Here is a 230686-nt window from a genome sequence, read left to right as displayed (position 1 = left end):
CTTGGAAATGGCCTCCCCATCTTCGACGTGTGGTTCGACGGCTCGGGGGATTTTCGCGTCGAGTGCGCGGGGCAGGTGGGCTGACGAGCCCGGCGCGGGCTGCTAAGCCCGTTGATACACGGGCCGATGCCGCCACGCCCGCGCGGAGCCGCGCCACCTCGCGAGCTGCCGCCGCTCAGAGCCAACGGTGGAAGGTGATCTCCTCGTAGACGGGGCGGAAGCCCGAGGTGATCGTGGTGCGCGCGGAGGGGTGATTCCTGCTCGCGAGGCCCGTGTCGAGCCACGTGGAGCCGAGGGTCGACATGAGGTACATGCTCCCCTGGAACATCGCCATGCCGAGCCCCTTCCCGCGCGAGCGGGGCTCGATCATCATGAGGTGGGGCTGGCCGTAGTTGTGGCCCAGATGCTTCGAGAGCGAAGGCTGGAACCGGTAGACGATGCCCCCGATGACCTCGCCCTCGTCGAGGACGACCATGACGGGCTCTTTGCGCCGAAGGCTGGTCTTGAACCACTCCCGGTACATGTCGTCGATCCGGGCGCGATCCATGCGCTCGTCGCAGTAGTAGTGGCTGCGCGAGTACTGGTAGCGCCCCGCGAGATCGAGCACCCGCTCGATGTCCGCGTCTTCGATGAAGCGAACGTTGGGACGCTCGAACGACGCCGGCATCTTCGAGTAGTCCATGACGGACCAGAGCGAGTTCTCGTAGTACCGATACCCCTGATCTTCGAGCAGGTGGAGGTTCGCGAGATCGTCCCCGTCCACCCTCGTGACGATGAGCTTGACGCCGCGGCTCGCGAGGAACGCCATGCACTCGTCCATGAGGCGCGCCATGACTCGCGAGGCGCCCGCCAAGTTGTACGAGACCATCCAGGTGATCTTCGCGATGGGGAAGCCGAAGTGGTTCAGGTCCCAGCTGGGCAGCTTGCAGCCAACGGCCAGCGCCAAGCCATCTACGATGTCGCCGAAGAAGACGGTCTCCTCGTCGGCGAGCGCGTCTCTCAGGCGCTCTCGCCGGAACTCCTGCCAGCCCTTCTTGTCCGTCGCAGGGTAGAGCCGATAGTGGTCGTATCGTTCCTCGGGCACGGACGCGAGGAGGGCCTTCACGTAGTCGTCGGGGGCGATTTGCGACGGAAGCTTGAGGCGGTCCGCGCTCCAGTGTTCAGAAAGACCTGCGTCGCTCACTTGCTACCTCTCGAATCGCGCTGCGCAGCGCCGTCGCGCACGGTCCCCGTGGACGCGAGCTGCTCGACGCAGGCGATCTGCGTCGACTCCATGTGGGAATAGGACCAACCCAACTTCACGAGATCTCGTTCCTCAGATGTTGTCCTTCGACGTGTACTTTACGTAGAAGCTCATCGGAATGAGCTCGAGCTTGGCGAGCATGTAGAAGAACGGGCGCCCCCTCTCGAAGACGGTCTTGTACGTGTCGTATTCACGATACCCGTGGAACGGAAGCGTCATCAAGTCTTCGAATTGGGCCTGGTCGAACCCCCAGCGCTTCATGATCATGAACACTTGGTCCATGGAGCAAGGCGGAGGTCCCTCGATATCGGCCGCCGCCTCGTCGCGGCCCAGGAGGCCCGAGCGAACGTGCGCGGAGTGCCCGACGATGCGGGCGTCGATGCTCCACCTGCGGGGGGCGAAGTAGGTGTGCCAGAAAGAGGTGATCCGGTTCTCGAGGTGGTGACCGCCGTACCACTTCCAGCCGTAGTCTCGGATGAGCATCTCCTTGACGGCCGGCTTGTCGTACCGGAGATACCAGAGCGGTCGTACCTTCCTGATTCGCCGCGCGAGCATCCAGCGGAGTTGGTCTTTCAACCAGAGGCTCGGATACGTGTCGAGCTTCACGTTTCCATGGCGCGTGACGACGCTCTGGACGTAGCGAGCGTCCATGTAGAGCCAGCCGATGGGGAACAGGCCCTCGCTCTGGAAGGAGTGGCCCTCGAAGATGAAGCGCGTCCCCACCTCTTCAGCGACGCGATTGAGCACGGTCGCGAGGGCGAGATCGGTCGGGCAGTCGAGGTCGATCGTGCCAGAGCGCAGGAACGCGCGGTAAATCTCGTCGTACTCCTCGTTGTCGACCACGTAGGTGTTGAGCTCCACGTCGTGCTTCTTCAGCACGCTATGGATGTTCTCCACCGCGATGGTGGAGTTCCACGTGTTGTCGTAGTGAACAGCGAGCGGGCGGAGGCCGCGCTCCTTCGCGAGGTGGATGAGGTACGACGAATCGGCGCCGCCGCTCACCCCGACCACCAGATCGTAGGGTTTTCCCCGGCCCTCGTCCTTGATGCTCTGCACGATCTCCGAGAACCGGCGCGAAGCCGCCTCGGAGCCGGTCTGGTACTCGGCCTCGAGCTTGTCGTGCATCGCGCAGTAGTTGCAGACGCCGAGCTCGTCGAACTTAATGGACGGGAGATCCTCGCCGTACAGGCAGCGCTTGCAGCGCTTGAGCTTCTTCCCCTCCTCGGTCAGCCGGTCCCAGCGGTTCAGCCAGGCCTTTTCGTCGAAGAAGATCGCGCGGTCTTCTTTGGTGCGGGGGAGTTTCGAGGAGATCACAGAGCTCTTTCTGGGTGGCGTGGGCGTGGCTCGGAGGGCCGAGTGGCCGGGCCGAGGTTACACCAGCCCACCCCTGGCTGCCTAGAGCACCGAACCGCTTGATTCGGTCGGCTTTCCGCCGATTTGCGTCGCCGCGCTTCGACGCTCCTCCTCGGCAGCTACCCGAGTTGCTCGACGAGCCAGAGGCTCGGCGGCCTCGTCGGAGCGAGGCTTGCCCGAGGCTCGCGCCAGTGGCCGCGGAGCGCTAGCGCCTGGATTCGCGGGAGTCGAGCCCGAGCGGGAAGTCGAGCCGCAGGGCGATCGCCTGGTGTCCGAGCGTGGTCACCGGGCGCCCCGACAGCTCCGCGCCGAAGAACGAGAGGCCCACGCGGACGGCGCGATCGATGTAGCTTGCACCTATCGCGAGGCGGCGCCACGTGGGCAATCCCTGGCCGGCCGTGGGGCCGAGCGGCGCGAGGACGGCCCGCGGGTGCTCCTCGGTGCTGGAGAGCAGCAGCGGCGTGAAGACGCCCTCGAGGTCGAGGGAGACCCGCTGGCCAAGCACGAGCCGCACCTCGGCGCGCGCGCCCGGCCCGAGGCCCATGTGCATGGGGAAGAGCTCGGTCCAGGGGACCGAGAGGGTCTCGTCGCCGAGCGCCGTGGGGTGCACGTGCCCGTTGTGCATGCCGAACTGGAGGTGGGGTCCGCCGGTCGCGCGGAGCTCGACCGCGCCGCCCCGGTTCACCACGCCCTCGGCGGTGATCCCGATCGGGGTCATCACCCAGGTCGACTCGCCGAGCGTGCGCTGGGCGTCGGTGCCCACGCGCTGCTGGATCCAGCCGCCCGACACCTCGACCCAAACCGGCGAGCCCGAGAGGCGCGCGTGGAGCCCCGCGAAGCCGCCCAGCCCCACCCCGCAGCCGCCGTTCGCGCCGAACGAGCCGCACCCCGCGGGCACGCCGACGCCGAAGAGCTGATCGGCCCGGTAGTGGGCCTCGCCGAGCCACGCGAAGCTGCCGCCCGAGACGGTGAGGGCGAGGAGGGTCTCCGAGGCGAGCATCACCGACCACGTGGTGCCGTAGAGGGCGCGCGTGGCGACGTGGGCTGCGAGCCCGCGCGGGTACGGGCCGAGCCACGCCCGCGTGCTCATGAGGGTGCCGGCCTGGAGCATGATCGACCATGTGCCCTCGACCGCCGCGATGGTGGGCGCCGTGTCGAGCAGGTCTGAGCTCGCGCGGGCGCGCTGCAGGACGGTGGAACGGGGCTTCGGCTCGTCGGCGAACGCCCGCTTCTCCGCGCCGACAGTGGCGCACGCGAGGGCGGCGGCGAGGACCGCCACGGGGAAGGCGCAGGCTCGCGTCACGTGGCAGAAGCGTACAGCAAACCGCCGCGGTCAGATCCGTGCCCGAGCGGTCGCCGCGGCGCGCGCGGCGCATGACGTCGGGTGGGGTTTTGGAGTATGTGGCGCGCATGGGTGTGCGAGGGCTGGCGTTGGCAGGGGTGGTGTCGTGTGGGGCGCTCGCGTGCGTTCACATTCCTGACTCGCTGCGGGCCGACTTCCGCGAGGTAGGGCCGGGCGAGCGCTCGAACTTCCGAGCCGGGGCGCACGGCACGGCGAAGGGGCGCGATCTCGTGGGGCCGATGCCGTCGCTCACTCGCGACGCCGGAGAGGGCAGCCCCGACAGCGCAGCCCCGGAGGCTTCTGCGCCGCCCGCTGCATCCGTCGCGCCGGTCGGGTCCGTCGCGGCGCCCGTCTCCCAGCCCGCCGACGGGGGGGGGCGATGAGCCGTCGGCCAGGTCTTGGGGCCCTGGTGCTGGGCGTAGCGGTCCTCGCGCTCGCGAGCGGCTGCGCGATGGCGCGCCCGGTGGGTCGTGTGAACATCATCGACCGGGGCGTGCCCGCGGGGGTGAAGCCGCCCAAGAACAACTACCTCGGGATGCCGCTCCGCTCGGGGCAGATCGTGCTCACCGAGTCGCCGGACGCGACCAGCTACGCGTTCCTCATGCTGCCCGACAAGTTCTACCCGTTCACGCACGCGGCCGTGCTCTCGATCGAGGACGACGAGCCGTACGTGTACGACGTGACCGGCGAGGTGGCGTCGGTGCCGCTCCACTCGCGCATGCTCGACAACATCTCGGGCAAGATGTACCGCCGGCCGCTCTTCGAGTACGCGAGCCCGAACATCCACACCGAGATCTACGATCCGCCACCCGGCACCGACGGCGAGAAAATGGCGGCGTACGCGCGCTCTCTCTACGCGCGCGGCGATGTGAAGTTCGACACGCACTTCGACACGCACGACCACTCGGCGCTCTATTGCTCCGAGCTCGTGGCGCTCTCCGTCGAGGCGGGCGGGGGCAAGCCGCCGCCCGTGGGGCCCGCGAGCAACCTGCCCTCGATCAGCACCATCATGACCTACCTCGGCGTGCCGCGCGGCGAGGCCTACCCGGTGGGGCTCTTCGCCGAGCCGTCGCGCTACGTCGCGGCGCTCGGACCGCTGCCGAACCGCGGCGCGGCGTGGGCGTATTTCGAGGCCAAGCGCGAGGTGTACCGTCGCTTCACCGCCGACCAGCGCATCGGCGCGGTCCTCGCCGTCAGCGGCAACGGCGAGCTCAGCGTTCGGCCCGAGATCCTCGCGTTCGCGTCCGAAGCCACGCGCCTCTTCGACCGCGATCCGGCGCCGCCCCAGCCCGGCGATCCGCGCATCGCGCGGGCCGTCCGCGCGCTCGCCGACCAGCGCTTTGGTCCCTTCCCCGACGCCCTCGACCGCGGCGCGGGCCGCCCGTGAAGCGAGCGCTGGCGGGGCTGTGCCTTCTGGCGCTCGGCCTCGCGCCGCGGCCCGCCCGCGCGCAGGGCGTCGACTGGACGCGCGTGCCCGGCGTGCCGCCCGCGGAGGAAGATCCTCGCGCGTTGCCGAAGAAGAGCACCACGAAGCGCGCGGGGCTCTTCGACGCTTCCAACACGACCGTGGGGCTCGAGGCTGACGGCGGCCCCGTGTGGTACCGCGCGCGCGGCGAGCCGCTGCGCCTAGGCACGGTCGAGCTCGGGGCGGGGCAGACCACCACCGCCGCGACAGAGCACCTCTACCTGGCCGGCTCGCTGCGTACCGTATTTCGCGCCTTCGACTCCAAGACATACCTTTGGACGCTCGTCCAGCTGGGATACGCCAGCGGGATCAAGGCCGGCCCCCTGGAAATGGAGGCCCAAATAGGCCTGGGATTGCTCGGGGTTAGCGCGGCGCGTGGCGAATGGAGCGTCGACATTTTCGCACCCCGCGCGGGGCTCGCTGTCGCGGTGCACACGGGTAGATTTCGTTTGGCTGTGGGCGCGCACACCGAGTACTTGTGGAGACTCTTCGGGATGGGGTACACCGCTCAGGGCCTGACGATCTCATTTCGATTCGACCTGGTCCCGGCCCTGCCGAAACCGGCAGACACCTCGGGGCGGTCGGAGAGTCCTTAAAACGCCAGGCAAGTTTTCGTGAAGAAGAACCTAGGGAGATATCGAATGAACAAGCTCGGACTTTTCGCGTGTGGCAGCATTCTCGCGGTCGTCGTTGGCTGTGGCGCCGGCTACCCCAACGGCTCCGCGTACAACGGCTCCACCATCCCGCACGGCATGGCCCGCAACGAGACCGCGGGCGCGGCCAAGACCGGCGCGAAGAACGGCGAGGCCTGCGTGTCGGGCGTCCTCGGGATCGCGTCCTGGGGCGACGGCTCGCTCGGCGCCGCCAAGAAGGCCGCTGGCGTCACGGACGTCCACTCGGTGGAGTTCCACGGCACCAACATCCTCGGCATCTGGCAGCAGGGCTGCACGGTCGTCAACGGCAACTGAGCCGCTGCGCCGTACGGCAGGTTGAGCCCGCGAGCGATCGCGGGCTCTTCTTTTTTTTGTCTGTCGCGCTCAGCAGCCGCAGCCGAACGTTCGGGGCGCGAGCGAGGTCACCTCGCCGTCGACGGTCTCCGCGGTCGCTTCGGGGAAGTACAGCGAGTAGCCGCGCGCGCTTCGCGAGCCCGCCGCGCGCGCGCCGACCGCGCCGAGCTCGGCGGCGAAGCCGTCGAACACCCGCACGACCGTGAGCTCCCCGTCTTCGGAGCGCCGGAACAGCGCGGAGAGCTGCGCGGAGAAGTCCCCGCACCCCTCGCCTACGCTCGCGGAGACCCACACCAGGGTCTCGCCGCCGACCACGATCGTGCGCACCGACGGGCTCGCCTCGGCGTGGGTGTCCCAGGTGGCGCTCCGCGTGGGGGCGTCGGCGCGCTCTCCACCGAGCGCGAGCTCGCCAGGCCGCGCCGTCGCCCCTTCGAGCGCGCGCACCTCGTCGAGCCACCGCGTCTCGTAGTCGACGCCCACGCGCGTGTGCTCGGGCAGCGCGCGGAAGGCGCGCAGCGCGCGGGACTCGAGCGCGTCGCTCGCGCGCTCCGTCGCCGAGAGCGCGGCGGCATCGTCGACGCGGGCGGCGACCGCGCCGTCGCAGTCGCCCGACACGGCCCGCACCGCGGCCACGAGCGGGTGCTCGGCCGACGGATCGGCGTCCGTGCTGCGCCAGAGCTCGAGGGCGATCGTCTCCGAGGCGAGGCGAGGGCGCGCTCGACCGCGGTCGTCCAGCGCCGTGCCCGACCACCGCGCGTAGTCTTCGCCGTCGGGGTAGACCCGCTCGAGCAGCGAGATCTCCCCGAGCACAGCCTCGCACACGGCGCCGCCTTCACCGACGAGGCGCACCCGCCGGCCGACCAGCCCTCGCGACGCGGGGGCGAGCCTCCCCACCGCTACCGCGCGCTGGGCCGCGAACGCACCCTCGGTGTCGGTCTCGACGAGCCGAGGCGGGCCCTCGGCGAGCGCCCCGCCGGCGTCGTCGCGCGCGCCACTCGCCTTCAGCACCACGAAGGCGCGCTTGCCCGCGTGCACGACCGGGAGCGTCGCGGGCTCGGCTCCGGTGAGCTCAGCCGCTGGCGCGGGCGCGACGTCTGGAGCCGCCGCGTCGGCCTCGGCCTCTCCGCGCGCTTCGGTCGCGGTCGCCTCGGGCTCGACGGACGGCCCGCCTTCCGGCAGCGACGCGAGCGAGCACGCGAAGGTGGAGACGAGCACGAGGGCGAGGGCGGCGTGTTTGTGCATGCGCCTCCATGAGCACGGCGAGTGCCAGGCGAACGGCGCGCGCGTGAGGCTCCGCAAGTGTTTGATGTGACAGGGTATTGTCGAGTCTTGGGGCCCGGGGTTCGCGCGCGCGGTGACCTCCTGGAGACACGCCCGGTGGCCGCCATCGCACGCCGGGCGCTCCCGCGCCGCGCTCGATGGCCGCGTTCCGTCCGCCCCCTCGTCGCTCGGGGACCCCAGACATCGGCGCCGTGCGAGCAAGAGCGATCCGGCGCGACTCGCGCTCGCAAGCCGGAGGGGCGAGCTCCGCTGCATGACGAGCTGGTCTTTCCACGCCACACCCCTGAACGGAGAGCGCGCGTACGTACCGCTTCCGAACATCCCGTGTACGGACTTCGAACACTCGAATGGTTCTCCCTCGTAAGCCAAGCGTGATCGGCGCGTGGATCGACTTGGCGCGCTTCGTGCGAAGTCTCGCAGTAGCGCTAGTCATTCACGAAGGTGCTCGTGATTGCTGAGCTCGGCGATCGGCGTTCGCGCGGTGACCTCGTGGAGACCGTGGAGACACGCCCCGAGCCCAAGGCGAGGTGTCGTCCATGAACGGTGGCCGCCATCGCACGCCGGGCGCTCCCGCGCCGCGCCGCGCGAGGCCACCATGGACGGCCGGTCGGGTCTTGCGTACGTTTCGGGGTCCATTTTTGGAAGGGGAGACACCATGCCGAATGCATTCGTTCACATCGAGCTCAACACCTCCGACCTCGCAGCCTCGAAGAAGTTCTACAAGGGCCTCTTCGCGTGGGAGTTCACGTCGCCTATGCCGGGCTACACCATGCTCGGCGTCGGCAACGGCCCCGGGGCTGGGGGCGGTATGGGCCCGAACCCGACGCCCGGCGCGCCGAAGCAGTGGTTGCCATACGTGCAGGTCGACAGCGTGAAGAAGACCATCGCGAAGGCGAAGAAGCGCGGCGCCACGATCCTGGTCGAGTACCAGCCCATCCCCAACATGGGGGCGCTCGGCGTCTTCCTCGATCCCTCGGGCGCGGCGCTCGGCATATGGGAGCAAGCCGCGCCGGCGGCCGCGCCGAAGAAGGCCGCCGCGCCGAAGAAGGCCGCCGCGCCGAAGAAGGCCGCCGCGCCGAAGAAGGCCGCGCCGAAGAAGAAGGCCGCCGCGCCGAAAAGGAAGCCCTGATCGGCGCGCTTACTGCGGGTTTCGGTGAGAGGGGGCGCGACTCTGTGCGATGCTCCGGCCGCCCATGAGCGACGCCTCCTCTCTCGCCCGCGCCCCGCGCGCGTGTGCCCACTCCGTCTCGCCTTCGTCTCCCGTACCGCGTCCCGCCGCCTCGCGCGGCGCCCCCGCTCCCACCTGGGACCCTCGCTCGTGAGGGTGCTCTTCGTCGCCTCGGAGGTCGCCCCCTTCGCGAAGACCGGGGGCCTCGGCGACGTGGCCGGCGCGCTGCCGCAGCGGCTCGCGGAGCGTGGTCACGACGTACGCGTCGTGATGCCGCTTTACCCGCGAGTGCACGCGCACGCGCCCGACCTCACGACCGCCGTGAGCGAGCTCTCGATCGAGCTCGGCGGCACGCGGGTGATCGTGTCGATCCTCGAGGGCGTGTTCCCGGGGACCCGCGCGCCCGTCTACTTCGTGCGTTGTCCGGGGCTCTACGACCGCCCCTCGATCTACACCCAAGACGCCGACGAGCACCTTCGCTTCATCGTCTTGTCGTGGGCGTCGCTGCTGCTCTGCCAGCGCCTCGGGTTCGCGCCCGACATCGTCCACGCGAACGACTGGCAGACGGCCCTCTTGCCGTTGCTCCTGAAGACCGCGTTCGCGTGGGATCGCCTCTTCGAGCGCACCCGCTGCGTGCTCACGATTCACAACATCGGCCACCAGGGCTCCTTCGACGCGCGCATCTTGGGGGAGACGGGCCTCGGCGCGGCCGCCCACCACTTCCACCAAGACCAGCTCCGCGAGGGGCGCATCAACTTCCTGCTCACGGGCATTCTCTACGCGAACGCGCTCACCACGGTGAGCCCCACGTACGCGAAGGAGATCCAGCGACCGGAGCACGGCGCCGGGCTCGACGCCTTCCTGCGTGAGCGCGAAAACGTGCTGTTCGGCATCCTGAACGGCGTCGACGAGAACGACTGGAGCCCCGAGACCGATCCGCACCTCGCCCAGCGCTACGCGATCGACTCGCTCGAGGGCAAGGAGGTGTGCAAGCGCGACCTCGTGCGCTCCGCGGGGCTCAGGTACCACGCGCACGTCCTCGTGTTCGGCATCGTGTCGCGCCTCGCCTGGCAGAAGGGCTTCGACCTCTGCTTCGGCGTGCTGCCTCGCGTGCTGGCGCGTCGCCCCGTGCAGCTCGTGGTGCTCGGCACCGGTGAGCCGAAATACGAGGAGTTTTTTCGCGGTCTCTCCCGCCGGTTCCCGAACCAGGTGGCCTATCGCGCGGCGTTCAGCGAGCCTATCGCGCACAAAGTGGAGGCCGGCTCCGACTGCTTCCTCATGCCCTCGCGCTACGAGCCCTGCGGTCTGAACCAGATGTACAGCCTGCGCTACGGCACCCCGCCCGTCGTGCATCGCACGGGCGGCCTCGCCGACACGGTCACGGCCTTCGACCGACGCAGCGGCGAGGGCAACGGCTTCGTGTTCGATCACTTCGATGAGCCCGGCTTCGCGTACGGCGTCGACCAGGCGCTCCGCACCTGGGGCACCGGCCGCGGTGAGGACCGCGCGCGCTGGCGGAGGCTCCAACAGAACGGCATGCGGCTCCGCTTCGGGTGGGCCGAACGCGTCGCGAGCTACGAGCGCATCTACCGCAGCATCCAGCCGCCGAGCGAGTAGGCCCAGCGTCGGAAAGGCGACCTATTTAGGCGCCGGGCACCGCTCCCACCGCGCCGCGCGGGATCCTGATAGGCTCCCGCGCAATGGATCTCGCTGCCTCCTTCCAAGACGCCCAGGCCCGCGTGAAGACCCTCACTCAGGCCCCCTCGAACGACCAACTGCTTGAGCTCTATGCGCTCTACAAGCAGGCCTCGGCGGGCGACGTGACGGGCTCGCGCCCCGGCATGATGGACTTCAAGGGGCGCGCGAAGTTCGACGCATGGGCGGCCAAGAAGGGCACCTCGAAGGACAGCGCCATGACGGCGTACGTCGCGTTGGTCGATCGCCTCGTCAAGTAGGCGTCGGATCGGCGCGCCTCGCCGCCGCCCTCGCGTGGCTGGCGAGGGACACCCTGGAGGCGTAGCCGCGTGACCTCGGACGCTTCCCGTGCGCGAGCGCGCGGCGCCTTCGGGGCCGCGTTGTGTGTATGTTGCACTAACATGTTGCCCGCGCGGCTCGCGCGCCGCCCCGGGTTCGGGCTGCGGGGGCTGCGGGGGGGATGGCGTCATGCGCCTCCACGTGAGGTCGTGCGCTCTCTCTGCTCGACGATCCGCCCGAAGCCTGGGAGAGTCGAGGGATGAGGTTCGCACGGCTCGCGCTCTTGGGGGCGCTCGCACCCTTCCTGATACGCTGCGGCGGTGACGACCCTGGCGCGTCCGGCGACGGCGGCGCGCAGGGGGCCGACGCGCCCACCGCCACGGCCACCGCCACGGCCACCGCGACCGGCACGGGCACCGCGCCCGGCGACGACGGCGGGAGCGGCTTACCCACCACGACGCCCGGGTGTGGTGTGGCGGCGAAGCCGAGCCCAGCCGCCGGCGACAAGAAGACCGTCGACGTGGGCGCGGCGAAGCGCTCGTACGTGCTCTACGTGCCCGCCGGGTACGACCCATCGCGCGCCTACCCCGTGGTCTTCGTGTTCCACGGGATCGGCGCCAACGGCACGCAGATGTCCCAGTTCGTAAAGATGCAAGACTACTCCGCGGGCAACGCCATCGTCGTGTTCCCCGACGGCGCGGGCGGGCGTTGGGACATCGAGGGCGAGCAAGACCTGCTCTTCTTCGACGCTATGCAGAAGAGCCTGGGCGCCACGCTGTGCGTGAACCCGCAGCGGGTGTTCGCGCTCGGCTTCAGCTACGGCGCGTACATGACGAACCACCTGGGCTGCAGGCGTTCGTCGGCGGTGCGCGCGATCGTCGCCGCCGACGGCGGCTTCGCGGACAAGGAGAGCGGGTGCGGCAAGACGTCCGCCCTCGTCTATCACCGCCGCGAGGACGACGACGAGCCGGTGGCGAACGGCGTCGCGGCGCGCGACAAATGGATCGCCATCAACGGGTGCTCCAAGGCCTCGAAGCCCGTCACGCAGTGGGGGCTCGACGCGAAGGGCTGTGTCGCCTACGACGGCTGCCCCGGCGCCGCGCCCGTGCTCTGGTGCGAAGACACGGCGACGAGCCCCTACAAGCACGATCTGCGCGACGTGTACCGAGTGCCCATGTGGAAGTGGATGGAGCACTTCTGAGCGACCCGGCGGGGAGCGCGGTACCGGCCGCCCCGCGTTCCCCCCCGAGCGCAGCGCGGCTACTCCGCGAACATTTTAATGCCGGAGGCCGCCGCGAAGGCCATGCGGTGCGCCTCGGCCCAGTCGGGATGGCGCACATGCACCCACCCGTCCGACAGCAAGGTGTTCTTCCAGTTTCGACGGGGGGTGCCGGGCCGGAGCAGCTGCTCGTCGGTCACCCAGTCGCCGCACGCGCGAAGCCACGCGTCGAGCCCCTCGATGCGCGTGATACGCCCCTCGCCGAGCGCGCGCTTGAACACGATGCCCGCGTTGTACTTGCGCTTGGTGCTCGCCTCGAAGCGCCCGTAGCAGACCACGCGCGCCCACTCGCGAAACAGGTCGATGTCGCACGTGTAGTTCATCTGGTCGACGAGGCACGCGCCGCCTGGGCGACACCCGATTTCGCCGAACACCGCCTCGCCCTTCGAGGTGAGGTACCACTCCATGTGCGTGAAGCCGTCGTCCATGCCGAGCGCGCCGAGCACCTTGCGGCCGAGCGTGACGCCCCCGCGGAGGCGCGGCTGGTACATGTCTTTCACGGTGATGATGACCGGGCTTATCCACTCGACCGTGCGCATCTCGAGCGGCTTGGGGAGATAGGCCGCGATGTTCTCGAACGCGGGGCGCCCCTCGATGCAGACGGTGTCGAAGGTGAACTCCTCGCCTTCGATGAACTCCTCGCAGATGCACTCGGGCACGCCGCGCATGCGCGGGATGAGGTCGTCTAGCTCCTTGTCGGTCGTCGCTTTGTAGGTGTTGGCGCTGCCGGCGCCGTCGATCGGCTTGACGATGAGCGGATAGCCTATCTCCTCCGCGGCGGCGCGGATCTCGCGCTCCCCACGCACGCGCCGCGACCGCGGCACGCGGAGGCCCGCCGCGCGGACACGGTCCTTCATGAGCTGCTTGTCGCGGAACCCGCGCGCGGTGTCGACGCTCATGCCGGGCATTCCCCAGCGTTCGCGGAGCCGCGCCGCGGTGACGACGAGGGGCTCCCAGTTGGTCACGACGCGATCGATCGATTTCCCGCGGAGCCACCGCGACACGCGCGCGATGACGTCGTCCTCGTCCATGATGCGAGGCACCTGGAGGTAGTCGCGCAGGTAGGGACGCAGCGAAGGCGGCACGGCCTCGCGCGGGGTGTCGGCGACGCCGTACACCTCGGCGCCCACCTCGGCGAGCCCGCGCGTGTACTGCTGCATCTCCGGCGGATAGAGGGGCGCAAGGAAGACGACGCGCATCCGGAGGATGTACCACGGCCGCGGTCGCGCGGGGCCGGCCGATGAGGCAGACCGCCACGCAACCTCTGCGTGTCCGAGACCGCGACTCGCGCGAGCTCTGCGCCCGGAGCGCCGGCGCGGCGGACGGCGGGGCCGCCTCGCACGGAGGCGGTTGACGCCGCGGCCCTCGGCGGACCACCCTGCGCGCCATGCCTCGCAACATCGTCTTCGTCGCGCCCTTCCCGGCCGAGACCACCATGCGCTTCCTCCGCGCCGTCGCCGGCCTGCACGACGTGCGGGTGCTCGGCGTCGTGCACACGCCGCCGCAGGGCGCGGACGCGCGCCTCTACCACGACCTCGTGCGGGTCTCCGATCCGCTCTCGGGCCGCGAGCTGCTCGAGGCCGTCGAGGTGCTGCGGCGTCGCCACGGTCAGCCGGCGCGCATCGTGGGCATTCTGGAGGCGCTGATGGTGCAGCTCGCCGAGGCGCGCGCGGCGTTCAACGTGCCCGGCACCTCGCCTCGCACGGCCGACCTCTTCCGCGACAAGGCGCGCATGAAGGACGCGCTCCGCGCCGCCGGCCTGCCCGTCGCGCGGCACAAGCTCGCCACGAACGAGGCAGACGCCCGCGCGTTCGCGGCCGACGTGGGCTTCCCCATCGTGCTGAAGCCGCCGGCGGGTATGGGCGCCAAGGCCACGTTCCGCGTGGGCTCGAACGAGGAGCTGTCCGCCGCGCTCGCGGGGCTGCGCGTGTCCGCCGAGCAGCCCGTGCTCGCCGAGGAGTTCCTGCGCGGCCGCGAGTTCAGCTTCGAGACCATCACGCTCGGGGGCAAGCCACGCGTGTACTCGCTCTCGCACTACCTGCCGAGCTGCCTCGAGGTCCTGGAGAATCCGTGGATCCAGTGGTCGTGTCTCTTGCCGCGCGACATCGAGGGGCCCGAGTACGACGGCGCGCGCACGCTCGGTTTCGCCGCGGTCGAGGCGCTCGGCCTCGACGACGGGTTCACGCACATGGAGTGGTTCCAGCGCGGCGACGGCACCCTCGCGATCGGCGAGATCGCGCAGCGTCCGCCGGGCGCGAACATCTCGCGCATGACCGGCCTCGCGCACGACATCGACCCGTACCGCGGCTGGGCGCGCGCCGTGGTGGACGGCGAGCTCGACGCCCCGTGGCACCGCAAGTACGCGGTCGGCTGCGCCTTCCTCCGGGGCATGGGCCGCGGGCGCGTGGTGGGGGTCTCGGGCGTGCGGGAGACACACGCCGCCGTGGGGCGCCTCGTCGTCGAGGCCGACCTCCCGAAGGAGGGGGCCCCGAAGAGCGACGGCTACGAGGGCGACGGGTACGTCATCGTCCGCGATCCGAGCACCGACGTGGTCAAGCGCGCCCTGAAGACCATCGTCGAGACGATCAAGGTGCACTACATCTAATTCGCCCGCGCCTGACCGCGCTCAGTCGCGGACCGTCGCCACCCGCCGCGCGCGGCTGGCGGCCCCAGCGGGCTCCGCGGCGACCAGCGCCGCGCGCACCGCGTGCTCGCAGCGGTCGACCCGCGCGCCCACGGTGATGTCGCCGTAGCGCACGTTGTCCATCGCCCGCTCGGCGTAGTCGCCGCGCGAGACCACGGCGACGAGCGCGCGCGTCTCGAGGTCGACCACCGCGCCGCCCGAGTCGCCGTGCAGCGTCGCGGCGTGCACCGTAACCGTGTCGGGGCTGGTGGATTTTACGGACCCGCGCGTGACGTGCCGCCGCTTGGCCTCCGCCGTGATCCCGCCCACGGTCTTGGGCCACACGTCGGACCCGAACCCGAGCACCGCGTAGCGCCCGTCGTCGCGGGGGCTCCCGAGGGCCAAGAGCGGCACGTCGGGGGGCACGGGCCGGTCGAGGAGCAGCGCGGCGAGATCGCGCTCTTCGTTCGGTGAAGCTTCGCACACGTGGACGCCGGTGACCGCGACGCGCCCCCACGGGAGGTAGTCGCCGCCGAGCTCGACGTGGAGCGCGCCGGGCACCTTCGGCCGCGAGGTCGCCTCGCGGCTCGCGGTGGTCTCGGTGATGCAGTGCCGCGCCGTCAGCACGACGCGCGGCGCGACGAGCACGCCAGAGCAGGTGCCGCGTCCTATCCACACGCGCACCACGGCGTCGCCGGGTCGCGCGTTGCCCGCGCTCACGCCGCCGAGCGAGGTCTCCTCGAGGACGCGCGCGTTCGTGCGCGAGAATGGCGAGAGCGCCGAGAATGGGTACGCGCACCCGGTGAGCGCGAGCAGGCTCCCCGCGGTCAGGATCTTCGCGACCGTCGAAGGCCCAAGCGAGCGAAGCGGGCTCACTTCAGGGATGTAGCAGCTCGCGCGCCGCGCGCGAGTCGCGGCGGGGCGAGAGGACGCCAAAATGAGGTCAGACCTAGTCCCCTGGAAGCGTGATCCCTTCCAGAAGTCGCGCGGCTCGGCCTTTCGCCACAAGGGCGCGAGGGGGTGTCCCGTTTTCGGCGGCGGTGGGAGGATACTCATGTTCGAGGGTCGGCGTTCTCGCGCGGTCACACCCGAAACCACTGTCCCCTGAGCGCAAAGCGCCGCCTCCACCGCGCGGAACGACGTCCGAGTTGAGGACGGGCCCGCCGCCGCCGAAAACGGGGCACCCCCTCGCTCCTCGGCATGACACCGAAGACCGGACTTCTGATACGAACCACGACTCCAGGGGACTAGCTAGCCGACGGCGCTCGCCTTCGCGAACACCACGAGCTCGTCGCGGTGCACGAGCACGTCGCGGTCATCGTCGGGCTTCGACGCGACCTTGCCCCCGCCCGCCTTCGGCGTGACGGGCGCGCTCGCCTTGGTGCCCGCGACGCGGGTGGCCGCCTCCACCGCGAGCCGAGACAGGCCGCGGCCGAGCTCCACCCCCTCGTGCGACAAGAGGCGCACGGCGTCGCCCGCGCGGAAGTCGCCGCGCACGCCCAGCACACCCACGCTGAGCACGCTCTTGCCTTTCTCGGTGACAGCCCGGGCGGCGCCAGGGTCGAGCACGAGCGCGCCGCGCGGCCGAAGAGTGAACGCGATCCACGCGCGCTTCGCGGAGATGCGCTTCTCGGGCGCCACGAACCACGTGCCCACGTCGTCGCCCGCGAGCACGCGATCGAGCACGTCGCGCGCGCGCGCGTCGGCGATGACCACCTGCGCGCCCGTGAGCGTCGCGAGGCGCGCGGCCTCGAGCTTGCTCGCCATGCCGCCCGTGCCCTCGGCGCTCTTCCCGCTCCGCACGAGGCGCATCGCCTCGTTCGTGATGTCGCGCACCTCGGGCACGCGCTCGCCCTCCGCGTCGAGCAGCCCCGGGATGTCGGACAAGAGCACGAGGAGCTCCGCGTCGACGAGGGGCGCGACCAGCGCCGAGAGCTGGTCGTTGTCGCCGAACTTGATCTCCTCCACCGAGACCGAGTCGTTCTCGTTCAGGACGGGCACCGCGCGCGCGTCGAGCAGCGCGGACAGCGCCGCGCGTGCGTTGTTGACCCGCGCGCGATCGGCGAGATCGGCGTGGGTGAGCAGCACCTGGGCGACCGCGAGTCCGCGCGCGCCGAAGGCCTCCTCGTAGGCGCGCATGAGCAGGCTCTGCCCCGCCGCGGCGGCCGCCTGCAGCTTGGCCATCTCCTTGGGGCGGGTAGGGTAGCCGAGCTTCTTCGCGCCGAGAGCGATGGCCCCGCTCGACACCAGCACGACCGAGCGCCCGCCGGCCTGGGCGCGGGCGACGGCGTCGGCGAGCCGCCCGAACACCTCGCGGTCGCTCGCGAGCGTGCGCGAGCCCACCTTCACCACGACGCGCCGGGCCTTCTGGACGAGCTGCCTCATGGGCCGCTTGTTAGCACGGCGACGGACGAAGGCGGCCCACGCGTCGCGCCGCGCGGCCACGCGCGTGGGCGAGACAGGCCACGCGCAAGCGCCTGACACGATTCCTCTTTTGTCGCCTCGGCGGCGCCGGTCAGGCGAGCGTCGTGAGCAGCTCGTCGAAGGCGGTCTCGACCCTGCGCACGAGCCACGCCGGCACGTTGGCGGCGGAGATGAGCACGCTGTCGATGAGCTGGGTCGTGCCGTCGCGGAGGTCTTCCGGCGCGCGTGGGATCTGAAACTTCTCGCCCTCGCCCTCGGTCGTGAACACGTAGAGCACGGCCTGGTCGATGGCCCGGCGCACGCGGCGCGCCTCCTCGGCGTCGACCCTCACGGCGCGCCCCTTGCGGGCGGTCTCGAGGTAGCGCTGCAGCAGGTGCCCGAGGAGGAACGTGGTCACGCCGAGGCGCACCGGCGCGAGGAACGCGAGCGGCCCGAAGCGCCCGAGCACCTTGGTCGTGGCGAACACCACGGCCTCGGCGACGACGCCGCGCGGGCCCTCGACGCCGCCCGTGCTCGCGAGGATGCGCCTCGCCTCGGGCGTGAGCGACAGCCCGTGGCGGCTCACGATCTCGTGGGCGAGCGCCCCTCGAATGCGACGGGCCACAGCGTCGGGCACCCAGGGCAGGGGCACGACGCCGCTCAGCGTGCCGAGCGCGGTGTATACCCCCATACGGCTCGGCCCGAGGCTCCGCGCGGCCAGCGTGCCTGCGCCCTCACGGGGCTCGAGCGCTTCGTCGTCGTTCGCCATTCCTTCGCGTCTCCTCGTCTCGTCGTCTCGTCGGTCTGTCGGAGCAGTCGGGTGGGTCCGTCGCGCGAGTCTACGCGAGCGCACCCGCGACCGGGGAGAGCTCCACGATGATCGCGCGGTGCTCGAGGGCGAGCGCAAAGAGGTCGCGCGTGCCCTGCGAGCCCGTGAGCTCCACGAAGAGGCGGGGCGGGGAGCCCGACGTCGTGAAGCCGCGCGCTGCGAGCGCGGCCGCGAACGCCTCGGCCTCGCCATGGACACGCATCGCGAAGCGCCGCTCGCGCGCGGCCACATCGCCGGGCGCGCCCTGCGCGAGGACCTCGCTCGCGCCGAGGACGAGCGCCTCGTCGGCGGCGAGGGCGAGCGGGCTCTCGAGGGCGAGGCGAGGGGCGAACAGCGCCCAGCGTATATTGTCAAGTGACTTGACCAGTATGCGCGCGAACCCCCGCGCCTCGTCGTCGGCGAGCCCCGCGGTGGGATCGGCCACGAGCAGCGCGGGGGCGCCGGTCGCGAGGGCCGCTGCCACGACCGTCGCGCGCCTGCCCGTGAGGGCGCACCGGCCGAGCGGCGAGCCGGCGACGGGCTCGAGCCCGAGCGCGCCCAGCGCCTCCGCGGCCCGCTTCCGCGCGAGGCCGGCGTTGGTCGTGGCGAGCCGCGCGCTCCACGCGATGTAGGCTCGGGGCGTGAGCTCTGGGGGCAGCGGCGGATCGAGCGGCGCGATCGCGACGGTCGACGCGCGGGCCGCGTGCTCGGGCGTGTGGCCGCCCAGCAGAAGGGCCCCGCGGCGCGGCGCGAGCTCGCGGAGGGCCGCGCGCAGCACCGGCCAGGACCCACCGAAGACGAGCACCTTGTCGCCCTGGGTCTCGAACGTGAGCCCCTCGACGACGACGCTCGCGCCCTCGTCGAGGCGCAGATCGGTCGCGGCGAGAAGCGGAGCGCTCACGGCGTCCACGGTACCACGGAGCGCGGCGACGAGGCGCGGGCGCCGGTCTCCGCGTCGCCCCAGCCCACGCGAACGAGTGGGCTCGGTTCTTGCTCCCTGACAGCGCACCCGATGACCCCCAAGCCCCCATCTTCGTGCCCTGCGTCGCGCCCCGCGTCGGGTGCGCCGCGCCCCGCGCCGCGCCCGTTCGCGCGCGCCCTCGCGCGCGTGCTGCTGCCCGAGGCCCAGCGCGAGCGCGTCGCGAGGCTTCAGTACGACGACGCGGGTCACGGCTACGACGCCCTCGGGCTCCACCCCGACTGGGTCGCCGCGGGCCTCGGCGCCTTCCGGTTCCTCTACGAGTCGTATTTTCGAGTCGAGTCCCACGGCACCGAGCACCTGCCGGCGCGTGGCCCGGCGATCCTGGTCTCCAACCACAGCGGCACCCTCCCGCTCGACGGCGCGATGATCTACCTCGACGTGCAGCGCCACACCGAGCCGCCGCGCGTGCCGCGGACCATCGTCGATCGCTTCGTGCCGCTGCTGCCCTTCGCGGGCCTCTTCTTTGCGCGCGCGGGCGCGGCGCCTGGCACCCGCGAAAACCTGCGCTTCCTGCTCGAGGCGGGCGAGCTCGTGCTCATCTTCCCCGAGGGCACGCCGGGCGTGGGCAAGCGCTTCCGTGAGCGCTACCGCTTGCAGGGCTGGCGGGTGGGCCACGCCGAGACGGCGATCGCCCACGGGGTGCCCATCGTCCCGGTCGCGGTGATCGGCGCGGAGGAGCAGTGGCCGCAGCTCGCCCGCCTCCCGATACGCGTGCTCGGCGCGCCCTACCTGCCCGTGCCCGCGACGCCGCTCCCGCTGCCGGTCCGCTACCACATCCACTACGGAGCCCCGATCCACTTCGGCTACGCCCCGGAGGACGCGCGCCGGCCCGAGATCGTGCAGCGCGCCGCCGACCGGACGCGCGCGGCCGTCGAGGCCCTCATCGCGCGGGGCCTGCGGGAACGGAAGGGCGTGTTCCAGTGAGCGGGGTGTTGCTGACAGGGGCGACCACGCCCTACGGGCGCGCCCTCGCGCGGGGACTGCTGGCGGAGCCAGGGCTCTGCCCCGTGCTCGCGGTGGGGGCCGAGTCGAATGAGGAGGCCGCGCGGCTCTTGCCGGCCGATCCGCGGCTCACCTACGTGCGTGCGGATCTCACCCGGCCGCGGGACCTCCAGACCTTGCTCGGCGGACCGGCCCGCGAGCTCGGGCTACGCGCCGTCGTGCATGGCGCATGGCACCGGCGCGCGGCCGACGCGGGCCGGAAGATCAGGCAGCTCAACGTGGACTCGACGCGGGAGCTGCTGCGGCTCTCCGAAGAGCACCCCACGATCGACCACTTCGTCTTTCGCAGCTACGCCGACGTCTACCGCATCGACCCCGACGAACCGGTGCTGATCGCCGAAGAGCACCCGCTGCGCCTCGTCGGCGGGATGCCGCAGATCGAGCGCGATCGCCTCGAGGCCGACGTGACGGTGTGCATGCGCATGGGCATGTCACGGCTGTCGATCGCGGTGCTCCGCTTCGCCGAGTTGCTCGCGCCCGCCTCGGGCAGCCAGCTCTTCGACTACCTGTCGTCCAAGGTGTGCTTTCGTCCCATCGGCTTCGACCCGATGCTCTCGCTGCTCTCGATCGACGACGCTGTGTCGGCGACGCTCGCGGCGTTGCGGTCGCCTCGCGCGGTCGACGGCGCGGCGCCGCGCGGGGGGCTTGGCGAGGGGCCGCGCCCGACCGGCATCTTCAACATCGTCGGTCGGGACGTGTTGCCGCTCTCCCGCGCCGTGGAGCTCGCGCGCCGCGTGTCGATCCCGGTCCCGGGGCCGCTCCTGCGGCCGCTCTACGGCCTGCGCCAGCGGGCGATCCACGCGGAGTTTCGGTACGATTCGAACGCGCTGCGCTTCCACCTGAGCGGCGTCCTGGACGGGCGGCGGGCGCGTGACGTGCTCGGCTACGTGCCCCGCGTCCCGATCGACTGGGAGGCCATCGCGCAGACCGCGGGCGCCTCGCGCCGGCCGTGAGGCGACATCGCGCGGGCGGTGTGTGTGGCGCAGACTCTGCGCGAGGCACGCACGCGCTGCGTGATCGGTCGCCTTCAACGCGCGCGAAAGCGGCCGAACACGAACGACTGCGACGAGCCCCACGGGGTCGTGTGCAGGAGGTGGCGCGACTCCACGTGCTCGAGCACGGGGGCGAGCTCCTCCGCCAGCCCCTCGGCCGAGTACCGCCGCACGGGCAGGTCGCTGCAGCGCTCGGGGCCGTCGAGGGCGAAGGTGCCCACGATGGCGTGCGCACCGGGCGCGAGGGCCGCGCCGAGCGCCCGCAAGTACCCCGCGCGCGCCTCGGGCTCGACGAGGAAGTGGAACACGGCGCGATCATGCCAGAGCGCGTAGGTGCGGGTCGGTGACCACGCCGCCACGTCGGCCACGACCTCCCGCACGCGCGGCTCGTCGCCGAGGCGGGCCCGGGTGACGGCCAGCGCCTCGCTCGCGAGGTCGAGCAGGGTGACGTCGGTGAAGCCCGCGCCGAGGAGGCCATCGACCAGCAGCGAGGCCCCGGCCCCCACGTCGAGGAGCGGCGCGCCGGGAGGGAGACCGCACGCGCGCACGAGGTCGAGCGAGGTGGAGACGTCGGCCTGGTACCACGACACCCTGTCGGCCGGCTTGGTGCGGTAAATCGTGTTCCAGTGGTCTTCGCGGGTGGTCATCGCCTTCGTCTCTTGGGGTACGTCGCGCCTCGAGGACGCGGCAGGTCTTCGCGATGAATGGTCACTCCCCGCCGCGAGCGCAAGCCCACACTCGCCCGGCGGCCTCGGCGGACGCTGTGTCGGGGCTTGCACGAGGCCTCGCCGGCCCTCCTCGCGGCTTCACGCGACCGCGCGGCGGCACGGCGCGGGGGCGGTGAGGTAGCATCGGCCCGATGGCCATCTACGACGTCCCGTTGCCGCCGCTCGGCAGCGTCGAGCCTGGGGCGACCCTCCACTACTTGCACGGCGAGGCTCGCGCGACCCCCGCGACCGCGGCGCTGATCGAGGGGTACGTGCGCGCGCTTCGCGCCGACGGTGTCCCCGTCGACCGGGCGTTCTATGTCATCCCCACGCTGCACCCGCAGGTCGCCGCGTGGAACTTCGTGTGGGAGGGCGAGGGCCGGCCCGTCCGCGAGATCGCCCGCGCGTGGGCTGCGGTCCTTGGCGCCGAGTTCGCCGCGAGCCCGCTCCGCAGCATCCAGCTCGGCACCCACGCCGTGATCCGCCGGCCGCTCGCCGACCCCGCGTGCCCCGCCGACTTCGCGATCGTCGGTGATCTCCGGGCGGACGGCTTCACCGACTACCTGATCGCGGGCACGCGCCACACGGTGAGCGCGGGGTTCGGCGCGGTGAGCGTGGCCACGCGCGCGCCGGGCGGCTTCACCGACGAGGCGCTCGCGCTCGTGCTGTCGACCGTCGGGTGGCTCGAGCCCATCCTCGACGCCCACGTGATGGCCCGCATCGCGCGCACCCTCCTCACGACCTACCTCGGCGCCGACGCGGGCGCGCGGGTGCTGCGAGGCGCGGTGAAGCGCGGCGACGGCGAGCCCATCCACGCGGCGGTCTCGTTCACCGATTTGCGCGACTTCACGGTCCTCTCCGACCGCCTCGCGAGCGCCGAGCTCCTGGCGCTGCTGAACGACTACTTCGACTGCGTCGTGGGCGCGGTGCAGGCGCACGGTGGCGAGGTGCTGAAGTTCGTCGGCGACGCGGTGCTCGCGGTGTTCCGCTCTTCGGTGGGCGACGAGCGCCGCGCGTGCCTCGCCGCCCTCGCCGCGGCGCGAGAGGCCTTCGAGCGCGCGCAGGCGAAGAACGCCGCGCGCGCCGGGAGCGCGCTCCTCGAGTTCGGCACGTCGATCCACCTCGGCGAGGTGATGTACGGGAACATCGGCGGCCCCGACCGCCTCGACTTCACTGTGATCGGGCCGGCGGTGAACCTGGCCAGCCGTATCCAGGGGTTGTGTCGTGCGCTCGACCGGCCGCTCCTGGTGAGCCAGGCGTTCGTCGACGCGACCGGCGTCGCGTGCGAGGACCTCGGCGCGCAGCGCCTGAAGGGCGTCGCCCAGGACGTGCACATTTGGAGCCCGGGGCCCCTGCCCACCACGTGAACGCGAGCGGTCCGGCCGCGCGGGCTTGACCCGGTGCTGTATTTAACCTATTTGTTAATTAACAAATGGGTTAACTATGTCCTCCGACCCCCTCAGCCGCACGTTCGCCGCCCTCGCGCACCCCACGCGGCGGGCCATTCTGGCGCGCCTCGGCCAGGGCGAGGCGTCGGTGCAGGAGCTGGCGCGGCCCTTCGACCTGAGCGCGCCCGCCATCTCGCGGCACCTCAAGGTGCTCGAGGAGAGCGGGCTCATCACTCGCGGCCGAAACGCCCAGTGGCGCCCGTGCCGGCTCGACGCGCGCCCGCTCGACGAGGCGGTCGACTGGATCGAGCACACCCGCCGCGAGCTCGAGGCTCGCTTCGATCGGCTCGACGCCTACCTGCACGAGCTCCAGCGCACATCACCGGCCCCCGCGGCCACGCCCCCCACGCCACTCGACACGCCCGATCCGAAAGAGAGCCCATGAGCGATCCGACCAATCCCTTCAGCATCTCCCGCGTCTTCCGCGCGCCCCGCCCGCTCGTCTACCAAATGCACACCGACGCCCTGCACCTCGCGCGCTGGATGGGGCCCGCGGGCGCGAAGGTCATCAAGCTCGACCTCGACATCCGGCCGGGCGGCGAGTGCCACTACGGGTACACGGACGAGAAGGGCGAGAAGACCTGGGGCAAGCAGCTCTACCGCGAGGTCGTCCCCGACCAGAAGCTCGTCTTCCTCCAGAGCTTCTCCGACGAGCACGGCGCCCTCTGCCGTCACCCGATGGCTGCGACGTGGCCACTGCAAATGATGGCCACCACCACCTTCGAAGACGCGGGGCCCGGCGAGACCAAGGTCACGGTCACCTGGCAGCCCTACGAGGCCGAGGCCGAGGCCTTGGCCATGTTCGACGGCGCGCGAGGCGGCATGACGCAGGGGTTCGGCGGCATGTTCGCGAGCCTCGATCGCTACCTCGACGAGACCGAGCGCGAGATCCGCCTCGAGCGGGTGGTCGCCGCGCCGCGCGCCCTCGTGTGGAAGGTGTTCACCGATCCGGAGCACGTGAACAAGTGGTGGGGGCCCAACGGGTTCACCAACGTGGGCGTCGAGCAAGACGTGCGCGTGGGCGGCGTGTGGAAGTTCGAGATGGTAGGTCCCGACGGCAAGCGCTGGCCGAACAAGGCGACGTACGTCGAGCTCACCGAGCCCGAGCGCATCGTGTACGACCACGGCGACTGGGAGACCGTGATGTTCCGCGCCGAGATCACGCTCACCGCGGAAGGTGACGGGCGTGACGGGCGTGACGCCAAGACGCGCGTCTCGATGCGGCTCGTGTGCACCTCGCGCGAGCTGCGCGACGAGAAGGTCTCGGGCTTCGCGATCGAGGGCGGGCGTCAGCACCTGGGGAACCTCAGCGACTACCTGGGGGCGCTGCAAGCGAGCTGAGGCCGGTCGCGGAGTCGGCCGCGCCGACGCGCGGCCGCCGCTGTGCTTGTGCGCCGCAGCACACGTGTGTGCGCACGTGATGAACGGACCCTGTCTGTGAAGGCGCGCAAAAATATTGCGTTGCACAAATTGTTGCAGGTGCACATACTGGGTTCTGCGCGAGACCCCGCGCCACCCAGACCATGCTCTACCGCCTTCATGAGCTCCAGCGCACGTGCCTCGACCCGGTGGCGCGCGTCTCTTTCGCTACCGCCCGCCTCCTCACCCACGAGAAGAGCCCGCTCTCTCATGTGCCCGGCGCGCGCGTGGTCGGGGCCGGGCACGCGCTGCTCCACCGGCTGACGAGGCGCTACGAGAAGCCCGCGTTCGGCCTCGACCGCGTCTCGGTCGGCGGCGCCGCCGCCGGCGAGGTGCGCGTCACCGAGGAGGTCGTGCACGCCGAGCCGTTCTGCCGGCTCGTGCGGTTCGTCCGCGAGACCGCCGACCCCGCGCTGGCCCAGCGCCTCCGCGCCCAGCCGAAGGTGCTGCTCTGCGCCCCGCTCTCGGGGCACCACGCGACGCTCTTGCGCGACACGGTGCGCTCGCTGCTCGCCGACCACGACGTCTACGTCACCGACTGGGTCTGCGCCCGCGAGGTGCCCGTGGCGCAGGGGTCGTTCAGCCTCGACGACTACGTGCACACGGTGCAGCGGCTCGTGCGTCTGCTCGGCGCGGCAACACTCCACGTCGTCGCCGTGTGCCAGCCCACCGTGCCGGTGCTCGCCGCGATCGCCCTGCTCGCGCAGGCCGGCGAGGCCACGCCCCGCTCCCTCACCCTCATGGGCGGCCCGGTCGACGCGCGCCGGAACCCGACCGAGGTGAACCGGCTCGCGACCGAGCGATCGCTGGCGTGGTTCGAGCGCACGCTCATCAAGACCGTCCCGGGGCGCTATCCGGGCCGCGGGCGCCGCGTTTACCCGGGGTTTTTGCAGCTCTCCGCGTTCGTGGCGATGAACCCGTCGCGGCACATCGACGCCCACGTCGAGTACTGGCTCGGGCACCTCACGGGGAGCGACGGCGACGCGAAGCGCGCGTCGCACGAGCGCTTCTACGACGACTACAACGCCGTGCTCGACATGGACGCGCCCTATTACCTGGAGACCGTGCGGCTCGTGTTCCAGGAGTTCGCGCTCGCGCGGGGCACGTGGGACGTGGCCGGCGAGCGCGTCAGGCCCGCCGCCATCCGCGATACGGCGCTGCTCACCATCGAAGGCGCCGACGACGACATCGCCGGCCTCGGGCAGACCCAGGCCGCCCACGCGCTGTGCGCGGGCGTGCCCGACGAGCACCGGCGCCACCACGTGGCGGCCGGGTGTGGCCACTACGGAGTGTTCTCCGGGCGGCGATGGCGCGAGTCGATCTACCCCATCGTGCGCGATTTCGTCGGTGCGCGCAGCGGTAGGGACCACGCTCAGGAAAGGGTGTAAGCTGCATGCTATCCGGGAAGACAGCGGTCGTCACGGGCTCGACCAGCGGCATTGGCCTTGGCATCGCGAGGGTGCTGGCGGCGCACGGCGCGCACGTGGTGCTGAACGGCTTCGGCGAAGAGAGCCGGCCGCGGCGCGAGGTGGAGGCCGCGGCGCGGCCCGGCGCGCGCGTGGGGTATCACGGCGCCGACATGAGCCGCGCGTCCGACATCGAGGACCTCGCGCGGTACGCCGAGGTCGAGTTCGGCGGCATCGACGTGCTCGTGAACAACGCCGGCATCCAGCACGTGGCGAGCGTGGAGGACTTCCCGGTCGACTGCTGGGACTCGGTCCTCGCGGTGAACCTCACCTCCGCGTTCCACACGACGCGGCTCGCGCTGCCCCACATGAAGCGGAACGACTGGGGGCGAATCGTCAACGTCGCGTCGGTGCACGGCCTCGTGGCCTCGCCGCAGAAGGCCGCGTACGTGGCCGCCAAGCACGGCCTCGTGGGGCTCACGAAGGTGACGGCGCTCGAGACCGCGCGCACCGGCGTGACGTGCAACGCGGTGTGCCCCGGCTGGGTGCTCACGCCGCTCGTCGAGGCGCAGGTCGACGCGCGCGCGGCGAAGGACGACACCGACAAGGAGACCGCGAAGCGCGCCCTGCTCTGCGAGAAGCAGCCGTCGGGCGACTTCGTGACTACGTCGCAGCTGGCGCAGCTGGTCGGGTTTTTGTGCAGCGACGCCGCGAGCCAGGTGCGCGGCGTGGCCTGGAACATGGACGGCGGCTGGGCCGCGCAGTAGCGGAGCGCGAGGGCGTGGACCCTCGCCGTCTCAGTCGCGCTCGATCACGCCGACGTAGGGCAAGTTGCGGTATTTCTCGTCGAAATCGAGGCCGTAGCCGACCACGAACTTGTCTTCGATCGTGAAGCCCAGGTAGTCGACGGGCACCGAGACCCGCGCGCGCGCTGGCTTATGGAGGAGGGCGCACACCTTCACGCTGCGCGGGTTGCGCGTTCGGAAGAGATCCATGAGGTGCGCGATGGTGAGCCCGGTGTCGACGATGTCCTCGACGATGAGCACGTCCTGGCCGTCGATGGGGCGCGTGAGGTCGCTCGTGATCTGCACGACGCCGCTGGTCTCGGTGCCCGCGCCGTAGGAGCGCACGCCCAGGAAGTCGATGCGGCACGGCAGGTCGATGGCGCGCATCAGGTCGGCCGCGAAGATGAAGCTCCCCTTCAGCACCGACACGAGCACGAGAGCCTTGTCCTTGTAGTCTTCGGTGAGCTGCTTGCCGAGCTCCGCGGTGCGGGCTCGGATTTCATCGGCGGTGATCATCGGGACGAGGCGCTCGCTCATGCCGCGGGTATCGCGCCGCGCCGCCCGGACGTAAAGGGGGAATCGTGCGGGACGCGAAACTACTCGCGCGGGTCGCGCGGGAACACCTTGAAGAACTCGCGCGGCGCGCGCTTCTTGCGGCGGCACGTGGTGCGGGCGTCGAGGTAGCAGACCGTGAGGGCGCGGCGCGGCTTGCCCGTGGTGCTCCGCGCCGAGCGGTGCCAGAGGTGGTTGTGCACGAGCAGCACCTCGCCCGCCGCCGCGGGCAAGAGGAGCGAACGCGCCTCGGGGCGCTCGCGTGCGATGGCCTCCGCCGGCACCACGCCTCCGAGAGGCGTCACGAGGCCCGCGGCGTGGCTCCCCGGCACGACCTCGAGGCAGCCGCCGTCTTCCGGCGCGTCGTCCAGGGCCGTCCACACCTGGAGCCCCGGCTCGCGGTCGAGGCCCCAGAACGCGCCGCCGTCTTGGTGCCAAGGCAGGCGCGAGCCCCCGGTCGCCGCCGCCTTGTTGAACACGAGCGCGCGGTAGAGCGTGACGTCGCCGCCGTACACCGCGCGCGCGAGCGGCTCGAGCCACGGGTGCGCGATCCACGCAAGAAAGAGCGGATCTTTCTCGAGCTTCTCGACCTTGCGGTAGTTGAGCGACGGCCCCTCGTACCCGCGCCCGTAGGCGAGGTCGTCGTACTCGCCGGTCTCGGTGTCGCGCTGGAAGAAGACGCCCGGGTAGGTGATCTCGCCGAGCATCAGCGCGTCGATGCGCGCGCGGAGCGCCGCGAGCGTGGGCTCCTCCAGCAGGCGCCCGAGCCGCGCGTAGCCGTGGGCCCGGTAGTGCGCGAGCGCGCCGTCGAGGTCGTACGGGAGGGTCGACGGATCACCGGGCGTAGCAGGCATCGGTCCCGATCCATGCGGTATGCAGCTTGTCGATGGCCGCCATCGCCGGGGGGTCGAGCGGCGCGGTGAGCGCGTCGAGCGCCGCGTCGAGGTGAGCGGCCGTGGCCGGGCCCACCACGACCCCGGCCACGCCCCGCGCGAGCAGGAAGCGGTACGCGAGCGTGACCAGCGAGACCCCGAGCGACTCGGCCAGCGCGGCGAGCTCGGCGCGCCGCGCGAACAGAGGCGCGCTCCAGTAGCGGCGCTCGTAGCGGCTGTTCTTCCAGAAGCGCGATCCGCGCCGATCGGCGGTGACGTCGGCGTGCCGATCGGTGAGGAGCCCGCCCGCCAGCGGGTTGTAGACCTCGGTGGCGAGCCCGTACCGGGCGGCGAACGGGAGGTACTCGACGTCGAGCTGCCGCACGAGCGCGTTGTAGAGCTGCTGCGCGCGCGCGGGCGGCGGGATCCCGGCGGCCTCCGCTGCTGCGAAGAGCTCCACGAGCTGCCACGCCGCGTAGTTCGAGGCGCCCCACGCGAGGATCTTCCCGCGCTCGAGCAGGTGCGCGATGGCCGAGAGCGTCTCGGCGATGGGCACCGCGGGGTCGGGTACGTGGAGATAGAGCAGGTCTATTCGTTCGGTGCGGAGCCTCGTGAGGCTCTCGTCGACCGCCGCGAGCACCCGCGCGTGGGAGAGGCCCTCGGCCCCGCGGCCCGCGCCGCCGGTGGGCTGCGCGCCGACCTTGCTCGCGAGGTGCACGCGGTCGCGAGCCCCGGCGACGCTCGCGAGCGTGCGCCCTAGGATTCGCTCGGCCTCGCCGCCCGCGTACAGGTTCGCGGTGTCGACGCGCGTGACGCCCCGCTCGAGCGCGAGCGCGACGAGGCGCTCAGCGTCGCGGGCGGGCGTCCGCGCCCCGAAATTCATGGTGCCGAGGACGACGCCCGCGCGCCCCGCGGCGCTCGCGGACGAGTGCGTGGGCGCCGGGGTCGGAGTGGTGGAGGACATGGGGCGGGGCGCGGGCTACTTCTTGAAGAAGCGGCCCAGGAGCCCCCCGACGCCCTCTTCTCCCTTGGACGGCTGCCTCATGCCGTGGAGGCGAATTTCGCGGGCGGCGTCGAGGTTGTGGGGGTTCAGCTCCACCGCGCGCTTGAAGTCCTTCAGGGCCTGCTTCGGGTTCTCCGTGCGCTTGTGGAGCATGCCTCGATAGAAGTGGGCGCGCTCGCAGCTGCCGTTCATGGCGATCGCGTTGTCGAGCTTGAGAATGAGCTCGCGGGTGCGATCGAAGTTCAGGTTGTGGGGCTTCTGGGCGTCGAGCCAGGTGACGAGCGCGAGGTAGTCGGCCTGCGTCGAGTCGGCCTCGAGCGCCTTCCGCGCGAGCTCTTCGCACGTCGCGGTGTCGTTGCGCTTCAAGTAGACGAGGGCCTTCTGGAAATTGTTGGCCGCCTCGAGGGCGCGCTGGACCTCCGCCTGCTCGGCCGCGCCGCCCGTGCCGTCGCGCAGGTTCTTGTCGTACTCCTCGCGCCGGGCCACGTCGGTCAGGACCGCGTGCGCCTCGGTGATGCGCGCGAACACCTTGCTGCACGCGTCGCGGAGCTCGCCGAGCGTCGACGGCAGCTTGTCCGGGTGCCACGTCTTGGCGAGGGCGAAGAAGGCCTTCTGGATGTCTTCCTTCGGGGTCGCCGGCGCGATCCCGAGCGCCTGGTAGTGGTCCTCTTCGTCGATCGAGGCCGCCTTGGCGACGACCCGGGCCCACAGGGGCGCTGTCAGCGTCGCTCAGCGTCGGCTTGTGGCGCGTCGGGGGCGCCGCCACGCCGGCCGCCCCGTTCGGCGGGAGCTTGGGCTCGAGGTGGGCGCGAACGGGTCGCCGGGACGGGCGGGGGCGGGCCAAGCGAGAGGTCGGAGAACGGGTTGAACGGCGCGTCCGAAGGCGGGTGCTGACGCGTCGCGGGCGGCGCGCCGGGGACCGCGTAGGCCTGGGGCATCGGGCTCATGCCGGGAGCCGGGGCGGCGTGGTGGGCATGCGCGTGTGGGGCATGCGCGGCGTGCGGGTGAAACGAGGGCTGCGGCTGCTGCGGGTGCGCCTGCGGCCCCAGCGGCACGATCGGAGGTGCTTTCATCCCCGGCGGCGCCTCGAGCAGGTCGAGCTGCTTCGTGATCAGCATGAAATAGACGAACAAGTGAGCCAGGGCCGGCGGGACCAGGCGCGCCGCCGTGAGGTCGCCGAGGAACAGCGGGCGATGCCGCAGCAGCTCCACGATCTGCAGCTCGCTCGCGTCGAAACCGCACCGCTCGGGGGCCGCGGACGCCTTCAGGCGGATCGCCACGGTCTGCAGGCGCGCGAGCGCCGCGTTCGCGTGATCCCACGAGGGGTTCATGCGGACCCCGGCCCACAAGAGCCGCAGGGGATCGGCCTCGACGAAGCCAGGCCCGCGCTCTTGCAGCGTGTCGCGCCCCTCGTAGAACGCGAACTGCGTGGCCGGCGGGAAGGTGAAGAGGCACTGCACCTGCGCCTCGAGCGCTGCCAGCGCCCCGGGATCGGACGGGGCGATCTCTGGCGGCGCGTCGGCCTTTCGGGGCAGGCCCTCGAAGAAGACGATGGCCCCGCCCCAGCCGTCGGGGCGGCGGAGGACGAGCGAGCCCGAGAGGCGTCGCTCCATCACGTAGGTGAAAAGGTGCGCCAGCGGCGTCTTTGCGAGCAGACCGGCAGCCGTCGGCGGGGGCAAGGCTTCCATCAGGCTCAAAAATATCCTGCATCACCAGCCGAGGCGAGCGTGAAACCGTCGCGGGCGGCGATCGCCGCGTGGCTCGCCCCTGCGTCGCCCTCGCGTCGCCCCTCCGCGCGTGGTTTTCCTGAGCGCCGCCCTCGTGAACGCGGGTACACTGGGCGGCGCTGGTGACAGCACTTTCCCGGGGTGGGGGCTACGGGGCCAAGCCCGTCCATCGACACCGCGCACGCCGTGACTGAATCTTTCCCCGAAAAGTTGGCGCAGTACGACGTGCTTCGGCGCCTCGGCGCGGGCGGCATGGCCGAGGTGTTCCTGGCGCGCAAGAGCGGCGCCGAGGGCACCTCGAAGATCGTCGTCGTCAAGCGCATCCTGCCCTCGTTCGGGGCGTCGCGGCGCTTTCGCACGATGTTCATCGACGAGGCGCAGCTCGCCACCCGCCTGAACCACCCGAACGTGGTGCAGGTCTACGACTTCTCGAACGAGGGGGCCGAGGGGCACATCCTCGCGATGGAGTACGTCGAGGGCCCGGACTTCGGCATGATCGTCGCGGCCGCCCGCGCGGCCGGCGTGCGCCTGCCGCCCTGGGTGAGCGCCTACGTCATCGCCGAGGTGGCCAAGGGCCTCCACTACGCGCACGAGAAGAAAGACGACGGCGGCGCGTCGCTCGAGATCGTTCACCGCGACGTGTCGCCCCAGAACGTGCTGCTCTCCTACGACGGCAGCGTAAAAATTGCGGATTTTGGCATCGCGAGCGCGCGCTTCCTGCAGGACGAGCAGGGGGTCATCAAGGGCAAGTACGGGTACATGTCGCCCGAGCAGGCCCGCGGGGAGCGGGTCGACCGCCGCAGCGATCTCTACTCGCTCGGCGTCATCCTCTGGGAGTGCCTCTCCGGCCGGTCCCGCCGGCAGCGCCACCGGGACGGCGCTCCTCGAGGTGGTCCGCACGGGCCGCGTCGAGCCGCCGAGCACGTTCGCGATGGATCTGCCCGCCGAGCTCGAGCAGATCGTGATGAAGCTCCTCGCGCCGCGGCCCGAGGGCCGCTACGCGACGGGGAGGGAGCTCGTGGCGGCCATCGGTCGAGCGCTCCTGTCGCGCCAAGAGCTGGTGGACGGCGCGGCCCCTGGAGGCGACGATCCACGCGTTCCTCCCGCGGCCGAGCGATCGTCGCGGCGATCGCGGCGGGTCCCCCGCGCCTGGGCCCGAGCTCACGAACCCCGCGGCGCCGGTGGCGATCGCGAGCGATCGCGCGCCCGCGTCGTCGAGGCCCAACAAGCGCGGCGGCGAGCACCGCGAGGTGCGGCACATCGCGCTCGTGACGCTCGAGCTCGCCCCGCAGCAGGTGCTCACCGAAGGCGAACGCGCGCGCCTCGCGCGGGCGATCCTGCGGCTCCGCCCGATGCTCGACGATATGGCCTACAAGCGCGGTGCGCGGTGGCAGTGGACCTCCGACTTCCAGGCCCGCGCCGTCGTAGGCCTCACCGCGCGGCACGCGCGCGCCCCCTCCGACTCCGCGTGGCTGGCCTTGGAGACCCACGAGGCCCTCGCCGCGCTGGCGGACGATCTCCCCGCGCCCGTGTCGGCCACGATGACGCTGGTCCGCGGGATCGCCTCGGGCATCCGCGACGCGAGCGGGAACCTCGTCCGGTACACGTTGCACGATCCGGTCACCTACCTGGCCGACACGCTCAGCCGGAAGACCCCGCCGAACACCACGTGGGTCGCGGGCGGGCTCTACCGCCTCGTGCGCCGGGAGTTTCGCTGGGGCGACGCGCCGAGCCTCGACTTCCCGAGCGACACCGACGTCCCAAACCTCCGCCGACGATGCGCATCTACACGCTCGAGCGCAGCCTCGCGGGAGGAGCGCGATCGGCTCGGGGCGTCGCCGCACGATTTGGTCGGGCGGGACGCGGAGAAGGCCGAGCTGGTCGCGGCGTACCACGCGGCGATGAACGCCACGAGCCACGACAAGATGAGCGCGCGCGCCGTCGTCGGTGAGCTCGGTATCGGCAAGACCGCGCTCGTCCACAGCTTCCTCGCCGAGCTGCCGCCGAACGCGCGGATCGTGCGCGCCGAGTGCTCGCCGGTGCGGATGGAGGTGCCGTTCGCGACGATCGCCGAGCTCGTCCGATCGGCCGCCGCGCTCACGGGCGAGGAGAGCTACGCGGAGGTCGTCGAGGTGCTCGGGCCCGCGGGCGGACCCGGCGCGAAGGGGGACAACCCCATGGTCGCGCGGCTCGCCGAGCTCGTGACGAACCGCCCGTCTGGACAGGGCGACAACGACGACGCGGCTTACCAGAAGCGCCTGCTCGTCACGAGCGTGCGCAACCTCCTCGGCGCGTTCGCCGCCGATGGCCCCGTCGTGCTCGTCGCCGAGGGCCTGCAGTGGGCCGACAAGCCGAGCCTCGACGTCCTCGCGGATCTGCTGAAATCCACGGATCCACTGCCTATTTTGGTGGTCCTCGTGACCCGACCCGACGAGCGTCTCGCCCCCCTCCTCGAGGGCAAGGTGCGCATCGAGCTGCACGGCCTCTCGGGCGACCAGCAGGTGCGGCTCGTCGAGACACGCATCGGCGTGAAGGAGGGGGTCCGCGAGGTGTGCGCCGAGCTGCTCCCGCGCGTGGGGGGCAATCCGTTCTTCTTGCTCGAGCTCGTCGACGCGCTCCTCGAGCGGGGCGTCCTCGAGATCCGGGAGGATGCCCTGGTCCGCGCCGAGGAGGGCGAGCGCGAGTTCTTCCTCCCCCAGACGCTCGAGCAGCTCCTCGCCGACCGCATCGAGGAGCTCCCGCCTCGTGAGCGGCGCATCGTGGACTGGCTCGCGATCGCGGGCGGTCCGCTCGCCGTCCCCGACCTGGAGCGGTTGCTCGCTGAGGGGAGCTCCGTCCCGAGCGTGGCCACCGAGCCCGCCGCCCGCCTCTGCGAGCGGGGGTTCGCGATCGGCGCGGGAGCGACCTCGACTTCCGCCACCCGCTCACGCGCGACGTCGCCTACGGAGCGCTCTCTGCCACCGCGCGAGCCCGAATGCACAAGGCGCTCGGCGAGCACCTCACCGGCACCCCGCTCGCGAGGGGTGTCTCCGCGGCGATCGTGGCCAGCCATTTTGCCCGCGGCGACGACGGCGAGCGCGCGGCGCACTACTACATCGAGGCGGCCACCGCGGCGCGCACGACCTACCAGACGCCGCTCGCCGTCCGTTATTACAAGCGCGCCCTCCTCCAGCTCACCATCGACGACCCGCGAAGGCTCGTCGCGCACGAGGCGCTCGAGGGCATCTACCGGATGCTCGGCCGCAAGCGCGATCGCGTCGCGCAGCTCGAGGGCATGCGCGCGTGCGCGCGCCACGTCGGTACGCCTCGAAGCGTGTGCCTCGCGTTCCTCCGTACGGCCCGCTTCGATCTCGACGAAGGGCGGCTGCCCCACGGCCTGCCGATCGCCCGGAAGGCCGCCCAAATCGCCCGCGGCTCCGGCTTCCTTCAGCTGGAGATCGAGGCCGAGTCGCTCACGAGCGAGCTGTCGCGAGCTCGGCGACGCAGGCGGCGCTCGCGGCGGCCGACCGCGCGCTCGCCGCCGCGAACCCCGACGTGAACGCCAACGTGCCGCCGCGGCTGCGCGCCGACGCGCTGCGCTCTCGCGGGTGCTGCTCCGTCGTGTGGGGCGAGTGCGCGAGGCCGTGGACGACTACGTGCAGGCGATCGCGATCTACCGCAAGAGCGGCGCGCATCGCCAAGAGGCGCGGGCCAAAAACGCGCTCGCCTACGCCATGTTCCGTGCAAGGTCGCTACGAAGACGCCATCGCGCTCGCGTTCGAGTCGATCCAAATCGACCTCTCCGTGGGCGGCCGGTTCCAGCCGCCAAGACGCTCGCCAACATCGGGCACGCCTACTCGCGCCTCGGCGACGTGCCACGCGCGGCGGCCTACCTCCAGCGCGCGCGATGCCCAGAGCGCTACGCCGACAAAGACGGTCGCACCGACACGCTGCTCGTGAGCGCCGGAGGTCGCTCTCGACAACGGCGCTCTCGAAGAGGCGGGTGGCGGGCGCACGGGCTGGTCGTGGGCGCGGCGATCGCGCAGGCGCGCCGCGAGCCTCAGAAGGCCATCGAGCTCGCGATCGAGGCCCGGCGGATGGCCGAGAAGCAGGCGCTCGTGGCCTATCATTTCTACGCGTTCGCGATCGAGGCCTCGGCCCGCGTCGACGCGGGCGAGGTGCACTCGGCCACCCTGCTCGCGACCACCGCCCTCGGCGCGGTCGAGGCGCTCCAAGGCAGCGAGTACGGGCTCGACGTGCGCACCTTGTGCGCCGACGCGCTGAAGCGCGCGGGTCCCCAGGCGGCCGCCACGTGACAGCGCGCCGTCGACTACGCGACCGGCGTGATGGAGACCATCCGGAACATGCGCCTGCGGAAGCTCTACTCGCAGCGCGCGATGGTGGCCGCGCTCTTCGACACCACGCCCTCGCCGCTGGTCGTCGCGCGGATCGACCGAGCGAGCTCACCGCCATGCTTGGCGCCCGCTCGTTGCCGCCGTCGGAGAAGAAATGACCAGCATCACCAGCGGGGGCGAGCCCACGCCGAAGCGCGTCGGCATGATCTTCTCGGGCGGCGGCGCCCGCGGCGCGTACGAGGTGGGCGTCCTCTCCTACGTGTTCGAGGAGCTCACGCGGATGCGCGGCGGGCCGCCTCGCGTCGACGTGCTCTCTGGCACCAGCGTGGGCGCGATCAACGCGTGCTACCTCGCCGCGCACCTCGCCGATCCCGTGCTAGGCCTGCGCCGGCTCGTGCACCTGTGGTCCGAGCTCGAGATCACCCGCGTGCTGGGCTTCGGGCTCCGCCAGTTCGCCGGGCTCCCCAGCGTGGTGATGGGCGGGGGCGCGGGGACGGGCCTCTTCGACGTGAGCCCGATGGCCGATCTCGTCGGGCGAGAGATCTCCTGGCGCGCCGTCGCCCGCTCGCTCCGCAAGAACAAGCTCCGCGCGCTGACCGTGTCGACGACCGAGGTCGCGACGGGCCGCACGGTGATTTTTGTGCAGACTGCACCGAACGTCGCGATGCCCGACGTCGTGCCCCCGCGGACCCTCTTCCGCCAGGCGCACATCGGGCCGGTGCACGCGCTCGCGAGCGCGGCGATCCCGCTGCTGTTCCCGCCGGTGCGCATCGATCACGACCTCTACCTCGACGGAGGGCTCCGCCAGAACACGCCCATCGCGCCCGCCCTCGCCCTCGGCGCGACCCACATCTTTGCCATCGCGAGGCTCGCGTGAGGTCCGCGGCGTCGTCGAGCCGGCCAAGGAGAGCGCGCGCTCGCCCGGTGCCGCGTTCCTGCTCGGGAAGCCCTGAACGCGTTCCTGCTCGACCACGTCGACGTCGACATCGAGATGCTGAACCGCGTGAACCACGTCGTCGCCGACGGCACGAAGGTCTACGGGCCCGACTTCACGCGAGCGATGAGCGTCGAGGCCGAGCGCCGCGGCGCGCGCCCCTACCGCCACGTGACGGCGCTCACGGTGAGGCCGAGCGAGGACATCGGGAAGCTCGCCGCCGTCCACGTGCGGAAGGGAAAGTTTCAGGGAAATCCATTACTTACGAAGCGTCTTTTCTCGCTCCTGGACATCGGAGGCGGCGACGAGGCCGACCTCGCGAGCTACCTGCTGTTCGACGGGCCGTTCTGCCGGCAGCTCATCGAGATGGGGCGCGCGGACGCCCAGGCGCGCCGTGACGAGCTGCTCGGTTCTTCGGGCGCGCCTCGGACGACGGCGGCGGTACGCACGCGCCCGACGGCGGTGGGGGCGACAGCGGCCTGTGGGATCGGAAAATCGCTCGGCATTCCCCTAGGCACGTGATCGCGCGCTCGGCACTCTGCGGTTCGCGCGCCTCGCGCGTGCGGGCGCGTCGGGGCCTGGCGGCGGTGCTCGCGCTCGTCGTCGGGTGCTCGCGCGCCGGGGGCCCCAAGCCCGACGTCCATCCTCCCGACGCGGGCGCCCCATCCCCATCCCCGCCGCCGCCTGCGGCCGCCGTGAGCGTGGTCGTGCCGGCCGTCACGATCTCGTCGCGCGCCGCGACGACCATCCACGTCGCGTGGGAGGCGCCGCTGGGAACGGCGGTGAACGACGACGCCCCTTTTCACGTGAGGTGGACGACGAGCGAAGGCCTCGCCGAGGTGCCGCCCGAGCTGCGTGGGAAGGGGCGGGAGGTCTCCCGTGGGTTCGACGTGCGGGTGGTCGCCGCACGCGGCGCCCCCGAGGCCGGCCTGGCTGGCACCGTGGACCTCGTGGTGTGCGACGAGGCGACCCACGCGGTGTGCGTGCCGGTAAAGCGCCGCCTCGAGATGCCGTTCCTCGTGAGCGACGTCGCCGACGCGGGCGCGGCCCGTCGCGAGGTGCGCGTGCCCCTCCCGCGTGCGCGCTAAAGGCGATGCGTGGCGGGCGCTCTCCCGCGCCGAGCCACAGCCCGCGTGGGTGCCCTCACTTGCCCGCGAGGTAGATCGCGTAAAGGAACGCCTTCGAGATGCGCTTGGCGTGCGTGTAGCAGAGGTGGCCCTGACCCGAGGCCGAGTCGACGCCCTGATTGAGGCTCGCACAGCCGCTCGTCGAGCGGATCGAGTTGCAGATCTCCCACGAGCCGCCGCGCTCGCAGCGCGTGCCGCTCCCGGGCTCGGTGCTCTCGATGTCTTGCAGGTCGAAGATGATGTCGTTCGGGAACGTGGTCATCATCCACGTGCGCATCGCCTGCTTGGGCGCGTTCTCTGCGGGCACGTTGTAGACGAACGGCGGCGTGACGTGGAGCACGCGCACGCCCTCGGCCTTCACGGCGGCGACGGCCGCCTCGTAGGCGGTCTGCGCGCCCGCGACCTTGCCGGCGACGATGTCGGCGTAGCCGAACTTCATGATCGCCACGCGGAGGTTCGACTTGTTGGCCAGCGCCATCGAGCGAAACTCGGCGATTTTGCCCGCCGGGTTGCCGTTGCTGGTGGAGAACAGCCCGCCGTTGAGCCCCGGCCTGAGGTTCGTGGAGCCGCTCGTCGCGTACTCGAACTTGTAGCCGTTGAACTGCGCGACGTCCTCCAGGTCGCCGCCCACCGACTGGTGCAAGAAGAAGCTGCGGAATACCTTGACCTGGGCCTTGTCGCCGAGCGTCCCAGTCGGCGATGCCGTTCGCTCCGACGACGCCGGGCGTGGACGGTTGCCGCTGTCGGTCAGGGGCACCGTGCCGTCGGGACCGGGGCCCCGCCGTCGGTCGTCGCCGTGGCGTCGGGTTGGGGGCGCCGTCGGGGAGCACGGAGGGCACGGGCGTCGTGGTGGTGGACGTGGACGTCGGCGAGGTGCCCGAATCGCCCGGATCGTCGCTGGAGCACGCGAAGGTGGCGAATGGTGCGAGAATCAGCGGCAGTGCAAGGAAGAGGGCGCGCATTCGGCGGAGTATGGCCGATGCGCCCGAGTGCGCAAGACCCGAGCGGCCCACGTGGCACGAGCCGCGGCACCGGGCAGGGCTCGGAGTCTGTCAGCGACCGCGTCGCCGCGCGCGCGCGCGGCTGAGCAGTCCAAGCGCTGCGACGAGGCTTGCCCCGGCGAGCAGCGAGTGGGTTGGAGTGCCCACCGCGCCGCAGCCGCATCCCGAGCTCGTGGTGGCCGTGCTGCCGGGTCCCCCGTCGTCGCTCGCCCCCGGCAGCCCCGGCAATCCGGGCACCACCCCGGGCGGCGGCTCGGGCGTACCCGGCGCGGGGGGGCGGCGAGGCGCAGGTCCTTCTTCGCGAGGTCCACGAATCCGGGTTGGTGCCCAAGATGTTCCCGGTGAGGGTAGCGGGGATGTTGCCCGAGCCCTGGGTGATGTAGTTGTTCGCGCCGGCGATTTGGCGGCCCGCGATCCAGGTGAGATCGGTCTCGCGGACGAGGTAGTCCATCCGGCCGGAGGCCCTGGAGAAGACGTTGTTGTAGAGCTCGAGCGAGTCGAGCGCGTACGAGGCCCGCATCGCGCCCGCGTTGTTCGCGTGACTGCCGACGATGAACGTGTTGTTCACGAAGCGGTAGCGCCCGCCAGTGCGGCCCGTGCCGTCGCCGCCGACGCGCACGACGTACGAGGTCGACTTGGTCTGGAGGAGCACGTTGCCCACGACGTCCCCGTCTTCGCGCGGGGCGGTGACCGTGTCGCCGCTGTCGTCGTCGGGGCCGATCAGCTCGAGCTCGTAGTACTGCGCGCCCTCGAGCCAGTTGCCGTAGATCTCGTTGCGCTCGGCGCGCGACTTGACCGAGTTGCCGCCGTTCGCGTCATGCACGTAGCAGTGCTGCATGCGGAAGACCGACTTCGGGTACATCCTCTCGTTGGTCGCGATGTACACCGGGTGCTTCAGCGCCTCGCCGGCGCGCTCGCTGCCGGCCGCGTACACCTCCACGTACTCCATCAGGAGCGAGCCGGCCTCGCTGTCGGTCCCGAGGATGCCGTGGCGCGGGCAGTCGTGGATCACGTCGTCGCGGAGGGTTACCCCGTTGGCGCTGTGGACCACGCAGATTCCGGTGCCGCCCGTGACCTCGAAGCCCTCGAAAGTGTAGAAGTTTCCGTGCAAGAGCACCGTGTTCTCGCCGCCCTTCACGATCGGGCGCTTGCCGTTCACGCGGACCCCGCGGATGGTGATCGGCGCCGCCTGCGTGGCGTTCACGTTGAACTCGACGGGCGCGTAGGTGTGGTCGCCCTGCACCTCCACGACGTCGCCCGGCTTCACGATGCGGGCGATGGCCGACAGCTCCGCGTACTGCTTGCCCGGCCCTACCTCCAGCGTGGCGGCGCGGGCGAGGGTCGCGGAGGAGGTGACGGCCGCCGCGAAGCCGAGCGCGCCGAGGGCGCGTGGCAAGCGTGGCAAGCGTGGCAAGCGTGGCAAGCGTGGCAAGCGAGGCGGAAGAGCGGGCGTGCGGAGGCGCATCCGCAGAAGGTTGCAGTCTGAGCGCGGGTGTCAACCTGCATCGCTCGATCACCACGGGTCTCACCGGGCCGCGGGTCCGCCCTTGCGCCTGCTCGCGAGGGCGAGCACCACCGCCGCCATGACGGCTGCGGCGATCGCCACCCCGGCGCCGAGGGCCATCCACAGCCGCCGGTCGCGCAGGAGCGGGTGGAGCTCCTCCTCGGAGCCGGCCGTCGCCGCGGCCGCCTTGGGGTCGACCAGGGCGCGCACGGCGTCGCCGACCTCCGTGGGCGACATCGCCGCCGGCGGGGCCATCGCCCCCTTCGCTGTGAAGCGGACCGACTGCCCCGCGGAGAGCCGGAGCTCGGGCCCACTTCGCGGTCGGAGTGTGGCGTTCCCTGCCAGCAGCGCCACGTCCACGGCGCCGTCGACTAGCGCGACGCGCGCCTGCGAGCCGAGCTCCACCGTGCCCGCGTCGGTCTCGATGAGCTGCTTGGCCGGGGGCAACGTGGTGACCACGATCGCGCCCCGCGTCAGGTGGATCGTCCCCTCCGGGCGTCTCGTGACTCCCGACGATGGCAGGACGGCGATGGCGGAGGCGGGGCTCGCCGCGCCGTCGGGCGTGTTGCGGACGACCCGCGTCGCACCAGGCTCGGTGCGCAGCGTCACGCTCGCTGCGCCGCGAGGTCCTCGGGGGCCGGCGCGTCGAGCTTCACGTCGGCCGCCACCGGCGGCTCGACTGCGGTCGACGTCGTGGACGACGCCGTGGCGCGTGGCCTCGTCGCCGGCGCGCGCGCTGGCGCGGGGCTCGGGACCCCAAAGAAGCCGCCGCTGGCCTCCTCGGCGAACGATGGCGGCTCGTAGTTGCCCGCAGCGCCCTCGATGATCTTCCCGGTCCCGCCGCAGTGCACCGTACGCGCGCCCATCGTCGTCGCGGGGCGACCGTCGATCAGCACGCCGTGGTCGTTGCCGGCGGCGACACGGAACGTGTTGGCGCCGCAGCACGCGGCGTGCACTCCGTAGTCGCCGACGCGCGCGGCAGGGAAGCCGTCGATGAGCACGGATGGGCTCCCCTGGACGATCGGCCCCGTCACCGCGGGGTGTGGGCAGGCCCCGCAGCCGTGCGCGTCAGCAGGGGCGGAGGCCAAGTGACCCATCCGCGCGAAGCGGGCGGTGCCGACCGTCTCGATCACGAAGGTCTTCTTGGCGCCGTCGCAGGTGAGGGTGAGCTTGTTCTTGCCCGTGGTCGCGAAGCGCGGGCGGACGGGCGTCCCGCGCGGCGGCGTGAACGTGGCGGTGCCACCCCACTCGACCTCCGCCGTGAGGTCGACCTCGCGGGGCGTGCCCTTCCCGCGAACGCAGCGCGCGCCAAAGAGCCAGCCCGACGTGAAGACCCTCGGGCTCCGGCCGGCGGGGTGGAGCAGCTCGATCTCCACGTCGCTCGAGGGCTTCTCCAGGCTCCACGAGCCGCGCAGCGTGAGCATGGGCTGCGAGGCGCTCCAGGCGCCGCTCACCCGGAGCGTGCCGCCCGACCGCGTGAGCGCGCCGGTCATCGTCATGCGGTAGCCGTAGACCTGCGTCGTGCAGCTGAGCGTCCCGCGGGCCAGCGTGAAGGGGCAGCTCCACGCGCTTCCTTTTCCTCCGAACGCAAAGGTCGCCCCGGCGCTCGACGCGCTCGCCTCCGCTTCGATGTCCCTCGCGACCCCGAGGTGGGGCGCCATCGCGCTCTCCACGGGCTTCATCGGGCTCCGCGCCGCGGTGATTGAGGCCGTGCCCGTCCACCCGCCGGCGAGCTCGTCGGGCGTCGGGGCGCCGCCTCTCGGCTCGGCGAAGGCGGGGGTCACCGCGAGCGGCCAGGCGAGCGGCGAGGCGCTCTCCCGGGCGCCCGCGGCGCCGCGCAGCGAGCACGCGTCGGTGGGGGGAGCTCCGCGCCCCGCCTGCGAAGTCGCGAGGACCACGGCCAAGACGGCGAGATGGAGCACGCGAGCCGAGCGGTCGCCCATGAACCAACCCAAGCAAGGCGCGTGACAAGCGGCGGCCCGCGGATACCTGAGAGGGCGCCCCGGGGCTCCTCCGAGGGCGGCGCAGGAAGTGCGGGGTAACGCACCGTTGGCGCACGGAGCGCCAGGCTCGCGCCCGCTCGCGTGTCGGGTATCCTGCCGCGGCGATGGACGGCCCGGCGAGCACCACCAGCGAAGAGCGCCTCCGGCGGGGCGCGGTCGTGCTCGGCAAGTACGAGGTCGAAGGCGTACTTGGCGAAGGCGGCACGGGCGTCGTGTATTCTGCACGCGATACCGCGAGCGGCGAGTCCGTCGCGCTCAAGGTCATGCACCCTCACCTCGCGAGCGAGGTGCAGATCCGCGGGCGTTTCATGCGCGAGGGCGCCATCCTGCGCCGCCTCGAAGGGCCGCACGTGTGCCGCATCCTCGAGGTCGGCGAGGTCGAGAACCCGGCCGGCGGCGTGCCCCTCCTCTGCCTCGCGCTGCCCCGCATCGATGGCCGGCCGCTCGACCGACTCATCGCAGACGGCAAGCTCCCGGAGGCGCGCGCAGTGGCCATCGCCAAGCAGGTGCTCGAGGCGCTCGAGTGCGCTCACGGACAGGGGGTGATCCACCGCGACCTGAAGCCGCACAACGTGCTCGTCGACGCCGCCGAGCGGGCCACCGTCGTCGACTTCGGCCTCTCGAAGATCGTCAACGGCGGCAGCGGCACCGGGACGACCAACCTCACCACCCTCAACATGGTGTTTGGCACGCCGGAGTACATGTCTCCGGAGCAAGCCCAAGGCGACGAGCTCGACGGCCGGTGCGATCTCTACGCGTGCGGGGTGATGCTCTACGAAATGCTCACCGGCGCCCTTCCCTTCGGCGGGGAGACGCCGCTCGCCGTGCTCACGGCCCACCTCACCGAGCCGCCGCCCTCGCCCGCGGCGAAGGTGCCTGGCCTCTCGCCCGCCGTGACCGCGATCGTGCTCCGCGCGCTGTCGAAGGACCCGAACAACCGCTACTCGTCGGCCGGCGCCATGCGGGCCTCGCTCGAGCGCGCCGAGATCTTCCCCGACGAGCCCGACGACGTGCCCGAGCGCGCCGCGCTCCCGCCGGAGACCCCGCCGGCTCCGGCGCCCGAGGAGCCGGTGCCCGAGACCAAGCGCACGGGGCCGACGCCGTCGAGCGCCGGTCCGTTCGCCGCCGAAGCGAGCACCACCGAGCCCTCGCTCTCGCCGCGCCCCCCGAATAGCCGCCGCACGGGCGACGCCGATCGCGAGCGCCCGAGCCGGTCGCGGGTGTCGCAGACCGTGTCGAAGCGGCCCGTCACTCCGCCGCGTCGGGCGCTCGGCTGGACGCTCGCGTGGATCATCGTGGTCGGCGGGAGCGTGGTCGTCGGCGTAGCGCTCGGGCTCCGCTGACCTAGAGCGCCGAACCGCTTGATTCGGTCGGCTTTTCGCCGATTTACGTCGCCGTACTTTCGTTGCTCCTCCTCGCCTAGCAGCAGTAGGACTCGTCGTCGCGCCTCGCACGGCTCGCAACTCGGCGAAAATCCTCGGTCATCAAGCGGTTCGGCGCTCTAGGCCGGCCCGCTCAGCACCCCTGGAGCGCGTCGGGCACTGTCGCGCGCTCCGGTAGGGGCACCTCCCCGCGGAGCAGCGCGGGCAGGCGAGCGGCCGCGCGGGAGACGACCTCGTCGAGCGTGAGCGGGCCGGGCGTCGTCGCGAGGCGCGCCGCGTGGGCGAGCACGCCGAACAGCGCCTCCATCGGCACGCCGCGCGCGAGCAGCTCGCGGACCGCGATGCCGCCGGTGCGCTTCGCCAGCCGCTCGCCGGAGCCGTTCACCAGCAGCGGCACGTGGAGCGTGCGCGGCGCCGCGCGCGCGCCGAGGAGCCGCCCGAGCAGGAGCTGCCGGGGCGTGGAGGTCAGGAGATCGCGCCCGCGGACGACGAGATCGATCGCCATCGCGTGGTCGTCGAGCGCACAGGCGAGCTGGTAGGAGAAGACGCCGTCTCCACGCCGCAGCACGAAATCGCCCACCTCGCGCCCGACGTCTTGCGTGAGCGTTCCCGCGGCGAGGTCGACGAGCTCGACGACCGCGCCCTCCGGGACGCGGAGCCGCTGCGCGGGTGGCCGTCGCATCACGCGCGCGGGATCTTTTTCCCGACAGGTGCCGGGGTAGACGCGGTCCTCGCCCGCGTGTGGAGCGCTCGCCGCGAGCAGCTCGGAGCGGGAGCAGTCGCACGGGTACGTGACCTCGCCCAGCGTGGTCAGCGCCGCCTCGTACAGCGGGCCTCGGGCCGATTGCGTGTAGGGCGCATGGAGCCCGGCGCCGTCCGCCGCGGGCTCGTCCCAGGCCAGACCCAGCCGCGCGAGATCGGCCTCGATGCGGGCGGCGCTGCCCTTCACCGTTCGGGGAGCGTCGAGGTCCTCCATCCGCAGCACGAAGGCGCCGCCCGAGGCGCGGGCGAGCGCGAACGACACGAGCGCGCAGAGGAGCCCGCCGAGGTGCAGATCCCCCGTGGGCGAGGGCGCAAAACGCGTGCGCAGTGGAGCGAGCGGCAAGGTCGCAGGGTACTCGAAGCCGGCCGCGCGCCGCGACCGCTCTGCGGCCTCCAGGGGACGACCCGCCCGCGAAGGTGCTAGCGTCGGGCGCGCATGGGCCCGAGCGAGGAGGCGAGACCGCGAGGTGCGTCGGGCGCGCGGCGCGTCGCGCTCGTCGCGGTGCTCGTCGCGGTCGTGGCGGCGGGCGTCGTCGCCAAAGTGCACCGGCCCTTCCCCTCGGATCGCACCCCCGAGGGGGCGTACGTACGCATCGCCCACGGCCTGACCGACGGGCAGATCCAGGTGGCGTTTCCCTACCTCGAGACCGAGGCTCAGTGGGCCTGCTTCACGGTGGGAGAGAACCGGAGGAAGGCGCTCGCCCTCGCGCGGCGCTGGTATCCGGACGGGGAGCGTGGCGCCCTCGAGCGCGACTACGCGCGCTATGCGGCCGCGGCCGACGGCGCGGACGTCTTCACCCTGTACGCGAAGGAGCGCGGTTGGGACCGCCGCCTCCGGCGTGATCTGTCGGGCGCGGTCTCGGTCGAGGAGCAGGGCGAGCGCGCGAGCGTCGTCACGGCGCGCGGCACGCGGTACGCGTTTCGTAGGCGCGACAACGGCATTTGGGGGCTCACCATGTTCACGGCCGACCTCGTGGCGGAGGCCGAACGCAGCGCGCGCGACCTCGCGGTGGTCGAGCGCGCGGCAGCCGACTACGAGCGCGCCCGCCGCTGAGGCTCCGCGAGCGCACGGCGTCACGGAGCTGAGGCCGCGTCAGGGGGCTGGCGCCACGGGGAGCGCGCGCTCCAAGGACGCGAGCAGCGCCGCGTACGAGGTGCCCGCGGTGGAGCGCGTGAGACCCTGGCGCCGCCACCCGGGCTCGACGATCTCGCCGAACGCGCCGCGCGCGCCGTCCCAGCCCGCGCGTTGCTCGACGATCGCGCGGAACCCTTGGGCGGCGAGGGCCGCAGCGGCCTGCCGGGAGCGGCCGCCGGAGTGGCAGCCCACGACGAGCCGCGCCTCCTCGCCGAAGGCGCGGGCGACCACGTCGAGGAAGGCCTCGTTCGGCAGGGTGCCGATCGGGCCGTCCACGCGCCAGGGCACGTTGACCGCGCCCTCGGGGTGGCCCTCGGCGAACTCGCTCTCGGAGCGCACGTCCAGGTACGTGTAACCCTCATGCAATAGGGCCAGAGCCTCCGCCGGGGAGAGGCGCGGGACGCTCACTCGAGCCGCCTGCTACGCAACTACGGGTGCTCTACAGGTCGTCGTGGAAGAGCGGCTCGCGGTTGCGCACGTAGCGGTAAATGAGCTGGCGCGCTTCCGGCGAGATGTTCGTGAACTGCGCGCCGAAGCCGGGGAGCGCGCTCTCCGAGCTGCCGGCCTGGTCCCGCGCCCAGCGCACGATCGCCTCCGCGTCGAACTCATACCCGCCGGGCAGCGAGACGTGCAGCCGCACTGGGCTGCCGATCTTCGGGATCATGTAGGTTGCAACGAACAGGCCGCCGTGATCGACGACGTCGTTGCCCGAGAGCCCCTTGTAGAAGTTCGTGGGGCTGTGGGCGCCGAGGTCGGCGTTCAGCACCGGCACCGGCCGGCCTGGGCCTCCGGCGGCGGCGGGCGCAGGCGCGGGAGCGGAGCCGCGGGGCGCCGCGAACGGGTCCGGCGCGGCCTGGGGGGCTACCGGGAGCGTGTGCTGCATACCCTGGGGCTGGGGCTGGCCGAGCGCCACGGTCTGCGCCAGCGTGGGCTGCTGCTGCGGAGGCGCGGCAAACTGCGGAGCGGGCTGCTGCGCGGGAGCGAACTGGGGGGCCGCGACGGGCTGGGGCGCGAACGCCTGCGGAGGCGCGGGCTGCTGGGCCATGGGCTGGGGCGCGAACGCTTGCGGCGGCGCCTGCAGCGGGGCCTGCTGGGGAGCGGGCTGGTGAGCCACGGGCGGGGGGGCGAACTGCGGGGCCTGCTGGGGAGCGGGCTGGTGAGCCACCGGCTGGTGAGCGAACGCCGGGGCTTGCGGGGCCGTCGGGGCTTGCGGGGCCATCGGGGCTTGCGGGGCCATCGGGGCTTGCGGGGCCATCGGGGCTTGCGGGGCCATCGGGGCTTGCGGGGCCATCGGGGCTTGCGCCATCGGGGCCATCGGGGCTTGCGGGGCCGCCACGGGCCGCGGGGCCATCGCCGGAGCGAGCGGCTGGGTGCCGAGGCGTGGGACCGCTGCCGCGGCGGGGGCGGCGGGGGCGGCGGGGGCGGTGGGGGCGGCGGGGGCGACGGGGGCGACTTGCACGGGCGCGGCCGGCGCGGCCGGCGCGGCCGGCGCGACCGACGGCCCGGTCACCATCTTCGAGAGCTGGTGCACGAGGCCGAGCGACGCCGCGACCGCCTCCATGGCGTTGGGCACCGAGGGGTGGCCGGAGGTCTGCGCCTGGAGCTGCGACAGCGCGGCCCGCACGTGACCGAGCGCGGTCTCCGCGTTGGGCACGAGCGCTGCCCCTTGCGAGCTCTCGATTTTGTGGAGCGAGCCCATGGCGAGCGCGATGGGCTCTGCTATCTCGAGGATGGCGGGCGGAGTGCTTGGGTCGACCTGGAGCGCGGCGAGGCCACGAGCCAAGGATTCACGGGCAGAACGCGAAGTGGTCACGGGGTCGGACACGGGGCACTCTCCTGAGGCTCTGATCCCAGCGTGGGCAGTCAATACCCGATGGCTCTCTTGCGGGGCCGAGGGGGCGCGAATGGTCGAGCGCCTCAGTCTACGTAAGCCTTCGGTTCAAGGGAACCGTCTTTCCTCGCCTCCCCGCGCGAGCGCGCGCACGAGATCGGCGATCTCGCCACGATCCAGCTCCGCTCCGGCCCCGGCTCGCGCTCGCCCGCTTCGTCCGGCGCGTCGTCGTCGTCGTCAGCGAGGCGCGCCGCGAGCAGACGGAGGCCGCCATCGCGGGTCTTGACGATCGCCGCGCCCCCCGGATCCACGGCGATCTCGCCGGGCTGAAGACCGTGCGGCGCGGCCGGCGTCGCCTCGGCGCGGACGATGGTGAGGAGCGCCTCGCCCACGAACAGGTACGCGCCCGGGTACGGGCTCGCCGCCCGCACGCGCCGGGCCAGCTGCTCCGCCGTCATGGACAGATCGAGCTCGAGGTCTTCCTCCGAGAGCAGCCCTGCCTCGGTCGCGAGCGCCTCGTCTTGAGGCTCGGGCGTGGGCGGCCGGCCCTCCGCGTAGGCGCGGGTCACCTCCCGGAGCAGCGAGAGCGAGGGGCGATCGAGGCGCTTCGCCAGCCGCCACGCGCTCCACGACGGGTCGAACGTGAGCGCGCGCCGCCCGAGAACGTGCCCCGTGTCGTCGGCGTCTACGAGGAGCAGGGCGGTGACGGCGGTCACCGTGTCCCCGGCATCGATGGCTGCGAAATACGGGTCTCCGCCGCGATGGCGAGGCAGGAGCGACGGGTGCACGCCGAACGCCGCGAGGCGGGCGGCCTCCCGGAACGAGGCCGGCACCTTGCGAGTCCAGAACCAGCTCACCACGACGTCGGGCGCGAGGGCCCGCACGCGGTCGGCGTGGGCGGTGAGGCTTGGCTTCACGAACACGCGGCCCCGGCCGAGTCGCGCCCGAAGCCGGCGGGTGCCCGGCGCGCGATCCCGGCAAATGCCCGCGTACACCACGTCGTGGCCGTCCGCGGCGAGCAGGAGCGCCGCGAGCGGCAGCCCGACGAAGGCGACGCGGAGGCGGGCCACCGACCCTTCAGCCCGGAGTCTGGACAGAGGGCGGGAGCTGAGGGATGGCCTCGTCGCCGAGCTGGCGCACGAGCGCCTGCCGCATCGCGTGCTCCACGAGCTGCCAGAGCTGCGCGCGGTCGGTCGAGCGGCCAAGGAACCCGATCGGGATGCGGAAGCCGCCCTTGTCGCGGCGGCCGCCGCCGTACGCGCGCCCGCGGTCGTCGTGCCCGAACGCCTTCTCGAGCCAGGCGGCGGGGTCGACGCTCGCCGAATGCGTGCGCAGCGATCCTTCGATGAACCGCTCGCCGACGACGCCGTACACCACCACGGTGTCGATGTCCTCGCGGCGTACGAGGAGTCGAGGCCTGCGCGACCGTGTCGCGATCGCCGTCGGAGACGAACCCGACCCCGGCCATGGCGAAGTTTCTCCGGACCGTGAGCGACGCGAGCGCGCGGGCGATGACGTCCATCGCCTCGGGCGCGATGAGGCGCCGGCTGAGGTCGGTGAGTAGGTCTTTGTCGCACATTTCGGTGAGGTAGGCCGCGGCCCGGAAGTCGATGCCCTTGGCGAGCTGGAAGTCGTCGGTGTCGGTCGCGAGACCGTGCATGAGCGCGGTCGCCACGCGGCGGTCTTCCTCGCTCGAGTTGTCGAGCGGCGCCAGCTCCTGGAGGTACCCGAGCATCGTCGCCGTGGCCCCTACGTCGAGGCGCATGTCCACGAAGCGGGCCTTGGGGGGTCTGCGCGCGGTGGTGGTCTACGATCGCGAGCACCTCGATGCCCCGGCGCCCCGAGGTCGGGATCGATGTCGGGAGTCGACGAACGCGAGGTAGTCGACCTGACCTATCTCCGCGACACTACGCATCTTCTGAGCTCGATGTTGAGCAGCTTCACCAGCGCGCGGTTCTCGCGGTGCGACAGATCGCGGTAACCACCACGTCACGTCCCACACCGAGCCGGAGCGCGATGTGCGACAGCGCGAGCGCGGAGGCGATCCCGTCGGGATCGGGGTGCCGCGCAGCGAGACCAGCAGATGCTTGCCCTGAGCCAGCTCGAGGGTCTCGGCCAGGGCGCGGGCGCGCTCCAGGACCGGCTTGAGGGACGTTGAGGCGCCGAACAGCTTCGCCTGGGAGTGGAGCGGAATTGTGCTCCCCTCTGGGGTCGGGACGTGAGCCCTTTTGCAGGCACGTCGCAGGTGTCCAGCCCCACGGGGTGGGGCGGCCCGCGCTTGCTTCTCCGGGCCAATGATGGGAAGCACGCCGGGCGCCGACATGCCCGCGAGCCCCGCAAGAAGAGCCTCGTCCTCGGGGCAGCGAGCCCTCCGGGTGCTGCTCCCGCGCTGGTCGTGGCGCTCCCCCGCTCTACTGGTGGGTCGACGCCACCTGCCGGGCGACCTCGGCTGCTCGGGCGCGACCAGGGGATCTTCCAGTACATCGCCTGGGCCGTGCTGAAGGGCGACGTGGACTACCGCGACGTGCGCGACGTCAACGGCCCGCTGACCCACCGGGTCCACATCGCGTTTCTCGTTGGGAGGCGCCGACGAGCACGTCTTCCATGTCCTCGATCTCGAGAGCGGCGTCGCCTTCGCGTTCGTGGGCGCGTGCATCCCTGGATCGGGCGGCGGGCGAGGCCGAACCTTCCGGGCAGGGCCTGCCGCCCGGTGGGTCCGCGAGATCGCCTCCCGGTCCGGCTGGGCGCTGGCCGCCTGGGTGGTGCTGAGTGCGGGCAGTATCTCCTCTACATTTTTGGGACGGCCCAGCGAGAGAGCTTCGCGACTGGTTCCCGCTGACCTCCTCGGCCTCCCGCTCGCCGCCCAAGACCGCATGCGGAACGGCGAGTCCGACGCCGCCATCAGCCGCGCGGGGGAGGGGGCCTGGTTCCCTGGGCGCGCTGCGCTCGTGTGGGCGGGCGCGCTCGCTCATCTTGTGGTTCGGCGTCCCACGTACGCCCTGTTCACGGTCGTTCAGATCGCGACCCTCCTCGTGGACGACGTGCCCACTCCCCGCAAGCGACGGCTCTTCGCCTTCGCGGTCGGCGCGGCGCTCGGCGCGGCCACGCAGTTGCTCTACCTCGCGGTCCTCGGGGACCTGGTGGTGTTCTTCCGCACCTACCTCGTCGACGTGCCGCTCATGTACCGGTTCATCTGGCCGCGCACCCCCTACGAGATCCTCGGCCTCGATGGCTTCTCCACCCGCCGCGGCGGCGGTCGCCACGAGCGCGGTGATGGCGTGAGCCTCATCGCGACGGGCACGCTGCCGCGCCGCGCTCGCCATCGCGCTCGCCCCCCGCTAGTGGCCTCGCGAGCAAATGCTCGCGCAGCGCAAAGGGTTCCCTACCACTTCCACCCGGTGAGCGCGGGGTGAGCCTCCAGTGGGTGCTGCTCGTCTGCTGGTACGCCGAGCGCACCTTCCGCGCCCCGGCGGCGTCCCGATCGCCTCCTGCCCATCGTTGCGGCGCGCCGCGCTCTGCTGCGGGTCGCCACGTTGATGCCGATTTCGCCGTACGTGCAGGGCCTCTGGCTCCTCACGAAGGCCCGGGACCCCATCGAGCGCACGTCGCACGACTACCTCGTGTACTTCCAGACGAGCGACTTCTTCCCGTGGGAGCTCCGTCAGGCCGCCTCTGTACCTGCGCCTCACGACCCAACCGGACGAGCGCGTCCAGACCTACGGCATGGACCCCCCTACGTCCTCTTCCTCGCCCAGCGACTCAGCGCGACGCCCTAAATTTACGCCTACGACCTAACCCGGACGCCGCGCTCGCGGGCGGCAACCTGCCGGATCCCGTCGGCCTCCACCCCAACCCCGTGCAGGCCCGCCAGATCGTGGCCCTCCGCGACGAGCACGAGCGCGACTTCCCTCGCGCGCTCCGCGCGAAGCCGCCGGCCGCGTTCGTTTCACGACAAAGCGCCGCTCATCACCTGGCAGGAGTCGGTCCGCGATTTCGGGGGGAGCACCGCCCCGAGAGCGCGGCGTGGGTCTCGCGAGCTACACGGAGACGGCGAACTCAGGGCACGCGGTCTTCTTGCGGAACGACCGCGCTGTCGGAGCGCGCCGCGCTTCGACCAGCCGTCGGCCCCCGGGTCGTCGCCTCCCGTGACCCTGACGCAGGTCGGGCTAGGTTGCGCGCAAGTTGGTGTTCCGAAAGCGTTCTTGCAGAACGGACCACGCATGGATCCCATCGAGCCGGCGCCGCTCTCCACCACGTCGCCCGCCGGACCGCACCGACCTCCGCGTCGATGCCACCGGCGAGCCGCGAGGCCGACGACCTGCGCGCCCCGCACCTCTATCTGGAACCGCGAGCGTCCTGGCTCGAGTTCAACGCGCGCGTGCTGGCCGAGGCCGAGACTGAGACCGTGCCGCTCCTCGAGCGCCTGAAATCCACGCGATCGTCACCCGAACCTCGACGAGTTCTTTCATGGTCCGGGTGGCCGGCCTAAGCAGCAGCTCACCGGCGTGGTCGGCGAGATCGCCCCGACGGCATGAGCGTGCGGCCGACAGATCACCCGCATCTCCGAGCGAGTGCACGAGATGATGCTCCACCAGGACGAGGTGCTGAAGCACCACCTCCTGCCCGCCCTGGCCGAGCAAGGCTACGCGTGGCTGAAGCCCGCGGAGCTCCCCGAGGACGCGCTCGCCCGCCTCGACGAGCGGTTCCACAGCGAGATCTTCCCGGTCCTCACGCCCATCGCGATCGACCCGGGGCACCCGTTCCTCACGTGCGCAACAAGAGCCTGAACCTCGGCGTCATGTTCTCGCGCGACGGCTCGGGCGACGTGAACTTCGGCGTCGTGCAAGTGCCCACGATGTTGCTCGCCTCATGATGGTGGGCCTGGTCCCGAGCGCCGCGGCGTCGTCGCGCCGCACGCGTTCGTGCTGCTCGAGGACATCGTCGCGCGGCACGTCGACATGATCTTCCCAGGGGTGCGGCTGAAGGGGGTCTACGCGTTCCGCGTGACACGCAACTTCGACATCGAGATCGACGAGGAGGAGGCGGAAGATCTCCTCCAGACGATTCAGCAGGAGAGCCCCGCCGCCGCGAGCGCGGCAACGCCGTCAGGCTGGAGGTGTCCGAGAGTACACCGAGGCGTCGCTCTCCAAGCTGGTGAAGGCCCTGAAGCTCGACCCGTGCGCGACGTCTACCGCACGACGGCGGTCCTGAACGTGAGCGATCCCCTCGCGCTGTTCGCGCGCGAGGAGCGGCGCAACCTGCGGGATGAGCCGGACGTGCCGCTTGCCGTGCCCTGGCTGCGCGACGCGGAGGACATCTTCGCTGCCATCCGTGACGGCGACATCCTGCTTCACCACCCCTACGAGTCGTTCGATCCGATCGTCGAACTCGTCAGCCGCGCGGCCGAAGACCCTGACGTGTTGGCATCAAGCAGACCTCTACTGCGCCGGCGGCGACTCTCCATCGTCAAGGCGCTCGCGCGGGCCGCGGAGTCGGGCAAGCAGGTCACCGCCATCGTCGAGCTCGAAGGCCCGCTTCGACGAAGAGTCCAACATCCAGTGGGCCCGCACCCTCGAGCAGAGCGGGCGTGTACGTGGTCATGGCCTCATGGGCCTCAAGACCCACGCGAAGTGCCTGCTCATCGTCCGGCGCGCGCCGGACTGCGGCGGTACGTGCACCTGTCGACTGGCACCTACAACCCGGGGACCGCGAGGCACTACACCGACGTTTCTGCTCCTCACGTGCCGCACCAGCATCGGGGAAGACGCGTCGTCGCTCTTCAACCTGCTCACCGGCTACAGCGCCCGGCGCGTGGAACCCGCTCATCGTCGCGCCCTCGGCCTCCACGAGGGGGTGCTGGGCCTCATCGCGCGGGAGGCCGAGCAGGCTCGCCACGGGAAGCCGGCGCGCATCGTGGCCAAGATGAACTCGCTCGTCGACGAAGACGTGATCGAGGCCCCTCTACTGCGCCTCCCAGGCAGGCGCAGATCACCTTGCTCATTCGCGGTATCTGCTGCCTGCGACCCGGTGTCCCGAACGTGAGCGAAAACATCAGAGGTGGCGCGCCATCGTCGATCGGTACCTGAGCACGGTCGCGTGTTTCCGCTTCAACGGCGGAAAAGAGGAGGTCCTATCTCTCGAGCGCCGACTGGATGCCGCGAAACCTCACCGGCGGGTCGAGGTGATGATCCCCATCGAGGGCCACCCTGCGCGCGAAGCTCCGCGCGGACATGCTCGATCTCGAGCCAGGACACGGCCGGGTCGTGGGCCCTCCAGAGCGACGGGCGCTGGCCAGGGGTCGGCCAAAGGCGGGCGCGCCGGCGTTCCGCTCGCAGTACCGCTTCCAAGAGCACCGGAGAGGTGGTCCGCGTCGCGGAGGTCGCGGCCCGGCCAGAGCCGCTTCCGGCAGATGCCCACTGCGCAGCGTTCTCCGCCGAGGGCAAGGTGCCGAAGACGACGCGACGCCGCAAGAACCGTCCGACTGAGGTGTGTTGGGGTTGACGCGCGAGCGGCACCTTGGTAGCATCGCCCGTGAGCAAGGGCCGCTCCGCTGTTGCCTCTCGTCGTCACCGCTCTCCGCGACGGCCCTCCTGGGCTGCCCAAGAAGAAGCGACGACACCGGCGGCGCCGCCAATGCTTCGTCGGCCACGGCGAGCGCGGCGGTCGGGCAGCCCGTCGCGACGGCGAGCGTCCAGCGCGCCGAGCGCGCCGGAGCTGAAGCCCACCTGCACGGTGAACCAGAAGGTGTGGACCAAGGGTCAACACTCACGGGGCTCACGGCGGAGGGACCCCTGACGGCACCGACGTCGTCGGGCTCGCGCTCGGTAACACGCCGTGCGTGCTCTTCAACGTCAAAGGAGAGGGCGGCGGGCGGCCTAAAGAAGGTCACCTGAACCCGGCTCGAGTTCGCCAAGCGCCCCGAAGGCCGGCGAGGGACGCGCATCATCTGGCGCGTGACGCCCGCGAAGATCGAGGGCGCGAACGTGGGGCGTTCGTCGACTTTCGCGAGGTTCCAGGGCGCCCGACCCGGCGGGCCCGGAAAGCAGCGCCATCGTGTGCGGCCCCACCGAACGTCACGGAGCGCTGGGGTCGACTGGAAGCGCCCGGCGGTGCTCGATGATCCAAAGACCTCGAAAGACCCGGTGCCGGCGTTCGTCGCCGCCCACCACATCACGGCGGCCTGGCCCTACCGCGAGCGCGACTGCCGTCCGTTCTTCGACCCCACAAGCGCAACGAGGAGGTCGTCGTGTCGAGCTTCAAGGTCCGGTGGTGGACGGAGGCGGACGCCAAGTCCCAGGCGAGGCTCACCATCGCCAGGCCGGAACAGCGAGGGCCCTCGTACGCCACGCCGATGAGCGCGAGCCCGTTCCAGGAATCGACTACGACACCCATCTCCGACGGCTTCGGGATGGCTCGTTCTTCGTGGCACGCGGGCGGCTCGTCGCGTCGTTCGTGTCGCACGACAAGAAGCCGATGGGCGCCGAAGAGCTACCCCGGCTACTCCAGATGCCCGACATCGCCCGCGACGGCGCGACACCGTGCTCATGGCGGCCCAGGCGACCGGCAAGGGGCGTGCAGGACCCTCGCGGCGCGCGCGTCGCGGGCGGTACGCTGCCCGCAGGGCCCACGAACGTGACCGACGAAGACTCACGGCGCACACGGCCCGCGCCCGAGTCCCTCCGCGACGACAAGGGCCAGCGCTGGATCTTACCTCGACGACGTCGAGAAGGGAAGGGCACCTCGGATCATGCCGATCGGCGCTGATTTCCGCTCGCAGGGGCGCGCGTACGCCGTGTCGAAGGACGACGAGAAGGCGTCCGAGGCGCGCCTGTTCGCGAAGCCGCGTGGCGGGTTCACCGTCGTCTACGTGCGTGACGGCGGCGCCGCGGGCGGAGAGCTCGTGAGCGAGGATCTCGACTGCAAGGTGGAGAAGTAGAGTCGCGCGAGGGCGCGTTTTTCGGCCCGCGCCGCGTCGCGCCTGCTAGCTTCCAGGCGTGGTCGCTCGCGTGAATGCGGTGCGTGCGAGGGCGGGAGGGGCCGTGGTCGGCGCGCACCGCCCGCCTCGGCGCGCTGGCGTGGCGTGCGCGTGCGCCTCCACCTTCACCTGGGGCGCCGCCGCGCCCCCGCGCAGCCCGCGCCGAGGAGTCGCGGGCCGCGCCGGAAGCACCGGCGGTGGAGCGGGCGCTCTCTCTTCCAGGAGGAGGAAGCTCTACCAGGGTGGCGACGTCCTCGGCGCACGACAGCGCTTCGCCGAGGCGGAGCAGCTCCACCACGCTCCGGTCATCGTCTACAACCTCGCGCCTGCGACGAGCGGCTCGGGCGCGTCCAGGCCGCCGTCGACGGCTATGAGCGGTACATCGCCGACGAGGGCGAGCGGGGCGAGTTCGCCACCGCCGCCGCGGTCGCCGCCGCACAGCTGAAGGCGCGCGCGGCGCGCCTCCGCGTCGAGAGCGAGCCGCCCGGCATGCGCGTCTTCATCGACGGTGCGCAGCTGCAGGAGCGCACCCCCACCGCCGTGCTCCTCGGCGCGGGCGCCCACCACGTCGTCGTGGAGGCCGATGAGTACCGCGAAGAGCGCGATCTCACACTGGGCCCCGCGCGTCGGAGACGCTCAGGTTCAAGCGGCCCAGTCTTGCGATGCCTGCGCCGCGCGCCCGGCGTCACGCCCCCGCCGGCCGAGGTGCCCGCGCCTACGCCGCCCGTGCCTCCGAAGACTCCGCCGGCTCCGGCGCCCGACGGCTTCGTGTTCGGCGCCCACTTCGTCGCGGTCCCCTACGCCTTCTTCAAGGCCGACAAGGCCCGCAGGAGGCGAGCGCGACCGGCGCCTCCATCGCTCGCGGTCGAGGGCGGCTACGCGTTCACGCGCCGCGCCGAGATCCTCGTCCGCGCGCTCACCGCCATCGGGTCGGAGTGTGGCAGCGTGGCGGGCTCGAACTTCTCTCCATGGGCCCGGCGATCTCCCGTGCGCGCGCGACTGGGCGTGGCTCGGGGTTGGCCTGCTCGGCGGGCAGGCGCAGAGCTGCACCGGGACGACCAAGCTGGCGACGAACATCGTGTTCTCGCCCACCTTCGACCTCGCCTTCTCGGTGGCCACGAAGCCCTATGGCCAGTGGCTCATCACAGCGAGCATTGGCTACTATTTTCGCGAACCCGCCAACGACAACCGCGTGCTCTACGCGCCCATCGGGTTTGGCCTGCGCTTCTTCTGAGCGACGACGTGTGTGCAACCTGCACGTTTGCGCCGGCCCTGGGCTCGCCCGGGGTCAGGGCTCTTGCGCGAGCGCGGGTCGTGCTCGGGCTCGAAGTCGAACGCGTCCGGCAGGAGCGCCGCGAGCCGCGTGTCACGCCGCGCCTCCTTGTCGCCGTCCACGCCCACGAGCGCGATTGGCATGTCGCGCGCGAACTCGCTCAGGGTCTGCCGGCAGATGCCGCACGGCGAGCCGCCGCGCTTGCCCGGCGTGACGATCGCCATCGCCACGGGGTCGCGCTCGCCGGCGGCGATCAGCGGAGACGATGGCGGTGCGCTCGGCGCAGATGCCCGCGGGTAGACGCGTTCTCCACGTTGCACCCACGAACACCCGGCCGCTCTTCGTGAGCAGCGCGGCGCCCACGTGGAAGCCCGAGTACGGCGTACGCGCGCGCCTGGCGGCCGCGGGCCTCGGCGACGAGCGCGGCGAGGAGATCGACCTGGGGCCGGGTGGGCTCGCCCGCTCACGCCGCGGCCCCTTGGATCCAGCCGCGCAGCAGCGCCGTGAGCCGCTCGCGCGCGCCGCGCGCGGTCTGCTCGACCTCGGAGTGATCGAGCTCGGTCTTCGAGAGGCCGGCGGCCAGGTTGGTGATGCAGGACAGCGCGCCCACCCGCACCTTCATGTGCCGGAGGGCGATGGTGTCGAGCACGGTGCTCATGCCCACCGCTTGCGCGCCGGGCGCGGAGCATGCGCACCTCGGCGGGGGTCTCTGCGTCGGCCCGAGCAGGCCGGCGTACACGCCCTCGCGCAAGGAGAACCCCGCCTCGCGGGCGGCGTGGTGCGCGGCGCCGCGGAGCTTCGGGTCGTACGCGGCCGACATGTCCGGGAAGCGCGGGCCGAGCGCGTCGTCGTTGGGGCCCACGAGCGGGTTGTGCCCCGTGAGGTCCAGGTGGTCGGTGAGCACCATGAGATCGCCCGGCGCCCACTCCGGCTCGATGCCGCCGGCGGCGTTCGTGAGTGAGCACCGACTCGACCCCGAGCCTCGCGAGCGTGCGCGCCGTGCACCACGGCCTCCACCGAGTGCCCCTCGTAGAGGTGAATGCGCCTGCACGCACACGACCGGCACGCCGTTCACCTTGCCGAAGCAGAGGTTCCCCGAGTGGCCGACCACCTTCGACTGCGGGAGGTGGGGCAGCTCATGGTAAGGAATCTTTACCAAGTCGTCGAGCGTGTCACCGAAGGCGCCGAGGCCGCTCCCGAGGACGAGGCCGACGCGAGGTTGGTGGAGGACTTGGCGCGCACGGCGCTGACGGTCTCTTCGAGCCGGGCGCGGACGGAGGAGGCACTGTCGATCATGGGGGATCGCAGCATACCCGCGCCCCGTCACGGTCTCGACGATTTCTGCGGCGAGCGCGGCGGAATGCCGTCGCACCCGGGGGGCGTTCCGGGAGGGGCAGGCGCGCGCGCCCGCCGCCTTGCTCTGCGCGCGGTCGACCCCTAGCGTCTCTGGTGGGGGAACGGGCGGAGCGCCGGCCCAGGGAGCTCTCCGCGTCGCTCACGATTGGACGGGAACCATGTCGGACGGCATATTTTTCGGGCTCGTCAGCGCGTTCGCGATCACCCACGCCGCGCCTTTGGCGGGCGCCGTGTACCTCCGCGAGGAGGCGAAGACCCGCCCTACGTGGCAGACCTTCCGGAAGGCGCCCGAGGTGCTCGACCGCAGCGCCTACCGCTCGGGCGGCCCGGTCTTCACGGGTCATCTCAGAGCGCGCGCCGGGGTGGTGCGGCTCGCCGCGCTGAGCCGCTTCGTGATGGGCTCCATGTTCCTGCCGGGCTCGCGTGGGCGCTCCCTCGGCTTGGTCGCGATGGGCGGGGCTCCTCAGCATCCCGGGGCTCGTCCTCGCGGCGTGGCTCTGGCTGTCGGGGTCCAAGCTGCTCCGCTGCGATCCCGTCGGGGCGGTGTCGGCCGCGCGCGCGGCGGCCGTGTCGTTCTACTTCAACGTGCTGCTCGTGCTCGCCTCGGCGACGGCGCTCGCCCTCGACTCGCGCGAGCTCGGCCCGCTCGCGCTGTTCGTCGGCGCGCGTACGCCCTGCTGTCGATCGGGCAGGCCATCCTCCTCGCGGTCGCGGCGAGAGAGGTCGGCCGGCAGTGCGGCGACGTGTCCGAGGACCAGGTGTCTCAGGGCCTCCCACCCGCGCTGCGCACGCTGCTCGACCGGCGGCGCGCGAGGCAGGCGCGCGAGGCGGGCCTCGTCACCGAGTAGGCGCGCCTTCCGTGGGAATGTCGGTCAGGTCGCCACCTCGCCTCCGGCTCGGGGTCGCCATCGACCCTCCGTTCGCGCCTTCGGGCTCACCTTCAGGTTCACGCGGACCACCGCCTGAGGTGGCTTCCCTGGTGCCAACCGCTGAAAAACCCAAGCGAATTCTCTGCTCCACGGCCCTCCGAGGCGCAGTTCGAGGGCTTCGTCCGGTCGCTCTCTCCGGCGGAGCACGCGTCGGTCGCTGCGGGCACGGTCGTGTGGGAAGGGCTCGCCTGCGACCTCGTGAGCCGGCCCGAGGTAGGCGAGCTCGTCGCGGAGCTGCACCGGTCGTACGGGAACCTCCTCGTGCTCGGCCTCCGCGGGGGCCGACGGCGCCGACCGCGCCGCGCGAGCCGCGGGCGTGTTCGACGTGCTCGACCGCCTCGACGCCACCGAGGACGTGGAAGACCGCTACGCGTTCCACCGCATCGTGGTGCTGCTCTCCGGGGCCGCCTGCGCCGCCACCGACCGCCTCGTCCTCGAGCTCGGCGCGCGCGGCGTCGGGCGCGTGGTGTGGCACGAGTCCCTCTGCGGAGCGCGAGGCGGGCGCCGACGGCGTGTGGGGCGCCGTGTTCCTCGCCGAGGCGCGCCGCGCCCTCACCGAGCGCAAGACCGGCAAGCGGGCGCTCTGCGCGGCGGGTGGCGGTATCACCGGGATCTTCTTCGAGCTCGGCGTCATGAAGTGCCTAGACGACTGCCTCGACGCCGGCGGCGCCAACGGCTTCGACATGTACTTCGGCATCAGCGCGGGCGCCGTCGTGAACGGCCCCATCGCGATGGGCTACCCTCGGTCGACGAGTTCATGGCCGCCATCGCCGGCCACCCCGGCGGCCGCATCGCGCCCCTCGATCTGCGCATCTTTCGGCTCGGGCACCTCGACGTCTCCGGCTTCGCGCGGCGCCTCGGCTTCGCCGCCAAGACCGCGTGGACAGGCCTCACGCGACCCCTGCGCCGCGCGCGCGGGCTCTCGCGCGAGCAGCTGTTGTTCGACTACGTGGACCTCGTCGCGCCGCCGTTCCGGGCCGACCGCTTCGAGACCACGCTCCGCGCCATCCTCACCGCGCCCGGCGCCACCAACGACTTCGCGCGCCTCGGCGGCCGGCTCTTCGTGGGCGCGACCGACCAAGACGCCCGCACGCACGTGCTGTTCGGCGACGAGACGCACAGCGACGTGCCGATCAGCCGAGCGATCCAGGCCTCGCTGAGCATCAACCCCGCGTTCTCGGCGACCCCCATCGGCGGCCGCTACTACGAAGACGGCGCGATCACCCGCACGTCGAACTTCGTCGAGGCCATGCGCCGGGGCGCGACGCTCATCTTCGTGCTCGACCCGTTCCTCCCGTACGTCGCGCGGACGCCCGGCTACAACGATCGCCGCGGCCTCCTCTACAACATCGACCAGGACGTGCGCACCATCTCCTATACGCGCTACGAGGCCACGCGAAACTCGGTGCTGCGCAAGCACCCCGACGTGAGCACGTACACGTTCGTGCCCGCCAACCGGCTGCGGCGCCTCATCTCGCAGAACCCGATGGACCACCGGCCCTACCTGGAGATCTGGCGCGGCGCGTACCTCTCCACGCTGAAGCGCCTCACGCACCTGCGCCACAGGCTCGAGGGCGATCTGCGCGTGCATGGCGTGGGGCTCGCGTTCGATCGCGCGGCGGCAGTGGCCGAACGGCTCGAGCGCGCGCGCACGCTCCGCTTCGACGACTTCTTCCCCGACGGCGTGGTGTCGCTGCGCACCCCGCCGCTCGGGGCAATGCGCTCGCGAGCGGCGAGGCGCGTCCCGCGTGGCCGCCGCCCAAGGCGTCCGCGCGTCGCCTCGGCGAGCCCGCCCGCGAGGCGAGCTAAATCACCGAGTATGATCTTCGATCAAGCCCGGTGCCTCTCGGCCACAAAGCTGGCCGATTCACCCCTCCGGCTTGTCCGCTCCCGCGGCCAACGTCGTCCGAAGCTCCAACGCGGTCTTCATCCCGAGTGCCGCCGCGCTCGGGCGAACCCCCGGAAGGGCGGATTTGCGCAGTCCGGAGTTGTGCTCAGCATCGCACAAGTGCTCTCGCATTGTGCGTAGAAACGGAACGATTCGTTCAGCTGGCGCTGTCTAAACGCGAGGCACCGAGAGGCCCATAGTGGCGTGGTCCGAAACACCGGAAGGAACCACGCAATGACGACGAACACGCCCACCTGGACGCTCGACCCCTCCCACTCGAGCGCCACCTTCTCCGTGCGACATGATGATCACGAACGTTCGGGGGGCTTTCAGAAGCTCTCCGGCCGCGCCACGTTCGATCCGGCGAACCTCGAGGGGGCCTCGGTGGAGGCGTCGATCGACGTCGCGTCGATCGACACGCGGGACGAGAAGCGCGACGCGCACCTGCGCAGCGCCGACTTCTTCGACGTGGACCGCCACCCCGCGATCACCTTCACGTCGAAGGCCGTGCGCCGGGCCGGCGCGAAGCTCGAGCTCGTGGGCGATCCACCCCTCCGCGGGACCACGCGCGAGGTCGTCCTGGAGGGTGGACGACCCACACCCGAGCACGTCGACCCGTGGGGCAACACCCGAATCGGCGCGGAGGCGAAGACCAAGATCGCGTCCGGAGTTCGGCATGACGTGGAACTCGGCCCTCGAGGCCGGCGGCGTGCTCGTCGGCGACGAGGTCACGCTCGCCTGGACGTCTCCCTCGTGAGGCAGAAATGAGCGCGGTCGCGCTGCGCAGCCCTCGCTGGCGGTGCTGGCGACGCTGACCGCGGTGGACGGTCGCCGCGCCTTCGTCGGGTGCCACCGAGCTCAAGTTCTCCTCGGCGACGGGCTCGAAGATCGCGTGGGTCGGCTCGAAGGTGACTGGCAAGCACGAGGGCGGGTTCAGCGACCTCAAGGGCACGGTACGGCTCGTCGATGGCGCGCCGGAGAAGAGCTCCGTTCACGTCGACATCGACGCCGCCTCGATCACGAGCGACGCCGAGAAGCTGACCGGTCACCTGAAGTCGCCCGAGTTCTTCGACGTCGGCAAGTTCGCCAACATCACCTTCGACTCGACCGCGGTGAAGGCGGGCGGCGACAAGGGGGCTACGCACACGGTGACTGGCAACCTCGCGCTCCACGGCGACCAAGGCCGTGACGTTCCCCGCGACCATCAAGATCGAGGGAGAGGGCGCCCGGTGGAGGCCGAGTTCTCCTCAATCGAAGAGACTTCGAGCTCACCTATCCCGGGAAGAAGGACGACCTCATCCGCGACGACGTCGTGGTGAAGCTGTCGGTCAAGGCGAAGAAGTGAGCCGGAGCACCACGGCGAGACCTCGCGACCTTGATAGATAAGACGTTTCTGTCTTGATGCTCGCCGTCGCCGTCGCCGCAGCGCCCACGCTTCGCTCAGAGCTGCTGCTAGGGCACCACGGGCGACCTGGCCCACCTTCGGCCCCAGCCGGGCCCTGGTCCTCGAGCTCCACCGGCGAGTCCTTCGACGGCGGAGCGCTGGTGAGCGCGCGGAAGGCGCCCTGCACGTGGTGGAGGTAGCCAGGGCGGTGGGTCGATCGACGAAGCGCACGACGTGGTGCTCGTCGAGGACGAGGGTCGAAGCTGCTGATGCCGAGCGGGCTCACGAGCGCGTGCCCGGAGTCGAGCACGAGGCGCTCGTGCACACCGTACCGCGCAGCCAGCCGGATCGGCCGAGCCATACGCGACGTTCACCTGCGGCACGCCGAGCCCGCCCTGCTGGTCGATCGCGCGCATCGCCCTCGAACGCGGGCATGCAGTCGGCGCACCCCTGGCGCCACCCGTGCACCACGAGCGGCCCGCCCGGGGGCGCGGGGGCGCGCCCGCCTTGTGTGGCGGAGACCTCGGGCAGCACCACGCGGCGCCCCTCGAGCCCGACCCCGGCGGGTGTCACCGAGACCCCCTTCGCCGGCGTGCGCAGGTGTTCGACGACGCGGAGGCCGGCGACCCCGAGGGCGACACCGAGCGCGAGCGTCAGCGAGTAGAAGAGGGGCCTGCGATCGGGCGCGATGCGGATCGTCGGCAGGGCGCCCGCACGGTACGGATCGCGGCGTTCGTTCGCCCTGTTCTGGCTCGCAGGGGGCATCGGGTTCTGGCTCGCGGGGTCCGTCACCTGCGTCATCGTAGCCGACGTCGCCGCTCCGGCCAGCCCTCGCCGATCACAGGACGCGCGGGCGTTCGTGAACAGCGCACGCGGCCAGTAGCGCACCGGCTCGACGCCGTCCGCCTCGATGAGCTCGGCCTGGACGCGCGCGTAGTCGTAGCAGTTGAGCTCGTACTGATTGCCCCAGGGATCGGCGAGGTTGTAGGCCCAGCACAGGTCGAAGTCGACGATGTCGCCCACGCGGAGCGGCTCGCCCGAGGGGCTCTGGATGGCGCCCGGGAGCGAGCGCGCGAAGGCGATGAACGCGGCCGCGTCCAGGCTGAACGCGACGCCGGTCTTCTGCGGGATCATCGGGTGTCCCTCGCTCGCCTCGAACAGCGCGAGCATCGTGTGCCCGCCGTCGGCCGAGAGCTGCAGGGGACCGCCCTCGAAGGCCTTTGCCCAGAAGTCGAACCTCTCCACGGGCTCGAACCCAAGGTGCTCGGCGTACCACCGCGCCGCCTCGGCTCGGTTGGGCACGCGAACGTGCACGTGATCGAGCCGGCCCATCCGGAACTTCGTTTCGCTCACAGTCCCCGGCTCCTTGCTTACTCCACGAGCACGTCGATGAGCTCGACGTCGAACACGAGGGTCGCCTTGGGCGGGATGTTGCCGTTGCCCTCTCGCCCGTACGCGAGCTTGTAGGGGATGACGAGCTTCCGCTTCTCGCCCGCGCGCATCCCGAGCATCGCCTCGGTCCACCCGGGGATGACCTGGCTCAGGCGGAAATCGAACGGCTTGCCGCGCGAGCGCGAGCTGTCGAACTGCGTGCCGTCGGTCAGCCATCCTGTGTAGTGTGCACGCACCGTCGAGAGCCGCGTCCGCGGCTGCGCGCCGGCGCCGGGCCGCAGCACGGTGTACCGCAGGCAGCTCGGCGTGGTGACCCACTCGCCCACGACCGGCTCGCCGGGGAGCGCGCCGAGCTCCACGTTCGGGCACTTTGCGGCCTCCGCGGGCGGGAGCGGAGGCGGAGGCGGCGGCTCGGCGGGCGGCGGGGCGGTAGGCGAGATCACGGCGGAGCCCGGGGTGGGCGGCGCCCCACACGCCGTGAGCGTCGACGCAGCGAGCGTCAGCGCGAGGACCAGTGACGCGGAGCGAGGCGAGCGGGTGGAGCGGGTGGAGCGGGTGGAGCGGGGCATCGCGAGCGTGCTACGCGACCTCTGCCCTGCGCCGCAAGCTCTTCGCGAGGCGCGGCCCGCCGCGGCCTGCGCGGGAGCCCCCGCGGCTACGGGAACAGCGCGGAGCCTGGCGAGGTAGGCCGGCACGCCCGGCTCACCCTCGGCGGGCGCCCACGGCGCGCTCTGCGTCCCCGAGCGGGGTGTAGGGGCCGGCCTTCGCCTCGAAGAACACCGTGCCGGGCTCGAGCGCCACGACCGTGTGGAACAGGCCGTGCGGCACGTCGCAGCCCACGGCCTCGCCGGCCGCCGAGAGGCGCACCGCGCTCACCACGGCGCCCTCGTCGTCGAGCGCGACGAAGCCGAGCGCGCCGCGCACGACGACGAGCGTCTCGCCCTTCATGGGTGACAGGTGCCGGTGCGGCGCGACGTAGCTCGAGGGCTCGATCGCGTTCAGCAGGCGGTGCGCCGGGAAGGGATCGGCGGGGTGGAAGTTGCGGTTCTTGCGCCCGCGCGGGGAGGCCTTCGCCTCTTCCGTCAGCTCGTCGAGGAGCGCCGTGTCGATCAGGCGAATCGTCATGGAACTGGCACGGCGGTCGAGCCTCAACGAGCTCGACCAACCCCCCTCGGGTCGTGGCAACTTGCGGAGAGCAAGGGATTCGAACCCTTGGTAGGTTTCCCTACACCTGATTTCGAATCAGGCACCTTCGGCCACTCGGTCAGCTCTCCGCCGGCGAAATTGGTCGATTCTCGGGGCCTTGTCAAGCGCTCCGAGGCAGCGGGATGTGGCGGCGCGTCGGTCTCGCAGGTGGACTCGCCGAAGGGCAGGCGAGGAGACCCTCGGCCGAGCTACGGTGGTCGCGTGAGCTACCGCAAGCGCGCCGCCCCGATCGCCTTCCTTGGGTGCCTTGCCGCCCTGGCTCAGGCTCGCCCCGCCGCTGCCCAGCCACCGCTCGATCCTGGGGCCGCTGCCGACGCCGCGGCGTCCGCGGCCAACCCGTCGCCCGGCACGCCGCCTCCGACGAGCACGCCGCCTCCGACGAGCGCGCCGCCTCCGACGAGCGCGCCGCCTGTCGCGCCTCCCACGGCCTCGCCCGCGCCGACGAGCCGCCCCGCGCCGCCCGCCGCCTCCGCGCCCGAGTCCAAGTTCACCCTCGGCGGGTACGTCGAGGCGTATTACTCCTACAACTTCAACGACCCCTCGAACGGCCTCACGAACTTCCGCGCGTTCGACAACCGCCACAACGCCATCACGCTCCAGAACCTCGTCGCCGACCTCGGGTGGGAGTACGACGCCGTGTACGCCTCTGGGGCCATCCAGTTTGGCCAGGTGGGCGAGACCTACTACGGAGCCAGCGAGCCCGCTCTGCGTGGCTCCTCGGGCACCAGCCCGGGTGGAGTGGAGGTCTTCAAGCACATTCAGAAGGCCTATCTCGGCTGGGGCCCCACCAAGGCCCTGCGGCTCGAGGCGGGGCTCTTTACCTCGCCCATCGGGCCCGAGTCGATGCCCACTCACGAGAACTGGACCTGGTCGCACTCGCACCTTTTCTACGCGCTCCCTTTTTATCACTCCGGGGTTCGCGCGGGATACGAGCTCGAAGCAGCACACCGTGCGGGCCGGCGTGTACAACGGCTGGAACAACGCGCTCGACAACAACGCCGAGAAGTCGATCGCGCTCGAGTACAACTACACACCCTCCGAAACCGTGGCGTTCGCCACGCAGTATTTTACCGGCGTCGAGCGCCCCACGGGCGCGCTCGAGGGGCGCGCGTGGCGGCACCTCCTCGACGCCTCGCTGAAGGTGAAGGCCACGCCGTTCCTCGAGCTCCTCGCCGACGTCGACGGGGGCGTAGAGCCCAATCGATTCGGCACCTCCGCGTGGCTCGCGGGCATCCTCGCGGCCCGCGTGAAGGCGACGAGCTGGCTCTACCTCGCCGGGCGGCAGGCCATGTTCGGAGAGAAGCGCGCAAAGCAAGGGCTCGACGTCGCCGACCCCATCGCCATCCCCGCGTCGTGGATGAGCTCCAGCACCGCGACCGTCGACGTCCGTCCGGTGCCGCATGTCTCCGCGAAGCTCGAGTACCGGCACGACGCCGCGGCGGGGGACATCTTCTACCGGGGCGCGGTCACCGGCGACGGCGACGGGACCCCGTTCGAGGCCAACGCGCGCTCGCAAGACACCGTGACGCTCGGGCTCACCGCGTGGTTCTGAGGCGGAGGTGTGCCGGAGGTGCGCCGGGAGGGCCGGGTACCCCGCGATCGCCGGTCCACTGCTAGTGTGGGGTGAATGAGGTCGACCCTGTCCCGCTGCGCCGCGCTCGCGGCGCTCGCGCTCCCGCTCTCCCTCGGCGCGTGCGGCCGCACGTCCACCGCCTCTCAGGTCGAGCCGCCCGCGCCTGCGTCGCCGCCACCCGCGTCCCCCATCGCTCCGGGAACGCCGCTCGCCGCGACCCCGACTGCGCCCGCGCCCGCAGCCCGCGCGAACGCGAGCGCGACGGGCGGCGCGGTCGTGGGGCTCCCGGGTCTCGCGTCGTGGGGGGCGCTCTCCGCCGCCGAGCGCGACCGCGTGAAGCGCGCGCCCATTCTCTATTTGCACCAATCGGTCGGTCAGGACCTCGAGGACGGGTGCGAGGCCAACGGCTTCAAGTTCGAGTACTTCGGGCCCGAGAGTCGCTCGCTGGTGAATGGCCCGAACGGCGGCATCTTCACCGACGTCGGCAACGTGCCGAACGGCGAGCCCTTCAAGAAATTCGACGTCGTGCGGCGCTCGCTGAAGGTCACCGGCGGCGCCGCGAAGATCGTCGCGTTCAGCTTTGGCTACGCCGACGTGCGCGACGAGGACCTCCCCAAGGTGCAGACCGAATACGCGCGCCTCGTCCGCGACGTGAAGGCGCAGGGGGCGCGCTTCGTCCACATCACCCCGCCGCTCGTCTACAGCGTCGCCGAGAACCCGCCCAAGCAGCGGCTCCGCGCCTACATGCTCGCCACCTTCAAAGACGACGTGATCTTCGATCTCCAAGACGTCGAGAGCCTCGACGCCGGCAAGCGCTGCGAACAGGGCGGCGTGTGGCGCATCTGCCAGGCGAACCGATCGACCCCGGGGTGCGCGAGCAAGGGGCAGGGGATCGACGGCGACGGCGCCGGGCACCTCTGCGAGCGCAAGGCGCGCGAGCTCGCGAAGGGCCTGCTCTACGCGTTTTACCTTGCAGGAGCGTGAGCGCGCGGGCTCGCCGTCCTGAGGGCTCGAAGAGGAGCTGCAACTCTGCCTGATCGAGCGGGGGGGGCGACCTCGCTCGACGGCCTCGGGCGGTGGTCCCTTGCCTCCTCCCGAGTGGGTCGGGGAGATCGATCCGTTCTACACGCAGGCCCGTGTGTCGACGCGGTGCTGAGAGGCTGTTCGTGCGCCTGCCGCCCGAGCCCGACCACCGCGGGAGCGCCGAAGCCCGCGCCGCTCGACGGACGGCGCGCGTCGCTACTGGTCGCTCGCGTCGCCCGCGTCGGGCGGGAGCGGGGCGAGGCACGGCTGCGGGGTCGCGTCGGGGCTCGCGTCGGGCCTCGCGTCCGGTCTCGCGTCGGGCGAGGCGTCCGGGGGCAGCGGGGTGAGGCACGGCTGCGGGGTCGCGTCGATGGCGACGCTGAGGCACGGCTGAGGCGACGTCTCCGACGACGCGTCCCCCGGCGAGCCGGCGTCGCCGGTCATCGAGTCGGTGCTGCACGCCGCCACGAGCGACGCGCCCGCCAGGCCCGCGAGCGCCGCGGTCACGAAGCGGCTCCTGCGCGCCAAGATGGCCGCGCGGTCCTCGTCGGCCTCGGCCTGCGCCGGCGCGATCGCCGGGGTCTCCTTCTCATCGCCGCTCACGGGCGCACCAGCTTGATCGGGGTGCGGGTGGGGCTGTACGTGTTGTCGACCTCGCCGTCGACGACGCGCATGGGGTCGGTCGCCTTCGCCTCGCGCAGCAGGGTCTGGTAGCTCGGCATCGAGCCGTCGATGAGCTTCGCGATGAGCTGCCCCTCGGCCATGCCGCTCTGGTATTCGGGGGCCTCGATGCCGTTCGTGATCGTGTCGAGCACCTTCGTGCCGCCGGGCTTCACGAGAAAATACCCCTCGTTGTAATAGTTGTAGGATACACAGCTGTCGATGAAGAGCAGCTGGTAGGTGGAGGGGAAGTCGCTGGCGCGGAAGTTCGCGGGGTCGAGCGGGCCGCGGCCAATGTACGAGTGGCCGTTGAACACGAACACGTCGCTGGTCTTGATGGCGCGCTTGTAGGGAGTCGCCCCCTCCTCGGCGCCGAAGCTCGTGTTCAGGACGATGCCGAATTCCTTCGCGGCGCCGCCGTTGATCGACACCTTCGTGGGCATGTCGAAGGTGAGCCAGTGGTTGTCGAGCTTCTGGGCCATCTTGACGCGCAGCTCGGTCTTCTCGGCCGCGGTGAGGCCGCTCGGGTAGCCAATGTCGTAGACCGTCCACTGGATGACGTCGGCGAACTTGAGCCCCTCGAGGCGCTTGTTGCCCACGGTCACCGTGGTGATGTCCTCCGGGGGATCGATCTTGGTGAGGGTGAAGCCCGGGTGGGCCTCGAACACCACGCCGAGCATGTCCATCCACTCATAGTAGCCGTCGTCTTTGGTGGCCTCGACGTGGTCGTGGGCGAGGCGACCGGTGAGCGCGCCGATCGTGAGCTTGCCCGGCGTGACGCCCTGGGAGAAGAGCTTGTCGTACTCGGGGTAGGTGGAGCCGCGTGTCGTCTTCGCGGCGCCGAGGCTCATGGTGGCCGGCACATAGAGCCTGTCGAGCTGCGATCGCGGCACCTGCGTGCGCGCGTCGGCGAGCTTCGCGCGGTCGGCGTCGACCTTCTCTTGCTCGTCGGTGATCGCGGCCTTGCACGAGGCCTTGCTCGGGTTGAAGTCGTACCAGAGCAGGCCCGAGGCGGCGTCGTCGCGCGCCTCCTTGTCGTTCTTGGTGCACGCGGCCACGATGGTGGCGCGGTTCGCCTCGGTGTCGAACGCGCCGCCGAGGACGGCGAGCGGCAGCGACGTGCGCCGCGAGAGCGCCGTGGGGACGACCGCGTTGTCGCGGTACTGGTACTTCACCTCGAGCTGGGCCTTGCCGCGGTCGCCCGGGTTGTTGGTGTCGAAGACCGTGACCTCGCGCTTCTTGAAGGTGGTCGGGCTGATGTCCTTCAGCTCGCGGCTCTCGACCGAGATCTCGAGGGCGAGGAGCGCGCCGAACGCCGACTGGCTCTGCGCGCGCGCCGCCTTCAGGATGGTCGCGTCGCTCGCGCCCACCTCGACGTAGACGAGCCCCTCGAACCGCAGCTCGCGGGAGCGCGCCGTGAGGCTCGTGAGGTCGTCCTCGTCGGTCGCGGTGGGCGTGCCCTCGTCGATCGTGGCCGAGCAGCCGGGGAGCCAAGCGCCGAGCGAGAGGAGCGCGGGGAACGCAAAGAGCGAGAGCCCGCGCGCGAGGATCCAGACGATGACTTCATGGGGTGCCTTTCGAGCGATTTCGCCCACGTCACCCTACTTCAAGGGGGCCGGCGAGCAAGGGACGGGGGGAAGAAAAGGGGGTGGTGGTGGGCGGTGGGGAGGGGCGGGCGTTCAGGGCGGCGGTGGGTTGTGGGTGTCGGGGCGCCGGGGTCTCCTGGGCGCCCAGCAAGCGGAGCGGGGGGCAACGCGGGCTCACGTCGTGCTCCACGGCAGAATTGCGACGCCGGGCGCCACTCCCCCGCCGCCGTGCCAGGTGGCCTGCACGGCGCTGCACGGCGTCAGCGCCTGCAAGAGACCGTGACGTAGGAAACCGTCCGGGTGGAACCCCCCCAACTCTTATCCGGCGCCGTCGCGCGGCATTCGTGGGCAAGCGAATGGACGGCGCCCTGCTCCGCGCTCCAGGTCCAACGGCACACGCTATGTGCGCGTCAACCGTGGGCGAGTCGTCGCGTGCCTGGTCGCTCTGGCGCGCGAGCTTGGGATCGACGCTGGCGTGTCGTCCGTGACCCTTCTGACGCGCTGACGATATCACCTCGCCTCCCTCGACCGGGAGGCCGCGCATGGGGCGCCGTCCAGGACACCCCATGAGCCGTCCCGGACAGTCGGCGCCCCCACGCCGCACGAGGATTCCTGCCTGCTCGCGCTGGCATCGAACTTGCCATACGGGGCACGTGCCCCCGACCCCCACGACGCTCTCTTCAAGTCCACGTTCGCGGACCCGCGGCACGCCGAGGGAGCGCTCCGCACGGCGCTCCCGAAGGGGCTCGCGGCGCGGTTCTCCTGGGACACGCTCGAGGCCGTCCCTGGCTCGTTCGTGGACGCCGAGCTCAAGAGCCGCCACACCGATCTTCTGTTCCGCGTGTCGCTCTCGGGTCGCGAGGCCCGTCTCTATCTCCTTTACGAGCATCAGAGCACCCCGCACCCGCTCATGCCCTTTCGGCTGGTGGTCTATGCCGTTCGCATCTGGGAGTCGTGGCTGAAGGAGAACCCCGGCGCGACGGTGCTCCCCGCGCTCGTCCCTGTCGTCCTTCACCACGGCGACGCTGGCTGGACGGCGGCGCGTTCGCTCGAGGAGCTGTACGATCTCGACGAAGCGACCCTCCTCGCCGCGGGCGCCCACGTGCTGCGCCATCGCTTCGTGCTCGACGAGCTCGTCACCGAGACCGACGAAACGCTTCGCGCGCGCGCGATGTCCGCGCTCGGCCGGTTGGTGCTCTATTGCTTCCGCCGCGCGCGCGACCCTGAGGAGCTCGTGCGCCATCTGGGCGCGTGGGCGGACGTGGCGCTCGAGGTCATGATGGCGCCACACGGGAGGGCGGCGCTGGACACCGTCCTGCGCTATGTGATGATGGTCCACCCCGCGGAGTCGCGGATCGTACTGGAACAGCTTCGTGGGGCGCTCCCGGACGAACGCTTGAAGGAGACGCTCATGACCGCAGGCGAAGAGTTGATGCAAAAGGGAGAGGCACGAGGAATCATCGTCGGAGAGGTCCAAGGTCGACGTGTCATGTTGCGCAAGCAGCTCGCTCTCCGGTTCGGTGCGCTCCCCGAGGGTGCGAACGCGCGACTCGACGCCGCGGACGCTGCCACGCTCGACACCTGGGCGGAGCGGGTGCTCACCGCCGCGACGCTGGAGGATGTCCTGTCGGGGTAAAGATGTCCGCGTCACGTTCCTCGCGTCCGCAGAGACGACGAGCTCAACGGATGCCGCCTCGTAGAGGTGATCCCAGTCGGGCAGCGCGACGCCGAGCGTCGCCGGTTGGCGCTGGCTTGGCAACGCCGGTGCGCACGTCGACCCGCGCCCCCGCGTGCCGGCGCCCCTCGAGCCCCGCGAAGCATCCGCGCGCTCGACTCGTCAATGACGCTCGCTCCGTGGAGGGAGTCGGACACTGGCCCGATCACCTGGGAACCTACCCTCGATCCGTGTATCCTCCACGTTCCGCCCATGCCTCCCCGCCGCCCGCCCGCACCCCAACTTCGCCTATCTCGCGCACCACGACGCGCGGCTCGTGGCGCTCGCGACGCAGGCCGAGGAGCACTTCGCGGGGATCCTCGGTCACGCTCTTCAAGCTCCGCGCGTTCGGTGAGCAGCTCGCGCAGCGCGCGGCGGCCAAGGTCGGGCTCTTCGTGGGGCCTCAGGACGGGCAGCAGCAGCTCATCGATCGGCTCTGGGAGCGGAACGTCATCGGCGCCACGCAGCGCTCGCTCTTTCACGATCTCCGGCGGGTCGGCAACGCCGCGGTGCACGAGGGCCGGGGAGACCACGGCGAGGCGCTCCACCAGCTCCGCATGGCGCGCGAGCTGGGGTCTGGTTTCAGCGGAGCTTCGGCAACAACCGCAAGTTCGATCCGGGCCCGTTCGTGCCGCCCTCTCCCCGCAGCGCCCCCGAGGCCGCCCTCGAGGACGAGATCCAGCGCCTGCGCGACGACGTCCGCGCGCGCACGAAGGATCTCGAGGCCGCCCAGCGGGCGATCGAGGAGGCGCGCGAGGCCGCCGAGGCCGAGCTCGCGGGGCGCACGACGGCCGAGCAGCGCGCGCAGAAGGCGCGTGACGACGCGGCGATCTGGGAGGAGCTCGCGAAGGAGCAGCTCGAGGCCGAGGCGAAGAAGAGCGCCGCGCTCCTCGCCCAGAACAAGAAGCTCGCGGAGGAGCTCGAGGCCCTCCAGGCCGCGGCGGTCGCGATGCCTCCGGCCGCGCTCGCGCAGACCATCGGCGTCGCCCACAAGGCGAGCGAGGACATTCAGCTCGACGAGGCCGCCACGCGGCGGCTGATTGACCATCAGCTCCGCGCGGCGGGCTGGGAGGCCGACTCCCAACGGCTCACGTTCGAGCGAGGGGCGCGCCCCACGAAGGGCAAGAACCTCGCGATCGCCGAGTGGCCCACGCGCGTGGACGGCCGGGAAGGCTGGGCCGACTACGTGCTCTTCGCCGGCCTCCAGGTGGTCGGCGTGGTGGAGGCGAAGCGCAAGCACAAGGACGTGTCGGGGGTCATTCCCCAGGCCAAGCGGTACTCCGCGGGATACCTCGTGAAGGGCGGCGAGTCTCTCCCCGAGGCACCGTGGGGAGCGCACAAAGTGCCGTTCCTCTTCGCCACGAACGGCCGCGCGTACCTCCGGCAGTTCCACGCGAAGAGCGGTATCTGGTTTCTCGACGCGCGCCGGCCCCAGAATCATCCGACCGCCCTGGAGGGCTGGTATACGCCCGACGGGCTCGTCGACCTCCTGCGCCAGGACGTCGACGAAGCGCACGCGAAGCTCCAGGTCGAGCCGATGCCGTACATCGACCGCGCGTACCAGCGGAAGGCCATCCTCGCCGTCGAGGCGGGCCTCGAGGAGGGGCAGCGTGAGGCTCCTCCTCGCCATGGCGACCGGCACCGGCAAGACGCGCACGTGCATCGGCCTCGTGTATCGCCTGCTCAAGACGAAGCGCTTCCGGCGCGTGCTCTTCCTCGTCGACCGGAGCGCGCTCGGCCGCCAGACCGGGGACGCGCTCAAGGATCTCCGCCTCGAGAACCTGCAGACCTTCACCGACATCTTCGACGTGAAGGAGCTCGGCGATCTCAAGCCGGACCGCGAGACCAAGCTCCAGCTGGCCACGATCCAGGCCATGGTGAAGCGCGTGCTCGGCCCTCACGACGACGCGAGCGAGGCCAACATCCCGCCCGTCGACCAGTACGACTGCGTCGTGGTGGACGAGTGCCATCGAGGGTATTTGCTCGACCGCGAGCTCTCCGAGCGTGATCTCGAGTTTCGCGACGAGGACGACTACATCTCGAAGTACCGGCGCGTGCTCGACCACTTCGACGCCACCAAGATCGGCCTCACCGCCACACCCGCGCTCCACACGAGCGAAATCTTCGGCGCCCCGGTGTACTCCTACGGCTACCGCGAGGCCGTCGTGGACGGCTTCCTGGTGGACCACGAGCCGCCCATTCGCATCGTCACGCACCAGGCGCACGACGGCATTCACTACGAGGCCCACGAGGAGGTGCTCGTCCTCGATCGCAAGGCGCAGACGCTCCACAAGGAGAAGCTCGCCGAGAACGTCGACTTCGAGATCGACGCCTTCAACCGCCGCGTCATCACCGAGGGGCTGGAACCGCGTCGTGCTCGCCGAAGCTCGTCCAGAACCACATCGATCCGAGCGAGGACGAGAAGACCCTCGTCTTCTGCGCCACCGACGAGCACGCCGACATGGTCGTCACGCTGCTGAAGGGGGAGCTCACGAAGAAGTTCGGCGAGGTCGACGACGACGCGGTGCTCAAGATCACGGGGACCACCGACCGGCCGCTCGAGGCCATTCGCCGCTGCCGGAACGAGCGCCACCCGAACATCGCCGTCACGGTCGATCTCCTCACGACGGGGATCGACGGCCGAAGATCGCCAACCTGGTCTTTCTGCGCCGCGTGCGGAGCCGCATCCTCTACGAGCAGATGCTGGGGCGCGCGACGCGCCTGTGCCCCGAGATAGGCAAGGAGCGCTTTCGCGTCTTCGACGCGGTGGATCTCTACGCCGCGCTCGAGAGCGTGACCGACATGAAGCCGGTCGTGGTCAATCCGAAGGTGACCTTCGAGCAGCTCACGAAGGAGATCCTGAGGGGAAGAACGACGAGCACCGGCGCCTGTCGCTCGAGGAGCTCCTCGCCAAGCTCCAGCGCAAGAAGCGGGCGCTCCAAGGAGACGCGCAGGAGCCCTTCCAGGGCGCGGCGGGCATGGACCTCCGCGAGCTCACGCAGCTCCTGAAGCACGGCACGTTGCTCGACGCGGCCGCCTACCTGCGGGCCCACCCCTCCCTCGCGCCGTTCCTCGACCGCACGGTGGGCGGCGGCGAGTACAAGGTGCTCGTGTCCGAGCACGCCGACGGCCTCCGCGAGGTGACGCGCGGCTACGGCAAACACGGGAGTCGCCCGCCGGCCGACTACTTGGAGTCCTTCCGCGACTTCGTCACGCGCCACATGAACCAGCTCCCCGCGCTGCTGGTCGTGGTGCAGCGCCCGCGCGATCTCACGCGCGCGGACCTGAAGGCGCTCAAGCTCGCGCTCGACGAGGAGGGCTACGGCGAAAAGTCGGTGCAGACCGCATGGAAAGAGCAGAAGAACGAGGACGTCGCCGCGACCATCGTCGGCTACATCCGCCAGGCCGCGCTCGGCTCACCGCTCGTGCCCTACGGCGAGCGTGTGGATCGCGCGGTGGCGCGGCTCCGGAAGGCCCACAAGCTCACCGAGCCCCAGGCCAAGTGGCTCGACCGCATCGCCAAGCAGGTGAAGCTCGAGACCGTGGTGGACAAGGCCTCGCTGGATGCGGGACAGTTCAAGACCGACGGCGGCTTCGCGCGGCTGAACAAGGTGTTCGACGGGAAGCTCGAGATGTTGCTGGGGGAGCTGGCGGAAGAGGTTTGGCGGGACGTGGGATAGCTGACGGGCGCGTGACGGGAGAGGTCGATGGCGCGGAGAATGACGGAGCGAGCCCGGGAGCTGCGGAGGACTCAGACGCGATCGGAGACGGTCCTCTGGGAGGCGCTGCGCGCGAGCCGTGCGGGGGGGGGGCTCTCTCGCCTGCGCCCTGGTGGGCCCTGCTCCCGTCCGGTGGGGGGCCGCGAGCCCTCACCCCGCCCGCGAGAGTCGCGCCCGCGAGCCCCTCACCCCGCCCGTCGCGGGGCCATGCGCCCGCCTCTCGGCGGCGCGGCGGTGCCCATTCCCCTCGCGTGGGTCGGACGCTCTACCGCTTGTGTAAGTGGCACATCCGCGAGCCCGTGATCCTGCTTCGTGGTGAGGTCGGCGAGCGCTCGATGGCTGCGCGCGACACGAGCGCCGGCCCTCTCAGGTGATCCCATAAGTCGAACGGGGTCCCCACTCGCCCCAGCGAGCCTTCGCCGCAGGCGTGTAGGCCGCGCGCTTGTCCATCGTGGCGAGCACCGCGTCGCCCTCCCTGGGGCACTCCGTGAGCGCGGCCCGCGATCGAGGCGTCTCCTCGCCCGAGGTCGCGCGTCGCCTGCGAGGCCCTACCTGGGCCGGAGGTGTCCGTAGCGGACTGCCGCGGCCTCGTCCCACCAGGGAGTCGTGCACCGCGACGCTCGGGAGACTGGACGGCGCGCACATGGCGAGGAGCTTGGTCCCGCCTCCCGACTTGTCACTCGCTGCGCCGTCGGCCCCACCCCCCTCCCGCACGACGGTGATCGCCCCTCTCCCCGGGGAGGCCACGACCAGGACGGTCCCCACGTGCGCGCGAGGAGGCCGAGGGGCCCGTCGTCGACGAGCCACGTCATGCGAGCGCGAGGATCTCGACGGCGCGACCTCGGGAGATCATGTCGGCCTCGAAGGCGCCGAGTGTCACGTCGGAGAGCGCCCCGTATGCGAGGGGACCGATCGTCACGTCCAGACGGAGATGCGCCGGCTCTCGGCGCTCGATGTCGCCCTCGAACGCACCCTCTGGAATGACGACGGCCTCCCGCCGCAGCTCCTCTTCGACATCCCTCGCCCCGATGTGCTGCGCATTCTTCAAGTGCCAGAGAGCGCCCTCGAAGCTCAGCCCCCACTCCGTGGCGACGTCGAGAGCGAGCTGTCGGACGTCGGTGGTGTGGGGCGATATCCACCCTCCGGGCACGATGAAGCTAGGGGCAAAGCCGTTCGCCCGTTGCTCGACCTCGGTCGCGTCGACGCCGCGGGAGACGAGCGTGAGCAGGTCCGTCTCGCCGCCGTCGACCACGGATGGCAGAGCTCGCTGAGCCAGGACAGCTCGGCGTGGAGCCTCGCCCTCGCCCTCGGCGACCTCGTATTGAGCAGGATGACGGGCGCCGCGCCGTGCTCGTAGAGACTGGCCGCGATCACGGCGCTGCTCTCGAACGCGCTCCAGGCGACGTGCACGCCGTGCTCCCCGAGACGGCGCTGCACCGAAGGAATTGGCGCCTTGCCGGGCCCGAGGTCGGCTCGCAGCCTCGCGCCAAGCCGGTAGCCCTGGTCCCAGGGCTCGGGCCACCCGGCGACGCCGGACACCCTCCTCCGGGCCACGACGGACGCCGCCTCCTCGCCGCGCAGCGAGCGCAGATGCGCGAGGACGCGCCCCGCCTCTGCGGCCCGCGCGAGCAGCCGCGCGTCGCCCTCCGCGAGGACGCGACGCCGCTCGGCGCACGGAATCGCGCGGTCGTTCGAGGCAGGCTGACCTCGCCTCGCCACAGCGCGGCGGGATCCACGGCGAGGGCTGACGCCAGCTTCGCGATTTCACGGGTCGTCGCCTGCGCGCCTTGCTCGAGGGCGAGCACTCTGTCGACGGGCAGCTCGGAGAGCGCGGCGAGTCGCTCGGCTGAACAGCCGAGGGCGTCACGCTGCTCGCGTAGCGCACACCCCAACGGAGACCCCGCGCTCATGCGGAGCACGATACCTCCGGCGCCGTGACCGAGCAACCCGAGCGGTCCGTGACGGGCGCGCCTCCGCGGCACGCAGCTCACCGACGGCGTCAGAGCTGCCTCTCGGACGTGTCGCGGGGCGTGGGTGACGGGCGCGCCCTGACGCGCTACTCCTCAGTCATGGCTCCCACCGCAAAGAAGGCCGTCTCCCTCGCGTTCGCGTCCGCGGAGGAGGGGCCCGCGCTTGGCGACGAGGACCGCGCGGCGCTTGCGGAGGTCGCGAGGGATCCTCGATGGACTCGCGTGAGCCGCGGGGACGCGTTCGAGCGTCTGGCCTGCGACGGCGACGAGTGAGCTGAACTCCTCCGGCCCGAGCGCGAGCAGCAGGTCGATGACCGAACGTGGCGCCCCGAAGGCGCCGAGGGCCTCCGCCGCTCTCGCGAGATTGTCGTCACTCCCGACCAAGAGCAGATCGAGATCTTTAGTATAGCGCGGCTCGCTGTGGAAGCTCACCGCCCAGCCGCCGATCATCAAGTAGTCAACGCTCGAAGCGGCGAATTTCGAGAACAGATGCCTGAAATCAGGGGGCAGGTCCACGCTTTCCTCCGAGCAACCAAGCCTCGACGATGAGGTCCCACATGGCGTCGAGCTTCGCCGAGCTCGGCGCATCCGCCCAAAAATCGAGGCCGTCCTGCTCGTGCTCCGCGAAGGTCTTCGCGACTCGGCATTCCCAGTTCCAGGTCGCCCGGCGCCGCGCGGCGCGGGCCGCGGGCCCGTTGTCCATTCTCGAAAAATAGCACGTCCTGCTCCGACCTGCCGTGCGCTCGAGCGATCTGGGCGCGCGGGGCGCCCGGTGTTCGCCGCCGCCAAGGGCCGTCAGCTCAGCGTCGAGCCCGGAAGACAAGGGCGACCCACCCACCACGCCCGTGAGCCCTCACCCCGCCCGTGAGCGGCGCGGGCGACTTGTGCCCCTCTCCCACAAGGGGAGAGGGGCCACACGAGCTGCTCCGGAAGGGGCCCATCTCCCCTTGTGGGAGAGGGGCACGTGGGTCTCGTGCCGCTGCGCGAGGGGGTGAGGGCCGCGAGCGTCGCGGGCGCTCACCGCGCGCGCCCTCGCCGACGCGTGCTAGACCTCGACCATGTCGCCGAACACCGCGCGCAAGCTCGACACCGCCGAGACCACCGAGGCGGAGCGCGTGGCGCTCGAGCAGTGGCCCGAGGACATGCGCAGCCACCCCGCCGTCCTGGTGATGGTGCGCGCGCCGGAGGACACCTCGGGTGAGACGGTGCCGCCTGAGGTCGATCGGAGGATCGAGGACATCCTGTCCGGTCGTGACCTCGGGATCGCCCCCGAGGACGTGCATCGCGCTCGCGAGCGCTGAAGCTCTCGCTCCGCTGGGCCACGCGCCTGTGGGTGGTCCGGATCCCTCGCTCGACGCAGGAGTAGGCGGGCCGGGCAGGGCACAGGCCGGCGAGGCGCGCGCCCATGCTACCTTCGCCCCCGACATGCCACCCGCCGCGCCGACCACGAACGACATCGTCCAGAAGCTCTGGAACCTCTGCCACGTCCTCCGTGACGACGGCATCACGTATCTCCAGTACGTGACCGAGCTCACCTATCTCCTCTTCCTCAAGATGACCAAGGAGACAGGCACCGAGGACCAGCTCCCCAAGGGCTATCGCTGGGGCGATCTCGTCAACAAAGAGGGCGTGGAGCTGCTCGACTTCTACAAGAAGCTCCTCATCGATCTCGGCGGCAAAGGCTCGGGGCGCGTGCAGGCGATCTTCGCCAACGCGGGCACCTCGTTCCGGCAGCCGCGGAACCTGCGCACGGTGGTCGAGGCGATCGACGCGCTCGACTGGTACAGCGCCAAGTCCGAGGGGCTCGGGGACCTCTACGAGGGCCTGCTCGAGAAGAACGCGGAGGAGACCAAGAGCGGCGCGGGGCAATACTTCACGCCGCGCGCGCTCATCGAGAGCATGGTCGCCCTCGTGAAGCCCCAGCCGGGCGAAATCATCCAAGATCCCGCGATCGGCACCGGGGGATTCCTCATCAACGCCGACAGGTACGTGAAGGCGAACACCGACGATCTCCACGACTTGCCCGTGGCCAAGCAGAACTTCCAGCGACGCGAGGCCTTCCAGGGGATGGAGCTCGTGGCCGACGTGCAGCGCCTGGCGCTCATGAACGCCATGCTCCACGACATCGAGGGCGACCTCGTGCTCGGCGACACGCTCGGCCCCTCGGGCGCCAACCTGCCGAAGGCGAACGTGATCCTCACGAATCCCCCCTTCGGCACCAAGAAGGGCGGCGGCGCCCCCACGCGCGACGACCTCACGTACCCCACGAGCAACAAGCAGCTCGTGTTCCTCCAGCACATCTACCGAGGCCTCGTGCCCGGCGGGCGCGCGGCGGTGGTGCTCCCGGACAACGTGCTCTTCGAGGAGGGCGTGGGAAAGCAGGTGCGCGCCGACTTGATGGACAAGTGCGATCTGCACACCATCCTGCGGCTGCCCACGGGCATCTTCTACGCGCAGGGCGTGAAGACCAACGTGCTCTTCTTCACGCGGGGGGAGAAGAAGCAGGACAAGGGCAACACGAAGGCCGTGTGGTTCTACGACCTGCGCACCAACATGCCGAGCTTCGGCAAGCGCACGCCGTTCACGCGCGCGCACTTCGCGGAGTTCGAGAAGGCCTACGGGGCGGATCCGCTAGGGAAGAGCAAGCGGAAGGACCAGGGCGAGACGGGAGGTTCCGGAAGTTCACGCGGGAGGAGATCGCGAAGCGGGGGGAGAACCTGGATATCTCGTGGCTGCGGGATGAGAGCGTGACCGACCACGCGGACTTGCCGGAGCCGGAGGAGATCGCGGCGGAGATTGTCGCGCAGCTCTCGGTGGCGCTGGAGGAGATGGCGGCGCTGCAAGAGGAGCTGGGGGCGTGAGCGACCCTCTTCCGAACGGGTGGCTTCGGGTACGCCTCGACGAAGTGGCAGAGGTGCGACTAGGGCGCCAGCGATCGCCAGACAGGGCGAAGGGCGAACACATGCGGCCTTACATGCGAGCCGCGAACGTAACGTGGAATGGGATTAGCCTCGAAGACGTGAAGGAGATGGACTTCTCGCCAAGGGAGTTCGTGTCTTACGAGCTGAGGGGGCGACATTCTCTTATCCGGAAGCGTCCGGAAGCGCGAGTGAGGTCGGGAAGCCGGCGCTCTGGCGAAACGAAGTTGACGGTTGCTGCTTTCAGAACACGCTCATTCGCGTTCGGTCGCGAGGACCGGACCCTGAGTATCTGCACCTGCACTTCCTCGCTGACGCTCGCCTCGGAAAGTTCGCGGCGGCGGGGAAGGGAGTGGGCATCAACCACCTTGGGGCTGACCGTATGTCGTCATGGCCCACGGCGCTCCCCCCCCTCAACGAACAACGCCGCATCGTCGCCAAGCTCGAATCCCTCCAAGCTCGCTCCCGTCGCGCCCGCGCGGCGCTCGACGCTGTGCCGCCGCTGCTCGAGAAGCTCCGCCAGTCGATCCTCGCGGCGGCCTTTCGCGGGGACCTCACGAAGGACTGGCGCGCGAAGAACAGAGACGTGGAGCCCGCGAGCGAGCTCTTGAAGCGCATCCGCGTGGAGCGCCGGAAGAAGTGGGAAGAGGCCGAGCTCGCCAAGATGACCGCCAAGGGGAAGGCCCCGCGGGATGACGCGTGGAAGGGGAAGTACAAGGAGCCCGAGCCGGTCGATGCGACGGGGTTGCCGGAGTTGCCGGAGGGGTGGTGTTGGGCGAGTGTGGAGGAGGTCACGACTCACATCGTGGACTGTCTTCACCGAACGCCCGATTACGTTGCGGCCGGTCTCCCTGCAATTCGTACAGCGGACGTAATCCCTGGGAGGCTCCTTCTGGCACAGGCACGATGTGTCGCGCGCGAGACGTATGCCGAACAGGTAAGCCGCCTCGTTCCAGAAGCGGGAGACATCTTCTATTCGCGAGAGGGCGAGCGTTTCGGGATCGCAGCGCCTGTCCCTGACCGAGTCGAAGTGTGCATCTCGCAGCGCATGATGCACTTTCGCGTCGCCGAACAGGTCTCCGGCAGGGTTCGTCATGGCTGGGCGTTGAACTCCCCGATTGTCTCCAGGCAAGCGCGGCGGGAAGAGGTGGTTCCACGTCACCACATGTGAACATCGGGTCGATTCGCCGTTTCCACTTGCCGTCGCGCCGTTGGAGGAACAGCAACTGACCGCCGCTCGAATTGAGGCGGCGTGGTGTCGCTCCGATGCCCTAAAGAAGTTCGTCGATTCTACCGAGGCCCTGGTGCCGCAGCTTGAAGGGACGATCCTCGCCAAGGCCTTCCGCGGCGAGCTCGTCCCCCAGGACCCCACCGACGAGCCCGCCGCGGTCATGCTCGCCCGCCTCCGCGCCGCCGAGACCGCCGCGCCCGCCAAGGCCCGCCAATGAGGGGCGGGGTCCCGGCGCCTTGCCCGCGCGGCGTCGCGCGCCCTCACCCCGCCGCGGCGCTTACACGCCCGGCCGCGCCAAGCTGGCCGCCGCGATCGCGTCGTTCAGCGCCCACGCGATTGTGCGGTCTCGGTCGTCCGTGTGAACGTGACGCTACACTGGTTGAACCATCGACCCTGTTTTAGGCAGCAGCGACAGCCATTTCTGAGCAATGTGTAGGGTCGATCCCGTGGCACGTCGCCTGCATGAGGGCGTGCCACATGCCCGGCCATCTTGCCGGCCGAGGGCCTGTCCCTGAATTCTCGCCCGTAAACGTGCCCGTGCCCGACTTCTTGCTCGTGCCCATTTCTGCGCCACGCACGGCGCTGAAGGCTGACGGTCCAGCCACGACGGGCACCTCCCAGACGCCGGGCACGGGCACGTCTACGGGAAAGATGCCCCCTTCCCGAATATAGGGACAGGCCCTGGTCGACGAGCCTAGCTAGGTTTGCTGCGTTCCACACGTTCGGCTCTCATTGCCCAACGGTCGACCATCTACCGGCCAAGGCCGGCCATAGTGAGACCTCTGCTCGTAAGGACAATGGATATGACTGGCACTCTACCTACCCCTCACCGAAGTGGTCGTGTCGGCGGGCTCGAGATGGCGTCCGAAGTGTCGACTCTGGCTCCGTGCTCTGCTCGCTCCCTCAGTATGAGGTGGCACGCTTCGCACAGGGCTGCATCGCCGAAGACGATCATGGCGGCGTCGTCCATTGCAGGATTCCTTCTCCTAGTGTGGTTCGTGGGCTGCGGAGGCGACGGCACCCTGCTCGCCACGGCAACATCCTCCGACGCGTCCTCCGACGCACCTATCTCCCGGCGGGATGGTGGTAGCCCCGGCTCGGTCGACGCCGCCACGCCCGTCGATGCCCGCCCGCCCTTCGTCGACGCAGGCGGGCGCGATGCCGCATCGATCGAGGGCGGCGTCCCGAAGGGGGGCGTCTTCGCCCAGATGAGCAGACTTCCGGACGGTGGCGATCAGACGGTTGTGGGCGCCGCATTTGGCTATTACACGGACGGAGATTGTGTCACCACGACGGAGGGGGCGTGCCTTCTGCGGGCGTGCCCAACCCGCGACGGTACGGTTCTGGGCGAGGTGTCCGCCGGCACCATCACAGTCACAAGCAGTTTCCTGCCGACTGGTGGGATCACTCTCGCTCAAAACCCGCTGGGGCGCTACCCGCGAGCGCCCATCCCGGGGTGGTTGGGCGGGGAGGACGTGACGATTACGACAACGGGCGGCGCGGTGCCTGCCTTCCGCGAGACCCTCCGAACACCCAAGAGTTTTACGGTCACCGGGCCGGTCCTCGTGAGCGGTCAACGCCTCCCCCGCAATCAGGATATCGTCCTTTCGTGGAGCGGAGGATCCGGGGAGGTCGGCAAGATCGGCTTCACGCTTTGGAAGACGGGAGGATACCCCGTGCATGTGCTCTCGTGCGAGTACGACTTCGCCGATGGGACAGCTACCGTGCCGACTGCGACGCTCACGAAGCTGCCGGTCGGCTCCTATCTGATTGGAGCCGGCACCTATGAGAGCAAGTCCTTCGACGCCGGAGCCTTCGACATTAGCCTGAGCGTGTCGTCGGGCGGAACGGGAGATTGGGGTGGACAGGTGGTACTTCAGTAGCGTGGACCGGAGCGCGGCCCGAGCTCAAGGTGTGGCGTCGGGTCCGACCCACAGCTGACCCACACCTCCATCGCCAATTCTGCGCCGAGCCTGCGCACGTGCAGGCCGTGCTCGCTCGGTGTATACTTAGGCGTATGGCGCGCATGCAGGTCTACCTTCCCGAGCAGCTCTACCAGCAGGTCAAGGCCAGCGGTCTGCCGGTTTCGGAGATCTTGCAGAAGGCGCTCGCCGCCGAGCTGCGCCGGCAGGAGCTGCTCGCCGAGACGGAGAAGTACCTCGCGAGCCTCACCGACAAGTTCGGCGAGCCGACACCGGCGGAACAGGCCCGCGCCGACGCGTGGGTTCGCAAGGGCGCCCGCCGGTCCACTCGGAAGGTCGGATGAATACTCTCGTTCTCGATTCTGGCGGAGTTTCCCTCCTCGCGCGCCAGTCCAAGGACACCAACACTCGGATTCGGGCCTTCCTGCGCACCGGTCAGTGGCCTCCTCGCGTTCCCGCGGTCGTGCTCGTCGAGTGTCTTCAGGGTCACGCCGGACGAGATGCCCCAGCGAATCAGTTCCTTAAGACCTGCGACATCATCGAACATCTCCCCGAATCGCTCGCCCGTCGCGCCGCTCAACTTCGTCGGCTTGCCAAGACAAGCTCCGCCGTGGACGCCCTCGTCGTTGCCTATGCCGAGCCGGATGGCACTGTTCTTACGTCCGACGCGCACGATCTTGAGGCGCTCGCCGCACACGCCATCGGCGTCAGTGTTCTCACATCCTGACGTCCCATGCTACGGGGCGCCGCCACCGGTCGCGGTCGCGGACGCGTCTCTCCCCTCGTGGGAGAGGGGCGCGTGGGGCTCGTGCCGTTTCGCGAGGGGTGAGGGCCCGCGAGGGGTGAGGGCCCGCGAGGGGTGAGGGCCCGCGAGGGGTGAGGGCCCGCGAGGGGTGAGGGCCCGCCCGTGAGCGACGCGGCCGACCCCTGGCTCTGCCGACGCGCCCCCTCAGCCGCCCTCGGCGCTCGCGTCGCAGGGGAGCGGGAACACCTCGAGGTTCTCCCACTTGCCGAGCTGACAGCGGAGCACGCGGCAGAATTGGCAAGGATCGGTGCAGGTCCCGCAGCCGCGCCCCGGCGGGCTGCACGGCGTGCCCGCGGCCGCGGCGAAGTCGACCGGGCAGCCTGCGTCGTCGGTCTCGATCGCCGCGTCCTTCGGGCCCCGCGCGTCGGAGGCCGAGTCGCGCGCAGCCGAAGCGTCGCTCGTGGGGGCCGAGTCGGCCGCCCCCGAGTCGGACGCGGACTCGATCGCCACGCCGCCGCAGGCCACCAACATGCCGACGAACATAATAGATAGGATCTGTTTCATAGAGGTTCGCTAGTGCAGGCGTCGTGCCAGCCGCCTTCCCCCGCAGTTCCCGGGAAACCGCGTGGGGACCGGCGTGCCACCGTGCGCCGGCCTGATTTCTCGATCCGGGCGCGCGATCCGTGCGCGGGTGCTCGAGGCTCGCCTGGGCGAGGACGTGACGCTCCCGCCGCACGCCGGTGCCACGCCTATCTCAAAGACGAGCTCGACCACGAACACCGTGCCCAAGCTAGAGCAGACACTGAAGACCCTCCCGCTCGTGTCGGCCTCGAGGTCGAAGGCCGAGGTCGTCTCGGAGGTCGAGCGTCAGTCGGGCACCGCGGCGTTCGAGAGGAGGGCTTCGTCTGGGGGGGCCTTGGGCCTTCGCTTAAACGAGGAAGGCGCCTTGACCCAGGTGGTGAGCCATCCATGAGCCGGTCTTTCGCTGCTTGACGCCGGCCCGGCGTGCGCTACAGCTCGGGCGCGCCTAGCGCGTTGGGGAGGCTTCACCATGATGCAGCGAGTTTTCGGGAGTGTCTGTTTCGGTGTCGTGACCGCGCTCGCGGTCGTTGGCTGCGCGGCCGAGGTCGACGAGGGTACCGGCACGAGCGAAGAGGCCCTCAAAGGGACCAACGCTTGCGCGCTCGTGCGCTGCGCCTCGGGCACCCACTGCGAGGTGCAGAAGCGCCGCGCGGTCTGCGTCGCCGACCCCGGTTGCGTGACCGACGCGGACTGTCGCCTCTTCTCCGACTACTGCACGGGCTGCGACTGCCGAGCCCTCACCCAGAGCGCTCCAGACCCGACCTGCGCCGGTCCCGGGGTTCGATGCTTCGCCGATCCCTGCGGGAACAAGGTCGCCGCGTGCGTCGCGGGGGCCTGCGTCATCCGGTGATGTCCGAGGACGCGCGGAGCCGCGTCCGCTAGGCACTCGCTACTCGTGCGACCCGAGCACGACCCCGCGAGGCGAAGTCTGCGAGCCATCGCGACCAGGCGCCGCGAGCCTCGCCGAGCCGTTTGCCGTCCGCGCCTCGCGCTACTACCGTAGGGGGGATGCTCCTTCGCCGCGTGCCCAGTTTCCTGCCCTCGATCTCCGTCTCCGCGCTCGCCGCTGCGTGGCTCCTCGGTGCCTGCGTCGGCGACGAACCCACGGCGCAAAAGACTGACGCGGCCCCCTCGCCGAGCGCGACCACCACAGCGACCGCTCCGAGCGACGCGGCGCCCCCTCCGAATGACAGCGCCGTCCCCGACACCTCCGTCCCCGACACCTCCGTCCCCGACGCGCCCGCGCCGGACGCGGCAGGGAGCCCCGCACATCTCGTCTTCGTGACCGACGCCAAGGTCGACGGAGCCTTCGCGGGCGCGGGCGATCCGTGGGTCGCCGCAGACGCGGTGTGCGCCACCGAGGCGCGCGCCAACTCGCTGCCCGGCACCTACGTCGCGTGGCTCTCCTGGGAGACCGCGACGGGCACCAAGTTCAACGCGGCCTCACGCATCTCGGACTTCGCCTATGCGCTCCCCGGCGGGGTGGACGGCAGCGCGCCGGTCCTCGTGGCCGCGTCAAAGGCGGAGCTCCTGACCCAGGGCCCGCGTGTGCAAATGGACCGCACCGGCTCCGGCGCCCAGGTCGATTTCGACGAGAACTCCGTCGTGGCGTGGGTGTGGACCGGGACCAACGGCGACGGCTCGGCCTCGCTCAGCAACAACTGCGCGCGCTGGACCTCCGCCGCAGCGAACGACTTTGGCACGACCGGCAACGCGCGGCGCATCCCGTCGTTCCTCCCGACCGACTGGACCTCGCTCGGTGGTCGGCCGTGCAGCCTGAAGAGACGGTTCTACTGCTTCCAGAAGTAGGAGTAGCTGTCAGGGCGCCGAGTCGTCGCCCGAGGGCTTCGTGGGCTCGCCCTGACCGAGGCGGATCGTGTCGAACTGGTTCTTGCGGGGCGCGCTCTTGGGGACGTCCTTCGGCGCCGCCGCCTTCCCGCCGAACAGGCCCACGTCGCCGCCCGCGACCTCTTCCGACACGAGGAGCCAGCCGTTTCGCTTGTCTTTGAAGGTCTGGGTGACTGTTGTGGTGCGCAGGTCGCCGTCGTCGACCGGCTGCCACGCGACCGCCACGGTGGCCCGCGCCTCGGAGTCGTCCTTCTCGAAGCGGATGCCGACGAGCTCGGAGTCGACGATGCGCACGCGCCCGCCCCACACGGAGCGCCGCTTGAAGAACGCCTCGCGTGCCTCGGGCGCCACGTGCTCGCTCGCCATTTCCATGCGGCCGAAGCGCGCGTTCAGGTTCAGCTCGGAGGCCGCCTCGCGCATGCGGGCCGGGCGTGACTGCCCAGCACACCCGGTCGCACCGAGGGTGAGCGCGGGGGCGGCCGAGGCCGAGAGGAGCAGCGCGAGGACCAGAGGACGCATGACCCTACCCATTCTATGCCGCGCGCGAAAAGGCAAGTTCTGCGGCGGCCGCGGACCGTGGTCGCCCTGGCGGTCAGGTCGCCTCGCGTGCGGCTCTGCAAGGTCGTTAGTATGGAATCGCCCCGACCACGTACACCTTGTCGGTGCCCTCGCTCGCGAGGCCGCGCGCGTAGCCGAGGCGGAACGTGAGCGGGAGCCCGTAGCCGAGGAACGTGTCGAGCCAGAGCTCGCCGCCCGTGCCGCTCTTGTATTTCGCGTCCTCGAAGGTGTCGAAGGCCGCGCCGTAGTCGAAGAACACGGCGCCCGTGAGGCGGTTCAGGAAGAACGGCAGCGTGGAGGAGCCGCGGTCGAAGTTCCAGATGGGGAAGCGGTACTCGGTGTTGAGGAGCGTGTAGTGCTGCCCCACCTGGAAGCCCGACGGATACCCGCGGAGCACGATGCCGCTCTGCACGAGGGAGTCGGTCACGGTGTCGAGGAGGGGCACGTCGACGAAGCCGCCTACGAAGAACGCCGACTTGCCTGGGTAGGAGCCCCCGCTCGTGCCCGCGCTGAGGTTGACCGCGAGCGAGTGGTGGGAGAGCCACGGCATGTGGAAGTACTGCGCGACCCGGGCGGTGGCGCTCATGCCCTCGAACTCGCCGCCGAGCGCCGGGTTCGAGAGGTTCATCGTGACCTGCGCAGAGCCGCCGCGCTCCGGCCCCACGCTCCGCAGATAGCGCTCCGCGCTGGAGTACGTGTAGGCGAGCCCCACGACCCCCGCGAGCCCCGTGCGCAGGCGCTGGGGCGTCTCGTAGGGGTCGAGCCGCTCGCTCGCGAGGGGCAGCTTGATGCCGAAGTTCTGGAGCGTGTACGACGCCGCGAAGGTCTGCGCGTCGTAGAGGCGCGAGCGCGTGTAAGATACACCTGTCTGGAAGCCGGTCGTCTCTTGGATGGCGGCGAGCTTCGCCGAGCCGAGCTGGTACTGGCGCGGCGTGATCGTGCGCGAGGCGCTCACCGACGTGTCGAACCGCTGCCCATAGTACGCATACGCGAGCGTGCCCTGCACCTCGGGCCGCTCGAGCTCTTGCACGAGGGTCGCGGAGACGCCGTGCATGCCGGAGATGTCGCTGGCCGACACCTGCGCGCTCACGAGCTGCCCGAAATTGCCGGGCGAAGTTGAGAGGGCGAAGCGCCGTGGCCGCAGCGTGCGGAGGGGCGAGTAGGGGGTGATCTCGTAGTTCGTGGCGGCCGGGACGCGCGGCGGCGACGGGTGGGTGTCGACGTAGGGCGCCGGCGAGAGCTCGCGCGCGGGGTCGAGCGGCATCACGAAGAGGTCGAAGCCGTCCTTCGTGTAGCCGATGTACGCGAGCGATCGGCCGTCGGGCGAGACCTCGGGGTAGAACGCGCCGGTGAGCACGTTGGTGATCTGACTCACCGCGCCGGTCGCGAGCTCGATCGCGTACACGTTCGACACTCCGGTGCGGTCGGAGTGGTAGAACACGCGCCGCCCGTCGGGCGAGAACGAGCAGCCGCCGTCGACGGCGCGATCGTGCGTGAGCTCTCGCACGCGGCCCGTCGCCACGTCGACGAGCCACAGGTCTCGGTAGCCGCCCTTCGCCCAGTGGCTGAACACCACGCTGGCGCCGTCCGGCGAGAAGCGCGGCGTGAACGCCTGCTCGTAGGGGGCGCTCTGCACGAGCGCGCGCACGTTCGTGATGGCGTGGCCCGTGGGACCGCCAAGCTCGGCGAGCTGCAGGTACCGCGTGCCGTGGTGGTTCGTGACGAACGCGACGCGCAGGCCGTCGGGCGACACCGTGGGATCGATGGCGCGGTATCCGTCGGTGAGGCGCTCGGGCACGCCGTCGAGCGCCGAGGGGCTCTTCTCGCCGCGGCCTACCCGGTAGAGCTCGTTGTAGGTGAACAGGTTCGAGTAGAACGCGGGCGTGTTGTAGAACAGCGAGCCGTCCGGGGCGAAGCTCGCGGCCGCGTCGCCCGCGGTGCGCACGAGCAGCTCCGCGCGCGGCGGCTCCTTGCCCACGACGGGCGCGCCGGTCGCGTCGCGATCGACGGCCACCGCGTAGAGCCCGGGCCGCGTGTCGGCGTCCTCGCGATAGTAAAGCAGCTTGTCTTCGTAGCCGGGGTACGTGCCGCGGGGGATCCAGCGTGGGTACTTCGCGCCTTGGCCCACGAAGGTGACGCGCGCGCCCTCGCGTAGGCCGCGCGCGAGCACCGCGCGCTTCGTGGCGTGCGCCCGCCGCTCCATCTCTTTGCGAAACCCGACGTAGAGCTCGTCCCAGGTCTTGCCGGTCACGCGGCGAATGGTGCGCGAGAGTCCCCACGGGATGGGCTGGCGGCCGTACTCCTCCGACATGCGGCGGAGGGTCTCCTCGCCGTAGGTCTCGGCGACCCACTGGATGAAATACGAGCCGTAGAGGTACCAAATGTTCCCCTGCGGCCACCGCCGCACGTAGTTCGAGAACTGGTCGAGCGAAGCGAAGTTCTGGCCGAGCACGTCGGCGCGCATGTACATCGACCACAGGCTCGAGCGGAGCCGCCCGCCGCTCGTGCGGGTGCTCTCGAAGTACACGGCGGTGCCCTCTTGGATCCACCGAGGCTGCACCTGGTTCGGCGCGAGGGTCTTGCCGATCACCCGGTTCACCAGCACGGGCAAGCCGGTCATGTTGTCGAGGTGTAGGACGTGCGTGTACTCGTGCGTGATGAGCGCGAGCAGCCAGTCGTCTACGTCGCCGAGCGGCGACAGGTCGTCGGGCGCCGTCACGTTCAAGCGCACGGCGTTGTAGGGCAGCGCCGTGGCTGACCCGTTGGCCGAGTCGGGCGTGTCGTTGATGAGGATCTCGGTCTTGTCCTCGGGCGCCCAGCCGAGCGGCGGCGCGAGCGTGTCGTGCGCGGCCTCCGCGAGGTCGGCGACGCGCCGCGCGACGTCGTCGAGCCCCGTGTAGAACGTGACGCGAAAGTGCTTCGACTCGAGGGACTTCCACTTGAGCGCGGGGTCGAAGGCCGCGCGCGCCGGGGTCGCAAGCGAGGTCAGCGAGGCGAGCGCGGCGAGCGCGGCGAGGAGCGTGTGGGCGCGGCGCACGGCGCGCGCAGTCTACGTGGGGACTCGCCTCGGCGCCGCAACATCTGCGCGGGCGTCACGCGCGTGGGAGGAGCGCCGCGCCGCGGGCGTCGCCGAGCGGCACCGAGAGAGTCTCCAGGTAGTCGACGGTCACGCGGGTGGCGCCGGGCGCGTACACCGCGGTCTCCGCGAGGAAGCCCCCGAGGTCGATGCGCGGCAAGAGGTGCACGCCCCGCGAGAGCGGCGCGAAGAACGCGTCGTGGTGGGTCGGCACCACGAGGCCGGGGTGCAGGTGATCGACGAGGCGCCGGAGGTAGCTCTCCGTGCCCCGGCGGCCCGCGAGGCAGGCGAGGAGCACGTCGGCGCGCACGTCGCGCAGCTCCGCGTCGATGAGGTCGGCGCTGCCGTTGTGGTAGACCGAAAGCGCGCCCACGCGCACGTGGATGCCGAACGCGCCGCCCATCTTGTAGGCCCAGACGGGCTGCGGGAGCCTCGGCGCCTCGGTCACGAAGCCCGGGAACGGCACGCGGTGAAACGCGACCTTCCCGTGCTGGCTCGGGATGAAGCGAACGGTCATGTCGCCCACCTCGAGGGTGCGTCCGCGCGGCCCCACGCGCACGAGCTGCGACTCGCTGAGCCCCTCGGCGGCGCCCCAGGCGCAGGTGCTCTCCGACCCCACGAGCTTCGCGCCCGTGCGCTTCGCGATCCGCGGCGCGTCGGCCACGTGATCGTAGTGCGAGTGCCCGCAGAGCACCGCGTCGACCTTGTCGGGGAGGGCGCCGAAGATCGCGCCGTCGTCGGGCTCGTGCGCGAACGGCATGGCGAGGAGCGGCTTGCGCGTGAGGTACGGATCGATGAGCACGGTGGTGGTCGCGCTCTCGAGCACGAAGCTGGCCGTGCCGAGCCAGCGCAGCGAGAGCGTCGACGCGGCGTCGACGGTCGCGCTCGAGCGCACCGGGCGGAACCTGTGCTCTGGCGCCCATCGGGGAAAGACTCGGTCGTACAGGTTGTGCATCGTGGGTGGGGTGTCCCGTGGCCTGAAATACGTGGATGGACGGCCTATTCAACGACTACTAGTGTGGGCATGGAAGAGGCGCGGTGAAGAAGGTCGTCTATGGGCACCGCGGCGCGCCCGCCGAGCGGCCCGAGAACACCCTCGAGGGGTTCGCTTGCGCGCTCGAGGCCGGCGCCGACGCGCTCGAGACCGACGTCCATCTCACCTCCGACGGCGCGGTGGTGATCGCGCACGACGACACCGGCGAGCGCTGCTGCCGAGAGCCTGCCCGGGTCGACGCGACCCCGCTCGCGGCGCTGCGACGATGGAACGCGGGCGCGACGCACCCCCGAGCGCGCGGTGAGCACCGCGTGCCCACCCTCGCCGAGGCCCTCGACGCCTTCCCCACGGCGTTCTTCAACATCGACGTGAAGCCCCGCGACGCCCGCGCGGCCGCGGCCGTCGTGCGCGTGGTGCGGGAGCGTGCGGCGGGCGAGCGCGTGCGGCTCACGAGCTTCTTCTCGTCCAACGTGCGCGCCGTCCGCGCCCTCGGCCATGCGAACACCGGGCTCGGCCTCTCGGAGGTCGTGTTGCTTCGCGCTCTGCCGCTCGCGGTGCTCGAGCGGCTCGCGCCCCGCGGCAACGCCGCGCAGATCCCCACGCACCAGGGCCCGCTGCGGCTCGACGGAGCGGGCTTCATCGCGAAGTGCCACGCGGTCGGCGTGCGCGTCGACTACTGGACCATCGACGATCCCGCCGAGGCGGCGCGGCTCTTCGCGCTCGGCGCGGACGGCGTCGTCACGAACGATCCGCGCGCGATCGTGCCGGTGGCGCGCGCCTATCGCGCTCAGGAATAGATCGGATGTAAAAGCCCCGCGGCCCCGCGGGAAGGGGCGACACGACCGAGCAGATCAGCCCCGCGCGGTCCGGCTGGCGGGCCGTCGCGCGCTCGCCTCTCCCCAGTGCTATTCCTACGGAATGGATCTTCGGTACGCCGTCCTCGCGCTCGCCGCGGCCCCGCCCTTCGGGATCGCGTGCTCCTCGTTTGGTACGGCACCGGACGCGGACGCGGGCGCTTCGGCCGAGGCTTCGGTGCCTCTCGATGTGACGACGGCGACCGACGGCGCCGTCGTCGACCGCGCGCTCCCGAGCAGCCTGGACCCGGACGTCAGGCCCCCCGGCGAGCTCGACGCGAGCGTGGAGGACTCCTCGCTGCTGGACACGAGCCGCGTTGACGCCGGACTCGCGAAGAAGCGTGTGTTTCTCACCGAGGCGACCTTCCCCGGCACGTTCGCTTCAGGAACGACCGTGGACGCACAGCTCGAAGCCGACGCCCGCTGCGCGACCGAGGCCCGCGCGCTCGGCTCTACCTGGTACGCTTACCTCTCGGTCCCGACGGTGAGCGCCGGCAGTCGCCTGCCCGACGGCGCGTCGTGGCGTCTCCCCGGCGTGGTCGCGGGCACCTTTGGCGCGCTCGTGTTCCCCTCTCGCGCGGCCATCGTCTTGGGTCCCGAAGAGCCCATCGTGCTCGGCGCGAACGGGCTCCCCGCCGTTGCGCCCGGTCTCGACGACGCCGTGTGGACCGGCACGTTCGCGGACGGAACGATCGACTTCGCGGGTCACTGCAACTCCTGGGCGGGCGGGACCGAGGTCGACCACCTCGGGCGGATCGGATCCGCCGGGGGACTGCGTGGGAACTGGAGCAGCGCCGGCGCTGCCAGCTGTCAGAAGACGGCCCGCTTCTACTGCTTCGAGCAGTGAACGCCGGCGGACGCGGTTCGAGTGAGCCCGGAGTCGAGGACGGCGGCGGCCGAGCCGGCGACATGATCGCAGTTGGGACGCTGATTTAGCGCCCCGGGCCGACCAGCCAGTAGAGCCCGGCCGCGCTGAGCCCGATGAGCGTGAGGGCGCCGAGCACCACGGCGACGTCGGCGGCGCTCGGGCCGCGGGCGCGGGGAGCCCGGCGTGACGCGGGCGGCGACGATCGCGGCGCGCCGCCCGAGGCGCTCGTGGGCGGCGCGTCGCTTGCTGCCGCGAGTGGCGCGGACGCCGGGGCGGGGGCCGTGGCAGCGGCCAGGACCGAGGCGCTCGCGGGCGGAGGCGGCGGCGGAGGCTCCTCGTCGAGCACCTCGTCGTCTGGGGCGGCCGACAGGCTCGCGAGCACCCGCGCGAGGGGCTCCTCGTGGACGAGCCGGGTGCGACCCAGCGCGATCGTCTGGCCCGAGGCCACGCGCACCTCGCGCTCGGCGGGGAGGCGGTCGGGTCCGAGGTAGGCGCCGTTCTTCGAGCCCAGGTCCACCACGTAGGTCTGCTCCCCACGCCTGACGAAGAGCACGTGCTGGCGCGACGTGTCGGGATCGGTGAGCAGCAGGTCGCAGCCTTCGCCGCGGCCCACCATGTACGCGCGGCCCTCCTCGGTCAGGGCGATCGTTGCGCCGTCGTCGGGGCCGCCGTGCACCTCGACGCGGGCGACGGCTTGGTCGACACCGCCGAGGAGGTCCGCGGCCATCGCCATCGCCAGCTCGCGTGTGGCGAGCCCGAGATCGCGCGTGGCCGGCGCGGCGTTGAAGCGTACCTCCACCCACACCCGACCGAGTCGCAGCCGATCGCCGCTCCGCAGGGGGCGCGGTACGTGGGGCGTGAGCCTAACCTCGCCCACGAAGGTGCCGTTCGTGCTGCCCTCGTCGACGACGGCGTACTCTGCGCCGCTCGTGCGGATGGAGGCGTGCCGCTGACTCACGCTCGCGTCGGGCAACACGAGGTCCGCCGAGGCGGCGCGCCCGAGCACGACGCGCGTGGCGTCGAACGTGATGGCCCGCTCGGAGCGCGCGCCGGCCTCGGCGGACGGTGGCGTCGAGGTGCCCGGGCTGGGCAAGCGCTTGGAGAGGACGGCGAGGGTGACGGGCATTCGGGGGGGGCGGGGCGGCGCGCCGGTGGGCGCAGGCGGGCTCAGGGCAGCGAGGGGTGGAGCTCGAGCGCCTTCCGCTCGGCCCACTCGATCACGCGGGTCGCGACGTCTTCGCCGCGGTGGCGCGAGAGCTCTTGAATGCCGGTGGGCGACGTGACGTTCACCTCGGTGAGGCGTCCGCCGATGAGGTCGAGGCCCACGAACACGAGGCCGTCGGCGCGGAGCCTCGGCGCGATGTCGGCCACGATCGCGCGCTCTGCCTCCGTGACCTCGCACGGCTCCACGCGCCCCCCCACGTGGATGTTGGAGCGGATGTCGTCGCCTTGGGGGACGCGGTTGATCGCGCCGAGCACCTCTCCGTCGAGGAGCAACACGCGCTTGTCGCCGGCGGTGACCGCGGGCAGAAACTCCTGCGCCATCACGAGCTTGCGCCCCTCGCTGGTGAGCAGCTCGAGGATGCTCTTCGTGTTCTTGTCGCCCTTCGTGAGGAGGAGCACACCCGCGCCGCCGGCGCCGTCGAGGGGCTTGACCACCGCGCGACCGCCGACCTCGTCGAGGAACGCGGTGACTTCGGAGGCGCGGGCCGTGACCAGCGTGCGGGGCATGTGGCGCGCGAAGTGGAGCGTGTAGAGCTTCTCGTTCGCGTCGCGCAACCCGCGAGGATCATTGATGATAACCGTGCGTCCGCGGGCGCGTTCGAGCATCAAGGTCGCGTACAGATAGGCGTCGTCGAACGGCGGGTCCTTGCGGATGAACACGGCCTCGACGTCGGCGAGGCGCACCTGGGAGGGCGTGCCCATGCGGAAGTAGGGAGGCGCCGCCTCGACCACCAGCCCACGGACGTGCGCGTGCACCTCCCCGTCCTTCACGAAGAGGTCGCGCAGCTCGCAGTGCAGCGCCTCGTGGCCGCGCGCCTGCGCGGCCCGCTGGAAGGCGTAGGTGGTGTCCTTGTCGGGCAGGACGCGGTCCATCGCGTCCATGAGGTAGACGAAGCGCATGGCGCCCAAGGTAGCACCTCGGCGCTCCGACCAGCCGAGAACGCGCCGCGGGGCGCGAGACCGCGCCAGCCCGCGCCTCGCCTACTCGTCGTCGACGGTGAACGCGGCGAGCTGCGCGCTAGCCTCGGGATCGAGGTCCGTCGCGAGCGCGTACCCGACGCCCTCGCGCTGCGTCACGGCCACCGAGTGGCCGCCCGCCTGGCCCACGTGGACCTCGGCTGTGCCCACCGCGCGCGGAGAGAGCCCGTCGCTCGCGATGCGGATGCGCTGCGGATCGTAGATGAACACCGTCACCCGCTGGACGCTCGCCCCGTCGCGGCCGTCGCCGAGCTGGTACTGGAGCATCGCCGCGTGCTCGCGCTGCACGTTGAAGAGGCGCCCGCCCACGAAGCGCGCGCGCGGGCTCTTGAACGCCGGCGCCCGCACGGGCACGCCCACGTAGCGCTCGAGCGACCGCATGTCCTTCGCGTTCGTCCGCTCGGGGGGGAGCGGGCTCGAGTGCTCCGCCAGCAGGTCGGAGAGGGTCTCGTTGCCGATGAAGCCAGCGCGTGCGGCGCCGGCGACGCCGCGCGGACCGGGCCCCTGCGAGACGGTCCCCCAGGCGAACACGAGGGCCGCCGCGGCGGCGAGCGGCACAGCCGACCGCCACGAGAAGAGGCCGCGCCGGACCGGCTTGCCCTCTTTGGGAGCCAGCACCACGCTCGTGGCCAGCGACGCCGACGCCACCGAGATCGCCTCCTCCTCGCGGTGCTGGAGGGCGTCCAAGCGGTCGCGCTCGGCCGACATCGCGCCCAACATGCGCTCGCGGAAACCCGCCGAGGCGGCGCTCGCGGCGCTCTCGCGCACCGCCCGCTTCACCGAGCCGCGAATGGCCCGCTCGAGCAGCACGCGCTCGCGACACGACTCGCACACCGCGATGTGCTCCTCGACGTCGAGGGTCTTCACCGCGTCGAGTTGGCCGTCGAGCAGCACTCCGATAAGCCTTGCGTTCTCATGGCACGACGGCGTCATTGGGGACCCCACACGGACACGCAGCGCATCACGCGACTCCCTTGCGCCGGCGGAACTCGGCGAGGTCGGCGGGCCGCGACGGGCCCCGCTCCTCGCCCTTCACGATGCCGAGCGCTAGTGCATGGTTGTAGAGCGAACGTTGCAGGAGCTTTCGGCCGCGGTGGAGCCGGCTCATCACGGTGCCGATGGGGCAGCCCATGATCTGCGCGATCTCCTCGTAGGAGAACTCCTCCACGTCGGACAGGATGACGGCGAGGCGAAACTCGGCGGGCAGCTCGTCGAGCGCTCGCTGCACCTCGGCGGCGACGACCGGGGTGAGGGCGACCTGCTCCGGATCGCGAAGCTGCCGCATGGTGGAGGCGCCCACCCAGCCGTCGGCGAGGGGATCGGCGTTCAGGGCCGTCCAGGACGGCGCGCTCGAGCCCGCCCCGTCGGTACTTGTTGATGAAGGTGTTCGTGAGGATGCGGCAGAGCCACGCCTTCATGTTCGTGCCGGCCTGGAATTGGTCCCGCGCGCGCATGGCCTTGACGAGCGTGTCTTGGACGAGATCCTCGGCCTCGGTCGGGTTGCGCGTGAGGCGGCACGCGACCGCATGGAGTGCGTCGAGGTGGGCAACGGCGTCGTCGACGAACGTGTCTTTCATCTTGGCCTTCGCGGCAGATCCGAACATGCCCATGGTAAGCGCCGCCCTTCAGGAGGTCCAACCGGGCGATGCGCCGCGGTATTCCCGGGACGACGAGCTGCTGGGCCGCGCGCTGGGCGCGTGTTCAGCGCTGGTCTTTTCGGAGCTTGGCCTCGAGCGCTTCGACCCGGGTCGCGAGGCGGCGCACCTCTTGCTGGAGCTCGTGCCATGGCAGGAGGCTCGGCACGACGCTCTTGATGCGGTCGTCCATCCGCTGCTGCCACTCCTCGAGAGTGAGCTTGGCCTGGTCGACGAGGCTCGCCTTCGGTGACGCCGCGGGGGGAGGCGGCGGCGGAGGCGGCGGCGGAGGCGGCGGCGCTGGAGGCGGGGCGTCTTCCTCGGCCTTTCCGCCGGGGATGAGGCGCCCGATGGGCCCCTCGCGGAGGTCGGAGAGCACCTTCTCCGTGCGCTGGTGGATCAGCTCTTTCAGCGTCTGCAGGGGGACGGTGCGGCTGTTCGCCTTCTTCTCTTCGTAAATAATCTGCGCGAGGGTGACCTCCGTGAGGTCGTCCTTCGTGTTGTTGTCGATGATCTGGACTTCCTCGCCCGCGCGCACCATCTCGGCGATCTGCAGCAGAGTGACGTAGCGGCTGTCCTTCGTGTCGTAGAGCTTGCGGTTCGAGTACCGCTTGATGACGCGACGCGGCCGATCAGCGTCCACTTCCGACTTGCTGGTTTCCATCTGCCCTCCACCGCCACGGTTGCCGATGGTCCGAGGATACACTAACGCGGAGAGTCAGGTGCCGTTGACATCGCCTCCCCCCCTCGCGGCCAGCGCGATCGTCGCGGGATATGGCGCGCGAGCCGCCCTCTCGGGCGTCGATCTCGTCGTGCAGGCCGGCGAAATTTGGGCGGTCTGTGGCCCGAACGGCTCGGGGAAGAGCACGCTGCTGCGCGTCATGGCGGGCGGTCTGCGGCTGGACCGAGGGACAGTGCGGCTCTTCGGCGAGCCCCTGGACGATCGCGCCAAGGCGTCCCGCGTCATGGCGCTCGTCCCCCAGGAGACCGAGGTGGCCTTCGGGTTCACCGTGACCGAGGTGGTGGCGATGGGGCGCGTGCCCACACACGGCACGAGCGCCTGGCGGCACTGGCGCGCGCCGACGGCGGAGGACACGCGGGTGGTGGAGCGGGAGATCGAGCGCGCCGAGCTCGGGGCGCTCCGGTCGGCCCGCGTCGACGAGCTCTCCGGGGGCGAGCGGCAGCGGGTCGCGCTCGCTCGGGCGCTTGCGCAGGAGCCGAAGGTCCTGCTGCTCGACGAGCCGACCGCGTCGCTGGACGTGCGCGCCGCGGCGGTCTTTTACCGCGCGCTCGGCGAGCTCCGCGCCGAGGGCCTCGCCACCGTGGTCGTGCTGCACGACTTCGCCGCCGCCGACCGCGTGGCCACGCACGCGCTGCTCCTCGCGGAGGGCCGCACCGTTGCCCAGGGGGAGGCCTCCGCGGTCCTCACGCGCCAGCGCTTGGCGGGCGCGTTCGGGGTCGAGCTCGAGCTCCGCCCGTCGCTGGTCGCCTGTCGGGTGTGATTCACGTCGGCGCGTCCCGAGCCGTGGTGGCGGGCCGCGGATCTCCATCCGACATGTGTGGATCATTGCTCGCCTTTTGTGCCCAGGTGCGACGCCTTGCCGGGGCGATCCGTGTGCGGATGAGGTCACGTCCGTGCTACGGAGCGGCCATGGCGTTCCCCACGCGTCCGCTCCTCGCCGGTGCGCTGGTCGTCCTGGTCGCCGGGGGCCTCGCCCACCGCGCGCGTGGGCCGGAGGTGCTCTCGGCGCGGGTCGTGCGGAGTGATCTCGAGCACCGCATCGTGGCGAGCGGCCGCGTGCTCGCGCCCGCGCGGGTGAACGTCTCGGCCACCTCGCCGGGGCTCGCGGTCGCGGTCGGCGCCGCGGTCGGGCAGCACGTCGACGCGGGGAGCCTGCTCGTGCAGATCAACGACGCGGAGGCGCGCGCGAGCCTCGCGCAGGCGAAGGCGGCGGTCGAGCAGGCCCGCGGGCGGGTCGCGCAGCTCCAGCACGTGGGCGCCATCATCGCGAGCCAGGAGCTCCGTCAGGCGGAGACGAACCTCGCGAAGGCCGAGTCCGACCTCGGGCGCACCACCACGCTCGCGGCGTCGGGGGCCGTGCCGCGGACCGAGCTCGAGTCCGCCCATCGGGCGCTCGACCTCGCCAGGGCGCGGAAGAACGCGGCGGAGGCCCAGCAGGTGGCGTCCGCGCCGATGGGGGCCGACTCTCGCGTCGCGCTGGGCGCGCTGCTCCAGGCCGAGGCCCAGCGCACCGGCGCGGAGGTGCGCCTCGGGCAGACCCGCCTCGTGGCCGCGAGCCCGGGCACCGTGCTGTCGCGGAGCGTCGAGCCCGGCGACGTGGTGCAGCCGGGCCGCACTTTGCTCGTCATCGGCGTCGACGGCGACATCGAGCTCGCGTTTCAGGCCGACGAGCGCAACCTCTCCACCGTCGCGGTCGGGCAGAGAGCGCTCGCGTCGGCCGACGCCTTCCCGAACGAGGTGTTCGACGCGGAGGTGAGCTCCCTCGCGCCGTCGATCGATCCGCAACGAGGGACGGTCGAGGTGCGCCTCGACGTCGCCAAGCCACCCGCGTACTTGCGCCCGGACATGACCGTCTCGATCGATCTGCTCGTCGCCTCGAAGAAGGCCGCGCTCGTGGTGCCGACCGACGCCGTGCGGGGCGCCGCGACCCCGAGCCCCTGGGTGCTCGCGATCGTGGGCGGAAAGGCGGCGCGGCGTGCGGTGAAGCTCGGTATTCGCGGCCAGGGCGCCGAGGGCGCCACCGAGATCGTGAGCGGCCTTGGCGAAGGCGAGCAGATCATCGTGCCCGACGGTCGCCTGATCGAGCCCGGTCGCCGCGTGCGCGCCGTGGAGCGCGCGGGAGCGGAGCGCGAGGGGGTGCACTAGCCGTGGCCCTCCCGTTCGAGTGGTTCGTCGCGCTTCGTTACCTGCGTGAAGAGCGCGCGCAGACCGCGCTCATCCTCGCCGCGGTGTCGGTGGGGGTGAGCGTGGTCGTGTTTCTCTCTGCGCTCATCTCCGGGCTCCAGACGAGCCTCATCGACAAGACCCTCGGCTCGCAGCCGCACGTGACGGTGCGCGTCCCCGAGGAGCGCTCGCGTCCGCTCGTCGAGCCCTCCGAGGGGCGCGTGATCGCGCGGGCCATCCAGAAGGCGCCGCAGCGGCTCCGGTCCATCGACCAGTGGCCCGCCGTGGCGCATGACCTCGAGCGGGTCCCGGGGGTCATCGCGGTGTCGCCGTCGGTGACCGGCGCGGGCTTCGCCGAGCGCGGCCTCGCGAAGCGTCCCGTCGTCGTGCGCGGCGTCGATCCGGATCGCTTCGGGGCGATCATCGACGTTCAGCGGCGCCTCCGCGCCGGCCGCTTCGAGGTCACGGGGGCGACCGTGGTGCTCGGCAGCGGGCTCGCGGCCGACCTCGGCGTGACGGTGGGCGAGAAGGTCCGCGTCGTCACCTCAGAGGGCGTCGACGACACCGTCACCGTCGGCGGCATCTTCGAGCTCGGGAACAAGGGCGTCGACTCCACGTGGATGCTCACCTCGCTGCGCCAGGCGCAGGCGCTCTACGCGCTGCCGGGCGGCGCGACCACCTTGGAGCTGAAGGTCTCCGACGTCTTCGAAGCCGAGCGCGTCGCGACCGACGTGCGGGGGCGCCACCCGCTCCTCGTGGAGAGCTGGATGTCGATCAACGCCGAGCTGCTCGCGGGGCTCTCGGCGCAGAGCAGCTCGAAGCTCCTCATCCAGTTCTTCGTGGTGCTCGCGGTCGCCCTCGGGATCGCGAGCGTGCTCATCGTCTCGGTCGTTCAAAAGTCGCGTGAGATCGGGATCTTACGAGCCGTTGGGACGCCCGCCCGGCGGGTGCTGCGGATCTTCCTCATCCAGGGTGGCCTGCTCGGCCTCTCGGGCTCGTTCCTCGGCTCCGCGATGGGCGCGGCCTTCGCGGTCTCGTTCGCTCGGTTGGCCGTCGATCCCAACGGGACGCCGCGCTTCCCGATCACTCTCACCGCCGATCTGTTCCTCGGCGCGACCCTCCTCGCCACGGGAGTTGGGCTCCTTTCCGCCGTGCTTCCCGCGCGCCGCGCCGCGAGGATGGACCCCGCCACGGCGATCCGCCATGGCTGACGCCCTGCGCCTCGAGGGCGTCGTGAAGGACTTCGGGCCGGCGGCCCGGGTGCTCCACGGCGTGGACATGTCCGTCGGCGCCGGGGAGGTGGTGTCGCTCATGGGGCCCTCCGGCTCTGGCAAGAGCACGCTGCTGAACCTCGCCGGGCTCCTCGATCGCCCGACCTCGGGCCGCGTCGTCATCGACGGCGTCGACACGTCGTCGCTCGACGACGCCGGGCTCACCCAGCTTCGGGGCCTGAAGCTCGGCTTCATCTTCCAGTTCCACCACCTCTTGCCCGCGTTCACCTCGCTCGAGAACGTGCTCCTGCCTTCGTGGGGCCAGCACGGTGCTCCCGCTCCCGGCGCCCGCGAGAGGGCGACGGCGCTGCTGCGCGACGTGGGGCTCGGCGAGCGCATCGACTACATGGCCACCCAGCTCTCGGGAGGGCAGGCCCAGCGCGTCGCCGTCGCGCGCGCGCTCGTGCACCAGCCCGCCCTGGTGCTCGCCGACGAGCCCACCGGCAACCTCGACACCGAGTCGTCGGCCGAGGTGCTCGCGCTGATGCGCCGCTTCAACCGCGAGCTTGGTACAGCGTTCTTGGTCGTGACGCACGACCCGCGCATCGCGGCGCGCTGCGACCGGAGCCTCGAGATCGTCGACGGCAAGATGCGCCCGGAAGGCCCGACCGGTGGTGTAGCTTAGGCGCTCATGGCCGCACCACGCCATCGCTCGGGTCCATCGCGCTTCGCGCGCTTCGCGCGCTTCTTGCCGCTCGCGGGCGTCGCGGCGTTCTCGCTGCTGCTCTTCGACTGCGCGCTGCCCGAGGCGAAGCTCCCGCCGTCGCCCGCGCACGCGGTGCCGTACTACGCGAAGGTCGACTGGCCGCGCGCCGACGCCGAGATCGTGACGGTGCTCTCCGAGTACCTCAAGGTCGACACCACGAACCCGCCGGGCAACGAGACGCGCGGCGCCGAGCACCTCGGCAAGCTCCTCGCGGCCGAAGGGATCCCCTCCGAGATCCTCGAGTACGCGCCCGGCCGGGGCAACCTCATCGCGCGGCTCGAGGGCTCGGGCAAGGAGCCGCCGCTCTGCCTGGTCTCGCACATCGACGTCGTCACCGCCGAGCCCGCCACCTGGAAGCCCGGGCGTGGCCCGCTCTCGGGCGCCGTCGCCGACGGCTACATCTGGGGGCGAGGCGCGCTCGACATGAAGAGCCTCGGCGCGGTCGAGCTCATGAGCCTCGTGTGGCTCAAGCGCATCAAAGCGCCGCTCCGGCGGAGCGTCGTGCTCGTGGCCGTGGCCGCCGAGGAGACCGACAGCGGCGGGATGCGCTTCCTGGTCGACAAGCACTGGGACAAACTTGGGTGTTCGCAGTCGGTGAACGAGGGCGGAATAGGCATCAAAGATCTGCTCCTCGAGGGGCAGACGGTCTACCCAATCTCGGTCGCCGAGAAGGGCACGCTGTGGGTGAAAATGACGGCCAACGGCGAGGCCGGGCACGGCTCGACGCCCGTGCCGGGGCGGGCCCCCGAGCGGCTCCTCGCGGCCCTCGACAAGCTCGCGAAGCGCGATCCCGCGCCGGTGATCGACCCGGCGATTTACGAGCTCGCCGCCCGCGCGGGCTACGACACGGGCGGCATCACGGGCCAGGTGCTCCGGCGCCCGTTCCTGGTGCGGCAGCTCGTCCTAGGCAAGCTCCTCGACAACCCTCCGGCCCGCGCGACGCTCTTCAACACGGTCAACGTGACGGGCTTCGAGGGGCGCAACGAGCCGAACGTCATCCCCTCGAAGGTCTCCGCGATCCTCGACTGTCGCCTCCTGCCGGGCACCTCGCCCTCGGGCTTTCTGGGCGAGCTGAAGACCGTCGTCGCCGACCCCCAGGTCACGTTCGAGGTGCTCGACAGCGCGGCCTCGCGCGGGAACACCTGGCACGATCCGTTCTTCCAGGCGCTCGCGCGGCACGCGGTCGCCGGCCGCACCCACGTCGTCGCGGGGCCAGCGCTCTCGCCCGGCTACACCGACTCCCTCTACCTCCGCGACAAGGGCGTGCACGCGTTCGGCTTCATGCCCTTCGAGGTCGAGAAGGAGGAGCTCCTCGGGTACCACGGCAAGAACGAGCGCCTGAGCGTGGTGAACCTGCAGCGCGGGCTGCGGGCGCTGTTCCGCGCCATCGTCGACGTGTCGGTCGAATGAGGCGTTCGCGTGGTCTGGCCTCGGCCCTCACGTTCGCGCTCCTCGTAGGGGCGGCGCTGGCGGCGCCCGCACCCGCGCGAGCCGAACCGGAGCCCACGACGAGCGAGCCGAACAACGAGATCGAGGTCTCGCCCGACGTCCTCCTGCCCGCGCGACTCGACGCCATCGAGGTGCGCGGCCTCATCCGCACGCAGGAGTTCGTGGTGCTCCGCGAGCTCGGCTTCGAGGCCGGGCAGGTGGTCGCGCGCCCGGCGCTCGATCTCGCCATCAAGCGCCTGTGGAACACGACCATCTTCTCCAAGGTGCGAGGGCGCGTGGAGCGTCGCGCCGGTCGAACGGTGCTCGCGCTCGACCTCGAGGACCGCTGGACGCTCAACCCGCTGCTCGGCTACGGCTCCGGCGGCAGCGCCTTCTTCTTTCGTATTGGAGCGACGGACAACAACTTGGCGGGGCGCTTCCTCGAGGTGCAGGCGCAGTACCAGTTCTTCGACGGCTTCCACGGTGGCCAGGTCATCCTCCGCGATCCGCGGCTCTTTCACCGGCGCATGGAGCTCACCGTGCAGCTCGAGCGCCTCGTGCGTCCGCGCCCGCGGTTCTCCGACCAGCGCACCCTCGGGGCGGTCGAGCTGTCGCGGCTCTTCCTGAGCGATCGCGTGCGCGTGGGGCTCCGCACGAGCGTGTTCGCGGACCGCTTCCTCGAGCCGCTCGAGCCGCCGGCCGACTTCCCCGCTCCCACCGAGACGGCCCTCTTCGAGCCCTCGTTCCGCGTGGGCCGCGTCGACACCGTGCGGCTCCGCCAGACCGGCGCGAGCCTCGAGCTCAAGCCCGGGCTCGGGCTGCCCGTGGGCGGTCCAGGCTCGCAGTTCGCGCAAGCGCAGCTCGAGGCGCTGCTCTTCGGGCTCGTCGGCTCGCGCGCCAACGTCGCGGTGCGGCTACGGGCGGCGGGCGTCTCCGCGGTGCCGCGTCACCTGCTCGTGTACGCGGGGGGCCTCGACCTCGTGCGCGGCTTCCCCGACAACCACGCGGCCGCGCGCGCGCTCGCCCTCGCCAACGTCGAGCTCCGCGTGGTGGCCTTCGACTCGACCTGGTTGGCCCTGATGCCCACGGCCTTCGTCGACGGCATGGTGTGGCGCACCGAGGAGGGCGCCCGTCGCGGCGCGCTCTCCGGCGGCCTCGGCGTGCGGTTCCTGATACCCAAATTCGTCGGCACGGGCATGCGACTCGACGTGGCCGTGCCGGTGGAGAGCCCATTCAAGGTGTCGCCGAGCATCGGCGTGTATCAGTTCTTCTGAGAGTCTCCTGAGAGCGCCGCGCCCGCGTCAGCGCACATCAGGGAGGGGAGTGCCCTCCCGGCAGATTTTGCCCACGCGCACGTCGAAGTCCTTCAGGTTGCCGAGGATGATCGAGATGTAGAGATCGTCGGCCGAGGAAATGCTGCCCACGAGGAACTGTCGCCAGAGGGCGTACACGTGGACCGTCCTGCCGGCCGCGCGCTCGTAGAACGCCTCGATTTGGTAGTCTTGGTTGAACTGCGCGTCGCTCCCCTTGAGGAACGTAGCGGGCTTCACGAGCACGGTGCGCGAGAGCACCAAGTCGCCCCCGGTGGGGCCCGCGCCCGGCACGAAGCGCACGCTGCCGCGCAGATCGCTCTGGTACTGCCGCGACAGCACGGTCGCGGTCAGATCGGTGGTCCAGGTGAGGGTCTTCACCTTTCGGGCGAAGTAGTCCTCGGAGCTCGACGTGTAGGTGCGAAGGTAGTTGTCGTAGGTCTTGGGGAACAGCTCGGGTTGGTTCTTCGCGGCCGTGAGCTTCTCCACCTGCGAGAGCGTGCACGGCAACTCGGTGAGGATGATCATGCCCTGCGCGGCGGTCACGTCCCGCGGGGGTAGACCGAGGTCGGCGATGTCGGCGGGCTTCAGCGGCTCGAGCTTCAGGTTCGAGTCGCCGCCGTTGCCGTCGATGGCCCGCTGCATGACGCCCTCGATGTCGCGCACCAGCGTCTTGTACTCGGCGTCGCTCCCGGCTTGGTACTTCGACAGGAGGCCGCGGGAGAGCAGGCTGAGCTCCGACCCGCCCTCTCCCGCGACGTCGGTGGAGAGCGAGTCGAGCGTGCCGAAGTCGCAGCCGGTCAGCGTGATCGCGGCCAGCGCGCCGACGACGCCGAGCGCGCGCAGGGAGAGGTGAGACCGCCGCGAGGCCGGCGGAGCGGGCGATCGCACGACCGCCTCGGGGGAGAGAGCACTAGACGCCATGGAACTTGAAACCTCCCCTCCACCATAGCCGAGCCTCCGCGGCGGGTCGCGCCCCACGCGAGCGACCGCTCACGACAAACCGGCCAAGGTCGAGTACCAATGCGGGATGGTCCCGCGCCGCCCCCGATGGCCGCTGCCCGCTGTCCGCGCTTTCTCGTCCGCCGCCGCGTTCGCGTTCGCGTTCGCCCTCGCGCTCGCTGCGTCCGCCTCCGCCCGTGCCGGCACGGAGCCCGAGCCGCCGGCTCCGGTCGCCGCCCCGGTCGCCGCCCCCACCGCTCCGCCGGTGGCCGCTCCTGGCCAGGCGGACGCGCCCGCCTCGAGCCCGGAGCCCTCGGCGGCGGTCGCTCCGTCCGCCCCGAAGCCGCCCGCCTCCGCGGAGCGGGTCCCGATGCCCGTCCCCACGCCCCGCACGCGCTGGGTCGCCACCCTCGGCGTGCTCTCGGTGCCGCGCCTCATCTCGTTCGAGGCGCACGCGCTGCTCGGTCAGCGGCTAGGGGTCGGGCTCGTCTTCGAGTACCTGCCGCCAGGCATCGCGAAGTTCGGCGAAGACACCACGCTGTCGCTCCTCCAGGTGGGCGTCCAGGGGCGGTATTTCCCCTTCGCCGACTCGGACGGATGGTTCTCCCGCAGCCTCTACGGCGCGCTCGGCGTGGGCTACCAGTACTCGCGCGCCGACTCGTCGAAGTTCGGGAGCGAGGTCGACTACCTCACCGAGAGTATGTATTTTGCACCAAAAATCGGGCTGCTCGTCACGCTGAAGAGCGGGCTCACGCTCGGCGGCGATCTGGGCGCGACGCTCCCGTTGGGGGCGACCACTTCGTTCGCGTCCGACGGCACCGAAGACTCCAACGCGAGGAAGGCCGCGAAGACGTTCGGCATGTTCGTCATCCCGACGCTCACGCTGTTCCGCGTCGGATACAGCTTCTAACACTACTGCGAGAGGTTCCCTCTCGCTACGCAGTTCGCTGCGCGAACGGCAGCCGTGCTAGCCCTGTCTCGTAGGGGGCGCGGCGCCCTCTCGGCCACAAAGCTGGCCGATTCACCCCTCCGTCTTGTCCGCTCCCGCGGCCAACGACCACCACCGCGAGAATGAAGTCTCGCAGCAGTGCTCATCACCGAGCATGATCTTCGATCAAGCCCGGTGACTTATTGCTTCGTCATCGGAGGACTCCGTCCTCCGCCCCACGGGCTGCTAGTCCCCTGGAAGCGTGATCCCTTCCAGAAGTCGCGCGGGTTCGGCCTTTCGCCACAAGGGAGCGAGGGGGTGCCCCGTTTTCGGCGGCGGTGGGAGGATACTCATGTTCGAGGGAGGTCGCGAGGCGCTCACGCTCGTGCGGGCGCCCCAAGCGCGTCTCAATCCTGATTCGTTTCGCCAATTTCCGGGGCTGGCTTAGCCTGTTCTCATGCGCCTCCCACGCCGGATGGTCTCGTTCGCTCCCGCGCTCTCCGCGCTCTCCGCGCTCGCGTGCGTCTCGCTCGCCGGCGTGCTCCCGTTCGCGACGGCCTGCTCGTCGACCCCCGCGCCGCCTCCAGCGGAGGTCGCCGACGGCGCCCGGGCCGTGTTCTCCCCCGACGTAGACCTCGCCGCCGAGGGCGCGTTCTGGGACCTGCCGTATCCCTCCGACCTGCGCCTCACCGCCGCCGGCGCGCCCGACTTGAAGAGCTTCCCGAACCCGGCCCTCGGCATCATCGACGAGTTCAAGAAGCTCGTTGAGGCGCGGCGAGGGTTCCCCGTCTTGCCCGTCGCCTACTTCCGCTTCGAGGCCCCGCTCGGTGAGCGCAAGGAGACCGACGCGATCGCCGCGACGAAGGACTCCCCCGTGCTCCTCGTGGACGTCGACGAGAAGAGCCGCGACCGCGGCAAGCTCTACCCGCTCGTCGCCGGAGCGCCCACTCCCGACGCGTACGTGCCCGAGCACCTGCTCACGCTCGCGCCGCGCCCTGGCGTGGTGCTCGCGCCGGGCACGAAGTACGCGTTCGTCGTGCGGCGATCGCTCACCGACGCGGCGGGCCGGAAGGTGAGCCCGGCGAAGGCGTTCGAACCGATCTTGCGGGGCGAGGCGCCCGCCGGCGCGCGGGGCGAGGCGCTGCGCGGCCTCTACGCGCCGCTGCTCTCGACCCTCGACACGCTCGGCGTCGCGCGCACCGACGTGGCCGCCGCGACGGTGTTCACCACGGGCGACGTGGTGGCCGACACGGCCGAGCTCGCGAAGCGCGTGTCCGAGCGTTTCCCGGTGGCGACCGCTTCGTTCACCCACGAGGTGCTGCCTTCCTTGCAGAATGCACCCTTCTGCCACGTCACCGCGAAGATCGATTTGCCCCAGTTTCAGCGCGGGAAGGCGCCGTTCGACAGCGAGGGCCTGTTCGAGCTCGGGAGCGACGGGGTCCCGAAGAAGCAGCGCGACGAGTCGATCTCCGTTTCGTTCTCCATCCCCAAGACGGCCATGCCCCCGGCGGGCTATCCGCTCGTGGTGTACTTCCATGGCTCCGGCGGCGTCGCGCGGGAGCTCGTCGACGGCATCGTGAAGGGCGATCCGCCCGACGAACGGCCGGCGGCCACGCTCGCGGCGCTCGGCTTCGCCGTGGCCGGCAGCTCGCTGCCCATCAGCCCCGATCGGGTGCCTGGCGCGAAGGCGTTCGACTACGTGAACCTGAACAACCTACCCGCTGTGCGCGACACGTTCCGTCAGGGCATGCTCGAGTCGCGCATGCTCATCGACGCGCTCGCCAAGACCGAGATCCCCAAGTCGGTGCTCGACGGCTGCGCGGGCGCGAGCCTCCCCGCCGGGGCCACCGCGTACAAGCTCGACCTGTCGCGCCTCAGCGTTCAGGGGCAGAGCATGGGCGGCATGTACGCCAACTTGGTGTCGGCGATCGAGCCACGCATCCAGGCGGTCGTGCCCACGGGGGCGGGCGGCTTCTGGACCTATTTCGTGCTCAGGCTCACGGTCATCCCGAACGCATACAACTTGATTCGCCTGCTCATTGGCACGCGCGAGCAGGTCACGTTCATGCACCCCGCGCTGCACCTCATCGAGACCGCGCTCGAGGTGATGGACCCCCTCGTCTCGACGCCGCGCCTCGGCCGGCGGCCCCTGCCCGGACACCCGACCCGCGCGGTCTACCAGCCCGTCGGCAGGGAGGACAGCTACTTCAACGCCGACATCTTCGACGCGATGACGCTCGGCTATGGGCACCCGCGCGCGGGTGACGAGATCTGGCCGAGCATGCGCGCCGGGCAGGCGCTCGTGGGGCTCGACCAGCCCGTTTCGTATCCCGTGAAGCAGAACCTCACGAGCGCGGAGGGTAAGCCGTTCACGGGGATCGTCGCGCAGTACGACAACAGGAACGCGCAGGGCACGTTCGACGGGCACGGCATCTACCGGCGCCTCGAGGCGGTGCGGTATCAGTACGCCTGCTTCCACTCCACATTTCAGAAGACCGGGATCGCCGTGGTGCCGGCGCCGGCGGCGCTCGGCTCGCCCTGCCCGCAATAGCGCTCCAGAGAGCCGCGCGCTACGGCGGAGGTGTGATCTTCCACATATCGGCGATCCACTTCCCCGTGGCGTCGACCGCGTTCCCCGAGCCCCAGTAGATCGCGCCGTCGTGCACCCAGGCTGTGGCCGCGTGGCGCCCGACGAAGCCTGGCGGGATGTCCAGCGAATACCAGTTTCGTCCGTCGGAGGTGTAGTGCACGTCGGAGAGGTTGCCCTCCTCGCCCAGCACGTACCCGGAGCCATAGCCGCCGAGCACCCAGAGCCGGTCGTCGAAGACCTCGACGTTGTGGTAATAGCGCGGGCGAAACGGCGTGTGGATGAGCTCCCGCTTCCAGCTCGTGCCGTCGCTGGTCGACCAGACGTCGTCGTACTCGGTGCGCTCCGGGCGATAGCCCTCTTGTTCGTAGATGCCGCCCGAGATGAGCCACATTCGCCCACGGAAGACGGCGTTGCCGCCGATCATGCCTCGCTCTCCCCAGCGCGGTGGCTGAGGCGCGGTGGAGCGCTCCCAGGTCGCGCCGTCCCGGCTGCTCCACACGTCGCCGAACACCTCGGGCTTGTCGGTGCCGTGCAGCGTTTGGCCGCCGACCACCCACAATCGGTCGTTGAACGCGAAGGTCACGTGGAGCACGCGGAGAGGGTAGGCGGTCTCCTGAGTCACGTTCTTCCAGCGGACGCCGTCGGTGGAGCTCCACACGTCGCGCTGGAGGACGGTGACGGGGTCGCCGCCGACGAGGAACATCTTCCCGTCGTGCACGGCGTATCCCCCCCAGTGGCGACCGCTCCAGTCGGTCGCTTGGTCGAACGTCGCCGGATCCTGGAACGTGTTCGGCTTGACGAGCGTCCAGCGGACGCCGTCGGCGCTGCTCCATACGTCGTTGACCGAGTTGAACTTGTACAGAATGGGGTTCCAGCCCCCGATTCCGTACATGCGGCCATTGAAGACGAGCCCGCCCATGCCGTCTCGCGCGCCGAACGGGAGATCGGCGCCTATTCGGGTGAACGAGTACCGCTTCTTTCGCGACGGAGCGATGGGGATGGCGCCCGAGTCGGCCGCGTAGTCCCCGAGGCGCACGCGGACGCGCAGGTGTGTACCGCCCGTGGCCGGCACGCGCACCCGCGCGCGGCTCTTTCGGAGGTCGACCTGTCCGATGGACACGGGCGCCCAGGTCGCGCCGTCGTCGAGCGACAGCGACACCGCGCCGAGCGCGGAAGGCGGGAGCGGGACGTCGGGCGCGTGCCAGAGCACCGCGTGGTCGCTCTCGCGCTCCCAGGGCTGCTCGTCGGGCTCGGGTGTGAGGAGGGCCACCTTCACGAAGACTGGGGGCCCGAGCTTCTGAGGATCGAACGGCTCTTTGATGCACGCGGCGAGCACGAGCCACGCGAGCGCCGTCGGGGCGAGCGAGCGCCTCACCATACGAAGAGCCTCGCGCCGTGCGGGGGAACGCTCGCGCGCTTCGGCGCGGCCGCCCGCGTGAGCGTGCCCGTCGGGGAGAGCACGAGCTCTTCGGCGGTGCCCGGCAGCTCGAGGTCGGCCGCGTAAGACTCGGAGGCCCAGGCGAAGACGCCGAGCGCCCCATGGATGCCGTCAGGGGTCGACTTGCGCCACACGTGGGGGACCTCGGTGTCGGTGTTTCCCATGAAGAGCGGGCTCGGGAAGAGCTTCGGATCGGGAGGGGTCATGAGGTCGCGCGGGCGCGCCGCCACGCCGTCCCGGGAGAGGGCGAGCACCTCGGGAGCGAGCGCCATGGCGCGCCTCGCTGCGCTCGCCTGGCGCCCGTCGCCGAGCAAGTAGTTGCCCCCCGACAGCGCCGAAAACACGACCACGGTGAAGGCCTCGGCGTCGGTGATGCGCCCGCCCCGGAGGAGCACCACGTCGGGGTCGAGCGCCCAGAACGCGTCGGTGTGGGCACGCAACGCGACGTGGCGCGCCTGCGCGCTGAGGAAGGGATAGGTCGGCTCGGGGCTCGTGACGAAGGCGATGTCGGGGCCGATGCGCATGCTGTCGACCCAGCCCACCGAGGGCAGGATGGGGGCCCCGCAGCCCGTGAGGTGGAGGTCGGGCGCGGCCTCCCGCAGGGCCTTCATCGACAGTGCGTAGGCCTCCAGCGACGTGACAGGCTTCTGGCGCACGCCCTCGGTGGCGCCGCCGAAGAGGAAATCGAGCTTGAGCGTGCGATAGCCCCACGCGCGGAGCTGTTTCACCTGGTCGACCACGAAGGCGCGCGCCTCAGGGTGGGTCACGTCGAGCGTGGCGTAGCTCGGACCCACGTTGTTGAACGTGCGCAGCTTCCCGTCCGCGTGGTGCACGAACCACGCGGGGTGCGCGGTGACCTCGGGCGCCTCGACGGCGACATAGAACGGCGCGAGCCACAGCGCGGGGCGCAGGCCCTTCGCGGCTTGCTCGGCGTTCAGCGTGGCGAGGTCCGCGCCGAACGCGGGCGAGGCCGACCACCCACCCCAGCGCGCTTCGTAGCCGTCATCCAGCAGGAAATCACGGAGCCCGAGCGGGGCGAGCGTGCTGCCGGCGAATGTGGCCTCCTCGCGGAGGGTCGCCGCAGTGATGCCTGCATAATGCATGTTCCACGAGCCCCAGCCGCCGAGGGCGGGCTGCCGCGGGGTCGCGGGCGGATGGAGGCGGGCGACGTGCCGCGTGTAGTCGTCGAGGTTCGTGCGGGCATCGCCGAGCGCGACGTAGAGGCCGTCGAGCGCGCGCGTCTCGCCGGGCGCGAGGGTCAGGACGTCGCCGGTCGCCCCCTGCACGACGCGGAGTCGAGGCGCGCCCTCGCCGTCGACCGCGACGTAGGTCTTCAGCACCGTGCCGCCGTCCGCGCCCACGGTCACCCCCACCCCTCGGGGGTTCGTGGCGGCGCCCCACCACCACGACACGCCGGCGAGCTCACCGAGCACGGCCTCGTTGTCACCCCCGTGCGGCGCGGTTCCGAGCGCCGGCGCGAGCGCCGCCGGGATGGCCTCCACGCCCGTGTAGGACCAGCTCTGGTAGCCGCTGTGCAGCAGGCGATCGACCCCGAGCCCGAGGCCTGCGCCTTCGCCCGTCGACCACTCGAGCCCCACCACCCCGATCGACGCCTTGGACGTATTCTCGACCACGACGGTGCGCACGGCCGCGTTCCCCGAGAGCGTCCACGCGCCGCGCACGCGCACCGGGCTCGCCGCACCCTCCGCGCTCGTCCACGACGGGGCGTCCGGGGAGCCCGTGGCCACGCGGAGGGTGAGCCGCACAGTCGTCGCGCACGCACCCGCGCCCACGAGCTGGAGGTCGGCGCCGGGCTCCGCGCCGAGGCGCACGGAGCACGGGGGCTCGCTCGCCGGCGGCGGCGCGGGCTCGCTCGTGCACGCCGTCGCGGCGAGCGCCACGGCGGCGGCCGCCGCGATGCCGAGGGTGTACCGCACCCCTCGAGCCTAGCACGCGCCCCATTTCGCGGGGAGCCGTCCGCACCAACCCTCCGGAACAGCTCAGAAATCGGTCGCGAGTGGGCGATCGCAGCGGCCGTTCTGCCAGACGAGCCCGCGCGCGCAGCAGTGCCCCGCGGAGAGGGTCTGCCCCTCTTCGCAGGTCGGCTTCTTTTCGGGCTTCGTCGGCGAGGCGGTGGCCGCCACGTGGGTGAGCGCCCCGGTCGCGCTTGGAGCGGCGGCGGTCGCGCTTGGGGCGGCGGCGGTCGCGCTTGGGGCGGCGGTCGCGCTCGGCACCGCCGGGCGAGCGAGGACCACGCTCGGGAGCGGGGGCACGGGCAGAGGGGCGGTGATCGGCGGCGCCGGGCTCGCGCGGAGCAGGAGCACCACGGTGACGAGCGCGCCGAGCACCCCGCTGGCGAGGCCGAGGGCCGCGTGCCTCCCGAAGGACAGCGAGGGCGCGGCCCCCGACTGAGTCGTGATCATCACACGCTCGCCGCCGGAGCCGTCCGTGATGGGCTCCTCGATGGCAGGGCGCGAGGCTGCCGCGTCGGCCGCCGCGCGGGCTGCCGCCCGACCGCCGGAGCTCGGGTTCGGGTTCGGGTTCGAGCGCGCGACCCGCTCGCGATCCGAGGGGAGCCCCGGGAGCGTCTCCGACGCGCCGAGGAAATGGCGCTCGAGGGCCTCCATCATTTCCGCGGCGGTCGCGAAGCGGTCGTCACGGTTGATGGCGAGCGCCCGCGCGACGATCGCGTCGAGGTCTTCGTCGACCTCGGGGCGAAGGGAGCGGACACGCGGGGCAGGCTCGCTCACCACCTTCGCCGCCACGGCCGTCGCGCTCGTCGTGAGGTGCACGGGCCGGTCCGTGAGCATCTGGAAGAGGGTGGCCCCCACCGCCCACACGTCGGTGCGGCCGTCGATCTCGCGGACCGCGAGGAACTGCTCGGGCGCCATATAGAGCGGCGTGCCGACGATCGCCCCCGACTGCGTGAGGCTCACCTCGTCGCCCTCGTCGACTCCGGCGAACTTGGCGACGCCGAAGTCGAGGACCTTGACGTGGATGGTGGCGTCGGGCCCGTCGACGAGGAAGATATTCGCCGGCTTGATGTCCCGGTGCACGATCCCCGCGCGGTGCGCGCACTCGAGGGCGGAGAGCATCTCGCGCGCCACGCACACGGCGAGCGACACCGGGAAGGGGCCTCGCTCGAGCGCGTCGAAGAGCGATCGGCCTCGGAGCAGCTCCATCACCATGAAAGGCGCCGAGTCTTCGGTCTCGCCCACGTCGAACACCGCCACGATGTTCGGGTGCTCCATCTTTGCGGCCGCCTGCGCCTCCTTCGTGAACCGCGCGCGGGTCCCCGCGTCGCGGAACGCCGCGACGCTGAGGACCTTGATCGCGAACCGCTTCTGCACGCCCGTGTGGATCGCCTCGTACACCGCGCCCATGCCGCCCCTGCCGAGCAGCTTCTCGAGCCGGTACTTGCCGCCCACGACGGCTCCGATGCGCGACTCCGGGTCCATGAGCGGCCTAGTCTACCGCCGATCGCTGCGCGGGGCCGCCTGGCGTGTTCTCGGCGTGTCCGGGGCTCGCGCCGCGCGGTCCGGCAGCCTCCGCCGACCATTCGTGGTACTCGACCTTCATGAGCGCGTCACGCCTCGCGCACGTGCTCGTCGATCGCCTGGTCGCTCGGCTCGCCCGCAAGGGGAAGCTCTTCGAGGACGGCTTCGGCGACGTCGCCACGCTGCGCGGGATCTCGGGCGAGATCCGCGACTACACGCACGCGCGTGAGGTGGGCGTGGCCAACCTCGCGTGGGAGCGGCCCGAGAAGACCACGCTCGGCGTGCGCGTGCGGCGCGGCACGTTCGAGTCGCCGCTGGCTCGGCTGCTGCCGCGCGAGGCTCGCACGGCCCATTTCGAGCTGCTGCTGCCGGCGAAGCCACGCGGCGTGTGCCTGCTGCTCGCGGCCACGGCGGAGGAGGGCTTCGCGCGGCGGCGCCTCTTCGCGCGGCACCTGTTCCCCGAGGGGCTCGGGGTCGCCTCCCTCGAGAGCCCGCTCTACGGGCTTCGTCGGCCCGCGGGCCAGGTGGGGCCGCGCATCCGGACCGTCGCCGAGCACTTCGCGCTGAACCTCGCGACCGTGGACGAGGGGCGCGCGCTCCTCGCCTTTCTGCGCGCCGAGGTGTGCGAGGATGTGGGTGTAAGCGGGTTTAGTCAGGGCGGCTTCATGGGCGGCTTCGTGGCGGCGCTCTCGCCGTTCCCGCTCGCCGCCATCCTGCGGGGCGCTGGTGACTCGGTGCTCCCTGTCTTCACACGAGACGCGATGACCCGTGTAGTCGACTGGGCAAGCCTCGTGCGCGACGTCGGTTCCCGCAACGCCGCGACGAGCCTGTTCGAGGAGGTGCTCGCGCCCGTGCGCATCAGCCGGCATCCGCCGCCGGTGTTCCCTCGCGCTGCCATCATCGTGTACGGCCAGCACGACGAGTTCGTCGTACGGCACGAGGCGGAGGCGCTCGCGCGGTACTGGCGGTGCGAGCTGCGCCGCAAGCCGGCGGGGCACGTCACGCAGGCGCTGTTCTATCGTTCGGCGCACGCGCGCGCCGTCACCGACGCGTTCGCGCGGCTGCGCGAGCGCTGACGCGCCCGGCCAGCCCGACGTGCCGCTCCGCCGACCCGTCAGGGTTCGAGCACGATCTCCACGCGTCGGTTGGTGAGCCGGCCCTCGGTGGTCGAGTTCGACGCCAGCGGGCGCTGCTCGCCGAGCCCCTCGGCGCGAACGCCGGACAGCCCCTTCTTCGCCAGGTAGGCTGCGACGGCCTCCGCGCGGGCCTTCGAGAGTCTGGCGTTCTGCTGCTTCGAGCGCTGGTTGTCGGTGTGGGCCTCCACCGCCGTACGGACGCCGGGGCGGTCGCGCTGGAGCGTGGTCGCCAGCTCGTCGAGCTTGGCGCGCCCGCCCGGCGAGGGCGCGGTCGCGCCTTGAGCGAAGAGCGTCGCCTCGGCGAACGTCAGCACCACGCCGCGCGGCTCGGTGCGCACCGCGGTCGCGATCTTTCGGAGCGCGTCGGTCGCGCGTTGCGCGCGCTCCTCCGCTTCGCGCCGCGCCCCGGCGAGCTGCGCCGCGGCCTCGAGCTCGCGGGTCTTCCGGGCGAGCTCGTCCCGCGCCTTCGCCTCGGCCTCGCGGGCCCGCACGTCGCGCGCGACCGCCCGCGCCTTTGCGGCCGCGGTGAGCTCGGTGAGCTCGCGCTCGAGGCGAACACGCCTCGCCGCGCTCTCCGCGCGCTGCGCCTGGCGCTCGGCCACAAAGGCCAGGCTCGACACCTCTGGCTCGGCGCCGATCTCCTGGAATCGCTGCTCGGCGGCCCCAAGCGCGCGTCGCGCATGGTCGACCTCCACCGGGGCGTCGGGCGTCGCCGTCTGGGCGCGCCGAAAGGCCGCACGGGCCACCACGAGCTCGCGCGGCGCGGGGATCGGCGCACACGCCTCGAGCGTCGTCGCGAGCGCGAGCAGCGCGACGGACACGAGGGCCGAGCCGGACACGGCGAGACGCTGGGCTTCGGCCGCACGCTCCACGCGCGCGCGTCGCTCGGGTTGCGTCACCGCGCCCCCGTTCCCGAGAGGCGCTCCTCCTCGGCGATCAGGGCCTTCGCGCGGGCCACCTTCTCTTCGGCCACGCCCTCGCGGGCCTGCGCTGCCGCGAGCGAGGCGTCGGCCTCGGCGCGCAAAAGCAGGAGCGCCGCCTCGCCGTTCTTGTCTTCCCGGATGAACGCGCGCGCACGCAGGATGCGCGCGGCCGCCGCGGCGTAGGACTCCTTCGCCTTCGGCACGCGCGTCGCGCCGGCGCGCTCGGCTTCGGCGAGCTCCGCCTCCGCCGTGGTGAGTCGCTCGCGTGGGACGGGCAGGCTGGGCCCGCACCCGAGCGAGCCCGCGAGCGCGGCGCCCATGATCCAAGCCCCGTGCGAGGAGGGTCCGCGTGGGACGATCAGACGCGAGCTAGGGGCCGGGCGGGCCTCGAACAAGAAGATGAGGGTTGCAAGCATCGGCGAACGATCCACGAACCTGCGAGTGTGTCGCCATGAACCGGGAGTGATGAATACCTGAGAACGTTCTTTTGTGCATTCTACATTCGACAGATCGCGGAGAGATGTGATCTAAGTTCGCTCGTGATCGTCCCCGACTCCGAGGCCACGCGCGCCTTCGAGCAGCCCCCTTCCGTACGCTCGCGCCCGCCCGTCCCGCCCCCCGCGCGCCCTTCGTCCGCCGCCCCTCCGAGCGAGCTCCGTGTCCGCACGAACCCGCCCGCCTGTTCCCCGGGGGGTTCCGCGGAGGGGGCGCCCGTGCCGTGCTTGCGCATCTTCACCGACGATGTGGTCTCGCACCGCATGAGCGGCCTCAGCTCGTCGTACGAGACCACCCGCATGCCGCTGCTCGCGCTCTCGTTCGACTACGGGGGTCTCGTGCTGCCTGCCCTGGCGGACGACGACGACGAAGAAGAAGACGAAGAAGACGCGGGCACGACCGGCGCCGTCCGCGATCGGGCGGCCGAGCTCCGCGCCCGCCGCCTCATCGAGGGCTTCGGCGTGCTGGATCTGTCGTGTCTCGACGACATGGCCGCCGCGCCGGGCGTCCACGCCGACTACGTGATCGCGTGCGAGGGCTCGGCCTCGGACTACTGCACCTTCCAGAGCGCGGTGGTTCCCCAGCTCCGTCGCCTCGGCTTCCGCGTCGTGGTCGACGAGGCCCACGAGTGGAAGACCGTCGAGCCGGAGCCGCGATGGTACGCCGACGTCGACGCCGTCGAGCGACGCGATCGCGGCGCCGATCGCGAAGACTGGTTCGGCGTGGAGCTCGGCATCGAGCTCGGCGGACAGCGCGTCTCCCTCCTCCCCGCGCTCCTCGACCTCCTCGAGAAGAGCGGTAGCGGCGAGGGCCTCGCCGACATCGCGCGGCGCGCCGGCAAGTGCGTGGCCGTGCCGGTGAAAGAGCACGTATTTCTCGCCATCCCCACCGCGCGGCTCCGCGCGATCCTTCGCGTGCTCGCCGAGCTCTACGACGGGAAGCCGCTCGAGCGCGGCGCGCTCCCGGTGCCGCCGCAGCGCGCGGGCGCCCTCGGCCACCTCGACGAGCTCTTTCAGGCCGAAGACGCCGAGCTGCGCTTCACCGGCGCGCTGCGCGACGCCTGGCGCGACGCGGCCAGCATGGGCGATCCGCCGCCTTGCGCCGCGCCGGACGGTCTACGCGCCGAGCTCCGCCCCTACCAGCGCGAGGGCCTCGCGTGGCTCCAGCACCTCGTCGATCGAGGTGTGGGCGGCGTCCTCGCGGACGACATGGGCCTCGGCAAGACCCTCCAGACCATCGCCCACCTCGCGCTCCTCAAGCAGCGCGGCCTGCTCACTCGCCCGGCGCTCATCGTCGCGCCCACGAGCCTCGTGAACAACTGGGCGCGCGAGACGGGGAAGTTCGCCCCGCGCCTCCGCGTCGTGCCTCTCCACGGTCCCGATCGCGCCGACGCCTACGAGCGCTTCGACGCGGCCGATCTCGTCGTCACGAGCTACCCCGTCGCGATCCGCGACGAGGAGAAGCTCGCCGAGCACGCCTTCTCGATCCTGGTGCTCGACGAGGCGCAGACCATCAAGAACGACAAGAGCCGGGCCCACGGCGCTGTGCGCGCCATCCGCGCTGAGCACAGGCTCTGCCTCACGGGCACGCCGGTGGAGAACCACCTCGGCGAGCTGTGGGCCCTGTCCGACTTCTTGAACCCCGGCCTCCTCGGCGACGAGCTCCACTTCTCCCGGTTCTACCGCTTCCCCATCGAGAAGCAGCGCAACGCCGACCGCCTCGAGTCCCTCCGCGGCGTGCTCGCGCCCTACATCCTGCGCCGCACGAAGGCCGAGGTCGCCAAGGAGCTCCCGCCCAAGACCGAGCTCCACCGCCCCATCGAGCTGCGCGGCGAGCAGCGCGAGCTCTACGAGAGCATCCGCGTGGCCGCCCACGCGGAGGTGCGCAAGCTCATCAAGAAGAAGGGGCTCTCGGCCTCGACCATCCCCATTCTCGGCGCCCTCACCAAGCTGCGGCAGGTGTGCTGCGATCCGCGCCTCGTCAACATGACCGGCGCCTCGGCGCAGGAGTCGGCGAAGCTCCGCGTGTTCGACGAGCTCATGATGCAGCTGCTCGGCGATGGCCATCGCGTGCTGGTGTTCTCTCAGTTCACCAGCATGATCACCCTGCTCGAGGGCGCGCTCGCGGCGCGCGGCAAGCGCTACACGACGCTCACGGGGGAGCACCGTCGATCGGCCGGAGGCCATCGGGCGCTTCGAGAAGGAAGAGGTCGACGTCTTCCTCATCAGCCTCCGCGCGGGCGGCACGGGGCTCACCCTCACCGGGGCCGACACCGTGATCCACTACGATCCGTGGTGGAACCCCGCCGTACAGGCGCAGGCTACCGATCGCGCGTACCGCATCGGCCAGGCGCGCCCCGTGTTCGTGCATCACCTCTACGTCGCGGGCAGCGTCGAGGAGCGGATGCTCCGCCTCCAGCGCCGCAAGCGCACGGTCGCCGACGCCATTCTGGGCGAGGGCGAGGGCAGCGCCGCCCTAACGGAAGACGACGTGGAGCTCCTGTTCGCGCCGCTGGGCGCGCGCTGAAACGGCGCCGCGCTTTGAGCTTCGAGCGCCCGCGGTCATCGGGCTGGACTCGTCTCGGAGGGCGTCGTCCTCCGCGCGTGACCCCCGGGAGGCGGGCTGGGCGCGCAGAATTTTCGCCACGCTGTGAGCCGCGCCGTCCGGGTTGCGCGTCTTCGGGTGGGCTCGCCGCGCTGCCTGCGCGATCGCGCCCGCATTGCGTGTGGCACCGCCGGTGCAAGGGAGCGGGAGGTCCCCGCGGGCGGTGAACCGCCGCTGCCAGGGCTCCACGAGATCGGAGTATTTCTATGGGCTCGGCACTCCAAGAAGGCAGCTTCCCGTTCTACCGGCAGCAGCTTGCGGCGCTGAAGCCGCTGACGCGCGAGGCGGAGCAGGAGCTCGCCCGCCGCTTCCTCGCCGGCGATCGTCGCGCCGGCGGCAAGCTCGTGTCGGCGTGTCTCCCGTTCGTCGTCTCGATCGCCCTCGAGTACCGGCGCTGGGGCGTGCCGCTCGAGGACATCGTGCAGCAGGGCAACCTCGGTCTGCTCCGCGCGGCGGCCAAGTTCGACCCCGGCAAAGATTGCCGGCTCGCGACCTACGCCGCTTATTGGATACGCGCCGAGATCCGAGAGTACGTCGTCCGCACCTTCCGAGTGGTCCGCGTGGGCACCACGAAGGGTGAGCGCCGTGCCCTCCGCGCCTTCCGTACGGGGCGCGACACCTCGGCCGAGGCGCTCGCGGAGGTGTCGGGCCTGTCGGCCGAGCGAATCGCGACGCTGCTTCCCATCCTCGCCGGCCGCGAGGCGAGCCTCGACGCGGGCCTCGAGGATCAGTCTCCGATGGTCGAACGGCTGGGCTCTCCCGAGCCCACGCCGGAGGAGAACGCCTCGGCGAACGAACGCCAAGCGCGCGCCTCCGACCACGTGAAGGCCGCGCTCGGCACCCTCACCGCGCGGGAAGAGCTGATCGTGCGCGAGCGCATCATGACCGAAGACCCGCCCACACTCCAGGCGCTCGGCGCGCGCCTCGGGGTCTCGAAGGAGCGCGTGCGGCAGATCGAAGAGCGCGCGCGTGGCAAGCTCCGCCGCGAGCTCGGCGACCTCGCCTCGGACGTGAGCGCGATCGCCAGGGCCTCCTAAGGTTCCCGCCGGGCGTGACGCCAAGAAGGCGGCCCGCGTCGTCGCCGGCTGGTACGTTGGATGCCCGTGAGGACGCCTCAGGTCGCCGCCGTCTCGCTCGCCGCCGTCGCGCTCGCCGCGGCCGTGTGCACGGGGCTCTACGCGCGGCACGAGGCGCGCGTCGCGCCCGCTCCCACCGTGACGGTGCACGAGCAGAAGGTGGGGCCGGCGCCAGCGCCCGACGAGGCGGCCGACGAAGACGACGAGCCGCCCGGGTACGCCTTCCACACGCCGAGCGGCAAACCGAGCGCGCTCCGGTGCGATGATGCGCATCGTATCATCTGGCAAGTCCATGGGAATATGGCGTCGCCGCCGGCCCGCGTCGAGCTCGGCCCGTTCGTCGACTCGGCCTCGGACTGGCTTGACCCTCACGCGCTCTGGAGCGTGGCGGCGGACGCCCCGCGCGATGCCCTCGGGGTCGAGCTGCGGCGCCTGCTGCCGGAGCTCCAGGCGCGCCACGGCCGCGGGTGCCCCTCGGCCGACGCGTCCGGCGAGGTCCTCGCGCGCTGGGTCGACGAGCTCCGCGTCGTCTTCGACGCGGGCCGCGCGAGCGCCACCGTGGGCGATCTCTCTGGGGCGAGCGCGCCGCTCCCGGCCGCGGGCGAGGCGAAGGTCGCGGCCCGCGAGCTCGGCCTCCGCGTCGGCGGCTTCGAGCGCGCCGTAGGGCCCGAGGGCAAGCCCTTCGCGGAGGGGGCGCGCGACCGCTTCTTCCCGACGCTCCCCGCGCGCGGGTGGGGCGAGCTGGTGCTCTCGGCGGCCGTGCGCGCCTACGTGCCGCTCGTCGACCCTCACGGCGCCTGGGCTCCGTACGACGAAGAGGCGAGCGTCTACGACGTCGACCTCGCGGCGAACGCCCCGCACCCGCTCTGGACGAAGAGCGAAATCACCCCTGTGGGCGTGGCGCTCTCGGAGGGGGTCACCGCGCCGCTCGTCCCGGGCGACGTGCTGCTCTCCATCGCGGACGTGCCGCTCGCCGGGCTCCCCATCGAGCAGATCGAGCAGCTCGGGTTCGTCGCGTCGGAGGCCAAGGCCGCCGTCAGCGCGACGGTGCTCCGCGGAGGGAAGCTCGTCAGCCTCTCCGTCGGCGGACCTCGCGGCAGCGCTCCGGCGCCCGCGGCGGACGCCGCCCTGGCCCTCCCCGTCGAGCGCGTGAAGTGGGGCGCAGGCGACGTCGTCGTGGTGGCCATCCACGACGTGCGCGAGGACCTCGGCGAAGAGCTCGCCCGGGCGCTCCGCCGCGAGCGCGAAGGCGCGCGCCCCCTGGCCGGCGTGGTGCTCGACCTGCGCGGCAACGGCGGCGGCTCGACCGACGGCGCGATGCACGCGATCGGGCTCTTTTTGCCGGGGGTCTCGCTGTTCCCGATGAAGCGCCGGGACGGCACGGTCGAGGTCGAGCGCGCCACCGAGCCGCCCGACCAGGACGTGTACCGCGGCCCGCTCGCCACCCTGGTCGATGGCGCCACCGCGAGCGCGGCCGAGATGATGGCCGGCGCGATCGCGACCTACGGCCGCGGCCCCTCGGTCGGGCGACGCACGTTCGGCAAGGGCTGCGCGCAAGAGTACTTCGACGACGAGCCGCGCACCGGCATCCTCCGGCTCACCACCTTGCTCTACGCGCTCCCCGATGGAACGCCGGTGCAGCGCGTGGGGCTCGCGCCGTCGCTCGTCGTGCCGTTCGAGGGCGCGGGCGCCGGCCCTGTCGAGGGTCGCGAGGCGACGATCGCGCACGCCCCGCCGAGCTGGCGGGGCCCCGACATGCGCTCCGGCAAGCGGGCGCGGGCCGACGGCTGGAGTGTGCTCCGCGAGGACGTTGGCGCGTGCAAAGATCCGGACGTGTGCCTCGCCTTGCGCAGCCTCGCCCAGGGTTGGCCGCGCCGCGCGCCGGTGGCGAAGAAGCGCTAGCACTCCAGACGCACCGAGCCACCGTCGCGATCGGGCGTGAATCGGACTACCGTGTGGGCCCATGTTCGACGCCGCCCAACAGGTCTACTCCCGCACCCTCCAAGAGATCCGCGATGCGGGCCTCTACAAGAACGAGCGCGTGCTCGTGAGCCCTCAGGCCGCCGCGGTGCAGGTCGGCGAGGGCGGCGGCGGCGAGGTGCTGAACTTCTGCGCGAACAACTACCTCGGGCTCTCGTCCCACCCCGCGGTGATCCGCGCTGCGCACGAGGCGATCGATCGCCGCGGCTTCGGCATGAGCTCGGTGCGCTTCATCTGCGGCACGCAAGACCACCACAAGGCCCTCGAACAGCGCATCTCCTCCTTCTTCGGCACCGAAGACGCCATCCTCTACAGCTCCTGCTTCGACGCGAACGGCGGCCTCTTCGAGACGCTCCTCGGCGAGGAGGACGCGGTCATCTCCGACGCCCTCAACCACGCGTCGATCATCGACGGCATCAGCCTGTGCAAGGCCGAGCGGCACCGCTACCCCAACGGCGACATGGCCGCCCTCGAGGAGGCCCTCCAGAAGACCCAGGGCAAGCGCCTCCGCATGATCGCGACCGACGGCGTGTTCTCGATGGACGGCTACCTGGCCAAGCTCGACATCATCTGCGACCTCGCCGAGAAATACGGCGCCATGGTGATGGTCGACGACTCCCACGCGAGCGGGTTCATCGGCGCCACCGGCCGCGGTACGCCGGAGCACTTCGGGGTCGCCAAGCGGATCGACGTGATGACGAGCACGCTCGGCAAGGCGCTGGGCGGCGCCGCGGGCGGCTTCACGACCGGCAAGCAGGAGATCATCGACCTGCTGCGCCAGCGCTCGCGCCCGTACCTGTTCTCGAACTCGCTCCCGCCGGCGATCGTGGGCGCGTCGCTGGCGGTGCTCGACCTCCTCGACGGCACCACGGCGCTGCGCGACAAGGTCATGGCCAACGCCGAGCGCTTCCGCTCGGGGATGAAGGCGGCGGGCTTCGCCGTGAAGGACGGCGTCCACCCGATCGTGCCGGTCATGCTCGGCGACGCGCGGCTCTCGCAGGAGCTCGCCGCGGCGCTGCTGGAAGAGGGTATCTACGTGATTGGGTTCTACTTTCCCGTCGTTCCGAAGGGGGAGGCGCGCATCCGGGTGCAGCTCTCCGCCGACCACTCGGAGGCCCAGGTCGACCAGGCGATCGCGGCGTTCGCGCGCGCGGGCAAGCGCCTCGGCGTGTTGGCGTAGCAGCGGCGCTCGCATCGCGCCTTGCCCGCGGTTCGGTCCGCTCAGCCATGGCCGCGAGGCGCCGCAGGATCGGGCCGCTTGCCGTCCGCCGAGTTCTCCCCTCCCATGGGCTCATGAGCGCGCCCGTACCTCGCCGAACCACGCGACCCCTGACCGCGCTCGCGCGCCTCGCGGCGGCCCTCGGGCTCCTCGCGGCCGCATGCAGCGCGGCCACGACGCCTGCCCCCGCGCCCGCGCCCGCGCCCGCGGCGCCCACCGAGCCCACCGCGGAGCAGCAGGCCAGGGCCGCGGCGCTCCTCACGGGGCCCGACTGGTACCGCCACGCGGTGTTCTACGAGGTGATGGTCCGCTCGTTCCAGGACTCGAACGGCGACGGCATCGGCGACCTGAAGGGCCTCACCTCGCGGCTCGACGATCTGCAGCGCCTCGGGGTCGATGCTCTGTGGCTCATGCCGATCTTCAAGAGCCCCTTCAAGGACTCGGGCTACGACGTCGCCGACTACGACGCGATCGCGCCGGAGTACGGCACCGACGCCGACCTGAAGGAGCTGCTGGACGAAGCCCACAACCGCAAGATGCGCGTGTTCCTCGACCTCGTGTTCAACCACACCTCGGAGGCGCACCCCTGGTTCCAAGAGTCGCGCAAGGACAAGACCGGCCCCCGCGCGAACACGTACGTGTGGTCGGACACGGCCTCCTCGCCGACGAACGCGTGTGGCCCCTTCAACGCGCAGTTCGGGACCACGCCGTGGACGCTCGATCCGACCCGAAATCAGTATTATTTTCATAGGTTTTACCCTGGGTCAGCCCGACCTCAACTTCGACGATCCGGCCGTGGTCTCCGACACCCTCGGCGTCGCGCGGAGGTGGCTCGAGAAGGGCGTCGATGGCTTCCGCTGCGACGTGATCGGATTGCTCTACGAGTCGCCCGTCGCGAAGGATTGCGGCGCGCTCCAGCCCAAGACCGGCGAGTACCTACGGAAGCTCCGCGGCGTGCTCGACACGTTCCCGGACCGCGCGATGGTCGCCGAGTCGGTGCTGTTCGAGAGCCCGAAGGCCTACTTCGGCTCTGGCTCCGACATGTTCCAGATGGCCTTCCTGTTCGACTATGGATACCTGTGGCCGCTCGCCTTCCAGTCGGAGAGCCGCGCCCAGATCGACCGCGCGTTCGAGTCGGCCGCCACGTTCCCGGCCGGTGCCCAAAGCGCCCTCGTCATCGGCTCGCACGACGTCGGGCGCGCGTACGCGGTGGCGCAGGGGAAGGAGTGGCGGCACCGGCGCGCGGTGGAGATCCAGCTGCTCGCGCGGGGCACTCCCTACATCTATTACGGCGAGGAGCTCGGCCTCCGCCCCGGCGCCGAGAAGGTGGTCGACAATCGCGACTCGGCGCGCACCCCCATGCCCTGGACGCGCGGCGGGCAGAACCACGGCTTCTCCACGGGGAAGCCCTGGCTCGCCCTCGCCCCCGACGCCGACGTGACGAACGTCGAGGCCGAGCGAGCCGAGCCCGGGTCGATGTATGTACATTACAAGCAGCTCCTCGCGCTGCGGCGCGGCCGGCGGGTGTTCGGCGCGGGCGACATGAAGCTCGTCGACGTGGGGAACCCGAGCGTGTTCGCCTTCGTGCGCTCCGACGCCTCGGAGGCGTGGCTGGTCGCCGAGAACCTCACCGAGGCGGCTCAGTCCGGCGTGGCCGAGGTGGAGGGCACGCTCACCGAGCGGGCGCTCGGCGCGGGGATCGCGCGCCGCGAGGGGGCGAAGATCACCCTCGAGCTGCCCGCGACGGGCTCGGTCGTGGCGCGTCTCCGCTGACCCTCGAGGGGGGAGGGAGATCGCCTCGCTACTCGGGGCTGCTAAGCTGCGCGTCACCGCCATGAACAACGCCGAGCTCCTCGCCCTCGCCAGCCAGCGCCTCTACCCGAACTATCGGCCCGCGCCGTTCGTGCTCTCGCGCGGCAAGGGCTGCGAGGTGTGGGACGTGGAGGGCGCGCGCTACCTGGACATGGCGGCCGGGGTCGCTGTGTGCACGCTCGGGCACGCCCACCCCGCGTATGTGGCCGCCGTATCGGCGCAGGTCGCGAAGCTCGGGCACGTGTCGAACTGGTTCTACAACGAAGAGAACGTGCTGCTGGCCGACGAGCTCTGCCGTCTGTCGGGCTTCGATCGGGCCATGTTCTGCAACTCGGGCGCGGAGGCGCTCGAGGCGCTGTTCAAGCTCGCGCGCCATCATTTCTTCGGCAGAGGCCAGCTCTCGCGCACGCGTTTTCTCGCGTTCGACAACGCGTTTCACGGTCGCACCATGGGCGCCCTCAGCCTCACGGGGACGCCCAAGTATCGGGAAGGCTTCGGAGAGGTCGCCGGTGTCACGCACGTGCCCTACGGCGACCTCGAAGCGGTGCGCGCGGCCCTGACCGACGAGTTCGCCGCGGTCGTGGTCGAGCCCATTCAAGGCGAGGGCGGGGTGCTGCCTGCGCCGGAGGGCTTCCTCGCGGGCCTCCGCGCGGCCTGCGACGCGCGCGGCGCGCTGCTGCTGTTCGACGAGGTGCAGACGGGGGTGGGTCGCACGGGCGCGTGGTTCGGCTTCCAGCGGGCCGGCGTCGCGCCGGACGCCGTGGCGCTCGCGAAGGGGCTCGGCGGGGGCTTCCCGATAGGCGCGATCCTCACGCGGGAGGCCCTCGCCGAGGCGCTGCCCCCGGGCACGCACGGCTCCACCTATGCGGGCAACCCGCTTGGCTGCGCCGCGGCGCGCGCCGTGCTTTCGGCCGTCGCGACGGAGGGGCTCGTGGAGGGTGCCCGCGCCAAGGGTGAGCACCTCGCGGCGGGGCTGCGCGGTCTCGTCGCCGAGCTCCCGAGCGTGTGCGAGGCGGAGCGCGGCGTGGGGCTCCTGCGAGGCCTGGTGCTGGCGCCAGGGTGGGTCGCACGCGACGTCGTGGCTCGTGCCGCTGTCGCTGGGCTGCTGCTCACGGGCGCGGGCGCACGCGTCATACGCTTCGTGCCGCCTCTCGTGGTGACAGAGGCCCAGCTGACCGACGCCGTCGGCCTGCTGAAGGCCACGCTCCGAGCCATGGCGAGCGAGCGCGGCGGGTGATCGGCCAGCGTCGCTTGCGTTCCGCGCGAGGGCGCGGCACAAGGCGACTCGCAGACCCATGAGTCAAGCCGCACAAGACCCCGTGCAGTGCCTCGGCTGTGGGAGGCCGACCGATCCGCTGCGCGCGGGGCACGTGGCGATCCTCGACGGGCGCTTCCGCTACTTCTGCGACGCGAGCTGCAAGGCTGCGTACGTCGAGAGCTCGCCGTCGGCGGAGCGGTCGTTCGACCTCACCGCGGAGCCCCCGCGGGTGGCGTCGCTCACTCGCTCGGCGAGGCCGCCGGGCGTGGCGCCGTCGGCGAGGCCGCCGGGCGTGGCGCCGTCGCCGCGCGACCAGGCCGTCGAGTCGGGGCCGCGCACACGCCCGCGCACGCCGGCAGCGCCCGAGGTCTCGATCGATGTCGATGACCCCGCCGACGACGGGGCCCGGCGCGACACCGACCCGCCCTCCCACCCCACCCTCCGCTCGTGGGCCTCCACGCCGCCGCTCGAGGAGCTCGCGCCCTCCGCGCCGCCGCCGGCGCCCGCGTCGCAGAGCGCCGTCGACGAGCCGTACCTCGCGCCCTCCGTAGACTACGCCCGGTGGGCGGAGGAGGAGCCCGCGTCGCTGCCGGCGCCGCACACCCAGCGGTCGCTCGACGAACCGTCGCCCGCGTCCGGGCAGGTGACCCGCGCGCCCTTCGCGCGACTCTGGCTACCTCTCGCCGCGGTGGTGGCGGGCGCGGGGGCGTTCGCCTTGGCCCTGGCGGGCGTCCCCGAGCCGCGGCTCCGCGCGGGCCTCGTGCTGCTCGGCGCGGCGCTGCTGGTGCCGTGGTTCGTGCGAAAGCCGCGGGTCCTTGGCGAGCCCTCGCCATGGATCGCGGGCGCGCCCACGCTCGGCCTGGTCGCGGTCGCGGTCGTGGCGGCCGCGCTCCGCGTCGACCAGGCGGGAGGCGTGGTCTCCGCGGCCGGGCTCGCGGTCGCGGCGCTCGTGTTGTCGCAGCTCGCGGCGCTCAGGGCAGAAGCGGAAGTGCTTGGATATACAGAGGAACTCGCCGCCCACTTGGGCGGAGGTGCGCGGCGGGTCGTCGGATCGACCACGGTGACGCTCCCTTCCTCCGACCTCCGCCTCGGCGATCGCGTGGCCGTCGCGGCTGGCGAGGTTCTGCGCGTGGACGGGGTCGTGGTTCGCGGCCGGGCCACGGTGATCCCATGGGCGTTCGCGGGCACTGAGGCCACCAAGGCCGCCGGCGACGCGGTCCTGGCGGGCCTCACCGTGCTCGAGGGCGAGCTCGTCGTGGAGGCCAGCGCCGTGGGGCGAGAGCGCCTCGCGACGCGACGGTTCGCGGGGCGCGAGACCGCCGGCCTCTTCGGCCTCGTGCGTGTGTGGACACCCCGCGCGCTGCCCATCGTGTGCGCGCTCGTCGGCGCGGCCGAGTTCGCGAGCAACGCGCCCTGGCTCGGCGTACTGTCGGCCGCCTTCGCGGCGGGGACATCCCTCTCGGTGGTCGGAGTGGTCGCCACGCTCACGCTCGCCACGGCGGCGACCCAGCAGGACGCCCTGACCGCGGGCATCGCCTTCCGCGACGCCCGCGCGCTGGAGCTCGCGGGCATGAGCGACGTGGCCGTCCTGTGCTCCCGCGGCACCGTCCTCATGGGCGAGCCCGAGGTCATCGCGATCGATCCGCTCGGCGCGCGCGTCTACGATCGAAAGCGCATCTTGGCGCTCGCCGCGGGCGCCGAGGGCTCGCGTGGCACGCCCGCCGGCAAGGCGCTCCTAGGGGCCGCGGCGGGCGAGGGCGTGGTGGCCGAGTCGCTTCGCAGCGTCCTCACACACGAGGGCCTCGGCGTGACGGCGCTCCTCGCCAACGGCGAGCCGCTCATCGTCGGGAGCCGCGCCCACCTGTTGAAGGAGCGCGTGAGCGTCGCCGCCTCGGAGGAGCGCGTCCGCGAGCTCGAGGCCCAGGGGGCGAGCGTCGTGCTCGTCGCGCTCTCGGGCAAGCTCGCCGGTCTCGTCGCCCTCCAAGACGCGCTGCGACCCGGGGCGCGCGCCGCGATCCAGCGATTGCTCGAGGCTCGCGTCGAGCCCGTGCTCGTGAGCGGCGAGACGCGCGAGGCCTGCGATACCCTCGCGCGGGCGCTCGACATCGACCACGTGAGGCCCGAGGTGCTCCCGCAGGACCGCGCCGCCGAGGTGCGAGCCCTCGCCGAGGGAGGCCACGTCGTGGCGGTGGTGGGGCGCGCGGTGGCCGACGACGCCGCGCTTGCCGCGGCCGACGTGTCGATCGCGCTCGGCTCGATCGGCCTCCCCGGTGACTTCGCCGTGCTCCTCGCCACCGACGACGTGCGCGCCGCGGCGCTCGCCCTGAGCCTCGCCCGGAGCCTGCGCGAGCGAGTGCGGCGTGGCCTCGTGTTCGGCGTAGCGCCCACGGTCGTGGCCGTGCTCGGGCTCGCGTTCGGCGTTATCCCCACGCCGCTCGCGCCGCTCGCGGGCCTCGCCGCGGCCGTGCTCGGCCTGCTCGCGGTGCGTCGCCTCAGCGCGTAGCGTCCCCCGCAGGTTCCGCGACGCGCGCGGTGAAGCCTGCCTTGGCGATCGCCGCGACCGCCGGGCTCGAATCACCTCCCCACGCTGAACCGAAACGCAGTACTGCGCGGCCGACGCTCACTTCGACGACCTCGGCACCTTCTAGCCGGCCCAGCACATTTTGCACCGCCTTCACGCAGCCCCCGCACGTCATCCCCTCGATATTCAGCACGATCGTCGGCATGGTGTCCTACCTCTCGGGTGGTGAGCGAGCGCTCGCACGTCGCATGCCAGGATGCCCGCGGCTGACGGCGCGGCGACCGAGCGAAATGCCAAAACTTCCTGGGAACGTAGCGCGAGGCTCGCTATTCTGTAGCTCGTCGACGCCTGAGTCCGGCGCTCCCGCCGTCTTCTAGTGTGGCCCGACCTCCGGTGGAATAGAACGTGGCGGCGAAGAACCAGACCGACGCGGCCAACCCGGCAGCCAGGGTTGGGCAGGTCATCAAAGGCAAGTGGACCATCGAGTCCCTCCTTGGAGTCGGAGGAATGGCCGCCGTGTACGCGGCCGTCCACCGCAACAGCACGCGCGCCGCGTTGAAGATCCTCCACGCCGACTTCGCGCGAGAGCGCACGGTGGTCGAGCGCTTTCTCCGCGAGGCGTACGTCTCGAACAAGGTCGGGCATCCGGCGACGGTTCAGGTCCAGGACGACGACGAGACCGAGAACGGCGAGCCGTTCCTCGTGATGGAGCTCCTCGAGGGCGAGACGGTCCGCGACGCGTGGAAGAAGTCGGGCCGCACGATGCCCGTCGTACGCGTCCTTCAAATCTGCGAGCGCGTGCTCGACTGTCTCGTCGCCTGCCACGCCATCAACGTCATCCACCGCGACCTCAAGCCCGCGAACATCTTCATCACCGACACCGGTGACATCAAGGTGCTCGACTTCGGCGTCGCCCAGATGCGCGACGCCACGAGCGAACGCACCGCGACCGGCACCGCGCTCGGCACGCCGGCCTACATGTCCCCGGAGCAGGCGATGGGGCTCGTCGATCAGCTCGACGGCCGCGCCGACATCTTCTCCGTGGGCGCCATGCTCCACGCGCTCGTGACGGGGCACCGCATCAACAACGGCCGCACCGAGCAAGAGGCGCTCGTGATGGCGGCCACGAAGCCGGTGCCCTCCGTGGCCCGTCTTGCGCCGAATCTGCCCATCGACGTCATCGCGCTCACGGACAAGTCGCTCCAGTGGGACCGACGCAACCGCTTCGCCGATGCGCGCGAGATGCAGGCGGCCGTGCTCGAGGCGCTCAAGAACGCGGGCGGCGAGCCGCTCTCGTACGGTGGTCGACGGGCAGCGCCCGCGCCGGCGCCCGCGCCGGTCGCGCAGCCTCAAGCGGCCGCCCCGTCACCTCAGGAGGTCTCGAGCAGCGGGTCCTCGCCAAAGGCGAACGCCCAGCTCCCCTCGGGGTCGCACACCGACGCCGCGTCGGGCGCGCGCGCGGTCCCCAAGCCGCCCGTCCAGGCTGCGCCCCCCGCCCCCGAGGTGCCAGAGAACGATCCGCGGGTTCAAGGGGCCCGCGACGTCCTGCGTCACCTCGACCGGGTGCTCCCGAGCGTGAGGCAGTTCGGTTGGGCGCACCCCGCGACCGATCGCTCGCTGCGCACGGCCCACGACGCCTTCCGCGAGGCGCTCGGCCGCGACCCCGAGCTCCTGCAGTTCTCGGTGCGCCCGTACTCGTTCGTCACGTTGGGCCACAACGTGTGGGAGCCCCAAGCCCCCTACGACTCCATCCCCTACAACCTCTTCGCGTGCGGGATCCGCAGCATGCGGCTAGGTCCGGGCATCTCCATCGACGAGCTGAGGGAGACGCTCACGCTCTTCATGCTCGACCCCGCGCGGGACCTGCCCCCCGAGGACGACCTCGCGGCGGCGTTCTGGGAGCGCGCGCTCCCGAGCATCACCTACGAGTGCGCCGAGGCCTTCGCCGAAGGCGACGCCGGCGCGCGCGAGGCCTTCTTCGAAGAGTCCGATCGCCTCGAGGCCATGGCCGAGTCGGCCAACCGCGAGAACATCAGCCGCCTCGAGACGCGCACGATGGCGCTCTCCACGGACAAGACCGCGCTCACGGCCCCGAAGGTGGCCAGCGTCCTCGGCCTCGACGACGTGGTGAAGGGCGCCATGCTCGCCCAGTTCGAGGTCGGCCGCGATCAGTGGGCCGAGCGCTTCGTCGACGCCCTCGTCGACGGCTTCCTCGACGCCGCGGCCAATCGCGACGCGCCCCTCGTCCTCGCCTCGCTCCGCAAGTCGGGGCAGGACCTCGTGGTCGCCGGCAGGGTGGACGTCCTCGTCCAGCTCTACTCGGCCGTCTGCGAGCGCCTCGCGCCGCGGGTGCCGAGCGCGGAGAGCCACCGGAAGCTCGTGAGCGTCCTCACGAGCGCGCTCTTTGGCGGAGAGACCCTCGATCTCATCGTGCGCACCCTCCGGGAAGATCCGGCGCGCGTCGAGGCGTTCGCCCCCATCATGGCGCTCCTCCCTGCGAACGAGTTCACGGGCGTACAAAACGCGCTCCGCGAGCCGTCGCCGCCGCCCGTGCGCGCCCTGCTCATCGGCTTCCTCGAGCGGCACCTCACGGGCCGCGAGGCCGAGGTCGCGCAGGTCGCGCTCGGCGCCGACAGCGACCTCGCCGCCGCCATCGTGGCGCTGCTCGGGCGCACGGGCACCCCCGCCGCTCGGCAGGCGCTCTCCAGCCTCGCCCAGACCGACGACGTCAACGTGCGCGTCGAGGCGCGCATCCTGATGATGGGCTCGCCCGACCAGGCGGTGAACGAGGTCTCTCGCATGCTCGAGAACCCGTCGGCGCTCGTGCGAATGGCGTCGCTCCGCGCCATCATTCGCTACGGCTTGCGTGGCGCGTGGCTGCCCGTGCAGCGCATGACCCAGGCGAAGAACTTCTTCGAGCTCGGCGCCGACGAGCGCCGAGAGGTCCTGCGAGCGCTCTACCTGCTCGGCCCCGAGCGTGGCGAACCGCTCCTGCTCGACCTGGCTCGGAAGGGCGGCATGCTCGCGTCCGAGTCGCGCGAGTCGACCCGCGCGATCGCGTGCGAGGTGCTAGGCGAGTACGCGCGCTCACGCGGCGCGATCGCCGCGCTCAACGAGGTGTTTCAGTCGCGGTGGGGCACGGCCGAGGAGACCCGCCAGGCCGCCACCACGGCGCTCTCCAAGATCGCAGCGCGCGTGGAGGGCTCGCCGTCATGACGATGCGGCTCGATATCGTGACGAACGACGCGGGCGAGCTCGTCCGTCGTGAGCACGCGCGCGACCAGGGCTCGAACGCCCTCATGGCGGTCTACAAGCTCGCGAAGCTGGCGCAGGTGCACAACCTGACGAACCAGGCGTTCCTCCAGCAGCTCGATCAGACCGTCAACATCGTCGCCGACTACTGCCTGCGATCGGGGACCAACCTCAACATCCTCTTCGCGCACCGCGCCGCGTTCGTCGGCGGGCAGCTCCTGAAAGGCTCGCGCGGGACCTACCAGCTCGCCACGGAGCTCGGCGAGATCTTCGAGTGGCTCGGCGGCTCCGAGCTCATCATGCAGCGCGACATCTCGCGCGAAGAGATGCTCGCCTTCGCCGAGGAGATCTCGCGGTGCATGCGCAGCGAGCGAGGCAACTTCCGCTCGCCCACGGCGAAGATCCGCTTGCGCCAGGTGGCTGACGCGGCGCGCATGCGCGGCATCGACGTCGAGAAGCTCGATCAAGAGCAGCGAATTCGCCGCACCTATGCGTCGGCTGTCGTCGTTTTGCGTAGGTTTTTCGAGGACTTGGAGTCCAGTCACTACATGCTCCCGCGGCGCATCAAACGCGTCGCGCAGAGCCTCGTCGACCTCTCCGACGGCACCACGCCGGCGTTCCTGGGGGTCACCGAGGTGCGTAACGCGAACCACGACGAAGCGGGCCGCGCGGTCAACTCGGCGATCCTCGCCGTGGCGATCGCGCGTGAGGTCACGTCCGATCGCGTGGTGCTCGCCCAGGTGGCGATGGCCGCCATGATGCATGACGTCGCGAGGCCGCGCGCGTTCGCCCTCAGCAAGGCCAACGCCGGCGAGTTCGCCGCGATGATGACGACCACCACCCTGTCGGAGGACCAGGAAGACCGCCTCGCCGCCGGCACCGCGGCGGTCCTTACGGCCCTCGGTCGCGTCAACGAGCCCACCATCACGCGCACCGTCGTCGCCTACGAGGCCCAGTGGATGCGCAGGCAGCAGTGGCTTGGGCCGCTCTACCGCGGGCAGCGCCAGCCGACGGTGCACGCGCGCATCATGCGCATCGCGCGGCGCTACAACGACCTCCTCACGCCGGAGCCCGGCCTCCCGCCGCCCACCACCGACTTCGCGGTAGCCAGCCTCGACGCCGAGCTCACCGATCCGTCCGACAAGACCGTGCTGCGAATGGCGGTCGCCGCGCTCGGGCTCATCCCCATCGGCACGGTGGTGCAGCTCTCGACAGGCGAAGTGGCCGAGGTCACGCGTGGCGCCGCGGGCTCGCTCGACAAGCCGAAGCTCAAGATCGTCATGGACGCGCGCGGCGGCGTGATCGCGAACGGCGCCGAGATCGACCTCGGCAAGCCGAACCCCCGCGAGCCGCCTCGGCAAATCAACCGCGTGGTGAGCATCGACGGGTGGAAGAAGGGCCTCGAGGGCTTCCCCCAGGAAGAGGCCAACGCAGGAGGCGGCTCGGATCCCCCGCCAGAGCCGCCGCCGCCGCCAGCGCCACCCCCGGTCGCGGCCTGGACACCGCCGCAGCAGGCGCCCGCGCCGGAGCCGCCGCCCGCGGAGGCGCGGAGTGCGCTCCCCGATCCGCGCGCCAACCGGCCGCCGATCGCGCTCGGCGTCGACGTCTCGCCGGCGCCTCCGCCCGTCGCTCCACCGGACTACTCCGGCTGGTCGAGCCCGAGCAGCCAGAAGGCCTCGAGCGCCAACATGAAGACCTCGAGCGCCAACATGCGCCCGAGCAGCGGCGACTTGAAGCGCTCGAGCCCCTCGATCGGCACTACGCCGTCGCGCGTAGGGCAGGACTTCGCGCGGGCGCCCGCCGCGCCCGCCGCGCGCCCGCCGCGCCCTGCGCCCGCGGCTCGCATGCGCCCCGAGGGAGTCACCCCCACGGCCGAGGGCGTGCTGTCGACGACCCCGCTGGTCCACGTGCTCGTGTACATGCTCGACCACGCGCTCACGGGCACCGTGGTGTTCATGGAGGGCGAGTTCGAGCACGCGGTCTATTTCGTCGCTGGCGTACCCGCGAAGGTGCGGCTGGCCTACGGGGGGATCAAGCTGGGCGAGGCGCTCGCGCGGCTCGAGCAGCTCGACGGCGCCGGCCTCGACGCGCTGTCGGCCGAGGCGAAGCAGGCTGGGCTCCTCTTCGGGCAGCACCTCGTCGCGAACGTCGGCATGCCCGAGTCGGTGGTGGGTCTCGGCCTCGAGCTGCAGCTGCTCGAGAACCTCGCGACCCTCACGAACCTGCCCGTCGAGTCGACGTACTCGTACTTCTACAACGTCAACTCGCTCGCCGACTGGGGCGCTGCGAACATCGAGCTGCAGGGCGCGCTCAACGCGATCCTCACCGCCACTCGCCAGTGGCGCGATCGCGACCGCATCCGCGCCACGCTGCTCCGTATCTCGAAGCACCCGCTCGTCTTCTTCGAGGAGTGCGCGTTCGAGTCGCTGGTGCTCACGGGCGAAGAGGAGGCCGTCATGGCCCTGCTGCGCACGGAGAGCCTCACGTACGCGGAGCTCATCGATCGAGGGGTGACCGACGAGGAAGTGGTCAACTCTCTTGTCTACACCTTCGCGGTGACGCGCCAGTTCGCGTTCAAGGGTCAGAAGAAGGGCCCGATGGCCGCCCGCGCCGCGAACGCTGCGCCGGCACCGGTCGCCGCGCCGGTCGCGCCTCCGGTCCATGCCGCGCCTCCCGTCGCCCCGCGTGTGCAGCCCGCGCCGCCCGCGCCACCGCCGCCGCCTGCGGCCCCTGTCCAGTCTGTCCAGTCTGTCCAGTCTGCGCAGCCTGCGCAGCCCGCCGTGCGAGCGCCTCTGCCGGCCGGCGGGCGCCGCCCGATGATCCGCCCCATCCGCCCAGCGGCCGCCGAGGCACCGGCACCGCCGCCACCGCCGCCACCGCCGCCGTCGCGTGAGAACCTCCGGCACGCGGAGCCGCCACCCGACGACGACGACGACGAGAAGACCGCGATCGCGGCTCGCCCCGTCTTCGCGCCTCCCCGGCCCGCGCCGCGGCCTCAGGTCGCCGCGAGCCCGACGGCCTTCGCCTCGCGGCCCGAGCAGTCCGCCCCGGTCGACCTCGGCGAGGTCGAGATCGAGGAAGAGGGCGTCGCCGACGCGGAGCGCGCGCTCGGTGCCGTCACCGACTTCCGCCTCGCGGAGGCCGCGTTGAAGCGCGGCGACATCCCGTCGGCGGAGGTGCTCGCCGAGAAGGCCGTCGAGGGGGATCCGTCTCAAGCGGAGTACCGCGCGCTGCTCACCTGGGTGCGCTCGCAGAGCCGGCCGAACGAGGCGCTCGAGTTCGTGGGCGAGTTCGATCTCATCATCGCCGACGACCCCGTGTGTGAGACCGCGCACTTCTACCGAGGCAAGCTCCTGAAGGCGCTCGGCCGGCAGATGGACGCCCTCGCGGCGTTCGAGGACGTCCTCGCGCTGAACCCCGACCACCGCGGCGCCTCCATCGAGGTGCGCGTCCTCCGCGCGCGTCGGTAGCTCGCGACCGACGCCCTTCGCCGGCACACGTCCGCAAATCGAAGGCGCTCTAGGGCGCCTGCTGGAGCATGGCCGTGCGGTAGCCCTGCACGAGGGCGGCCCGCACCTGCTCGAGCCTCACGGTCGAGCCGCCGGGCCGCGCGAGCGCGGACATCTCGCGTTGGGCTGCCCAGGTCGAGCTGGCGGGTAGCCCAAGCGCGCCACGGAAGGCCTCGCCCATGGCCTCGGCGGTGGGGAAGCGGTCGCTTGCCTGCTTGGCCAGCGCGCGGGCGAAGAGGTCGTCGAGGACGCGCGGCGCCTGCGGGAGGTAGGCGCGCAGGGGTGGCGGCGGCGCCTCGACCTGGTCGCGTCGCACCTCGTATTCGGTTCGATCGGTGGTGGGGAAGGGCAGCACGCCCGTGAGGGTCTCGAACAGCACGATCGCCGCGGAGTACAGATCGCTGCGGCCGTCGAGGGGCTGCCCCAGCACTTGCTCGGGCGACATGTAGGCGCCGGTGCCGGGCGCGGTCTTCGCCTCCTCCGGGGTGGGCGCGGTCACCCGCGCGATGCCGAAATCGGTCAGCTTCACGATGCCGTCGTTGCGAAGGAGCAGGTTCGCCGGCTTCACGTCGCGGTGGACGATGTCGAGCGCGTGGGTCGCGCTGAGCGCGCCGAGGAGCTGCTCGAAGTAGTACCACGCGCGCCGGAATGGCACGCCCGGGAGGGCGCCCGGGCCCGCGAGGCGCGCCCGCGCGACGTGTCGAACGATCACGTCCTCGAGCGTCGAGCCCTCGACGTACTCGAGCACGAGCGTCAGCGTTGCCCCCCCGCTCGAGGGAGGCCCCGACTCCGCCGAGGGGACCCACTCGAAGAGCTCGTGGAAGGCCACGACGTTGGGGTGGGAGAGCCGCCGCAGGGCCTCCGCCTCGCGCAGAAAAAAGGTCTGAAACTGCGCCTGGAGGCTCCCCTGATGGCGGAGCTGCTTCAACGCCAAGAGCTGCGGTGGTTTGCCCGCGTGGGGACCGTCCGGAGCGAAGAAGAGCCACGCGCGCCACACGACGCCCATCGCGCCGGCCCCGAGCCGGGCGTCCACCACGTAGGTGCCGAAGCCTCGATCGATCCGCGTCCCCGGCCCGACGCCCGCGCTGCGCCGCCGCTGCAAAGAGCGGCACTGAGGGCACACCGCCGTGCCCGGAGCGAGCGGCGTCTGGCAGCGAGCGCAGTTCACTACGGCAATTTTAGCGCCTTCGCGCGTGGGGTATCGGCGCAATCGTCGAATTCTGCGCCCGCGCCTGGCCTCCGCTCCGCGCGTCGCTACATTTGCGTCATGGTACCGGCTTCGGGAGACGACGGCCCTCCGAGCGAGGCTCCCGCCGAGTCTGCGGGGCCCTCGGCGCCTGCGCGGAGGCCGCCGGCGCCCGATTTTCGCTATGTCGCACTGATGCCTTACAGCTCGCGTCGGGCCTGGCCGCTCCTCCTGGCCGGATCGGCGGCGGGCCTCGGCGTCGCGCTCGCTTCGGGCGTTGGCGTGCGTCTCGCCGCCGCGCTCACCGTAGGCGGCTTGTCGGGGCTCCTCCTCCGTCGCGCCGCGAGCACGAGCCCCGACGGTGGCGATCAGGCGTCGTTCGCGATCGTGCCCTGGGGCGTCCTCGTCGAGGCCCACGACGGCCTGCGGGCCCTCATGTGGTCGTCGGTGCGCAGCATCCGCGTCCGCATGGCGCACACCCGCGACGGAGGGAACACCGACACCCTCGCGAGCTTCGTCACCGTCGAGACCGGTCGCGAGACCTTCCACGGGCGCACCGCCGGCGCGGCCCCGCTCGACAGGCTCGAGGCCTACCACACCGCCTACGCCGACGAACAGTCCACCCCGCTCGCTTTCGACCTCGAGGGTACGACCGCGGGCGACGTCACCGAGCCGGAGTGGGAGCGCCTCGTGGGCGCCGCGCGAGCGTGGCTCGACACCGCCGAGGCGCACAGGCGGCTCGGGCTTCACGGCGCGGGGTACCGGCGGGCTTCCGCCCGCGTCGCTACGCGCCCCGCGGTGGAGGTCCTGCGGGCCGCGCTGCGGGGGGCGCCGCGCGCCGAGGCCGATCCGCGCGCCTTCGCCGCGGTCTTGGCGGCGGAGCTTGGCGCTACCGAGCTCGTGCGGGAGCTCCTCGAGCTCGTGCAGTCGCCGCACCCACTCCTCGCCGCGATCGCGAAGCAGGCGGCCCTTGGGCTCGGCGCGCCCACCTCGCGCGCGGGAAGCATCGACGAGGTCGCGCCGTTCCTGCATCCGGAAGACGATCGGGCGCTCCGCACATGGGTCTCCGCCGGGCCCTAGCAGCAGCGGAGGATAAATCGCGAATGATTTGTTGTGTTTGTGCGTCGCTCTTCGGAGCCCAACGCCGGCACCCCTCGCCTTCGAGAAGGAGCGCGACGGCCGCGGCCGTCGCGCGTCGCGCTCGTCGAGCGCCTCCCGGAGCGGCGTGGCTCGCAAACCGTGGTACGAGTGCGCGGTGCCCACCCACGAAGTCACGGTCCCAGACGAGGCTCGGCGGCGCGCGCCTCGACAAGGCGCTTGTCGCGCTGATCCCCGGCGCATCACGCGCGAGGGTCAAGTCCGCGATCGCCGACGGCGCGGTGCGGGTCAACGGCCGGCACGTCCCGAAGGGCGGCGTGGTCGCCGCCGGTGACCGGCTCTCGATGGAGCTCGCCGACCTCGCCAGCCCCGACGCGCCCGCCGTGCCCGAGGACACCCCGCTCGACGTGCGCTTCGAGTCCGCCCACGTGGTGGTCGTGGACAAGCCCGCGGGACAACCCACGGCGCCGCTCCGCGCGGGCGAGACGGGCACGCTCGCGAACGCCCTCGTGTTTCGCTACCCCGAGACCGCGACGCTGGGCTACTCGCCGCGGGATCCGGGCCTGCTCCACCGGCTCGACAACGACACCTCGGGCCTGCTCGTCGTCGCGCGGACCCGCGAGGCGTTCAACGAGCTCAAGGCCGCGCTCGACGGCGAGGCGCTCGTGAAGGAGTACTTGCTGGTCTGTCGAGGCGAGCACTTGCCGGACGAAGGCACCATCGCCTTCCCGCTCGCGAACCACCCCAAGGACCAGCGTCGTGTCTACGCGTGTGTTCATCCGCGCGACGTCATCCGCTACGCGCCCCGCCCGGCGTCGACCGACTACGTCGTGGTCGAGCGAGCCGGACCCTATGCGCTCGTGCGGGTGACCGTGTCGAAGGCGCTGCGGCACCAAATTCGCGTGCATTTTGCATCCATCGAGCACCCGCTCGTCGGCGACGTGCTCTACGGCGGCGAGCCCGTGCCGGGGCTTGCCCGTCACGCGCTGCACGCGTCGAGGCTGTCGCTCGAGACCGCGACGGTGGGGCTCTCGTTCGACGTGTCGAGCGAGCTGCCGGCCGAGCTCCGCGCGCTGCTTCGCGGCTGACGGCGCGCCTTCTCCCCGTTCGCCCCCCTCGTTTTCATGACCGCTGATTTAGCGAGGGAACACGAGCAAGACGGCCGTCGAGTTGTAGAAGCCGTCCGCGGCGCGGCGCGCGAGCGCGATCTCGCCGGTCACGGTGGTGCCACCCACCGGGACCCCGAGCGTCGCGGCGAGGAGCTCGGGCTCGAGGCGGTACCGGTCGCCGAGCACGAACGCGCGCCCCGCGCAGGTGAGCGCCAGCGCACCCGACGCGCGGGCGACCTTCCCGAGCGCGTGCTCCGCCGCGTACTTCGCGGCGGCGAACAGCGACCCCTCGGTGGCCGTGACGAAGCGCACCTGGGCGCCCTCGGGCACGCTCCCGAACAGCTCGACGGTGCGGTCGTCGTGGATCACGCGCGAGCCGCGCACGATCGGCTCGCCGTCCAGGTGCGCCTCGGTGCCCAAGATCGCGAGCTCGTAGCGAGCCGCGAGATGGAGAGCGAGCGAGCCGGCTTCACCAGGAAGCGGCTCCCCCCCGTGGCGGGTCGCCTCTTCGAGCCACACGTCGAGCGCCGGGCGCCCGTCGAGCTCGTGCAGGCGCGCCCCGTCGGCGCGGGTCACGCGGTGGGTGTCGCCGATGGGCGTCCAGCCGTGCCGCACCGCGACGCCGAGCGGGCGCTCCGTGTAGAGGCCCGCGAGCACCACGTGGGCCTCGCTCACGCCCCCGCTGGACCAGACGCGACCGCCCGACATGCTCCCCTCTTGCGCCAGCAGGCCGCCGACGAGCTGAGCGCGCGCGGTCGCGCCCTTCTTGAGCGCCGCGACGAGCGCGTCGCCGACGATGCCGCGGCTCGGCGCGAAGGCGAGGCACGTGAGCTCCCCGCGCCCCTCCTCTGCGTGCGCGTCGGCGAGGAGGCGCAGCTCTTCGGCGGCCGTCGCGACCTCGAGCAGCTCCCCGCTCACGATCGGCACGGCGCGCGTCTCGACGCGCAGGTCGCCCCCGGCGAGGAGCGCCACGCACACGCCCATGTAGCCGAAGCGCGTCGTGTCGAACACGCACCCGCCCGACGTGCCGCCGACGAAGGGCACCCCCGGGAGGTGCTCAGCGACACGCCCCGCGACCGCCTCGAGCGAAGCATAGCCATCGCTGGCGAACACGATCGCGAGCGACGGCGTGTGATCGCCGAGGTCGGCGCGCGCGCGCGCCATGGCCTCGTCGAGCGCGTCAACGAGGATCGGTGCGCAGGAAACTGCGGACGAAAAGAGCGTCATGTCCCCCGCTGGCAAGAGAGCAAGGACCGGCGCCCGAGGCAAGCGCTGCTGCGTCTCCGTTTGGTTACGGCTGAGCGCGCGGCCGCAGAACCGGCACGTGAGCCCCGAAGGGGCGAACGAAGGTCGATGGCGACCCCGAGCGGAAGGAGAGGTGACGCGATGAACCTCGAAGTGAGCCCCGAAGGGGCGAACGAAGGTCGATGGCGACCCCGAGCCGAAGGAGAGGTGTCGCAATGAACCTCGAAGTGAGCCCCGAAGGGGCGAACGAAGGTCGATGGCGACCCCGAGCGGAAGGAGAGGTGACGCGATGAACCTCGAAGTGAGCCCCGAAGGGGCGAACGAAGGTCGATGGCGACCCCGAGCCGAAGGCGAGGTGTCGCGCTGAACCTCGAAGTGAGCCCCGAAGGGGCGAACGAAGGTCGATGGCGACCCCGAGCCGAAGGCGAGGTGTCGCGATGAACCTCGAAGTGAGCCCCGAAGGGGCGAACGAAGGTCGATGGCGACCCCGAGCCGAAGGCGAGGTGTCGCGATGAACTTGACGAGCCATGCAACGTGTCCAATGTAGGCACGCCGTGACCGCTCCGCCCGCCTCGCCGACCGCCGCCCTCGCTAGCCGCCGCGCCGCCCTCGCGGCGTTCTCGGCGCTCGGCGTCGTCGTGGCCCTGGCCCGCCCCTCGCCCGTCGAGGCCTCCTCTGCGGGCGTCGCGCTGCTCCTCGGCCGCGCGACGGGTCGGGTCGTCGGGAGCGGAGACTACCGCTGGGAGGCGAGCCGCGGCGCCGCGCTCGACGCGCTGTTCGGGCGCCGCGTGCTGTTCCTCGCCGGTGCCGCCAAGGACGCTCCGCGCGACCTCTTTCGCGCGCGCGTTCGCGTCACTCCCGAGGGGCGCGTGCTCGAGGTGGTGGACGCGAGGAACCTCACCGCCACGGACCTCGGCGACGACCACGCGCTCGTCCTCCTCGGAGACAAGGCGGCCTACGCCACGTACGCGTTTGGCCAGGAGCAGAGCGTCAGCTACCTCGACCTCGCCGGCGAAGGCCCACAGAACCTCGCCACGCACGCCGCTGACCGCGTCATGTCGGCGGTCACGAACTACCAGCAGACCGGCTCTTTCGCAGGCATCGGTCGCGTCGATCTGACCCTCGAGTTGCCCACTCCGCGTCTCGGGCTCGCGCTCGACGAGGGAGGGCTCCGGGTGTCCCTCGCCGACGGCGCGAGCGCCCGCAGCGCGCGCCTCGACGGCGCCACGCGCGAGGTCGTCCCCGAGGCCGAGGGCGTCCACGCGCAGGCCGTCCAGCACCTCCCGAAGCGCCCCATCTTCTGGGCGGTCGACACCGTCCGCGCGATGCCCGAGATCGGGCCTGCGCCCATCGCGTGGCTCGAGGAGCGCGCGTTCTACGCGCGTGATCAGGCCCGCCGCTTGTCGTTCAAGGTCGGCGGTGGCGCCGAGGGCAGCGAGCTCGCGAAGGCCGCGCCGCCCCCTCCGAAGCTCCTCGATGCCGCCGAAGCGGGGGAGGGAGGCGCGGGCTTTCCTCCCGCGGACATCCCGTCGATCTGGAAGAACCCGCAGGAGGGCGAGGGCGCCTGGGTGGTCCCCACGCAGGCCTGGCTGAAGCGCTTCCCCAGCTTTCCGGGGGTGCCCGGCCAGGCCACGGCGCCGAGCATGTTCTACCGCACGTTCGTCCGCTCGGACGAGGAGCGCCCCTACGCGAAGGTGCTCCTCGTCGCGATGGACATGCGCCAACTCGACCTCGGCATGGAGGGCGGCATGGAGGACCCCAAGCCGGCCGTCGGTCCACCGGGCGCGGGCCGCATTCCGCGCGAGAAGGCGGTGTTCGGGCGCGTCGCCGCCGCGTTCAACGGCGGCTTCAAGACCGAGCACGGCAGCTACGGCATGATGGTCCGTCGGCGCGTGCTGCTGCCGCCCCAGCCGGGTGCGGCCGCCGTCGTCCTCCTGAAGGACGGCCGCGTGGGGATGGGCTCTTGGGGCAACACGACCAAGGTCTCGGGGCTCGCCGGGATCGACGACGGGGACATCCTCTCCTTCCGCCAGAACCTCGACCCGCTCCTCGACGGCGACAAGGTGAACCCTACCGGTCGCTCGCTGTGGGGGTTCACGCTCCCCGGCACCAGCATGCAGACCGAGCGCTCGGGCATCTGCGTCACGCCCGCCGGGCACATGCTCTACGCGTGGGGCGACGACGTCTCCGCGAACACCCTCGGCAAGGCCATGAAGATGGCCGGCTGCGTCTACGGCATGCACCTCGACATGAACCCGCACCACACCGGGCTCGTGTTCACCAACATCACCGAGATCAAGGGCAAGGCCTACAAGACCGAGCTGCTCACGAACCAGATGGAGATCTCACCCGACCGCTTCATCGAGTTCTCCCCGAAGGACTTCTTCTACATGATGGTGAGCGACCCCACGCCGCCCCCGCTCGAGGGCGCGCGCCCGTGGGCGCCCGAGGCGGGCACGCAGCCCGCCCCCGCGTGGCACCCGGGGGTCTGGTCCACGCGCACCGCCCTCGGGGTCGAGGTCTCGCTCGTGTCTTCCGGTCGCGCAACCTATCGAATTCGCGGCGGAAAACGAGAGCCCTCGGGCGCCTCGGGCGAGGCGCTCCACGAGCTCGGGGAGGCCGACGCGAAGCGCGCCCTCTTCGCGCTCACGCTGGGCACGTCGCCGGAGAAGCGGCCGTGGGGGCTCGCGACCGACGGCCGCGTCGTGCACTCGCCGCACGCCGCGGCGCCTACCGCCGCCGCGAGCGGGGAAGGACGCGCCCTCCTGGTCGCGCGCGAAGACGGCGCGCTCGCCATCCAGCTCGCCCGCGAGCTCCCCGCCGACCTCGCTCACCACGACTACGCCGAGCTCCCCCTCCTCGCCGACGAGGGGCGCGCCGTCGGTGATCGCCCCGCGCGCGCAGCGCTCGGGATCGCCAGCGGCAATGTGTATATTGCACGCGCGTCCGCCGCCGGCCGAGGGCCGGTGGAGGCGCTCGTCGCGCTCGGCTGTGAGCGGGTGGTGCAGCTCGAGCGGGGCGTGGCCGAGCCCGTGTCCTGGCACCGGAGCGGCACGTCTGCGCCGCCCCACGCGAGCTACGACGCGACCACGCTCTACGCGGTCGCCAAGCCGCTGGCCCCGCGGGGCTTCCGGTTCTTGCCCACGAGCCCCGTACCGCCGCCCACCAAGAGGTAGCGTCGAGCGCACACCGCCAGTCCCGCGCGAGAGCCGCGCGGCCAGGCGAGGCCAGGCGAGGCCAGGCCAGGCCAGGCCAGGCGAGGTCAGGCACGAGCTCGCGTCGGGTGGCGCGGATCAGGGCGTGGGCGCGCCGGGCGACGGCGCGGGGAGCGCCGGACCCTTGGGCGCGGGGTGATCGGGCTGCTTCGCGGGCGCCCCGGGAGCGGTGACGGCCGGCGGGGCCACGGTGCCCGCGGTGCCCGCGCTCGGAGAGGCGGCACCCGGGGCGGCCGGCGTCGTCCCCTCGGCGCCAGGCTCTGGGGCGGCCGCGCCCATGCCCGCGGGCAGCTCGGCGTGGACGTCGCTGGTCCCCTCGTCGGCGTCGGTGTTCGGCGCGTGGTACCGCGGCGCCTCACCGGGCCGCGAGTAGTCGATCCAGAACGCCGGCGCCGCGCGCACGTCGAGGTGCACGAACACGCTGTTCGGGTAGTAACCCACGCCCACGTTGTGCAGCGTGCGGCAGAAGTCTCGCACGGCGGTGTTCGGCACCCCTTGCACGCGGAAGTCCATCGCCTTGCCGTGGTTGTGGTTGGAGTGCGGCGTGTACTGCTTGGGCGAGAACGGCCGGAAGCCGCTCACCACCTCGAGCTTGCGGCCACCAAAGTGGTTCGACACGATGCCGAGCAAGGCCACGAGGCGCGGGTCGGGGGCATGGGTCGCCCCGCCCGACGAGTGCATGATCTGCTTCACCTTCGCGAGCGCCGCCGGCGGGACGCGGCCACCGGCGCTGACCCGAACGGTGGCCTCCTCGCTCGTGCCAAACCTTACGAACTGCACCACGTTCGGGTGCTTGGGCTTGCCCGCGAACGCGGTCGGGGCCGCGCCCGCGCCCTTGACCGCGGGGCCTGGGGGAGCCGCCTTCGCCTGCGCGGCCTCGCGCTCCGCACCCTTCTTGTCGCCGACCTTCGCGGCCTTCTCCGCTTCCTTGGGCTTCGCCTCCGCCGCGGGCTTCGCGGGCTTCGCGCCCTTGTCGGCCGTGCTGGGCTTGCCCTTCTCGGCCTTGGGCGCGACGCCGGGGATGGTGATGCTGTCGCCTACGCGGAGGCGCTTGGGGTTCAGGTTCGGGTTCGCGGCGAGGATGGCCCTCGCCGTCACGTGGTACCGCCCGGCGATGGTGTTGAGCGTGTGACCCTTCCCGATGACGTGCGTCACGTCGGCTGCGGCGGAGCCTGGCGCCAAGGTGGCGCCGACGACGAGGAGCGCGGCGACGAGCGAGCGAGAGCGAGCGAGAGAGAGGGGCCCCATCCGGCCCTGCTTAGCGCATCTCGCGCCGAAGGCCACCGCTCCGGGGCACCGGACCGCGAAACCCGCCAAAATGTGTGGGTGCCGGCGCATTTTTTGACGTTGTGCCGCCACAATGAAAGGATTCTCATGGTCTCCCTCCCCGCCGCCGGGGTAGGACCACGGCCGGCTCGGTCCGCGAGCCACCTTCGAGCGCGAAGTAAGGAAGTATCTATGGGTGAGGGCAAGAACCTGGTCGGCGTCGACATCGGGGCGAGCTCCATCAAAGTCGTCCAGCTCAAGGAGTCGCGGAAGAAGTTCCAGGTCATCCGCGCGGGCTACGCGCCACTGCCTCCGCAGACCATCGTGGATGGCCACGTCATGAGCTCGGGCGTCATCGTCGACAGCCTCCTCAAGATCTTCGAAGAGCAGAAGATCTCTCAGAAAGACGTGGCGATCGGCGTCTACGGCCAGTCGGTCATCGTCCGCAAGATCACCGTCCCGATGATGACGGCGGCGGAGCTCGACGAGCAGATCGGATGGGAGGCCGAGCAGCACATCCCGTTCGACATCAAGGTCATGTCGATCGACTACGAGGTGCTCCGCAAGCGCCCCGAGGCCGGCCAGATGGACCTCGTCCTGGTCGCCGCCAAGAAGGACGAAATCAACGATTTCGCGTCGATCCTACGCGAGGCCAACCTCCGGCCCATCGTCGTCGACATCAACGCGTTCACCGTCCAGAACATCTTCGAGCAGCAGCAGGGGCTGCCCGAGGCGGGCACCGTCGCGCTGCTCAACGTGGGGGCCGCCGTCTCGTCGCTCAACATCATCTCGGGTGGCATCTCGGCGTTCACGCGCGAGATCGCGAACGCGGGCTCGTCGATCACAGAAGAGATCCAGAAGCAGTGCAACGTCCCGTTCGAGCAGGCTGAGGCCTACAAGTGCGGTGGCGGGCCGACGCAGATCGTGCCGCAAGAGGTGCATGAGGTGATCCAGTCCGCGTGCGACGGTCTCGCCGGCGAGATCCAGCGCTCGCTCGACTTCTACCTGGCCACCAGCGGTGAGGCCGAGATCACCAAGATCTGCATCTCCGGGGGGACCGCCTATCTCGCGCCGCTCTGCAAGGCGATCGAGAGGCGCGCGCGGGTGCCCGTCCAGGTGTTCGACCCGCTCAGTGGGCTGGCGGTCGACACGAAATTCGTCAACGAAGCCGAGATGCGATCGCGCTCTGCGCAGATGGTCGTCGCCCTCGGCCTCGCGCTGCGCTGCGACAAGGAGCGAAGGGTATGATTCGCGTCAACCTCCTGCCGAACAAGAAGCAGTCTCGGCGGACCGATCTGTCGTTCCTGTCGCGCTTCACCAGCATGACCAGCGGCGGCGGCGGCTCGTCGTCCTCGAGCGACAGCGAGGGCAGCCAAGCGTGGCTCGGTGTTCTCTTGGGGGTCGTGGTCCTCGAGGTGCTCATTCTCCTCGTGGTCTACAAGACCAAGGGCGATCAGCTCACCAAGGCGAAGGACAGAAACCTCGCCCACACGGCGACGATCACCTCCATCCAGGCGAACATCTCTCAGCACGAGCAGCTCAAGGCGCAGCTTACCGAGCTACGCGAACGCGAGAACGCGATCGCGAAGCTCCAGGCGGCGCGCACGGGCCCCACCGCTACGCTCCTCGAGCTCTCCAAGATCCTGAGCCCCGGCCGCGGGCCGACCGTCGATCGCGACAAGCTCGAGCAGCTGCGGCGCGACAACCCGCTGGCCGTGCCCAACCCGAACTGGGACACGCATCGCCTCTGGCTGACCACGTACGCGGAGAAGGACCGCGTGGTGAAGGTCGGCGGCCTCGCGCGCGACGGCGAAGACGTCTCGGAGCTCTTGCGCCGCCTCGCCCTCAGCGACTTCTTCTACGACGTCAAGCTGCTCCCGGCTTCGAAGGAGATTGACCCGACGACCAAGCTCGAGCTCGTCAAGTTCGAGTTCAGCGCCATGGTGAGGTACTAAATGGCCGCCGCGTCGATCAGCCTCTCCAAGCTCTCGCTCCCCGCGAAGGTAGGCTTCGGACTCTTCCTCGTCGTGCTCGTCGCCGTCGGTTACTACGTGGTGCTCCACACCGACGTCGTCGCGAAGATCGAGCAGGAGGGCCGCCGCTCGAAGGAGCTCGAGGCCCAAATCGTGAGCCTCCGCCAGGCGGAGGCCAGCTACATCCAAGACCGCGAAGAGCTCGCCATGCGCCAGCAGAAGCAGCGTGAGCTCAACAAGATCCTGCCTGCCGAGACCGAGGCCGCGGCGTTCCTGTCGGCCATCCAACAGGTCTCGAACATCAGCGGCACCAACCTGAAGGCGTGGCAGCCCCAAGAAGAGGTCCCCGCAACCTTCTACGCGAAGGTCCCGATGCGCCTCGAGCTGTCGGGCAAGTTCCACCAGATCGGCAAGTTCATGTTCGAGATCGGCAAACAGGACCGCATCATCAACCTCGAGAACGTCGAGCTGAGCGATCCCAAGGTCGAGGGCGAAGACGTGGTGCTGAAGGCCATGTGCCTCGCGACGACGTTCCATCTCATCAAGCCCGCCGCCGCACCTGGTACGCCTGGTGCGCCTGGTGCGCCTGGTGCGCCTGGCGCGCCTGGCCAGGCGGGGGCGCCGAAATGAGCCGCCTCTCCAAGGGGATCGCCCTCGTGGGGCTCGCGGCCCTCAGCTTGGTCGTCGGAGCCGGCTGCAAGGAGCCCAAGCGCTTCGACGCGGTGCTCAATACGGGACCCACCGTGGCGGACGCGGGCGTCGCCGCGCTCGACGCCGCCGCGCTCCCCCCCAGCCAGGTCGTGAAGGTCGACTACTCCGAGGGCGACTTCGTCGAGGCTGACCAGAACCGCGATCCGTTCCGCTCGTTCGCCGCGACGCTGGACGAGACCCGGAAGGGTCCCAAGCCCGCGAACCAGCGCAAGGTGCTCCTGGGGCAGTACAGCCTCGACGAGCTGAAGCTCGCTGCCATCGTGACCGGGGGAGACTACCCGCGCGCGATGCTCATCGATCCGGGCGGCAAGGGGTGGGTTCTGAAGCGCGGCGACTTCCTCGGCCGTCCCGACACCGTGCACGTCGGGGGCGCGAACGGGGCCGACTACCAGCTCAACTGGCGCGTAGACCGGGTCCGGGCCACCGACGTCGTCCTGGTGCGTGAGGACCCGGCCCAGCCGAACCTCCCGCCCTCGACGAGGGTGCTCGCGCTCCACCCTGAAGGCGAACCCAAGCTGCAGCTCGACTGAGGGGCGGCGAAATGCTGGCGAGCCCGGAGAGCGAAGCGTGATACTGGTGACGCTGGCGAGGTCCCTCCGGGACGGGCGGGGCACGCGATGCGAGACAACAGCGAAATAGCGCACGACAAACTGGCCTCTTCGAGCGGCCTCGTTCTACGTTCGTTGATAGCGCGCACCTCCAGGTGCGCCGCGCGAGAGCCGAGCCGGCGATCGCGAGCCTGCGCGGAGCTCATCCGCGGCCTAGGGAGTCCCTGATGCACCGGTCGAAATCGCGAACGCGCCGAATCCTCGGGAGTGGAACGCCGCTCCTGCTCGCGGCGGCCTTCGCACACGTGATGTTCCTGCACCCCGGCGTGGCGCTCGCGGCGGGTGAAGGCAACCACGTGCGCGACGTGGTGGCCCACGCGCTCGAGTCGACGGCCGGACCGGGCACGGAGCTCGTTCTTCGCGGCACCAGCGCCCCGGCGTTCTCGCTCCGCGTCGAGTCCGGAGGCAAGCGCCTCGTCGTCGACATCGCGAACGCGGACCTGTCGGGCGGGGGCGAGCCTATCACCAGCCCCGTGGGCCTCGTGGGCGGTGCGCTCACGCAGACCTTCAAGACCTCGGCGGGCACCATGACCCGCCTGACCGTGAACCTCTTGAAGCCCGCGAGCTACCGGGTCTTCGCGGACGGGAACGACCTCCGCGTCCAGCTCGCGCCAGCCGCGCAGACCGCCCCAGGCGCGCCGTCGCTCTTTCCTGCGCCCGCTGCGGCGCAGGCCGTGGCTTCTCCCGAGCTGGCCGACGTCCGCTTCGAGCGTCGCAAGGTTGGCAAGGGCCAGACCGATCGCGTCATCATCCAGGCGAGCGAGGTCCCCTCGTACCAGCTCGCCGCAGGGCACGATGGCCGCCTGCGCCTCACCATGAAGAACGTCCGCGTGCCCGCGAACCTCGCGCGCGCGCTCGAGCTCGGCGCGTTCGGCGGCCCGGTCCGCAAGGTGTCCACGTCGTTCGACGCGCAGACCCACTCCGCCGTCATCGAGCTCGAGCGAGCCGGCGACGACCAGGGAGTGCTCTCCGTCGAGGGCAAGCAGATCGTCTGGTCGTTCGACGCGGCCCCCGCCGCGCACGCGAAGGGCCCCGCTCGCGACACGTCGAAGACCGTGACCGTCGCGCGTGAGCGCCCGCTCGCCGAGGGGCCGCGCGTCGAGACCAGCATTCGCCCCGTCGAGCCCGGACACGAAGGCGTGGACGCCGAAGTGTCGGGCGGTGGCGAGGCTGGCTTCACCTCCACGATGAACGCGCAGGCGGGTCGCTACTCGGGTCGTCGCATCGATCTCGACCTGAAGGACGCGGACATCCACAACATCCTGCGCCTGCTGGCCGACGTCGGCCGGGTGAACATCGTGACCGCCGACGACGTGTCCGGCAGCGTCACCATCCGCATGCGCAACGTGCCGTGGGATCAAGCGCTCGACGTCGTGCTCCAGGCGAAGGGCCTCGGCATGGTGCGGTCGGGCAATCTCATCCGCGTCGCGCCGCTCGCCGCGCTGCAGAAAGAGCGCGAGCTCCGCCTCGCCGCAGCCCGCCAAGAGTACGAGCTTACCCCGCTCGAAACTCGATTGATTCCGGTAAGTTACGCGCGGGCCGACGAAATTCAGGCCCGCGCCAAGGACCTGCTCTCGCCGCGCGGCTCGATCGCGGTCGACGAGCGCACGAACGTGCTCATCGCCCGCGACATCTCGGGCGGCCTCGACAACATCGAGCAGCTCGTCCGCGCCCTCGACACGCAGACCCCGCAGGTGCTCATCGAGGCGCGCATCGTCGAGGCCACGAGCCGCTACCAGCGCGACATCGGTATCCAGTGGGGCGGCGACGCGTCCTTCTCCGAGGCCACCGGCAACCCCACGGGCATCGCGTTCCCGTCCAGCGTCGGCGTCGCCGGCGGTAACTATGACGGCCAGTCGCCCACGCAGGGTCTCTCGCCCACTCAGCCCGTCATCGACGCCCCGAACTACGCGGTCAACCTCCCGGCCGCGGTCGGTACCGGGCAAGGCGGCGCGCTCGGCATCTCCCTCGGCTCCATCAACAACGCGTTCAACCTCGGCGTCCGCCTCTCGGCGGCCGAGGCGAGCGGTCTGCTGCGCATCGTGTCGAGCCCGCGCATCCTCACCCTCGACAACCGCGAGGCGCGCATCAATCAGGGCACGCTCATCCCGTTCGCGCAGCTCTCTGCCCAGGGCGTCCAGACCACCTTCCAGGAGGCGAAGCTGCAGCTCCTGGTGCGCCCGCACGTCACCGCCGACGGGTCGGTGTCGATGCACGTCAAGATCAACCGCGACGAGCCCGACTTCAACCAGACCTCGGCGCGCGGCGATCCCACGATCCTCAAGCGCGAGGCCGAGACCGACCTGCTCGTGATGGACGGCCACACGGCCGTCATCGGCGGCATCTACACCCGCAACACGGGTCGCAACCTCGACCAGGTCCCGTTCTTCGGCGACATCCCGATCCTCGGCGTGCTCTTCCAGCGTCGTCGCGCCAGCGACACCCGCAACGAGCTGGTGATCTTCCTCACCCCCCGGATCGTGAACCGCGCCGAAGCGCTCGGGCGCTGAGCCCGCGGACGCCCCCGCCCGATGGGAGAGCACCGCCTCCACGCCCGCTGCCGGTGCCTCTCCGGGGGCACCGAACACACGGAGCAGCGGAGCCAAGCCGCGCAAGGCCGCCCGTTCGCGTTCGCGTTCGCGACGAGCCCTCGCAACTTCGAGCGTGATCGCCCCTTCGTCATCGAGCACCTCGCGCTCGACCTCGGCCTCTCGTTCGAGAAACACGAGGTCGCTGGCACGGCGACGCTGCACGTCCGCCGGGTGAGCCCGACGGCGTCGGCGATCACCCTCGACGCCGTGGGCTTCACGCTCTCGGCGGTCGAGGTGGGAGGCGCCCGCGCCGACTTCATCTACGACGGCTGCGCGCTCCGGGTGGAGCTGGGCGACCTCGAAGAGGCCATCGTGCGCGTCGTGTACACCTGCACGCCGCGCCGCGGGCTCTACTTCATCGAGCCCGACGAGCACCGCCCGCACCTGCCACGCCAGGCGTGGACTCAGTGCCAAGAGGAGGACGCGCGGCACTTCTTCCCCTCCCACGACAAGCCCCACGTGAAGATGACCACCGAGCTGTCGGTGGTCGTCCCGCCGGGCTACACGGCGCTCTCGAACGGGCACCTCGCGGCGCGCGAGCCGCGCCCCGACGGCGTCCTCTTCCATTGGAAGATGAGCGAGCCTCACCCGAGCTACCTGCTCACGCTGGTGGTCGGCGAGCTCGAGGTGCTCGAGGACGACGGCCCCGCGCCCCTCACGTATTACGTGCCGCCGGGGCGCGCCGCCGACGCCCGCCGTACGTTCGCGCAAACCGCGGAAATGATGCGTTTCTTTGGCCATCGTTTCGCGTCGCCGTATCCCTGGAGCAAGTACGCGCAGGCGGTCGTCTCCGACTTCTTCTTCGGGGGAATGGAGAACACCACCGCGACGACGCTCTACGAGCACGTGCTGCTCGACGAGCGCGCCGCGCTCGACGGCACGAGCGACGACCTCATCGCGCACGAGCTCGCCCACCAGTGGTTCGGCGATCTGGTCACGTGCCGCGACTGGTCGGAGGCGTGGCTCAACGAAGGCTTCGCGACGTTCTGCGAGCACCTCTTCCGCGAGCACCGCCTCGGGCTCGACGAGTACGAGTACGGGCTCAAGACCGACCTCGCCAACTACGTGGCGGAGGCGCGCGGCCGCTACCGCCGCCCCCTGGTCTGCCTCGACTACGACGCCCCGCTCGATCTGTTCGACCGCCACCTCTACGAGAAGGGCGGGCTCGTGCTCCACGTGCTGCGCCGCACCGTCGGGGACGACGGCTTCTTCGCCGGCGTCGCGCACTACCTTCGCGCGCACGCGAAGGGCCTCGTCGAGACGCGCGATCTCCAGCGCGCTCTCGAGCGCGTGTCGGGTCGCAGCCTCGGGCGCGCCTTCGAGGAGCTCGTGCACCGGGCCGGTCACGTCGAGCTCGAGGTGTCGTTCGCGTGGGACGAGGGCATCTTGCTCGTCACGGTCAAGCAGGGGCAGGCGGCGACCGACGGAGTGCCCTCCGTCTTCCACGCGCCGCTCGTGCTCGACTGCGCGACCGCGACCGAGCGCGGTCGCCCGGTGGTGAAGCGCCTCGAAGTCGAGCTCACGCAGCGCCACCAGGTGTTCGCGCTCCCTTCGCCGCGTCGCCCTCGCTTCGTCGTCGTCGATCCCGACCTGCGGGTGCTCGGCGAGGTGAGCGTCCGCGGTCCGCTCGACATGCTCCGCGAGCAGCTCGCCCACGCGCCCACGGCGCGGGGTCGGTGGCTCGCCGCGGGCAGCCTCTCCCGGGTCGACGACCCCCCCACGCGAGCCGCGCTCGCGGCGCGCCTCCACGACGAGCACGAGTTCTGGGGTGTCCGCGCCGAGTGCGCCACGGCGCTCGGCCGCTCACGCGCGCCGGACGCGTTCGAGGCCCTCGAGCGCGCGCTCGGCGTGACCTCGCCGAAGGTCCGCCGTGCCGTCGCAGAGGCGCTGGGCGCGAGCCGCACCGCGGCGGCGGCGACGCTCCTCGCCCACGTCGCGCGCTCCGACGCGAGCTACTTCGTCAGCGCGGAAGCAGCGCGCTCGCTCGGCAAGACGCGCCAAGGCGGCGCCCTCGACGACCTCGTAGAGCTCCTCGATCGCCCCTCGTGGGCCGAGGTTGTGCGGACCGGCGCGATCGACGGGCTCGCGTCGCTGCGCGATCCGCGCGCGTTGCCCCACCTCCGCGCCAAGACCCGCTACGGGCAGGCGCCGAGGGCGCGCCGAGCCGCCGCGCTCGCGATCGGTAGGCTCTCCGAGGCGCGCGACGATCGCGAGCTGCTCGAGGAGCTGCTCGACGATCGCGACCCGCTGCTGCGCCAAGACGTCGCGCGCGCCCTCCAGCTCATGGGCGATCCGCGCGCGCGAGGCGCCCTCCGTGCCCGCGAGGGCGTCGAAGACGACGTGCGTGTGCGCCGCCGTCTCCGCGAGGTCCTCCGCGACCTCACGGGCGACCGCAAAGCGGGCGCACACGAAGCTGAGGCGGAGCTCGAGAAGCTCCGCGCCCACGCGCACGACCTCGAGACACGCCTCCGGAAGCTCGAGGCGCGCGTCGGGCCCGAGCGCCCCACGAAGCTCCGCGCAGCGAAGCCGACCCGCGACTCAGCCAAGGCCACCAAGGCCACCAAGGCCACCAAGGCCACCAAGGCCACCAAGGCCACCAAGGCCACCAAGGCCACCAAGGCAAAGGCGCCCGCCCTCCCGCCGCGCGAGCCACGCACGAAGTAGGCGCACGCCCAGCGTGAGTTCCGCCTTGAGTTCCGGCGAGCGAATCACGACACTGCCGCCCATGGCAGACGAGAGCTTCCCCGTCGAGGTCGACCAGCGCGGCACCGTCGCGGTCTTCACGATCACGCGCCCCGAGCGCATGAACAGCCTATCCCGAGGCACCCTCCGCGCCCTCGGCAAGCTCACACGCGAGGCGATCGCCAACCCGTCGGTGCGCGCGATCGTCCTGACGGGCGCCGGCCAGAAGGCCTTCTGCGCGGGCGCCGACCTAAAAGAGCGGCAGGGCATGTCGGAGAACGACGTGCGCCTCCAGGTCGAGCTCTATCGCGAAGAGCTCGGCGTGCTCGATCGCTCGCCGAAGCCGGTCGTCGCCGCGATCAACGGCGTGGCCTTCGGCGGCGGCCTCGAGCTCGCGCTCATGTGCGATCTCCGCGTCGCCGCGCCTCACGCGGTGCTCGCGCTCCCCGAGACCACCCTCGGCATCATCCCGGGTGCCGGTGGCACGCAGCGCCTCCCGCGCGTGGTGGGCGAGGCGCGGGCGAAAGAAATGATCCTCCTCGGCCGCCGCGTCGAGGCGCCCGAGGCGCTCGCGTGGGGCCTCGTGAACCGCGTCTCTCCCGCGGCCACCGACGTGGTCGACGACACCGTCGCGTGGCTCCACCCCATCGCCGAGGGCGCGCCCATCGCGCAAGCGGCCGCGCTCGAAGCGATCGATCGCTCGTTCGACACCACGCTCGCGTTGGGGCTCGAGCTCGAGAAGGTGAGCTACGACAAGGTGCTCGTGAGCGCCGATCGCCGCGAGGCGCTCGAGGCCTTCGCGGCCAAGCGCCCGCCCCGCTTCGAAGGCCGGTAGCCGCGCCCGCTACAGCTTCGCGGGGCCGCCGACGGGCCGCGGCCCGCGCGGCTTCGCGACGAAGTGGTAGACCTTCTTGGTCTTCTCGAGCGAGAACGTTTGGTTGAACACCACCACGTCGTCTCGCGCCGGCATCACGAAGCTCCGCCCCGGGTTCTTGGGGAGCAGCTTCGGGTTCTCGTCGGTCTTGAGCTGCACCTCGAACTGCTCGCCCGGCTTCACGTCCAGCGCGAAGTGCGCGGCCCCCGAGCTGTCGGTCCGCGCGACCACGTTCCCTAGGAACACCACAGGCAGGTTCCCGCCGCCGTCGGCGCGGATGCCGACCACCACGCGACGCACGAGGGGCGGGCACGCGATCGCGTACTCGGGGACCCGCCCGTCGGCCAGGCGTCGCAGCGCCACGACGATGGGCGCGGGCTGCTGGTTGGTCTCGGGGCACTTCACCACGAGCTGGGCCTGATCGCCCTCGTTGCCGCGCAGCGCGACGAGCGCGCGCCCGTCGGCCTGGGTGACCCCCACCTCCTTGTCCTGGTGGAGCACCTTCGCCCCCGCGAGCGGGCGGTTCGGGTCGGAGTCGACGCGCAGCGAGAACTTGAACGCTGGCACCGGCGCGGGCTCGAGCTGCTTGCCGCAGCCGAGCGCGGTGATCGCGCCGGCGAGGCCGACGCTCAACCAGAGAAGCCGAGAGGTCAACGTGCGTGGCATGCCTCAAGCGTTCCGTACGGAGCGCGTCTCGTCAAGCGCAGCGCCACCGCTTCGAGCCTCGCTGCATATTCCACATACGCGGTAACGATCCACTCCAGCTGGATCCTCTCCGCACCATGGTGAATCCATTCGGATCCTGCGGAAGTGTCCTACATGTGCGAGCCGCCCGCCTTCCCTGAAGAATTCTCCAATGATTTCGTGAAACGCTCGAAAGTCGGCGCTCCGAGACCTCGGCTTGTGGCATGGCACGAGTCTTGGATATACCCTCATCGTGCAAGCCTCCTCGCCCCTCCACCTTGAGCTCCCCGGCTCCGCTACGGGAGGAACTTCCATGACGAAGCGCGTTCGCACGACCCGCCCTACCGCCTCGCGCATCGCGCGCAGCCCGCGGCGCCGTCCTGGTAGAGTACGCTCTCCTCCTCACGTTCGTCGCCGTCCCCACCATGGTGGGGATCACCGCCGGCGGCGTGAAGATGCTCGCAGACTATCGTTCGTCACGTACCACACTCATGGCGCCTATCCCCTGATAGGCCCCGTTCACCCTCAACTGCACCCTCAACTGCCTGCAACCCCTCTCGGAGAAGAACATGAACAAGCAGATCCTTCGCATGAAGTCCCGCGGCGCCTCCATGGTCGAGTACGCGCTCCTCCTCGTCGCCGTCCTGCTGCTCGCCGCTGCGGCCTTCAAGGCGCTCGGCCCCGTCGTCGGTCGCTCGGCCACGAACGCGACCCAGCAGCTCTGATCCGCTTGCGCGTGTGTGCGGCCTGCTCGGCTTGGGTGACCGAGCAGGCCCCCGCGTCCTCGCGGACACGCGCACGACCCACACGCCACGCGAAAAAAAAGCGCCCGTATTCGGTAGCCATGGTGCCATGATTCCCTTTCTCATCGCAGCGGTCATCGTAAGTGGCATCGCTGCGGTGTACGACATGAAGTCGGGCCAGATACCCAATTGGGTGACGCTACCGGCGCTGTTTCTCGCCCCCATCGCCCACTTCGTCGCTGCCTCTGCGCAGGGCATAGCCTCGGACGAAGCTGCCTTTGAAGGCGGCTTCTCCGTCGCAGGGGCCTGTGTGACCGCGGTCGTCCCGCTGGTCCTCTATCGCCAGAACGCGATCGGCGGCGGCGACTTGAAGCTCCTCGCGGCGCTTGGCGCGCTCTGCCACCCGTCGCTCGGCCTCGAGCTCGAGATGTACGCCTTCATGGCGGCGCTCGTGATCGCGCCGGCGCGGCTCGCCTACGACGGCAAGCTCTTCAGGACACTGAAGAACACCATCTATCTGATGTTCAATCCCGTCTTGCCCAAAGAAAAGCGCAAGGCGGTCGAGCCCGAGGCCATGACGTGGTTTCGCCTGGGGCCGTGTATTTTTATCGGCGTCGCCGTGACCACCGCCTTCCATTGGGGGTCGAAATGAAGTCGCTCAGGTCGGTATTTTTTAATCCTGCGCCGCATGAGTCAGGCTCCGCCGACTCCGGCAGCTCCGACTCGGCTTCTGCGCCCGCGTCGCTCCTCCACGATCGTCGCGGAGCGGCCCTGGTCGAGTTCGTCATCGCCGTCGTGCCTTTGCTCACCACGTTCTTCTCCTTCGTACAGGTGGCGAAGATCTACACCGTCAACCTCGGCGTTCAGCACGCGGCGATCACCGCGGCGCGCGCGGCCATCGTGATGGTGAAGAAGCCCACCAACCCCGGCGAAAAGGGCAGCAACACCGACGTCAAGCAGGCCGCCGGCCTCGCGCTGAGCCCCTGGATCACGAGCGGCTCCGTCTCGAACGTCAGCGTCTCGGTCCAAGACGGTTCGAGCATGTCCGACGTCTACGGACCCGTTCGGGTGCGCGTGCAGGCGACCTACAGCTGCACGGTCCCCATGGGTCGACTCATCTGTCCCGGCTCTCGCAAGATCCTCACGGCCGAAGCGACGATGCCCAATCAAGGCGCAAGGTACAAGGTGGACTGATGACAACCGCAACCTTCGACCAGCTCGGAACTCGCGACGTGCGTGACCTGCGCGAGGACACGCGCGGCGCCGTGATGGTGATGGGCCTCTTCATGGCCACGTTCCTCATCGGCGCGATGTGGTTCATGAAGGGCATCGGCGACGCCGTCGTCTTCAAAGACCGCATGCAAGAGAGCGCGGACCACGTGGCCTTCACGTCGGCCGTCGTCCACGCCCGCGGCATGAACATCATCAGCGTGATCAACATCGTGATGTACGTCATCGCGCTGATCTGGGTGATCCTGTGCGTCCTGAAGGACCTGCTCGATCTCGCCGTCACGCTGCTCACCACCTGCGCTGCCACCATCGTCGGGTGCGCCTTCTGCTGCGAAGCCTTGCCGGTCGCCACCGCGGCCGACCGCGCGGTCACCGTCGCGAAGAACGCCTACGAGGCCTCGGCCGTGAACATTGGCCTGCCGGCGCTCAGCCTGACCGGCACCGCGGTGGCCATCGGCTACCCGTGGTACGGCACCTACGCTGGCTACAGCGTGGGGTCCGACTACAAGACGACCGGGCTCGCGATCGGGCCGTCGAATATCCCGGGGTTCAACTTCTCGATGAACCTCGACAAGTACTTTGGCGGCGGCAAGCCTCCGTCGGTGCCCGCGACCGGCGCGGCCGGCGCCCCAGCGGCCGGCGGCGCGAAGCCCACCACCTTCGGCATGAAGCTCGGCCTTCCGGTCACGCTCGCCGAAAACGCAGAGCTCTGCCTGCGCGTCACCGACTCAGTGGGCAGCTTCTTCCCGAGCTTCCTCGGCTCCATCATCTCCTGGGTCGGCGGGCGCTTCGTCGAAGGGCGCGGCTACTGCAACGGAGGTGTGTGGAAGAACCAGAACCTCGGCTGGAAGAAGTGGTACGGCCCCGCGTCGAATGGCAACGACTGGCTGCAAATCTGGTCGATTCTCACGCCTACGAAGTACGACGAAGGCTTCGCGGAGAGCAAGGTGGCGCTCGCCATCGGGAGCAAGGGCGCCGTGTACTCCCAAGCGGTCGCCGCTCGCGGCCGCGTCCCCCAGGCCCCCATCTACTCCGCCCAGGCCGAGTTCTACTACGACTGCGACGCGAAGTTTGCCGACGCCAAGTGCAATGGGGACAGCTCGACCGAGGTCACCTTCAACATGCGGTGGATGGCCCGTATCCGCCACGTGAAGTCTCCGTCGCTCGGCTCGCTGCTCGGCGGCGCCCTCGCCGACCTCTTCATCGGCCCGGTGGCCGACTTCCTCGGCGGCAAGCTCGGCGACTCCATCAAGGGCAGCGACGCGTACAAGTCGATTGAAGGCGCCATCGGTAAGGGCGGTCCGTTCGCTGGCGCCATCGTGGACGACACCATCAAGAAGGGCACCGCGGCGGCCAGCGGCGCAATCAACGGCGCGCTCGGCATCGACCCCACGGGCCCGGTCATCCCCCAGATGCTCCACTAGAACCCAGGACCCAACCATGAAGAAGTCCCGCAAATTCTCCCTTCGGGGAGCGGCGATGGTGGAAGCGGCGGTGGTGCTGCCGGTGATGGTCTCCTTCCTCGGACTCACCATGATGATGGGCAACGCGTACACGGTGAAGCTCACGCAGAACCAGCAGGCGCGCTCCATGGCGCTCGACTACGCCTCTCACCAGTGCCAGCGGCAGGTGATTCAGTACGGAAACACGAGCCGCTCGCAGGGCTCCGCGGGGGTGGGAGGCGGCGTCGGCGCCGCCGACAGCCAGTCGGCCGAGGCCCTCGCGAACGCTCCAGGGCAGGCGAAGACCAGCGGCTTCATGGCGAAGACCCAGGTCACGTACGCCTCGACCACCGTCATCAATCCGAAGCCCAACACCTCCACCCGGGGGATGGGGCTCTCGCTCAAGGTCAACAGTCTCACGTCGACCGCCGTGTGCAACGAGACACCGGAAGACGGCAGCTTCAGCGGCATGTTCGGCTACGTTAAGGGTAAGATCGCTGGCGCGGCGAACTAGGAGTTTGGTCCCATGAACCGAAGTGAGGCCAGGGGCGGTCGCCATGAACATGCTCGGCCCCCTGCTCATCGCCTGGCGAAACGCCAAGGGCTTCAACAGCGCCCGCGCACAGCAAATCCGCGGCGCGGGCCGCGCAGCTGCGGTCGTGCTCGTGGCGGGTCTCGGCGTTGGCCTGTTCGCGACCCACACCGCTAAGGCCGATATCGGCAAGGCGACCCTCAAGTTTGGCCGCGAGATCGCGCCGCTCGCGAGCGACGGCGCCAGTGAAGTCCGCCTCAACGGCCAGAGCTTCTTCCTTCGCGAAGGCATGACCGACGCGACGGTGAAGTCGATTCTGGACGACTATGAGGGCCGCTGCGAGCAAGACAAAGGCGCCCTTGGAGAGCTCTGGTCGCAGGTGCCCAAGGCGAACATGGTGGTCGACGGGCACAAGCTGCCGAAGACGATGCACTCGGGCATCCTCCGCACCCAGGGGAGCACGGGCGAGGGCGCGGTGATGTGCCTCATCAAGGGAGAGCGCACGTCCAACAGCGCCACGGACGCCCTCAAGAATTTCGCCGAGTCGCAGGACCTTGGCGACCTCGGCAAGCTTCGGTACGTCTATGCGCGGGAGACCACCCACGGCACCCGCGTGGTCACCGCCTGGACCGACAACTCCTTTAGTTTCGCGAAGATCGCCAACACGGACGGCACCGCTCCCGGCAGCGACTCGCTCCTCCCGCGCCCCAACGGCGCCAAGCGCCTCATGACGGCCGAGGTCGTCGGCAGCCCGTATGGCGTGCGCATCTACGAGACCTCGCTGGCGCCAGAGGACGTGGGCGTCTTCTACGACAAGTGGGCCGCCAGCACGGGCGACTGGCGCTCGATCGCCCCCGAGCACCCCGAAGGCACGATGCGGGCGTACTTCAACGGCGGCACCCAGGTGATCATCACCGCGCGGCGCGCGGCCGGCTCTGGAACCACCGCCATGTCGATCATGGAAGTGGTCCCCGGCGTCAAGCCCCAGGACCTCGATCTCCAATGAGCTCCCTCGCGCGGATCAGCGGCTCGGTCGCGACCTTCTTCGGCGCCTGGCTGCTCGCCTTCTCCCCCTCGAGCTCGGTGCGCTGTGCGGGGTCGGCTGACTTGTCGTCCGAGGGCGTGGAGCTGGTCGAGCAGGCCTGCGCCGACGCCGAGCAGGCCACGGCGTGCGGGCAGCGCTGCGACCAGGGCAGCACCTACTGTTCGTCGCTCTGTCTGAAGAAGGAAGAGCCCTGCTTCAAGGCCTGCAAGACGACCGAGGAAGAGGCGAAGAAGCAGAAGACGCTGAACGACAACAAGTGCCTCAGCAAGTGCGCCGACAAGCTGAAGCCCTGCATCGACAAGTGCCACGCGGTTCGGGCCGCCTGCCGCGGGAAGTGCCCGTCTCCCTGAAGGCAAGCTCGCGCTTCTCTCGTCGCGCGGCGTGGGGTATGCTCCTGTGATGCGCTCCCGGCGGACCGTCGCGCTCTGGGCTCGGTGACCCGATGACGGAGCCTACCCTTGGAAAATACCGCCTCCTGGGGGAGCTTGGGCGGGGAGGCATGGCGACGGTCTACCTCGCCGCCGCCGAGGGGCCGAGCCGCTTCACCAAGCTCGTCGTCGTCAAGCAGCTGAAGGCAGAGCTCGCGGAGGAGTACGAGTTTCGCGAGATGTTCCTCGACGAGGCGCGGCTCGCGGCGCGCCTAAACCACCCGAACATCGTCCAGACCTACGAGGTCATGGACGGCGACGGGAAGTACATGCTGGTCATGGAGTACCTGGAGGGGCAGCCCCTCTCCAACGTGCGCTCCCGCCTCATTCGCAAAGGAGCGCTCTCGGTCGACTCTCACGTCCGTGTCCTCGCCGAGGTGCTCGAGGGCCTCCACGCCGCGCACGAGGCGGTCGACTGGGACGGGACGCCGCTCAACGTCGTGCATCGCGACGTGAGCCCGCACAACGTCTTCGTCACCTTCGACGGCCAGGTGAAGGTCGTCGACTTCGGCGTCGCGAAGGCGGCGACGTCGTCGCAGAAGACGCAAACCGGCGTCATCAAAGGAAAAATTTCCTATATGGCGCCCGAGCAGGCGCTGGGCCGTAAGGTGGATCGCCGCGCGGACATCTTCGCCGTGGGCATCATGCTGTGGGAGGCCGTCGCGGGCCGACGCATGTGGAAGGATCTCCCGGACGCAGGGATCATCCACTACCTCGCGATGGGCGAGCTGCCGAAGCTCACCGAGTTCGCCCCAGACGCGCCACCGGCGCTGGTTGAGGTGTGCGCTCGCGCGCTCGCGCCCAAGCCGGACGACCGGTTCTCCACCGCGGCCGCGATGCGCGCCCCGATCGACGCGTACTTGGCGACGCTCGACCCGCCCCCGCAGCTTCGCCCAGTGGGCACGGCGGTCGCCGAGCACTTCGCGGAGGAGCGCGCGCGTATCCGCGCCGTCATCGAGCGACAGCTCTCGAGGGGCCCGCTCATGGTCACGGGCGAGCTCGCCCCGCTCGACCTCCCGCAGTTGCCCACCGCCGACGCGTCGCTTCCCACGGGCGGGCCGCAGCCTAGCCTGGTGGCCTCCGCCGCCGCCCCTGTCGTGGGCGTGACGCTCGCCGGCCAGGAGCGCAGCTCGACCCCTGGCACCGGGCTCTCGATGGCCTCCGCGACCGGCCCCGAGGTCCACGGCGCCCCGCCACCGAGCCGCAACATCGCCCTCGTGATCTCGACCAGCGCCACGGCGCTCGGGCTGCTTTCGCTCGCGATCGTCCTCGTCTGGCGTGCGACGCAGGCCACCGCGCCCGCCCCGCCGCCGGCGGCCACCCTCGTGAGCCCGCCGAGCGCGACTGCCCTGCCGGTCGCCTTGGCGTCCGCACCGTCCGCGAGCGCCCTCGCCTCGGCGAGCGCCGCGCCCACCGCATCCGCGTCGCCTACCAAGGGCGCTCACACGAACGCGGCGGGGCACCCCAAGGCGGCGCCGTCCTCGCCGGTGCCCGCCGTGAAGCCGCCCGCGACCGGGGACATCATCCTCCAGCGGTGACGCCGTCCGATTCGCTCGGGCCGCGCGCTTTTCATCGCCGGCGCGGTCGCCCGTCCGCGTAACGTGTCTCCCGTATGTTCCGCAAGGCTCCGCGCGTTCTCCGCCTCGGACTGACAGCCCTCTCACTGGTGGGCCTCTTCGGCGTGTCCGCCGTGGCCTACGCCGACGACGTCGCCGACGAGGCGGACTTCCAGTTTCGGCTCGCAGCGAAGCGCTACGAGGTCGGCGACTTCAACGGCGCGCTCGAGCATTTTCTGGCCTCCAACAGGCTCGTTCCCAACAAGAACGTGCTCTTCAACATCGCGCGGACCTACGAGCAGCTGAAGCAGCCGGCGGACGCGTACCGCTACTACCAGCGCGCGCTGGACGGAGAGCCCGACCCCGCGATCCGGACTCGCATCGGCGACGCCATCGCGCGCATCAGGCCGCTCGTCGCGGTCGTCCGCGTGGAGTCGACCCCGCCAGGCGCGACGCTCTTCATCGACCGCAAGGACCTCGGAGCGCGCGGGCAGACGCCCATGGTCCTCGCGCTGCCTGCCGGCCGCTACACCTTCCTCGGCGAGCGAGCGGCCCACGAGCCCGGCAAGGTCGAGGGGGTCGAGCTGAAGCTCGGCACCGACACGACCGTTCGAATCCCGCTCGCGCCAATCTTCGGGACTCTTCGGGTCGAGGGCGACCCGACCGGCGCGGAAGTTCGGCTCGCTCCGGAGGACGCGAAGCCGCTCTGCGTGATCCCGTGCACGGAGCGCCTGCCGATGGGCCGCCGGACGCTGTACGTCACGAAGAACGGATTTCAGGGAGTCGAGGTGGCGGCCGAGATCGCCGCGAACGCGACCACCGTCGTGCGTCCGCGCCTCGCCGCCGTGTTCGGCACGCTCCTCGTGTCCGCTGACGTCCGCGAAGCGCTGGTGACGGTCGACGGCAACGCGAGCGGATTCACCCCCGCCGTGCTGTCGATCACCGAAGGTGAACATGAGGTGCGCGTCGAGAAGGGCGGCTACCGCGCCGTGGTCCGCAAGGTCAGGGTGCGGAAGCAGACTCAGGCCAAGGTGGAGGCCGAGCTGCTCGAGCTCGACGAGGTCGCCGCGGCTTCGCGCTCGCTCGAGTCGGTGGAGGACGCGCCCGCGTCGGTCACCATCATCACCGGCGCCGAGCTCCGCGCGATGGGCTACCCCACCATCTCGGAGGCCGTGCGTGGTGTGCGCGGCATGTACCTGAGCGACGATCGAAACTACGAAGCGGTCGGCGTGCGTGGCTTCTCGAGGCCCGGCGACTATGGCAATCGCATCCTGGTGACGATCGACGGGCAGTCCACGAACGACAACTACGCCGGCTCGTCCCTGGTGGGGTTCCACGCCCGTGTGGACCTCGACGACATCGACCGCATCGAGGTGGTCCGAGGCCCGGGGTCCGTCCTCTACGGTACCGGTGCGTTCTTCGGTGTCATCAACCTCGTCACTCGCAGCCGTCAGGTGCGCACGCACGGAGAGGTCGCCGGAGGCACCGCGCTCGACGGCGTCGGTCGTGCGCGCGCGACCGGGGTTCTGCGGCTAGGCGAAGACGGGGGCGTGTGGACCTCCCTCGCGATCGCCCGGAGCGGCGGCCGGGACTTCTACTTCCCCGAGTACCGGAACGACCCCCGCGCGACGGACCCCGAGCTCGGGGCCGACGGCCTCCCGTCCGACGGCAACGTCCGCAACGCGGATGGCTTCAGCGCCGGCTCGATCGGGGGGCGTGCCTGGTGGCGCTTCATCACGGTGCAGTGGATGCTGTCGCATCGGACCAAGAGCATCCCCACCGGCGCGTACGAGTCGGTCCTCGGCGACCCGCGCAGCAAGGTCCGCGACACACGCGGGCTCGTCGAGCTGCGCGTCGAGCCCAACCTCGGCAAGCGCGTGGAGAGCCTCTCGCGCGTGCACCTGAACCTCTACAACTACTACGGCACCTACGGGTCTGATCCGCGCCCGAGCCTCGAGACCGAGGTGTTCTACGGGAAGTGGATCGGCGGCGAGCAGCGCCTCGTCCTGAAGCCCGCCGACTCCCTGCGCATCACCGTCGGCGCCGAGCTCATCGGGCACCTCCAGGCGAGGCAGTTCGCGGCCGACGCGTCGCAGGTCTACACGAACCGCAACGACCCCTACATGAACGCCGCCGGCTACCTGGTCGGCGACATCACGCCCGTGAAGGCCGTGAAGATTTCCGCGGGCGCCCGCGTCGACTACTACTCGAACGTCGCCTTCGATCCGCTCGGCGCGACGAACCCGCGCCTCGCGCTGATCTTCGACACGTGGAAGGGCGGAAAGATCAAGCTGCTCGGCGGCAAGGCGTTCCGCTCGCCGAGCGTCTACGAGCTCTTCTCGAACGGCTCCGATCGGGCCGCCGCCGCGGACCTGAAGCCCGAGCAGGTCACCTCGGGCGAGGTCGAGGTGTCGCAGCGAATTTCGCCGACGCTCGTCGCGCTCCTTGCAGGATACACGAACTACGTCAGCGGCCTGATCGAGCTGAAGGAGATCTCGGCGGGCAAGCTCCGCTACGAGAACAGCGACTCGCCCGTCCTCGTCGCGGGTGGCGAGGCGGAGCTGCGACGCGAGTGGCGTCAGGGCTTCATGGCCAGCGCCACCGTCTCGGTGCAGAAGGCGCGGTACCTCGACGCTCCAACGCTCCGCCAGGTCCCCAACTCGCCGGTGGTGCTCGGCTCGGTGAAGGGCGCGGCGCCGATCGTGGGGAGATCGCTGATGGCCATGATGCGCGTCTCGGTCGAGGGGCCGCGCTTCGACTCGGACAACGAAGTGACCGACCCGCCCCAGGGCTCGTCGCGCGCGGGCATCGTCGGCGACCTCGTGTTCTCCGGCGAGATCGAGCGCCTGAACGCTCGGTACGCCGTGGGCGCGTACAACCTCGCGGATTCCCGCTACGAATCGATTCCGAGCCGCGAGTTCCGCCAGCGCACGATCCTGCAGAACGGGCGCAGCTTCCTCGCGAACGTGAGCGTGAGCTTCTGAGGCCGCGCGGACGCCCGCAGCGGATTCGTGCCGTGGGGATGGAACCGCGCGCTGCGTCGCGGTCGCCGCGTCGGGACGCGCGCGATGAGGCTTCCTGCGTCGCGGAATTGTCGCTACCGTGGACAAACTCATGAAACCGCAAGCGAGCGCCTCGCGCGCCACAGTACGGCGTCGCCGCCCGGAGGGTGAGGAGATCCCCATGACGAACACGAGCCTGTGCTCGGACGCCCACGCGGAGGCCACTTCGTGAATCGTCGCGCCCTCGCCATCGCCGTCGTGGTCGGCATCCTCGGGATCTTCCTGCTCTTTCTGTACCAGCGCCGCTTCGAGGTCGAGGCCTCCGGCGGTGAGCGCGTGCGCGTGCTCACCGTCGTCAAGCAGGTCGATCGCGGCAAGGCGCTGAGCGAAGACAACATCGCGACGCGCGAGATCCCGATCGCTTACGTCGAAGAGCGCTCCGTGAAGGAGGCCGAGAAGTCGAAGATCTTGAACCTCCGCGTGGGCACCACCGTGAAGGCCGGTCAGACCCTCATGTGGACCGACCTCGCCACGGCGAACGAGGACCGCAAGGAGCTCAGCGTGCTCGTGCAGCCGGGCTACCGCGCGGTGTCGATCCGCACCGCCCGCGACGACTCGAGCATCGCGCTCATCCGCCCGGGCGACTACGTCGACGTCATCGGCGTCCTCGGCGCCGGCGGCATCAGCGAGGCGAAGAACGCGGTGGTGCTCCTCCAGCGCGTCCTCGTGCTCGCGACGGGCGTCGACACGTCGGTCGAGGCGAGCGAGAGCCGCGACAAGTCGGCCGATCGCGAGAACCTCCTCACGCTGAGCCTCACGCTCCCGGAGGCCCAGATCCTCGCCCTCGCCGCCGAGCGTGGCCGCCTCGCGGTCGCGGTCCGCAACCCCGAGGACAACAAGACCACGGTCGGTCTGGTCGACATCAACATGGACGCAATCTTGAAGCCCGAGCAGCGGGCCACCATCCCTGGCGTGCGTACACCCAGGGGGCCCACCGTGATCGGTGGCGGAGGACAGAACCCGTGATGCTTAGCTTGAAGCGCTCCACACGTATCTTCTGGCTCGCGGGGGCGATGGGGGTCGCCTCGGCGATCTCGCTCTCCATCGTGCCTCGCGCCGCCGCGGCGCAGGGCTCGCAGAAGCGCGAGGACATCGCGCTCGCCATCGGCGAGACCAAGACCATCCCCGCGTCCGGCATCGACCAGTACACCGAGGGTCAGGCCGGCATCGTGAGCGTGCAGCTCACCGACGACAAGTCGCAGTTCGTGCTCCGCGCCGTGAAGCCCGGCTCCACCACGCTGCTCCTCATCCGCAAGGACAAGTCGCAGGTGACGTACGACATCTCGGTGGCTCAGCGCCCGCCGCAGGTGGTCGAGAAGGAGCTCGTGCAGCTCCTCGAGGGCATCCCGGGCATTCGGGTGCGTCGAGTGGGCGGCCGCGTGTTCATCGAGGGCGGCGTCTCGAGCGAATCCGACTCCAAGCGCATCCAGCAGATCGCCTCGCTGTATCAAGGGCAGGTCGAGTCGGTGGTCACGGTGGGGCAGGGCGCCGCCGACCGTAAGCTGTTGATGCGACTCGACTTTTACTTCGTCCAGTACGAGAAGAGCTGGAACTACACGGTGGGCATCGGGTGGCCCGACGCCATCGGCGGCGTCTCCGGCCAAGGCCAGCAGATCGTCGCCACGCGCATCGACTTCGACTTCATCGCCAAGACCGCCACGCGCGCCGAGGCGAACATCGTGAACCAGCCCATGCCGCGCCTCGACATCGGGTCGCGCTACGGCTGGGTGCGCATCATGAAGCAGTCGACGGTCATCACGTCGAACGGCTCCGAGGCCACCTTCCAGAGCGGCGGCGAGCAGAACTTCCAGCAGGTCACCGCGAACTCGGTAGGCCTCGTCAAGGTGCAGTTCGGCACGAACGTGACCGTGCTGCCGCGGTACGACGTCAACTCGAAGGACGTCGAGATCAAGCTCGCGGCCGATGTGGCCGACCTCACGCCGGCGGCCTCGGGCACGGTGCCGGGGCGCTCGACCACCAAGCTCGAGACCCTCGTCACGCTGAAGCTTGGCCAAGCGCTCGTCCTCTCGGGAATCAAGACCCAGACCCGTCGCCGCGACAGCGCGGGCCTGCCGGGCCTCGCGCAGCTGCCCGTCGTCGGGGCGCTCTTCGGGAGCCAGCGCTGGGACAACGCCGAGACCGAAGGCGCTGTGTTCATCATCCCCAGCGTCGTGGACTCGGTGCCGAAGAGCTCGCTCGAGATCATCAACAACGCCTTGAACAGCTTCAAGGACTACTCGGGGGACATCGACAACGTGGAGGCCTTCCCGAAGGCTCCCCCATCGGCCAAGTAAGCGGCCAAGTAAGCGGCCAAGTAAGCGGCCAAGTAAGCGGCCAAGTAGCGGCCATGGCCGCCGCCGCCGAAACTGCGAGGAGCAGGGCATGACCTCGGTTCGGGTCCTCATCCAGTCGGAGTCTCAGGGCCAGCGTCAGGAGACGATGGCCGTCACCGGACCCATCTCCATCGGGCGTCACGCGCAGTGCGTGCTCCGGCTCGAGAGCGATCTCGTGTCCCGGCAGCACGCGGTCGTGCAGATTGGGCCGCAGTCGATCCTCGTCGAGGACGTCTCCACGAACGGCACGCTCGCCGGCGGCATTCTGCTGAAGCGCGAGGCGATCGAGGTGCCGTTCGGCACACCGGTGGTGCTCGGCGACTTCACGGTCGCGTTCTTCCCGGGCGACGCGCCGCAGGCGCCGCCGCCGCCGCAGACCCGCCCGCGGACGGGCCTGCCGCCGATGGCGCCGCCGCCGATGCCCTCGCAGATGCCCCCGCACATGGGTCAGCCGGGGGCGCACGGAGGGCAGCACGGGCAGCACGGCGGCCAGCAGGGTCACATGGGCATGTCGGGGCAGGTGCCCGCGCACATGCAGCAGCACCACGCGCAGACGCGCGGCGTGGCGCCCCCGCTCCCTCCCCAGGCGCTCGGGCAGAACCCGGCGATGCAGGCGCAGCTCATGCCGTCGCGGCCCCGCGACGAAGAGCGAAGAAAAGACGTCGAAATGCGCCGCGAGATCCACAAGGCGCTCCTCGAGCACCTCGATCTCGCCACCATCGACGCGAAGAAGCTCGACGACCCCTCGATGCGCCCGAAGGTGCTCACCGCGCTCCGCCAGATCGTGGCGAACATGGCGCTGAAGATCCCGCCCGAGATCGACCGCGACACGCTCATCGGCGAGCTCTCCGACGAGGCCCTGGGCCTTGGGCCGCTGGAGCGCTTCCTCTCCGACCCCAAGGTCAGCGAGATCATGGTCGTGGATCCCAACACGATCTACATCGAGAACAGCGGCAAGCTCATGCTGTCGGAGGCTCGGTTCACCGACGACGAGCGCGTGCGCGCGGTCATCGAGCGCATCGTCACGCCGCTCGGCCGACGCATCGACGAGTCGTCGCCGCTCGTCGACGCGCGCCTCAAAGACGGCTCCCGCGTGAACGCGGTCATCAAGCCCATCGCGCTCCGCGGTGCGTGCATCACCATCCGCAAGTTCTCGAAGGTGCCGCTCACGCTCGAGAAGCTCGTCAACTACGGCTCGATGACCACGCAGATGGGCCGCTTCCTCACGCGCTGCGTGGTCGCGAAGAAGAACATCGTCATCTCGGGCGGCACGGGCAGCGGGAAGACCACGCTGCTCAACGTGCTCTCCGCCTCGATCCCCGAGGAAGATCGCATCGTCACCATCGAAGACGCGGCCGAGCTCCAGCTGCAGCAGCCGCACGTCGTCTCGCTCGAGACCCGCCCGCCGAACCTCGAGGGGCGCGGCGAGTACACCATCCGCGACCTCGTGAAGAACGCCCTGCGTATGCGCCCCGACCGCATCGTCGTCGGCGAGTGCCGCGGCGGCGAGGCGCTCGACATGCTCCAGGCCATGAACACGGGACACGACGGGTCGATGACCACGACCCACGCGAACTCCCCGCGCGAGGCCATCAACCGCCTCGAGACGCTCGTGCTCATGTCGGGCCTCGACCTGCCGGTCCGCGCGATCCGCGAGCAGATCGCGGGGAGCGTGAACATGATCGTCCAGCAGAGCCGCCTCTCCGACGGCTCGCGCAAGGTGACCGCGATAAGCGAGGTGACCGGCCTCGATCGCGAATCGGGCGACATCGAGCTGCGCCACATCTTCGCCTTCGTGCGCACGGGCACGGGCCCAGGCGGCAAGGTCGTGGGTGAGTTCCGCGCCACGGGCTACTTGCCGTCGTTCCTCGATACGTTCATCGTGATGGGGCTCGTGAAGCCCGGGGAGCCCTACGTATGATGAGCGGCAGAATGGGGGACGTGTCCCCCGTGACGGAGGTGCTGAAGTGGGCGAGCGCCGGGGTCACCGGGCTCGCGCTCTTCGCTGGCACGTGGGCCGCCGCGGCCGATCAGTCGGGTCCCGTGTACCGCTACTGGGCCCGCTACAACTCGCTGCTCGAGCAGCGCCTGCGGCCGATGTTCATCTTCATCCCGGGGCAGAACATCACGCTCGGGCAGCTCGGCGTGGCGTTCTTCCTCATCACGGCGAACGTGCTGTTCTCCATCCCCATGTGGTGGGCGGGCCTGCTCCTCATCGCGGTGGTGCCGCTCGTCTACATCGAGGCCATGCGCCGCAAGCGGGTCGAGCTCATCGAAGAGCAGCTCGACAACTTCATGCTCGCGCTCGCGAACGCCCTGAAGACCACGCCGAGCATCGGCGGCGCGCTCAACTCGGTCGCGTCGGTCATCACCGATCCGATGCGTCAGGAGGTCGACCTCGCGCTGAAGGAGATGAAGGTCGGCAGCACGCTCGATCAGGCGCTGCTCCACATGGCTGCGCGGGTCGGCAGCCGCCAGCTCGACTCGGCGCTCTCGTCCGTGCTCATCGGTCGGCAGGTCGGCGGCAATCTCCCGAAGGTGCTCGAGGCGACGGCCAACACGCTCCGCGAGATGCGCCGCCTCGAGGGCGTCGTCCGCACCAAGACCGCCGAGGGCAAGATGCAGCTCTGGGTCATCGCGGTCATGCCGTTCGGCTTGCTCGTCGGCCTGAACTCGCTCTGGCCCGGCTACTTCGACCCGCTCACCAAGAGCGTCACCGGGTACCTCATCAGCACGGGCTGCGTCGCGTGTTGGGCCAGCTCCATCATCATCGCCCGCAAGGTGCTCGCGGTGGACCTCTGACATGCCCACCTACTCCTGGCAGCTCCTCACCCTCCGCTACTCGGTGCCGGTCCTCATCAGCTTCGCAGCCGCCCTGGCCCTCTACACGATCGGCAGCGCGCCGAGCCGCGTGGCGAGCCGCTTCGGCCTCCGCGGCCTGAAGCGCCAGCGCGCGTTGGCGAACAACGAGACCTGGGCCAGCATCGAGCCCATCGTGCGCTGGCTCGGCCTCCGGGTCAGCGGCCTGCCCACCGACGAGCAGCGCGCGGCCCTCGACAAGCAGATCGGCCTCGCCGGCGACTTCATGGGCATCAGCGCCGACGAGTACATCGCGCTCACCATCCTCGCGACGGTCGCTGGCGGCGTCGTGGGCGGCATCTTCGGCTGGATGATGGACCTCGGGCAGATCACGCTCATCGCCGGCCTCGCGCTCGGCGGGTCGATGCCCTACATGCAGATCAGCGGCGAGGCCCAAGAGCGACTCAAGTCGGTCAGCCGGGGCTTGCCGTATGTCATCGATCTCATGGCGCTTTCCATGGGTGCGGGCCTCGACTTCCCCGGGGCCGTTCGCCAAGTGGTCGAGAAGTCCAGCAACCCGGCCGACCCCATCGTCGAGGAGTTCACTCTCCTCCTCCAGACCATGAACCTCGGGCGCACCCGCAAGGACGCGCTCATCGAGTTCATGAACCGTTGCCCCTGCGAGGCCGTGATCGAGTTCGTCAACTCGCTTGTCCAAGCGGAGGAGCGCGGCAACCCGGTCTCGGAGGTGCTCAGCATCCAAGCGGGCGTGTCGCGTCAGCGCCGCTCCGTTCGCGCGGAGGAGTCGGCGGCGAAGGCGGGCGTGGCCATGGTCGGCCCGCTGATGCTCGTCTTCTTCGCCATCATGGGGCTCATCCTTGGCCCCGCCATGATGAACATCACGGGCGGCCTCTAGCCGGTGTAGAAAGGTTGTTGAGTGCGCGTCCTACGCTTCCAGATCCGACTCCCCACCGGGCAGATCGAGCAGCTCAACATCGAGTCCGAGCGCGTGCTCATCGGCAGCGGCGCGCACTGCGAGATCCGCTTGCCGCTCGATCAGGCGGCCGTCGAGCACCTCCTCATCGAGCTCGGCCCGGCGGGCGTCTTCGCGAAGGCGCTGAACTTCCAGCCCTCGCCGACGATCAACAACGTCCCTTTCATGCAGTCGCCGCTCCCGCCGGACGCGGTGCTCGGCGTCAACCAGACCCAGATCGCCGTCGCGATCGCGGACTCGGCTGGCCTCGGTGGCCAGACCCAGCAGAAGAAGAAAGGGCAGAGCCCGCTGGCCTTCATCGGCCTCGCGCTCATGCTCCCGGCGGCCGGCTACCTGTTCCTCGCCCCTGACGAGGCCACCGGGCCGGTGCTCGGCAAGAAGGAGGCGCCCGTCCTCTGGGGGCCGCCCATCGCGGCCTGCCCCGTGAGCGGCGCGCAGGGCCTCGCCCGCGCGCAGGAGCGCATGGCCATCGCCGACGCGAAGCGCGAGCGCCGGCCCTTCCACGTCGCCGATGGCGTCCACGCGGTCCCTTTGTTCGAGGAAGCGGCCGCGTGCTACCGTGTCGGTGGCGACGCTGTCTCGGCGGGCATCGCCGACCAGGCGGCCCGGGCCATGCGCGCCGAGCTCAACGACGACTACCGCACACAGCAGGTGCGGCTCGACCACGCGCTCTCCGTGGAAGACTGGGCGCTCGCCCAGCGGCAGGTCCGCATTCTTCAGCAGTTCACCAGCGGAAAGACGGGCGAGTACGTGACATGGCTCTCGAACCTCGACAGAAAGCTGAAGCTGAAAATCGGCGAGGCCGCCAAGAAGACGTGAGCGCCGCGCGCCGGGGAGCCGCCCTCCTAAACTCGTGCATAATACACGCGCGCGCGCTGACGGCGACGCTCGTGGCGCTCGGTGCCGCTGCGTGCGGGCCGCCCTCCGTGTCGGAGACCATCAAGGCAGACGTGGCCACGTACAGCCGCGAGCACACCGTCGACAAGCTCATCTCGCGTGGGCGCGGCTTCGCGGCGGTGGGCGACTACGTGCGCGCGGAGGAGTACCTGGCCGACGCGCTCGCCCAAGGCGGCGACCCTCGGCAGATCATGCCGCTGCTGCTCGAGGTGTGCATCAAGGAGTCGCGCTTTCGGCTCGCGGCGAAGTACGCGCGCGAGCACCTCGTGAAACACCCGAACGACGTGCGCGTGCGCCTCGTGCTCGCGTCGCTGTACTCGGCGACCGAGGAGCCCAAGCTCGCCCGCGTCGAGTTCGAGCGCGTGCTCGCGGCGCGCCCCAACGACGCCCAAGCGCACTACGCGCTCGCCGTGCTGCTGCGGGACGCGGAGCAAGATCTCGTGGCCGCGGACGCTCATTTTCGCGAGTACCTCCGGCTCGACCCGAAGGGCTCTCACGTCGAGGAAGCGCGGGCCTCCATCCTTCACCGCGTCGAGGGCGATACGCCATGATTCCGAAGGAAATATTCGAAGAGACGCTCCTCCAGTTCTTCGGCCCCATCCGGCCCCTCCTCGAGGATCCGGGCGTCAGCGACATCATGATCAACGGGCCGGGGCAGATCTACTTCGAGAAGAAGGGGACGCTCCACCTCTCCGACTCGAAGTTCGAGAGCGTCGAGCACCTCACCGCGGCGCTCCGCAACGCCGCGCAGTACGTCGGCAAGCACATCGACGAAGAGCGACCGATCCTCGAGGGGCGCCTGCCCGACGGATCGCGTATCGAGGCCGTGCTTCCGCCGGCGGCCCCCGACGGCCCCTGCGTGTCGATCCGCCGGTTCTTCAAGGAGACCCTCACCGTCCAGCGCCTCATCAACTTCGGCGCCATGACCGACGAGGTCGCCGAGGCGCTGAAGGTGTTCGTCGCGTCGAAGCTCAACGTGCTCATCGCCGGCGGCACGGGGTCTGGCAAGACCTCGATGTTGAACGCGCTCTCGTCCTTCATCCCCGACGAAGAGCGCGTCGTCATCATCGAAGACTCCCGCGAGCTGCAGCTCCAGCGCGTGCACGTGTGCCAGCTCGAAGCGCGCCCGCCCGATCCAAAGGGCAAGGGCGAGGTGAAGATCCGCGACCTGTTCCGCGCGACCCTCCGCCTCCGCCCCGACCGCATCGTCGTGGGCGAGATCCGCGGCGGCGAGGCGCTCGACCTCGTGCAAGCCATGACCTCGGGCCACGGCGGCTGTATGTCCACGCTCCACGCCACGTACCCGCGCGACACCATCACCCGCCTCGAGACCATGGGCATGATGAGCGACGTCGACATGCCGCTCCACGCGCTCCGCGTGCAGATCGCCTCGGCCGTGAACCTCATCGTTCAGGTGTCGCGCCTCCAGGACGGCAGCCGCAAGATCACGCACGTGACCGAGGTCTTGGGGTATGATGCGACCACGAGCTCGTATCAGATGCAGGACATCTTCGTGCGCGAGTACCAAGGGTTCGACCCGTCCGGAAAGATCGAGAGCACGATCGGCCCGACCGGGATCATCCCTCGTTGCATCGAGCAACTGCACGAGCACGGGCTCGACCTGCCGGCCTCGGTCTACGAAGCCGCGCAGCGTCGGCGCTGACGTCCCCGGTTCTCGGTCGGTCGATCCTCCAACCTCCTTCCCCCCCCGCGTGTTGTCCCTTCATGGCGGCCTCCACCCACGTCATCGAGATCGTGAACGGAATCGGGGAGCCCGGGTTCATCCCGCTCACCTCCGGGAAGGAGTCCCCCACGCTGAGCATCGGCCGCCGCGGCCAGTGGCGGATCGACGGCGCGCGCATGCTCGACGTGCACGCGTACGCGTACTTTGACGGCTACGCGCTCTTCCTTCAGACCACCGACCCCGACAACGCGGCGTGTGTCGACGGCTTCCCCATCGGCACCGAGTGGACCGAGGTGCGCCCGCCTTGCAGCATCGACATCGGTGGCGCGCGCTTGGAGTACCGCGCCGAAGAGCGGGCCGCGGCCGGTCCGCCGCCTGCGCCCGCTGCGCCCCCGAAGGCGCCGACCGCAGCCCCTATTCCTGCGGCTGGCCAGCCACCCGCTGCCCGCACCGCGCAAATCTCGGGGGGCGCTCCGGCGGTGCCCACCGACGCGCCGTCGCGGCCGTTCCAGCCCGGGGCGTTCTCGAGCCAGGCCGACGACGGCGAGTCCACGCGGGTCGCGCCCCTGGATCTCTCCATGTCGCGCAGCGGCACCCGCCCGCCCACCGGCGCCTTCCCGCCCGCCGGGGGCGGCTTCCCCATGCAGGCGCCCGGGATGCCCAGCGCAGGCATGAGCGGCGGTTTCCCGATGCAAGGGCCCGGCGCGAGCGGCGGCTTCCCGATGCAAGGGCCCGGCGCGAGCGGCGGCTTCCCGATGCAAGGGCAGGGGGGAATGCCCGGCGGGATGCCCGGCATGAGCGGCGGCTTCCCGAACGCGTCGATGAGCGGGGGAAGCAGTGGCTTCCCCCCCATGCAGCCGATGCAGGCTGGCGGCTCGTTCTCGGCCGGGCAGGAGCAACTTTTCCCTCAAGGATTCTCGGCCTCTGGCGTCGGACAGCTCCCGCAGGCGGCGCCGCCCGCCGAGACCGACCCGCTGAAGAAGGCGATCGCCGACTTCAAGACCGCGTCGCCCGTCCGCAAGCTCACCTACATCATCCTGCCGCTGGCGCTCGTCGCGGCGGCGCTCATCCTCTTCACCGACGATCCACCGCCGCCGCCCAAAAAGGCCGCCCGGTCCGACGCGGGCGCCGAGGCCGGTGCGCTGGCGGGCGATCCGGCGCCGGTGCCCTCGGCGATGGGCCTCGTCCCCACGCCCACGCCGCCGAGCACGCCGCCGACGCCCACTCCGACCGCCCCGGGCACTGCGCCCAACGCGCCCAACCCCACGCCGGGCCCCGCCCCCTCGGGGACGTCCGATCCGTCGGCGGCCGCGGGGAAAGACGCGGGCAAGGGGCCCACACTCGAGCGCACCGCGGTCGACGAGGTCCACAAGGGCGATCTGGCCAAGGCGGCGGAGGCCTACGAGCAGCTCGCGCGCGAGCAGCCGCAGAACCCCTCGTACGCGTACGCCGCTCGCATCCTCCGCGAGCGCCTCGCCGCTGGGGCGGCCCCGCCCGGCGCGCCGGCGTCTGGCGCGCCGCCGCCTCCCGCCCCACCGCCCCCATGAGGGTGGGGTGGTCGAAGCCTCCCTGGGGGCCATACCCGCTCGGCATGTTGGGGCTGGCCCCCATGGCTCGCCGACGATCCACGGGGGGCCTCGTGGGCGCGCGACCCACGCCCGCGCGAGCGCTCATCCCGAGCGCCCCGCGCCCGGCCTGCTATTCTGCCGAGATCCCACACCTTTCCTGAGGCGCTTCGTGCGCCTCGCTCCTGCACCTCCTGGCCCCCCGTGTGCAACGTCTCGCTCTCGAGGCCGAAAATGAACCGCAGCTCGTTGTCCATTCGGACCGCCCTCGTCGCCCCCCTCGCCCCCCTCGCCCTCCTCGCTTGGCTCGCGCTCGCCGCCGGCGCGCTCGCCGCCTGCGCGGACGATACCCCGGTGTTTCCGCCCGGCGGCAGGACGCCCGTCGCGGGCGACGGCGGGGGGGTCGCCCCGCCGGGCTCGCCCGGGGACATCCAGGCGAAGCAGGCCTACGCCGAGAAGCTGTATCGGGAGATCGAGCCCGCTCTCAAGAACGCGTGTGGCAAGCAATGCCACGAGCTCGGGCAGTTCAACCCGGAGCCCGCGAAGTTCCTCGAGGGGCCCGACTCCTACGTTTCTATTCGCAAATTTCCAGGCATCGTCGTCCGCGACGCCTTCCAGAGCAGCCTGCTCACCCACGGCGCCCACGCCGGACCGTCCATCTCGGCGACCCCGGAGCTCGAAGAAAAGACCCGCAAGTGGCTCGAGTCCGAGGCCGTCGCGATCACCGCGGCGAAGCTCCCCGGGACCGACCCTTTCGTCGTGAAGACCGGCCCGAACGAGATCGATCTCACGAAGGCGGCGCAGGGCGGGCTCACCGGCGTGAAGCTCAAGTTCGACGCGAGCCTCATCGGCGGCATCCTCTCGCTGAAGAACCTCAAGCTCGTGGCGCCTGCCGGCACCGACGTCCACGTGAACGCCCCGCGCTTCGTGCGGGTGCTCGCCAAGCCCGATCCGACGGCTCCCGAGCTCATCGACGCGAGCTTCTCGAACCTCGATCAGACCGTGCAGCAGGGCACCGAGGCCCTCCTCGGGCCGGGGGCCGTTTTCTTCTCCGGAGAGGGATGGGCGCCCTTCGATATCGCGGCCGACAAGCTCCGGTTCGACGCCGTGAAGCTCGAGAAGGGCACCTACCAGACGCCCCCGCAGATTAAAAAGTGCAAGGATCCCAATGCGTTCGGGAACACGATCCTCCCGGCGTTGCGAGGGCAGGGGGTGGGCGGGGGCTCCAACTGCGCGAGCTGCCATGGCGCCGGGTTGGCTGGGCTCTCGCTCAACGGCAACGACAACCAGGCGATGTGCGACTCGGTGCTGGGCAAGCTGAACGAGGGCAACCTGCCGACGAGCGTCTTGCTGCAGAAGGCCGCGACCGCGGGCGTCGCGCACACCGGCGGCAAGGTCGGGAACACGCAGGGGTTCATCGACCTCTTCGTGAACAACAAGGCCATCTTCTTCTGAGCCTGCCGCTCTAGGTCGCGCGCGTCCGCGTGGCCCGGTCTTTGCAAAGAAGTGACTTCGATCATGGAGAAAGGGAAGCACATGCGCAGGCGAACTCTCACCGCGTGGACGCTCGCAGGGTTCGGCATGGTGGCCGTCCTCGGCGGCTGCTCGAGCGAAGGCGATCCGAACCAGCTCGGCTCGGAGACGACGCTCGACCCCGGCGATCCCTTCACCCCCGGGCCGGGCGGCGTGCCGGGTGGGGGCACGGGCCCCGGGGCCTCCCCGGAGGAGGGGCCGCCCGTGCAGCTCGAGCAGCGCAAGCGCGACTACGGCGAGTCGCTCCGCGCCGCGAGCCTGAAGCTCGTGGGCGAGGTGCCGACCCTCGCGGAGATAAACTCCATCGCTTCGGCGCCGAGCGAGGCCGAGCAGAAGAAGGTCTACGAGGCGCACGTCGATCGCCTGCTCGGCGATCCGCGCTTCACCCTGAAGATGATCGACTTTTGGCGCGACACGCTCCGCACCGCGCAGGTCGGCAACATTGGCCAGAACCAGCCCAACAAGGACTTCGCGGCGAACTTCGCCGCCCTGGTGACGGTCGAGGGGCGCCCCTTCACGGACCTCTTCACCGCGAAGACCGGCACTTGCCCCACGTTCGACGCCGCGCAGAGCAAGCTCAACGCGGCCGACTGCGCAGCGAACGGCACCCTCCAGACCGCGGGCCTGCTCACCGACCGCGGGCTCATGGCGCAATACTTCGCGCCGATGGCCTTCCGCCGCGTGCGCTTCGTCCAGGAGACCTTCGTCTGCGCGAAGTTCCCCACCGAGTTCAGCGACAAGCCGGTGCCGATGGGGCTCACCGTGTACACGAACACCTGGCCCTTCGACAGCGTCACGGGCGGCACCGGCGACCCCGACATCCGCGTGAACTTCAAGGACACCTCGGCGGTCAACTGCGCGAACTGCCACGGCACCATCAACCACCAGGCGCCGCTGTTCGGGAACTTCGACGGGAACGGCGCCTACATGACCGACATCCAGGTCACCGTCCCGGTGGCCGGCAACCCACGTGCGCGCCTGAAGGACTGGCTGCCCGACGGCCAGCAGACGTTCGGCTGGCGGTTCGGCAAGCCCGTCACCGACATCGCGGGCTTCGCGGCCGAGATGGCGAAGGACCCCGACGTCGCGGCCTGCGCGGTGACCCGCGCGTGGAACTACGCCTTCTCTCGCGGCGACGTGGTTGGCGATCTCGCGACCGTCCCCGCGGTCGTCACCAAGAACGAGGTGGCGGCCTTCAAGGCCGGCAACTTCAAGTTCAAAGACACCCTCGGTCGCGTCTTCAAGAGCGACGATTTCACGATGTGGTGAAGGGAAGGAGTCCAGCCATGAAGCCAAACGCACTCACCTTTGCCTCCGTGACCACGGTCCTCGCGGCGCTCGCGCTCGCGGGCTGCGGCGAGGCCGGCGACCAGCTGAACCCCGGCGCCGGCGCCGGCTACGCGAACGACCCGAACCGCACCGCCGCTGGCGGTGAAGAGGGCACGTTCAACCACGTGAACGACCCCGCGGGTGTGGTCGATGGCCCCCAGCCCGATCCGGGGCAGCGCGCCCTCGAGACAGCGGCCGCGGGCGGCGCCGTCGCCTCCGCGCGGATGCACGCGTGCGGCAAGCTGACCCTCCGCGGCATGGGCAACCTGCTGAAGAGCCGCGGCGCGTCCACGCAGAACCAAGGGCTCGTGACGAACGCGGCGAACGCCGCCGCGCTCGGTGGGCCGAACTACACGGGCCGCATCCCCGAGGCGCCGTTCTCGTCGACCTCGTCCATGGGGAAGGCGTTCGACATCTACGCGTCGGTCTCGGCCGACGTCGTGAAGCCGGACTGGGCGCCTCCAGGCTGCCCCGGCGTGAAGCTCCTCGAGAACGGGAAGTTCACGAAAGACGGCGTGTCGTGCCTCATTGGCAAGCCCGCGAAGCCCGCGCACCTGGCGCTGGCCGACGATCTCGTCGCCCAGGCCGACAACCCCACCGACGGGCAGCGAATCGCCGTCGCCGCGCTGCTCGCCGCCGCGCACACCTGCGAGTGAAGGAGGACCGTCATGATCGATGAACGACTCAAAGATCTCCGGGGTTCGAGCCGGCGCGATTTCATCAAGTGGTCGACGGTGCTCGCCGCGGCCATCGGCCTCGAGCGCTCGAAGCTGCTCGACGTGCTGAACGACACCGCGGGTAGCGCGCTCGCCGACTCGGCGGGCATTCGCCCGACCGCGTTCAGCATTTTCCAGCTGGAGGCGAACGGCGGGCTCGCCAACATGCAGCTCCTGTTTCCGCAGACGCGCATCGCCACCGGGAACAACCCGGCCTTCCCGTTCCACGCGATGGGCAAGGCCCTCAAGGTCGACGGGTCCAACAAGCCGATGTACGTGGCGCCCGAGATGGCGAACGCCATCAAGTCGGCGAAGTTCCCCTTCACGGCGTTCCTCGCCGGCCGCAACGAGACCCACACGGGCTCGCCGGTCACGACCTCCACCCTCGGCGGCGCGGGCAGCCTGCTCGCCAACGCGGCCGCCATCCAGCAGAAGGTGCCCACGCTGCTGCCGTTCATCACGGTCGGCAACATCACCTTCGGCACAGCCGACGGCGCGCCCGCGCCGGCCGTCGTCGCCAACGCGGGCGGCATGGTCGACCTCTTCAACAGCAACGCGTCGAAGACCCTGCTGGCCACCCCGAAGAACGCCGCCCTCGCGGAGTCGTACTACAAGGCCTTCCTCAACCTGAACGCCGCCGCGGGGCGGGCGACCATGTCGCGAGGGCTCGACACCGGCAAGGTGTCGATGAACCTCCTCGGGAAGAACCTCTCCGATCAGCTCCGGCCGACGACCGCGGACCTCGCGATGTTCGGCCTCAACAACCCCGGCCTGCCCGCGGCCGCGATGAACATCGGTCAGGCCACCATCACCGCGCTGAAGGCCTTCGCGCTGGGCCTGAGCTCGGGGGTCTGCATCTCGGGCTTCCGCAACGATCCTCACCAAATGTTCGCGAACGGTGACGCGAACGCCGAGCTCGTCGCCAAGTCGATGAGCGACATCCTGAACGGCATGTTCACGATGGCCAAGTCGATGCCCGACCCTGCGTCGAGCACCAAGACCATCCTCGACAGCCTCGTGTGGTGCGTCTACGGCGACACCTGCAAGTCGTTCACGAACCGCAGCGGCTGGCCGGACGGCACGGCGATGGCGTCCAACATGCTCATCACCTACGGCGCCGGCTTCCTCAAGACCGGCTGGTTCGGCGGCCTCGGCGCGGCGGACAACCAGGTGGACGGGTGGGATCCCGCCACGGGCAACACGGCCCCCTATGTCGAGGCCACGACGGGTCAGGCCGCGGCCGCCGCGGTGTGCTACGCGGTCGCGAAGGGCGACAGCCGCGCTTCGCCGTTCCGCGGCGATCTGAGCGGCATCACGAACACCGTCGTCATCTGAGCTCGCGGCGATATCGACCGAGCCCCGCCCCTCTCGAGGGGGCGGGGCTTCGTGCTTTGGGCGCGTCCGCCCAGGTGCTACCCGCGCTACGCGCGAACACTTGGTTACTTGCACTGGTTCAACCATTATACAGATCGGAGCGCAGGCTCTTCTGTAACTGTATGAAATTGCTTGTTCGTGTCGCCTGGTGAGGCCCGGCATGGTCACTGCTTCAGGGGAGGTCATGCAGCCCATCTCCCTTCGCGCGCCTCGCACGATCCCGCTCACGCAGGCCGCCGAGTACCCGGCGCTCGCGCGCGAGGGGGCGCGGCCGTCGCTCCGTGAGGCGTTCGTGGTGACGGTCCTCTCGATGGCGGCGATGGTGGGCCTCTACTCGGGCCTGGACGGGCGCAACGCCGCGCTGGCACCGAGCGCGCTCTTCCGCCCCGCCACGTCGCTCGACGCCGCCTTGCCCCTCGTGGTGCCGCTCGTGTGGGTCTACTACGCGTACTTCCCGCTCACGGTCTCCATCCACCTCGTCACGCGCCGCGACCGCGCGCTGCTCTACGAGGCGTTCGCTGGGTACCTGACGCTCGCGATCGTAGGGTTCGCGTTCTTCGCGCTCTTGCCCTCGCAGATGACCCAGCCCTCGCTGGCCGCCTGCACGAGCGCCGACTGCGCCGCGCTCGACCTCATGTACCGCTCCGACCAGGGCTTCAACGCGTTCCCCAGCATGCATGTGGCTTACAGCGTGTTCGTCGCGTCGTTCTTCTGGGACCACGCGCGGCGCTGGTCGCCCGTGCCCATCGCGCTCGCCCTCGGGATCGCCGCGTCGACCGTGCTGTGCAAGCGGCACTTTCTCGTCGACGTGCCGGCGGGCGCTGCGCTCGCGTTCGCGGCGAGGCCGCTGGCGCGCAGGGCCGGCGGGCACCTCGCGCGCGCGCTCGAGATCCTCCGCTGAAAGCAGCGCGGGAAGACCCGGCCCGTGGACCTACGTGCTCGAGAGCCCGCGCTTCTTCCCGCGTCCGCGCGTGCCGTGCACGATGATCGTGGGGTCGCGCGGCGCGGGGCGCGTGCGCTCGAGCGACGCGCGAATGCGCTCCGCCTCCTCGCCGTGCCGCGCCCGGATGCCCTTCGCCACGCGGAGCGCGAGGTCGCGCAGCGCCGGATCTTTCACCGCGGCCCACCGATCGACCTCTGCCACGGTCTCGGCCGGGTAGCGCGCCGCGAGGCGCACGGGCACCGCCGCGAGCGCCTCCATGAGCGCCTTGTGGCCCGGGTACCGTGACGCCGAGCGTGGCGCGCGCAGGACGAGCTCGAAGCCCTCGGTCAGTCGAGCGACCACGGTGGCCGCGTCGCGTGTCATGTCGAGGAACGACGGGAGCGCGAGGGCGAGCAGCGCGGCGGTGGCGTGGAAGTAGCCGTCCATGTACGGCGCGAGCTCGCCGACGAGCTCGTCGCCCGCCTTCGCGCCGATGCGCGCGAGCGCCACGGGCACCGCGTCGCGCACGCGAAATCGGAGATCGTCGCAGGCCGCGTGCAGGTGCTCGACCGCGAAGGGCCGCGCCTTCGCGTCGGTCGCGCCTCGCACGCCGAGCGCGTGTACCGCGCACACGGGGACGATCTCGTGAGCGGAGCCGCCGGGCGCCACGTCAGCGTCCAGCAGCACCATCGCGCGCAGCAGCGCGTCCACCTTCTTGCCGCGCGCGCCCGCCTCGACGGCGAAGGCCTCCACCATGCCCGCGTTGATGCGCGTCCCGGGCAGCCCCGAGAGCTTCGCGAGCAGGTGGTACAGCGCGTCAACGCGGCCGGCCACGGCGGCGTCGAGCGCCGCGGGAAACGTAGGATCTCGGAAACCTTCGCGATTCACGGTCATGGGGTCCCTTGGCGGAGGCAGGTAACAACGCAGTGCGACAGAAGTCACAAGGAAGTGACGTTGCATGATGGCGGCCCACGTGCGCGACAGGTATGCTTTTCAAGGCGCGGGTGGGGAGATTCGATTTCTACTCTCTCGCGCGGTTCACTCCGAGAAAAGCGGGCGCGAAAAACGAATGGTGCGCGGTCGGATTCTTCACCTCTCCAAAGCGACCGTCCCGGCCCTCGCCGCGGCGTTCGTTGGGTTTGCGACGCTCAACTCCGCGTGCTCGCTCCTCTTCTCGACCAGCAAGGAGCAGTGCAAGTCGGACGACGAGTGCCGCGCGCGAGGCGCAGGGTTCGAGAACACCCGCTGCTCGCTCGAGAGCCTGTGCGTCGCGGGCCCCGAGGTTGACGCGGCCCCACCCGCCGACGCGGCCGCGCCGGACGCCGCACCCGACGCTGCCGACGCCGCCATCGACCCGTTCGCGTGCGCGACGCTTCCGGCGATCAACCCGGATCCGTCGCGCAAGGTCGACGTGTCGATCCAGTACCTCGACTACACGAACGGCATCCCGCCCACGGGCGTCGGGGTCCGTCTCTGCGCCTCGACCGACAACCAGTGCAACAACCCTCGCAACCTCGACGCTGGCGGCCCCGCGGACGCCGGCCCCGAGGCGGGCGCGGGCTTCGTGGTGCCCACCGCCGAGGGCTGGGTTGCGGCGACTGTGGAGTACGGCTTCGAGGGCTTCTTCGAAGTGAAGTCCGGCGCCTACGCGCCGACGTTCCGTTACACGTCGCCCCCGCTGCGGGCCCCCAAGACCGACTTCCTCCAGCTCATGCTGCGCCCCCAGGAGATCTCGTATCTGGCCGACACGGCGCTCGGGAAACCGAACGCGTACGACTCGGTGAACCACGCGCTGGTCTTCGTGTTCGCGCGCGACTGCAACAACAACCCGCTCTCCGGGGTGCGCTTCACCACGACCGCCCTCGACCCGCTGCTCGTGCCTTTCTACATCATCGGCTCGACCCCCGAGATTGGCGCGGACAAGAAGACCGATCCGCTCGGGCGCGCCGGCTTCATCAATATTCCGCCGGGGTTCCACACGTTCACGGCGGAGTGGGCCGACAGCGGGAAGCGCATTGGCTCGACGCGAACCCTCATCCGCGCCGGCGCCGCCACCTCCGTGGCCGTGTTCCCCTCGCCGCCCTGATCGCTCCCCGCCCAACGCCCTGCGAACCGAGCCCCATGAGCCAGCCGAACCGCCGCCCCGAGGAGACAGGTCAGATCAAGCCCCTCGAGGCGTTCGATCTGTCCCTGGCCGCGTCGCTAGGCAAGTACCGCCTGTTGGGCGCGCTCGGCCACGGCGGCATGGCCGACGTGTACCTCGCGATCGCCGACGGCCCGGAGGGCTTCCGGAAGCTCTGCGTACTGAAGATGCTCAAAGAGAGCATGGAGCAGGACGAGGACTTCCGCGCGATGTTCCTCGACGAGGCGCGCCTCGCCGCGCGCATCCACCACCCGAACGTGGTCCAGACCTTCGAGGTCGACGACACGCAGGGGCGGCTGATGCTCGCGATGGAGTACGTCGAGGGGCAGCCGATCACGCGGGTGCGGCGGCGCGTCGCGCCCGAGCAGTTCCCGCTGACCGCCTACGTGCGCGTGCTCTGCGACGTGCTCGAGGGTCTCGACTACGCCCACAACCTCGCCGACTACGACGGCACCGTCCTCGGCATCGTCCACCGCGACGTCACACCCCACAACATCCTGGTGGGCTACGACGGGCGCGTGAAGCTCGTCGACTTCGGCATCGCCAAGAGCGCCGCGGCGAGCCAGATGACCCAGGCCGGCGTGCTCAAAGGCAAGGTCGGCTACATGTCGCCGGAGCAGGCGAGCCTCGGCGCCGTCGACGGACGCGCCGACGTGTTCTCCGTGGGCGTCATTCTCTGGGAGGCCATCGCCGGGCGGCGGTTCGCCGAGGGCGCGTCGGCGCGCGACGTGCTCACGCGCCGCATCGACGGCAGCGATCCGAAGATCGCCGAGATCGTGCCGGAGGTCGATCCGGAGCTCGCCGCGATTTGCGATCGCGCCATGGCCACGAAGCCGGCGAACCGCTTCCCGACCCCGTCGGAGTTTCAAATCGCGCTCGAAGGCTGGCTCCGCAAGCACGGTGAGCCGCCGCGCAAGACGTGGGCGAAGGCGCTGCGCGATGCGTTCGCGCCCGAGCGTGAGCAGCTCCGTGCGCTCATCGAGCAGCGCGTGACGGACAACGGCATGAGCGGCATCCGCAGCTCGCTCTTCACCACGGGGTCGCACGCGGTCTCGAGCTCCGGCCCGCACTCCGTGCCTCGCATCTCGACCGAGCCCGCGGAGCCGGCCCCCACGAGCGGCGAGTCGCGCACGTTCGCGCAGCCACCCGTCGTCGTGCCGTCGGACGCCACCTCGCGCATCTCGCTGCCCGAGCCGCGGCCCGGCCGCTCGCTGCCGGTCGTGGTCGCCGTCGCCGCGGCCGTCGCGGTGGGCTTCGGCGTCGCCGCCTACGTGGTGCACGCGCAGGGCCGCGCGGGTGGTCCCCAGGCTGCGACGCAGCCGCCCGCACCGCCCCCCCCCTCGGCGGCGCCCGCGACTGTGCCGGCGACGCCGGCGTCGGCGCTGACGGCGGCGCCCACGCCCACACCGTCGGCCTCGGTCGCGGCCCAGGCCGCCCCCGCGACTCCGCACGGGCACGTGTTCGTGCCCGGTGCGGGCGTGCCGCGGGTCGGCGCTCCGGCCCCCACCGTCGCGCATTCCGGCCCCGCCGCAACCACGGTCGCCGCGCCCACGCCCACGACGAAGCCGTCGGCGAGGGCGCTCGACGAGAAAGACCCCTACGCGCCATGATGCCTCGCCCGCGCAGCCTGCGCCGCGCCGCCACAGCGGCCATGCTGATCACCACGGTTGGGGTGCTGGGAGGCCTCGCCGACGCCGCCCTCACCGAGGGCTCTGCGCACGCGCAGGCGGCCGGGCTCGACGAGGGACGCACACGCTTCGCACGCGGCATCGAGCTCTACAAGGAAGGGAACTTTCACGCGGCGCTCGCGGAGTTCCGCGCCGCCAACGCCGCGGCGCCGTCCTACCGCATCGAGTACAACCTCGGACAGACCCTCTACCAGCTCCAGGACTACGCGCGAGCGGTGCGCTCGTTCGAGCGGTACCTCCGTGAGGGTGGCGACAAGATCGACGCGGAGCGCCGCAAAGAGGTCGAAGGCGAGCTGGCGAAGCTGAGGCAGCGCGTGGCGCAGCTCACGATCACGGTGGCGGTCACCACGTCGCCCGTCGAGATCACCGTCGACGACGAGGCACGCACCGAGCCGCAGCCGCTGCTGGTCAGCGCGGGGCGCCGGCGCATCTCGGTGACCGCCTCCGGCTACCAGACGGAGACCAAGGTGATCGACGTGGCCGGCGCAAAGCAGATCGAGGTGAAGTTCGATCTGAAGCCGATCGGTGGCGTGGTGGCCACGAAGGGACCCACGCCCGAGGCGCCCGTGATGCGGCCCAAGAGCCGCACGCCCTTCTACATAGGCCTCGCGGCGACTGGCGTCATGGCGGGTGGGACCGCGGTGTTCGCGATCGTCACCTCGTCGAAGCACTCGACCTTCGAGAAGACCCTCGCCACGCCCAACGCCACGAAGGCCGACATCGACAGCCAGCGAAGCGGCACGAAGACCATGGCGCTCGTGGCCGACATCTTCGCGGGCGCCACGCTCCTGGCGGGCGGGCTCACCGTGGTGGCCTATGTGATGACCTCGGGTCAGGAGCCGGAGCGCGGCCCGGCCCCGAAGGCGGCGAAGGCGCCCGCGCGCGAGTGGCACCCGCTCCTCGGTCCGGGCTCGGTCGGCGTGGGCGGCACGTTCTGAGCCCGTCCGCCGCGGTCCGAATAGTGACGTAGTTCCAGCGACTTGCCGCTGTCCGGCGTGTGCCCGCCGTGGCGCGACCCCGGCGACGCACGCCTGCGCCGCCCGCCGGGCTTGGCGGGCTTGGTGGGCAGCGCAGCCGGGCTACGCGAGCGCTACGGGGCCTCGGGGCGGAGGCGGACGCTCGCGGGCGGCGAGTAGGTCGTGCTGGTGAGGCTCCACGGCTGAATGTGCACCACGGCCGTCTCGCACACGCCGAGCGCGATGGCTCCACCGTTCGACTTCGTGAGCCCTGGGCACCAGTCCGAGCCGCCGGCCTCTGGGCTCGTGTAGCCGCCGTTGCCGCTGAGCCCCTCGCTGATGAAGCCGGTGCACGCCTGGCGCTCGGCGTCGGTGGCCGGGCGCGTGCTGCGCCGGTAGTACGTGAGGAACGCGTCGTCCTCACGGGTGGCGTCCGAGGTGCATACCGCCCAGCTCGAGAGCACGATGGGCACGCCCGCCGTGTTCTGCACGACCCAGTAGCGGGCGGGTTGGGGGTTCGTCGTGGCGAGAGAAGCCGGGCAGGTGCCCGCGCCCAAGAGCCGCGCCGCGGTGGGCGCCGCCGCGAACGACGTGCTCAGCGTAGTGGTGTTCCCGATCGCGCCGAGGGCCACGTCCACGCCCGCCGTGTTGCAGGCGACGTTCAAGTTGAACGCGCCGCTCGTCCCGCCGCCGGGGTTCGGGTTCGCCACCGTGATCGACACCGCCCCCGGGTTCAGGAGGAAGCTCGCCGGCACGAGCGCGGTGAGCGAAGTCCCGGAGACGAACGTGGTGGCGATGTCGGCGCCGTTCGCGCGGACCTGGCTCGCCGTGACGAAGCCGTTGCCCGTGAGCGTGACGGTGGTCGCCGCGGAGCGCGCCGCGACGGTGCTCGGCGAGAGCCCCGTGAGCGTGGGCCCTGGGTTCTGGACCGTGAACGACTGCACCGCGGAGGTGCCGCCGCCGGGCGCCGGGGTCGACACGCGCACGGCGATGACCTTCCCGGTGGCGAGCTGCGCCGCCGTGAGCGTCGCGCGGAGCTGGCTCGACGACACGAAGGTCGTGGTGCTCGCGACGCCGTCGAACGAGACCTGCGACGCGGAGTAGAAGGCCGAGCCGTTCAGCGAGACCACCACCGGGCCCGAGCCCGCGATCGCGCTCGAGGGCGCGAGCGAGACGAGGTTCGGCGCGGCGTACTGGACGCGGAACTGGACCGGGTTGCTGAGCCCGCCGCCCGGGGGCGGATTGCTCGCCGTGAGGGGAAAGTCGCCGACGGCGGTGAGCGAGCCCGCCGGGATGGTGGCGTTCATGTGCGTGGCGTCGACGTAGGTCGAGCCGATCGCGACACCGTTGAACATCACGCTCGTGGTCGACAAGAAGCCCGTGCCGACCAGGGAGACGGCCGTGGCGCCGGAGCCCACGAGCTGGCTCACCGGCGTGACGGAGGTGAGCTGCACCGCCGGCGTGGACACGGTGAACGAGAGGGGCGCGGTCGTGCCGCCGCCCGGCGCGGGGTTCACGACCGTGACGTTGAAGGTGCCCGGTGTGGCGAGCTGTGGGGCGGGGATCGTGGCCTGGACCGAGGTGCTGCTCCCGAACGTGGTGACGAGATCGACGCCGTTGAAGACCACCTTTGCGCCTGAGACGAAGCCTGTCCCGGTGATCGTGAGCGTCGTCGCGGGGGAGCCGACCACGGCGCCGAGCGGCGCGAGGGTCGTGGCCGTGGGCGCCGGGTTTTCGACGGCAAAAGGGATCGCGGCCGACGTGCCACCGCCGGGGGCGGGCGTGGTCACGGTGATGGAGAGGGTCCCCACCGTCGCGAGGAGCGAGGCCGGGAGGGTCGCCTGCAGCTCCGTCGCGCTCGTGAAGGTGGTCGCCACCGCGGTGCCGTCGACGTGCAAGACCGAGGCGGAGGTGAAGGCGCTGCCCGTCGCCTTGATCGTGAGCGGCGTCGCGCTGAGCGCAGACCTCGGCGGCGTGAGCGAGGTGAGCACCGGCACTGGCGCGGGGGCCGCTACGTCGCCGGTGGCCGCGGCGTCCCGGGCGCTGCTGTCGCCCGAGGCTGCGTCGGGCGTGGTGGCCGCGTCGAGCCCCGTGGGGTCGGGCGTGGTGCCGGTCGGAGCCGTCGGGACGACGGGCACGTTCTCTTCGGTGTCGGGAGCCTGCCCAGTCGCGCAAGCGCTCGAAAGGAATGGGATAACACCCGAGACGAGCAGCGAGAGAGAGGCGAGACGCAGGCGACGGGAAGACATCGGAAGAGGCTCCTGGCTATTCTCGTGCACCATGGCATGGGTTCGTCGCGCCGGCCACAGTCTGGGGGCGAAAGCCACCGGCCCTCCCCCCGGCCTTCCCCCGGCATGCCCCTCGCGCGTCGCGCTCCACCCGGACGGGTCGCTCGCTCACGCCGTCGAGATCACGACGCGCCCGTCGCGGATCACGAGGGACACCAACGCCAGCCCGCCACACAACAGCAGCACCTTGGTCTCGCGGGGCGCGCACGGCGCCGCGAGCCACGCGCGCTGCGCCGGTCGCAAGGCTACTGTGGCCCCGAGCAGGCGCTCGGCGTCCGCGCCGGCCAGCCCGAACGTGACGGTGCTCCCCTTCGCGAGCTCGAGGCCGAGGGCCTTGCCTACGCGCACCGCGGCGTCGTCGGCCCGCACGACCAGGAACGCGATCATCTCTGCGCCCTCTGCGCGGACGCCCACGAGGTTCTCCGCCTGGGTGGGGAGCGCGTCGCGCACGATCGCGATGGCGTCGGCGTCCGCCAGCCGCCCGCGCCCGTGTCTGTCGCTCAACGACCTGCCGATCATCGCGTCTCCCTCCGCGGTACCGTGTGTTGGCGCGCCCGGCAGGACTCGAACCTGCGACCAACGGCTTAGAAGGCCGCCGCTCTATCCAACTGAGCTACGGGCGCGAGCCCCCGCCTCGCTTACCAGGAATCGGGGGCGACTGCACGCGGCGGCCGCCTGTTGCCTCGCGGCTGCGGCTCACACGTCATCGCGCCCACGGCTTCGGAGCCAGTCGCGGAGGGCCTGGCCCGTGCCCATCGGCCAGGGGCGGAGCTTCGCCTCCGGCACGGCCTTGTACGCGGCGAGCTCCTCCCCGAGCTTCACCTCTCCGGAGGCGCGCACGTGGTAGGTGACGAGCAGCTCGTTCTTCATCTCGAAGGCGTGCACTCCCACGAGCGACACGACCTCCGCGGTGAGCCCGAGCTCCTCTTGCACCTCGCGCAGCACGCCCGCCTCGGGCGTCTCACCCGCCTCGAGGTAGCCCGTCACGAGGCCGAACATGCCCTCCGGCCAGCCCACATTCCTCGCGAGCAGGACGCCCTCGGCGTGCTCGACGATCGCCGCGACGACCGGCGTCGGGTTGCCGTAGTGCACCCACCCGCAGTCGGGTGCCGTGCACCGATTGCGCGCTCGCCCCTCGGCGTCTTCGGCCGTCACGAGCGCCGCCCCACACGCGATGCAGAAGTTCGCCTTCATGGCGAGACCTCGCCTTCGGCGCGGGCCCGCCATCGACCACCGTTCGCCCCTGCGGGGCTCACTTGCAGGTTCATGGCGAGACCTCGCCTTCGGCGCGGGCCCGCCATCGACCACCGTTCGCCCCTGCGGGGCTCACTTGCAGGTTCACGTTGCCTCTCCGTTTCGCCTCAGAAGCGGGTCACCTCGAAGTGTCCCACGTAATGGTACGTGCCGTACTGCACGGTCGACGCGAAGAGCTTCACGTCGTGCGCGCCCATGGAGTCTACCGGGCACCGCGCCTCCGCCTTCGCGCCCTCGCGCGTCACCGCGCACGAGTGTCGCGTGCCGGCGTTGTGATCCTCGGCGATGAGGAACAGGTGCTTCGGGTTCTCGAGCTCGATCGTGAAGGCGCCGTTCACCGTGACCTGCGAGCGCTCCGGGCTCCGCAGTCCGAGCCCGTCGGCGAAGAACTCGGCGCTCAGCATGGGGCGCCGGAAGAACTCGCCGCGCTCCCAAGGATCGTGCGCGAGCTGCCAGCGCGCCTCGTCGGGGAGGTGGTCGACGCGAAACGCCTCGGGCGGCGTGCGGTGGTATATCGTTCTGTATTCCTTGATGAATTTGGCGCCGTCGAGGTGCCCCGAGTCCCACGTCGTGTCCACCAGCGCCCACGCGCCGTCGATCTTCACGGCGTTCCACGCGTGGAGCTCGCCGTCGGGGCGCATGCCCAGGCCGCGGACGGTGCCCACCACGTAGCGCGCCTCGAGCCCGGCCGCCTTCGCGACCTCCGCGAAGACGCGCGCGTAGCCTGCGCACACGCCGACCCGCGTGCGAAACACGGTCGCGGCGTCCTGCGGCGTCCTGCGGCCCTCGCGGTAGGCGGGCCCGTCGTACGCGATGCGGTCGGCGACCCAGTCGTGGACGGCGCGCGCGCGCTCGCTCTGGGTGGGCTCGTGCTGGGCGATGTAAGCGCCCAGCGTCGCGGGTGACGCCTCCGCCTCAGCGGGGAGGGTCTGCACGAGCGGCGAGAGTCTTGCGGGCGCCGGCCACACAAACTCGGGCTTCGCGGGCGCGGGCGGCGGGGCGGTCGAGGTGGGCGCGACGTCGACCGGGGCTGACCCGGTCGCGCTCGGGGGCGGCGCCGCCGAGGGCTGGACGCGCGCGCTCGGTGCCGGCTCACCCCCAAGCTCGTTCGCGGGAGGGGGCTTGTCGCTCGTGTCGAAGGGCTCCTCGCGGGCGGCGAGGTAGAGCCACTCGAGGCCGCGCGCGGCGGCGTGGGTGAGGGCGCGCCCTTTGTCGGCGGCCTCTCCGGTGCGCCCGTCGAACATCCAGTCGCCGCGGGTCGCGAGCGCCGTGAACGCCTTCTTGGGGAAGAGGGCGACCAACACGACGAGGAACGCCACGCTGAGGAAGAGCGTCCGGAGGAGCAGACGATCGCGGCGCTCGAGCGCGCGCTTGCCCGGCCCGGCGCGGAGGGTCGCGGCGAGCTCCCACACGCCCGGCGCGAGGGGGAAGAGCACGACCCCGATGAGCGCCGACTGCCACGCGCGGTGGTGCGCGTAGGCCGCGAGGGACGAGGCGAGCCACGCCGCGAGCAGCGGGATGGCCATCGCGAGCGCCCACCCAACGCCCGCGAGCGCGAGCGACGCCGCCGTGTTGCGCTCGCGGGGTCGCGTGGTCGGTCGCGTGGCCATCGCAGCACGATAGCGCGACCAAAAGAAAAAGCGCGCCACCCCGGGGGCGGCGCGCCTCGTCGACGCGTCCGAGTCTCCGCTCGGTCAGCGTCCGTCGGTCACTCGGCTCACTGGCACTGGTTCGCCTTGGCGGCCTCGGTGAGGCTGTCCTCGGCGACGCCGCGCTGCTCGCAGCGCTCGTCCTCCGACCACTCCTTCCACTCGGCCGCGCGGCCGAGGCTCGCGGCGTGCGCCTTCCACAGGTCGTAGTTCGGCTTGCCGCCGCCGCCCGCCTTGAAGACCGTGACCTTGCAGATCTTCTGCACGTCGGCGCGGGCCTGCTCCTTCTTCGCGTAGTCGATGACGATCGACGCCATGGCCGCGTTGGTGGAGTTCCAGCAGCAGGTCTTCGACTTGGGGTACTCGAGCTCGGCGAACGCGTAGTCCTCGAGCTTGCGGTACTCGGCGTCGACCGCGGCCTTGTTCTTGTTGAACGAGGCCTGCATGACCCGGTAGAGGGCCTTGAAGCCGTCCTCGCGGGCCGTGCGGCCCGAGCACGTGGCGGGGGTGCTCATCAGGCGGGTGCGCGCGGCCTCGATGAGGCGGAGGGCGCCGTCGCGCTGCTCCTCCGGCGAGCCGGGCTTGAGGAGCTCCTCGAACTCGGCGGTGCGCGCCGCGATGCCAGCGACGTCCTCGTCGCGAACCCACACCTCACGCGAGGCGAGCGGGACGACGTTGCTCCACTTGCCGCCCGAGACGACCGGGGTGCGGTAGCGGCGCAGGCCGCCGCCGAGCTTGGCGTACGGAGTGTCGTCGTAGCCGTTGCCGGGCCCGCCCATGGCCGCGTTGGTGAACCAGTGCTGCGAGTCCTCGGGGGAGTCGCAGATGGCCTGACGACGAGGCATGCTGCCCGAGCACACCCCGATGCGCATGCGCGTGGGGGTGACCTTCTCGGCCAGGTACACGGGCAGCGTGTGCCCAATGCCCTGCTTCTGGAAGCGCTCCACCAGCACGTCGCCCGGCTGCGCGGCCGTGGGCTTGATGTGGAACATGTTCTGCCCGTCGGCCAGGTTCACGCTGCCGAAGTACCCGTCGACGATGCGGAGGAAGTAGCCGACGCGCTTGTTGAGGAGCAGGTCGTCGTACCAGGCGCCCGCGCCCGCGTCCGCCGGGTCGTTGATCCACGGCACGCGGTCGTCGGTGCCGATGTGACGCCCGCGGAGCGTCTGGTCCTTCGGCCAGGCCTGCCCCGGCTGCCAGGTGGCGGAGTAGTCTTTGTAGAGCGTGCGGAACGTGGGGAAGCCGCTCGCCGTCGCGCCGGTTCGGGTGACGAACCCGAAGTGACCCGCGTAGAGCGGCCCGCCGTTGGACCAGCCCGCGAGGTAGAACGGGAGCTTGTACCAAGAGGCGAACACGATGCGCATCACCATGGCGGTGTCGGCGCACTCGAGCACGCCGGCCTTCGAGACCTTCCCCTGGGGGGTCGGGAACTCCCAGGTCTGCGCGGTCGCGGACCAGCCGCCCACCTCGGCCTTCACGAGCTTGAAGCTCTTGAACCACGCCGAGTACTTCTCTTCCCAGCTGAGGCCCGAGTTCGCGCCCCACGCGACGCCCGCCTTCTTGGCTTCCGCGGTGTCGGTGTCGGCCCACTTGTTCGTGGCGTCCCACACGGCGGCGGGGTTGCTCGCGAACGCGACGGCGGTAGGGCCGCCCGCGGACTCGGTGACGGCCTCGCCGCTCTCACCCAGCTCGTCGTTCGAGAGCTTGTGATCGTCGCCCGAGCCCTCCTCCGACTCGTCTCCGGGGTTCACCTCGGCGCTGCACCCCGACACGCCAGCCAGACACAGCGGAGTACACAGGAGAAGGGCGGAGAAGAGTCGCTTCGACATGGAGGGCCTCGTGAGCGGCAGTGGAGGAGGGTAGGGGGGAAGGTGCGAGATGTGCGGTGGGCTGATCCGAAGCAACTGGCTTAGCAGTCGGCTCTCCGGATTCCAGTCTCAAGTCACTCTCGTGGCGCAAATTTCTTGGGAGATCCATGGACCTCGAACGATCCATCGAGCTGCCGCGGCGGGCGGCGAACAACATCGAAGTATACCATCCATTCTTGACCGCGACTTGATTTCGGGCCACGAAGCAGCCTCGCGCAGTTTGCGCCTCTCGCTCAGCGGTCGTAGGGCCACGCGAGACGGCGTCGCGCACCCCCGGGGAAGGCTCGAAGCATGAGAAAACACGTCTTGGTCAGTCTGGTTCCCCTTGCTCTCGCGAGCGTGGCGCTCGGGTTCGTGACGGGCTGCACGACCACCGCCGAAGGCGAAAAGGTCGCCGCGCACGAGGCGGCGTCGACCCGGGCTGCGCTCCACGCGGACGGTTCGCTCACTCTCGCGTTCGGCGAGAATGCCGGCCAGCTGGGGTTCGCGCCGGCCCTCCCCGAGCGCGCGGCGATGGGCGCGCCCGCCGTCGGCACCCTCCCGAACGGCGAGCTGCTGGTCCTCGACGCGCTCCACGGGCGCGTGCTCAAGGTCGAGCCCGCGGGCACGGTGCGCGAGATCGCGCGCGTCGATCGCGACGCCGACGACCTCGCCGTGGGCCCCGACGGCGCCTTCGCGGTGAAGCGCACGACCACGCCGAAGATCGTCGTGTACACGCCGACCGGCGCACGCCAGGGCGAGCTCGACTACCGCATCCTCCAGGACGCCGAGCGCATCGAGCTCGGGGTCTCGCGTCGGGTCACCGTCGTGTCGGCGCACCAGGAGCGCTACCTGCTCGGCAGCCCCACCTTCCCGCTCTCTCCCGCCGAGGTGCTCCACTCCAAGCGCGAGGGCGTCGCCGAGCGCGCCGACGGCGCCGGCCTCCAAGTTCTGCGCGACGAGCGAGGGCTGCTCTCGCTCGTGGCGGTTCGCGCCGACGCGGAGGCGCAGCAGGGGAGAGCCGTCGAGGTTGGCCGCGTGGCGATCGGCCGCGGGGCCTCGGCCCGCGTCGTCGGCGTGACCGGCAACGTGGCCTGTCTCCGCGTGGAGACCCTCGAAGACACGGCGGTCGTCTCGGTCCGTCGCGAGGCGGTCTGCGTCGACGCCGCCACCGGCGCGGTCGTGTTCCGCTCCAACCTCGGCGCGCCCGGCGCCTTCGTCCCCCACCGCGAGCTCACCTTCTCGCGGGGCCGCCTCACGTTCGCGAAGCCCGCGACCGACGGCCTCCAGATCACCACGTTTGCCGTCGCGGAGAAGTCACGATGAGCGTCCGCACCGTCCGCACCGCCCCGCGCGCCGCCCTGGTCTCCGTCCTCGCCGCGCTCGCTTGCGCGGTCACCGCGCTCCCCGGCACGTCGCACGCGCTCACGCGCGACGAGGTGATGTCGCGCGCGAAGGGCTTCACGTACCACCCCTGGCGCAGCGGCGCGGCCAACCAGCGCGGCACGTGCTCGTCGGAGAACGCGAGCTATCGCTCTCTCTCCGTCACCGGTGACTACGTGGGGCTCCCGTACGACTGGGGCGGCTACATGTCGCTCTTCACGTTCGACCAAGGCATCGCGCGCGGGCTCGGCGCCGGCTCTCAGGCGACCGACGGCATCCTGAGCTGCACCGTCGGCCTCGACTGCTCCGGGTTCGTGAGCCAGGCGTGGGGCGTAGGCCACTTCACCACGTCGAGCATGGCCGAGACCTCGGGCGCCATCGCGCAGTCGGCGATGCTGGCCGGCGACGTCTACAACAAGGCCGGCTACCACGTGGCGATGTTCAGCCACAAGCTCGCGAACGGCGAGCCCGTGTTCTACGAGTCGCTGGGCTACAACGTGCACATCAACCAGACCGGGGGCTTCGCGCACGTGCAGGGGTACACGCCGCGCCGCGCGAACAACATCACCGGCACCACGGCGACCGAGCCTGCGGGCACGCTGAACAACCCGATCCCGGTTACGTCGTTCCCCTTCACCGACTCGCGCGACACCCGCCAGTCGCTGAGCCGCATGCTCGACGGCTGCGGGCTCGACGCCACCAAGGGGCAGAAGGGCCCCGAGTACATCTACAAGCTCACCATCACGCAGCCGGGAGCGCTGACCGTGTCGGTCTCCGACGACGCCGCGAGCGACATCGACGTGCAGCTGCTCGGCGCGCTCGACACGAACGCGTGCATCGCGCGCCACGACTCGACCTTCACCCACCAGGTCGGCTGTGGCACCTACTACGTCGTCGCCGACACGTTCGGGACCGACTCGTCGAAGGCCGGCCCGTACACGCTCTCTGTGAACCTCGCGCCCAGCGGGCAGGCCTGCAGCGCCGTGCCCGGGCCCGCGCCGTACGACCCGAAGGGCAAGCTCGGCGACGCGTGCAAGTTCCCCGGCAACGCCAACCTGCCGACCTGCAACCCGAATTTGGGTGGAGACACCTGCATTTACACCTCCACGCAGTCGTTCTGCTCAAAGCCGTGCACGGCGACCAGCGACTGCGCCGATCTCCCGGGCGGGGCGGGCTGCTGTGAGGACCTCGGCGCAGGCGAGAAGTACTGCCTCATCGCCTCCATGTGTGGTCCGGGCGGTGGCGGTACCGACGGCGGCAAGCCCGGGCGCGACGACGGCGGCGCCATCGGCGATCCGCCCGCGGCGCCGGTCGATCCGTCGAACCCCGAGGACCCCGCGGCGCCAGGCGCGGGCGGGCCCGCGGGGCCTGGGGCCTCGCCGAGCGGCGGGAGCGGGGGCGAGACCACGACCACGACCAGCGGCTGCTCCGCGAGCCCCGGCGTGCCCGCCGGCGCCGACGCGGGCGCGGGCGCTGCGGCGCTCGGCCTCGCGGGCTTCGCGTTCGCGCTCGTGCGTCGCAAGCGACGCGCGCGTCCCAGCGTGCCGCCTCTCGCGCTCGGCTGACCGCGCCGACGACGCGGCGCGGCGAGCCCGCAAGCGGCCCTTCCCGAACGGGGGAAGAGCCCGCTATGGTTTCGCCATGCTCAAGTTCAGCGACGACCCCACCATGGCCGAGCAGGAGATGAACGCCATCATCTTCTACCTCGTGACGTTCGGCTACATCGACGGGGACTTCGACGCCGCGGAGAAGACCTTCGTGCGCGACTACATCCACAAGCTCATCGACGCCCGCGCGCGCCACGCCATGCCGGGCGCGGCCGAGGACGTGCGCACCGAGATCGTCCAGAAGTACACGAGGCACTTCCTCGAGGTCTTCGAGGGCATCGACCAGAACGTGAAGGAGCTCTTCACCGAGTCCGTGTCGACCGACGAGGACCCCACGGTGTTCGTCCACGGGCGCCTCAAGTCGAAGTGCTTCGAGATCTTCAAGTCGTTCGACCGCACCGGCCAAGACCACCTCATGGCGAGCATCGACGACCTCCTCATGGCCGACGGCGAGGCACACCCCGCGGAGATCGAGTTCCGCGCGGAGCTCGCCGCGCTGCTCGACGCCGATCTCGACCTCGACCTCGACATCGAGCTGGACGTGCCCGTGCCGAGCCACAGGTCCAGCGTCCATCCGCAGGTGCCCATGCCGCGCAGCGAGGAGAACCACGCGTTCTTCGAGCCCATGGAGCAGCACTTCTCCAAGGATCGGGATCGCATCCTCGCGCAGGTCGAGAAGGACAGGGCGCTCATCGATCGGTGCCTCGAGGTCCTGAAGAGGCAGGCGGCCGAGGGGGCCGGTCGCCTCTCGGGCAAGCACAAGGTCGACGAGCTCGAGGGCGCGTTCCTCGATGGCCACGTGTACGTGCGCAAGCCCAAGCCTGGCCAGCGCCACGAGCTGCTCGTGCTCGGGGATCTGCACGGCTGCTACAGCGTGCTCAAGGCCGCGCTCATGCAGTCGCGCTTCTTCGAGAAGGTCGACGCCTACCGCGCGAGCCCGACCACCCAGCCCTACCCGATCCTCGTCCTGCTGGGCGACTACATCGACCGCGGCCTCTTCAGCCTGAACGGCGTGCTGCGTCTGGTCATGCAGCTCCTGGTGACCGCGCCGGACCACGTGATCGTGCTCCGCGGAAACCATGAATACTACATCGAACACGCGGGCAACATGTACGGCGGCGTGAAGCCCGCCGAGGCGATCAACACCCTCAAGCCGCACCTCAGCATCGACGTCTTCCGGCACTACCGCGAGCTCTTCGAGGCGATGCCGAACGTGTTCTTGTTCAACCGCATCTTCTTCGTCCACGGTGGCATCGCGAAGGATCGCCTGCTGAAGGAGCGCTACAAGGACCTCTCGAGCTTGAACGACCCCGACCTGCGCTTCCAAATGATGTGGAGCGATCCGTCGGCGGCCGACGTGATCCCGGCCGATCTGCAAGACAAGGCGTCGCGCTTCATGTTCGGCCGCATGCAGTTTCGCGCGTTCATGCAGAAGGTCGGCATGAACACGATGATCCGCGGGCACGAGAAGGTGAACGCGGGCTATCACCTGCAGTACGACGACGACCGCGGCCGGCTCATCACGCTGTTCTCCGCCGGCGGCAAGGACAACGGCGATCTCCCCGCCGAGAGCACGTACCGCAGCGTCACGCCGATGGCGCTCACGATCGAGCACCACGGCGAGGAGGCGCGCATCACCCCGTGGGCGCCCGACTTCGAGTCGTACAACGACCCGCAGCGCAACGCGTTCTTCAAGATCCCCCCGGAGATCGAGCACCGCGCCTGAGGGCGGGTGGCGCGGGCACCGAACCGCGTCGCACGGCGCGCGGGTCCTGTGTAGCATCGTCACCATGCAGTTCGCGGACGCGAGGGCGACCTCGATCGCCTACCTGATCCTCCGCCACCTCTACGACGGCGACGTCATCGAGTGGCCCATCGCCGAGGCCGATCCCCACGCGCCGATCTTCGCCGGTCTCGAGGCGCAGGGGTACGTCGCCCGCTGGGACCGCGTGTGGCCGCTCGCCGACCGGTACCGTCTCACGGAGAAGGGGATCGCGCTCATCGAGTCGGTGTATCGACCGGCGGGCGCGGACGCGTTCTTCGAGGAGGTCCGCCGCCAGAACCTCGCGCCGCAGGATCGGCGCAACTACCTCGCCAATCGCCGCCTCGACCCGCAGCTGTGGCCGCTCCTCCACGATCCGTCCACGCACTGGAGCACCTACGCGACGACGGGCTCGCGGTACCAGGCGTACATGTGGGAAGACCACCGGCCGCCGAAGCGGCGCCGCCCGCCCGCGCAGCCTGCCCCGGCTCGTGGGGGCGGAGGCGTCTTCCGCGGGGGTGGCGTGCGGGTGCATCACGTCATCCATCACCACCACGACCGCCACCATCCCGCGCACCTCGTGGATCTCGACCGCGAGGCCGACCAAGGGCCGGCGGCGCCGACGGGTCACGACTACGACGTCTCGTGAGTCGCCCGCTCCGCGCGATGTTCGTCGCGAACGACGGGTTCTCCGCGGGGCACGTCACGCGCGCGCTCGCCATCGCCGCCGCGCTCACGGAGCGAGGGCGCGCCCGCGGCGTGGAGGTCGCCTCGCTCCTCGCCACGACCTCCGAGGCCGACGCGCTCTTCGGGGGCGCCGACGTGGCGCTGCTGCGCCTGCCTGCGCCTGACGCCGCCCGCCGCGCCGGGCTCGCCGATCCCGAGCGCCGGCGCCTCGTCCGCGCGTGTCTCGAGGCCGCCGTTCAGTCATTCGGGCCCGACCTCGTCGTCGTCGACACGTTCCCCTCGGGCCCGCACGGTGAGCTCGCCGGCGCACTCGAGGGGCACGCGCGGCGCGTGCTCGTGCGTCGTCACGTACCGGTCGAGCGCTGGACCGCGGAGCCGCTCGCGGCAGGGCTCGCCGCGTGCGCGCTCGCGATCGTCGCGGACGATCCCACGCAGACGACGCCGGTACCTGGCGTCAACTGTGTGCATGTTCCACCTATTGTTCGCGCCCAGGAGCTCGCGTCGAGGGAGGCCGCGCGCGCGCGGCTCGGCCTCCCTCGCGACGCGCGGGTCCTCCTCGTCACGTCGGGCGGTGGAGGCGATGGCGCTGCCCGCGAGCGCGCCGCGCGCTTCGCGAGCGCCGCGCGGAAGCACGACCCCGGGAGCGTCGTCGCCGTGGCGGCGGGACCGCTCGCGACGCTCGCGATGGACGGCGTGCTCCTCCCGCGCGGGCTCGTGCCCCTCCGCTGCGCGCCGCTCGGCCCATGGATGGCTGCGTTCGATGGCGCGATCGCGGCCGCGGGATACAACACCGCTCACGAGCTCGCGCACGCAGGAGTGCCCGCGGTGCTCTACGCGTGCCCGCGCCCTTTCGACGATCAAGCGGCGCGCGCCCGGCGCTTCGCGGAGCAGGGGCTCGCGTTCGCGCTCGAGGACGACGCTGGGCTCCCCGCGGCCCTCGCGTGGCTCCGCGCGCCGCGGCCTGACCGAGCGTGCGCGCTCCGAGCCGACGGTGCGCCGCGCGCGGCCGACGCGCTCCTCGACCTCGCCGGCGCGAGGTCCGCGTGAAGCCCGCGCCGCTCCGGGTCGCGTTTCACGCGATCAACGGCGTCGGGCTCGGCCACCTGGTCCGGGCGATGTGCGTCGCCAAAGAGGTGCTCGCCGCGTCGCCCGGGAGCCAGGTGCTCGTGCTCACCAACGCGCGCGATCCATCGATGCTCACCGCCGCCGGCGTTGACTTCGTGCAGTTTCCCGCGCGCTTGGCGGAGCCCCACGCCGATCCCTCGCGCGTCGAGACGGCTCTTCTCGAAGACGAAGAGGACGCGGCGCTCGGGGCGGCGCTCGGCGCGTTCGCGCCCCACGTCGTGGTGTTCGACACGCACGCTCCACCGAGGCTCGTCGCGCGCGCGACGGAGCTCGGCGCCCGCACGGTGCTCGTGCTCCGCGAGCTGCGGCCCGAGGCGCTCGCCGCCTTCCTCGCGAGCGGCGCGGCCCGCGCGTTCGATCGCGTGGTGGTGCCCCACGAGCCCAGCGAGGTCGACGCGCGGCCCTTGGAGGCCGCGGGCCTCTCGGTGCGGGTCGTGGGTCCCGTGGTGCGCCCCGGCGCGACGCTACAGGCCCCGTCGCGTGCGAGGAAAGGCGCGCCCCGAGTGGTCGCTCTCGCGGGCGGCGGCGGGCAGCCCGTCGACGCGCGGCGGTACATGCGCGCCGTGGCGGACGCCCACCTCCTCGCGCGGGCCCGCGTGCCGAGCCTCGAGACCGTGTTGGTCACGGGCCCCTACGGCGCGCCGCCGGAGGGCGTGCGGGGCCTGCGCGGGCTCACGGTGAAAGGCGCGCTCCCCGACCTCGGCCCGCTCCTCGCGTCGGCCACCCTCGTCGTGTCGCAGTGTGGCTACAACGCCGTCGCGGAGCTGCGTGCGCTCCGCAAGCCGGCCGTCCTCGTCCCCGCGTATCGGAAGTCCGAGGACCAATCGGCGAGGGCGCGCCGCCTCGCGCGCGTAGGCGCCGCGGTCCTCGCGCGCCCCGAGGCGCGGTCGATCGCGTCCAGGGTGGAGGTGCTCCTCACCACCCCCGGCGCGCTCGACGCCATGTCCGCCGCGCACGAGCGCGCGCCTCTGGTCCCCGGGAACCGCGCGGCCGCCGAGGCGGTGCTCTCGCCCGTGCTGCGCCCCGGCGGTCCCGTGCGCCGCGTGGTCCTCGTGGCCCACGATCTCGCGCCGCGCCTCGGTGGAATGGAGACCGTCGCGCGGGCCCTCGCGAGAGAGCTGCTCGCGCGCGGAGTGGACGTCCGCGTCTACACGACGCGGCGGCTCGGCGCGGGGGATCCCGCGGTGTCGGGCCTGCCAGAGGGCGTCGTGCTCCCGATGTTTCGCCCGCGCCCGCGCCCTGGGCGCATCGACCTCGAGGCCGACCTCCTCGCCACCCTCGAGCAGGCGCTGCGTGACGAGCCCGACGTGGTGCACCTGTGCCACGCGGGGCTCGCGCCGTGGGTCCCTTCGCTTCAAGCGAGCCTGCCCGCGGTGGTCACGGTCAGCGTACACGGCAACGATCTCCTCGCGCCGTGGGTGCACCACGGTGACCGCGAAGAGTCGTATGAAATCAAACAACTAGAAGGCCTTCGTGCGGCCGCGGGGGTCTTCGCGGTGTCGGAGTTCTCCGCCTCCCTCGCGCGTGCGCGCGGCGTCGAAGGGGCCCGGGTCTTTCCGAACGGAGTCGACGTCTCACGGTTCGAGCCGGGCCATCGCGGGCCAAAGGAGCGAGCGCTCGCCGCGCGCCTCGGCCTCGAGCCGGGCGACGAGGTGGTGCTCACGGTGTCACGCCTCGCCCCGCGCAAGGGTCACGCGACCGTCGTCCGCGCCGTCGCGCGCCTCGCGCGCGAGCGCCCGCGCCTCCGCTTCGTCTACACGGGCGCGAGCGACGCGCTTCACGCCGAGCTCCGCGCGCTCGCGGACGAGCTCGGCGTCACGTCGAGCGTGGTCGCGGCCGGTCGCGTGCCCGAGGACGAGCTGCCCGCGCTCTACCGTCTGGCCGATGTGTTCGCCCTGCTCGCGGAAGAGCCCACCCCGAGCGACGTGGAGGGGTTCGGCGTAGCGCTGCTCGAGGCGGCGGCGAGCGGCGTGCCGCAGGTGGCGTCGCGGAGCGGAGGCATCCCCGAGGCGGTCGAGGACGGGCGCACGGGGCTCCTCGTCCCCCCGGGCGACGACGTCGCCGCCGCGCGGGCCCTCGCGCGTGTGCTCGACGAGCGGGGGCTCGCGGCGGAGCTCGGCGCGCGTTCACGAGCGCGCGCCGTCGCGTCGTTCTCCGAGGCGCGCGCGTGCGGGCGTGTGCTCGACGCGTGGACCGCCGCCGCGGCGCGCCCGCTCCGCACCTCGGCCTCGCCCGATGGCGCGCGGCTCGCGCGGGCCGCCCGGGAGCGCGCGGCGTCGATGCGACGCGAGCGCGAGGCGCGGGCCGCGAGCTTCCGCGGCGCGATCGAGCGCGAGCGCGGGGTCCGCCTCCGCGCTACGGGCGAGGGCGATCGCTTGCTGCCCGAGGTCCTGGCGGACTGCGCGTCGCTCGGCCACCGCCCGACCGTCGAGGTGAAGCTTCGGCGCTTCGTCGAGGCCGACTTCCAGGCCCACGCGCTGCCCCTGGTCGGCGCCGTCGAGGTCGCGCACGGCGTGCCGTTCCCGAGCGCGAGCGCGCTCCTCGAGACCCTCCGCGGGCTGCCCTCGTCGTCGATCGATCGCGTCCGCGTCGTGCGCCTCTTCCTCACGCCGGACGCCCGCGCCAGCGACGCGATCGCCGTGCGGGCCGTGCCCGAGGCCCACGCGCTGCGTCGCTTCTTCGGCGATCGGGGCGCCACCGTCGTGCCGCCGCCGGAGCTCATGCGCTACCTCTCGGCCGTGCCCGCCGGCGGGCCCGAGACCGGCATGATCGAGCCGACGAACCTGTGCAACCTCGCGTGCCCCACGTGCCCCACGGGCACGGGCAAGATCAAGCCGCTCCCGCAGATGAGCCTCGGCGCGTTCGGCGGCGTGCTCGATCAGCTCACGCCACGCCTTCGCAACCTAGCCCTGTGGAACTATGGAGAACCGCTGCTGAATCGGGACCTCCCGGGCATGATCGCCCACGCGAAGGCGGCGGGGGTGGGCGTCGTCAAGGTCTCGTCGAACGTGCACTTCCTCGACGGCGCGCGCGGCGAGGCGTTGCTTCTCTCGGGCCTCGACGTGCTGATCTTGAGCGTCGACGGCGCGAGCCAGGCGACTTACCAGACCTTCCGGAAAGACGGCGAGTTCGACCGGGTCGCCGGCTCCGTGGCCCGGCTCTGCGCCGAGAAGAAGAGGCTCGGGCTCGCGAAGCCCCGCATCGAGCTTCAGTTCATCGCCATGCGCCACAACGAGCACGAGCTCCCCGAGATGCGACGCCTCGCGCGCGAGTGGGGGGTCGACGCGCTCCGCGTGAAGACCGTGGGCGCGGACGACGAAGGTTCGCGCGGGCTCGTGCCGGCGACACGGCTGCTGTCGCGCTACGGGGCCGACGGCGTCACGCCGAACACGCACCACGCGTTCTGCACGATGGCGTGGGACCACACGGTCGTGAACGTCGACGGCTCGGTCACGCCGTGCTGCTATTTGCGACCGGACATGGGGCCCGAGTTCGTCATGGGGAACGTCTTCGAGACACCTTTTCTCTCCGTCTGGCGCGGTGAGCGCTACCGCCGCTTCCGTGAGGCCATGCTCGCGGGGCGCGCAGGCATGCCCGTGTGTGGCACCTGCCGCGGGGGCACCCACGATCTGCTCGTGGCCGTCGAGGCGGTGGCCCCGTCATGACGACCACGGCCGCCGCCGAGCCCCGCCCGTCCGTGCTGTTCGCCGCGGGTACACCCGAAGGCCCGGGCGCCGCGCTCGCGGCCGTACGCGAGACGCTGGACGCGATCCCGAACGCCCCCAGCCCGCCGCGCGCCCTGCGCTGGCACGTGGACCCGGGTAACCTCGGGCTCCTCTCGCGGACGCTGCGGGAGCTCGCCGACCTGCCCGCGGGCCTCGCGCCGTCGATCACGGCGGTGCTCGCGGCCGAGGACCTAGCCGACGATCGCACCGTGGTCGCGCGCGAGGGCGAGCTCGCGCCCACCCTCCGCCGCCTCCACGAGGAGGCGCTGAGCCGCCACGGCGGACCTTCGCTCCGGCTCGAGCTGGCCAGCGGGCGCCCTTATTTTCTCCCTCCGCCGGCGCTCGACATCTCGACCAACGACCTGTGCGGGCTCGCCTGCAACATGTGTGGCAACCGCGCCACCACGCGCGATCCGCACACCATCACGGTCCCGCAGGTGCGCTCGCTCATGGAGCAGGCCGCGGCGTGGGGCGTTCGCCGCGTCGCCCTCACCGGCGCGGGGGAGCCGTTCCGCGACCCGGCGATGCTCGACCACATTCGCCACGCGAACGCGCTCGGCCACCTCGTCACGATCACCACGAATGGCTTCCCCGTCTCGGAGAAGATCGCCACCGAGCTCGCCGAGAGAGTGTTGTCCGTCTCGGTCTCCATCCACGGCGCGACCGACGCGACGCACGACGCCATCACGGGCGTGGCCAAGGCCGGCGAGAACGCCTGGAGAGCCGTGCGTCGAATGGCGCGCGCCCGCGCGGCCCGCGGTGGATCGAAGCTGCGCGTGAACGTCTCCACGGTGATCCAGCGCGCCAACGTGCACGAGATCGCCGCGCTCGTCCGCCGCGCGCGCGAGGAGGGGTGCGACGGCGTGAACATTCAGCCGGTGAACCTCCAGCACGGCTCGTTTCACGAGGGGAGGATCGTGCGTCGCGACGATCGGCTGCGGGGGGCGCACCTGTGGCCGGACGACCGCGCGGGCGACCTCGCGAGCCTCTTCGACGAGCTCGCCGAGCTGCGCGCCGAGTACGGCGCCTTCGTCCACGCGACGCCCGAGCGGCTCGAGCTGCTCCGTCGCTATTTCGTGGACTCCTCCCGCGAGGCCCTCCAGGTGGCCTGCCGCGTCGGCGAGGCGTTCCTCGCGGTCGACCACCGCGGAGAGATCAAGCCCTGTTATCGGCTCCCGTGGTCGCACGGAGACGCGCGGCTCACGAGCGTGCAGGCCGTGTGGAATAGCCAGGCGTACGCGCGCACCCGCGCACTCATCGACGCGTGCCCGCTCACTTGCATGAACAACTGCTTCTTCCGCGAGAAGAGGCACGGGTGAGCGCCGCCGACGTGCGCGTGGAGGTGAACGTCCGCGACCCTGGGCTCGCGCGCCGGCTCGTGCGTGTCATCGCCGCGGCCCGTCGCGCGGCGCAGGCCGCCGCTCGCGCCGCGGTGGTAGGCACGCGCGGGCTCCCCGTCGTGCGGCTCCGGACCCGCCCCCGGCTCGAGGCGCTGGGGCGCGACGCCGTCGCTGGCGCGATCGTCGTGGCGCGCGTCACCGAGCGCGGCGCGAGGCACCTGCCTGCGCTCGTCGCTGCGCTCCGCGATCTCGGGGTGGCCGGGGTGCAGCTCGTGTGGGACGGTGAAGACCCCCCGCGCGAGCGCGTCGAGGGGCACGTGTTCGCGGTCCTCGAGGCCGCCCGCGCGACGCCGAAGGGGCCGCCCGTCGTCGTCGCGCGCGCCAGAGAGCCGGTCTTCGCGCTGCGCGCGTCGATCGCGAAGCGGAGGGAGCGAACGTCATGAACCTCGAAGTGAGCGACGAAGGCGCGAACGTAGGTCGATGGCGGCCCCGAGCCGGCGGCGAGGTGTCGCCATGAACACGCAAGCGAGCCGCCGGCGAGCGACGTGTCCATGCCGCCCGACCGAAGGGAGGAAGGCATGAACTGCGAGCGCGCGGCCGCCCTGTTGCGGGGCCTGGAGAAGAACGAGCTCTCCGTCACGTCGGAGGAGATTGAAGACCTCCTGAAGCGCGGCCTCGCGCTCGAGGCCGATCCGGACGACGTCGCCACGTTCCAGTGGCTCGCGCCCGTCGTCGCGCAGTACGCGCGCCGCAGCGTCGACGACGCCCACGCGACCCAGGGCCTCGCGCAGGTGCTGCGCGAGACCGAGGAAGAGCTCCAGAAGGACTGGTACCGCGTCAAGACCCCCAAGGCCGTGCTCGCGGAGCGCGAGGAGAGCCGCGTCCTCATGCGCCGCGCCCTCGCACACCTCGCCGACCCTCGCTGTGTGGCCGCCATGCGCGAGCTCATGGCGAAGGCGCGCGAGGTCGCGCCAGGCGCAGGCTGGGTCGGGTGTCCGGCGCTCGGGTCGGAGGTGTATGCTCTGACCCACAAAGGCTGGCGCGTGCGCCGCCAGCTGAAAATTCGGCTGGAACGGTTCGCGGCCGCGGAGATCGACGAGTTTCTGCGAGCCTTCGACAAGGTCGAGGGGAAGATGTCGGCCTTCGCGGGCGACATCAACGCGCTGTCGAACAACGTGGGGTTCGTGCGCAAGAACCGCGAGCAGGTGGTCATCGGCCTCATGAAGACCGGGGCCCCGATCCCGCAGGCGCTGGCGGCCTACCGAGCGGGCCTCGGCGCCGCGAATCAAGCGCCCGACGCAGCCGTGACGTGCGCGCGCAACGCGAGCGTCGCCGGCAGCCCCGAGCAGGCCGCGCGCCTGCTCGAGGACGCGCGCCGCGCGCTCCTGAACGCCGGGTTCCGGAACACCCCGGTCGTGCTCGGGGCCGCGAAGTGCCTGCTCGCGTGGAACCCGCCCGCCGCGGGCGTGCCCCGCTTCGGCGAGCTGTGCTCGCGCCTCGCCCACATGCTCGGCGGCGACGATCTCGTCTACAAGATGGCCGCGCGCCTCATGTCGGCGCAAGGCAGCCCCTCCGAGCTGGTGCGCCGCGCCGTGAACGCCGCGGCGCTCCTCCGCCAGCAGCCGAGCCGCGCCAACCCGCAGCACCGCGAGGTGCGAATGGCCTCCGCCGCGCTCGCGTCGATGGTGCGCGCCGACGACGGGCTCCCCGGGCTCGTCGCACGGTTTCGGGAGGTCGAGTACGAGCTCGTGCGCGCCGGCGTCAGCGGTCCCGCGCAGGCCGAGGCGCACGCGCTCGAGTGCGTGGCGTGCCCCGGCACGCCCTTCGAGGTGGTCGACACCGTCTCCGCGCTCGTCGCCCGGCTCGGCGAAGGGCGCCGCGCGGAGCCAGGCGACGTGGCCGTCGCCGTGGCCTTCGCGAAGCGCTTCGCCCTCTGAGCCGCGCTTCGGACCCGCTCAGCGCTTGGTGATGTTGCCCTTCGCGTCGACCACCCAGAGCCCCTCTTTGTCGATCGCGTCGTCCTCGAAGGAGTCGTTCTTGTTCGTGTTGGTCTTGTGGACATCGAACTGCCCCGCGGGGAGCTCGCGCTTGCGCTTGTACTGCTCCTCCCAGGACCGCGGCTTCGCGCCGTCGGTGTCGACCAGCACGACCTTGCCCCCGTTCATTACGTGGATCATGGGCACGGTCACCCCGTCGACGACGACCCGCTCGTACTTCCCGTCGGGCGGCGGGGACCCCGGCGGGACCGCGACGGGCGCCGGCGCCTGCGGCGCGACGGCGGACGCCGCGCCCTGCGTGGTGGCCGTCAAGGTGGGCGAAGCCGTCGCGATGGGCTCGGCGACCTTCTCTTTGTCTTTCTTGCCACACCCGGCGAGCACGACAAGGCAGAGTGGAGCGGCGAGGAGGACGAGGCGTGTGCGCATGCGCGCATTGTGCCCTCGGTTCTCGCCGTCTGCCCCGAAAAACGCGCCCCGCGCGCTCGGCGCTCACATGCCGGGAATGGGCATGATCTCCACGACGTCGATGAACCCCTCGGGCGTCATGAAGTGCGGGTGCCCCTGCAGGGTCGCCGCCAGCGCCTCCTTCGACTCGGCCTGGAGCACGGAGTAGCCGCCGAGGTCGTTCGAGGAGGCGCTCGACCCCGTGGCGGTCACGCGCAGGCTCTTTCCGAGAGGCGCGCCCATGTCGACGATCGAGCCCGCGGCCTTCGCGCCCCAGGCCATCCACGCGTCCATGCCCGCCTTCTGCTGCTCGGGCGTCGCGCTCATCATCTGTTGAAAGGAGGAGCTCGGGGCCTTGTAGAGTACGAGGAACTTCTTCATGGGTTTCCTTTCGGGTGGGCCTCGTCCCCTCGACGCGGCCGAGCGCCCACGGTGCCCCGCGCCACACGCGGGGTCAACGGCGGCCGCGACGGCAGGCTCTTGGTGTGTCCCGCGGCGCTCGGTCCGCACCGCCCCCCGCCGCGCGCGGGCTCAGAAGCAGCGGTTGATGCCGTTCAGCGCGGCGACCCGGTAGGCCTCGGCCATCGTGGGGTAATTGAAGGTGTTCGTGATGAAGTAGTCGAGCGTGTTGTGCGGGTCGGGCTGCGACATCACCGCCTGCCCGATGTGCACGATCTCGGCGGCCTGATAGCCAAAGCAGTGAATGCCAAGCACCTTACGGCTCTCGCGGTGGAAGAGGATCTTCAGCATGCCCACGGGCTGGCCCACGATCTGCGCTCGCGCGAGGCTGCGGAAGAGCGCGTGCCCCACCTCGTAAGGCACCTTCTCCAGCGTGAGCTCTCGCTCGTTGCGGCCGAGAGAGCTTATCTCCGGGGTCGTGTAGATGCCTGTGGGGATCTCACGGGTGAACGGCTCCGCTCCACCGTCGGCGAAGTGCGTGGCGGCGGCGCGCCCCTGATCGTAGGCGGCGCTCGCGAGGGCGGGCGGGCCTATCACGTCGCCCACCGCGTACACGTGGGGCAGCGCCGTGCGGAAGTGCCCGTCGACGCTCAGCTGACCGCGCGAGTCGGGCGTCAGACCGATCGCCTCGAGGCCGATGCCCTGCGTGTTCCCCGTGCGGCCGTTCGCCCAGAGGAGAATATCGCCCTTGAGGCTCTTGCCGCTCTTTAGGTGAATGACGACGTAGTCGTCGTGAGTCTCGACGCTCTCGTACTCCTCCATGTGGCGGATCACGGTGCCCTGGTCGCGCAGGTGATAGGCGAGCGCGTCGACGATCTCGTCGTCGAGGAACGAGAGGAGCTTGTCACGCGTGTTGATGAGCGTGACCTTCATCCCTAGCGTGCGGAACATCGAGGCGTACTCGCAGCCGACGACGCCAGCGCCATAAATGATGAGCGACTGCGGGTTCGAGTCGAGGCGCAGAATGGTGTCGCTGTCGCGCACCCTGGGGTGGTCGAAGTCGATGTCGGGCGGGTGGTACGGCCGCGCGCCGGGCGCCAGGATGACGCCCTTGCCCACGAGCCGGCTCTTTCCGCCGTGCGGCGCCTCCACCTCGACGGTGTGCGGATCGAGGAACCGCGCGGTGCCGCGGATGACGCTCACGCGGTTGCGCTCGTAGAAGCCATGGCGGAGCTGCACCTGCGAGCGCACGACGGCGTCGGCCGAGCGCAGCATCGCGGGCAGGTCGACCTGCACGTGGGCCGTCAGCGAGGCGAGCAGCGGGTTCGCGCGGTACTCCGCTACCGTGCGGATCGCGTGACGGAGCGCCTTGGAGGGAATGGTGCCCCAGTGGGTGCAGCCGCCGCCCACGTCGTGGTGTCGCTCCACGACCGCCACGCTGAGGCCCGCCTTCGCGGCCTTCATCGCCGCGCCCTCACCGCCCGGGCCGGAGCCGAGGACGATGAGGTCGACGTGAGTGGGGCCGAGCGGCGTCACCGGGGAGAGCGGAACCATCGCGCGCAGATAGCACGAACGCGACGGGCGGCGGACGGTCGCGGTCGCGCGCCGCGCGGACAAGGCGGGCGCGAGCGGGTAGAGTGCCCTTGTGCGCGCGCTGTGGGTCAACGCGGAGGCGAAATGAACGCCGTTCCCCTCTCGCCAGGAGCCATCCTGGACGGGAAATACCGGATCGAGCGGGTCCTCGGCCAGGGCGGGATGGGCCTCGTGTTCGCCGCCGTGCACCTCGAGCTCGACGAGCGCGTGGCGATCAAGCTCTTGCTTGGCGCACCCTCCGAGGCGGGCGCGCAGCGCTTCCTCACCGAGGCGCGCGCCGCCGCCAAGGTGCGGAGCGAGCACGTGTGCCGCGCGTTCGACTTCGGCCGCACGCCGTCCGGCGAGCCGTACATCGTCATGGAGTACCTGGACGGCCACGACCTGGGCGACGAGCTCGCTGCGCGCGGCCCGCTGTCGGCGGAGGAGGTCGTCGAGTGGGGGCGCCAGGCGTGCGAGGGGCTCGCCGTCGCACACGCCCTCGGCATCGTGCACCGGGACATCAAGCCGGCGAACCTGTTCCTCGCGAGCCCCGCGCACGGGGGCGCGGGCGTACGTACGCTGAAGGTGCTCGATTTCGGCGTGTCGAAGGCCCCGGGCTCGAGCGTGACCCGCAGCGCGGCGGCGATGGGGTCGCCGCTCTACATGGCGCCCGAGCAAATGGCCTCCTCGCGCGACGTCGACGCGCGCGCCGACGTGTGGAGCCTCGGCGCCACCCTCTACGAGGTCGCGAGCGGGAGCCCTCCGTTCGACACCGACAACGTGCTCGAGCTCGCGACGATGATCCGTGACGTAGAGGCGCCCGATCTCTCGGCGGCGCGCCCCGACCTCCCCGCGAGCCTCTGCGCCGTGGTCGCGCGGTGTCTGCGCAAGGAGCCCGCGCTCCGGTTCCGCGACGCGGCCGAGCTCCGGGCGGCGCTCGGAGAGGTGTTCGGCCCACCGACCGCCGCGTCGTCGGCCGCGTCGCCTCCGCCCCCCGTCACGCATCGCGCCGCCGCGCCGGCCACGGCGGCCGTCGCCGCGCTCGAAGCCACGCAGCGGGCCGTGGGCGCGACCGCCCCCGGGAGCACGTCTTCGCCGAGCCGCCTCCGCTGGCCGCTCGCCGTGGGGTTGCTCTCGCTCACCGCGCTCGCGGCGACGGCGCTCGCGGTGCGCGGCCGTCAAGGCGACGCGACGGACACCCGGCCGCCGCTTACCGCGCCGGCCGCGGCGTCCAGCGCCACCGCGTCGTCGAGCGTCGCTTCCCCAGCGATGTCCGCCACCGCCGCGATTTCGGCGGCCGCCCCGAGCGCTCCCGGACCGCTCGCCACGTCTTCCGCAAAGTCGGTGCCCCCCCCTAGGCCGCCCGTGTTCGCCACGGCGGCCCCTCCGACACCTGCGCACACCAGTCATGGCAGCCACGGCGGCCACGGCGCTCCCCCGACCCCTCCGACTACGCCCCCTCGCCTATGAGATATCTCGCTCCGCTCGCGCGGCTCTGCGCTCGATCATGCCTCCTCGCCGCGCTCGTCCTCCCTACGCTCTCGGCGCCCGCGTGGGCCGACCAGCCCACGCCGCCCGGGACGGACAACGCGACCGAGGCCGCGCGTTTCAAGCGCCGTGGCGACGAGATGTTCGACGCGTCCCGGCACGAAGATGCCATTGCATTCTACACGCAGTCGTACGCGCTCGCGCCGAACCCGGCGCTGCTCTACAACCGCGGTCGGTCGTACGAGGCGCTCGGCCGCTACCCCGAGGCACTGGTCGATCTCGAGCAGTTCTCGCGTACGGCCGCGCCGGAGCTCCGCGCGAAGGTCGCCGGCATCGACAAGCTCGTGGCCGACGTGCGAGGGCGCGTTGCGGAGCTCGTGATCGTGTGCAACGTGCCCGGCGCGCGCCTCGTGGTTCGCGACCGCGTTCTCGGCGTCGTCACCGGCGCGCCGCTCCACGTCAACGCGGGCACGGCGCAAATCGAGGTCACTCTCGACGGGCACTTCCCGTTCACGACCGTGGTCGACCTCGCCGGGGGTGGCGTCACGAAGGTCCGCGCGAACCTTTACCCAACGCGCGCGGAAGAGGGCCTGCTCGTGATCCGCGGGCCGCAGCGGGCTCGGGTGTACCTCGACGGGAGAGACCTCGGGCAGCCGCCCGTGGAGCGGTCGGCCGCGGTCGGCGAGCACCAAGTGGTCATGAAGCAGGAGGGGTTCGAGGACACCCACAAAGTCGTGATGGTCGCGGCGAAGAAGCGGTCGGAGGTGGAGCTCTCCATGTCGGCCACGTCGCCGTTCTACGCGCGCGCGTGGTTCTGGGGGGTCGTCGGCGTCGCGGCGGCCGGCGCGGTCACGGCGATCGTGCTGGTCAATACGACGCGCCCCGCGGACACGGGCACGCTCGGCCAAGTGAGCGGTCCGCTGCTGACCTTCTGAGGCACGAATGACGACCAACCAAAGCACCCGCCGGGAGAGAAGCATGAAGCGAGCGATGGCGATCCTGGCCCTGCTCTCCGCGGGGGCCTCTGCGCTCGCGTGGGCCAGCGCGTGCCGCGAGCCCACGCAGCTCACCCTCGAGCTGACGACCGACGTGAAATGCTCGGACCACCTCACCACCGCCGTGGTCGTAGGCACTCTGGCGCAGACGGCGCAGTCGCTGGCCGAGCGGCCACCCGCGATCCAGACCAGCGCGTGCACCGAGCGCGGCGCGGGCGACGCTTACATCGGCTCTCTGGTCGTCGTGCCGAGCGGCGACGACACGGCCGAAGTGGCCGTGAAGGTCGTGGCGGGTATTGGCATATCGCCCGACCAGTGCACCGATCCGAAGGACAAGCGGTGCATCGTCGCGCGGCGCGTGCGCAAGTACGTGGCGAACACGAAGCTCGTGCTCCCCATCACGCTGAACGACGCCTGCCGCGGCGTGCCGTGCGGTGTCGACGAGACGTGCTCTCGTGGGCAGTGTGTGTCGGTGCGCTGCGAGGACACGAACACCTGCGATCCCCCGCCGCGAGACGGGGGCGCCGACGCGGGCGACGGCGGCGAGCCACCCGACGCGGACGCCGCCGTGCGTGACGGCCGCGCGCCGGACGGCGCCGTGCAGGTGCCGTTCACGATGGCGCTCGGCGATGGCTTCGCCTGCGCGCTGCGGAGCGGCGTCGCGTACTGCTGGGGCAAGAACGAAAAGGGGCAGACCGGGCAGACGCCTTCCCAGAGCGCCGTGACGACCCCTACGCGCGTGACCGGTGTGCCGCCGCTCCCCCCGTTCACCACGCTGCACGCCGCGGGCGATCGTGTGCTCGCGCTCACGGGGCCCGGGGAGGTTTGGGGCTGGGGCAGGAACGCGGGGAACAACCTCGGCCCCGGGGGTGACGGTGTCGTGGCGCCGCAGCGGCTGTGGACGGGGGTGGCGGCCGTCTCGGCCGGCCGGTTCGCGACGTGCCTGCTGAAGAATGAGACCGTGCAGTGTTTTGGCGACAGACTCACCATCGGCCCCACGGGGGTCGACGGCGGCACGATCAGCGAGCTGTGCACGGGCGCCACGTTCGCGCTCGCGCTCTCCGGCGGGCGGGTCTTCGGCGTGCGAAACGACATGGGGCGCCGACCCCAGGCGATGCGGGCCTGGGTCTCGTCGGCCTCGCGAGCTTCGGGCTCGACGCGAGTCATGTGTACTGCGGCGACTTGTACGCCTTCGCGACGCAGGCGAACGGTGACGTGCTCGGCTGGGGGGAGAACTCGTACTACACTCTCACGCAGGACCGAGACGCCAGCGGCGTCGTACCTGTCGCCCCGTCTCCGCCGCTCAAGGGCTATCAGGCCCTCGCCGCTGGCATCGATCACGCGTGCGGTATTCCCGAGAGTCTCCCCCAGATTCGGGACCAGGTGCGCTGCTGGGGCAGCGGCACGTCCGGCGCCGTGACGGGCGTCGAGGGGCTCAACACGCCAGATCCCACCGAGGTCGCCATCCGGTCGCAGAGCAAGCCCGTCGCGGTCTACGCGGGAGGGACGCAGAGCTGCGCGCAGTTCGAGGACGGCACGACCTGGTGCTGGGGAACGATCGGCGACGTCGCGCGGCCGCCGACCGAGGTGGTCCTGCCGCCGTAGGCGCCGGTCGCCCCCCGAGCGACCTGTCGCTCTAGTGGTGCCTGCGCGCCGCCTCTTCCTCGTCTGCGCCGCAGAAGAGGATCGCGCAGCGGCGGCTGTTCGCCTCACGCATGCGGTTGCACAGCTCCACGAGATCGTCGTCCGCGTCGACGACGCTCCCCGCGGACGGTCGCCCCGTTCGCGCGTCGTACGTGCAGTCGTCCAGCGCGACCCACCGGCCGCGGTAGTCGTCGCTCTGACGGATCTCCGGCCACGACATGCGAGAAGCCATTCGAACCTCGGGGGAACGCGCGAGAGGCGAGGAGGACCCGTCCGCGACGGGGAGCAAGGGACGGAATACTGCGACCGCCCCGCGTGGGTCAAGGGGGGGCGCTGGCAGCTTACGAAAGGGAAGCTGGGCTTCACGACGGCCGCCGGGCGTGGGACAGTGCGCCGCATGGTCAAGAAGCTCGCTCAAGAGAAGGTCCTCCCCTCGGCCGCCGCGCGGATCGAAGCCCTGTACCCCGACGTCGTCGACGAAGTGGAGCGCGCCACGACGAGCAACACGCTCGTCGTCGTGGGCATGGCGCAGAACCCGTTCGTGAAGCGCGCGCGCAAGGCGCTCGAGCAGGCCGGCCACCCGTTCACCTACCTGGAGTACGGCAGCTACCTGGGCGAGTGGAAGAAGCGGCTCGCGCTCAAGCTGTGGACCGGCTTCCCGACGTTCCCCATGGTGTTCGTGCGCGGCCAGCTCCTCGGTGGCGCCGAGGACACGGAGAAGGCCATCGCCGATGGCACGCTGAAGGCGCTGCTCGACGCGAAGTAGGCCAACCCTCCGCGCCGCGTCCCATCGCGGCGCGCCCCATGGCGGCGCGCCGCTACTTCACCACGGGCTTCAGGATCGTGCGCCCGTCCTTCTCGGCGACCTCGAAGTCGACGTCGCGCCCGCCGTGCTGCCCGCGGAGCTTCTCGCTCGAGCTCCGGAGGCTGCGGGCCACGCTCTCGAAGGTGGTGGTGGCCGTGGACTCGCCTCGGCTCCGCTTCTCTCGGACGTATTGGGAATAGATCTGACGTATCCGGTCTTCGCTCAGGTTGCCGCCTGACGCGGGCTGCGGCGCTCGCGAGGTCTGCGTGACCGACTGCGGCCCGGGCCTTGGCGCTGAGGGGGGAGCCGGGCGCGCGATCGCCGGGGCCGACGGGGCGGCGCGGGGAGTGAAGGGCGTCGCCGGAGCGGCCGGAGCGCCCGGACGCGGCGGGAGCGGCAGCCCACGCGGGGCCGCGTCGGGGATCCCGCGCTCCGCCGGCCCCGGGGGGCCCGCTTTTTGGTGGGCCTGGTGGGCCTGGTGGGCCTGGCTGCTCTGGTTCGCTTGGTTCGCCTGGCCGGGCGACGCCTGCGCCGGCGCGATCGGGCGGAGCGAAGGCCGGAGGAGCGGGCGCGAGGAGAGGGGGCTCGGCACGCCCTGCCGCTGCGTGTCGGGCGGCGGCAGCGTGTCGTGCGGGAGCGCCGACAGCGCGGCCGGCGGTGGTGGCCCTCGCAGTGTTCCGGGGGAGTAACTCCGGAACGACGCGGGGTCGTGCGCCGTGGGGGGCGCCTCCGAGAAGGTCTGCGGGTTGGGGCGGACGGTGTCGAACGCCTCGTCCTCCTCGAAGGTGACGTCGGGCTCGTCTTCGTGGAGGCTCGCGAGGAACGCCTCGTCGTCCTCGAGCTCCACGTCGATGTCGAGATCGAGATCGCCGTCCGCGCGGCGCCCGGCCTTGGCCTCGCGCTCGGCGAACCGAGCCTTGGCGCGCTGCACATGGCGCTTGTACGTGCCCTCTTCAATCTGCCGGCAGATGCGCTGCCAGTACGACTGGTAGGTCGAGTACTTCTGGATGGCGACGTTCAGGCGGAAACGCAGCGCGGTGTTCCGGAAGTTCTCCTTGCGGAGGATCTGGAAGCGGCGCTCGAGGTCCTTGCGCTGCACCTGGGGCTCGAGCTTTTCGTACCCCATGAAGTACTGCTCGTAGAGCGCGCGGAGGCGATCGAGCCGAAGCTCGATCTCCGAGACCATGATCTCGATCTCCTTGACGTTCACCCTGGCTCGCTCCGCGTGGCCCGCTCAGGGCTACAGCTCTTTGATTCTACCTCGCTTTTCACGCCCGGCAGAAGATCCTGTCGCCGACCTACGGCAGCGGCGTGACGCGAACGTTGTCGAAGCACACCTTCGCGTCCCAGTCGTTGAAGCCGAAATGGTCGTGGCCTCGCCCGGCGAGAGGCTCGGAGTCCCGGTACGCGTGCATTTCCGCGCCGTTGACCGACCAGCGCACGGTCCGTCCGTCGTTGCGCTCGATGAGGAAGTGGTAGCTCTGCCCCTTGGCGACCGGGCGCTTGCGGGCGTCGTCGGACTCCTTGTCGACGTGGAGCTCGTGGCGGTCCTTGCCGTGCTCGTTCACTCGCGCGAGCACGTGGATGCTGTTCTTCCACCCGCCGAGGATCGCGAGGTAGCTCGTCGCATCGGTGTAAGATACACCCGTCGCGCTGGACTGCCCGTCGCCCCAGACCTCGGCCTTGAGGTCGCCCTCGGTGCTCTCCGAGCGCGCGTCGAACTCGATGCGGGCGTTGACCGGGAGGACGCGGTTCAGCCACACGCCGTGGTTGCGCGCGCCCTGGCCGCAGAGCCACCCACCCTCGACGCGCCACGCGGTGGTGCGCGACGGCCGCCAGTTCGGGCCGAGGCCGCTCGGATCGGCGAGGGGCTCAGGGGGCGTGGTCGACGACGCGGCCGTCGGGGGCTCGGCCTCTCGCGACGTCGCGCCCGCGTCGCCCCCACGGGGCTTGGCGTGGCTGGCGTCACGCGCGGGGTCGGCGGCGTGGGCCGCGTCGGCGGCGTGGGCCGCGTCGGCGGGGCGCGTGTCGTGCGCGGCGGTCGCAGGGTGCGCGGGGTGCGCCCGCGGCGCCGCCGCGTCCGGGGTGCGCTCGAAGTCGTCGAAGAAGGGCTCGGTCATGATGCCGATGGACGGGGCGAACACGGCGGCCGCGCTCGCCTTCGGCGAGGGGCCCGAGTCCTCCGGGACGGCGTTTCCGGGTGGCACGCAGGCGGCGCCGAGCGCAACGACGGCGAGCGCGCCGAGCGGGGCAACGAGAGATCGGCGGGTGAGCGAGGGGACCCAGGCGACCCTGCGTCGAGGGGTGCGGGTCGAGGGGACCCTGGACCGAGGAGCGAGCGAGGGCTGGGGCGAGGCGCGCATCGTGGCCTCCTTTACCACGGGCGGCGCCACGTCGAGGCCGCCGCGCGGCGGGATTTTCGAGCTTTCTCCGCTTCGAGGGCGATTTTTGGTAAATGACGCCCCGCCATGCATCCCATCCTCTTTCGTATCCCGCTGCCGCACACGCCCATCAAGCTGTGGTGGGGGCTCGCGCTCATCGCGCTGATCTCGGTGGTGTACGCGCTGTACGCGCGCCACAAAGGGGACCGAAGCTCGTTCGGGATCGGCCTCATCGTGGCGCTCGCGTGCGGCGTCGGCGGCTTCGCCGCGCGGGAGGTGAAGCTCGAGTCGGCGAACCTCCCCATCTACTCGTACGGCGTGATGCTCGGCCTCTCGCTCGTCGTGGGCTGGTACCTCACGCTGAACCTCGCCGAGCGCGACGGCCTGCCGAAGGAGACCATGGCGAACTGCTACGTGATCGTGGCGATCGCCGCGGTCGTCGCGTCGCGCCTGCTGTACATCGCGACCAACCCCGACGAGTTCAAGCAGCTCTCCGACGTGTACGATCTGCGTCGCGGCGGCCTGGTCGCCTACGGCGGCTTCGTCGGCGGGTTCCTCGCGAGCTGGGCCTACCTGTCGTCCCAGAAGATCCGCCTCTTGCCTTGGGCCGACGTCGCGGTGCCGAGCCTCGCCTCGGGGCTGCTCATTACGCGCATCGGCTGCTACCTCTTTGGGTGTGATTTCGGTAAGCGCCTCTCCGACACATCGCCTGCCTGGCTGAAGAAGCTCGGCACCTTCCCCCACTGGCCCGAGCACACGCTCGCGGCGGGTGATGGCTCGCCCGCCTACGTTCGGCACCTCGACTTGTTCCGCGGGACGCCGCTCGGGTCCGAGGTGTTGAAGGCGAACGCGTCGCTCCCGGTGCACCCCACCCAGATTTACGAGTCGCTCGTGGGCCTCTTGCTGCTGGGGCTGCTCCTCTGGCAGCGGAAGAACCAGAAGTTTCGCGGCCAGATCTTCTTCCTCTTCACCTTCGCGTACGGCGCGGCTCGCTTCGTCCTCGAGGTGCTCCGCGACGACACCGAGCGCGGCTCGTTCGGGCCCGCCATTCGCGAGCACCTCCTCATCAGCGGCGCGCTCCTGCTCTTCGCGCTCGCGTTCACCTTCGGGATCGCGCTCGGCATCAAGGACGCGACCCTCCGCACCGTGAGCCGCGTCGCCTCGTTCGTCCCCGCGATCGCGGCCTTCAAGCTGCTGGCGCCCGCGTCGTTCGGGAAGTCGGAGCTCATCCAGCTGTCGACGAGCCAGGGCATCGGCCTCGCGTCGGCCCTGGCGTGCGCGGTGGCGTACGCGATGATGTGGGAGGAGGCCCGCAAGAACCCCCTGGTCGCGATGAGCCCGGCCACGCTCGGCGAGGGCGCGCACTCCGACGGCAAAGAGGGCGACGCGAAGGAGGAGGCCAAGGACGCGAAGGACGCGAAGGGCGGAGCCGCCGCCGCCGGCGAGATCTCCGAGGACGAGGCCGCGAAGCCCAAGAAGAAGAAGGGCCTCAAGAAGAAGCCGAAGCCCGCCGCGAGCGACGCGAAGGTCGACGACGCGCAGACCGAGGTCGACACGAAGGCAGACGCCGACGCGGAAATTACAAAAGAAAAGGCCGCAGAAGCCGAAAAGGAATCCGCGGTCCCTGACGCAGATACGACGAAAGTCGACGCGGAAGTAGGCGCAAAGGAAACCGCGAAAGAGAACGCGAAAGAAGCGGCGAAAGAGGCCGCGAAAGACGAGCCCGACGACGGCGCTCCGTCCGCCTGACGCGGCGGCGATGTCCGGGTTCGCGTCCGGGCGCCTCGGGAGGGGCAGCCGTAGCCTGTCCCGGGCATGACCAAGCTCGCCCACGTCTTCCTCGCGCTCCTCTTCGTGCTCTTTCTCCTCGCGCTCCGCGGCTGCGGCGGGGTCCGCGCGGGCACGTACAACATCCGGCGCTTCGGGGCCGAGGCCACCGATCTCGACCGGCTCGTGGCCATCGTCGAGGAGTCGGAGGCCGACGTGCTCGCGCTCCAGGAGATCTCGTCCATGAATTTTCGCGTATGGTTGCGCCCGTGTGGCGCACGTCTTTCCTCGCCGTGTCCGTCGCGCTCCGCGGAGGGGAGGGCGCGGCCGCGCCAGACCTCCAGACGCTCGAGGCCGCGCTGGCAGGTGGGTCAGGTGGGTCGGGAGGGCTCTCGCCGGAGGCCTCCGCGCTCGCGGTGAGCCTTCGCGCCGAGCAGAAGCGGGCTCGCGCCGCGGCCCTCGCTCCCGCGCTCGCCGCCGTGCTCCGCGCGGTCGACGCGACGAGGCTTCGGTGCAACTGACCCGCGCGCGCGTGCTCCGCGTCGCCGACGTCGGGCCTGTCGCGCCCGGCGTGCCCACGGCGCCCCGACGCGGCGCCGTGGTGGAGGCCCGCGTGGCGGCCGCGCACGTCGAGGCGGAGCGCGTGCTCGCCGCGGCGCGCGACGCGGCGAGCGCCCTCGAGCGTGCGGCCCTCGCGCGGGCTGACGCGGCGGTCGCCGCTGCCGCTGCCGCCGCGCGCGACGTCGAGGTCGCCCGGCTCGCGGCGATCGCGCTCCACCTCGAGGCACGTCAGGCGGGCCTCGGCGCTCGCGAGATCGAGCGGTCCGTCGAGCTCGCCAAGCTCCTCGCGGAGCGCCTGGTCGGCGCGCAGCTCTCCCTCGAGCCCCGGCGCATCGCGGACATCCTCGCGGAGCTGCTCGCCGCCGCGCGCGGCGCGTCGTCGGCGCGGGTCCTCGGCTGCCCCGACGATCTCGAGGCGTTGCGGCAGGCACTGGGCGCGCTCGGGCTCCCGCCGGACGCGGTCGCCCTCGTCGAGGACGAAACCCTCACCCGGGGCTCCCTCGTGCTCGAGAGCGACCTCGGGACCGTGGACGGGCGCCTCGAGGCGCGGCTCGACCGCCTCGCGGAGGCGCTCATGTCCGAGGTGCGGGCGCAAGCGCAAGCGCGCGTGGGCGAGCCGCGCTGATGCCGTCGGCGCGCCCCGCCACCTCCAGCGCCCCCTCGCTGCCGCCGCTCCCTCCGCCGGCGTGGCGCCTGAACCTCCTGCTGTTCCTCGTGACCGTGGCCAGCGTGTTCGGGACGTCGCTCGCCTTCGAGCGCACGGCGGCCGAAGCGGCGGCAAAGGCCGACGGCGCGCTCCCGAAGGTCCTCGCGTTCGTGAGCGAGCGCGTGGCCCTCGCGCACGCGACCGCCTTCACCCTCACCCTCCTTGGCATCCTCACGGCCCACGAGCTCGGGCACTTCATCGCGTCGCGCATCCACCGCGTCGACGCCACGCTGCCGTTCTTCATCCCCATGCCGCTGCTGTCGCCGTTCGGCACCATGGGCGCCGTGATCCGCATGCGTGGGACTATCGCCACGCGCCGCGCGCTGCTCGACATCGGCGCCTCCGGGCCGCTCGCGGGCCTCGCGTTCGCGCTGCCCCTCTACGCCTACGGGGCGGCGCACTCTCACGTCGTTCCGATCGCGCAGACCGCCGACAGCGTCGAGCTCGGTGAGAGTTTGATCGTAAAGCTGCTTGACCACGTGGCCCACCCGGGGATCCCCTCGGGCTCCGAGCTCTTCCTGTCGCCCGTCGCCTTCGGCGCGTGGGCCGGCATGTTCGTGACGATGATAAACCTCCTGCCCGTGGGTCAGCTCGACGGCGGCCACGTGGCGTACGCGCTGTTCGGCGCGCGCCAAGATCGCTTCGCGCGGTTCGTGCACCGCGCGCTCCCGGCGCTCTTCTTCGCGCGGCTCGGGCAGCTCGTCGGACTCGACGTCGCCGGCGGTCGGGGTCTCACGCGCTTCGGCGCACACCTCGGGAGCGCGCTCTTCTGGCTCGTGTGGTTCGAGATGCTCGCCATCCTGGGCAAGGTCTCGCCGTCGGAGACCGCGCTCGCCGCGCTCGAAGGGGGCCCGCGCGGGCCGAGCCTCAGCGTGCGTGCGCGCGTGCTGTCGACCCTGGGGCTCGTCATGTCGGCCGGGTACCTTCGCGCGCCCGACGAGCTCCCGGCGCTCGTGCGTCGCGTCGGCGTGTGGCCGGCCTACGTCGCGTGGTTCGCGGCCCTCTTCGGGCTGCTCTTCCTCGAGGCGCGCCGCGGGGTGTTCCGCGAGCCCGAGCTCCTCGCGCACCCGCCGACCAGCGCCGCGCCGCTCGACACGCCGAGGGCGGTGGTGGCGGTGATCACGTTGCTGTTCTTCGTGGGCCTCTTCATGCCCACGCCGATCGCCATGTAGCCGATGGTGCGCAGCGGACGGGGGGCGCGCCTCAGCGCCGGGGCCGCGCGTGCGCCGCGCCCTCGAAGAACATGGTCGAGAGCAGCGCGACGTAGCGCTCCACGGCGGCCGAGGTCGCGGGCAGGCGACCGCTGACGAGCAGCGTGGAGATCCCGTGGACGAAGGCCCACGCGGCGAGGGCCAGCTCACGCGCGGAGAGGTCTTGTCGCACCGCCCCCGCGCGCCGCGCCTCCTCCAGGGTGGCCTCGAGCAGCCGGTAGCTCTCGCTGCTCGCCTGCGAACGAGCGGAGGCCTGGGGCGGCTCGCCCTCTTCGAGGGGCGCGGCGAGCACGAGGCGGAACAGCGTGGGCTGCTCGAGCGCGAAGCGCACGTACGACTCGCCGAGCGCTTGGACGCGGTCTCGCGGGTTCGGGCCTGCGGCGTCGAGCGCCGCGTGCTCCGCCTCGGCGAGCTTCGCGAGGCCCTCGTCGCGGAGCGCGGCGAGCACGTCGGCCTTGCTCGCGAAGTGGCGGTAGGGCGCGTTGTGGGTGACCCCGGCGACGCGCGCGAGCTCGCGCAGGGTGAAGTCGTGGTGGCCGCGCTCCGCGAGCAGGGCCAGCGCGGCGTCGAGCACCGCGCGCCGCAGGTTGCCGTGGTGATACGCGCGTGGCTCTTCGGTTGCGCGAGCGCCCATGGGCGAACCGTACGACGTCCGCGCCGCTCCGCACGTTAAATGTGGACACTGGCCACATTTGTCTTGCCCCACCTCGCGGCCTGGGTCACAACCTCACCCGAGCGGAGGCCCTTCCATGTCCCAGGTCGACTCGTCCGAACTCTTGAAGAAGAAGACCCCGGGCTCGGCGAACCGCCGGCGGGCGCACGGCGCGGTGGCCGACCGAGTCGACGTGGCCATCATCGGCAGCGGGCTCGGGGGCCTCGTCGCCGCGGGCTACCTGGCCCAGCAGGGGCTCTCGGTGTCGGTCTTCGAGTCGCACTACACGGCGGGCGGCTGCGCCACGCAGTTCTCGCGCGGGCCGAAGAGCGCCCGGTGGAATTTCGACGTTGGTCTCCACTACGTGGGCGACTGCGAGCACGGCATGATCCCCCGCATCCTCCGCGATCTCGCGTCCGACGTCGGGTGGAACCAGCTCGACCCCGGCGGGTTCGACACGCTGGTGTTCCCCGACCTCCGTTTCCGCATCCCCGCGAACCTCGAGCTCTATCGCGAGCGCCTCGTCGAGGCGTTCCCCCACGAGCGCCGCGGCATCGATCGCTACGTGCGCCTCGTGCGCGGCGTCATGAAGGTGGCTCGCCTGATGGAGAGCTACGAGGGGCGCAGGCCGCCGCTCGTGGAGCTCGCGAAGGTGGCGCTCGACGCGGTGCACCTCGTCCACCGCCAGAACGCGACCATCGGCGAGGTGCTGAAGGGCATGGTGCGCGATCCCAAGCTCATCGCCGTGCTCCTCGGCCAGAGCGGCGACTACGGCCTTCCGCCCTCGCAGGTGAGCGCCCTGCTCCACATGGGCCTCGCCGGGCACTACTTCCGCGGCGCCTACTACCCGAAGGGTGGCGGCCAGATCCTCGCCGACAAGCTCGCCGCGCGCGTCGAGGCGCTCGGGGGCTCCATCCACCTGCGCACGCCGGTCGAGCGCGTGCTGGTCGAGGGCGGCCGCGCCGTGGGCGTGCGGCTCCCCGCGCGGTCGGGCGAGCCCCCTCGCGAGATCCGCGCCGACGTGGTGCTCTCGAACGCCGATCTCAAGCGCACGCTGTGTGAGCTCGTCGGCCCCGAGCACCTGCCGAGCGGCGTCCTCACCAAGGCGCGCGACTACAAGATGGCCGCCGCGCTGTTCATGACGTTCGTCGGCATCGAGGGCGACGGTCGCGACGTGGGCCTCTCGAGTTCCAACGTGTGGCAGTTCGACGGCTACGACGTCGAGGGCTTCTACCGCGACGGCGACAAGGGGCACGGGCCCATCGGCGTGTCCGGTTGCTACATCACGAGCGCCTCCATGAAGGACCCCGAGAACCCACTCCACCACGCGCCGGCCGGGCACACGGGCCTCGAGGTGATGGCCCTCGTGCCGGCGTCGCCGAAGCGCTGGGGCGCGGAGGGCGACGTGTACGCGTGGGACTACAAGCACGGCGACACCTACCTGCAGCGCAAGCGCGAGGTCGAGGACGCGCTGATCGACCGCATGGACAAGGTGTTCCCCGGCTCGAAGGCGCGGGTCGTCTTGCGCGAGAGCGCGACGCCCATGAGCCACGGACGCTTCACGGGCGCCACCGACGGCACGGGCTACGGCCTCGCGTGCACGCCCGACCAGTTCATGAAGAACCGCCCCGGCTACCGCGGCCCGCTGCCGGGCCTCTACCTCACGGGGGCCTCTACCCGCGCGGGCCACGGCATCGTGGGCGCGATGATGGGCGGGCGCGCCGCTGCCACGCGCATCCTGCGCGACGTCGCGGCCGGCAAGATCTCGCTTCGCTCGTCACGCGCCGCGGCCCCGTGAGCGCGTGAGCGCGCGAGCGCGGCTGTCGTCGCGTCGCCGCGTCAGAGCAGGTGGGCCTGCGACGCGAGCACCAGCTGCGCCGCGTAGTAGAGCGGTAGCCCGAGCGCGCGGTTTCGGAGCTCCCGCTTGACGAACTGCTGTCGCGCCACGAATAGATCGGATATATAAAACATCACGGCCCCCACCAGCAGCCAGCCGGCGCCGCCTCGACGCGCCGTGCCCGCGGCGAGGGCCACCATCCCGGTGATGACGACGACGTACGCGGCGACCGGGCCGCGCATGGGGCCCTTCACGGATGGCCACAGCCACCGGAGCACCGGCACAGCGACCGCGCCGACGACGACCAGCGCGACGAGCGTCGCCAAGGGGTCGACGCCGCGCACGAGGAACGCGACGCCGTAGGCGACGTGCCCGAGCAGGAACGCCACGAGCCCGGCGAGGAACGCGCGGCGTCCTTTCGGGATGAGCAGCACGTCGCCTATCGCGGCGAGCACGAGGCCGACCACAAGGACCCTCCCGAAGGGCGTCGAGCGTCCCTCGAGCAGGCCGCCCCACCCGAGGCCGGCGACGATGAACGTGAGCGAGGCCGCGGGCTTGGTGAGCCACTCGCCCCACGCGCTCTCGGCCCTGATCGCCGCCAGGAGCGCGGCGACGAGCGCCGTCAGGACGAGGACCAGCAGCCAGGAGGGAGGCACGCTCCCAGAGGTAGCACTCAGACGCCGCTCCGGCTCGCGTGTTGAGCCCGCGCCGTGAGGCACGCTGGGCGGAAATCCGACGGCAACGCGCCCGTCGAGGTTCTCTCTCCCTCTCTCCCTCTCTCCCTCTCTCCCTCTCTCCCTCTCTCCCTCTCTCCTCTCCCCTCATGCTCCACAACCGGTCTTCGAGACCAAGGGGCCAGCGGACTGCCGAGGTCTGCCCTCCAACGCTTCAAAGATAGCTCCGGACCGAGATACAAGGGGCCCACCCGCGGACGAAAGCCCCACCCACGCGGTGGCCGTCCGCGCGCTCCCCCATTCCCACGGCCCCGCGCGCCCCGCGCGCAACAACCCAACCCAAAACCCAACCCAACCCCCCAACCCCTCTCCAACAGCCACGCGCTGTCGCTGGCGCCGGCCCGCGTTCCGCGTCATGGTGCGGGTCGGAATGTCGTCGCGAATCCGCTCACTCGGCGTCACGGTCGCGGTCGCGCTGGCCTGCGTGGGCGCCCCCGCGTGCTCCGCCGAGGTCCCGGGCGAGGCCGAGGCAGGGGGCGGCGGCGCCGGCGCGGGCGACGCCGACTCGTCGAACGAAGCGCTCTCCACCGCGCCCTCGGCGCCGTCGCCCGTGGCGGCCGATCGCACGCGGTTTCTCACGTGCCCGGTGCTCGACACCGACAAGCCCGCGCGCGCGACCTTTCGCGGCAAGACCTACGCCTACAAGACCGACGAAGAGGCCCGCTTCCGATCGCCCGGGTGGGAGGCGCGCGTCGGGCTCGACGACCACGCGCTCGACGGCCTCGTGCCCGCGTCCGATCGCGCGATGGTCATCGACGTGCGGCGCGTCGGTGGGCGGCCCGCGTACGCGTATTTCGGCGCGCACGGCCTCGCGCACGACCCGTACGAGCCGTGGAGCTCGGCGAAGATCATGGCGGCCTCGGCGGCGATGGCGCGCGTGCGCGCCGAGACCGACGCGCGGGTCGGCGGTCCGGCCAGCGTGTCTGCCGGCGCGGTCGGCGATCTCGTGACCGCGATGGAGACCTACTCGCCGAGCGGCGGTGTGCCCGGGGCCTCGAACGAGATCGCCGGCTATTTCCTCACGATCGCGGGCGCTGAGCGCACGAACGCGCTCTTCGGCGAGGGCTGGCTGAACCTCACCGGAGACGAGAGCGGGTTCCACGTCTCGCGCGACGCGGGGCGCACGCGCAGCGCGTGGGGCGCGGCCCCCTACGCCGCGGGTCGCACGTGGACCATGCCTCGGGGGCCCAGCTACACCGCCACGCCTGACGCGCGCATGGTGGACGACAAGCCGATGTCCGCGCTGGCGCAGGCCGAGTGGCTGAAGCGCCTGAGCCAGCACGCGCTCGCCCCCGAGTCGTCGCTGCCGGGGTTCCAGGCCGAAGACCTCGACGTGCTCTTTTACGGTCGACCCGCCCCGTCGACAGGATCGACTCAGGTGGGCGGCATGCTCGCGGGCATCTCCAACTACGTGGCGAACGCCGTCGCCGGCACCTCTGCGCTCGGCGCGGCCGAGACCGTCGCCCGGATCGACACGGTGAACGGCGGCCGGTCCAACTGGCGCATCTTCGACAAGGTCGGCTGGGGCGACAGCACGTCGCGCTCGCGCAGCGAGGTCGTACTTGTATCTTACACGTGTTTGCCAGGCTACGACGGCGGCCACGAGCTCGTGATCGCCCTTCGCACCAGCGTGCCGCGGTCGTCGGTCGCGGCGGCCGGGCAGGTCGCGCAGGCCACCATGAACAGACTCGTCGCCGAGGCGCTCAAGGTGCGCGCCACCAACTGAACCCGCGGCCGTCCGCGGGCGCGGCCTCGATGGGCCGGACGCGTCGCTTCGCGGCGGCCTGGGCGCTGCTCGTCGTCGGCGCCTGCCAGCGCGACGAGCCCGCGCTCGCGCCGCGCCCTCCGCCGCCCTCACCTCCGCCGCCGGCGGTCGCGAGCGCCCCGGCCCCGAGCGCGAGCGCCTCCACCACGCTGGACGCCTCGGTGCCCGAGGCCGCTGCGCCCGAGCTCACCGGCGATCCGGGGACCCTCTGGGTGCCGGCGCTCTTTCGCGTGGGCACCGTGTCGCGATTTCGCGCGACCGACAGCGTCAACACGCACGATCCCTTGGGGGGGCGAGGGGAGTGGGGCGGCGAGGTCGAGGTCGTCATCTGCGACGTGCGCTGGACCCTGGGCGACGGCGGTCTGCGGGCAGTCGCGAGCGTCGACTTCGAAGACCGGCCGGGGGACGCCAAGCTCGCCGGGCTGCTCACGAACCTTCGGGTAGAAGGTACCGCCTCCGAGCTCGTGATCCTTGGCGAGCCCCCTCTCACGCTCCGGCGCCCACGCGGCGCAGGCCGAGGCCGCGGGGGCGCCGTCGGCTGCCTCGAGGAGCGCGGCATGGGGCCCTACGGGCGGACGAAGATGCGGGTCTGCTTCGACGAGACAGGTCTGACCTCCATTCGCCTCGAGAACCTCGCGGGGCCGCGCGTCGTCGTGGCGACGCGCGTCGGCCCGCCGACCCTCGACCCCAAGCGCTGCGGCGAGGCGCTCGCGCGCTAGCGTACGTCCGCGCTGCGGCGTCGCTCTGGGCCGCGTCGAGCCTCGGGCACGCGCTCCCACGTCGCCAATCCACGTGCCTCAGCGAGCGGCGAGACGTAGTCTCGCAGGAATGGCCAAATCGCGGTTGGGAGTGGGCGTGGCTTGCGCGCTGGGCGTGACCTTCGGAGTCTTCGCGGGCTGCGCGCCCACGGTCACCTCGGGCGGGGGCGACGCCAGCGATGGGGCCCCGATCTCCGACGGCGCGACGGAGGGCGCGGTCGTGCCGCCCACGGACGCCTCCGCGGACACCCAGGCGGACACCTCGACCGACGCCTTCGCGGACGCACCCACCGACGCCAACACGCCCACGGAGGCCGGGCCGCCCGACGCCGCGGACGCCGCGGACGCCGCGGTGCCGTGCGGAGTCTCCGGGGCTCGTCTGTGCAAGCTCGGTGAGATCTGTGGCGACGAGGGCGACTGCGCAGCACCGAACAGCTGCCTCGCGAACGTGTGCGCGCTCGCGCCTTGCGCCCAGGGCACGTACCACGACCCACCGGGAAGCGCGACGTGTACGCCGTGCGGCGACAACTTCTCGACCCCGGGGACGGGCTCGCTCTTCGCCGACTGCGTGGCCTGTGTCGCTCCGCAGATCAGCCGCGCCGCCACCGGGTATCTGTGCGTCGACCCGCCTCCGGTCGCGCTCGACGTGGTGGCCGGGCTCTCGCACTCGTGCGCACTCCTTAGCGACGGCAGCGCCAAGTGCTGGGGCTCGAACTCCTTCGGCCAGCTCGGCGACAGCACGACCACCAACCGCGCCACGCCGGTGCCCGTCCTCGCGCTCGGCGGGCCCGTCGCCGCGCTCACCGCGACCACTCACACATGCGCGCGCTTCGTCGACGGCGCGGTGAAATGTTGGGGCCTCAACAGCTACGGCGAGGTCGGGGACGCCTCGGTCGTTCACCGGCGTACACCCGTCGCGGTCAACCTCGGCGCGACGGCGATCTCGGTCGCCGCGGGGGCAATTCACACGTGCGCTGCCCTCACCGGCGGGGCGGTCAAGTGCTGGGGACAGAACGCGACCGGCCAGCTCGGCGACAACACGACCACCCTCCGAACGAGCCCCGTGTCCGTGGTCGGGCTCGGCGGCGTGGCCACCGCCGTGTCCGCGGGGGACGGCTTCTCGTGCGCCCTGCTCGACGGCGGCGCCGTGAAGTGCTGGGGCGGCAACAACCGGGGACAGCTCGGCGACACGACCACCACGCAGCGGAACACCCCCGTCGCGGTGAGCGGCCTCTCCGGCGCGGTCGTCGCGCTCTCGTCGGGCGGGAGCCACACGTGCGCGCTCCTCGCGGACGACACCGTCCAGTGTTGGGGCTGGAACAACAGCGGCGAGCTCGGCGACGGCACGCGCGCGCAGCGCACCTCCGCGGTCGCGCTCGTCGGGCTCGGCGGCACGCCGCGGGCCGTGTCCGCGGGCGTGTCACACACCTGCGCGCGGCTCAGCGACGGCGCCATCAAGTGCTGGGGCGGCAACACCTTCGGCTCGCTCGGCGACGGCACGGCGACCCAGCAGCTCACGCCCGTGTCGGTGAGCAGCCTCGGAGGGACGCCCATCGCGCTCTCTGCGGGGCAGTCGAACATCTTTCACTCGTGCGCCGCGCTGGGCGACGGCACCGTGAAGTGCTGGGGCGACAATGGCTCGGGGCAGGTCGGCGACGGCACGAGCACGCGACGCCTGGTGCCGACGCTGGTCAGCGGGATCCCGTGACCCTCGTCGACCCGCTCGCTCGAACACGCCGTGGGTCGAGGTCCGATCAGGCCCCGGCGACACAGCGCGCGCTCGACTACGCTGCTCCACAACGTGGCTCCGGACAGCGCGTCCCTGGGGGCGCTCATGTGTGGGGCGCGTGGGCGTGGGGCGGTGATCGGTTCACGACCGACTCAAGACACGCGCGACGCGTTGCCCCGCGCCCGCCCGCGGGGTACTTCAGGTGGCACGCGCGGCTCGGCTCGCGCCCGAAAGGAAGCGCCCGTGGCACACTCCCCCTCACGCACATTCCTCGTCACCGGGGCCAACCGAGGCATCGGCCTTGAGCTCACCGCGCAGCTCGCCGCGCGCGGCGACCGCGTCATCGCCGCGTGCCGCGAGACCACGCCGGAGCTCGACGCGCTCCCAGGCGACGCAGGTGAAGGGCGCGACGCGGTCCGGGTGGAGCGCGGCGTCGAGGTCACGAGCGACGTGTCGGTCGCCGAGCTCGCGGGCCGCCTCGCAGGGGTGAGCCTCGACGTGCTCGTGCTGAACGCGGGCATCTTGGTGGCGGACACCCTCGAGACCCTCGACTTCGAGGGCGCCCGCAGGCAGTTCGAGGTGAACGCGCTCGGCCCGCTCCGCGTCGCCAAGGCGCTGTTGCCGAACCTCCACGAGGGCTCGAAGATCGCGATCGTGACGAGCCGCATGGGCTCGATCGCCGACAACGGCTCCGGGCGCATGTACGGCTACCGCATGAGCAAGGCCGCGGTGAACATCGCGGGCGCGTCGCTCGCGCGGGACCTTCACCCGCGGGGGATCGCGGTCGCGCTCCTTCACCCGGGCATGGTCGCGACCGAGATGACCGGGGGCCACGGGGTCCCGCCGGCCGACGCGGCGCGCGGGCTCCTCGCGCGCATCGACGAGCTCGACCTCGCCGCGACCGGCGCCTTCCGCCACGCGAACGGCGAGCCGCTGCCCTGGTAGGCCTGGGTGGGCCGGCGGGCTAGGGGAACAGGCCCGGCGTGAGCGCGGGTCGCCCCCAGCCGAAGGTGGGCGCCCGGCGCTGATCGGCCGCCCACGGCGCCGCGAACGCGTCGCGCACCACGAGCTCGGCGAGCTTGCCGCGCGGCGAGAAGCCCCACTCGGCCTCCTGCGACACGTCGTCGGGATCGGCGTAGGTGCGCCACACGAAGAACCCGAGGAAGCTCGGCTCGTCGAGCAGGGGCGCGACGAGCGCGTGGTAGGCGAGGGCCTGCGCCGCCTCGTCGACCCGCACGCCCTTCATGCCGTCGGGCCACTCCCACGGCTTGAGCGCGGGATCGGGCCGCGTGGTGTACCCGATTTCCGTGAAGAGTACAGGCTTTCGCCAGGTCGCCGAGAGCGCCCGCACGCGGTCGCGGACGCGCACGCCCCCGGTGCGGAGCTCGTCGAGGGTCGCGCCCTCGCGCTCGGCGAGCGGGTAGAACGCGTTGATGCCGATGACGTCGAGCTCGCCGAGGATCACCGTGTCGTCCACGTCGTCCCAGTTCGCCGAGTAGGTGAGCGGACCCTTGTAGAGTGCACGTATGCGCGCGATGAGCGCCGAGAACGTGGGCGCGCGGCCGCTCGTGACCCACGAGCGGAGCTCGACGCCGCAGGAGAGCAGGTCCACGCCGGCCTCCGCGGCCACGCGGGCCCAGGTCTCGACGAACCGGCCGTAGCTCTCCGTCCAGGCCGCCCACCCGGCGTCGGTCTTGGGATCGATGAGCGCGCGCCACTCGCCGGACTCGACCCACAGGTGCGGCACCAGCATCACGCGGAGGCCGCGCGCGTGCGCGGCGCGCACCGAGGCGAGGATGGCGGCGCGGTTGTCAGCGAACGGCGCCTCGAAGCGGAGATCGACCCCGCGCCCGCCGAGATCGTAGACCCGGCCGAAGGGTGTGAGCGCCACCCACGTGCCGCCCATCGCGCGGGTCTCGTCGAGCGAGCGCTCGAACGCGCTCGACCCGTAGCCCTTGCCGGGGTGGTACGCGTTCTCGATGGGGCCGATGGTGACGCCGCGGGCGGGGGCCTCGGCGAGGGCGGCGGGCGCGCGGGGTGGCGGCGGCGCGAAGAGCGCCTGCGGTGCGCGCACCGGGTTCGTGGGGCCCGCGTCGAGCAGCCGCATCGCCTGGGCCTCGCGGAGCGCCGGCCCGCTCGGGGTGAGCGACGCGGCGGCGAGCGCCGCGAGGCCGGCGCTCGCGAGGCACGCGAGGTGCGCGAGGCGGGGCGGCTTCGGCGGCGGGGGCATGGGGGCTCGTATAGTCGGGCTGCGGGCCCGGCGTCACGTCGAGACCGTCACCCCGACACGAGGACGATCTTCGTGACCTCGGGCGGCGCGCCCCACGCGCGAGGGCGGGCCCGCGACGCCGAAGCCGCGGTTCACCCAGAGCGTGGAGCCGCCCTTCACGTACCGGCCGGCCACGTACGGCATCACCAAATCGGCGGGCCGAAAGCCTGGGTTTATCTGCCCACCGTGCGTGTGTCCGCTGAGCTGGAGCGCCACCTGGCCCACGTGGTCGTCGAAGGTCTTCGGCTGGTGCGAGAGCACGATACGCGGGATGTCCTGGGGCCGCACGGTCGCGAGGGCGCGCCCCAGGTTCGGGCCCTCGGCGCCCCACCGGCGGCCCCAGAGCTCGTCGAGCCCGAGCAGCGCGAAGCCCCCGCCCTCGCCTCCGCGGAGGACGCGCCCCTCGTTGACGAGCAGGGGAATGCCTGCTCTCCGTAGCGCCTCGGCGACGGCGCCGCGGCCGGTCGTGTAGTCGTGGTTTCCGTAGATGCAATAGAGGCCATCCCGCGCCTGAAGGCGCGAGAGCTCACGGGCGAGGAGCGCGCAGAACTCCGGGTCGTGGTCGATGAGATCGCCCGTCGCGACGATGAGGTCGGGCTTCATCGCGCGCACGAGCGAGAGCCCCTCCTCGAGCTCGCGCTCCTGCACGAAGAGCCCCGCGTGGACGTCGGAGATCTGCGCGATGGTGTAGCCGTCGAGCTTCGGAGAGAGGCCGGGGATCTTCACCACGACCTCCTCGAGCTCGAACGCGTGCCGCCCGCGGACGATGCCCCAGCCGATCGCGGTCGTGCTCGAGCCGAGCAGCGCGAAGCCGGCGGTGCGCTCGATGAGGAGACGCCGCGAGATGCGCGCGTCGCGTCGCTCTTCGATGGCCGCGGCGAGGGCCTCGGCGGCGCGGGGGCCCTCGGGCGCCGGCAGGGCCGCGAGCTTCGCCACGGCGCGCCGTGAATAGGCGAGGCGCGCGCGCTCGTGGAGGGCGCCGTAGGCCCAGAAGAGCGTCTTCATGACGCCGAGAGGCGAGCCCGCGCACGCGACGATGGCGACCTCCATCAGCGCGTAGGCCGAGGCCGCGCGCGCCACGCCGACGTACACGGCGAGGAAGCGGAGCCCCGGCCCCACGCACGCGAGCGCCGCCGCGAACGCCCGCGTTCGGCGCCTGTTGCGCGCGACCCACGCGAAGTGATCTTCGAGCCACCGCGCGATGCTGAGGTGGCTCACGAGGCTGAGGGCGAGCAGCGCGAGGCTCAGCCCGGCTCTCACGACGGGGCGCGCCCCGCCACGACGCGCTCGATGCGCCCAAGATCGCGCGTGATCTCCACGTCGCGGAGGCCGGCCGCGGCGAAGAGCGCCGCGACGTC

General features: G+C 71.2%; 191 protein-coding genes, 2 tRNA genes and 11 pseudogenes (2 of these 204 cut by a window edge). 130 read left to right on the top strand and 74 right to left on the bottom strand.

Annotated features, from left to right (window positions below):
• Positions 1-84, top strand: partial view of a rhodanese-like domain-containing protein gene (locus IPQ09_08825; protein MBL0194306.1) — the final stretch only. It extends 1305 nt beyond the left edge of the window; only the last 84 of its 1389 coding nucleotides appear in the window; its start codon lies beyond the left edge, outside the window; it ends in the stop codon at positions 82-84.
• Between the two features lie 91 nt (positions 85-175).
• Here IPQ09_08825 and IPQ09_08820 read toward each other — a convergent pair whose 3' ends face one another.
• From IPQ09_08820 to IPQ09_08810, 3 genes are all read right to left on the bottom strand, one after another.
• Positions 176-1183 (bottom strand): hypothetical protein, encoded by a 1008-nt coding sequence (locus IPQ09_08820; GenBank protein ID MBL0194305.1) that lies wholly within the window; start codon positions 1181-1183, stop codon positions 176-178.
• Positions 1184-1315: 132 nt separating this feature from the next.
• Positions 1316-2473 (bottom strand): LPS biosynthesis protein, encoded by a 1158-nt coding sequence (locus IPQ09_08815; protein MBL0194304.1) that lies wholly within the window; start codon positions 2471-2473, stop codon positions 1316-1318.
• A 328-nt stretch (positions 2474-2801) separates the two neighbouring features.
• Positions 2802-3899, bottom strand: coding sequence for a hypothetical protein (locus tag IPQ09_08810; GenBank protein MBL0194303.1), 1098 nt, complete (start codon positions 3897-3899; stop codon positions 2802-2804).
• A gap of 418 nt (positions 3900-4317) precedes the next feature.
• Between IPQ09_08810 and IPQ09_08805 the strand changes: the two genes are divergently transcribed.
• The 3 genes from IPQ09_08805 to IPQ09_08795 are packed head-to-tail and all read left to right on the top strand — an operon-like array spanning position 4318 to position 6371.
• Positions 4318-5325 carry a hypothetical protein gene (locus IPQ09_08805; protein MBL0194302.1) on the top strand — a complete coding sequence of 336 codons (1008 nt, stop codon included), beginning with the start codon at positions 4318-4320 and terminating at the stop codon, positions 5323-5325.
• The gene (locus IPQ09_08800) at positions 5322-5999 is read left to right on the top strand and encodes a hypothetical protein (protein MBL0194301.1); all 678 of its coding nucleotides are present in this window, start codon (positions 5322-5324) and stop codon (positions 5997-5999) included. Before IPQ09_08805 ends, IPQ09_08800 begins: the two co-directional genes overlap by 4 nt.
• A 45-nt stretch (positions 6000-6044) precedes the next feature.
• Positions 6045-6371, top strand: a complete 327-nt coding sequence (locus IPQ09_08795; protein ID MBL0194300.1) for a hypothetical protein — start codon at positions 6045-6047, stop codon at positions 6369-6371.
• A 69-nt stretch (positions 6372-6440) separates the two neighbouring features.
• On the opposite strand, the gene IPQ09_08790 is transcribed toward IPQ09_08795, so the two are convergent.
• Entirely contained in the window at positions 6441-7652 is a 1212-nt protein-coding gene (locus IPQ09_08790) for a hypothetical protein (GenBank protein ID MBL0194299.1), read from the bottom strand.
• A gap of 694 nt (positions 7653-8346) precedes the next feature.
• Here IPQ09_08790 and IPQ09_08785 point away from each other — a divergent pair.
• The 4 genes from IPQ09_08785 (at position 8347) to IPQ09_08770 (ending at position 12034) form a co-directional block, all read left to right on the top strand.
• Complete coding sequence (locus IPQ09_08785) at positions 8347-8820, top strand: VOC family protein (GenBank protein ID MBL0194298.1); 474 nt, start codon at positions 8347-8349, stop codon at positions 8818-8820.
• Positions 8821-9009: 189 nt separating this feature from the next.
• Entirely contained in the window at positions 9010-10476 is a 1467-nt protein-coding gene (locus IPQ09_08780) for a glycogen synthase (protein MBL0194297.1), read from the top strand.
• Positions 10477-10559: 83 nt separating this feature from the next.
• Positions 10560-10814, top strand: coding sequence for an acyl-CoA-binding protein (locus tag IPQ09_08775; GenBank protein ID MBL0194296.1), 255 nt, complete (start codon positions 10560-10562; stop codon positions 10812-10814).
• Positions 10815-11092: 278 nt separating this feature from the next.
• Entirely contained in the window at positions 11093-12034 is a 942-nt protein-coding gene (locus IPQ09_08770) for a hypothetical protein (GenBank protein MBL0194295.1), read from the top strand.
• A gap of 59 nt (positions 12035-12093) precedes the next feature.
• On the opposite strand, the gene IPQ09_08765 is transcribed toward IPQ09_08770, so the two are convergent.
• Positions 12094-13311: an ATP-grasp domain-containing protein gene (locus tag IPQ09_08765; protein MBL0194294.1), complete on the bottom strand. Its 1218-nt coding sequence runs from the start codon at positions 13309-13311 to the stop codon at positions 12094-12096.
• Between the two features lie 188 nt (positions 13312-13499).
• Between IPQ09_08765 and IPQ09_08760 the strand changes: the two genes are divergently transcribed.
• Complete coding sequence (locus IPQ09_08760) at positions 13500-14717, top strand: ATP-grasp domain-containing protein (protein MBL0194293.1); 1218 nt, start codon at positions 13500-13502, stop codon at positions 14715-14717.
• 21 nt (positions 14718-14738) lie between these two features.
• Here IPQ09_08760 and IPQ09_08755 read toward each other — a convergent pair whose 3' ends face one another.
• From IPQ09_08755 to IPQ09_08740, 4 genes are all read right to left on the bottom strand, one after another.
• Complete coding sequence (locus IPQ09_08755) at positions 14739-15611, bottom strand: trypsin-like peptidase domain-containing protein (protein MBL0194292.1); 873 nt, start codon at positions 15609-15611, stop codon at positions 14739-14741.
• 375 nt (positions 15612-15986) lie between these two features.
• The gene (gene proB / locus IPQ09_08750; GenBank protein ID MBL0194291.1) at positions 15987-17120 is read right to left on the bottom strand and encodes a glutamate 5-kinase; all 1134 of its coding nucleotides are present in this window, start codon (positions 17118-17120) and stop codon (positions 15987-15989) included.
• 130 nt (positions 17121-17250) lie between these two features.
• Positions 17251-17907, bottom strand: coding sequence for a hypothetical protein (locus tag IPQ09_08745; GenBank protein MBL0194290.1), 657 nt, complete (start codon positions 17905-17907; stop codon positions 17251-17253).
• Between the two features lie 70 nt (positions 17908-17977).
• The gene (locus IPQ09_08740) at positions 17978-18847 is read right to left on the bottom strand and encodes a hypothetical protein (protein ID MBL0194289.1); all 870 of its coding nucleotides are present in this window, start codon (positions 18845-18847) and stop codon (positions 17978-17980) included.
• Positions 18848-18958: 111 nt separating this feature from the next.
• On the opposite strand from IPQ09_08740, the gene IPQ09_08735 reads away from it, so the two are divergent.
• Both IPQ09_08735 and IPQ09_08730 read left to right on the top strand, forming a co-directional pair.
• A complete protein-coding gene (locus IPQ09_08735) occupies positions 18959-19852 on the top strand; it encodes an acyltransferase family protein (protein ID MBL0194288.1) in 894 nt (297 codons plus the stop codon).
• A gap of 5 nt (positions 19853-19857) precedes the next feature.
• The gene (locus IPQ09_08730) at positions 19858-20883 is read left to right on the top strand and encodes a hypothetical protein (protein MBL0194287.1); all 1026 of its coding nucleotides are present in this window, start codon (positions 19858-19860) and stop codon (positions 20881-20883) included.
• A gap of 74 nt (positions 20884-20957) precedes the next feature.
• Here IPQ09_08730 and IPQ09_08725 read toward each other — a convergent pair whose 3' ends face one another.
• Positions 20958-21569, bottom strand: coding sequence for a class I SAM-dependent methyltransferase (locus IPQ09_08725; protein ID MBL0194286.1), 612 nt, complete (start codon positions 21567-21569; stop codon positions 20958-20960).
• Positions 21570-21781: 212 nt separating this feature from the next.
• On the opposite strand from IPQ09_08725, the gene IPQ09_08720 reads away from it, so the two are divergent.
• The 6 genes and pseudogenes from IPQ09_08720 (at position 21782) to IPQ09_08695 (ending at position 26669) form a co-directional block, all read left to right on the top strand.
• Positions 21782-22996 carry an adenylate/guanylate cyclase domain-containing protein gene (locus IPQ09_08720; GenBank protein MBL0194285.1) on the top strand — a complete coding sequence of 405 codons (1215 nt, stop codon included), beginning with the start codon at positions 21782-21784 and terminating at the stop codon, positions 22994-22996.
• A 76-nt stretch (positions 22997-23072) separates the two neighbouring features.
• Complete coding sequence (locus IPQ09_08715) at positions 23073-23462, top strand: winged helix-turn-helix transcriptional regulator (GenBank protein ID MBL0194284.1); 390 nt, start codon at positions 23073-23075, stop codon at positions 23460-23462.
• Positions 23459-23947, top strand: a pseudogene (locus IPQ09_08710) (SRPBCC domain-containing protein). Before IPQ09_08715 ends, IPQ09_08710 begins: the two are co-directional and overlap by 4 nt.
• A complete protein-coding gene (locus IPQ09_08705; GenBank protein MBL0194283.1) occupies positions 23921-24418 on the top strand; it encodes an SRPBCC domain-containing protein in 498 nt (165 codons plus the stop codon). Before IPQ09_08710 ends, IPQ09_08705 begins: the two are co-directional and overlap by 27 nt.
• Before the next feature lie 182 nt (positions 24419-24600).
• Positions 24601-25884 carry a polyhydroxyalkanoate depolymerase gene (locus IPQ09_08700; protein MBL0194282.1) on the top strand — a complete coding sequence of 428 codons (1284 nt, stop codon included), beginning with the start codon at positions 24601-24603 and terminating at the stop codon, positions 25882-25884.
• A 5-nt stretch (positions 25885-25889) separates the two neighbouring features.
• The gene (locus tag IPQ09_08695; GenBank protein MBL0194281.1) at positions 25890-26669 is read left to right on the top strand and encodes a 3-hydroxybutyrate dehydrogenase; all 780 of its coding nucleotides are present in this window, start codon (positions 25890-25892) and stop codon (positions 26667-26669) included.
• A gap of 30 nt (positions 26670-26699) precedes the next feature.
• On the opposite strand, the gene hpt is transcribed toward IPQ09_08695, so the two are convergent.
• The 5 genes from hpt to IPQ09_08670 all read right to left on the bottom strand — a co-directional run bounded on the left by hpt (position 26700) and on the right by IPQ09_08670 (position 30802).
• Positions 26700-27224, bottom strand: coding sequence for a hypoxanthine phosphoribosyltransferase (gene hpt / locus IPQ09_08690; GenBank protein MBL0194280.1), 525 nt, complete (start codon positions 27222-27224; stop codon positions 26700-26702).
• 59 nt (positions 27225-27283) lie between these two features.
• Positions 27284-28093 (bottom strand): phytanoyl-CoA dioxygenase family protein, encoded by an 810-nt coding sequence (locus tag IPQ09_08685; protein MBL0194279.1) that lies wholly within the window; start codon positions 28091-28093, stop codon positions 27284-27286.
• Positions 28074-29075 carry an aldo/keto reductase gene (locus IPQ09_08680; protein ID MBL0194278.1) on the bottom strand — a complete coding sequence of 334 codons (1002 nt, stop codon included), beginning with the start codon at positions 29073-29075 and terminating at the stop codon, positions 28074-28076. The genes IPQ09_08685 and IPQ09_08680 overlap by 20 nt, the downstream gene beginning before the upstream one ends.
• 15 nt (positions 29076-29090) lie before the next feature.
• On the bottom strand, positions 29091-29642 hold the full coding sequence (locus IPQ09_08675) for a tetratricopeptide repeat protein (protein MBL0194277.1): 552 nt from the start codon (positions 29640-29642) through the stop codon (positions 29091-29093).
• A 191-nt stretch (positions 29643-29833) separates the two neighbouring features.
• Positions 29834-30802 carry a hypothetical protein gene (locus tag IPQ09_08670; protein ID MBL0194276.1) on the bottom strand — a complete coding sequence of 323 codons (969 nt, stop codon included), beginning with the start codon at positions 30800-30802 and terminating at the stop codon, positions 29834-29836.
• A 225-nt stretch (positions 30803-31027) separates the two neighbouring features.
• On the opposite strand from IPQ09_08670, the gene IPQ09_08665 reads away from it, so the two are divergent.
• The 4 genes and pseudogenes from IPQ09_08665 (at position 31028) to IPQ09_08650 (ending at position 37197) form a co-directional block, all read left to right on the top strand.
• Positions 31028-32113: a serine/threonine protein kinase gene (locus tag IPQ09_08665; protein ID MBL0194275.1), complete on the top strand. Its 1086-nt coding sequence runs from the start codon at positions 31028-31030 to the stop codon at positions 32111-32113.
• Positions 32023-35136 (top strand): AAA family ATPase, encoded by a 3114-nt coding sequence (locus IPQ09_08660; GenBank protein MBL0194274.1) that lies wholly within the window; start codon positions 32023-32025, stop codon positions 35134-35136. Before IPQ09_08665 ends, IPQ09_08660 begins: the two co-directional genes overlap by 91 nt.
• Before the next feature lie 193 nt (positions 35137-35329).
• Positions 35330-36631: pseudogene (locus tag IPQ09_08655) on the top strand (patatin-like phospholipase family protein).
• Positions 36628-37197: a hypothetical protein gene (locus IPQ09_08650; protein ID MBL0194273.1), complete on the top strand. Its 570-nt coding sequence runs from the start codon at positions 36628-36630 to the stop codon at positions 37195-37197. Before IPQ09_08655 ends, IPQ09_08650 begins: the two are co-directional and overlap by 4 nt.
• Before the next feature lie 55 nt (positions 37198-37252).
• On the opposite strand, the gene IPQ09_08645 is transcribed toward IPQ09_08650, so the two are convergent.
• The 4 genes from IPQ09_08645 to IPQ09_08630 all read right to left on the bottom strand — a co-directional run bounded on the left by IPQ09_08645 (position 37253) and on the right by IPQ09_08630 (position 41165).
• Positions 37253-37993: a hypothetical protein gene (locus tag IPQ09_08645; GenBank protein MBL0194272.1), complete on the bottom strand. Its 741-nt coding sequence runs from the start codon at positions 37991-37993 to the stop codon at positions 37253-37255.
• Positions 37984-39633 (bottom strand): hypothetical protein, encoded by a 1650-nt coding sequence (locus IPQ09_08640; GenBank protein ID MBL0194271.1) that lies wholly within the window; start codon positions 39631-39633, stop codon positions 37984-37986. Before IPQ09_08640 ends, IPQ09_08645 begins: the two co-directional genes overlap by 10 nt.
• Positions 39634-39762: 129 nt before the next feature.
• Entirely contained in the window at positions 39763-40350 is a 588-nt protein-coding gene (locus tag IPQ09_08635) for a hypothetical protein (protein ID MBL0194270.1), read from the bottom strand.
• Positions 40347-41165 carry a PAAR domain-containing protein gene (locus IPQ09_08630; GenBank protein ID MBL0194269.1) on the bottom strand — a complete coding sequence of 273 codons (819 nt, stop codon included), beginning with the start codon at positions 41163-41165 and terminating at the stop codon, positions 40347-40349. The genes IPQ09_08635 and IPQ09_08630 overlap by 4 nt, the downstream gene beginning before the upstream one ends.
• A 683-nt stretch (positions 41166-41848) precedes the next feature.
• Here IPQ09_08630 and IPQ09_08625 point away from each other — a divergent pair.
• Complete coding sequence (locus IPQ09_08625; GenBank protein ID MBL0194268.1) at positions 41849-43087, top strand: serine/threonine protein kinase; 1239 nt, start codon at positions 41849-41851, stop codon at positions 43085-43087.
• A 172-nt stretch (positions 43088-43259) separates the two neighbouring features.
• On the opposite strand, the gene IPQ09_08620 is transcribed toward IPQ09_08625, so the two are convergent.
• A complete protein-coding gene (locus IPQ09_08620) occupies positions 43260-44231 on the bottom strand; it encodes a tRNA glutamyl-Q(34) synthetase GluQRS (GenBank protein ID MBL0194267.1) in 972 nt (323 codons plus the stop codon).
• A 93-nt stretch (positions 44232-44324) separates the two neighbouring features.
• Between IPQ09_08620 and IPQ09_08615 the strand changes: the two genes are divergently transcribed.
• Positions 44325-44942 (top strand): hypothetical protein, encoded by a 618-nt coding sequence (locus IPQ09_08615; protein ID MBL0194266.1) that lies wholly within the window; start codon positions 44325-44327, stop codon positions 44940-44942.
• Positions 44943-44981: 39 nt separating this feature from the next.
• Here IPQ09_08615 and IPQ09_08610 read toward each other — a convergent pair whose 3' ends face one another.
• Together IPQ09_08610 and IPQ09_08605 are read right to left on the bottom strand one after the other, a co-directional pair.
• Positions 44982-45431, bottom strand: a complete 450-nt coding sequence (locus tag IPQ09_08610) for a rhodanese-like domain-containing protein (GenBank protein MBL0194265.1) — start codon at positions 45429-45431, stop codon at positions 44982-44984.
• A 31-nt stretch (positions 45432-45462) separates the two neighbouring features.
• Positions 45463-46137, bottom strand: a complete 675-nt coding sequence (locus IPQ09_08605; protein MBL0194264.1) for a PilZ domain-containing protein — start codon at positions 46135-46137, stop codon at positions 45463-45465.
• A gap of 93 nt (positions 46138-46230) precedes the next feature.
• Between IPQ09_08605 and IPQ09_08600 the strand changes: the two genes are divergently transcribed.
• Positions 46231-46863, top strand: a complete 633-nt coding sequence (locus tag IPQ09_08600; GenBank protein MBL0194263.1) for a collagen-like protein — start codon at positions 46231-46233, stop codon at positions 46861-46863.
• Between the two features lie 77 nt (positions 46864-46940).
• Here IPQ09_08600 and IPQ09_08595 read toward each other — a convergent pair whose 3' ends face one another.
• Together IPQ09_08595 and IPQ09_08590 are read right to left on the bottom strand one after the other, a co-directional pair.
• The gene (locus tag IPQ09_08595; GenBank protein ID MBL0194262.1) at positions 46941-47924 is read right to left on the bottom strand and encodes a hypothetical protein; all 984 of its coding nucleotides are present in this window, start codon (positions 47922-47924) and stop codon (positions 46941-46943) included.
• A 7-nt stretch (positions 47925-47931) separates the two neighbouring features.
• On the bottom strand, positions 47932-48234 hold the full coding sequence (locus IPQ09_08590; GenBank protein ID MBL0194261.1) for a hypothetical protein: 303 nt from the start codon (positions 48232-48234) through the stop codon (positions 47932-47934).
• Between the two features lie 1196 nt (positions 48235-49430).
• Between IPQ09_08590 and IPQ09_08585 the strand changes: the two genes are divergently transcribed.
• The 8 genes and pseudogenes from IPQ09_08585 to IPQ09_08550 all read left to right on the top strand — a co-directional run bounded on the left by IPQ09_08585 (position 49431) and on the right by IPQ09_08550 (position 56063).
• Positions 49431-50267: a hypothetical protein gene (locus tag IPQ09_08585; GenBank protein ID MBL0194260.1), complete on the top strand. Its 837-nt coding sequence runs from the start codon at positions 49431-49433 to the stop codon at positions 50265-50267.
• Positions 50268-50390: 123 nt separating this feature from the next.
• Positions 50391-50630 carry a hypothetical protein gene (locus IPQ09_08580; protein MBL0194259.1) on the top strand — a complete coding sequence of 80 codons (240 nt, stop codon included), beginning with the start codon at positions 50391-50393 and terminating at the stop codon, positions 50628-50630.
• 512 nt (positions 50631-51142) lie between these two features.
• Positions 51143-51343 (top strand): hypothetical protein, encoded by a 201-nt coding sequence (locus tag IPQ09_08575; protein ID MBL0194258.1) that lies wholly within the window; start codon positions 51143-51145, stop codon positions 51341-51343.
• A gap of 91 nt (positions 51344-51434) precedes the next feature.
• Complete coding sequence (locus IPQ09_08570; protein ID MBL0194257.1) at positions 51435-51641, top strand: hypothetical protein; 207 nt, start codon at positions 51435-51437, stop codon at positions 51639-51641.
• 135 nt (positions 51642-51776) lie between these two features.
• On the top strand, positions 51777-52940 hold the full coding sequence (locus IPQ09_08565; protein MBL0194256.1) for a hypothetical protein: 1164 nt from the start codon (positions 51777-51779) through the stop codon (positions 52938-52940).
• A gap of 1661 nt (positions 52941-54601) precedes the next feature.
• Positions 54602-54790, top strand: coding sequence for a hypothetical protein (locus tag IPQ09_08560; GenBank protein MBL0194255.1), 189 nt, complete (start codon positions 54602-54604; stop codon positions 54788-54790).
• Between the two features lie 528 nt (positions 54791-55318).
• A pseudogene (locus IPQ09_08555) lies at positions 55319-55426 on the top strand (PEGA domain-containing protein).
• 340 nt (positions 55427-55766) lie between these two features.
• Complete coding sequence (locus IPQ09_08550) at positions 55767-56063, top strand: hypothetical protein (protein ID MBL0194254.1); 297 nt, start codon at positions 55767-55769, stop codon at positions 56061-56063.
• On the opposite strand, the pseudogene IPQ09_08545 reads toward IPQ09_08550, so the two are convergent.
• Positions 56027-56537, bottom strand: a pseudogene (locus tag IPQ09_08545) (cytidine deaminase). The gene IPQ09_08550 and the pseudogene IPQ09_08545 sit on opposite strands and share 37 nt — an antisense overlap.
• A 28-nt stretch (positions 56538-56565) precedes the next feature.
• Positions 56566-57474 (bottom strand): purine-nucleoside phosphorylase, encoded by a 909-nt coding sequence (locus tag IPQ09_08540; GenBank protein MBL0194253.1) that lies wholly within the window; start codon positions 57472-57474, stop codon positions 56566-56568.
• Positions 57475-57616: 142 nt separating this feature from the next.
• On the opposite strand from IPQ09_08540, the gene IPQ09_08535 reads away from it, so the two are divergent.
• The 4 genes and pseudogenes from IPQ09_08535 to IPQ09_08520 all read left to right on the top strand — a co-directional run bounded on the left by IPQ09_08535 (position 57617) and on the right by IPQ09_08520 (position 61594).
• Positions 57617-58306 carry a hypothetical protein gene (locus IPQ09_08535; GenBank protein ID MBL0194252.1) on the top strand — a complete coding sequence of 230 codons (690 nt, stop codon included), beginning with the start codon at positions 57617-57619 and terminating at the stop codon, positions 58304-58306.
• Between the two features lie 838 nt (positions 58307-59144).
• Positions 59145-60416, top strand: coding sequence for a hypothetical protein (locus tag IPQ09_08530; protein MBL0194251.1), 1272 nt, complete (start codon positions 59145-59147; stop codon positions 60414-60416).
• Positions 60417-60509: 93 nt separating this feature from the next.
• Positions 60510-61043, top strand: a pseudogene (locus tag IPQ09_08525) (YceI family protein).
• A 140-nt stretch (positions 61044-61183) separates the two neighbouring features.
• Positions 61184-61594 carry a YceI family protein gene (locus IPQ09_08520; GenBank protein ID MBL0194250.1) on the top strand — a complete coding sequence of 137 codons (411 nt, stop codon included), beginning with the start codon at positions 61184-61186 and terminating at the stop codon, positions 61592-61594.
• A gap of 347 nt (positions 61595-61941) precedes the next feature.
• Here the strand turns inward: IPQ09_08520 and IPQ09_08515 are convergent, their stop codons facing one another.
• The 5 genes and pseudogenes from IPQ09_08515 to IPQ09_08495 form a co-directional block, all read right to left on the bottom strand.
• Positions 61942-63012: a VOC family protein gene (locus tag IPQ09_08515; GenBank protein ID MBL0194249.1), complete on the bottom strand. Its 1071-nt coding sequence runs from the start codon at positions 63010-63012 to the stop codon at positions 61942-61944.
• Positions 63013-63029: 17 nt separating this feature from the next.
• A complete protein-coding gene (locus IPQ09_08510; protein MBL0194248.1) occupies positions 63030-63494 on the bottom strand; it encodes an FKBP-type peptidyl-prolyl cis-trans isomerase in 465 nt (154 codons plus the stop codon).
• 252 nt (positions 63495-63746) lie between these two features.
• A pseudogene (locus IPQ09_08505) lies at positions 63747-64176 on the bottom strand (WbuC family cupin fold metalloprotein).
• Between the two features lie 64 nt (positions 64177-64240).
• Positions 64241-64325: transfer RNA gene (locus tag IPQ09_08500), tRNA-Ser, on the bottom strand.
• A 192-nt stretch (positions 64326-64517) separates the two neighbouring features.
• Positions 64518-64748, bottom strand: a complete 231-nt coding sequence (locus IPQ09_08495) for a hypothetical protein (GenBank protein MBL0194247.1) — start codon at positions 64746-64748, stop codon at positions 64518-64520.
• Between the two features lie 218 nt (positions 64749-64966).
• Here IPQ09_08495 and IPQ09_08490 point away from each other — a divergent pair, with 218 nt between their 5' ends.
• On the top strand, positions 64967-65809 hold the full coding sequence (locus tag IPQ09_08490; protein ID MBL0194246.1) for an outer membrane beta-barrel protein: 843 nt from the start codon (positions 64967-64969) through the stop codon (positions 65807-65809).
• A 75-nt stretch (positions 65810-65884) separates the two neighbouring features.
• Positions 65885-66814, top strand: coding sequence for a hypothetical protein (locus IPQ09_08485; protein MBL0194245.1), 930 nt, complete (start codon positions 65885-65887; stop codon positions 66812-66814).
• Between the two features lie 255 nt (positions 66815-67069).
• Here the strand turns inward: IPQ09_08485 and IPQ09_08480 are convergent, their stop codons facing one another.
• The gene (locus tag IPQ09_08480; protein ID MBL0194244.1) at positions 67070-67456 is read right to left on the bottom strand and encodes a hypothetical protein; all 387 of its coding nucleotides are present in this window, start codon (positions 67454-67456) and stop codon (positions 67070-67072) included.
• Complete coding sequence (locus IPQ09_08475) at positions 67453-69108, bottom strand: hypothetical protein (protein ID MBL0194243.1); 1656 nt, start codon at positions 69106-69108, stop codon at positions 67453-67455. The genes IPQ09_08480 and IPQ09_08475 overlap by 4 nt, the downstream gene beginning before the upstream one ends.
• A gap of 628 nt (positions 69109-69736) precedes the next feature.
• On the opposite strand from IPQ09_08475, the gene IPQ09_08470 reads away from it, so the two are divergent.
• The 3 genes and pseudogenes from IPQ09_08470 (at position 69737) to IPQ09_08460 (ending at position 74835) form a co-directional block, all read left to right on the top strand.
• Positions 69737-70735: an Rpn family recombination-promoting nuclease/putative transposase gene (locus IPQ09_08470; GenBank protein ID MBL0194242.1), complete on the top strand. Its 999-nt coding sequence runs from the start codon at positions 69737-69739 to the stop codon at positions 70733-70735.
• Between the two features lie 265 nt (positions 70736-71000).
• Positions 71001-74493, top strand: a pseudogene (gene hsdR / locus IPQ09_08465) (type I restriction-modification system endonuclease).
• 39 nt (positions 74494-74532) lie between these two features.
• Positions 74533-74835, top strand: coding sequence for a hypothetical protein (locus IPQ09_08460; GenBank protein ID MBL0194241.1), 303 nt, complete (start codon positions 74533-74535; stop codon positions 74833-74835).
• A 505-nt stretch (positions 74836-75340) separates the two neighbouring features.
• Here the strand turns inward: IPQ09_08460 and IPQ09_08455 are convergent.
• The 3 genes from IPQ09_08455 to IPQ09_08445 all read right to left on the bottom strand — a co-directional run bounded on the left by IPQ09_08455 (position 75341) and on the right by IPQ09_08445 (position 77205).
• Positions 75341-75784 carry a hypothetical protein gene (locus tag IPQ09_08455; protein MBL0194240.1) on the bottom strand — a complete coding sequence of 148 codons (444 nt, stop codon included), beginning with the start codon at positions 75782-75784 and terminating at the stop codon, positions 75341-75343.
• 811 nt (positions 75785-76595) lie between these two features.
• Positions 76596-77018 (bottom strand): hypothetical protein, encoded by a 423-nt coding sequence (locus tag IPQ09_08450; protein MBL0194239.1) that lies wholly within the window; start codon positions 77016-77018, stop codon positions 76596-76598.
• Positions 77002-77205: a hypothetical protein gene (locus IPQ09_08445; GenBank protein ID MBL0194238.1), complete on the bottom strand. Its 204-nt coding sequence runs from the start codon at positions 77203-77205 to the stop codon at positions 77002-77004. Before IPQ09_08445 ends, IPQ09_08450 begins: the two co-directional genes overlap by 17 nt.
• Before the next feature lie 355 nt (positions 77206-77560).
• Here IPQ09_08445 and IPQ09_08440 point away from each other — a divergent pair, with 355 nt between their 5' ends.
• From IPQ09_08440 to IPQ09_08410, 7 genes and pseudogenes are all read left to right on the top strand, one after another.
• Complete coding sequence (locus IPQ09_08440) at positions 77561-77803, top strand: hypothetical protein (GenBank protein MBL0194237.1); 243 nt, start codon at positions 77561-77563, stop codon at positions 77801-77803.
• Positions 77804-77927: 124 nt separating this feature from the next.
• Positions 77928-79363 (top strand): annotated as a pseudogene (locus IPQ09_08435) (N-6 DNA methylase).
• A gap of 409 nt (positions 79364-79772) precedes the next feature.
• Positions 79773-80591, top strand: a complete 819-nt coding sequence (locus tag IPQ09_08430; protein ID MBL0194236.1) for a hypothetical protein — start codon at positions 79773-79775, stop codon at positions 80589-80591.
• A 151-nt stretch (positions 80592-80742) separates the two neighbouring features.
• A pseudogene (locus IPQ09_08425) lies at positions 80743-80868 on the top strand (restriction endonuclease subunit S).
• 736 nt (positions 80869-81604) lie between these two features.
• Positions 81605-82534 carry a hypothetical protein gene (locus tag IPQ09_08420; GenBank protein MBL0194235.1) on the top strand — a complete coding sequence of 310 codons (930 nt, stop codon included), beginning with the start codon at positions 81605-81607 and terminating at the stop codon, positions 82532-82534.
• A 134-nt stretch (positions 82535-82668) separates the two neighbouring features.
• A complete protein-coding gene (locus tag IPQ09_08415; protein MBL0194234.1) occupies positions 82669-82917 on the top strand; it encodes a type II toxin-antitoxin system CcdA family antitoxin in 249 nt (82 codons plus the stop codon).
• Entirely contained in the window at positions 82914-83300 is a 387-nt protein-coding gene (locus tag IPQ09_08410; GenBank protein MBL0194233.1) for a hypothetical protein, read from the top strand. Before IPQ09_08415 ends, IPQ09_08410 begins: the two co-directional genes overlap by 4 nt.
• Positions 83301-83522: 222 nt before the next feature.
• On the opposite strand, the gene IPQ09_08405 is transcribed toward IPQ09_08410, so the two are convergent.
• Entirely contained in the window at positions 83523-83882 is a 360-nt protein-coding gene (locus tag IPQ09_08405) for a hypothetical protein (protein MBL0194232.1), read from the bottom strand.
• Between the two features lie 487 nt (positions 83883-84369).
• On the opposite strand from IPQ09_08405, the gene IPQ09_08400 reads away from it, so the two are divergent.
• Positions 84370-84750, top strand: a complete 381-nt coding sequence (locus IPQ09_08400) for a hypothetical protein (GenBank protein ID MBL0194231.1) — start codon at positions 84370-84372, stop codon at positions 84748-84750.
• A 158-nt stretch (positions 84751-84908) separates the two neighbouring features.
• Positions 84909-85709: a hypothetical protein gene (locus IPQ09_08395; GenBank protein MBL0194230.1), complete on the top strand. Its 801-nt coding sequence runs from the start codon at positions 84909-84911 to the stop codon at positions 85707-85709.
• Between the two features lie 9 nt (positions 85710-85718).
• On the opposite strand, the gene IPQ09_08390 is transcribed toward IPQ09_08395, so the two are convergent.
• The 3 genes from IPQ09_08390 to IPQ09_08380 form a co-directional block, all read right to left on the bottom strand.
• Positions 85719-86267: a hypothetical protein gene (locus IPQ09_08390; GenBank protein MBL0194229.1), complete on the bottom strand. Its 549-nt coding sequence runs from the start codon at positions 86265-86267 to the stop codon at positions 85719-85721.
• 106 nt (positions 86268-86373) lie between these two features.
• The gene (locus IPQ09_08385) at positions 86374-89343 is read right to left on the bottom strand and encodes a PD40 domain-containing protein (protein ID MBL0194228.1); all 2970 of its coding nucleotides are present in this window, start codon (positions 89341-89343) and stop codon (positions 86374-86376) included.
• Positions 89344-89398: 55 nt separating this feature from the next.
• Positions 89399-90277, bottom strand: coding sequence for an MBL fold metallo-hydrolase (locus IPQ09_08380; GenBank protein MBL0194227.1), 879 nt, complete (start codon positions 90275-90277; stop codon positions 89399-89401).
• Between the two features lie 143 nt (positions 90278-90420).
• Here IPQ09_08380 and IPQ09_08375 point away from each other — a divergent pair, with 143 nt between their 5' ends.
• Entirely contained in the window at positions 90421-91173 is a 753-nt protein-coding gene (locus tag IPQ09_08375; GenBank protein ID MBL0194226.1) for a glycerophosphodiester phosphodiesterase, read from the top strand.
• A 121-nt stretch (positions 91174-91294) separates the two neighbouring features.
• Positions 91295-92077: a hypothetical protein gene (locus IPQ09_08370; GenBank protein MBL0194225.1), complete on the top strand. Its 783-nt coding sequence runs from the start codon at positions 91295-91297 to the stop codon at positions 92075-92077.
• A gap of 85 nt (positions 92078-92162) precedes the next feature.
• On the opposite strand, the gene IPQ09_08365 is transcribed toward IPQ09_08370, so the two are convergent.
• The 5 genes and pseudogenes from IPQ09_08365 to IPQ09_08345 form a co-directional block, all read right to left on the bottom strand.
• Complete coding sequence (locus IPQ09_08365) at positions 92163-93224, bottom strand: FHA domain-containing protein (protein MBL0194224.1); 1062 nt, start codon at positions 93222-93224, stop codon at positions 92163-92165.
• A 41-nt stretch (positions 93225-93265) separates the two neighbouring features.
• On the bottom strand, positions 93266-94222 hold the full coding sequence (gene gshB, locus IPQ09_08360; GenBank protein MBL0194223.1) for a glutathione synthase: 957 nt from the start codon (positions 94220-94222) through the stop codon (positions 93266-93268).
• Positions 94223-94303: 81 nt separating this feature from the next.
• Positions 94304-95194 carry a zf-HC2 domain-containing protein gene (locus IPQ09_08355; protein ID MBL0194222.1) on the bottom strand — a complete coding sequence of 297 codons (891 nt, stop codon included), beginning with the start codon at positions 95192-95194 and terminating at the stop codon, positions 94304-94306.
• 67 nt (positions 95195-95261) lie between these two features.
• A pseudogene (locus IPQ09_08350) lies at positions 95262-95904 on the bottom strand (sigma-70 family RNA polymerase sigma factor).
• 97 nt (positions 95905-96001) lie between these two features.
• Positions 96002-96598, bottom strand: coding sequence for a polyhydroxyalkanoate synthesis regulator DNA-binding domain-containing protein (locus tag IPQ09_08345; protein MBL0194221.1), 597 nt, complete (start codon positions 96596-96598; stop codon positions 96002-96004).
• A 64-nt stretch (positions 96599-96662) separates the two neighbouring features.
• Here IPQ09_08345 and IPQ09_08340 point away from each other — a divergent pair, with 64 nt between their 5' ends.
• The 6 genes from IPQ09_08340 to IPQ09_08315 all read left to right on the top strand — a co-directional run bounded on the left by IPQ09_08340 (position 96663) and on the right by IPQ09_08315 (position 103518).
• On the top strand, positions 96663-97436 hold the full coding sequence (locus IPQ09_08340; GenBank protein MBL0194220.1) for an ABC transporter ATP-binding protein: 774 nt from the start codon (positions 96663-96665) through the stop codon (positions 97434-97436).
• Between the two features lie 149 nt (positions 97437-97585).
• A complete protein-coding gene (locus IPQ09_08335; GenBank protein ID MBL0194219.1) occupies positions 97586-98821 on the top strand; it encodes an efflux RND transporter periplasmic adaptor subunit in 1236 nt (411 codons plus the stop codon).
• A 2-nt stretch (positions 98822-98823) separates the two neighbouring features.
• Positions 98824-100050 carry an ABC transporter permease gene (locus tag IPQ09_08330; protein MBL0194218.1) on the top strand — a complete coding sequence of 409 codons (1227 nt, stop codon included), beginning with the start codon at positions 98824-98826 and terminating at the stop codon, positions 100048-100050.
• Entirely contained in the window at positions 100043-100735 is a 693-nt protein-coding gene (locus IPQ09_08325; protein MBL0194217.1) for an ABC transporter ATP-binding protein, read from the top strand. The genes IPQ09_08330 and IPQ09_08325 overlap by 8 nt, the downstream gene beginning before the upstream one ends.
• 6 nt (positions 100736-100741) lie before the next feature.
• Positions 100742-102226 carry a M20/M25/M40 family metallo-hydrolase gene (locus tag IPQ09_08320; protein ID MBL0194216.1) on the top strand — a complete coding sequence of 495 codons (1485 nt, stop codon included), beginning with the start codon at positions 100742-100744 and terminating at the stop codon, positions 102224-102226.
• Complete coding sequence (locus IPQ09_08315) at positions 102223-103518, top strand: hypothetical protein (protein ID MBL0194215.1); 1296 nt, start codon at positions 102223-102225, stop codon at positions 103516-103518. Before IPQ09_08320 ends, IPQ09_08315 begins: the two co-directional genes overlap by 4 nt.
• Positions 103519-103545: 27 nt before the next feature.
• Here the strand turns inward: IPQ09_08315 and IPQ09_08310 are convergent, their stop codons facing one another.
• Positions 103546-104478 (bottom strand): hypothetical protein, encoded by a 933-nt coding sequence (locus tag IPQ09_08310; protein MBL0194214.1) that lies wholly within the window; start codon positions 104476-104478, stop codon positions 103546-103548.
• Positions 104479-104584: 106 nt separating this feature from the next.
• On the opposite strand from IPQ09_08310, the gene IPQ09_08305 reads away from it, so the two are divergent.
• Positions 104585-105406 carry a hypothetical protein gene (locus IPQ09_08305; protein MBL0194213.1) on the top strand — a complete coding sequence of 274 codons (822 nt, stop codon included), beginning with the start codon at positions 104585-104587 and terminating at the stop codon, positions 105404-105406.
• 475 nt (positions 105407-105881) lie between these two features.
• A complete protein-coding gene (locus tag IPQ09_08300) occupies positions 105882-107975 on the top strand; it encodes a hypothetical protein (GenBank protein ID MBL0194212.1) in 2094 nt (697 codons plus the stop codon).
• Between the two features lie 19 nt (positions 107976-107994).
• On the opposite strand, the gene IPQ09_08295 is transcribed toward IPQ09_08300, so the two are convergent.
• From IPQ09_08295 to IPQ09_08285, 3 genes are all read right to left on the bottom strand, one after another.
• Complete coding sequence (locus IPQ09_08295) at positions 107995-109392, bottom strand: hypothetical protein (protein MBL0194211.1); 1398 nt, start codon at positions 109390-109392, stop codon at positions 107995-107997.
• The gene (locus tag IPQ09_08290; GenBank protein ID MBL0194210.1) at positions 109386-111389 is read right to left on the bottom strand and encodes an alpha-galactosidase; all 2004 of its coding nucleotides are present in this window, start codon (positions 111387-111389) and stop codon (positions 109386-109388) included. The genes IPQ09_08295 and IPQ09_08290 overlap by 7 nt, the downstream gene beginning before the upstream one ends.
• Before the next feature lie 63 nt (positions 111390-111452).
• Entirely contained in the window at positions 111453-112910 is a 1458-nt protein-coding gene (locus IPQ09_08285; GenBank protein MBL0194209.1) for a serine/threonine protein kinase, read from the bottom strand.
• Positions 112911-113029: 119 nt separating this feature from the next.
• On the opposite strand from IPQ09_08285, the gene IPQ09_08280 reads away from it, so the two are divergent.
• Complete coding sequence (locus tag IPQ09_08280) at positions 113030-114025, top strand: alpha/beta hydrolase family protein (GenBank protein ID MBL0194208.1); 996 nt, start codon at positions 113030-113032, stop codon at positions 114023-114025.
• A 38-nt stretch (positions 114026-114063) separates the two neighbouring features.
• On the opposite strand, the gene IPQ09_08275 is transcribed toward IPQ09_08280, so the two are convergent.
• Together IPQ09_08275 and IPQ09_08270 are read right to left on the bottom strand one after the other, a co-directional pair.
• Positions 114064-114924: an OmpA family protein gene (locus IPQ09_08275; protein MBL0194207.1), complete on the bottom strand. Its 861-nt coding sequence runs from the start codon at positions 114922-114924 to the stop codon at positions 114064-114066.
• A 56-nt stretch (positions 114925-114980) separates the two neighbouring features.
• Positions 114981-115424, bottom strand: coding sequence for a hypothetical protein (locus tag IPQ09_08270; protein ID MBL0194206.1), 444 nt, complete (start codon positions 115422-115424; stop codon positions 114981-114983).
• 297 nt (positions 115425-115721) lie between these two features.
• Here IPQ09_08270 and IPQ09_08265 point away from each other — a divergent pair, with 297 nt between their 5' ends.
• The 8 genes and pseudogenes from IPQ09_08265 to IPQ09_08230 all read left to right on the top strand — a co-directional run bounded on the left by IPQ09_08265 (position 115722) and on the right by IPQ09_08230 (position 127955).
• Positions 115722-118274, top strand: coding sequence for a hypothetical protein (locus IPQ09_08265; GenBank protein MBL0194205.1), 2553 nt, complete (start codon positions 115722-115724; stop codon positions 118272-118274).
• A gap of 39 nt (positions 118275-118313) precedes the next feature.
• Positions 118314-119144: a sigma-70 family RNA polymerase sigma factor gene (locus tag IPQ09_08260; GenBank protein MBL0194204.1), complete on the top strand. Its 831-nt coding sequence runs from the start codon at positions 118314-118316 to the stop codon at positions 119142-119144.
• A 66-nt stretch (positions 119145-119210) separates the two neighbouring features.
• On the top strand, positions 119211-121085 hold the full coding sequence (locus tag IPQ09_08255) for a S41 family peptidase (GenBank protein ID MBL0194203.1): 1875 nt from the start codon (positions 119211-119213) through the stop codon (positions 121083-121085).
• A 61-nt stretch (positions 121086-121146) separates the two neighbouring features.
• Positions 121147-122343 carry a glycine C-acetyltransferase gene (gene kbl, locus IPQ09_08250; protein MBL0194202.1) on the top strand — a complete coding sequence of 399 codons (1197 nt, stop codon included), beginning with the start codon at positions 121147-121149 and terminating at the stop codon, positions 122341-122343.
• 47 nt (positions 122344-122390) lie between these two features.
• A pseudogene (locus IPQ09_08245) lies at positions 122391-123146 on the top strand (hypothetical protein).
• Complete coding sequence (locus IPQ09_08240; protein ID MBL0194201.1) at positions 123058-124155, top strand: hypothetical protein; 1098 nt, start codon at positions 123058-123060, stop codon at positions 124153-124155. The pseudogene IPQ09_08245 and the gene IPQ09_08240 overlap by 89 nt, the downstream one beginning before the upstream one ends.
• Positions 124156-124216: 61 nt before the next feature.
• The gene (locus IPQ09_08235) at positions 124217-125431 is read left to right on the top strand and encodes an aspartate aminotransferase family protein (protein MBL0194200.1); all 1215 of its coding nucleotides are present in this window, start codon (positions 124217-124219) and stop codon (positions 125429-125431) included.
• Positions 125432-125489: 58 nt separating this feature from the next.
• Entirely contained in the window at positions 125490-127955 is a 2466-nt protein-coding gene (locus IPQ09_08230) for an HAD-IC family P-type ATPase (GenBank protein ID MBL0194199.1), read from the top strand.
• Here IPQ09_08230 and IPQ09_08225 read toward each other — a convergent pair.
• A complete protein-coding gene (locus IPQ09_08225) occupies positions 127945-128178 on the bottom strand; it encodes a heavy-metal-associated domain-containing protein (protein MBL0194198.1) in 234 nt (77 codons plus the stop codon). The two genes, IPQ09_08230 and IPQ09_08225, sit on opposite strands and share 11 nt — an antisense overlap.
• Positions 128179-128378: 200 nt before the next feature.
• Between IPQ09_08225 and IPQ09_08220 the strand changes: the two genes are divergently transcribed.
• Positions 128379-131189 carry a protein kinase gene (locus IPQ09_08220; protein MBL0194197.1) on the top strand — a complete coding sequence of 937 codons (2811 nt, stop codon included), beginning with the start codon at positions 128379-128381 and terminating at the stop codon, positions 131187-131189.
• Positions 131186-134695, top strand: a complete 3510-nt coding sequence (locus tag IPQ09_08215; protein ID MBL0194196.1) for a hypothetical protein — start codon at positions 131186-131188, stop codon at positions 134693-134695. The genes IPQ09_08220 and IPQ09_08215 overlap by 4 nt, the downstream gene beginning before the upstream one ends.
• A gap of 49 nt (positions 134696-134744) precedes the next feature.
• Here IPQ09_08215 and IPQ09_08210 read toward each other — a convergent pair whose 3' ends face one another.
• Positions 134745-135902 (bottom strand): serine/threonine protein kinase, encoded by a 1158-nt coding sequence (locus tag IPQ09_08210; GenBank protein ID MBL0194195.1) that lies wholly within the window; start codon positions 135900-135902, stop codon positions 134745-134747.
• A gap of 213 nt (positions 135903-136115) precedes the next feature.
• On the opposite strand from IPQ09_08210, the gene IPQ09_08205 reads away from it, so the two are divergent.
• Both IPQ09_08205 and IPQ09_08200 read left to right on the top strand, forming a co-directional pair.
• Entirely contained in the window at positions 136116-137000 is an 885-nt protein-coding gene (locus IPQ09_08205; protein ID MBL0194194.1) for a hypothetical protein, read from the top strand.
• A gap of 23 nt (positions 137001-137023) precedes the next feature.
• The gene (locus tag IPQ09_08200) at positions 137024-138106 is read left to right on the top strand and encodes an RluA family pseudouridine synthase (GenBank protein ID MBL0194193.1); all 1083 of its coding nucleotides are present in this window, start codon (positions 137024-137026) and stop codon (positions 138104-138106) included.
• 48 nt (positions 138107-138154) lie between these two features.
• On the opposite strand, the gene IPQ09_08195 is transcribed toward IPQ09_08200, so the two are convergent.
• Complete coding sequence (locus IPQ09_08195) at positions 138155-139354, bottom strand: FIST C-terminal domain-containing protein (GenBank protein MBL0194192.1); 1200 nt, start codon at positions 139352-139354, stop codon at positions 138155-138157.
• Positions 139355-139926: 572 nt separating this feature from the next.
• Between IPQ09_08195 and IPQ09_08190 the strand changes: the two genes are divergently transcribed.
• Positions 139927-142548 (top strand): hypothetical protein, encoded by a 2622-nt coding sequence (locus tag IPQ09_08190; protein MBL0194191.1) that lies wholly within the window; start codon positions 139927-139929, stop codon positions 142546-142548.
• 117 nt (positions 142549-142665) lie between these two features.
• On the opposite strand, the gene IPQ09_08185 is transcribed toward IPQ09_08190, so the two are convergent.
• The gene (locus IPQ09_08185; protein MBL0194190.1) at positions 142666-143835 is read right to left on the bottom strand and encodes a DUF882 domain-containing protein; all 1170 of its coding nucleotides are present in this window, start codon (positions 143833-143835) and stop codon (positions 142666-142668) included.
• 210 nt (positions 143836-144045) lie between these two features.
• On the opposite strand from IPQ09_08185, the gene pilM reads away from it, so the two are divergent.
• From pilM to IPQ09_08150, 7 genes are all read left to right on the top strand, one after another.
• Positions 144046-145101 carry a type IV pilus assembly protein PilM gene (gene pilM, locus IPQ09_08180; protein ID MBL0194189.1) on the top strand — a complete coding sequence of 352 codons (1056 nt, stop codon included), beginning with the start codon at positions 144046-144048 and terminating at the stop codon, positions 145099-145101.
• Positions 145102-145175: 74 nt separating this feature from the next.
• Entirely contained in the window at positions 145176-145808 is a 633-nt protein-coding gene (locus IPQ09_08175; GenBank protein MBL0194188.1) for a PilN domain-containing protein, read from the top strand.
• Positions 145809-146456: a type 4a pilus biogenesis protein PilO gene (gene pilO / locus IPQ09_08170; protein ID MBL0194187.1), complete on the top strand. Its 648-nt coding sequence runs from the start codon at positions 145809-145811 to the stop codon at positions 146454-146456.
• Complete coding sequence (locus IPQ09_08165) at positions 146453-147067, top strand: pilus assembly protein PilP (GenBank protein MBL0194186.1); 615 nt, start codon at positions 146453-146455, stop codon at positions 147065-147067. The genes pilO and IPQ09_08165 overlap by 4 nt, the downstream gene beginning before the upstream one ends.
• A 326-nt stretch (positions 147068-147393) precedes the next feature.
• Positions 147394-149655 (top strand): type IV pilus secretin PilQ, encoded by a 2262-nt coding sequence (gene pilQ, locus IPQ09_08160; protein MBL0194185.1) that lies wholly within the window; start codon positions 147394-147396, stop codon positions 149653-149655.
• A 21-nt stretch (positions 149656-149676) separates the two neighbouring features.
• Positions 149677-152400: a HEAT repeat domain-containing protein gene (locus IPQ09_08155; GenBank protein MBL0194184.1), complete on the top strand. Its 2724-nt coding sequence runs from the start codon at positions 149677-149679 to the stop codon at positions 152398-152400.
• 61 nt (positions 152401-152461) lie between these two features.
• Entirely contained in the window at positions 152462-153253 is a 792-nt protein-coding gene (locus IPQ09_08150; GenBank protein MBL0194183.1) for an enoyl-CoA hydratase/isomerase family protein, read from the top strand.
• A gap of 9 nt (positions 153254-153262) precedes the next feature.
• Here the strand turns inward: IPQ09_08150 and IPQ09_08145 are convergent, their stop codons facing one another.
• Entirely contained in the window at positions 153263-153958 is a 696-nt protein-coding gene (locus tag IPQ09_08145; GenBank protein ID MBL0194182.1) for a hypothetical protein, read from the bottom strand.
• Positions 153959-154545: 587 nt separating this feature from the next.
• Between IPQ09_08145 and IPQ09_08140 the strand changes: the two genes are divergently transcribed.
• From IPQ09_08140 to IPQ09_08030, 23 genes are all read left to right on the top strand, one after another.
• Positions 154546-154701 (top strand): hypothetical protein, encoded by a 156-nt coding sequence (locus tag IPQ09_08140; protein ID MBL0194181.1) that lies wholly within the window; start codon positions 154546-154548, stop codon positions 154699-154701.
• Between the two features lie 127 nt (positions 154702-154828).
• The gene (locus tag IPQ09_08135) at positions 154829-155371 is read left to right on the top strand and encodes a prepilin peptidase (protein MBL0194180.1); all 543 of its coding nucleotides are present in this window, start codon (positions 154829-154831) and stop codon (positions 155369-155371) included.
• Positions 155368-155913 carry a pilus assembly protein gene (locus IPQ09_08130; GenBank protein MBL0194179.1) on the top strand — a complete coding sequence of 182 codons (546 nt, stop codon included), beginning with the start codon at positions 155368-155370 and terminating at the stop codon, positions 155911-155913. Before IPQ09_08135 ends, IPQ09_08130 begins: the two co-directional genes overlap by 4 nt.
• Complete coding sequence (locus IPQ09_08125) at positions 155913-157373, top strand: hypothetical protein (protein ID MBL0194178.1); 1461 nt, start codon at positions 155913-155915, stop codon at positions 157371-157373. The genes IPQ09_08130 and IPQ09_08125 overlap by 1 nt, the downstream gene beginning before the upstream one ends.
• Positions 157374-157389: 16 nt before the next feature.
• Entirely contained in the window at positions 157390-157905 is a 516-nt protein-coding gene (locus tag IPQ09_08120; protein ID MBL0194177.1) for a pilus assembly protein, read from the top strand.
• Between the two features lie 43 nt (positions 157906-157948).
• Positions 157949-158929, top strand: coding sequence for a hypothetical protein (locus tag IPQ09_08115; GenBank protein MBL0194176.1), 981 nt, complete (start codon positions 157949-157951; stop codon positions 158927-158929).
• The gene (locus IPQ09_08110; protein ID MBL0194175.1) at positions 158926-159318 is read left to right on the top strand and encodes a hypothetical protein; all 393 of its coding nucleotides are present in this window, start codon (positions 158926-158928) and stop codon (positions 159316-159318) included. The genes IPQ09_08115 and IPQ09_08110 overlap by 4 nt, the downstream gene beginning before the upstream one ends.
• Positions 159319-159410: 92 nt before the next feature.
• Complete coding sequence (locus IPQ09_08105) at positions 159411-160934, top strand: serine/threonine protein kinase (protein ID MBL0194174.1); 1524 nt, start codon at positions 159411-159413, stop codon at positions 160932-160934.
• Between the two features lie 74 nt (positions 160935-161008).
• A complete protein-coding gene (locus IPQ09_08100) occupies positions 161009-163936 on the top strand; it encodes a TonB-dependent receptor (GenBank protein ID MBL0194173.1) in 2928 nt (975 codons plus the stop codon).
• 246 nt (positions 163937-164182) lie between these two features.
• The gene (gene cpaB, locus IPQ09_08095; protein ID MBL0194172.1) at positions 164183-164980 is read left to right on the top strand and encodes a Flp pilus assembly protein CpaB; all 798 of its coding nucleotides are present in this window, start codon (positions 164183-164185) and stop codon (positions 164978-164980) included.
• The gene (locus IPQ09_08090) at positions 164977-166308 is read left to right on the top strand and encodes a hypothetical protein (protein ID MBL0194171.1); all 1332 of its coding nucleotides are present in this window, start codon (positions 164977-164979) and stop codon (positions 166306-166308) included. Before cpaB ends, IPQ09_08090 begins: the two co-directional genes overlap by 4 nt.
• A gap of 88 nt (positions 166309-166396) precedes the next feature.
• Complete coding sequence (gene tadA, locus IPQ09_08085) at positions 166397-168268, top strand: Flp pilus assembly complex ATPase component TadA (GenBank protein MBL0194170.1); 1872 nt, start codon at positions 166397-166399, stop codon at positions 168266-168268.
• Positions 168269-168288: 20 nt separating this feature from the next.
• Positions 168289-169149 carry a type II secretion system F family protein gene (locus IPQ09_08080; protein ID MBL0194169.1) on the top strand — a complete coding sequence of 287 codons (861 nt, stop codon included), beginning with the start codon at positions 168289-168291 and terminating at the stop codon, positions 169147-169149.
• 1 nt (position 169150) lies between these two features.
• Positions 169151-170062 (top strand): type II secretion system F family protein, encoded by a 912-nt coding sequence (locus IPQ09_08075; protein MBL0194168.1) that lies wholly within the window; start codon positions 169151-169153, stop codon positions 170060-170062.
• A 21-nt stretch (positions 170063-170083) separates the two neighbouring features.
• Positions 170084-170959, top strand: coding sequence for a hypothetical protein (locus IPQ09_08070; protein ID MBL0194167.1), 876 nt, complete (start codon positions 170084-170086; stop codon positions 170957-170959).
• Between the two features lie 71 nt (positions 170960-171030).
• Positions 171031-171588, top strand: coding sequence for a tetratricopeptide repeat protein (locus IPQ09_08065; protein ID MBL0194166.1), 558 nt, complete (start codon positions 171031-171033; stop codon positions 171586-171588).
• Complete coding sequence (locus tag IPQ09_08060) at positions 171585-172700, top strand: CpaF family protein (GenBank protein MBL0194165.1); 1116 nt, start codon at positions 171585-171587, stop codon at positions 172698-172700. Before IPQ09_08065 ends, IPQ09_08060 begins: the two co-directional genes overlap by 4 nt.
• A gap of 62 nt (positions 172701-172762) precedes the next feature.
• The gene (locus IPQ09_08055) at positions 172763-174268 is read left to right on the top strand and encodes a hypothetical protein (protein ID MBL0194164.1); all 1506 of its coding nucleotides are present in this window, start codon (positions 172763-172765) and stop codon (positions 174266-174268) included.
• A 252-nt stretch (positions 174269-174520) separates the two neighbouring features.
• Entirely contained in the window at positions 174521-175741 is a 1221-nt protein-coding gene (locus IPQ09_08050) for a cytochrome c (GenBank protein ID MBL0194163.1), read from the top strand.
• An 81-nt stretch (positions 175742-175822) separates the two neighbouring features.
• Entirely contained in the window at positions 175823-177088 is a 1266-nt protein-coding gene (locus tag IPQ09_08045; protein MBL0194162.1) for a DUF1549 domain-containing protein, read from the top strand.
• Between the two features lie 17 nt (positions 177089-177105).
• Complete coding sequence (locus IPQ09_08040) at positions 177106-177804, top strand: hypothetical protein (GenBank protein MBL0194161.1); 699 nt, start codon at positions 177106-177108, stop codon at positions 177802-177804.
• A gap of 12 nt (positions 177805-177816) precedes the next feature.
• Positions 177817-179199 carry a hypothetical protein gene (locus IPQ09_08035; GenBank protein MBL0194160.1) on the top strand — a complete coding sequence of 461 codons (1383 nt, stop codon included), beginning with the start codon at positions 177817-177819 and terminating at the stop codon, positions 179197-179199.
• A gap of 199 nt (positions 179200-179398) precedes the next feature.
• On the top strand, positions 179399-180139 hold the full coding sequence (locus tag IPQ09_08030) for a phosphatase PAP2 family protein (protein ID MBL0194159.1): 741 nt from the start codon (positions 179399-179401) through the stop codon (positions 180137-180139).
• Positions 180140-180169: 30 nt separating this feature from the next.
• Here the strand turns inward: IPQ09_08030 and IPQ09_08025 are convergent, their stop codons facing one another.
• On the bottom strand, positions 180170-181054 hold the full coding sequence (locus IPQ09_08025; protein MBL0194158.1) for a hypothetical protein: 885 nt from the start codon (positions 181052-181054) through the stop codon (positions 180170-180172).
• Between the two features lie 175 nt (positions 181055-181229).
• On the opposite strand from IPQ09_08025, the gene IPQ09_08020 reads away from it, so the two are divergent.
• From IPQ09_08020 to IPQ09_08010, 3 genes are read left to right on the top strand one after another with little or no spacing between them, the layout of a single operon-like run.
• A complete protein-coding gene (locus IPQ09_08020) occupies positions 181230-182246 on the top strand; it encodes a hypothetical protein (protein ID MBL0194157.1) in 1017 nt (338 codons plus the stop codon).
• A 35-nt stretch (positions 182247-182281) separates the two neighbouring features.
• A complete protein-coding gene (locus IPQ09_08015) occupies positions 182282-183913 on the top strand; it encodes a serine/threonine protein kinase (protein MBL0194156.1) in 1632 nt (543 codons plus the stop codon).
• Positions 183910-184929 (top strand): tetratricopeptide repeat protein, encoded by a 1020-nt coding sequence (locus IPQ09_08010; GenBank protein ID MBL0194155.1) that lies wholly within the window; start codon positions 183910-183912, stop codon positions 184927-184929. Before IPQ09_08015 ends, IPQ09_08010 begins: the two co-directional genes overlap by 4 nt.
• 152 nt (positions 184930-185081) lie before the next feature.
• Here IPQ09_08010 and IPQ09_08005 read toward each other — a convergent pair whose 3' ends face one another.
• The 6 genes from IPQ09_08005 to IPQ09_07980 form a co-directional block, all read right to left on the bottom strand.
• A complete protein-coding gene (locus tag IPQ09_08005) occupies positions 185082-187196 on the bottom strand; it encodes a hypothetical protein (protein ID MBL0194154.1) in 2115 nt (704 codons plus the stop codon).
• A 147-nt stretch (positions 187197-187343) separates the two neighbouring features.
• A complete protein-coding gene (locus IPQ09_08000) occupies positions 187344-187739 on the bottom strand; it encodes a hypothetical protein (protein MBL0194153.1) in 396 nt (131 codons plus the stop codon).
• A 42-nt stretch (positions 187740-187781) separates the two neighbouring features.
• Positions 187782-187858 (bottom strand) — tRNA-Arg (locus IPQ09_07995).
• A gap of 73 nt (positions 187859-187931) precedes the next feature.
• Positions 187932-188429 (bottom strand): NUDIX domain-containing protein, encoded by a 498-nt coding sequence (locus IPQ09_07990; protein ID MBL0194152.1) that lies wholly within the window; start codon positions 188427-188429, stop codon positions 187932-187934.
• Positions 188430-188596: 167 nt separating this feature from the next.
• Complete coding sequence (locus IPQ09_07985) at positions 188597-190099, bottom strand: transglutaminase (GenBank protein MBL0194151.1); 1503 nt, start codon at positions 190097-190099, stop codon at positions 188597-188599.
• Positions 190100-190206: 107 nt separating this feature from the next.
• On the bottom strand, positions 190207-191967 hold the full coding sequence (locus IPQ09_07980) for a hypothetical protein (protein MBL0194150.1): 1761 nt from the start codon (positions 191965-191967) through the stop codon (positions 190207-190209).
• A gap of 330 nt (positions 191968-192297) precedes the next feature.
• On the opposite strand from IPQ09_07980, the gene IPQ09_07975 reads away from it, so the two are divergent.
• The 9 genes from IPQ09_07975 to IPQ09_07935 all read left to right on the top strand — a co-directional run bounded on the left by IPQ09_07975 (position 192298) and on the right by IPQ09_07935 (position 205551).
• On the top strand, positions 192298-193311 hold the full coding sequence (locus IPQ09_07975) for a hypothetical protein (GenBank protein MBL0194149.1): 1014 nt from the start codon (positions 192298-192300) through the stop codon (positions 193309-193311).
• Complete coding sequence (locus IPQ09_07970) at positions 193308-194933, top strand: hypothetical protein (GenBank protein ID MBL0194148.1); 1626 nt, start codon at positions 193308-193310, stop codon at positions 194931-194933. Before IPQ09_07975 ends, IPQ09_07970 begins: the two co-directional genes overlap by 4 nt.
• Positions 194934-195009: 76 nt before the next feature.
• On the top strand, positions 195010-196701 hold the full coding sequence (locus IPQ09_07965; protein ID MBL0194147.1) for a serine/threonine protein phosphatase: 1692 nt from the start codon (positions 195010-195012) through the stop codon (positions 196699-196701).
• 64 nt (positions 196702-196765) lie between these two features.
• Positions 196766-197386 carry a hypothetical protein gene (locus IPQ09_07960; protein MBL0194146.1) on the top strand — a complete coding sequence of 207 codons (621 nt, stop codon included), beginning with the start codon at positions 196766-196768 and terminating at the stop codon, positions 197384-197386.
• Complete coding sequence (locus tag IPQ09_07955) at positions 197383-198471, top strand: hypothetical protein (GenBank protein ID MBL0194145.1); 1089 nt, start codon at positions 197383-197385, stop codon at positions 198469-198471. Before IPQ09_07960 ends, IPQ09_07955 begins: the two co-directional genes overlap by 4 nt.
• A complete protein-coding gene (locus tag IPQ09_07950) occupies positions 198468-202214 on the top strand; it encodes a glycosyltransferase (protein ID MBL0194144.1) in 3747 nt (1248 codons plus the stop codon). The genes IPQ09_07955 and IPQ09_07950 overlap by 4 nt, the downstream gene beginning before the upstream one ends.
• Positions 202211-203593, top strand: a complete 1383-nt coding sequence (locus tag IPQ09_07945; GenBank protein MBL0194143.1) for a radical SAM protein — start codon at positions 202211-202213, stop codon at positions 203591-203593. The genes IPQ09_07950 and IPQ09_07945 overlap by 4 nt, the downstream gene beginning before the upstream one ends.
• Entirely contained in the window at positions 203590-204057 is a 468-nt protein-coding gene (locus IPQ09_07940; protein ID MBL0194142.1) for a hypothetical protein, read from the top strand. Before IPQ09_07945 ends, IPQ09_07940 begins: the two co-directional genes overlap by 4 nt.
• A gap of 135 nt (positions 204058-204192) precedes the next feature.
• Positions 204193-205551, top strand: a complete 1359-nt coding sequence (locus tag IPQ09_07935; GenBank protein ID MBL0194141.1) for a hypothetical protein — start codon at positions 204193-204195, stop codon at positions 205549-205551.
• Between the two features lie 18 nt (positions 205552-205569).
• Here IPQ09_07935 and IPQ09_07930 read toward each other — a convergent pair whose 3' ends face one another.
• The 3 genes from IPQ09_07930 to sthA all read right to left on the bottom strand — a co-directional run bounded on the left by IPQ09_07930 (position 205570) and on the right by sthA (position 208008).
• The gene (locus IPQ09_07930; GenBank protein MBL0194140.1) at positions 205570-206037 is read right to left on the bottom strand and encodes a hypothetical protein; all 468 of its coding nucleotides are present in this window, start codon (positions 206035-206037) and stop codon (positions 205570-205572) included.
• Positions 206038-206100: 63 nt separating this feature from the next.
• A complete protein-coding gene (locus tag IPQ09_07925) occupies positions 206101-206436 on the bottom strand; it encodes a hypothetical protein (protein MBL0194139.1) in 336 nt (111 codons plus the stop codon).
• A 150-nt stretch (positions 206437-206586) separates the two neighbouring features.
• On the bottom strand, positions 206587-208008 hold the full coding sequence (gene sthA, locus IPQ09_07920; protein MBL0194138.1) for a Si-specific NAD(P)(+) transhydrogenase: 1422 nt from the start codon (positions 208006-208008) through the stop codon (positions 206587-206589).
• A gap of 123 nt (positions 208009-208131) precedes the next feature.
• Between sthA and IPQ09_07915 the strand changes: the two genes are divergently transcribed.
• The 4 genes from IPQ09_07915 to IPQ09_07900 are packed head-to-tail and all read left to right on the top strand — an operon-like array spanning position 208132 to position 212114.
• Entirely contained in the window at positions 208132-209496 is a 1365-nt protein-coding gene (locus tag IPQ09_07915) for a serine/threonine protein kinase (GenBank protein MBL0194137.1), read from the top strand.
• Entirely contained in the window at positions 209493-210449 is a 957-nt protein-coding gene (locus IPQ09_07910) for a PEGA domain-containing protein (protein ID MBL0194136.1), read from the top strand. The genes IPQ09_07915 and IPQ09_07910 overlap by 4 nt, the downstream gene beginning before the upstream one ends.
• Before the next feature lie 43 nt (positions 210450-210492).
• The gene (locus IPQ09_07905) at positions 210493-211929 is read left to right on the top strand and encodes a hypothetical protein (GenBank protein MBL0194135.1); all 1437 of its coding nucleotides are present in this window, start codon (positions 210493-210495) and stop codon (positions 211927-211929) included.
• Entirely contained in the window at positions 211926-212114 is a 189-nt protein-coding gene (locus tag IPQ09_07900; GenBank protein MBL0194134.1) for a hypothetical protein, read from the top strand. The genes IPQ09_07905 and IPQ09_07900 overlap by 4 nt, the downstream gene beginning before the upstream one ends.
• Positions 212115-212145: 31 nt before the next feature.
• Here the strand turns inward: IPQ09_07900 and IPQ09_07895 are convergent, their stop codons facing one another.
• Complete coding sequence (locus tag IPQ09_07895) at positions 212146-212385, bottom strand: hypothetical protein (GenBank protein MBL0194133.1); 240 nt, start codon at positions 212383-212385, stop codon at positions 212146-212148.
• Between the two features lie 165 nt (positions 212386-212550).
• Here IPQ09_07895 and IPQ09_07890 point away from each other — a divergent pair, with 165 nt between their 5' ends.
• A complete protein-coding gene (locus IPQ09_07890; GenBank protein MBL0194132.1) occupies positions 212551-212919 on the top strand; it encodes a glutaredoxin in 369 nt (122 codons plus the stop codon).
• A 52-nt stretch (positions 212920-212971) separates the two neighbouring features.
• Here the strand turns inward: IPQ09_07890 and IPQ09_07885 are convergent, their stop codons facing one another.
• Entirely contained in the window at positions 212972-214168 is a 1197-nt protein-coding gene (locus IPQ09_07885) for a hypothetical protein (GenBank protein ID MBL0194131.1), read from the bottom strand.
• A gap of 88 nt (positions 214169-214256) precedes the next feature.
• Positions 214257-215321, bottom strand: coding sequence for a hypothetical protein (locus IPQ09_07880; GenBank protein MBL0194130.1), 1065 nt, complete (start codon positions 215319-215321; stop codon positions 214257-214259).
• Between the two features lie 105 nt (positions 215322-215426).
• On the opposite strand from IPQ09_07880, the gene IPQ09_07875 reads away from it, so the two are divergent.
• The 4 genes from IPQ09_07875 (at position 215427) to IPQ09_07860 (ending at position 219545) form a co-directional block, all read left to right on the top strand.
• Positions 215427-217088: a prolipoprotein diacylglyceryl transferase gene (locus IPQ09_07875; protein MBL0194129.1), complete on the top strand. Its 1662-nt coding sequence runs from the start codon at positions 215427-215429 to the stop codon at positions 217086-217088.
• A 66-nt stretch (positions 217089-217154) separates the two neighbouring features.
• Positions 217155-217526, top strand: a complete 372-nt coding sequence (locus tag IPQ09_07870) for a hypothetical protein (GenBank protein MBL0194128.1) — start codon at positions 217155-217157, stop codon at positions 217524-217526.
• A gap of 91 nt (positions 217527-217617) precedes the next feature.
• On the top strand, positions 217618-218292 hold the full coding sequence (locus tag IPQ09_07865; GenBank protein MBL0194127.1) for a hypothetical protein: 675 nt from the start codon (positions 217618-217620) through the stop codon (positions 218290-218292).
• On the top strand, positions 218292-219545 hold the full coding sequence (locus tag IPQ09_07860; protein ID MBL0194126.1) for a site-2 protease family protein: 1254 nt from the start codon (positions 218292-218294) through the stop codon (positions 219543-219545). Before IPQ09_07865 ends, IPQ09_07860 begins: the two co-directional genes overlap by 1 nt.
• 31 nt (positions 219546-219576) lie before the next feature.
• Here the strand turns inward: IPQ09_07860 and IPQ09_07855 are convergent, their stop codons facing one another.
• Complete coding sequence (locus tag IPQ09_07855; protein MBL0194125.1) at positions 219577-220218, bottom strand: TetR/AcrR family transcriptional regulator; 642 nt, start codon at positions 220216-220218, stop codon at positions 219577-219579.
• A 115-nt stretch (positions 220219-220333) separates the two neighbouring features.
• Between IPQ09_07855 and IPQ09_07850 the strand changes: the two genes are divergently transcribed.
• Positions 220334-222034, top strand: a complete 1701-nt coding sequence (locus IPQ09_07850; protein MBL0194124.1) for an NAD(P)/FAD-dependent oxidoreductase — start codon at positions 220334-220336, stop codon at positions 222032-222034.
• A gap of 41 nt (positions 222035-222075) precedes the next feature.
• Here IPQ09_07850 and IPQ09_07845 read toward each other — a convergent pair whose 3' ends face one another.
• On the bottom strand, positions 222076-222729 hold the full coding sequence (locus tag IPQ09_07845; GenBank protein MBL0194123.1) for a lysoplasmalogenase: 654 nt from the start codon (positions 222727-222729) through the stop codon (positions 222076-222078).
• Positions 222730-223177: 448 nt separating this feature from the next.
• Between IPQ09_07845 and IPQ09_07840 the strand changes: the two genes are divergently transcribed.
• The 4 genes from IPQ09_07840 to IPQ09_07825 all read left to right on the top strand — a co-directional run bounded on the left by IPQ09_07840 (position 223178) and on the right by IPQ09_07825 (position 228004).
• The gene (locus IPQ09_07840; protein MBL0194122.1) at positions 223178-224533 is read left to right on the top strand and encodes a hypothetical protein; all 1356 of its coding nucleotides are present in this window, start codon (positions 223178-223180) and stop codon (positions 224531-224533) included.
• Between the two features lie 29 nt (positions 224534-224562).
• A complete protein-coding gene (locus IPQ09_07835; GenBank protein ID MBL0194121.1) occupies positions 224563-225291 on the top strand; it encodes a hypothetical protein in 729 nt (242 codons plus the stop codon).
• A 109-nt stretch (positions 225292-225400) separates the two neighbouring features.
• Positions 225401-227038: a hypothetical protein gene (locus IPQ09_07830; protein ID MBL0194120.1), complete on the top strand. Its 1638-nt coding sequence runs from the start codon at positions 225401-225403 to the stop codon at positions 227036-227038.
• Between the two features lie 126 nt (positions 227039-227164).
• On the top strand, positions 227165-228004 hold the full coding sequence (locus IPQ09_07825) for an SDR family oxidoreductase (GenBank protein MBL0194119.1): 840 nt from the start codon (positions 227165-227167) through the stop codon (positions 228002-228004).
• 19 nt (positions 228005-228023) lie between these two features.
• On the opposite strand, the gene IPQ09_07820 is transcribed toward IPQ09_07825, so the two are convergent.
• The 3 genes in view from IPQ09_07820 to prmC are tightly spaced (at most 33 nt apart) and all read right to left on the bottom strand, a layout consistent with a single transcriptional unit that may run on beyond the window.
• Entirely contained in the window at positions 228024-229289 is a 1266-nt protein-coding gene (locus IPQ09_07820; protein MBL0194118.1) for a hypothetical protein, read from the bottom strand.
• A 33-nt stretch (positions 229290-229322) separates the two neighbouring features.
• Positions 229323-230588, bottom strand: coding sequence for a metallophosphoesterase (locus IPQ09_07815; GenBank protein MBL0194117.1), 1266 nt, complete (start codon positions 230586-230588; stop codon positions 229323-229325).
• Positions 230585-230686, bottom strand: the 3' end of a protein-coding gene (prmC, locus tag IPQ09_07810) for a peptide chain release factor N(5)-glutamine methyltransferase (protein MBL0194116.1). Its footprint extends 792 nt past the window's final position; only the last 102 of its 894 coding nucleotides appear in the window; its start codon lies beyond the right edge, outside the window; its stop codon occupies positions 230585-230587. Before prmC ends, IPQ09_07815 begins: the two co-directional genes overlap by 4 nt.

Source organism: Myxococcales bacterium (assembly GCA_016720545.1).
GTDB lineage: Bacteria > Myxococcota_A > Polyangia > Polyangiales > Polyangiaceae > JAAFHV01.
The sequence above is the reverse complement of the archived record's forward strand: the minus strand, read 5'-3'. Positions and strand labels throughout refer to the sequence as shown.

Excerpts from the sequence above, each read along its gene's own strand:
- IPQ09_08805 (MBL0194302.1), top strand. The coding sequence starts at position 4,318 with ATGAGCCGTCGGCCAGGTCTTGGGGCCCTGGTGCTGGGCGTAGCGGTC.
- IPQ09_08795 (MBL0194300.1), top strand. The coding sequence starts at position 6,045 with ATGAACAAGCTCGGACTTTTCGCGTGTGGCAGCATTCTCGCGGTCGTC.
- IPQ09_08790 (MBL0194299.1), bottom strand. The coding sequence starts at position 7,652 with ATGCACAAACACGCCGCCCTCGCCCTCGTGCTCGTCTCCACCTTCGCG.
- IPQ09_08785 (MBL0194298.1), top strand. The coding sequence starts at position 8,347 with ATGCCGAATGCATTCGTTCACATCGAGCTCAACACCTCCGACCTCGCA.
- IPQ09_08775 (MBL0194296.1), top strand. The coding sequence starts at position 10,560 with ATGGATCTCGCTGCCTCCTTCCAAGACGCCCAGGCCCGCGTGAAGACC.
- IPQ09_08770 (MBL0194295.1), top strand. The coding sequence starts at position 11,093 with ATGAGGTTCGCACGGCTCGCGCTCTTGGGGGCGCTCGCACCCTTCCTG.
- IPQ09_08765 (MBL0194294.1), bottom strand. The coding sequence starts at position 13,311 with ATGCGCGTCGTCTTCCTTGCGCCCCTCTATCCGCCGGAGATGCAGCAG.
- IPQ09_08760 (MBL0194293.1), top strand. The coding sequence starts at position 13,500 with ATGCCTCGCAACATCGTCTTCGTCGCGCCCTTCCCGGCCGAGACCACC.
- proB (MBL0194291.1), bottom strand. The coding sequence starts at position 17,120 with ATGAGGCAGCTCGTCCAGAAGGCCCGGCGCGTCGTGGTGAAGGTGGGC.
- IPQ09_08745 (MBL0194290.1), bottom strand. The coding sequence starts at position 17,907 with ATGGCGAACGACGACGAAGCGCTCGAGCCCCGTGAGGGCGCAGGCACG.
- IPQ09_08735 (MBL0194288.1), top strand. The coding sequence starts at position 18,959 with ATGACCCCCAAGCCCCCATCTTCGTGCCCTGCGTCGCGCCCCGCGTCG.
- IPQ09_08725 (MBL0194286.1), bottom strand. The coding sequence starts at position 21,569 with ATGACCACCCGCGAAGACCACTGGAACACGATTTACCGCACCAAGCCG.
- IPQ09_08720 (MBL0194285.1), top strand. The coding sequence starts at position 21,782 with ATGGCCATCTACGACGTCCCGTTGCCGCCGCTCGGCAGCGTCGAGCCT.
- IPQ09_08715 (MBL0194284.1), top strand. The coding sequence starts at position 23,073 with ATGTCCTCCGACCCCCTCAGCCGCACGTTCGCCGCCCTCGCGCACCCC.
- IPQ09_08705 (MBL0194283.1), top strand. The coding sequence starts at position 23,921 with ATGTTCGCGAGCCTCGATCGCTACCTCGACGAGACCGAGCGCGAGATC.
- IPQ09_08700 (MBL0194282.1), top strand. The coding sequence starts at position 24,601 with ATGCTCTACCGCCTTCATGAGCTCCAGCGCACGTGCCTCGACCCGGTG.
- IPQ09_08695 (MBL0194281.1), top strand. The coding sequence starts at position 25,890 with ATGCTATCCGGGAAGACAGCGGTCGTCACGGGCTCGACCAGCGGCATT.
- hpt (MBL0194280.1), bottom strand. The coding sequence starts at position 27,224 with ATGAGCGAGCGCCTCGTCCCGATGATCACCGCCGATGAAATCCGAGCC.
- IPQ09_08685 (MBL0194279.1), bottom strand. The coding sequence starts at position 28,093 with ATGCCTGCTACGCCCGGTGATCCGTCGACCCTCCCGTACGACCTCGAC.
- IPQ09_08680 (MBL0194278.1), bottom strand. The coding sequence starts at position 29,075 with ATGTCCTCCACCACTCCGACCCCGGCGCCCACGCACTCGTCCGCGAGC.
- IPQ09_08670 (MBL0194276.1), bottom strand. The coding sequence starts at position 30,802 with ATGGAAGCCTTGCCCCCGCCGACGGCTGCCGGTCTGCTCGCAAAGACG.
- IPQ09_08630 (MBL0194269.1), bottom strand. The coding sequence starts at position 41,165 with ATGCTCACGCTGCGCGGCTCGTGGAGCCTGGAGAAGCCCTCGAGCGAC.
- IPQ09_08625 (MBL0194268.1), top strand. The coding sequence starts at position 41,849 with ATGGACGGCCCGGCGAGCACCACCAGCGAAGAGCGCCTCCGGCGGGGC.
- IPQ09_08615 (MBL0194266.1), top strand. The coding sequence starts at position 44,325 with ATGGGCCCGAGCGAGGAGGCGAGACCGCGAGGTGCGTCGGGCGCGCGG.
- IPQ09_08580 (MBL0194259.1), top strand. The coding sequence starts at position 50,391 with ATGCCGATTTCGCCGTACGTGCAGGGCCTCTGGCTCCTCACGAAGGCC.
- IPQ09_08575 (MBL0194258.1), top strand. The coding sequence starts at position 51,143 with ATGCCACCGGCGAGCCGCGAGGCCGACGACCTGCGCGCCCCGCACCTC.
- IPQ09_08570 (MBL0194257.1), top strand. The coding sequence starts at position 51,435 with ATGATGCTCCACCAGGACGAGGTGCTGAAGCACCACCTCCTGCCCGCC.
- IPQ09_08560 (MBL0194255.1), top strand. The coding sequence starts at position 54,602 with ATGCCGATCGGCGCTGATTTCCGCTCGCAGGGGCGCGCGTACGCCGTG.
- IPQ09_08535 (MBL0194252.1), top strand. The coding sequence starts at position 57,617 with ATGTCGGACGGCATATTTTTCGGGCTCGTCAGCGCGTTCGCGATCACC.
- IPQ09_08530 (MBL0194251.1), top strand. The coding sequence starts at position 59,145 with ATGGCCGCCATCGCCGGCCACCCCGGCGGCCGCATCGCGCCCCTCGAT.
- IPQ09_08485 (MBL0194245.1), top strand. The coding sequence starts at position 65,885 with ATGAGGTCGACCCTGTCCCGCTGCGCCGCGCTCGCGGCGCTCGCGCTC.
- IPQ09_08460 (MBL0194241.1), top strand. The coding sequence starts at position 74,533 with ATGACGGAGCGAGCCCGGGAGCTGCGGAGGACTCAGACGCGATCGGAG.
- IPQ09_08445 (MBL0194238.1), bottom strand. The coding sequence starts at position 77,205 with ATGGACAACGGGCCCGCGGCCCGCGCCGCGCGGCGCCGGGCGACCTGG.
- IPQ09_08440 (MBL0194237.1), top strand. The coding sequence starts at position 77,561 with ATGTCGCCGAACACCGCGCGCAAGCTCGACACCGCCGAGACCACCGAG.
- IPQ09_08420 (MBL0194235.1), top strand. The coding sequence starts at position 81,605 with ATGGCGGCGTCGTCCATTGCAGGATTCCTTCTCCTAGTGTGGTTCGTG.
- IPQ09_08415 (MBL0194234.1), top strand. The coding sequence starts at position 82,669 with ATGGCGCGCATGCAGGTCTACCTTCCCGAGCAGCTCTACCAGCAGGTC.
- IPQ09_08410 (MBL0194233.1), top strand. The coding sequence starts at position 82,914 with ATGAATACTCTCGTTCTCGATTCTGGCGGAGTTTCCCTCCTCGCGCGC.
- IPQ09_08405 (MBL0194232.1), bottom strand. The coding sequence starts at position 83,882 with ATGAAACAGATCCTATCTATTATGTTCGTCGGCATGTTGGTGGCCTGC.
- IPQ09_08400 (MBL0194231.1), top strand. The coding sequence starts at position 84,370 with ATGATGCAGCGAGTTTTCGGGAGTGTCTGTTTCGGTGTCGTGACCGCG.
- IPQ09_08395 (MBL0194230.1), top strand. The coding sequence starts at position 84,909 with ATGCTCCTTCGCCGCGTGCCCAGTTTCCTGCCCTCGATCTCCGTCTCC.
- IPQ09_08390 (MBL0194229.1), bottom strand. The coding sequence starts at position 86,267 with ATGCGTCCTCTGGTCCTCGCGCTGCTCCTCTCGGCCTCGGCCGCCCCC.
- IPQ09_08370 (MBL0194225.1), top strand. The coding sequence starts at position 91,295 with ATGGATCTTCGGTACGCCGTCCTCGCGCTCGCCGCGGCCCCGCCCTTC.
- IPQ09_08365 (MBL0194224.1), bottom strand. The coding sequence starts at position 93,224 with ATGCCCGTCACCCTCGCCGTCCTCTCCAAGCGCTTGCCCAGCCCGGGC.
- gshB (MBL0194223.1), bottom strand. The coding sequence starts at position 94,222 with ATGCGCTTCGTCTACCTCATGGACGCGATGGACCGCGTCCTGCCCGAC.
- IPQ09_08345 (MBL0194221.1), bottom strand. The coding sequence starts at position 96,598 with ATGGAAACCAGCAAGTCGGAAGTGGACGCTGATCGGCCGCGTCGCGTC.
- IPQ09_08335 (MBL0194219.1), top strand. The coding sequence starts at position 97,586 with ATGGCGTTCCCCACGCGTCCGCTCCTCGCCGGTGCGCTGGTCGTCCTG.
- IPQ09_08325 (MBL0194217.1), top strand. The coding sequence starts at position 100,043 with ATGGCTGACGCCCTGCGCCTCGAGGGCGTCGTGAAGGACTTCGGGCCG.
- IPQ09_08320 (MBL0194216.1), top strand. The coding sequence starts at position 100,742 with ATGGCCGCACCACGCCATCGCTCGGGTCCATCGCGCTTCGCGCGCTTC.
- IPQ09_08315 (MBL0194215.1), top strand. The coding sequence starts at position 102,223 with ATGAGGCGTTCGCGTGGTCTGGCCTCGGCCCTCACGTTCGCGCTCCTC.
- IPQ09_08310 (MBL0194214.1), bottom strand. The coding sequence starts at position 104,478 with ATGGCGTCTAGTGCTCTCTCCCCCGAGGCGGTCGTGCGATCGCCCGCT.
- IPQ09_08305 (MBL0194213.1), top strand. The coding sequence starts at position 104,585 with ATGGTCCCGCGCCGCCCCCGATGGCCGCTGCCCGCTGTCCGCGCTTTC.
- IPQ09_08300 (MBL0194212.1), top strand. The coding sequence starts at position 105,882 with ATGCGCCTCCCACGCCGGATGGTCTCGTTCGCTCCCGCGCTCTCCGCG.
- IPQ09_08295 (MBL0194211.1), bottom strand. The coding sequence starts at position 109,392 with ATGGTGAGGCGCTCGCTCGCCCCGACGGCGCTCGCGTGGCTCGTGCTC.
- IPQ09_08285 (MBL0194209.1), bottom strand. The coding sequence starts at position 112,910 with ATGGACCCGGAGTCGCGCATCGGAGCCGTCGTGGGCGGCAAGTACCGG.
- IPQ09_08280 (MBL0194208.1), top strand. The coding sequence starts at position 113,030 with ATGAGCGCGTCACGCCTCGCGCACGTGCTCGTCGATCGCCTGGTCGCT.
- IPQ09_08270 (MBL0194206.1), bottom strand. The coding sequence starts at position 115,424 with ATGCTTGCAACCCTCATCTTCTTGTTCGAGGCCCGCCCGGCCCCTAGC.
- IPQ09_08260 (MBL0194204.1), top strand. The coding sequence starts at position 118,314 with ATGGGCTCGGCACTCCAAGAAGGCAGCTTCCCGTTCTACCGGCAGCAG.
- kbl (MBL0194202.1), top strand. The coding sequence starts at position 121,147 with ATGTTCGACGCCGCCCAACAGGTCTACTCCCGCACCCTCCAAGAGATC.
- IPQ09_08235 (MBL0194200.1), top strand. The coding sequence starts at position 124,217 with ATGAACAACGCCGAGCTCCTCGCCCTCGCCAGCCAGCGCCTCTACCCG.
- IPQ09_08230 (MBL0194199.1), top strand. The coding sequence starts at position 125,490 with ATGAGTCAAGCCGCACAAGACCCCGTGCAGTGCCTCGGCTGTGGGAGG.
- IPQ09_08225 (MBL0194198.1), bottom strand. The coding sequence starts at position 128,178 with ATGCCGACGATCGTGCTGAATATCGAGGGGATGACGTGCGGGGGCTGC.
- IPQ09_08215 (MBL0194196.1), top strand. The coding sequence starts at position 131,186 with ATGACGATGCGGCTCGATATCGTGACGAACGACGCGGGCGAGCTCGTC.
- IPQ09_08205 (MBL0194194.1), top strand. The coding sequence starts at position 136,116 with ATGCCTTACAGCTCGCGTCGGGCCTGGCCGCTCCTCCTGGCCGGATCG.
- IPQ09_08200 (MBL0194193.1), top strand. The coding sequence starts at position 137,024 with ATGATTTGTTGTGTTTGTGCGTCGCTCTTCGGAGCCCAACGCCGGCAC.
- IPQ09_08195 (MBL0194192.1), bottom strand. The coding sequence starts at position 139,354 with ATGACGCTCTTTTCGTCCGCAGTTTCCTGCGCACCGATCCTCGTTGAC.
- IPQ09_08185 (MBL0194190.1), bottom strand. The coding sequence starts at position 143,835 with ATGGGGCCCCTCTCTCTCGCTCGCTCTCGCTCGCTCGTCGCCGCGCTC.
- pilM (MBL0194189.1), top strand. The coding sequence starts at position 144,046 with ATGGGTGAGGGCAAGAACCTGGTCGGCGTCGACATCGGGGCGAGCTCC.
- IPQ09_08175 (MBL0194188.1), top strand. The coding sequence starts at position 145,176 with ATGACCAGCGGCGGCGGCGGCTCGTCGTCCTCGAGCGACAGCGAGGGC.
- pilO (MBL0194187.1), top strand. The coding sequence starts at position 145,809 with ATGGCCGCCGCGTCGATCAGCCTCTCCAAGCTCTCGCTCCCCGCGAAG.
- IPQ09_08165 (MBL0194186.1), top strand. The coding sequence starts at position 146,453 with ATGAGCCGCCTCTCCAAGGGGATCGCCCTCGTGGGGCTCGCGGCCCTC.
- pilQ (MBL0194185.1), top strand. The coding sequence starts at position 147,394 with ATGTTCCTGCACCCCGGCGTGGCGCTCGCGGCGGGTGAAGGCAACCAC.
- IPQ09_08155 (MBL0194184.1), top strand. The coding sequence starts at position 149,677 with ATGGGAGAGCACCGCCTCCACGCCCGCTGCCGGTGCCTCTCCGGGGGC.
- IPQ09_08150 (MBL0194183.1), top strand. The coding sequence starts at position 152,462 with ATGGCAGACGAGAGCTTCCCCGTCGAGGTCGACCAGCGCGGCACCGTC.
- IPQ09_08145 (MBL0194182.1), bottom strand. The coding sequence starts at position 153,958 with ATGCCACGCACGTTGACCTCTCGGCTTCTCTGGTTGAGCGTCGGCCTC.
- IPQ09_08140 (MBL0194181.1), top strand. The coding sequence starts at position 154,546 with ATGAACAAGCAGATCCTTCGCATGAAGTCCCGCGGCGCCTCCATGGTC.
- IPQ09_08135 (MBL0194180.1), top strand. The coding sequence starts at position 154,829 with ATGATTCCCTTTCTCATCGCAGCGGTCATCGTAAGTGGCATCGCTGCG.
- IPQ09_08130 (MBL0194179.1), top strand. The coding sequence starts at position 155,368 with ATGAAGTCGCTCAGGTCGGTATTTTTTAATCCTGCGCCGCATGAGTCA.
- IPQ09_08125 (MBL0194178.1), top strand. The coding sequence starts at position 155,913 with ATGACAACCGCAACCTTCGACCAGCTCGGAACTCGCGACGTGCGTGAC.
- IPQ09_08120 (MBL0194177.1), top strand. The coding sequence starts at position 157,390 with ATGAAGAAGTCCCGCAAATTCTCCCTTCGGGGAGCGGCGATGGTGGAA.
- IPQ09_08115 (MBL0194176.1), top strand. The coding sequence starts at position 157,949 with ATGAACATGCTCGGCCCCCTGCTCATCGCCTGGCGAAACGCCAAGGGC.
- IPQ09_08110 (MBL0194175.1), top strand. The coding sequence starts at position 158,926 with ATGAGCTCCCTCGCGCGGATCAGCGGCTCGGTCGCGACCTTCTTCGGC.
- IPQ09_08105 (MBL0194174.1), top strand. The coding sequence starts at position 159,411 with ATGACGGAGCCTACCCTTGGAAAATACCGCCTCCTGGGGGAGCTTGGG.
- IPQ09_08100 (MBL0194173.1), top strand. The coding sequence starts at position 161,009 with ATGTTCCGCAAGGCTCCGCGCGTTCTCCGCCTCGGACTGACAGCCCTC.
- tadA (MBL0194170.1), top strand. The coding sequence starts at position 166,397 with ATGACCTCGGTTCGGGTCCTCATCCAGTCGGAGTCTCAGGGCCAGCGT.
- IPQ09_08075 (MBL0194168.1), top strand. The coding sequence starts at position 169,151 with ATGCCCACCTACTCCTGGCAGCTCCTCACCCTCCGCTACTCGGTGCCG.
- IPQ09_08060 (MBL0194165.1), top strand. The coding sequence starts at position 171,585 with ATGATTCCGAAGGAAATATTCGAAGAGACGCTCCTCCAGTTCTTCGGC.
- IPQ09_08055 (MBL0194164.1), top strand. The coding sequence starts at position 172,763 with ATGGCGGCCTCCACCCACGTCATCGAGATCGTGAACGGAATCGGGGAG.
- IPQ09_08050 (MBL0194163.1), top strand. The coding sequence starts at position 174,521 with ATGAACCGCAGCTCGTTGTCCATTCGGACCGCCCTCGTCGCCCCCCTC.
- IPQ09_08045 (MBL0194162.1), top strand. The coding sequence starts at position 175,823 with ATGCGCAGGCGAACTCTCACCGCGTGGACGCTCGCAGGGTTCGGCATG.
- IPQ09_08040 (MBL0194161.1), top strand. The coding sequence starts at position 177,106 with ATGAAGCCAAACGCACTCACCTTTGCCTCCGTGACCACGGTCCTCGCG.
- IPQ09_08035 (MBL0194160.1), top strand. The coding sequence starts at position 177,817 with ATGATCGATGAACGACTCAAAGATCTCCGGGGTTCGAGCCGGCGCGAT.
- IPQ09_08030 (MBL0194159.1), top strand. The coding sequence starts at position 179,399 with ATGGTCACTGCTTCAGGGGAGGTCATGCAGCCCATCTCCCTTCGCGCG.
- IPQ09_08025 (MBL0194158.1), bottom strand. The coding sequence starts at position 181,054 with ATGACCGTGAATCGCGAAGGTTTCCGAGATCCTACGTTTCCCGCGGCG.
- IPQ09_08020 (MBL0194157.1), top strand. The coding sequence starts at position 181,230 with ATGGTGCGCGGTCGGATTCTTCACCTCTCCAAAGCGACCGTCCCGGCC.
- IPQ09_08015 (MBL0194156.1), top strand. The coding sequence starts at position 182,282 with ATGAGCCAGCCGAACCGCCGCCCCGAGGAGACAGGTCAGATCAAGCCC.
- IPQ09_08010 (MBL0194155.1), top strand. The coding sequence starts at position 183,910 with ATGATGCCTCGCCCGCGCAGCCTGCGCCGCGCCGCCACAGCGGCCATG.
- IPQ09_08005 (MBL0194154.1), bottom strand. The coding sequence starts at position 187,196 with ATGTCTTCCCGTCGCCTGCGTCTCGCCTCTCTCTCGCTGCTCGTCTCG.
- IPQ09_07990 (MBL0194152.1), bottom strand. The coding sequence starts at position 188,429 with ATGAAGGCGAACTTCTGCATCGCGTGTGGGGCGGCGCTCGTGACGGCC.
- IPQ09_07985 (MBL0194151.1), bottom strand. The coding sequence starts at position 190,099 with ATGGCCACGCGACCGACCACGCGACCCCGCGAGCGCAACACGGCGGCG.
- IPQ09_07980 (MBL0194150.1), bottom strand. The coding sequence starts at position 191,967 with ATGTCGAAGCGACTCTTCTCCGCCCTTCTCCTGTGTACTCCGCTGTGT.
- IPQ09_07975 (MBL0194149.1), top strand. The coding sequence starts at position 192,298 with ATGAGAAAACACGTCTTGGTCAGTCTGGTTCCCCTTGCTCTCGCGAGC.
- IPQ09_07970 (MBL0194148.1), top strand. The coding sequence starts at position 193,308 with ATGAGCGTCCGCACCGTCCGCACCGCCCCGCGCGCCGCCCTGGTCTCC.
- IPQ09_07965 (MBL0194147.1), top strand. The coding sequence starts at position 195,010 with ATGCTCAAGTTCAGCGACGACCCCACCATGGCCGAGCAGGAGATGAAC.
- IPQ09_07960 (MBL0194146.1), top strand. The coding sequence starts at position 196,766 with ATGCAGTTCGCGGACGCGAGGGCGACCTCGATCGCCTACCTGATCCTC.
- IPQ09_07945 (MBL0194143.1), top strand. The coding sequence starts at position 202,211 with ATGACGACCACGGCCGCCGCCGAGCCCCGCCCGTCCGTGCTGTTCGCC.
- IPQ09_07935 (MBL0194141.1), top strand. The coding sequence starts at position 204,193 with ATGAACTGCGAGCGCGCGGCCGCCCTGTTGCGGGGCCTGGAGAAGAAC.
- IPQ09_07930 (MBL0194140.1), bottom strand. The coding sequence starts at position 206,037 with ATGCGCACACGCCTCGTCCTCCTCGCCGCTCCACTCTGCCTTGTCGTG.
- IPQ09_07925 (MBL0194139.1), bottom strand. The coding sequence starts at position 206,436 with ATGAAGAAGTTCCTCGTACTCTACAAGGCCCCGAGCTCCTCCTTTCAA.
- sthA (MBL0194138.1), bottom strand. The coding sequence starts at position 208,008 with ATGGTTCCGCTCTCCCCGGTGACGCCGCTCGGCCCCACTCACGTCGAC.
- IPQ09_07915 (MBL0194137.1), top strand. The coding sequence starts at position 208,132 with ATGAACGCCGTTCCCCTCTCGCCAGGAGCCATCCTGGACGGGAAATAC.
- IPQ09_07910 (MBL0194136.1), top strand. The coding sequence starts at position 209,493 with ATGAGATATCTCGCTCCGCTCGCGCGGCTCTGCGCTCGATCATGCCTC.
- IPQ09_07905 (MBL0194135.1), top strand. The coding sequence starts at position 210,493 with ATGAAGCGAGCGATGGCGATCCTGGCCCTGCTCTCCGCGGGGGCCTCT.
- IPQ09_07895 (MBL0194133.1), bottom strand. The coding sequence starts at position 212,385 with ATGGCTTCTCGCATGTCGTGGCCGGAGATCCGTCAGAGCGACGACTAC.
- IPQ09_07890 (MBL0194132.1), top strand. The coding sequence starts at position 212,551 with ATGGTCAAGAAGCTCGCTCAAGAGAAGGTCCTCCCCTCGGCCGCCGCG.
- IPQ09_07880 (MBL0194130.1), bottom strand. The coding sequence starts at position 215,321 with ATGCGCGCCTCGCCCCAGCCCTCGCTCGCTCCTCGGTCCAGGGTCCCC.
- IPQ09_07875 (MBL0194129.1), top strand. The coding sequence starts at position 215,427 with ATGCATCCCATCCTCTTTCGTATCCCGCTGCCGCACACGCCCATCAAG.
- IPQ09_07870 (MBL0194128.1), top strand. The coding sequence starts at position 217,155 with ATGACCAAGCTCGCCCACGTCTTCCTCGCGCTCCTCTTCGTGCTCTTT.
- IPQ09_07860 (MBL0194126.1), top strand. The coding sequence starts at position 218,292 with ATGCCGTCGGCGCGCCCCGCCACCTCCAGCGCCCCCTCGCTGCCGCCG.
- IPQ09_07855 (MBL0194125.1), bottom strand. The coding sequence starts at position 220,218 with ATGGGCGCTCGCGCAACCGAAGAGCCACGCGCGTATCACCACGGCAAC.
- IPQ09_07850 (MBL0194124.1), top strand. The coding sequence starts at position 220,334 with ATGTCCCAGGTCGACTCGTCCGAACTCTTGAAGAAGAAGACCCCGGGC.
- IPQ09_07840 (MBL0194122.1), top strand. The coding sequence starts at position 223,178 with ATGTCGTCGCGAATCCGCTCACTCGGCGTCACGGTCGCGGTCGCGCTG.
- IPQ09_07835 (MBL0194121.1), top strand. The coding sequence starts at position 224,563 with ATGGGCCGGACGCGTCGCTTCGCGGCGGCCTGGGCGCTGCTCGTCGTC.
- IPQ09_07830 (MBL0194120.1), top strand. The coding sequence starts at position 225,401 with ATGGCCAAATCGCGGTTGGGAGTGGGCGTGGCTTGCGCGCTGGGCGTG.
- IPQ09_07825 (MBL0194119.1), top strand. The coding sequence starts at position 227,165 with ATGTGTGGGGCGCGTGGGCGTGGGGCGGTGATCGGTTCACGACCGACT.
- IPQ09_07820 (MBL0194118.1), bottom strand. The coding sequence starts at position 229,289 with ATGCCCCCGCCGCCGAAGCCGCCCCGCCTCGCGCACCTCGCGTGCCTC.